240 protein-coding genes, 7 tRNA genes, 2 rRNA genes, 3 pseudogenes, 1 riboswitch and 3 other annotated features (1 of these 256 cut by a window edge) are annotated in these 230,686 nt (G+C 36.1%); of the genes and pseudogenes, 214 read left to right on the forward strand and 38 right to left on the reverse strand.

Annotated elements, in window-relative coordinates; translation table 11 throughout:
• The 4 genes from H3U49_RS00005 to H3U49_RS00020 all read left to right on the forward strand — a co-directional run.
• Window positions 1-1,580, forward strand: a 23S ribosomal RNA gene (locus H3U49_RS00005); the annotation flags it as partial.
• 74 nt (window positions 1,581-1,654) lie between these two features.
• A 5S ribosomal RNA gene (gene rrf, locus H3U49_RS00010) occupies window positions 1,655-1,771 on the forward strand.
• A 10-nt stretch (window positions 1,772-1,781) separates the two neighbouring features.
• Window positions 1,782-1,854: transfer RNA gene (locus H3U49_RS00015), tRNA-Asn, on the forward strand.
• Between the two features lie 8 nt (window positions 1,855-1,862).
• Window positions 1,863-1,952, forward strand: a tRNA-Ser gene (locus tag H3U49_RS00020).
• A 73-nt stretch (window positions 1,953-2,025) separates the two neighbouring features.
• On the opposite strand, the gene H3U49_RS00025 is transcribed toward H3U49_RS00020, so the two are convergent.
• The 3 genes from H3U49_RS00025 to H3U49_RS00035 all read right to left on the reverse strand — a co-directional run bounded on the left by H3U49_RS00025 (window position 2,026) and on the right by H3U49_RS00035 (window position 4,953).
• Complete coding sequence (locus tag H3U49_RS00025) at window positions 2,026-3,138, reverse strand: tyrosine-type recombinase/integrase (RefSeq protein ID WP_034979873.1); 1,113 nt, start codon at window positions 3,136-3,138, stop codon at window positions 2,026-2,028.
• A gap of 132 nt (window positions 3,139-3,270) precedes the next feature.
• A complete protein-coding gene (locus H3U49_RS00030; protein ID WP_198178644.1) occupies window positions 3,271-4,113 on the reverse strand; it encodes a hypothetical protein in 843 nt (280 codons plus the stop codon).
• A 93-nt stretch (window positions 4,114-4,206) separates the two neighbouring features.
• Window positions 4,207-4,953: an XRE family transcriptional regulator gene (locus tag H3U49_RS00035; RefSeq protein WP_198178646.1), complete on the reverse strand. Its 747-nt coding sequence runs from the start codon at window positions 4,951-4,953 to the stop codon at window positions 4,207-4,209.
• A gap of 229 nt (window positions 4,954-5,182) precedes the next feature.
• On the opposite strand from H3U49_RS00035, the gene H3U49_RS00040 reads away from it, so the two are divergent.
• From H3U49_RS00040 to H3U49_RS00145, 22 genes are all read left to right on the forward strand, one after another.
• Window positions 5,183-5,392: a helix-turn-helix transcriptional regulator gene (locus H3U49_RS00040; RefSeq protein ID WP_034979875.1), complete on the forward strand. Its 210-nt coding sequence runs from the start codon at window positions 5,183-5,185 to the stop codon at window positions 5,390-5,392.
• A gap of 21 nt (window positions 5,393-5,413) precedes the next feature.
• Window positions 5,414-5,755: a DUF771 domain-containing protein gene (locus tag H3U49_RS00045; protein ID WP_198178648.1), complete on the forward strand. Its 342-nt coding sequence runs from the start codon at window positions 5,414-5,416 to the stop codon at window positions 5,753-5,755.
• Window positions 5,756-6,160: 405 nt separating this feature from the next.
• Window positions 6,161-6,451, forward strand: coding sequence for a hypothetical protein (locus tag H3U49_RS00050; RefSeq protein ID WP_198178650.1), 291 nt, complete (start codon window positions 6,161-6,163; stop codon window positions 6,449-6,451).
• Window positions 6,438-6,917, forward strand: coding sequence for a siphovirus Gp157 family protein (locus H3U49_RS00055; protein ID WP_198178652.1), 480 nt, complete (start codon window positions 6,438-6,440; stop codon window positions 6,915-6,917). Before H3U49_RS00050 ends, H3U49_RS00055 begins: the two co-directional genes overlap by 14 nt.
• A gap of 11 nt (window positions 6,918-6,928) precedes the next feature.
• A complete protein-coding gene (locus H3U49_RS00060) occupies window positions 6,929-7,648 on the forward strand; it encodes a DUF1071 domain-containing protein (RefSeq protein WP_198178654.1) in 720 nt (239 codons plus the stop codon).
• A gap of 4 nt (window positions 7,649-7,652) precedes the next feature.
• Window positions 7,653-8,462 (forward strand): conserved phage C-terminal domain-containing protein, encoded by an 810-nt coding sequence (locus tag H3U49_RS00065; RefSeq protein WP_198178656.1) that lies wholly within the window; start codon window positions 7,653-7,655, stop codon window positions 8,460-8,462.
• A gap of 123 nt (window positions 8,463-8,585) precedes the next feature.
• Window positions 8,586-9,275: an ATP-binding protein gene (locus H3U49_RS00070; protein ID WP_198178658.1), complete on the forward strand. Its 690-nt coding sequence runs from the start codon at window positions 8,586-8,588 to the stop codon at window positions 9,273-9,275.
• A 12-nt stretch (window positions 9,276-9,287) separates the two neighbouring features.
• Complete coding sequence (locus tag H3U49_RS00075) at window positions 9,288-9,503, forward strand: hypothetical protein (RefSeq protein ID WP_198178660.1); 216 nt, start codon at window positions 9,288-9,290, stop codon at window positions 9,501-9,503.
• 149 nt (window positions 9,504-9,652) lie between these two features.
• A complete protein-coding gene (locus H3U49_RS00080) occupies window positions 9,653-10,426 on the forward strand; it encodes a phage antirepressor (protein ID WP_198179552.1) in 774 nt (257 codons plus the stop codon).
• A gap of 2 nt (window positions 10,427-10,428) precedes the next feature.
• Window positions 10,429-11,103, forward strand: a complete 675-nt coding sequence (locus tag H3U49_RS00085; protein WP_198178662.1) for a helix-turn-helix domain-containing protein — start codon at window positions 10,429-10,431, stop codon at window positions 11,101-11,103.
• Window positions 11,078-11,566, forward strand: a complete 489-nt coding sequence (locus H3U49_RS00090; protein WP_198178664.1) for a hypothetical protein — start codon at window positions 11,078-11,080, stop codon at window positions 11,564-11,566. Before H3U49_RS00085 ends, H3U49_RS00090 begins: the two co-directional genes overlap by 26 nt.
• A 12-nt stretch (window positions 11,567-11,578) precedes the next feature.
• Window positions 11,579-11,764 carry a hypothetical protein gene (locus H3U49_RS00095; RefSeq protein WP_198178666.1) on the forward strand — a complete coding sequence of 62 codons (186 nt, stop codon included), beginning with the start codon at window positions 11,579-11,581 and terminating at the stop codon, window positions 11,762-11,764.
• A 16-nt stretch (window positions 11,765-11,780) separates the two neighbouring features.
• Window positions 11,781-11,999 carry a hypothetical protein gene (locus H3U49_RS00100; protein WP_198178668.1) on the forward strand — a complete coding sequence of 73 codons (219 nt, stop codon included), beginning with the start codon at window positions 11,781-11,783 and terminating at the stop codon, window positions 11,997-11,999.
• Between the two features lie 102 nt (window positions 12,000-12,101).
• Window positions 12,102-12,296 carry a hypothetical protein gene (locus tag H3U49_RS00105; RefSeq protein ID WP_198178670.1) on the forward strand — a complete coding sequence of 65 codons (195 nt, stop codon included), beginning with the start codon at window positions 12,102-12,104 and terminating at the stop codon, window positions 12,294-12,296.
• A 2-nt stretch (window positions 12,297-12,298) separates the two neighbouring features.
• A complete protein-coding gene (locus H3U49_RS00110; protein ID WP_198178672.1) occupies window positions 12,299-12,538 on the forward strand; it encodes a hypothetical protein in 240 nt (79 codons plus the stop codon).
• Window positions 12,535-13,245 carry a hypothetical protein gene (locus H3U49_RS00115; protein ID WP_198178674.1) on the forward strand — a complete coding sequence of 237 codons (711 nt, stop codon included), beginning with the start codon at window positions 12,535-12,537 and terminating at the stop codon, window positions 13,243-13,245. The genes H3U49_RS00110 and H3U49_RS00115 overlap by 4 nt, the downstream gene beginning before the upstream one ends.
• On the forward strand, window positions 13,235-13,705 hold the full coding sequence (gene ssb / locus H3U49_RS00120; protein WP_198178676.1) for a single-stranded DNA-binding protein: 471 nt from the start codon (window positions 13,235-13,237) through the stop codon (window positions 13,703-13,705). The genes H3U49_RS00115 and ssb overlap by 11 nt, the downstream gene beginning before the upstream one ends.
• Before the next feature lie 8 nt (window positions 13,706-13,713).
• Window positions 13,714-14,061: a hypothetical protein gene (locus H3U49_RS00125; RefSeq protein ID WP_198178678.1), complete on the forward strand. Its 348-nt coding sequence runs from the start codon at window positions 13,714-13,716 to the stop codon at window positions 14,059-14,061.
• Between the two features lie 91 nt (window positions 14,062-14,152).
• The gene (locus H3U49_RS00130) at window positions 14,153-14,662 is read left to right on the forward strand and encodes a RusA family crossover junction endodeoxyribonuclease (RefSeq protein WP_198178679.1); all 510 of its coding nucleotides are present in this window, start codon (window positions 14,153-14,155) and stop codon (window positions 14,660-14,662) included.
• Window positions 14,655-15,152, forward strand: coding sequence for a helix-turn-helix domain-containing protein (locus tag H3U49_RS00135; protein WP_198178681.1), 498 nt, complete (start codon window positions 14,655-14,657; stop codon window positions 15,150-15,152). The genes H3U49_RS00130 and H3U49_RS00135 overlap by 8 nt, the downstream gene beginning before the upstream one ends.
• Before the next feature lie 8 nt (window positions 15,153-15,160).
• Complete coding sequence (locus H3U49_RS00140) at window positions 15,161-15,652, forward strand: ArpU family phage packaging/lysis transcriptional regulator (protein ID WP_198178683.1); 492 nt, start codon at window positions 15,161-15,163, stop codon at window positions 15,650-15,652.
• 113 nt (window positions 15,653-15,765) lie between these two features.
• Entirely contained in the window at window positions 15,766-16,062 is a 297-nt protein-coding gene (locus H3U49_RS00145; protein WP_198178685.1) for a hypothetical protein, read from the forward strand.
• Window positions 16,063-16,101: 39 nt separating this feature from the next.
• Here the strand turns inward: H3U49_RS00145 and H3U49_RS00150 are convergent, their stop codons facing one another.
• Window positions 16,102-16,272 carry a hypothetical protein gene (locus H3U49_RS00150; RefSeq protein WP_198178687.1) on the reverse strand — a complete coding sequence of 57 codons (171 nt, stop codon included), beginning with the start codon at window positions 16,270-16,272 and terminating at the stop codon, window positions 16,102-16,104.
• Between the two features lie 274 nt (window positions 16,273-16,546).
• Between H3U49_RS00150 and H3U49_RS00155 the strand changes: the two genes are divergently transcribed.
• From H3U49_RS00155 to H3U49_RS00345, 39 genes are all read left to right on the forward strand, one after another.
• On the forward strand, window positions 16,547-16,705 hold the full coding sequence (locus tag H3U49_RS00155; RefSeq protein ID WP_198178690.1) for a hypothetical protein: 159 nt from the start codon (window positions 16,547-16,549) through the stop codon (window positions 16,703-16,705).
• A 20-nt stretch (window positions 16,706-16,725) separates the two neighbouring features.
• Window positions 16,726-16,866, forward strand: coding sequence for a hypothetical protein (locus H3U49_RS00160; protein WP_198178692.1), 141 nt, complete (start codon window positions 16,726-16,728; stop codon window positions 16,864-16,866).
• 79 nt (window positions 16,867-16,945) lie between these two features.
• Window positions 16,946-17,476, forward strand: a complete 531-nt coding sequence (locus H3U49_RS00165; RefSeq protein ID WP_232347679.1) for a terminase small subunit — start codon at window positions 16,946-16,948, stop codon at window positions 17,474-17,476.
• Window positions 17,457-18,905 carry a phage terminase large subunit gene (gene terL, locus H3U49_RS00170; protein WP_232347678.1) on the forward strand — a complete coding sequence of 483 codons (1,449 nt, stop codon included), beginning with the start codon at window positions 17,457-17,459 and terminating at the stop codon, window positions 18,903-18,905. The genes H3U49_RS00165 and terL overlap by 20 nt, the downstream gene beginning before the upstream one ends.
• 15 nt (window positions 18,906-18,920) lie before the next feature.
• Entirely contained in the window at window positions 18,921-20,333 is a 1,413-nt protein-coding gene (locus H3U49_RS00175) for a DUF1073 domain-containing protein (protein WP_232347677.1), read from the forward strand.
• Entirely contained in the window at window positions 20,317-21,108 is a 792-nt protein-coding gene (locus H3U49_RS00180) for a phage minor head protein (protein WP_198178696.1), read from the forward strand. Before H3U49_RS00175 ends, H3U49_RS00180 begins: the two co-directional genes overlap by 17 nt.
• 46 nt (window positions 21,109-21,154) lie before the next feature.
• Window positions 21,155-21,568, forward strand: a complete 414-nt coding sequence (locus tag H3U49_RS00185; RefSeq protein ID WP_198178698.1) for a LysM domain-containing protein — start codon at window positions 21,155-21,157, stop codon at window positions 21,566-21,568.
• Window positions 21,569-21,570: 2 nt separating this feature from the next.
• On the forward strand, window positions 21,571-22,713 hold the full coding sequence (locus H3U49_RS00190) for a DUF2213 domain-containing protein (RefSeq protein WP_198178700.1): 1,143 nt from the start codon (window positions 21,571-21,573) through the stop codon (window positions 22,711-22,713).
• Window positions 22,714-22,727: 14 nt separating this feature from the next.
• Entirely contained in the window at window positions 22,728-23,216 is a 489-nt protein-coding gene (locus tag H3U49_RS00195; protein ID WP_198178702.1) for a hypothetical protein, read from the forward strand.
• A 10-nt stretch (window positions 23,217-23,226) separates the two neighbouring features.
• Window positions 23,227-24,156 (forward strand): major capsid family protein, encoded by a 930-nt coding sequence (locus H3U49_RS00200; RefSeq protein WP_034979956.1) that lies wholly within the window; start codon window positions 23,227-23,229, stop codon window positions 24,154-24,156.
• Between the two features lie 9 nt (window positions 24,157-24,165).
• Window positions 24,166-24,552 (forward strand): DUF4054 domain-containing protein, encoded by a 387-nt coding sequence (locus H3U49_RS00205; protein ID WP_198178704.1) that lies wholly within the window; start codon window positions 24,166-24,168, stop codon window positions 24,550-24,552.
• Window positions 24,549-25,181 carry a hypothetical protein gene (locus H3U49_RS00210; RefSeq protein WP_198178706.1) on the forward strand — a complete coding sequence of 211 codons (633 nt, stop codon included), beginning with the start codon at window positions 24,549-24,551 and terminating at the stop codon, window positions 25,179-25,181. The genes H3U49_RS00205 and H3U49_RS00210 overlap by 4 nt, the downstream gene beginning before the upstream one ends.
• Window positions 25,174-25,575, forward strand: a complete 402-nt coding sequence (locus tag H3U49_RS00215) for a hypothetical protein (protein WP_198178709.1) — start codon at window positions 25,174-25,176, stop codon at window positions 25,573-25,575. Before H3U49_RS00210 ends, H3U49_RS00215 begins: the two co-directional genes overlap by 8 nt.
• Window positions 25,553-26,101: a hypothetical protein gene (locus H3U49_RS00220; protein ID WP_198178710.1), complete on the forward strand. Its 549-nt coding sequence runs from the start codon at window positions 25,553-25,555 to the stop codon at window positions 26,099-26,101. The genes H3U49_RS00215 and H3U49_RS00220 overlap by 23 nt, the downstream gene beginning before the upstream one ends.
• Before the next feature lie 11 nt (window positions 26,102-26,112).
• The gene (locus H3U49_RS00225) at window positions 26,113-27,267 is read left to right on the forward strand and encodes a DUF3383 family protein (RefSeq protein ID WP_198178712.1); all 1,155 of its coding nucleotides are present in this window, start codon (window positions 26,113-26,115) and stop codon (window positions 27,265-27,267) included.
• 13 nt (window positions 27,268-27,280) lie between these two features.
• Window positions 27,281-27,712, forward strand: coding sequence for a hypothetical protein (locus tag H3U49_RS00230; protein ID WP_034979972.1), 432 nt, complete (start codon window positions 27,281-27,283; stop codon window positions 27,710-27,712).
• Between the two features lie 59 nt (window positions 27,713-27,771).
• Window positions 27,772-28,179: a hypothetical protein gene (locus H3U49_RS00235; RefSeq protein WP_198178714.1), complete on the forward strand. Its 408-nt coding sequence runs from the start codon at window positions 27,772-27,774 to the stop codon at window positions 28,177-28,179.
• Window positions 28,163-28,390, forward strand: coding sequence for a hypothetical protein (locus H3U49_RS00240; RefSeq protein ID WP_052060307.1), 228 nt, complete (start codon window positions 28,163-28,165; stop codon window positions 28,388-28,390). Before H3U49_RS00235 ends, H3U49_RS00240 begins: the two co-directional genes overlap by 17 nt.
• A gap of 77 nt (window positions 28,391-28,467) precedes the next feature.
• Window positions 28,468-33,276 (forward strand): phage tail tape measure protein, encoded by a 4,809-nt coding sequence (locus H3U49_RS00245; RefSeq protein WP_198178716.1) that lies wholly within the window; start codon window positions 28,468-28,470, stop codon window positions 33,274-33,276.
• A gap of 59 nt (window positions 33,277-33,335) precedes the next feature.
• A complete protein-coding gene (locus tag H3U49_RS09985; RefSeq protein WP_198178718.1) occupies window positions 33,336-34,310 on the forward strand; it encodes a LysM domain-containing protein in 975 nt (324 codons plus the stop codon).
• 6 nt (window positions 34,311-34,316) lie between these two features.
• Window positions 34,317-34,727 (forward strand): hypothetical protein, encoded by a 411-nt coding sequence (locus H3U49_RS00255; RefSeq protein ID WP_198178720.1) that lies wholly within the window; start codon window positions 34,317-34,319, stop codon window positions 34,725-34,727.
• A complete protein-coding gene (locus H3U49_RS00260) occupies window positions 34,727-35,716 on the forward strand; it encodes a hypothetical protein (protein ID WP_198178722.1) in 990 nt (329 codons plus the stop codon). Before H3U49_RS00255 ends, H3U49_RS00260 begins: the two co-directional genes overlap by 1 nt.
• Before the next feature lie 11 nt (window positions 35,717-35,727).
• A complete protein-coding gene (locus H3U49_RS00265) occupies window positions 35,728-36,180 on the forward strand; it encodes a hypothetical protein (protein ID WP_198178724.1) in 453 nt (150 codons plus the stop codon).
• The gene (locus tag H3U49_RS00270; RefSeq protein ID WP_198178726.1) at window positions 36,177-36,557 is read left to right on the forward strand and encodes a DUF2634 domain-containing protein; all 381 of its coding nucleotides are present in this window, start codon (window positions 36,177-36,179) and stop codon (window positions 36,555-36,557) included. The genes H3U49_RS00265 and H3U49_RS00270 overlap by 4 nt, the downstream gene beginning before the upstream one ends.
• A complete protein-coding gene (locus H3U49_RS00275) occupies window positions 36,547-37,725 on the forward strand; it encodes a baseplate J/gp47 family protein (RefSeq protein ID WP_198178728.1) in 1,179 nt (392 codons plus the stop codon). Before H3U49_RS00270 ends, H3U49_RS00275 begins: the two co-directional genes overlap by 11 nt.
• Window positions 37,718-38,296 (forward strand): DUF2612 domain-containing protein, encoded by a 579-nt coding sequence (locus H3U49_RS00280; protein ID WP_198178730.1) that lies wholly within the window; start codon window positions 37,718-37,720, stop codon window positions 38,294-38,296. Before H3U49_RS00275 ends, H3U49_RS00280 begins: the two co-directional genes overlap by 8 nt.
• A gap of 13 nt (window positions 38,297-38,309) precedes the next feature.
• Entirely contained in the window at window positions 38,310-39,827 is a 1,518-nt protein-coding gene (locus H3U49_RS00285; protein ID WP_198178732.1) for a hypothetical protein, read from the forward strand.
• A 12-nt stretch (window positions 39,828-39,839) separates the two neighbouring features.
• Entirely contained in the window at window positions 39,840-40,193 is a 354-nt protein-coding gene (locus H3U49_RS00290) for a hypothetical protein (RefSeq protein ID WP_198178734.1), read from the forward strand.
• 12 nt (window positions 40,194-40,205) lie between these two features.
• A complete protein-coding gene (locus H3U49_RS00295; protein ID WP_198178736.1) occupies window positions 40,206-40,694 on the forward strand; it encodes a hypothetical protein in 489 nt (162 codons plus the stop codon).
• A complete protein-coding gene (locus H3U49_RS00300; protein WP_187154318.1) occupies window positions 40,687-40,845 on the forward strand; it encodes an XkdX family protein in 159 nt (52 codons plus the stop codon). The genes H3U49_RS00295 and H3U49_RS00300 overlap by 8 nt, the downstream gene beginning before the upstream one ends.
• Window positions 40,823-41,206 carry a hypothetical protein gene (locus H3U49_RS00305; protein ID WP_198178738.1) on the forward strand — a complete coding sequence of 128 codons (384 nt, stop codon included), beginning with the start codon at window positions 40,823-40,825 and terminating at the stop codon, window positions 41,204-41,206. Before H3U49_RS00300 ends, H3U49_RS00305 begins: the two co-directional genes overlap by 23 nt.
• Before the next feature lie 12 nt (window positions 41,207-41,218).
• Window positions 41,219-41,449 (forward strand): hypothetical protein, encoded by a 231-nt coding sequence (locus H3U49_RS00310; protein ID WP_198178740.1) that lies wholly within the window; start codon window positions 41,219-41,221, stop codon window positions 41,447-41,449.
• A 31-nt stretch (window positions 41,450-41,480) separates the two neighbouring features.
• A complete protein-coding gene (locus H3U49_RS00315; RefSeq protein ID WP_198178742.1) occupies window positions 41,481-41,840 on the forward strand; it encodes a phage holin, LLH family in 360 nt (119 codons plus the stop codon).
• Window positions 41,827-42,624, forward strand: coding sequence for an N-acetylmuramoyl-L-alanine amidase (locus tag H3U49_RS09840; RefSeq protein ID WP_232347675.1), 798 nt, complete (start codon window positions 41,827-41,829; stop codon window positions 42,622-42,624). The genes H3U49_RS00315 and H3U49_RS09840 overlap by 14 nt, the downstream gene beginning before the upstream one ends.
• A 214-nt stretch (window positions 42,625-42,838) precedes the next feature.
• The gene (locus H3U49_RS00330) at window positions 42,839-43,255 is read left to right on the forward strand and encodes a hypothetical protein (protein WP_198178744.1); all 417 of its coding nucleotides are present in this window, start codon (window positions 42,839-42,841) and stop codon (window positions 43,253-43,255) included.
• Between the two features lie 11 nt (window positions 43,256-43,266).
• Window positions 43,267-43,458, forward strand: a complete 192-nt coding sequence (locus tag H3U49_RS00335; RefSeq protein WP_198178746.1) for a hypothetical protein — start codon at window positions 43,267-43,269, stop codon at window positions 43,456-43,458.
• 242 nt (window positions 43,459-43,700) lie between these two features.
• Window positions 43,701-43,826, forward strand: coding sequence for a hypothetical protein (locus H3U49_RS09915; protein ID WP_255528818.1), 126 nt, complete (start codon window positions 43,701-43,703; stop codon window positions 43,824-43,826).
• A 5-nt stretch (window positions 43,827-43,831) separates the two neighbouring features.
• Window positions 43,832-44,119, forward strand: coding sequence for a hypothetical protein (locus tag H3U49_RS00340; protein WP_198178748.1), 288 nt, complete (start codon window positions 43,832-43,834; stop codon window positions 44,117-44,119).
• Window positions 44,120-44,154: 35 nt separating this feature from the next.
• The gene (locus tag H3U49_RS00345; protein ID WP_198178750.1) at window positions 44,155-44,520 is read left to right on the forward strand and encodes a hypothetical protein; all 366 of its coding nucleotides are present in this window, start codon (window positions 44,155-44,157) and stop codon (window positions 44,518-44,520) included.
• A 315-nt stretch (window positions 44,521-44,835) separates the two neighbouring features.
• On the opposite strand, the pseudogene H3U49_RS09970 reads toward H3U49_RS00345, so the two are convergent.
• Both H3U49_RS09970 and H3U49_RS00350 read right to left on the reverse strand, forming a co-directional pair.
• Window positions 44,836-44,967 (reverse strand): annotated as a pseudogene (locus tag H3U49_RS09970) (tyrosine-type recombinase/integrase); the annotation flags it as partial.
• 6 nt (window positions 44,968-44,973) lie between these two features.
• Complete coding sequence (locus H3U49_RS00350; RefSeq protein WP_198178752.1) at window positions 44,974-45,438, reverse strand: helix-turn-helix domain-containing protein; 465 nt, start codon at window positions 45,436-45,438, stop codon at window positions 44,974-44,976.
• A 102-nt stretch (window positions 45,439-45,540) separates the two neighbouring features.
• Between H3U49_RS00350 and H3U49_RS00355 the strand changes: the two genes are divergently transcribed.
• The 9 genes from H3U49_RS00355 to H3U49_RS00395 all read left to right on the forward strand — a co-directional run bounded on the left by H3U49_RS00355 (window position 45,541) and on the right by H3U49_RS00395 (window position 51,782).
• Window positions 45,541-45,804, forward strand: coding sequence for a hypothetical protein (locus H3U49_RS00355; protein WP_232347674.1), 264 nt, complete (start codon window positions 45,541-45,543; stop codon window positions 45,802-45,804).
• A gap of 659 nt (window positions 45,805-46,463) precedes the next feature.
• Window positions 46,464-46,676, forward strand: coding sequence for a hypothetical protein (locus H3U49_RS00360; RefSeq protein WP_198178754.1), 213 nt, complete (start codon window positions 46,464-46,466; stop codon window positions 46,674-46,676).
• Between the two features lie 302 nt (window positions 46,677-46,978).
• Window positions 46,979-47,051 (forward strand) — tRNA-Val (locus tag H3U49_RS00365).
• A 119-nt stretch (window positions 47,052-47,170) separates the two neighbouring features.
• Window positions 47,171-47,242 (forward strand) — tRNA-Glu (locus tag H3U49_RS00370).
• 4 nt (window positions 47,243-47,246) lie between these two features.
• Window positions 47,247-47,319: transfer RNA gene (locus tag H3U49_RS00375), tRNA-Val, on the forward strand.
• Window positions 47,320-47,399: 80 nt separating this feature from the next.
• Window positions 47,400-47,480, forward strand: a riboswitch (SMK box riboswitch).
• The gene (metK, locus tag H3U49_RS00380; RefSeq protein ID WP_198178756.1) at window positions 47,478-48,677 is read left to right on the forward strand and encodes a methionine adenosyltransferase; all 1,200 of its coding nucleotides are present in this window, start codon (window positions 47,478-47,480) and stop codon (window positions 48,675-48,677) included. It overlaps the preceding riboswitch by 3 nt.
• A gap of 29 nt (window positions 48,678-48,706) precedes the next feature.
• Window positions 48,707-50,161 (forward strand): MDR family MFS transporter, encoded by a 1,455-nt coding sequence (locus H3U49_RS00385; RefSeq protein WP_198178758.1) that lies wholly within the window; start codon window positions 48,707-48,709, stop codon window positions 50,159-50,161.
• Window positions 50,162-50,298: 137 nt separating this feature from the next.
• Window positions 50,299-51,045 (forward strand): tyrosine-protein phosphatase, encoded by a 747-nt coding sequence (locus H3U49_RS00390; RefSeq protein ID WP_198178761.1) that lies wholly within the window; start codon window positions 50,299-50,301, stop codon window positions 51,043-51,045.
• Window positions 51,046-51,293: 248 nt separating this feature from the next.
• Entirely contained in the window at window positions 51,294-51,782 is a 489-nt protein-coding gene (locus tag H3U49_RS00395; RefSeq protein WP_198178763.1) for a cupin domain-containing protein, read from the forward strand.
• A gap of 69 nt (window positions 51,783-51,851) precedes the next feature.
• On the opposite strand, the gene H3U49_RS00400 is transcribed toward H3U49_RS00395, so the two are convergent.
• Entirely contained in the window at window positions 51,852-52,544 is a 693-nt protein-coding gene (locus H3U49_RS00400) for a phosphatase PAP2 family protein (RefSeq protein WP_198178765.1), read from the reverse strand.
• Window positions 52,545-52,799: 255 nt separating this feature from the next.
• On the opposite strand from H3U49_RS00400, the gene leuS reads away from it, so the two are divergent.
• Both leuS and H3U49_RS00410 read left to right on the forward strand, forming a co-directional pair.
• Entirely contained in the window at window positions 52,800-55,214 is a 2,415-nt protein-coding gene (leuS, locus tag H3U49_RS00405) for a leucine--tRNA ligase (protein WP_198178767.1), read from the forward strand.
• A gap of 95 nt (window positions 55,215-55,309) precedes the next feature.
• The gene (locus H3U49_RS00410; protein WP_198178769.1) at window positions 55,310-56,953 is read left to right on the forward strand and encodes a polysaccharide biosynthesis protein; all 1,644 of its coding nucleotides are present in this window, start codon (window positions 55,310-55,312) and stop codon (window positions 56,951-56,953) included.
• Between the two features lie 212 nt (window positions 56,954-57,165).
• Here H3U49_RS00410 and H3U49_RS00415 read toward each other — a convergent pair whose 3' ends face one another.
• From H3U49_RS00415 to H3U49_RS00425, 3 genes are all read right to left on the reverse strand, one after another.
• The gene (locus H3U49_RS00415; protein WP_198178772.1) at window positions 57,166-58,269 is read right to left on the reverse strand and encodes a pyridoxal phosphate-dependent aminotransferase; all 1,104 of its coding nucleotides are present in this window, start codon (window positions 58,267-58,269) and stop codon (window positions 57,166-57,168) included.
• Between the two features lie 160 nt (window positions 58,270-58,429).
• Window positions 58,430-58,654 (reverse strand): PspC domain-containing protein, encoded by a 225-nt coding sequence (locus H3U49_RS00420; protein ID WP_198178774.1) that lies wholly within the window; start codon window positions 58,652-58,654, stop codon window positions 58,430-58,432.
• A 394-nt stretch (window positions 58,655-59,048) separates the two neighbouring features.
• Window positions 59,049-59,132: transfer RNA gene (locus tag H3U49_RS00425), tRNA-Leu, on the reverse strand.
• Window positions 59,133-59,233: 101 nt separating this feature from the next.
• On the opposite strand from H3U49_RS00425, the gene H3U49_RS00430 reads away from it, so the two are divergent.
• From H3U49_RS00430 to fba, 5 genes are all read left to right on the forward strand, one after another.
• Window positions 59,234-60,514 (forward strand): serine hydrolase, encoded by a 1,281-nt coding sequence (locus H3U49_RS00430; RefSeq protein ID WP_198178776.1) that lies wholly within the window; start codon window positions 59,234-59,236, stop codon window positions 60,512-60,514.
• A 1-nt stretch (window position 60,515) separates the two neighbouring features.
• Entirely contained in the window at window positions 60,516-61,358 is an 843-nt protein-coding gene (locus H3U49_RS00435) for an NAD(P)H-hydrate dehydratase (protein ID WP_198178778.1), read from the forward strand.
• A gap of 44 nt (window positions 61,359-61,402) precedes the next feature.
• Complete coding sequence (locus H3U49_RS00440; protein ID WP_198178780.1) at window positions 61,403-62,050, forward strand: L,D-transpeptidase; 648 nt, start codon at window positions 61,403-61,405, stop codon at window positions 62,048-62,050.
• Between the two features lie 255 nt (window positions 62,051-62,305).
• Entirely contained in the window at window positions 62,306-63,991 is a 1,686-nt protein-coding gene (gene argS, locus H3U49_RS00445; protein WP_198178781.1) for an arginine--tRNA ligase, read from the forward strand.
• Window positions 63,992-64,088: 97 nt separating this feature from the next.
• Window positions 64,089-65,003: a class II fructose-1,6-bisphosphate aldolase gene (gene fba, locus H3U49_RS00450; RefSeq protein ID WP_198178782.1), complete on the forward strand. Its 915-nt coding sequence runs from the start codon at window positions 64,089-64,091 to the stop codon at window positions 65,001-65,003.
• A 55-nt stretch (window positions 65,004-65,058) separates the two neighbouring features.
• On the opposite strand, the gene H3U49_RS00455 is transcribed toward fba, so the two are convergent.
• Complete coding sequence (locus H3U49_RS00455; protein ID WP_198178783.1) at window positions 65,059-65,628, reverse strand: histidine phosphatase family protein; 570 nt, start codon at window positions 65,626-65,628, stop codon at window positions 65,059-65,061.
• A 129-nt stretch (window positions 65,629-65,757) separates the two neighbouring features.
• On the opposite strand from H3U49_RS00455, the gene H3U49_RS00460 reads away from it, so the two are divergent.
• Both H3U49_RS00460 and H3U49_RS00465 read left to right on the forward strand, forming a co-directional pair.
• Window positions 65,758-66,621 (forward strand): aldo/keto reductase, encoded by an 864-nt coding sequence (locus H3U49_RS00460; protein WP_198178784.1) that lies wholly within the window; start codon window positions 65,758-65,760, stop codon window positions 66,619-66,621.
• A 242-nt stretch (window positions 66,622-66,863) separates the two neighbouring features.
• Window positions 66,864-67,595 (forward strand): S9 family peptidase, encoded by a 732-nt coding sequence (locus H3U49_RS00465; protein WP_198178785.1) that lies wholly within the window; start codon window positions 66,864-66,866, stop codon window positions 67,593-67,595.
• 75 nt (window positions 67,596-67,670) lie between these two features.
• Here H3U49_RS00465 and H3U49_RS00470 read toward each other — a convergent pair whose 3' ends face one another.
• A complete protein-coding gene (locus H3U49_RS00470) occupies window positions 67,671-69,038 on the reverse strand; it encodes a serine hydrolase (RefSeq protein WP_198178787.1) in 1,368 nt (455 codons plus the stop codon).
• A gap of 180 nt (window positions 69,039-69,218) precedes the next feature.
• On the opposite strand from H3U49_RS00470, the gene H3U49_RS00475 reads away from it, so the two are divergent.
• Both H3U49_RS00475 and H3U49_RS00480 read left to right on the forward strand, forming a co-directional pair.
• Complete coding sequence (locus H3U49_RS00475) at window positions 69,219-70,985, forward strand: oligopeptide ABC transporter substrate-binding protein (RefSeq protein ID WP_198178789.1); 1,767 nt, start codon at window positions 69,219-69,221, stop codon at window positions 70,983-70,985.
• A 20-nt stretch (window positions 70,986-71,005) separates the two neighbouring features.
• Window positions 71,006-71,920, forward strand: a complete 915-nt coding sequence (locus H3U49_RS00480) for a proline-specific peptidase family protein (protein WP_198178791.1) — start codon at window positions 71,006-71,008, stop codon at window positions 71,918-71,920.
• A gap of 111 nt (window positions 71,921-72,031) precedes the next feature.
• Here H3U49_RS00480 and H3U49_RS00485 read toward each other — a convergent pair whose 3' ends face one another.
• From H3U49_RS00485 to H3U49_RS00495, 3 genes are read right to left on the reverse strand one after another with little or no spacing between them, the layout of a single operon-like run.
• Window positions 72,032-72,853 (reverse strand): PTS system mannose/fructose/sorbose family transporter subunit IID, encoded by an 822-nt coding sequence (locus H3U49_RS00485; protein WP_198178793.1) that lies wholly within the window; start codon window positions 72,851-72,853, stop codon window positions 72,032-72,034.
• Window positions 72,828-73,622 carry a PTS sugar transporter subunit IIC gene (locus tag H3U49_RS00490; RefSeq protein ID WP_198178795.1) on the reverse strand — a complete coding sequence of 265 codons (795 nt, stop codon included), beginning with the start codon at window positions 73,620-73,622 and terminating at the stop codon, window positions 72,828-72,830. The genes H3U49_RS00485 and H3U49_RS00490 overlap by 26 nt, the downstream gene beginning before the upstream one ends.
• A gap of 1 nt (window position 73,623) precedes the next feature.
• A complete protein-coding gene (locus tag H3U49_RS00495) occupies window positions 73,624-74,535 on the reverse strand; it encodes a PTS mannose/fructose/sorbose transporter subunit IIAB (RefSeq protein ID WP_198178797.1) in 912 nt (303 codons plus the stop codon).
• A 181-nt stretch (window positions 74,536-74,716) separates the two neighbouring features.
• Between H3U49_RS00495 and H3U49_RS00500 the strand changes: the two genes are divergently transcribed.
• Window positions 74,717-75,961 (forward strand): alpha-L-fucosidase, encoded by a 1,245-nt coding sequence (locus H3U49_RS00500; RefSeq protein WP_198178799.1) that lies wholly within the window; start codon window positions 74,717-74,719, stop codon window positions 75,959-75,961.
• A gap of 14 nt (window positions 75,962-75,975) precedes the next feature.
• Window positions 75,976-76,692, forward strand: a complete 717-nt coding sequence (locus H3U49_RS00505; protein ID WP_198178801.1) for a GntR family transcriptional regulator — start codon at window positions 75,976-75,978, stop codon at window positions 76,690-76,692.
• A 31-nt stretch (window positions 76,693-76,723) separates the two neighbouring features.
• On the opposite strand, the gene H3U49_RS00510 is transcribed toward H3U49_RS00505, so the two are convergent.
• Entirely contained in the window at window positions 76,724-77,608 is an 885-nt protein-coding gene (locus tag H3U49_RS00510; RefSeq protein ID WP_198178803.1) for an RluA family pseudouridine synthase, read from the reverse strand.
• Between the two features lie 84 nt (window positions 77,609-77,692).
• Here H3U49_RS00510 and H3U49_RS00515 point away from each other — a divergent pair, with 84 nt between their 5' ends.
• The 5 genes from H3U49_RS00515 to H3U49_RS00535 are packed head-to-tail and all read left to right on the forward strand — an operon-like array spanning window position 77,693 to window position 84,787.
• Window positions 77,693-79,750 carry a PBP1A family penicillin-binding protein gene (locus tag H3U49_RS00515; protein WP_198178805.1) on the forward strand — a complete coding sequence of 686 codons (2,058 nt, stop codon included), beginning with the start codon at window positions 77,693-77,695 and terminating at the stop codon, window positions 79,748-79,750.
• Window positions 79,751-79,764: 14 nt separating this feature from the next.
• Window positions 79,765-80,121 (forward strand): YlbF family regulator, encoded by a 357-nt coding sequence (locus H3U49_RS00520; RefSeq protein WP_198178807.1) that lies wholly within the window; start codon window positions 79,765-79,767, stop codon window positions 80,119-80,121.
• A complete protein-coding gene (locus tag H3U49_RS00525) occupies window positions 80,121-81,332 on the forward strand; it encodes a DNA repair exonuclease (protein ID WP_198178810.1) in 1,212 nt (403 codons plus the stop codon). The genes H3U49_RS00520 and H3U49_RS00525 overlap by 1 nt, the downstream gene beginning before the upstream one ends.
• On the forward strand, window positions 81,319-83,817 hold the full coding sequence (locus tag H3U49_RS00530; protein WP_198178812.1) for an AAA family ATPase: 2,499 nt from the start codon (window positions 81,319-81,321) through the stop codon (window positions 83,815-83,817). Before H3U49_RS00525 ends, H3U49_RS00530 begins: the two co-directional genes overlap by 14 nt.
• Entirely contained in the window at window positions 83,810-84,787 is a 978-nt protein-coding gene (locus tag H3U49_RS00535) for a 3'-5' exoribonuclease YhaM family protein (protein WP_198178813.1), read from the forward strand. The genes H3U49_RS00530 and H3U49_RS00535 overlap by 8 nt, the downstream gene beginning before the upstream one ends.
• 46 nt (window positions 84,788-84,833) lie before the next feature.
• On the opposite strand, the gene H3U49_RS00540 is transcribed toward H3U49_RS00535, so the two are convergent.
• The 3 genes from H3U49_RS00540 to H3U49_RS00550 all read right to left on the reverse strand — a co-directional run bounded on the left by H3U49_RS00540 (window position 84,834) and on the right by H3U49_RS00550 (window position 86,630).
• Window positions 84,834-85,733: a peptidylprolyl isomerase PrsA gene (locus H3U49_RS00540; RefSeq protein ID WP_198178815.1), complete on the reverse strand. Its 900-nt coding sequence runs from the start codon at window positions 85,731-85,733 to the stop codon at window positions 84,834-84,836.
• 114 nt (window positions 85,734-85,847) lie between these two features.
• Window positions 85,848-86,189 (reverse strand): hypothetical protein, encoded by a 342-nt coding sequence (locus H3U49_RS00545; protein WP_198215868.1) that lies wholly within the window; start codon window positions 86,187-86,189, stop codon window positions 85,848-85,850.
• Window positions 86,190-86,198: 9 nt separating this feature from the next.
• Entirely contained in the window at window positions 86,199-86,630 is a 432-nt protein-coding gene (locus tag H3U49_RS00550) for an HIT family protein (RefSeq protein WP_046332337.1), read from the reverse strand.
• A gap of 90 nt (window positions 86,631-86,720) precedes the next feature.
• On the opposite strand from H3U49_RS00550, the gene H3U49_RS00555 reads away from it, so the two are divergent.
• The 32 genes from H3U49_RS00555 to H3U49_RS00710 all read left to right on the forward strand — a co-directional run bounded on the left by H3U49_RS00555 (window position 86,721) and on the right by H3U49_RS00710 (window position 116,426).
• Window positions 86,721-87,461: an ABC transporter ATP-binding protein gene (locus tag H3U49_RS00555; protein WP_198178820.1), complete on the forward strand. Its 741-nt coding sequence runs from the start codon at window positions 86,721-86,723 to the stop codon at window positions 87,459-87,461.
• Window positions 87,454-88,650, forward strand: a complete 1,197-nt coding sequence (locus H3U49_RS00560; RefSeq protein WP_198178822.1) for an ABC transporter permease — start codon at window positions 87,454-87,456, stop codon at window positions 88,648-88,650. The genes H3U49_RS00555 and H3U49_RS00560 overlap by 8 nt, the downstream gene beginning before the upstream one ends.
• Window positions 88,651-88,658: 8 nt before the next feature.
• The gene (gene trmB / locus H3U49_RS00565) at window positions 88,659-89,318 is read left to right on the forward strand and encodes a tRNA (guanosine(46)-N7)-methyltransferase TrmB (RefSeq protein WP_198178823.1); all 660 of its coding nucleotides are present in this window, start codon (window positions 88,659-88,661) and stop codon (window positions 89,316-89,318) included.
• Window positions 89,319-89,334: 16 nt separating this feature from the next.
• Window positions 89,335-89,673, forward strand: coding sequence for a thioredoxin family protein (locus tag H3U49_RS00570; protein WP_327059487.1), 339 nt, complete (start codon window positions 89,335-89,337; stop codon window positions 89,671-89,673).
• A gap of 21 nt (window positions 89,674-89,694) precedes the next feature.
• Complete coding sequence (gene ytpR, locus H3U49_RS00575; RefSeq protein WP_198178828.1) at window positions 89,695-90,342, forward strand: YtpR family tRNA-binding protein; 648 nt, start codon at window positions 89,695-89,697, stop codon at window positions 90,340-90,342.
• A 175-nt stretch (window positions 90,343-90,517) separates the two neighbouring features.
• Window positions 90,518-91,828, forward strand: a complete 1,311-nt coding sequence (murC, locus tag H3U49_RS00580) for a UDP-N-acetylmuramate--L-alanine ligase (RefSeq protein WP_198178830.1) — start codon at window positions 90,518-90,520, stop codon at window positions 91,826-91,828.
• Window positions 91,829-92,002: 174 nt separating this feature from the next.
• On the forward strand, window positions 92,003-92,944 hold the full coding sequence (locus tag H3U49_RS00585; RefSeq protein WP_232347673.1) for a sugar phosphate isomerase/epimerase: 942 nt from the start codon (window positions 92,003-92,005) through the stop codon (window positions 92,942-92,944).
• Between the two features lie 39 nt (window positions 92,945-92,983).
• Window positions 92,984-94,357 (forward strand): PTS transporter subunit EIIC, encoded by a 1,374-nt coding sequence (locus tag H3U49_RS00590; protein ID WP_198178833.1) that lies wholly within the window; start codon window positions 92,984-92,986, stop codon window positions 94,355-94,357.
• Window positions 94,358-94,423: 66 nt separating this feature from the next.
• Window positions 94,424-95,161 (forward strand): DeoR/GlpR family DNA-binding transcription regulator, encoded by a 738-nt coding sequence (locus tag H3U49_RS00595; RefSeq protein ID WP_045928324.1) that lies wholly within the window; start codon window positions 94,424-94,426, stop codon window positions 95,159-95,161.
• A 244-nt stretch (window positions 95,162-95,405) separates the two neighbouring features.
• Entirely contained in the window at window positions 95,406-98,084 is a 2,679-nt protein-coding gene (gene polA / locus H3U49_RS00600) for a DNA polymerase I (protein ID WP_198178835.1), read from the forward strand.
• 12 nt (window positions 98,085-98,096) lie between these two features.
• Complete coding sequence (gene mutM, locus H3U49_RS00605) at window positions 98,097-98,927, forward strand: DNA-formamidopyrimidine glycosylase (RefSeq protein ID WP_198178837.1); 831 nt, start codon at window positions 98,097-98,099, stop codon at window positions 98,925-98,927.
• The gene (gene coaE / locus H3U49_RS00610) at window positions 98,924-99,541 is read left to right on the forward strand and encodes a dephospho-CoA kinase (protein ID WP_198178839.1); all 618 of its coding nucleotides are present in this window, start codon (window positions 98,924-98,926) and stop codon (window positions 99,539-99,541) included. The genes mutM and coaE overlap by 4 nt, the downstream gene beginning before the upstream one ends.
• Window positions 99,528-99,995, forward strand: a complete 468-nt coding sequence (nrdR, locus tag H3U49_RS00615) for a transcriptional regulator NrdR (RefSeq protein ID WP_198178841.1) — start codon at window positions 99,528-99,530, stop codon at window positions 99,993-99,995. Before coaE ends, nrdR begins: the two co-directional genes overlap by 14 nt.
• Before the next feature lie 2 nt (window positions 99,996-99,997).
• Window positions 99,998-101,383: a DnaD domain protein gene (locus H3U49_RS00620; RefSeq protein WP_198178843.1), complete on the forward strand. Its 1,386-nt coding sequence runs from the start codon at window positions 99,998-100,000 to the stop codon at window positions 101,381-101,383.
• Window positions 101,384-101,393: 10 nt separating this feature from the next.
• Entirely contained in the window at window positions 101,394-102,287 is an 894-nt protein-coding gene (gene dnaI, locus H3U49_RS00625) for a primosomal protein DnaI (RefSeq protein ID WP_198178845.1), read from the forward strand.
• Between the two features lie 305 nt (window positions 102,288-102,592).
• Window positions 102,593-104,527: a threonine--tRNA ligase gene (gene thrS / locus H3U49_RS00630; protein ID WP_198178847.1), complete on the forward strand. Its 1,935-nt coding sequence runs from the start codon at window positions 102,593-102,595 to the stop codon at window positions 104,525-104,527.
• Between the two features lie 209 nt (window positions 104,528-104,736).
• The gene (locus tag H3U49_RS00635; RefSeq protein ID WP_305067086.1) at window positions 104,737-105,474 is read left to right on the forward strand and encodes an amino acid ABC transporter ATP-binding protein; all 738 of its coding nucleotides are present in this window, start codon (window positions 104,737-104,739) and stop codon (window positions 105,472-105,474) included.
• Window positions 105,475-105,489: 15 nt separating this feature from the next.
• On the forward strand, window positions 105,490-106,308 hold the full coding sequence (locus tag H3U49_RS00640) for a transporter substrate-binding domain-containing protein (protein WP_198178849.1): 819 nt from the start codon (window positions 105,490-105,492) through the stop codon (window positions 106,306-106,308).
• Entirely contained in the window at window positions 106,305-106,943 is a 639-nt protein-coding gene (locus tag H3U49_RS00645; RefSeq protein WP_198178851.1) for an amino acid ABC transporter permease, read from the forward strand. Before H3U49_RS00640 ends, H3U49_RS00645 begins: the two co-directional genes overlap by 4 nt.
• Window positions 106,944-106,956: 13 nt before the next feature.
• Window positions 106,957-107,610: an amino acid ABC transporter permease gene (locus H3U49_RS00650; RefSeq protein ID WP_198178853.1), complete on the forward strand. Its 654-nt coding sequence runs from the start codon at window positions 106,957-106,959 to the stop codon at window positions 107,608-107,610.
• 64 nt (window positions 107,611-107,674) lie between these two features.
• Window positions 107,675-107,786, forward strand: a sequence feature (ribosomal protein L20 leader region).
• 37 nt (window positions 107,787-107,823) lie between these two features.
• Window positions 107,824-108,336 carry a translation initiation factor IF-3 gene (gene infC, locus H3U49_RS00655; protein ID WP_034980154.1) on the forward strand — a complete coding sequence of 171 codons (513 nt, stop codon included), beginning with the start codon at window positions 107,824-107,826 and terminating at the stop codon, window positions 108,334-108,336.
• 22 nt (window positions 108,337-108,358) lie between these two features.
• Window positions 108,359-108,559, forward strand: a complete 201-nt coding sequence (gene rpmI, locus H3U49_RS00660; RefSeq protein WP_034980158.1) for a 50S ribosomal protein L35 — start codon at window positions 108,359-108,361, stop codon at window positions 108,557-108,559.
• 35 nt (window positions 108,560-108,594) lie between these two features.
• The gene (rplT, locus tag H3U49_RS00665) at window positions 108,595-108,951 is read left to right on the forward strand and encodes a 50S ribosomal protein L20 (protein WP_034980161.1); all 357 of its coding nucleotides are present in this window, start codon (window positions 108,595-108,597) and stop codon (window positions 108,949-108,951) included.
• 106 nt (window positions 108,952-109,057) lie between these two features.
• Window positions 109,058-109,582, forward strand: coding sequence for a YqeG family HAD IIIA-type phosphatase (locus H3U49_RS00670; protein ID WP_198178855.1), 525 nt, complete (start codon window positions 109,058-109,060; stop codon window positions 109,580-109,582).
• Window positions 109,575-110,690, forward strand: a complete 1,116-nt coding sequence (gene yqeH, locus H3U49_RS00675) for a ribosome biogenesis GTPase YqeH (RefSeq protein ID WP_198178857.1) — start codon at window positions 109,575-109,577, stop codon at window positions 110,688-110,690. The genes H3U49_RS00670 and yqeH overlap by 8 nt, the downstream gene beginning before the upstream one ends.
• 8 nt (window positions 110,691-110,698) lie before the next feature.
• Complete coding sequence (locus H3U49_RS00680) at window positions 110,699-111,340, forward strand: nicotinate-nucleotide adenylyltransferase (protein WP_198178860.1); 642 nt, start codon at window positions 110,699-110,701, stop codon at window positions 111,338-111,340.
• Window positions 111,333-111,929 (forward strand): bis(5'-nucleosyl)-tetraphosphatase (symmetrical) YqeK, encoded by a 597-nt coding sequence (gene yqeK, locus H3U49_RS00685; protein WP_198178862.1) that lies wholly within the window; start codon window positions 111,333-111,335, stop codon window positions 111,927-111,929. The genes H3U49_RS00680 and yqeK overlap by 8 nt, the downstream gene beginning before the upstream one ends.
• Before the next feature lie 9 nt (window positions 111,930-111,938).
• Window positions 111,939-112,286 carry a ribosome silencing factor gene (gene rsfS / locus H3U49_RS00690; protein ID WP_045928307.1) on the forward strand — a complete coding sequence of 116 codons (348 nt, stop codon included), beginning with the start codon at window positions 111,939-111,941 and terminating at the stop codon, window positions 112,284-112,286.
• 6 nt (window positions 112,287-112,292) lie between these two features.
• A complete protein-coding gene (locus H3U49_RS00695) occupies window positions 112,293-113,447 on the forward strand; it encodes a nucleotidyltransferase (RefSeq protein WP_198178863.1) in 1,155 nt (384 codons plus the stop codon).
• Window positions 113,448-114,002, forward strand: coding sequence for a DUF177 domain-containing protein (locus H3U49_RS00700; RefSeq protein ID WP_198178864.1), 555 nt, complete (start codon window positions 113,448-113,450; stop codon window positions 114,000-114,002).
• Window positions 114,003-114,154: 152 nt separating this feature from the next.
• Window positions 114,155-114,868, forward strand: coding sequence for a response regulator transcription factor (locus H3U49_RS00705; RefSeq protein WP_198178865.1), 714 nt, complete (start codon window positions 114,155-114,157; stop codon window positions 114,866-114,868).
• Entirely contained in the window at window positions 114,846-116,426 is a 1,581-nt protein-coding gene (locus H3U49_RS00710; protein WP_198178866.1) for a HAMP domain-containing histidine kinase, read from the forward strand. Before H3U49_RS00705 ends, H3U49_RS00710 begins: the two co-directional genes overlap by 23 nt.
• A gap of 93 nt (window positions 116,427-116,519) precedes the next feature.
• On the opposite strand, the gene yidC is transcribed toward H3U49_RS00710, so the two are convergent.
• Together yidC and H3U49_RS00720 are read right to left on the reverse strand one after the other, a co-directional pair.
• Window positions 116,520-117,485, reverse strand: a complete 966-nt coding sequence (gene yidC / locus H3U49_RS00715; RefSeq protein ID WP_198178867.1) for a membrane protein insertase YidC — start codon at window positions 117,483-117,485, stop codon at window positions 116,520-116,522.
• Window positions 117,486-117,518: 33 nt separating this feature from the next.
• A complete protein-coding gene (locus tag H3U49_RS00720) occupies window positions 117,519-117,851 on the reverse strand; it encodes an acylphosphatase (protein ID WP_232347672.1) in 333 nt (110 codons plus the stop codon).
• A gap of 93 nt (window positions 117,852-117,944) precedes the next feature.
• Here H3U49_RS00720 and H3U49_RS00725 point away from each other — a divergent pair, with 93 nt between their 5' ends.
• The 5 genes from H3U49_RS00725 (at window position 117,945) to greA (ending at window position 123,458) form a co-directional block, all read left to right on the forward strand.
• Window positions 117,945-118,715, forward strand: coding sequence for an RNA methyltransferase (locus H3U49_RS00725; RefSeq protein WP_198178868.1), 771 nt, complete (start codon window positions 117,945-117,947; stop codon window positions 118,713-118,715).
• Between the two features lie 80 nt (window positions 118,716-118,795).
• Window positions 118,796-119,146, forward strand: a complete 351-nt coding sequence (locus tag H3U49_RS00730; RefSeq protein ID WP_198178870.1) for a helix-turn-helix domain-containing protein — start codon at window positions 118,796-118,798, stop codon at window positions 119,144-119,146.
• Window positions 119,147-119,194: 48 nt separating this feature from the next.
• Window positions 119,195-119,398: a binding site (T-box leader), on the forward strand.
• A gap of 39 nt (window positions 119,399-119,437) precedes the next feature.
• Complete coding sequence (gene pheS / locus H3U49_RS00735) at window positions 119,438-120,487, forward strand: phenylalanine--tRNA ligase subunit alpha (RefSeq protein WP_198178872.1); 1,050 nt, start codon at window positions 119,438-119,440, stop codon at window positions 120,485-120,487.
• Entirely contained in the window at window positions 120,488-122,905 is a 2,418-nt protein-coding gene (gene pheT / locus H3U49_RS00740; protein WP_198178874.1) for a phenylalanine--tRNA ligase subunit beta, read from the forward strand.
• Window positions 122,906-122,981: 76 nt separating this feature from the next.
• Window positions 122,982-123,458 carry a transcription elongation factor GreA gene (greA, locus tag H3U49_RS00745; RefSeq protein ID WP_034980198.1) on the forward strand — a complete coding sequence of 159 codons (477 nt, stop codon included), beginning with the start codon at window positions 122,982-122,984 and terminating at the stop codon, window positions 123,456-123,458.
• Between the two features lie 109 nt (window positions 123,459-123,567).
• Here greA and H3U49_RS00750 read toward each other — a convergent pair whose 3' ends face one another.
• On the reverse strand, window positions 123,568-124,482 hold the full coding sequence (locus H3U49_RS00750; protein ID WP_198178876.1) for an N-acetylglucosamine kinase: 915 nt from the start codon (window positions 124,480-124,482) through the stop codon (window positions 123,568-123,570).
• 211 nt (window positions 124,483-124,693) lie between these two features.
• On the opposite strand from H3U49_RS00750, the gene H3U49_RS00755 reads away from it, so the two are divergent.
• The 10 genes from H3U49_RS00755 (at window position 124,694) to H3U49_RS00800 (ending at window position 135,339) form a co-directional block, all read left to right on the forward strand.
• Window positions 124,694-126,793 (forward strand): penicillin-binding protein 2, encoded by a 2,100-nt coding sequence (locus tag H3U49_RS00755; protein ID WP_232347671.1) that lies wholly within the window; start codon window positions 124,694-124,696, stop codon window positions 126,791-126,793.
• An 82-nt stretch (window positions 126,794-126,875) separates the two neighbouring features.
• A complete protein-coding gene (rpmG, locus tag H3U49_RS00760) occupies window positions 126,876-127,025 on the forward strand; it encodes a 50S ribosomal protein L33 (protein WP_081945351.1) in 150 nt (49 codons plus the stop codon).
• Between the two features lie 53 nt (window positions 127,026-127,078).
• Window positions 127,079-127,657: a 5-formyltetrahydrofolate cyclo-ligase gene (locus H3U49_RS00765; protein WP_198178878.1), complete on the forward strand. Its 579-nt coding sequence runs from the start codon at window positions 127,079-127,081 to the stop codon at window positions 127,655-127,657.
• 11 nt (window positions 127,658-127,668) lie between these two features.
• On the forward strand, window positions 127,669-128,349 hold the full coding sequence (locus H3U49_RS00770; protein WP_198178880.1) for a rhomboid family intramembrane serine protease: 681 nt from the start codon (window positions 127,669-127,671) through the stop codon (window positions 128,347-128,349).
• A complete protein-coding gene (locus H3U49_RS00775; RefSeq protein ID WP_198178882.1) occupies window positions 128,349-128,567 on the forward strand; it encodes a YqgQ family protein in 219 nt (72 codons plus the stop codon). The genes H3U49_RS00770 and H3U49_RS00775 overlap by 1 nt, the downstream gene beginning before the upstream one ends.
• A 54-nt stretch (window positions 128,568-128,621) precedes the next feature.
• Window positions 128,622-129,026, forward strand: a complete 405-nt coding sequence (locus H3U49_RS00780) for a rhodanese-like domain-containing protein (protein WP_198178884.1) — start codon at window positions 128,622-128,624, stop codon at window positions 129,024-129,026.
• Window positions 129,027-129,093: 67 nt separating this feature from the next.
• Window positions 129,094-130,014: a tRNA (adenosine(37)-N6)-dimethylallyltransferase MiaA gene (gene miaA, locus H3U49_RS00785; protein ID WP_198178886.1), complete on the forward strand. Its 921-nt coding sequence runs from the start codon at window positions 129,094-129,096 to the stop codon at window positions 130,012-130,014.
• Window positions 130,007-131,257, forward strand: a complete 1,251-nt coding sequence (locus tag H3U49_RS00790; RefSeq protein ID WP_198178889.1) for a methionine gamma-lyase family protein — start codon at window positions 130,007-130,009, stop codon at window positions 131,255-131,257. Before miaA ends, H3U49_RS00790 begins: the two co-directional genes overlap by 8 nt.
• A gap of 171 nt (window positions 131,258-131,428) precedes the next feature.
• Window positions 131,429-132,766: a type I glutamate--ammonia ligase gene (gene glnA / locus H3U49_RS00795; protein ID WP_198178891.1), complete on the forward strand. Its 1,338-nt coding sequence runs from the start codon at window positions 131,429-131,431 to the stop codon at window positions 132,764-132,766.
• 1,388 nt (window positions 132,767-134,154) lie between these two features.
• Window positions 134,155-135,339, forward strand: a complete 1,185-nt coding sequence (locus H3U49_RS00800) for an MFS transporter (RefSeq protein ID WP_198178893.1) — start codon at window positions 134,155-134,157, stop codon at window positions 135,337-135,339.
• Between the two features lie 91 nt (window positions 135,340-135,430).
• On the opposite strand, the gene pyrE is transcribed toward H3U49_RS00800, so the two are convergent.
• Window positions 135,431-136,066, reverse strand: a complete 636-nt coding sequence (pyrE, locus tag H3U49_RS00805; protein WP_198178895.1) for an orotate phosphoribosyltransferase — start codon at window positions 136,064-136,066, stop codon at window positions 135,431-135,433.
• A 1-nt stretch (window position 136,067) separates the two neighbouring features.
• Window positions 136,068-136,775 (reverse strand): orotidine-5'-phosphate decarboxylase, encoded by a 708-nt coding sequence (pyrF, locus tag H3U49_RS00810; RefSeq protein WP_198178897.1) that lies wholly within the window; start codon window positions 136,773-136,775, stop codon window positions 136,068-136,070.
• Between the two features lie 243 nt (window positions 136,776-137,018).
• Here pyrF and H3U49_RS00815 point away from each other — a divergent pair, with 243 nt between their 5' ends.
• The 6 genes from H3U49_RS00815 to carB all read left to right on the forward strand — a co-directional run bounded on the left by H3U49_RS00815 (window position 137,019) and on the right by carB (window position 145,316).
• On the forward strand, window positions 137,019-137,942 hold the full coding sequence (locus tag H3U49_RS00815; protein ID WP_198178899.1) for a dihydroorotate dehydrogenase: 924 nt from the start codon (window positions 137,019-137,021) through the stop codon (window positions 137,940-137,942).
• Window positions 137,943-138,137: 195 nt separating this feature from the next.
• Window positions 138,138-138,680 carry a bifunctional pyr operon transcriptional regulator/uracil phosphoribosyltransferase PyrR gene (pyrR, locus tag H3U49_RS00820; RefSeq protein WP_198178901.1) on the forward strand — a complete coding sequence of 181 codons (543 nt, stop codon included), beginning with the start codon at window positions 138,138-138,140 and terminating at the stop codon, window positions 138,678-138,680.
• Window positions 138,681-138,825: 145 nt separating this feature from the next.
• Window positions 138,826-139,782 carry an aspartate carbamoyltransferase catalytic subunit gene (locus tag H3U49_RS00825; RefSeq protein WP_198178903.1) on the forward strand — a complete coding sequence of 319 codons (957 nt, stop codon included), beginning with the start codon at window positions 138,826-138,828 and terminating at the stop codon, window positions 139,780-139,782.
• On the forward strand, window positions 139,782-141,059 hold the full coding sequence (locus H3U49_RS00830; RefSeq protein ID WP_198178906.1) for a dihydroorotase: 1,278 nt from the start codon (window positions 139,782-139,784) through the stop codon (window positions 141,057-141,059). Before H3U49_RS00825 ends, H3U49_RS00830 begins: the two co-directional genes overlap by 1 nt.
• Window positions 141,056-142,141, forward strand: a complete 1,086-nt coding sequence (locus H3U49_RS00835) for a carbamoyl phosphate synthase small subunit (protein WP_198178908.1) — start codon at window positions 141,056-141,058, stop codon at window positions 142,139-142,141. Before H3U49_RS00830 ends, H3U49_RS00835 begins: the two co-directional genes overlap by 4 nt.
• Window positions 142,134-145,316: a carbamoyl-phosphate synthase large subunit gene (gene carB / locus H3U49_RS00840; RefSeq protein WP_198178910.1), complete on the forward strand. Its 3,183-nt coding sequence runs from the start codon at window positions 142,134-142,136 to the stop codon at window positions 145,314-145,316. Before H3U49_RS00835 ends, carB begins: the two co-directional genes overlap by 8 nt.
• An 89-nt stretch (window positions 145,317-145,405) precedes the next feature.
• Here carB and H3U49_RS00845 read toward each other — a convergent pair whose 3' ends face one another.
• From H3U49_RS00845 to H3U49_RS00855, 3 genes are all read right to left on the reverse strand, one after another.
• Window positions 145,406-147,805: a Xaa-Pro dipeptidyl-peptidase gene (locus H3U49_RS00845; protein WP_198178912.1), complete on the reverse strand. Its 2,400-nt coding sequence runs from the start codon at window positions 147,803-147,805 to the stop codon at window positions 145,406-145,408.
• 105 nt (window positions 147,806-147,910) lie between these two features.
• Entirely contained in the window at window positions 147,911-148,288 is a 378-nt protein-coding gene (locus tag H3U49_RS00850) for an arsenate reductase family protein (RefSeq protein ID WP_198178914.1), read from the reverse strand.
• 65 nt (window positions 148,289-148,353) lie between these two features.
• On the reverse strand, window positions 148,354-149,391 hold the full coding sequence (locus tag H3U49_RS00855; RefSeq protein WP_198178916.1) for a PTS transporter subunit IIC: 1,038 nt from the start codon (window positions 149,389-149,391) through the stop codon (window positions 148,354-148,356).
• Window positions 149,392-149,940: 549 nt separating this feature from the next.
• Between H3U49_RS00855 and H3U49_RS00860 the strand changes: the two genes are divergently transcribed.
• The 3 genes from H3U49_RS00860 (at window position 149,941) to H3U49_RS00870 (ending at window position 152,011) form a co-directional block, all read left to right on the forward strand.
• Window positions 149,941-150,372 carry a hypothetical protein gene (locus H3U49_RS00860; protein WP_052060376.1) on the forward strand — a complete coding sequence of 144 codons (432 nt, stop codon included), beginning with the start codon at window positions 149,941-149,943 and terminating at the stop codon, window positions 150,370-150,372.
• 922 nt (window positions 150,373-151,294) lie between these two features.
• On the forward strand, window positions 151,295-151,477 hold the full coding sequence (locus H3U49_RS00865; RefSeq protein ID WP_198178918.1) for a hypothetical protein: 183 nt from the start codon (window positions 151,295-151,297) through the stop codon (window positions 151,475-151,477).
• 342 nt (window positions 151,478-151,819) lie between these two features.
• Window positions 151,820-152,011 (forward strand): hypothetical protein, encoded by a 192-nt coding sequence (locus H3U49_RS00870; RefSeq protein WP_198178920.1) that lies wholly within the window; start codon window positions 151,820-151,822, stop codon window positions 152,009-152,011.
• Between the two features lie 207 nt (window positions 152,012-152,218).
• Here the strand turns inward: H3U49_RS00870 and H3U49_RS00875 are convergent.
• A tRNA-Arg gene (locus H3U49_RS00875) sits at window positions 152,219-152,292 on the reverse strand.
• Between the two features lie 201 nt (window positions 152,293-152,493).
• Between H3U49_RS00875 and H3U49_RS00880 the strand changes: the two genes are divergently transcribed.
• From H3U49_RS00880 to H3U49_RS00955, 16 genes are all read left to right on the forward strand, one after another.
• A complete protein-coding gene (locus H3U49_RS00880; RefSeq protein WP_198178922.1) occupies window positions 152,494-154,257 on the forward strand; it encodes a DUF2207 domain-containing protein in 1,764 nt (587 codons plus the stop codon).
• 82 nt (window positions 154,258-154,339) lie between these two features.
• On the forward strand, window positions 154,340-155,671 hold the full coding sequence (locus H3U49_RS00885; RefSeq protein ID WP_198178924.1) for a DUF2325 domain-containing protein: 1,332 nt from the start codon (window positions 154,340-154,342) through the stop codon (window positions 155,669-155,671).
• Between the two features lie 156 nt (window positions 155,672-155,827).
• Complete coding sequence (locus H3U49_RS00890; protein WP_198178926.1) at window positions 155,828-156,667, forward strand: YitT family protein; 840 nt, start codon at window positions 155,828-155,830, stop codon at window positions 156,665-156,667.
• Window positions 156,668-156,754: 87 nt separating this feature from the next.
• Window positions 156,755-156,829, forward strand: a sequence feature (ribosomal protein L21 leader region).
• A 13-nt stretch (window positions 156,830-156,842) separates the two neighbouring features.
• Entirely contained in the window at window positions 156,843-157,157 is a 315-nt protein-coding gene (gene rplU, locus H3U49_RS00895) for a 50S ribosomal protein L21 (RefSeq protein ID WP_046332289.1), read from the forward strand.
• Window positions 157,158-157,164: 7 nt separating this feature from the next.
• Window positions 157,165-157,464: a 50S ribosomal protein L27 gene (rpmA, locus tag H3U49_RS00900; protein WP_327059488.1), complete on the forward strand. Its 300-nt coding sequence runs from the start codon at window positions 157,165-157,167 to the stop codon at window positions 157,462-157,464.
• Window positions 157,465-157,603: 139 nt separating this feature from the next.
• Window positions 157,604-158,713 (forward strand): Xaa-Pro peptidase family protein, encoded by a 1,110-nt coding sequence (locus tag H3U49_RS00905; protein ID WP_198178928.1) that lies wholly within the window; start codon window positions 157,604-157,606, stop codon window positions 158,711-158,713.
• A gap of 72 nt (window positions 158,714-158,785) precedes the next feature.
• Window positions 158,786-159,355: an elongation factor P gene (gene efp, locus H3U49_RS00910; RefSeq protein ID WP_198178930.1), complete on the forward strand. Its 570-nt coding sequence runs from the start codon at window positions 158,786-158,788 to the stop codon at window positions 159,353-159,355.
• A gap of 17 nt (window positions 159,356-159,372) precedes the next feature.
• Window positions 159,373-159,831, forward strand: a complete 459-nt coding sequence (locus H3U49_RS00915; RefSeq protein ID WP_045928272.1) for an Asp23/Gls24 family envelope stress response protein — start codon at window positions 159,373-159,375, stop codon at window positions 159,829-159,831.
• Entirely contained in the window at window positions 159,809-160,201 is a 393-nt protein-coding gene (nusB, locus tag H3U49_RS00920) for a transcription antitermination factor NusB (protein WP_046332286.1), read from the forward strand. The genes H3U49_RS00915 and nusB overlap by 23 nt, the downstream gene beginning before the upstream one ends.
• Before the next feature lie 54 nt (window positions 160,202-160,255).
• A complete protein-coding gene (locus H3U49_RS00925; protein WP_198178932.1) occupies window positions 160,256-161,107 on the forward strand; it encodes a bifunctional 5,10-methylenetetrahydrofolate dehydrogenase/5,10-methenyltetrahydrofolate cyclohydrolase in 852 nt (283 codons plus the stop codon).
• Window positions 161,094-162,461 (forward strand): exodeoxyribonuclease VII large subunit, encoded by a 1,368-nt coding sequence (gene xseA / locus H3U49_RS00930; RefSeq protein WP_198178934.1) that lies wholly within the window; start codon window positions 161,094-161,096, stop codon window positions 162,459-162,461. The genes H3U49_RS00925 and xseA overlap by 14 nt, the downstream gene beginning before the upstream one ends.
• Window positions 162,442-162,684: an exodeoxyribonuclease VII small subunit gene (locus tag H3U49_RS00935; protein ID WP_198178936.1), complete on the forward strand. Its 243-nt coding sequence runs from the start codon at window positions 162,442-162,444 to the stop codon at window positions 162,682-162,684. The genes xseA and H3U49_RS00935 overlap by 20 nt, the downstream gene beginning before the upstream one ends.
• A gap of 12 nt (window positions 162,685-162,696) precedes the next feature.
• Window positions 162,697-163,563, forward strand: coding sequence for a polyprenyl synthetase family protein (locus H3U49_RS00940; RefSeq protein ID WP_198178938.1), 867 nt, complete (start codon window positions 162,697-162,699; stop codon window positions 163,561-163,563).
• Entirely contained in the window at window positions 163,563-164,375 is an 813-nt protein-coding gene (locus H3U49_RS00945; RefSeq protein ID WP_198178940.1) for a TlyA family RNA methyltransferase, read from the forward strand. The genes H3U49_RS00940 and H3U49_RS00945 overlap by 1 nt, the downstream gene beginning before the upstream one ends.
• A gap of 8 nt (window positions 164,376-164,383) precedes the next feature.
• Window positions 164,384-166,072, forward strand: a complete 1,689-nt coding sequence (gene recN / locus H3U49_RS00950) for a DNA repair protein RecN (protein WP_198178942.1) — start codon at window positions 164,384-164,386, stop codon at window positions 166,070-166,072.
• Window positions 166,069-166,953 carry a GNAT family N-acetyltransferase gene (locus tag H3U49_RS00955; protein ID WP_198178944.1) on the forward strand — a complete coding sequence of 295 codons (885 nt, stop codon included), beginning with the start codon at window positions 166,069-166,071 and terminating at the stop codon, window positions 166,951-166,953. The genes recN and H3U49_RS00955 overlap by 4 nt, the downstream gene beginning before the upstream one ends.
• A gap of 35 nt (window positions 166,954-166,988) precedes the next feature.
• On the opposite strand, the gene H3U49_RS00960 is transcribed toward H3U49_RS00955, so the two are convergent.
• Window positions 166,989-167,264 carry a hypothetical protein gene (locus tag H3U49_RS00960; RefSeq protein WP_198178946.1) on the reverse strand — a complete coding sequence of 92 codons (276 nt, stop codon included), beginning with the start codon at window positions 167,262-167,264 and terminating at the stop codon, window positions 166,989-166,991.
• 188 nt (window positions 167,265-167,452) lie between these two features.
• Between H3U49_RS00960 and gmk the strand changes: the two genes are divergently transcribed.
• The 10 genes from gmk to H3U49_RS01010 all read left to right on the forward strand — a co-directional run bounded on the left by gmk (window position 167,453) and on the right by H3U49_RS01010 (window position 177,986).
• Window positions 167,453-168,067 carry a guanylate kinase gene (gene gmk, locus H3U49_RS00965; protein WP_198178948.1) on the forward strand — a complete coding sequence of 205 codons (615 nt, stop codon included), beginning with the start codon at window positions 167,453-167,455 and terminating at the stop codon, window positions 168,065-168,067.
• A gap of 1 nt (window position 168,068) precedes the next feature.
• Window positions 168,069-168,287: a DNA-directed RNA polymerase subunit omega gene (gene rpoZ, locus H3U49_RS00970; RefSeq protein ID WP_046332276.1), complete on the forward strand. Its 219-nt coding sequence runs from the start codon at window positions 168,069-168,071 to the stop codon at window positions 168,285-168,287.
• A gap of 62 nt (window positions 168,288-168,349) precedes the next feature.
• On the forward strand, window positions 168,350-170,749 hold the full coding sequence (gene priA, locus H3U49_RS00975; RefSeq protein WP_198178950.1) for a primosomal protein N': 2,400 nt from the start codon (window positions 168,350-168,352) through the stop codon (window positions 170,747-170,749).
• 14 nt (window positions 170,750-170,763) lie between these two features.
• Entirely contained in the window at window positions 170,764-171,708 is a 945-nt protein-coding gene (gene fmt / locus H3U49_RS00980) for a methionyl-tRNA formyltransferase (RefSeq protein ID WP_198178952.1), read from the forward strand.
• A complete protein-coding gene (gene rsmB, locus H3U49_RS00985) occupies window positions 171,695-173,020 on the forward strand; it encodes a 16S rRNA (cytosine(967)-C(5))-methyltransferase RsmB (protein WP_198178954.1) in 1,326 nt (441 codons plus the stop codon). The genes fmt and rsmB overlap by 14 nt, the downstream gene beginning before the upstream one ends.
• Window positions 173,021-173,024: 4 nt before the next feature.
• Window positions 173,025-173,774 (forward strand): Stp1/IreP family PP2C-type Ser/Thr phosphatase, encoded by a 750-nt coding sequence (locus H3U49_RS00990; RefSeq protein ID WP_198178956.1) that lies wholly within the window; start codon window positions 173,025-173,027, stop codon window positions 173,772-173,774.
• Window positions 173,771-175,756, forward strand: coding sequence for a Stk1 family PASTA domain-containing Ser/Thr kinase (gene pknB / locus H3U49_RS00995; protein ID WP_198178958.1), 1,986 nt, complete (start codon window positions 173,771-173,773; stop codon window positions 175,754-175,756). The genes H3U49_RS00990 and pknB overlap by 4 nt, the downstream gene beginning before the upstream one ends.
• Window positions 175,752-176,642: a ribosome small subunit-dependent GTPase A gene (gene rsgA, locus H3U49_RS01000; RefSeq protein WP_370466779.1), complete on the forward strand. Its 891-nt coding sequence runs from the start codon at window positions 175,752-175,754 to the stop codon at window positions 176,640-176,642. The genes pknB and rsgA overlap by 5 nt, the downstream gene beginning before the upstream one ends.
• Window positions 176,643-176,652: 10 nt before the next feature.
• A complete protein-coding gene (rpe, locus tag H3U49_RS01005; RefSeq protein ID WP_198178962.1) occupies window positions 176,653-177,300 on the forward strand; it encodes a ribulose-phosphate 3-epimerase in 648 nt (215 codons plus the stop codon).
• Window positions 177,297-177,986 (forward strand): thiamine diphosphokinase, encoded by a 690-nt coding sequence (locus H3U49_RS01010; protein ID WP_198178964.1) that lies wholly within the window; start codon window positions 177,297-177,299, stop codon window positions 177,984-177,986. Before rpe ends, H3U49_RS01010 begins: the two co-directional genes overlap by 4 nt.
• Window positions 177,987-178,214: 228 nt before the next feature.
• On the opposite strand, the gene rpmB is transcribed toward H3U49_RS01010, so the two are convergent.
• The gene (rpmB, locus tag H3U49_RS01015) at window positions 178,215-178,400 is read right to left on the reverse strand and encodes a 50S ribosomal protein L28 (protein WP_038523104.1); all 186 of its coding nucleotides are present in this window, start codon (window positions 178,398-178,400) and stop codon (window positions 178,215-178,217) included.
• 163 nt (window positions 178,401-178,563) lie between these two features.
• On the opposite strand from rpmB, the gene H3U49_RS01020 reads away from it, so the two are divergent.
• From H3U49_RS01020 to H3U49_RS01065, 10 genes are all read left to right on the forward strand, one after another.
• Complete coding sequence (locus H3U49_RS01020) at window positions 178,564-178,926, forward strand: Asp23/Gls24 family envelope stress response protein (RefSeq protein ID WP_034981534.1); 363 nt, start codon at window positions 178,564-178,566, stop codon at window positions 178,924-178,926.
• A gap of 21 nt (window positions 178,927-178,947) precedes the next feature.
• Window positions 178,948-180,606 (forward strand): DAK2 domain-containing protein, encoded by a 1,659-nt coding sequence (locus H3U49_RS01025; protein WP_198178966.1) that lies wholly within the window; start codon window positions 178,948-178,950, stop codon window positions 180,604-180,606.
• Between the two features lie 2 nt (window positions 180,607-180,608).
• Window positions 180,609-182,645 (forward strand): ATP-dependent DNA helicase RecG, encoded by a 2,037-nt coding sequence (gene recG / locus H3U49_RS01030; RefSeq protein ID WP_198178983.1) that lies wholly within the window; start codon window positions 180,609-180,611, stop codon window positions 182,643-182,645.
• A gap of 17 nt (window positions 182,646-182,662) precedes the next feature.
• Window positions 182,663-183,667: a phosphate acyltransferase PlsX gene (gene plsX / locus H3U49_RS01035; protein WP_198178985.1), complete on the forward strand. Its 1,005-nt coding sequence runs from the start codon at window positions 182,663-182,665 to the stop codon at window positions 183,665-183,667.
• 4 nt (window positions 183,668-183,671) lie between these two features.
• Window positions 183,672-183,914, forward strand: coding sequence for an acyl carrier protein (gene acpP / locus H3U49_RS01040; protein ID WP_198178987.1), 243 nt, complete (start codon window positions 183,672-183,674; stop codon window positions 183,912-183,914).
• Window positions 183,915-184,033: 119 nt separating this feature from the next.
• A complete protein-coding gene (locus H3U49_RS01045) occupies window positions 184,034-185,044 on the forward strand; it encodes an ABC transporter ATP-binding protein (RefSeq protein ID WP_198178989.1) in 1,011 nt (336 codons plus the stop codon).
• A 3-nt stretch (window positions 185,045-185,047) separates the two neighbouring features.
• A complete protein-coding gene (locus H3U49_RS01050) occupies window positions 185,048-186,025 on the forward strand; it encodes an ATP-binding cassette domain-containing protein (protein ID WP_198178991.1) in 978 nt (325 codons plus the stop codon).
• 2 nt (window positions 186,026-186,027) lie between these two features.
• Complete coding sequence (opp4B, locus tag H3U49_RS01055) at window positions 186,028-186,987, forward strand: oligopeptide ABC transporter permease (protein ID WP_046332260.1); 960 nt, start codon at window positions 186,028-186,030, stop codon at window positions 186,985-186,987.
• Window positions 186,988-187,001: 14 nt separating this feature from the next.
• Window positions 187,002-187,922 carry an ABC transporter permease gene (locus tag H3U49_RS01060; protein ID WP_046332259.1) on the forward strand — a complete coding sequence of 307 codons (921 nt, stop codon included), beginning with the start codon at window positions 187,002-187,004 and terminating at the stop codon, window positions 187,920-187,922.
• A 190-nt stretch (window positions 187,923-188,112) separates the two neighbouring features.
• On the forward strand, window positions 188,113-189,885 hold the full coding sequence (locus H3U49_RS01065; RefSeq protein ID WP_198178993.1) for an oligopeptide ABC transporter substrate-binding protein: 1,773 nt from the start codon (window positions 188,113-188,115) through the stop codon (window positions 189,883-189,885).
• Between the two features lie 321 nt (window positions 189,886-190,206).
• Here the strand turns inward: H3U49_RS01065 and H3U49_RS09845 are convergent.
• Window positions 190,207-190,490: pseudogene (locus H3U49_RS09845) on the reverse strand (ISL3 family transposase); the annotation flags it as partial.
• Window positions 190,491-190,806: 316 nt separating this feature from the next.
• Here H3U49_RS09845 and H3U49_RS01075 point away from each other — a divergent pair.
• The 6 genes from H3U49_RS01075 to H3U49_RS01100 all read left to right on the forward strand — a co-directional run bounded on the left by H3U49_RS01075 (window position 190,807) and on the right by H3U49_RS01100 (window position 201,534).
• A complete protein-coding gene (locus H3U49_RS01075; RefSeq protein ID WP_198179568.1) occupies window positions 190,807-192,579 on the forward strand; it encodes an oligopeptide ABC transporter substrate-binding protein in 1,773 nt (590 codons plus the stop codon).
• A gap of 169 nt (window positions 192,580-192,748) precedes the next feature.
• The gene (locus tag H3U49_RS01080) at window positions 192,749-194,518 is read left to right on the forward strand and encodes an oligopeptide ABC transporter substrate-binding protein (protein ID WP_198178997.1); all 1,770 of its coding nucleotides are present in this window, start codon (window positions 192,749-192,751) and stop codon (window positions 194,516-194,518) included.
• A gap of 107 nt (window positions 194,519-194,625) precedes the next feature.
• Window positions 194,626-195,312 carry a ribonuclease III gene (gene rnc, locus H3U49_RS01085; protein ID WP_198178999.1) on the forward strand — a complete coding sequence of 229 codons (687 nt, stop codon included), beginning with the start codon at window positions 194,626-194,628 and terminating at the stop codon, window positions 195,310-195,312.
• 12 nt (window positions 195,313-195,324) lie between these two features.
• Complete coding sequence (gene smc / locus H3U49_RS01090) at window positions 195,325-198,888, forward strand: chromosome segregation protein SMC (RefSeq protein ID WP_198179001.1); 3,564 nt, start codon at window positions 195,325-195,327, stop codon at window positions 198,886-198,888.
• A gap of 2 nt (window positions 198,889-198,890) precedes the next feature.
• Complete coding sequence (ftsY, locus tag H3U49_RS01095) at window positions 198,891-200,075, forward strand: signal recognition particle-docking protein FtsY (protein WP_198179003.1); 1,185 nt, start codon at window positions 198,891-198,893, stop codon at window positions 200,073-200,075.
• 34 nt (window positions 200,076-200,109) lie between these two features.
• Window positions 200,110-201,534: a C69 family dipeptidase gene (locus H3U49_RS01100; RefSeq protein WP_198179005.1), complete on the forward strand. Its 1,425-nt coding sequence runs from the start codon at window positions 200,110-200,112 to the stop codon at window positions 201,532-201,534.
• Window positions 201,535-201,597: 63 nt separating this feature from the next.
• Here the strand turns inward: H3U49_RS01100 and H3U49_RS01105 are convergent, their stop codons facing one another.
• Window positions 201,598-203,028, reverse strand: coding sequence for an amino acid permease (locus H3U49_RS01105; RefSeq protein ID WP_198179008.1), 1,431 nt, complete (start codon window positions 203,026-203,028; stop codon window positions 201,598-201,600).
• 400 nt (window positions 203,029-203,428) lie between these two features.
• Here H3U49_RS01105 and ylxM point away from each other — a divergent pair, with 400 nt between their 5' ends.
• From ylxM to H3U49_RS01140, 7 genes are all read left to right on the forward strand, one after another.
• Window positions 203,429-203,770 (forward strand): YlxM family DNA-binding protein, encoded by a 342-nt coding sequence (gene ylxM, locus H3U49_RS01110; RefSeq protein WP_198179010.1) that lies wholly within the window; start codon window positions 203,429-203,431, stop codon window positions 203,768-203,770.
• A gap of 4 nt (window positions 203,771-203,774) precedes the next feature.
• Window positions 203,775-205,202, forward strand: a complete 1,428-nt coding sequence (gene ffh, locus H3U49_RS01115; protein ID WP_198179012.1) for a signal recognition particle protein — start codon at window positions 203,775-203,777, stop codon at window positions 205,200-205,202.
• A gap of 85 nt (window positions 205,203-205,287) precedes the next feature.
• Window positions 205,288-205,560, forward strand: coding sequence for a 30S ribosomal protein S16 (gene rpsP / locus H3U49_RS01120; RefSeq protein ID WP_038523039.1), 273 nt, complete (start codon window positions 205,288-205,290; stop codon window positions 205,558-205,560).
• A 64-nt stretch (window positions 205,561-205,624) separates the two neighbouring features.
• Entirely contained in the window at window positions 205,625-206,140 is a 516-nt protein-coding gene (gene rimM, locus H3U49_RS01125; protein ID WP_198179014.1) for a ribosome maturation factor RimM, read from the forward strand.
• On the forward strand, window positions 206,130-206,849 hold the full coding sequence (trmD, locus tag H3U49_RS01130; protein WP_198179016.1) for a tRNA (guanosine(37)-N1)-methyltransferase TrmD: 720 nt from the start codon (window positions 206,130-206,132) through the stop codon (window positions 206,847-206,849). The genes rimM and trmD overlap by 11 nt, the downstream gene beginning before the upstream one ends.
• Before the next feature lie 123 nt (window positions 206,850-206,972).
• Complete coding sequence (gene rplS / locus H3U49_RS01135; RefSeq protein ID WP_034981588.1) at window positions 206,973-207,320, forward strand: 50S ribosomal protein L19; 348 nt, start codon at window positions 206,973-206,975, stop codon at window positions 207,318-207,320.
• A gap of 100 nt (window positions 207,321-207,420) precedes the next feature.
• Complete coding sequence (locus H3U49_RS01140) at window positions 207,421-208,185, forward strand: nucleoside phosphorylase (RefSeq protein ID WP_198179018.1); 765 nt, start codon at window positions 207,421-207,423, stop codon at window positions 208,183-208,185.
• A 231-nt stretch (window positions 208,186-208,416) separates the two neighbouring features.
• On the opposite strand, the gene H3U49_RS01145 is transcribed toward H3U49_RS01140, so the two are convergent.
• Window positions 208,417-208,710: a hypothetical protein gene (locus H3U49_RS01145; RefSeq protein ID WP_198179020.1), complete on the reverse strand. Its 294-nt coding sequence runs from the start codon at window positions 208,708-208,710 to the stop codon at window positions 208,417-208,419.
• Window positions 208,711-208,770: 60 nt separating this feature from the next.
• Here H3U49_RS01145 and H3U49_RS01150 point away from each other — a divergent pair, with 60 nt between their 5' ends.
• The gene (locus H3U49_RS01150; protein WP_198179022.1) at window positions 208,771-209,145 is read left to right on the forward strand and encodes a MerR family transcriptional regulator; all 375 of its coding nucleotides are present in this window, start codon (window positions 208,771-208,773) and stop codon (window positions 209,143-209,145) included.
• Window positions 209,146-209,182: 37 nt separating this feature from the next.
• On the opposite strand, the gene lexA is transcribed toward H3U49_RS01150, so the two are convergent.
• A complete protein-coding gene (gene lexA, locus H3U49_RS01155) occupies window positions 209,183-209,806 on the reverse strand; it encodes a transcriptional repressor LexA (RefSeq protein WP_198179024.1) in 624 nt (207 codons plus the stop codon).
• A 143-nt stretch (window positions 209,807-209,949) separates the two neighbouring features.
• Here lexA and H3U49_RS01160 point away from each other — a divergent pair, with 143 nt between their 5' ends.
• From H3U49_RS01160 to H3U49_RS01180, 5 genes are all read left to right on the forward strand, one after another.
• Complete coding sequence (locus H3U49_RS01160; protein WP_198179026.1) at window positions 209,950-210,198, forward strand: DUF896 domain-containing protein; 249 nt, start codon at window positions 209,950-209,952, stop codon at window positions 210,196-210,198.
• Between the two features lie 69 nt (window positions 210,199-210,267).
• Window positions 210,268-210,483, forward strand: coding sequence for a YneF family protein (locus tag H3U49_RS01165; protein WP_046332244.1), 216 nt, complete (start codon window positions 210,268-210,270; stop codon window positions 210,481-210,483).
• Between the two features lie 72 nt (window positions 210,484-210,555).
• Window positions 210,556-212,322: an ABC transporter ATP-binding protein gene (locus tag H3U49_RS01170; protein WP_198179027.1), complete on the forward strand. Its 1,767-nt coding sequence runs from the start codon at window positions 210,556-210,558 to the stop codon at window positions 212,320-212,322.
• The gene (locus H3U49_RS01175; RefSeq protein ID WP_198179028.1) at window positions 212,312-214,102 is read left to right on the forward strand and encodes an ABC transporter ATP-binding protein; all 1,791 of its coding nucleotides are present in this window, start codon (window positions 212,312-212,314) and stop codon (window positions 214,100-214,102) included. The genes H3U49_RS01170 and H3U49_RS01175 overlap by 11 nt, the downstream gene beginning before the upstream one ends.
• Window positions 214,103-214,226: 124 nt before the next feature.
• A complete protein-coding gene (locus H3U49_RS01180) occupies window positions 214,227-215,627 on the forward strand; it encodes an FAD-binding oxidoreductase (protein WP_198179029.1) in 1,401 nt (466 codons plus the stop codon).
• A gap of 97 nt (window positions 215,628-215,724) precedes the next feature.
• Here H3U49_RS01180 and H3U49_RS01185 read toward each other — a convergent pair whose 3' ends face one another.
• A complete protein-coding gene (locus H3U49_RS01185; protein ID WP_198179030.1) occupies window positions 215,725-216,900 on the reverse strand; it encodes a cyclopropane-fatty-acyl-phospholipid synthase family protein in 1,176 nt (391 codons plus the stop codon).
• 78 nt (window positions 216,901-216,978) lie between these two features.
• Entirely contained in the window at window positions 216,979-217,593 is a 615-nt protein-coding gene (locus H3U49_RS01190; protein WP_198179031.1) for a 1-acyl-sn-glycerol-3-phosphate acyltransferase, read from the reverse strand.
• Window positions 217,594-217,651: 58 nt separating this feature from the next.
• Between H3U49_RS01190 and H3U49_RS01195 the strand changes: the two genes are divergently transcribed.
• From H3U49_RS01195 to H3U49_RS01210, 4 genes are all read left to right on the forward strand, one after another.
• Window positions 217,652-218,683 carry a GIY-YIG nuclease family protein gene (locus tag H3U49_RS01195; protein WP_198179032.1) on the forward strand — a complete coding sequence of 344 codons (1,032 nt, stop codon included), beginning with the start codon at window positions 217,652-217,654 and terminating at the stop codon, window positions 218,681-218,683.
• 156 nt (window positions 218,684-218,839) lie between these two features.
• Window positions 218,840-219,643, forward strand: a complete 804-nt coding sequence (gene rpsB, locus H3U49_RS01200) for a 30S ribosomal protein S2 (RefSeq protein ID WP_034981617.1) — start codon at window positions 218,840-218,842, stop codon at window positions 219,641-219,643.
• A 39-nt stretch (window positions 219,644-219,682) separates the two neighbouring features.
• Window positions 219,683-220,558, forward strand: coding sequence for a translation elongation factor Ts (tsf, locus tag H3U49_RS01205; RefSeq protein WP_034981620.1), 876 nt, complete (start codon window positions 219,683-219,685; stop codon window positions 220,556-220,558).
• A gap of 222 nt (window positions 220,559-220,780) precedes the next feature.
• Window positions 220,781-220,963: a hypothetical protein gene (locus H3U49_RS01210; protein WP_198179034.1), complete on the forward strand. Its 183-nt coding sequence runs from the start codon at window positions 220,781-220,783 to the stop codon at window positions 220,961-220,963.
• 306 nt (window positions 220,964-221,269) lie between these two features.
• Here H3U49_RS01210 and H3U49_RS01215 read toward each other — a convergent pair whose 3' ends face one another.
• Window positions 221,270-222,166 carry a LysR family transcriptional regulator gene (locus H3U49_RS01215; RefSeq protein WP_198179036.1) on the reverse strand — a complete coding sequence of 299 codons (897 nt, stop codon included), beginning with the start codon at window positions 222,164-222,166 and terminating at the stop codon, window positions 221,270-221,272.
• A 206-nt stretch (window positions 222,167-222,372) separates the two neighbouring features.
• Between H3U49_RS01215 and H3U49_RS01220 the strand changes: the two are divergent.
• The 3 genes and pseudogenes from H3U49_RS01220 to H3U49_RS01230 form a co-directional block, all read left to right on the forward strand.
• A pseudogene (locus tag H3U49_RS01220) lies at window positions 222,373-222,710 on the forward strand (IS30 family transposase); the annotation flags it as partial.
• Between the two features lie 139 nt (window positions 222,711-222,849).
• The gene (locus tag H3U49_RS01225) at window positions 222,850-224,097 is read left to right on the forward strand and encodes an MFS transporter (RefSeq protein ID WP_198179038.1); all 1,248 of its coding nucleotides are present in this window, start codon (window positions 222,850-222,852) and stop codon (window positions 224,095-224,097) included.
• A 2-nt stretch (window positions 224,098-224,099) separates the two neighbouring features.
• Complete coding sequence (locus tag H3U49_RS01230; protein ID WP_198179040.1) at window positions 224,100-225,542, forward strand: FAD-binding protein; 1,443 nt, start codon at window positions 224,100-224,102, stop codon at window positions 225,540-225,542.
• 111 nt (window positions 225,543-225,653) lie between these two features.
• Here the strand turns inward: H3U49_RS01230 and H3U49_RS01235 are convergent, their stop codons facing one another.
• On the reverse strand, window positions 225,654-226,763 hold the full coding sequence (locus H3U49_RS01235; protein WP_198179042.1) for an acyltransferase family protein: 1,110 nt from the start codon (window positions 226,761-226,763) through the stop codon (window positions 225,654-225,656).
• 230 nt (window positions 226,764-226,993) lie between these two features.
• Between H3U49_RS01235 and H3U49_RS01240 the strand changes: the two genes are divergently transcribed.
• The 4 genes from H3U49_RS01240 to frr all read left to right on the forward strand — a co-directional run.
• Window positions 226,994-228,445, forward strand: a complete 1,452-nt coding sequence (locus H3U49_RS01240; RefSeq protein ID WP_198179044.1) for an FAD-binding protein — start codon at window positions 226,994-226,996, stop codon at window positions 228,443-228,445.
• A gap of 413 nt (window positions 228,446-228,858) precedes the next feature.
• Window positions 228,859-229,770 (forward strand): ROK family protein, encoded by a 912-nt coding sequence (locus H3U49_RS01245; RefSeq protein ID WP_198179046.1) that lies wholly within the window; start codon window positions 228,859-228,861, stop codon window positions 229,768-229,770.
• A 125-nt stretch (window positions 229,771-229,895) separates the two neighbouring features.
• Window positions 229,896-230,627, forward strand: a complete 732-nt coding sequence (gene pyrH, locus H3U49_RS01250) for a UMP kinase (RefSeq protein WP_045928215.1) — start codon at window positions 229,896-229,898, stop codon at window positions 230,625-230,627.
• Window positions 230,620-230,686, forward strand: partial view of a ribosome recycling factor gene (frr, locus tag H3U49_RS01255; RefSeq protein WP_045928214.1) — the beginning only. 491 nt of this gene lie beyond the right edge of the window; the window shows 67 of its 558 coding nt (coding positions 1-67); it begins with the start codon at window positions 230,620-230,622; its stop codon lies off the right edge, out of view. Before pyrH ends, frr begins: the two co-directional genes overlap by 8 nt.

The raw sequence follows: 230,686 nt of genomic DNA on the forward strand, positions 1-230,686 counted from the left end.
CGAAAGACTAAGGTTTCCTGGGGCAGGCTCGTCCGCCCAGGGTAAGTCGGGACCTAAGGCAAGGCCGAAAGGCGTAGTCGATGGAGAACAGGTAGAAATTCCTGTACTGCGCAGCTTCGTTAATAGCGAAGGAGGGACGCAGGAGGCAAAGAACGCATGGCACTGGAAGCCATGTTCAAGCGTTAAGTGTGGTAATGAGTCAAATGCTTGTTACTGTTAAGCACAAGGCGTGATGAGGAGCGAAATCAAAGTAGCGAAGGTTCAAGCGTCACACTGCCAAGAAAAGCTTCTAGCGAGAAGCTGCGTACCCGTACCGCAAACCGACACAGGTAGTCGAGTGGAGAACACTCAGGTGAGCGAGAGAACTCTCGTTAAGGAACTCGGCAAAATCGCCCCGTAACTTCGGGAGAAGGGGTGCTGGTGTAAGAGCCAGCCGCAGTGAATAGGCCCAAACAACTGTTTATCAAAAACACAGGTCTCTGCCAAGTCGTAAGACGACGTATAGGGGCTGACACCTGCCCGGTGCTGGAAGGTTAAGGAGAGCTGTTAGCGCAAGCGAAGCAGCGAACTGAAGCCCCAGTAAACGGCGGCCGTAACTATAACGGTCCTAAGGTAGCGAAATTCCTTGTCGGGTAAGTTCCGACCTGCACGAAAGGTGTAATGATTTGGGCACTGTCTCAACGAGAGACTCGGTGAAATTATAATACCCGTGAAGATGCGGGTTACCCGCGACAGGACGGAAAGACCCCATGGAGCTTTACTGCAATTTGATATTGGGCAGCTGTTAAACATGTACAGGATAGGTAGGAGCCAGAGAAGATAGCACGCCAGTGTTATCAGAGGCAATGTTGGGATACTACCCTTGTTTGATGGCTGCTCTAACCAGGGCCTCTAAGCGAGGCATGGGACAGTGTCAGACGGGCAGTTTGACTGGGGCGGTCGCCTCCTAAAGTGTAACGGAGGCGCCCAAAGGTTCCCTCAGAATGGTTGGAAATCATTCACAGAGTGCAAAGGTATAAGGGAGCTTGACTGCGAGAGCGACAACTCGAGCAGGGACGAAAGTCGGGCTTAGTGATCTGGTGGTACCGCATGGAAGGGCCATCACTCAACGGATAAAAGCTACCCTGGGGATAACAGGCTTATCTCCCCCAAGAGTTCACATCGACGGGGAGGTTTGGCACCTCGATGTCGGCTCGTCGCATCCTGGGGCTGAAGTCGGTCCCAAGGGTTGGGCTGTTCGCCCATTAAAGCGGCACGCGAGCTGGGTTCAGAACGTCGTGAGACAGTTCGGTCCCTATCCGTCGTGGGCGTAGGAAATTTGCGAGGAGCTGTCCTTAGTACGAGAGGACCGGGATGGACATACCGCTGGTGTACCAGTTGTCTTGCCAAAGGCATCGCTGGGTAGCTAAGTATGGCCGGGATAAGCGCTGAAAGCATCTAAGTGCGAAGCCCCCCTCAAGATGAGATTTCCCATACGTAAGTAGTAAGACACCTCAAAGACTAAGAGGTAGATAGGCTGGGAGTGGAAGAGCCGCGAGGCTTGGAGCGGACCAGTACTAATCAGTCGAGGACTTGACCGCAGCGCCAAGGCAATCAAGGTTTTTTCAAGCAGAGGATTATATTTAGTTTTGAGTGTAAAAGCTCACAAGGAAAGTACGGTGGCAAGAGCAAGAAGGAAACACCTGTAACCATGCCGAACACAGCAGTTAAGCTTCTTCACGCCGAGAGTAGTTGGTGGGAGACTGCCTGCGAGGGTAGGACGCTGCCGTGCTTTTTAGTATTCCGGCTTAGCTCAGTTGGTAGAGCGCTTGACTGTTAATCAAGATGTCGTCAGTTCGAGTCTGACAGCCGGAGTTTAAACTGGAGTGTTGTCCGAGTGGCTTAAGGAGCATGATTGGAAATCATGTATATGGGTTAATCCTGTATCGAGAGTTCAAATCTCTCACACTCCGTAAATAAAAGCTCATAACAATTGATGTTATGAGCTTTTTACTTATCTATGTTCGCCAAAAGTTCGCCATGCTTCTAAATTTCATCAAGTATCTTTACAATTTGTTGATCAGATTTTTGTTTCAGCTCATCAAGCATGTATGCATAAACACCTGCCGTAATACTCATATTTGCGTGCCCTAAGCGTTTAGAAATAGAATATAGGTCAACTCCCTTAAATAATAATAAAGCCACGTGAGTGTGCCGTAAGCTGTGAAAATGGAAGCCTTTTTTATTTATACCGATTTTTGCTAAATGTTGTCGCAAAGTTTTATTTACGGCATTTGAAGTAGGAATGGTTCCTCTATTGTCGATAAAAATTCTTTCATGATTATTTACTTTTAATTTGCTTAAAATATCGAGTAATTTTTGATCAACTTTAATTATTCTGGTTGAAGAAATATTTTTTGTGCTCTTGTTAATTTCATTTGAGTCATAATTTACAATATTTTTATTATCGTAATCCCATGACTTATTTATTGTTATTGTTTTATTTTTAAAATCAATATCATGCCATGTTAAGACTTTTATTTCACCAGGACGCATTCCAGTATAGATAATGGTTAATAACATGTATCTGCTGGTGTAACGAGTATTTAAACCGTTTAGTAATGACTCTTTTAATTTTTGAACTTGCTTAAAGTTTAGATAGTCTATTTTACGTGTACGTTCAGAATTCCACGTTAGGTTAATTCTATCTGTAAAATTGGCTGATATTAATCCTTCACTGATTGCATCTTTGACACAGCTACGAATTGTACCATTTGTTTTTTGAACAGTTACTTTAGCATGTGTTTTTCCATATGAGTTAAAAAAGTCTTGATAACGTGCCCTGGTCATTTTAGACAGCTTTATATTGCCAAAATTTTCTTTAATAAGATCATAGGCTCTACGATAACGCCTTTTAGTGCTATTAGATTTTCCAGGCGCTTTATAGCGGTTATACCACTCGTCAAAGTAATCAGCAAAAGTTGGATCTTGATCCGATATTAAATTTTTATCTTTGGCTACTTCAAATTCATTAGCCCATTTTTTAGCCTGCATTTTGGTAGCAAAGCCGCTTTTAGTCTTATATTTACGATTATTTTGCTCATCATACCAAGATACCTGAGCTTGCCAAGATTTACCACGCTTTTTTATATAAGCCATTTTAAATTTTATCTCCTATGCTATAATAGGGTATGCAAAAGGGCATAACCCTGTTGTATTTGTGATACTTCTAAGAAATTACTATTCGAACTGAAATTTCTTAGAAGTTTTTTGTTTCCAAATATTTAAATTTTATTTTTTTGTCAAGCCTATTAATTCTAAATTAGATAATATAACTTCTCCAGCAGTTAAATCAGCCGTTACTTTGCTGACTTGGCCGCTTTCAGTGTCTGTGCCTAATATTTCGTTCAAATCATCATCTGATCCATCAGAAATCAAATTACCACTTCCTTTTATGGGCCTTATGACATATCTGCCAGGTTTAATATCACGTCCTACTAGCCATATGCCAGCACTAATTTGTGTTTTATAAGTATATTTATCTGGAGTTGGGGTGAAGCTTGTAGACTCTATCCCGTCTAAATTAATTTTGTCACCCTTTACCAAGTTTGTAGTAAATGAAGTTACCTGGTCGCTATCCACATCGTTGCCCAAAATAACGTTAATTGTAGCATCACTATTAGATAGATTGCCACTTCCTTGAATAGCTTTTATAACGTATCTGCCAGGTTTAATATCTCTACCCACCTTATATTTACCTGCGCTTAAAGTAACTGCTTTAGCTGTGTTTTTTTCAGGTTCGGGTTTGGAAGCCTTTTTGGTATTGGAAACTGAAATCTTTTTCTTCTTTTTTTTAACAGATTTTCTAACATTTTTTGGTTTTTTTGAATGATGAGCGGTAGTATTGTATGCTTCATCATGTTTTTCGGCATCATTTGAAGCTGATACAAAGAAACCGCAAATTAAAACTAGTATTAAACCCCATACCCACCAACGTTTCACTAATAGTTTCTTTGGTGGCTTTTTGCTTTGTCTTAATGCCTCTTTATAATCTTTGCTTTTTTTTAACTTTCTGTCACTAATAATCATGTAAATAATAAATATTATTAGTGCAATTATCCATAATAATTCCATTTGCATTCTCCTATTATACTTTTAACAATACATTTACAATTTACCATTTTTATAAACGACTTAAAAGATTAAAATGGCATATGTTTTTCATTCCTACTTAACATCGTATTCCACATGGACAACTTTACCTAGAATTTTTCCAGGCTTATCTTTATTTAAAACGATCGGATCATAGGCATTATTTTCAGGAATTAATATTACTTCATTACCAGCAAATTTAACTCGTTTAATCGTTGCTTCATCATCTATTAGAACAGCTGCTAAATCACCATTTTCAACAGTAGGTTGTCTTACCAATGTTACTAATGATCCGTCTGGAATTAAAGGCTGCATGGAATTTCCTTGGCAATATAGCATAAATAACTTATTAGAAGGGACATGGTCAAATGTCAGATCACGATAGCCTACAACATTTTGTTCTGCAAAAATTGGCTCACCACAGGCAATATTGCCCAAAATTGGTACTCTAACTTGATAATTATGTGGTTTGGCTTGAGTATGCTTTTTAAATTCCTGATCGTTAGCTGGCTGAAGTGGACTTTCGCCTATTGGATAAGAGTGCAAAATTTTAGATAGAGCATCCTTTGTATTCTCATGAACTGTATATTGCGCTTCGTGAAAATTATTAATAGTTTTATTAACTTTGTCAGTCGGATCATTAATTAGATCATCTACAGAGCAATGTAATACACTTGCTACTTTTTCCAAATTTTCAACACTTGGACGCTGCTTTTTCCATTTATAAATGGCATTTTTCCCTAAATGAGCTTGGTCATTTAATTGCAAAAGGCTTAATCCGTGTTGTTTAGCCAACATTTTAATATTATCTATAAGCGACATGTTTATCTCTCCAAAATCTAGACAATCGTCTTGACATATTTAGACAAATGGCTTATTATTAAATCATCAAGTAATTAAGCAAGAAAAAACAAGCCTATCAATTTATATTTTTGGCCTTTAATTGATAAAGCGAAATTTTTCTTTTATTTGTCATACGTTAATTATAGACAATTGTCTAAATTAATGCAAGAACTTGATGAAGAAATAACAAAAAAAGAAGGTGAAATGGATGTTTGATCAGTCTTTAGAAGAAAACGCTAAAAAGTGTGAAATTAGATTTAAAGTTGCCTTATTAGAGCATCAGATTAATCAACGCGAGATGGCTACTAAGCTAGGCACCGGACCGCAACAGATTAATCGAGCTATTAAGGGCGATACCTCTCCTATGTCTAAAAAGCTTAGAAAAAAGATGCAAAAAATCTTAGGTATCACTGACTAAATGAAAGGAAGTGATTATGTAATGGCAAATGTAATAGATTTACCAATACCAGTTGAAACTTTGGCTGGCGTAGTTGACCAAATAATGGAAAAACGGGGTTACGTTCCCGAAAAATCTCTAGTTGGAAGAACAATAAAAATGAAAGAGTTTTCCGAAAAATACTGCGGTAAAAAAGCTCCAAACTGGATCAGATTATTTATTTTTGACGAGTTTCCAGAAGTTAACGTTAAAAACGGTGGTTGGGTTGTTAATCCAAGAAGAACGGAAGAGGGTAGCAAAACTATTATTTTTGAAAAGCCAGCTGCTGAGTGGATGGAAAAGCATCGAAATGACATTGACTGGAATGCAAAGCTACCACAGTAAGTAGATTAAACAAAAAGAAAAGCCACCCTAAAGGATGACTAGTAGATTGAATTACCATGAGATACAAATCCAGATTGCTTATTAAATATAGTTGAAGAAGATGGTTTAGTTGCAGAAATTAAACGCTTGTAATTTTGTAACGTTGTTGTATGAGGAAAAAAATATGGAAAGGATATTAGAAGTATGGCAGCACATATTATACGCAGGTTTTGGCACGTATCCGAAAAGCAAAGGCTTGTTAATCGCATCATTGCTAGTAGCAATTGCTGGGCTGGTATCAACGATTTACGTCCTAAGTTTACCGCCCTTTCTGCCAGGGACGATTTGAAACACAAAAAAGCCCGACTGCAATCGGACTTTAACCAATGAAAAATTGTAAAGAATACTAAGGAGATTATAACACAAATGGAATGTGTAGGTACAGAGGCAAATGGTGGCTTAGCTACCTATGGCGAACCTGACTGTGATTACGAAACTGCACGTGACTTTGTCGTCGCACAAGCATTTTTAATGAATGACTTAAAAAAATACATGGAACAATTAGACTACTCTCCAGATCGCTGGTCTTTCGAAGACTTAATTAATGATTTTGAAGTTTGGTGGGATGACCCGAATGGTGAAGAATGGTACGACCTAGCTAAGTTTTACTTTGATGGGCACGAATTAAAAGAAGGTAACAAAAATGAAACTATTTGAAATTAACAACGCAATTAAAGAAATAGTAGATAAAGATAACATAGATCCAGAAACTTTAAAAGATACTATGGATGCTTTAACACTTACCAGAGAGGCAAAACTTGATGGATTAGCAGGTCTTATTGAACGCGACAGTGCTGATATAGATTTTTTATCAAACAAAATTAAGCAACTGACAGAACAAAAACGTCATTATGAAAATCAAAAAAATAACCTTCAAAATTATATGACTGAAGTGATTGATGATGCTGGGATTAAAGAGCTGCATACAGAGCACTACATTTTAAAGCCACGTAATTTTATGCAAAAGACCATTATTTCAGATGAACGCAAAATACCTAAGGACTATGTCATTACAAAAGAAGTTTCAAAAATTGATAAAAAGAAGCTGTACAGCGATATGAAAGATGGGAAACAAATACCAGGAGCTTATTTAGAGCCTAATAGGAAAACAACGATTAATTAGGAGATTACTTAATGGTTGAAAATAGCAAAGACAAAAAAAGTGTGTACGAAACTCTTTCAAAAATCAACGTTAAACCGATGCTTGAAAAGAAAGGGAAACTCGACTATCTAAGCTGGGCAATGGCTTGGGGCATGGTTAAGCAGGCATATCCAGATGCTAATTATAAAATTACCGAATTTCCTGAATATGTCCAAACAAAAAATGGCTGGGAGGCGACTGGCAGAGATGTTGATTATCGTCAAACTGCAGCAGGTGTTGAAGTAGAGGCAGTTGTAAATATCAGTGGCGAAAGCTATAGCTCCAAGCTGTTTGTAATGGACTATCGCAATAAGCCAATGCTAAACCCAAACTATTTTGATATTAACAAAACTCAACAGAGAGCGTTGGTAAAAGCCTTAGCAATAGCTGGTCTAGGTTTAAATGTTTACGCAGGTGAAGACCTACCCAGTCCTGATGATGGCAAAGCTAAGCCTAAAGAAAAGGCCACGAGAAAAGCTAAACCACAAGCTATTAAACAATTTACTGACAAGCAATTGCTTGAATATGAGATTACTGATTCAAAGGGTCCAGTAAAGCTAGTACAAGTAGTAGCAGAGGCAACTGCAGGTAACAATGAAAGTGCAGCTACCTTACATAGTCTTAGCGGTGAAAGTAAAGAAGCATATTCTCAAATTTACCATCGAAAATTGTACAAGAACTGGCTTGGCTCGCCTTCTGAAGTAGGGAAGTGATTGCATGAAAGCAACATGGCTATACAGTAAGCATCCAATCATTGTTGACATGAAATTAGCGAGTGCAATTGGTCTGAATGAGTCAATTGTCGCTCAACAATTAAATTATTGGCTGAATACGAAATCGGCAAAAATAATTAATGGCAAAAGGTGGATCTATAACACATACAAAAATTGGAGAAAAGATAGTTTTCCCTTCTGGTCTGAGGTAACAATTCGCAGAACTTTTACTAATTTGGAAGAAATGGGAATAGTCGAAACAGGCAACTTTAATAAAGCAGGATTTGATAAGACCAAATGGTATTCAATTAATTCCGATAAGTTAGATGAATTGATGAACAGACGATGTGATCAAAATGAGCAGACGAACTGCTCAAAAAGATCAGATGGAGCTGATCAAAATGAGCAAACCAATACCAGAGATTACACAGATAATACTACAGATAAAGATATAGATAGTTCAGCTGACGCAGAACCTAGCCCTATTCATAAAGATGTCATTGATTATCTAAACGAAAAGATTGGTGCTAGATACAAGGCCAGCTCTGCTATCAACAAACGACTAATTGATGCACGAGTGAAAGAGGGCTACACATTAGACGATTTCAAACGAGTAATAGACAACAAGGTGGCTTCGTGGGCACAAGACCAGAAGATGAGCAAGTACCTGCGACCACAGACGTTATTCGGCACCAAGTTTGAGAGTTACTTAAACGAGCGAGCGCCCAGTGTGCCACAACATGCTGACTTCGGGGAAGAAGCTTACGCTAACGGCAAAATCGAAGGTGTGAACGAAGATGACCTACCCTTTTAGACAGGAGGAGCTATGAAAATAAATGGCAAAGCAGTAAATATAATTGCGCATCGAACAAAGGTAACTAATCAGATATGTCCTAAACATCATGAACATTTAGTTTACTTAGAAGGTTTTAAAAAAATGAAGCCGTTCTGTGAGTTATGCCAAGCCGAAAAAAAGCAATCGGAAATAAAAAAGATGGCTGAAAACTTGAGGATTAGACAGACTAGAGGCTATCTTAAACGGCAATCGTTGGTCGATCGGGGTGAAGTATTTGATTATACATTTGATAATTTCAAGACTAAAGCTGATTCCGTTGAGCGCCAAGCTAAGCAAGGCGCAAGAATGATTGCTGGCGAATATCTCAAATACCCAGATAAGAAGGGCAACAGCCTGCTGTATGGCAATGCAGGTGCAGGAAAAACGCATCTGGCTATGGCTATCCTTAACGCAGTTAACGACAATGCAGACCCAATGGTGAGATGTCTGTTCATCAGCGTCAACAAGCTAATCCGTGAGATGAAGAACTGGTTCCAGGACAAAACAGGAATATGGTCACCTAAACATGTAACAGATGTTGTCAGCAAGGCTAATCTAGTTGTCCTAGACGACCTGGGAGCAGAGAGTGCCAACAACATGGCTACCAGCTTTGTGCAAGACACAATTTTCGATATATACGAGAGCAATCAGCGAATTATTACAACGACCAATTTAAGTTTGGACGAGTTGTACAGAACTTATCACTCACGGCTAGTAAGCAGAATGCAGGAAAGTGATAGACGGAAGGTTATTGACTTTTCAAAAATACAAGATAAAAGACCGAAAATTTAGGAGAAAAACAAAATGGAAGAAACTACTAATTTAAATTTAAACGCTGATATAACTGGCATGCTTGATATTGTAATTAGCGATTTAAAAGAAATCAAAAGTGATATTGAAAGCGGGAGAGATCAGGATATACCTCGCTTATTAGAAAGGTCAAAAGGAATACTGAATTCCTTAAAACTTGAAGATGATGAATCAGATGAAAAACACAGAAAAAGCTACCGATTGGAATAGCATCTACAACAGGATGTTCCAGGAGCGAGCGCTAGATAGATTTAATTATGACTGTACCCACGGCATAGGTGCTTATGACAGAAAAGAAAAAGAAAAACTAGAGGAATTACATCAATTCTTCGTAAAGATTGAGAAAGACAGTGATAACAATGCAAGACGTTCAGTTATTTACATTTGAAAGTCAAAAAGTCAGAACGCTAACTATTGATGATGAGCCTTACTTCGTGGCCAAAGATGTAGCAACCATTCTTGGCTATAAAAAATCAAGAAATGCTATTGCTAGCCATGTTGACGACTATGACAAAAGGCACGCCCCAATTAAGGGCCCCCTTGGTGGAACTCAAAAAGTAACGATTATTAATGAGTCAGGACTATATAGCCTAATCCTCAGTAGTAAGTTGCCAAACGCTAAGAAATTTAAACGGTGGGTAACTAGCGAAGTGCTACCTGCAATTAGAAGACATGGCGCTTACCTGACAGACCAAAAAGCCATTGACATTACCACGAATAAAGAAGGATTGGCTAGTCTGCTAAAGCAAGCAGCCAATCAGCTTGAGCAAAAGGACATTCAAATCCAAAAAATGCAGCCGAAAGCCTTGTTCGCCGATACAGTGTCAGCAAGTGACGACACAATTCTAATTGGTGAATTGGCAAAGATATTAAGAGGCAAGGGTGTTCAGATCGGACAAAACAGGTTATTCCAATGGCTAAGAGAGAACGGCTACTTAATTACTCGCAGAGGCAGTGACCGTAATATGCCAACTCAACGCTCAATGGAGCTTGGCCTTTTCCAAATTAAGGAAACAGTGATTAACCACTCGGATGGTAATCCTTCAATTAAAAAGACACCTAAAGTTACAGGAATTGGGCAACAATACTTTATTGACAAGTTCATGAATAGTTCAGAACAAGTTGAGGCGTAAAAATGAACAGAATTAAAGAATTGCGACAAAGTAAAGGACTAACTCAAGCTGAACTGGCAACTAAACTTGGTGTGACAAGACAAGCCGTTAGTTTATATGAAAAAGGCCAAATAAAGCCTAAGATTGAAACGTTGAAAAAGCTAGCTGAATACTTCGGTGTATCTGTACCTTATTTGCAGAACTTTAATGTTCCAAAGAAAGATTATGGTAATCAAAAGAATAATAAAATTTGGTTTAAAGATGTATTTGAAAAAGAGCATATTGTCAGCATAGAAGAGATTACTCAAGTTACCGTTGACAAGATTTATCTTGATATGTATGAAATTACACTTTGGAATAAATTTAAGCTGATAGGTAAATATCGAATAACTCCTGTGACTATGGACATTATTAATGAAAAGCTAAATAAGTTTTTTAAAAGAAAGAAAATTATTAAGCCACAAAAATTCGAAAAAACAATGTTGAAATTTTCAGAAATAAATGGTGTTGTTCATGAAAAACCACTGGATGAGCTTAAATGCTTATTTGTTGAAATAGGAGAGTTGGAAACCAAAAAATTTTCAGTTCAATTTAAAAATGGAGCACCTTTTTACATAGATAAACAAACATATAATTTTTTTAAAAATATATTTACTAAGAGGAGGACTAAAAATGAACGGCAAGAAAATAACATTTAGTGGAGATTTAGACAACTTCAAAACTAAGGATAAGGGCGTCACAATTCAGATTAAAACAACGACAGACAACCTATCGTTAGACAAGCTTAACGACATTGCAGACGGCAAGATTACTGTATATCTCGAGTCAAGTCAACTTGAATTAATCGAAGAACTAGACGGAGAGTTTGAAGTTAGCGATATAGCAATGTTAGACAAGCTACACAGGATAGATGCTAATGGTCAACGAGAGACCAAATATACGGCTACAACTAAAGATGGCAGTGTCTATGGCTTGGCTGAGGACTTATACGAAGTCCTTAAACAAAAGATGCCCGAAGAGCCAGAAGAACCAGTTGATATTGATGATGATAATGTTCCAGAAGATAACGATAGTGATGCTAAAGACGATAACGACAACGATGGAATAGATCTTTTTGGAATTAACGCTGAAACCAAAAAAGTAGAGCAAGTCTCAGAATAGGAGGAACCAAAATTGGATTTTCGGTGCGATTATTGCCATAAAAAAATGAAGTTGAGCGATAAGGCAATATACTCTGATCGGTTTGATAGTTACTATTGCAGTCTTAAGTGCCTGTTTGATGAACTAGATTTGAAAGTAGATACAGTTAATGAGTTTATTGCTGATGAAGCAAGGGACTTTTACCAGGGCAGAAATTGAATTAGGGAGTATAGGTATGTGTAAATATTGCGAAGGGGAATATGGCACAGAGCTACTTATCAGAAACGAAAAATCAGTTGGAATTTATGCGGCAGAAAGTCAGCTAGAACTACTTAAAGACGCGGGAGACGGAAGATGGCAAATTGTTATCGACAGTAAAAAGATTAACTATTGCCCAGTGTGTGGCAGAAAGTTGGAGGAGCAAAGTGGCAAGAGCAGTATTTCGGAAAAATAAGGATGGCAAGGTTACCTACTTGGGGCATGTGCCACCTGAGTATCAGCTGAAGGACAATGAGTTCTTTCAAAAATTGCCAAATGAAAATGGAAGGCACAATTGATGAAAGTAATATATTTTTTATTTGAAATATTAGGTCTTATATTCGGTGTTATTGGCTATATACTTTTAAATCTCAAATCTGAAAGTAAATTACTGCTAGTAATTGCAATAGCATTAGTTGCAATTGGTTTAATTCTAATATTTGGAACAATTGTTCTAGAAAAATATATGTGGTGGACAAGTTTAGGGTGGTAAAGTTGAAAACGATTATAAAAATGGATGACGGGCGAACACAGTATGATGTGTCAGGTGACATCGCACTCGATTTAATTAAAAGCAAAGAACCATATGCAAAAGTTGATGAGAGTGAACTAGGTGAGATTTATATAAACAAATATCATATTCTTTCCATTCAGCAAAAAAGAGAATATACGGATGATGGCAGGGTAATGACTATAGATCAGGCACTTGGTGAGCAAAAGGAAAGCAAAAAATGAAAGCAGAAGTAATTAATGCTAAAGCTATCAAGTTTACAGACACTGATAACGAAGAACACACAGTGTTAATAAGCGGTATTGAAGAATTACGAATTGAAAGGTATGGCAAAAGATTAGTCTACTGTATAGGTTTACCAGATTGCCCTTGCTTAATTGAAATTGATAAAGATACCTACAAGGTATTTTTCAAATCAATAGAAAAGTGTCTAGGCAACGCTACCGAAAACATTGAAATGGAGACAGAAAGAGACATTTCTAAGAAAATTAAATTTGATGATCTAGGTGGTTGGCAACAAACAGTTCTACCAGAAAACATTGAGGGATTAAGCGTTGAACAATATGATGGGAAGCTCGAATATTATGTGAACATATCAAATAAAGGCTATTCAACTAAAGTAGATTTTAAAACATTTAACATACTTCTTGTAGCCCTAAAAGCAGTTGCACATGTTAAGGAGCAAGCTAATGAAAAGAATGTAATTGAGTTTGACGATGTAAATGGTGTAGGATGTGCGATTAACCTTGATGATTTTGATTATGCAGAAATTGTTCAAATTAAAACAAGCGATATTTTTACAGTTGATATCTGGGATGCTCAGGACGCATTAATTGGCAATTACATAGTTACAGTTGACGTTGCACAAAAGCTCGGTAAAGCATTTGAAAAAACTAGAAAGGAAAGAGGTGCAACTAAAAATGATAAATAGAGCAGTTTTAACTGGTCGATTAACTAAAGACGCTGAACTAAGAACAACACAGAGTGGCTTGTCAGTTGCTACATTCACGTTGGCTGTTAACAGACATTCAAAAGCCAAAGGGGATGCAGATTTTATTAATTGTGTCATTTGGCGCAAAGCTGCAGAAAACTTCTGTAATTTCACGTCTAAAGGTTCACTTGTTGGTATAGATGGCCGAATTCAAACCAGAAATTACGATGACAAAGATGGCAAAAAAGTATATGTAACAGAGGTAGTTGTTGATAACTTTGCATTGCTTGAGTCAAAAAAAGACCGCCAGAATAACAATACTGGCAGTTATGCAAACAACAGTACCAACGGAAATTACAGTAAAGGCAATAATGGAGCGAACTACGATAACAATAGTCAGGACCCATTTAATTCCACAGGCGACACCATAGACATATCGGATGACGACTTGCCATTTTAGGAGAAAAAATGAAAGCATACAGAGTGATATATCAAGGACAGTTTTTCCCATATGGGGCCAGCGAAGACGTTGTTTTTGCTAATACTAGAAAAAGAGCAAAATCAAAATTTTTAGCAAATAAAAGTGTTTTTGGCGGTGTAGAAGAGTGCGAAGACAATGAGACCATCGAGTTATATAGGCTGAAAGAATTAGATAATTGCGAAAAACTCTCACTAATGAAAATGACTGAGAAATTAATTTATGATGTCTCGGAATCAGACTTGGTTTCTGAAATTGGTGAAAAAGAATTCAATAAAAGCAATTCTGATAAAGCTGAGTTTGAAAGAGCTTGGAGAAATGAATATGGTAAAGAATAATAAGCACCTAATTCAGAAGTTATAGTCATACGTTATACATAATTAATATTACTGGACATTTGACGGCTATGAAGTAAAAGGAGGCTAATTAATGCAGAATGACAAGCAAAAATATCACAGCTTGGTATTTGGCATCCTAGGCGATCCGCAAGGTAAGGCTAGGCCGAGGTTTGCTCGCAGGGGAGAGCTTGTCAGTACATACACTCCACAAGCAACTCAAAAGTATGAAGAACTAATTAGATATTGTGCGCTAAAAGTAAGGCAGAAAAACGGCATTACTAAGCCTATCTCAGCTGACATTAGCTTGGGTATCAGAGCTTATTTCAAGATTCCCAAACACTATTCTAAAAAGCGTAAAAAAAGGTGCCTTAATGGCGAAGAAAGGCCTAGTAAGAAGCCTGACAGCGACAATATCGCTAAGATAGTTCTGGATGGTTTAAACCCCAAAATGAAAGTGGATCATGCACAGCACAAAGCAGTATGTGTTCATGAGGGACTATATCGGGATGACAAGCAGGTGGTGTCACTCAAGGTGGATAAGTATTACTCAGAAAAACCAAGGGTAGAAATTACAGCGATATGGAGTGATGAAAGTGGCTGAGATACCTTATGACATAATTCATAAAATAGAAGCCAAATATGGCACACTGGCAATATCCGATGATAATCCGCTGATGATAAAACTGCACAAAGCAACAGGGGCAGAGCCTCGGCTAAAAATGAAGACAAGTGCCACTGGTAAGCATTTTACGCCACATTATTATGATGATGAAGTTATCAGGCTGACTAAGATGGGCTATTCTGTAGGTGAGATTGCTACAAAATTAGGCCACACTAGATCAACAATAAACAAGATATTGCTTTACTATAAAATTAAGCCTAGGGATATATTTAAGGGCAAATACGATGATGTTTATATCGTTAATTTAAGCAATTTAAAATATTGGGGAATTGTAGCAAAGAATACTGAAGTAGCTAAAAGGAAAACTCACCATGAGTTTATCGTTAAGAAATATCATTGGTGTGATATAAAGCCCGGTGAAAAGTACATGGTAGCTGGCAATGATACTGAAGTTTTTGTAAAAAAGTAAGGTTGTAGATGATGATTGGAGTTGTCGAATTGAGTTTGTTTAAAAAATCAAAAATCAATAAAACAAAAACGATACAGAACGTTAGGGAGTTTTTTGAAGATGACTTCAAGCATTATCTTAACCTTGCTAATAAGCATTTAAGTGATATCTCTAGTCCCACTTTAGATGATAGTGGCATTGCAGTGCATGATGGGCTTAATCATCAAGATGAACGCATAACTATTAACATTGATGCTCAAAATGTTGTGAGGGCTGTAGACCATACTATCAGTAGCTGTAGCTACCCCAGCAATATTATTTTGTATCTCTATTTCATTCAGAAAATTTCAAACGATAATATTGCTAAAAGGCTTGGATATCAGAATACAAGATTTCATGAAATAAAAAATGATGCGCTAGTCGAGTTTGCCGAAAGGTTCGATTTCTGGAGGCAGGAAGATAGTACGGATATAGAAGACTTACGCAGTTTCGAAGATTCTGAAACTGTGACCGATAAATAAAAAAGCGGAGTTTTAGCGGACACTTAGCGGAGTAAAAGCGGACAAAGAGCGGAGGTCAGGCGGAGTGTTTTCGTTATATTATGGTAGTGTCGAAAGATTAGGAGAAATAAGCTATGGAAAATTATAGTGATGAATTAGTTAGAAATTTGACAGATCTAATCAAAGAACATGACAGGAAAGTATTAATTTCAAGTATTGCGGAAAAGCAAAAGAAGGAAAAAGAAAAATCCAACGAAATGATGAATACGGATGAAATTTCTAAAAAAGTTGTTGATTTCTCTGGCATAGCAATGGATTTTTGCAAGAAAACTTTAGAAGCACAAATGGAAAATCCAGAAAGCATTGATCCTTCTAGATTGTCAGCAATAACAAATCTTTATAAAGCTGTTTACAGTGCATGGTTTAATTAATAATCGTCCGGAACGACGTTAAACTATTGTCAACAATTCTTAAGTTTTTTCATTAATAACCTTTTCAAAAAAGTTGCGGTAATGGTTGTAGCCTGGTTCGATTCCAGACATCGCAATATAGGGACGTGGCAGTAAGTAACTGCATGTGGCGATCGTATAAACACAAGAAACACAAGTTTCAGGTGCAACTCCTGACGTTCCTCTAGACACGCCAAGACCTTAATGCATGTTTATTTTTCAGGAATATCCATAATTATGTTTTTAGAGTTTAGTGATTGAATATTAAGTGAGCGTGTCAAATCAAATATGGATTAATTGATATGGTAATCAAATTATTTAATGCAAGGGTTAGACCTATCAGTAATCCATATTTTTTATGTCCTTAATGTAAAAGTAGCATGGCGGTCTCGAAAATCGCAGATGATGGTTCAAGCCCTGCAGGACATTTTTGACTAAATAAAGAGATTGGAAGGAAATATATGCAATGCTTAATAAAAAAAGACTAAAAGCTATAGCAAATAAGCTTGGGATTAAAGTTACTTTTGATTCGGATAATCCCGGCTTTTTCTCGGAAAATGACAAGAAAAATTATAACTTTTCTGATTTAGATAGGGTAATTGATAAAACATTACGATTGTTTTAAATCAAAGGAAGGCAAAGTAAATGAAGATAACAGTAGAAGTGACTCCTAATGAAATTATTGAATTAACAAGGAAAAGAAAGTCACTTGATGGCAAAAAATATGCAGATATTATAACAAATAGCCTAAATAAGGCTTTTCAGGAAGCAATGAAAAATTTGTAGTAATAACCAGTGTAAAAAATTTAGCACCTATAGTTAGGCGCTTTTTTTGTACCTAAAAATAGAAAGAAGGTGATAAGTATTGAAGGATAAGCTTACGGTTAAACAGCGCAAATTTGCAGACGAATATATGATTTCGGGTAACGCGACAGAAGCGGCTATTAAAGCTGGTTATAAGAAAAAATCAGCATATTCAATCGCCGGGCAAAACTTGAAAAAACATGAAGTCATCGCCTACATCCAAAAAAGGCGGAAGTCAATTGATAGTAAGAAAGTTGCAGACCAGAAAGAGATCTTTGAATACTTATCATCAATTATGAGGGGCGAGGAAAAAGAAAAGGTGATGACATCTAAGGGTATAGTTGAAGTTCCGATCCCTGTTAAAACGAGATTGAATGCAGCCAAAGAACTGCTAAAACGCAATCCAGGCGATCCGTTAATCAAAGCACAGACGGAAAAAGCAATTGCTGAAGCTAAACTTGCAACGGCACAGGCAGAGGAAGTAGACAAGATAGTTGATTCATCGGCTAAAAAGTTTGAAAAATTGTCTGTTGATGACCTTAAAAAACTAGCACATATAGGGGATGATATTGATGAAGTACAGCCACAGTGAGATACGTGCAATTGAGCGTGGCGCGCAGGAAGAACTAGCAAGGCGTGAGTATCAATATTTTTTCGAGCTAGCTAACCCTAAATTGAAACTTTATCCTCACATAAAGTATATTTGCCAAAAAATGCAGAAGATCATGAATGGGGAGCAGAAGTTCTATATCGTAGAAATGCCTCCGCAACACGGTAAATCGACAACGATTACCGAAACTTTTGCTAGTTACTTCTTAATGAAGAATCCAGATAAGCATGTCATGATAACCACCTATTCAGAGTATCTATATACTCAGTTTGCCGAAGCCAATAGAAAAATTTTTAGCAAATGGGCACCAAGGCTTTTTGGCTTAAAGATGAGTAAAAACACGTCAAAAACATTCAATATCCTTAATCACGATGGTGGTTTCTATGCAACATCAATGTTAGGTGGTGCTTCTGGTATGTCAGCAGACTTGTTAATTATCGATGATCCAAACAAGAATGCTGAGGAAGCGTCTTCAGCAACAATCAGGAAAAAGATATGGGATGAGTGGACGATGACCTTTTATCCTAGACTCCAAAAAGGTGGCTCCGTTATTGTCATTATGACAAGATGGCACACAGAAGATCTTGCTGGTCAATTGCTTAAGAACAAAGCTTTACCGTGGGAAGAAATAAAGCTTCCAGCAATTGCAGAAAACATCCCTCCTGGTGAGACAGATGCAATAGGCAGACACAATGGGGATGCACTATGTCCTGAATTGCATTCTTTGGAAGAACTGGAAACGCATAAGCTTGACATGGGGAGCCATAAGTTTGAGGCAATGTACCAACAGTCACCAACGATAGAAGGTGGCAACATCTTTAAACGTGAATGGGTTAAATTCTATGTTCCTAATAGACAAAAGATGACAGAGCTAGGACTAACTGAAAGAGATGTGGAGATACCAGAAAGGCACTTCGATGAACAGGTTCAAGCTTGGGATGCAACTTTTAAGAGCAAAGAGAATGATGACTTTGTAGCAGGTCAGACATGGGCTAGACGTGGTGCCAGGTTATATCTATTACCGCACTGGTGTCATAAGCGCTTATCTTTTACACAAACACTAGATGCCATTAGATCAATGACGCAACGTTATCCACATGCCACAGCAAAACTTGTGGAAGACAAGGCTAATGGTCCAGCTATTATCGATACCCTGAAGAAAGAGATACCTGGTATTGTTCCAGTATCACCTGGAGCGGACAGCAAAGAGGCACGTGCTAGTTCTGTCAGTCCAATATGGGAGGCAGGACAGATATACGTACCGCATCCCTTATGGATACCAGAAATCGATGATTGGCTAGAAGAGATATTCGGATTCCCTAATATGCCACACGATGACAATGTGGATTCGATGGTCTATGCAGTGAGACGGTTAAACAAGAAATCAAATGGTCCATTTATCAGATTTTAGAAAGGAGGCAGATCATTGTTTGGAATAGGTAAAAAAGAAAAGAAAGAAAAGAGAAATAAGACTATCCGCTCTGATGGGATAGATATGAATTCACACCTACCGTATGCAATGCTACATTGGCGATATAGTTGGGATGAGCAAGACTATGACAAGCTCAATAACCAATATAAACATGATGCTATTGCACGTAGAGTGGTGGCCAAACCTGCAGAAGATGCTACACGTAATGGCTGGCGGTTGGTTATTGCAGATGATCCAGATAAACAGGAGACTTACCAGGACGCGCTAGACAAGTTAAGACTAAATGACGTGCTAACTCAACAGCTGATATATCAGCGACTGCATGGTGATGGCTATATTAATGTTGGCGTGAAGGAGATCAACAACGGGAGTTCTGATTTAAGCAAGCCTCTAATACCTGAGAATGTTAAAGACGTAGCATTCGTTCATGCTTTCGGGCAGAATCACATTGAACAATATCAATACAATGATGATCCAACAAGCGACAACTACAAGAAAGAGCAGTCTATTACTATAAGACCTACACAAGCAGGATATAAAACAAATGAGCAAGGGATGCAGATTCCTAATCCAGTCAATTCTAAACCGATCGTGCTAGACAAGAGCCGTTATTTTCACATTACGCTTGATAAATTTGAGGATGATGCCACAGGTACGTCAATAATTACCAGATGCTCTGAACAGTTAAAAGCGATGAACATAGCGCTTGAATCAACGGGCAAAATGTTACGTGAATTCACATTCAAAGTTGTCAAAAGTGACGAATTAGCTAATGAAAATGATGAAGATTTCGATCGTGACTTTAGAAGGCTAACACAGGTTATGGATACTGAGGCAACAGCAGTTATCCACCAAGGCGATGAAATAGTAAAGGTAGCAACACCAGTTAATGGATATGACACATTGCTCAACTTTGTTTGGCAAGAACTAAGTGCTGCATGCAACATCCCTAAGTCAGTGCTGACTGGAGAACAAGCAGGATCTCTGGCAGGAGCAAGCCAAGATGTAGTCAACTACTATGACACAGTCAAATCGATGCAAGAGTCACTACTTAAACCTGAAATAGAGTACATTGTCAGGTTGCTGATGTATGCTGACGATATCGGAAACGGTCAAGAAGATCCAGACGAATTGGATTGGCACATTGAGTTTAACCCATTGTGGTCACCTGATGACAAGACGCAGTCTGAGACGTTCAACAACAATGCAAACGCTGCTTCCACCCTGGTTGGCTCTGCTATTTATGATCCTGATGAGGCAAAGCAGATACTGAATGGTATGAGCAATAATGCTATTCAAGGGATGCAGAACGTTACAAAAAATGACAGCTCTGACAAGCTAACACCAGATCAGGTCAAGCAGTATCTCGATGACATGAAGAAGGCAACTCATGGTAAAAAGACGTAATGGCTATCCGCTAAAATTGGAACGCTGGTATGAACGGAAGATGGATCAGCTAATTAGGAAGTGGCAAAAGCAGGCTAATCAGTTCGTTGATTTACATCTAAAGCAATATGTGACTGGTGGAACCAAAGTATTGCATGATGCTGCTAATGATGATCCTAACTGGGCTAATTCTATTCAGCAATCCTTAAAACTGTTTTCTCTAGCAATGGATGACACACAGGAAGAAAGGACTATTGAGTCGCTGGTTACTAGGTGGCTTATATCGATCAATAACTTCAGCTTGCAGAAAGCTAAGAAGTATACGGTCACTGTGGGCAAAGAAGAAGGCACAATAGCTCTTAATCCTTTGATGGGCGAAACTGTATTGAGCAATTACACTAAGGGCAAAATAGCTGAAAATACAGCCTTAATTAAAACAATGAAGCACAGATATATTGATCAACTGAAAACAGACATATATCAAAACATCAATCATGGAGGTGGTGTTACTGATATTTCACATGCAATTAATTATCGAACAGGGATGACATTACGGCATGCAACATTGATAGCTAACGACCAGACAGGCAAGGCATTGTCACAGCTAGACGCTTACCGAAGTCAGAAGGCTGGCTATAGCAAGTACGTTTGGCGGTCGATGGAAGATGGACGAGTAAGACCTAAGCATCAGAACCTAGATGGCAAGACATTTAACTATAACGATCCTAATGGTGGCGATAATGGACTACTGCCAGGAGAGCCAATACGATGTCGTTGCTATGCCGAACCAGTATAGATGACACTCACTCGAGTGTCTTTTTTTATGCCAAAGGAGGGCAAAAATGGCAGATGATAACAAGAAAACTGATAAGAGTAATAACAATAATGGCAGTACAGGTAGCAATACTGTTAAGCCAAGTGGCACGGCAGTAGCAAGCTCAAATAATGGCAGTGCTAGCACAACTCCAACATGGACTAAGCCAGCTACTGCAAGTGCAGATACCAAGCCAGCACCAACAGCAAATAAAGGAGGTGAGAAGATGGCAAAAGACCCAGAAGGGATGTTTGACTACTCAAAATGTCAGACATACACAGTTAAAAAGGGCGATACATTGTTTGATGTAGCTCAGAAGTTCGAAGTAGTATTGCAACAGCTACGCTATTTTAACCATTTAGACAAGGCAACATGGCGTATTAAAGAGGGACAGACATTGTATATTCCTGTTAAGCCCGTCCATGTGCCGACAGGTAAATAGAGATGCTTACGCGGTATGATACTGCACCTATCGATAAAGTTACACAGGACGCTCAGACAGGTTTTGTTCACATCACAGATGTGCCAATAGCTCGTGTGGGTGTTTTTCCATATCTCAAGGCAGATAGTTCTATTGAAATGGAAGCTAAGCTTCCTGATGAACTATTAAGCGATAGCACAGTTTCTAGTGCTGACAGCAAACCAGTAACTAATGATCATCCCACAGAGTTAGTTAATCAGCAAAATGCCTCAAAATATATGAAAGGGTTCACAGCTGATAATGCACATGTGGATAATGACACATTGAAGGTCGACATGACGATTACTGATGCAGACCTTATTTCAGAGATAAATAAGGGCAAGCAGGAGCTGTCTATTGGGTTTGAGACGGAAATTGTGCCCGAAAAAGGTGAATACAAGGGCATTGCTTACGATTCGGTGCAGAGAAATATACAAATAAACCATGTGGCTGTCGTTAAACATGGTCGTGCTGGTCATTCAGTACGATTAATAGGCGATAGTGCAGAAATGGTTCAACAAGATAATGTTGATAAGAAAGGAAAACAGATGGATACAACAAAGGTGCGCTTAGATGGCGCAGATGTAACAGTTGCTACTGGGGATGCTGACAAGGTTATCAAGTTAGATGCTGACAACTCTGAAAAAGCTAAAAAAATAGCTGAACTTGAAAATGAAATCAAAGAAAAGCAAAAAGAGCTTGATGAACTAAAAGGAAAATCGGATGAAGACAAGAAAAATGTTGATAAAGCTCAGGCTAAGGCTGATGCAGCTGAAAAAGAGTTAGCAGACCTCAAGAAAAAGTATTCTGGGGATGCTATGGACAAGGCTGTTACTGCACGTTTGGAATTGATTAACAAAGTTAAACCTTATGTAGGGGATAGCTACGATTTTGCAGGTAAATCAGAAAAAGAGTTAAAGCTTGACGCTATTAAAGCACTAGATGATTCAGTTGATTTAACTGATAAGTCTGATGACTATATCGATGCTTATTTTGACTCTATGTGCAAGACAAACGACTCAGCACATATTAATGGATACAATGGTCCACAGCCCAATATTGGCAAAGATAGTAATGATTTAGATGAATTAAGAAATAAACGGTACAACTTTAGTAATCAATTTTAAGGAGGTAAAAAGTAATGAGTTTTGGAATACCAGACGGTAGACTATATCACGATAATCCGCTAAGTGCAGGATCAGTTGCAGCTCCTTTTGACTCAACAGCAGTTAACACAGAACATGCTGGAGCTGAAATTGCTTTTGGTGACGCAGTTGTGATTCAGGATGGCAAAGTTATACCAGCAACAGCTGGACCAATTTATGGTGTTGCTTTAAAGAGAACTTATGTTGATGGTGACAACTTGTTTGAAGAAACTATTGAAAACGATAAATGGAAAGTAGGAGAAACTTTAGGTGTTATGAGGGATGGAACTATTTGGGTTCCAATCAGTGAAGATGTTGACCGTGGAGAAAATGCTGCAGTTGACTCTACCGGTAAGTTTAAACCAGCGACAGGAAACGATGTAGTAGTGGGTGTGTTTACTTCAGATGGGGAAAAGGACTCAACAGCAAAACTGCAGACTAGAATTCAATTCGCACCTGATAAAACAGAAACTAATAGTAAATAGGAGGAACTAAATGATTAATTCAGGATTAATTAGTAGCCGAGATTTAATTTATCTTGACAAAATCGTATATAACCCGAAGAGCGCGCCACTAATTGCAGACAGCTTGTTTTCATCAATTCAAATACCAGAAATTTTAAAAGAATATCATTTCCTGGTACGTGATGGTAATGCTTCTGCAGCAGAGTTCACTAATCGTATGACAGACATCCCTGAGGTTGATGAAGGCGTAACAGAGTATTCTGTACCAATCACCAAAAATGTACTGGCACTGTCTTATACAGAAGATGAACTTAAAGAGGCTGCCGTGTTAGGTATTGACTTATTGGCAGATAAAGCAAGTCTGGTTAACCGTGGACTTGCTGAACGTAAGGACAAAATCATTTTTAACGGATTAGAATCCAAAGGCATTATCGGTTTAACAAATACTAATACGGATAAAACAGGCTTCCAACAAATTAATGCAGAACAAACATTTGCCGAATTTGGCACAGATACTGAAGATGGGGCTCTCAAGTTACGTAATTTCTTGAAAGATGCAATTAGCAAGATTACGCACTTAGTCGGTTATGCTGATTCAAAACCAACATTGCTACTTCCGCAGGCAGAAATTGATGAGTTGGAACGTCCTTTCAATAAGTACAATCCAGACAAAACAGTTAGATCAATGATTGAGCCATGGTTGTCAAAGATTGTTGCTGTGCCAGAACTTGAAGGCAAGTATTGGCATGCAAAGAACTCACATTTGGCTGATAGAAATAAGGATATGGGTATCTTATGTTTAACAGACCCTGATATTGCTCAAATTCCCGTTGCTTACAAGGTACAACGCCAACCAACAGAATATCATAATATGGTCACTAAAATTCCGTATAAGGAAAAGCATGGTGGTTTGGCAGTCCGTTATCCTTCAGCATTCGTTCAACTACTGAACATCAACTAGAGGTGTTTTATGAATGCCGATGTTAAGCCAGATGATTTAAAAAAGCTGGCACCAAGCTTAGTATCAGATATCCCCGAAGAAAGCATTACTGCGTTAATTAGTAATGCTTATTTAATTGCGCTAGGAGATCACTTCCCAAAAAATTTGACAATCGATGACGAAGTGATGCCTGTGCGGAAGATGGCAACAGAATACATGGCTCTGCACCTGGTGTCGACAGAGGGTAAGTCCGGTCAGGGAATTGTCTCTGAGAAAGTCGGTTCTCTGGAGCGACATTATAGTGCAGCAGTTAACACAGACTGGCTTAATGGCTCTCCTTGGGGGCAGGCTTATCTGCGACTATACAAGCAGTATGGTGGCAGTAGGAAAAGCAGATATGCGGTGATTCAGCATTGACATTAGAAAAAAAGGGAGACTTCGGCTTTGAGAAAATCGAAAAGGAACTGAGCTACCTGAAACAGAACCAAGTAGCTGTTGGCTTTTTTGGCGAAGATGACAGTCTCCTATTAACGGTGGTAAGAGCTAACGAGTATGGAGCGCACATAGTTCCTAAGAACACTAAGTATCTTTGGGTACCTTCAAGTAATGCAATCCATCGCTATGGCAAAACTGTCCGTGCGAGGGATGTTAAAGGGCTGTTTGTGCCTAAGGGCAAGCATGTTGCATGTGTCCTTGAAAACGGCAAGCCAGTAGTTTATTTCTACCTGATGTCAAAATCCGACATACCAGCACGTCCTTTCTTGCGCAAATCGTTAGATGAAAACAAGAAAAAGTACGGTGAAATCATTAAAGCGGGCATCGAAGATATTCTTTACAACAATGGCACAGGCAAAAAACTGTTATCTAAGCTAGGCATTACTGGTGTGGCAGATATTAGGCGGACATTGACCAGGTGGACCAAGCCAGGCAACGCCCCATTGACCATTGCCAATAAAAAGGGGCAGAACGATCCATTGACAGACACTGGTGACTTGCCAAAACGAGTTACCTGGAAGATTATCCCGATAGGAGGCAAGGATGAGTAGTTTTTATTTGTCATTTAAAGACATGCTGAAAGACTTCGGAGTAGACATTAAAGTCTACCCCTATAAAAGCCCAGCAGATAAGCCCCATTACCACTATGTGGGAGGGATAAAAGTTCCTGATTCCGATGGTGAAGAAGTCGAACCTGAACTGCGTCATGAGCCTGTATTGCCTGTCAGCGATATGACAGCTATGATGCCTCAGTTCTTGCCAGGAGGAATAATGCAACAGGGAGACCTGGTGTGGTATTCAACAGGAGTTTATCCAGAAAATACCAGGGTTGAAGTACCCTCACAAGGAGGGATGTTTAGAGTTATGCCTTTCTCGAATTACAAGGATTACTCAGATGTCATTATCTACGAACTAAAAGGGGATGATAAGCATTCAGGAGACTAAACTACCAGAATTAAGGGATCACTATTTAGTCCAATATATTCTGGGCAAGATAGTAAACCATGTGTGCAACTGTGAGCTAGTTGAACAGAACAATATTGACGAGATGGAAGATTATCCTTTTGCTACATTTAATTGGATTACGCTTAATAATCCGACAACAAGCGACTGGCTGAGAGATCATCCCCAGTATGTCTGCACTATGCAGGTTGACATCCATGCTACGACTTCAATTGAAGCATTAGAGTTAGCTGGCAAGCTTTACACTGCACTACATGAAAGCCCTTATGCTAGGGCATTTAAACAGGCACAGATCGTGCCACAGAAAATAACTAATACGAGCAATCGTACCACATTGTCAGGTATCAATTACGACAATGACTATGGCTTTGATTGCTCGTTTTTAGTTAACGGAAATTTCACATTTCAAGAAGAAGACTTGCAGTTTGACTTTGACGAACAAGATATCGAGTCAATTAATGCTGCAGGTAACGCTAAATTGACAGACGGAACTGTCACAAACAAATAAAGGAGGAAAACATGGCAAACACAATAGTAGCCTACGATAGACCGAACGATATTGACGTTGTGATGTCTATTGTGAGACCTAAGCCTACAGTTGGTTTAGGCAATTTGTTAATCATTAATCAATTATCAAGTGCGCCAGCACAAAGTGGCTCTGGCAATACCAGCGCACCAACGGATCAAGCAGAAACACCATCGGACAGTATTTCAGAAGAGGAAAGACTGGATGGTTTGCTATCACGCAAAACTGATACAGCCACTGGTGCTGTGTACCGTGAATATGCGTCATTAGACGCAGTAAAAGTCGATTACTCAGAAAACGAAGATGTTATGGCTAAGGCAGAAGCATATTTTGCACAAGAATACCACTCAGATCGGGTAGCGATTTTGGATATACCTAGTGGAAAAGAGCTGGATGCATTAGGTGCATTCTGGTTCTTCAATTGGACATTTGCAGTAAGAGCTAAAAGCGATGATCAACAATCTGAATTGACTTTGCTTTCTAACATTTTCGAAGCTAACAAAGATCATTTTTTGGTTATCCAAACCAATGATGTATCGGCTTTAGTTGCTTTACAAGGTCAAAACTACACTATTGGCTTAAAACATGACACAGCTGAGGCAATGGATGCAGCTTTTGTTGGCGAAATTGCCACACTGCCAGTTGGCTCAGTTACATGGAAGTTTAAGACTCTTAATGGCATTACGCCTGAAAGCCTAACAGCCACAGAGCTAGTTGGTATCAACAAGGTCAATGCTGTCGCTTATACAACTGTATTTGGCAAAGACCAAACTACCGAAGGCAAGACGCTGTCTGGAGAATACATTGATACAGTGCATGGCATTATCTGGGTTAAGAACAACATGGAATCAGCAATGGAAAAATTGTTGCAGAACAATGGCAAAGTTCCATATAGCCAAGTTGGCATCAATTTGGTGCTGGGTGCAGCAACTCAAGTTTTAAACAAGGCGTATGAGCAAGGCATAATTCAAGCCGATGCTAATGGCAAGGCAGACTTCTCAATTAGTGCAACACCTAGAGAACAACAATCTGCACAAGACCTTTCTAATCGTCATTATGGTGGTTTGAGTTTCACCTACCATGCATCAGGTGCAATTCATACCCTAACAGTTCACGGAACAATTGATTCAGACACTATTTTGCAATAAAGGAGGATAAAACATGTCACAAAATTCAGTATTAACAGGTTTAGCCACTAAAACTTATAATGCGGCTGATACCGTTGTTATGGTAGATGGCCATCAATTGTACGCTTATGGCGAAGACACAATGTATACGGCAGACTATGATAACGACACTATTACCGTTAAACAAGACGCACAGGGCAACGGTTTTGCCTCAAAAAATGCAAAGCATGGCGGAACAATAACGCTTAATATGGTGGAAACATCACCAGCAGCTAAACTCCTGCATGAATTAGCAGAGACCGGAAACTTCCCAGTCGATATTGTAACCTCATCAATTCATATATCTGCAATGCACTGTTGGATTGCCAAAAAGCCAACCTCAACTGGTGGCGCTGAAGCGTCCAATCAAGCTTGGCAGATAAAGGCTCTGTACATGGATGAAACACCACTCGTTGATGAAATGTAAGGATTGTTAGTTAATATAAGCCCTGATGGGATGCACAGTAACAAAGGAGATAAATTTAAATGGCAACTACAAAAAAATCAGAAACCAAAAAGACTAATTCGGAACTAGCACTTGAAGCTCATGCTAAACAGAATTCGGCAAAGAAGAAGGCAGAGTCTTCAACAATTGCAAATATGATGGGAAAGACACAAGATTTTGTTATCTGTGAAGGTACCTCAAAAGAATATACAATTACACTACAGTATCCAGGTGCTGCTAGGGCACTAGAAATCGAGGACATTGCTGGAACAGGAAAATCAGTTGGAGATATTGCTTACAGCACTTTGATGGAGGAGGCTATTAAAGACGTAATCGTTATGCCTAAAGTCCAATCTATTGACAGTTACTGGAATTCCCACGCTGGCTTAGCTGAAGTTGCAATAACGGTATTATCCTTTCTTAACGCAGGGATTGAAGGCAACTTATAGTCAAGCCCAAGTTAAGAGAAAAGCTGATGCACTTGAGCGTCAGCTACGTCTAGTAATGCATGGTGTTCCCCTAGAACTAGTTGATCATGCTACAGGTGATCAATTGTTGGTTATGGAAGAAATAGTTAACAGGGATATCGAAATTCAATATAAAATAAAGGAAGCCGCCACAAGCAATGGTATTGGCATTGCATTTGGCGGAAAAAAATAAACAGAATGAGGGATGAGGCCATTCAATAAATGATGGCTTTTTATTTTGCAAAAATTTAGAAGAAAGGAGGATGGTTAATGGCTAGTAATCACGAAGGATATAGCTTAGATGTTAATGTTGATTTTAGTGAACTTGAAAAAGCTAATAAGGCCACAGGTGCATTATATGAAGCTCTCGGTAAAGTTAATCAAAAGTTCTCTGGGATGCACGTCCCTGACGGTATTCCCAGAGAAATCAATAATATTAACAGTGCCACTGCTTCATATGTCAAAAGACTGGAGTCAGAGGGCAGAATTCATCAAGCTAATACCGAGCGTGTTAAAGCTTATCAAGCAGCTGTTTCTAGCCTCACTTCTAAGCAAAAAAGTTTAGAAATTCAGTTAAGCAAAATTGCTGAAAAATCAGGTGTAGCAAGTAGTGCTTATCAAAAACAGCAAATTAGAATTAATGAGACCGCAACAGCTGTTAATAATCTTAATTCTAAAATTCAAAATCTACGCCCAACAGGATTTAACAGACTAGTCAGTGCTACTAAAAAGGTAGATGATGCTACTGAAAAAATGAAGTCCAAGCTGCATAGTGTATGGGCTGATATCAAAGGTGGTGCAACTGTAGCCGCAGGCGCAATTGGTGCAGTTGGTGCAGCTACTATCTCTGGTGCAAAAAAAGCTGGTGATCTGCAACAGACCTACAAAGAAATAACTAACCTAGCTACTCTAGGCGGTGAAAAAGCTAAAGAGGTTACTAAATCCGTAATGACCATGCAATCACAGGGTCGTGACATGTCTATAAAGTATGGTAAATCTCAGTCAGCTATTGCAGAAGGTTATGAAGATTTAGTAAAACGTGGCTACACCACAAAGCAAGCAATTGGAGCCATGGAAAGTGAGTTACAGGCATCTGTAGCTTCTGGTGACAAGTTTGCGGATGTAACTACGGTTTCTTCACAAGTTATAGATTCATTTGGATTAAGAGCTAAAAATACGACCAAAATGCTTAAAAATACCAAAATGGCAGTTAACGAGCTGGCATATTCAGCTGATGCAACGTCAACCGGGTTTTCAACAATTGGTATTGGTATGTCATATGTTGGTGCCGCAGCTAAAGCTCTTAATGTTTCGTTAGCAGAAACAGCGTCCGCAATGGGCGTTCTTTCTAACAATGGATTAGAAAGCGATAAAGCAGGTACTGGACTTAGATCAGTAATTAATGGTATTGGTAATCAAGTAAACCTAATTGGCAGCAAAAAATCTATTTTTGATCGAATAGGTGTAAAAAGATCAGATATAGTAGATGCTCGTGGAAAAATTAAGCCACTATCTCATGACCTTTCAGTAATTTATAAACAAATAAAAGCTCATAGTAAAGATACTGTTCAATCAAATGGATTTTTTAAATCTATTTTTGGAGCGACAGGACAGCAAGCAGCAATAATTCTTGCGAAAAACACAAAAGAATTAAAAGAGTTAACCAATAGTACGCAAAAAGCAGGTAGTAAAGGTAACTATGTTGCACGTCTTGCAGCTAAGAATGGACAAACTGCAAAAATGCAGGTTGCTAAGGCTAAGCAAGCAATATCCGCCTTCCAAGTTGAAATGGGAGCTAAGTTCTTGCCTGTTATAAACAAAGCGGGAAATAAGCTGGCCAAATTTTTAACGACAAAAGATGGCAAAAAATTTGAGAAAAATGTGGCTGGTGGAATTAGCAAAGTTTCTGACGCTTTGATTAATTTTATGGATTGGTCAACTAAGCACACTGGCACACTTAAAACTATAGGTGGAGCTATATTAGCCGGATATTCGGTAAGCAAAGGCATCAAATTTATCAATTTTTTAGGTGATGCTAAGAAAGCGTTAGAAAAAATCAGTACTGCTAAAGGCCTAGTTGGCAATGGCTCTAACTTTACTCCGCTGAATGGGATGATGAAATCGGCTCATTCAGCTGGAGGGTTTAAAGGTCTTACCACAGCAGGAAAAATTGGAACTGGTTTAGCAGGAGCAGGTGTCGCAATAGATGCAGGCTCTGAATTTGTCAATGCTTTTAACGATCGTCATTCAGCTGACAAGCGTAGCCAAGATATCGGCAAGGGCATTGGCTCTGGCATTGGTGGTGGTATTGGTCTCTGGTTTGGCGGACCCTTAGGCGCAGCCGTTGGCTCCCAAATTGGCAAAGTTGTCGGTGGCTGGGGTGGCCAAGCGGTTAACAAGTTCACCAAAGGCTGGCAGGCTAATAAACCACCTAAAAAGTTTTGGAGCCTAGAAAACTTAGGCTGGTCAACTCATGACATGGTCAAAAAGACTGGCAAGGCAGCAGGTCAAGCTGTTAACAGTCTTAAAAAAGGTTGGCAATCTAAAAAGCCACCTAAGAAGTTCTGGTCTCTAGAAAACCTAGGGTGGACTTCACATAATTTGTGGAACAGGACAGTCTATGGTACAGCAATTAATGCTGGAAAAGCTCTAACCAAGGGATGGCTGGCTAAGAAGCCACCAAAGAAGTTCTGGTCACTTGAAAACCTCGGCTGGTCAACCAAAAACATGTTTAATGGCTTTATGAAAGGAGTAAAAAGTGTCATTGGTTGGTTTAAAGACCAATGGCATGGACTTACTTCTTGGTTCGATGACAAGAAACAAGGCTTTGACAAATGGGCTGGTGGTGTTGGCAAAGCTATTGGGAATTTCACTAAGCCAGCTACTAAGTCAGTTAAAGCACATGCTCGAGGTGGGCAGATTAGGTCTACCCACACTGCCCTTGTTGGAGAAGGTGGAGCAGAGCTGGCATATACCGTTAATGGTGGCCATGCTCGTATTCTAGGCGCTAATGGTCCTGAAATAGCCAAAGTTCATGCTAATGAGCATATCCTTAATGCCAAAGATACCCACAAGGTATTGCATGGTGGCTTAGGTCAAGGATATGTTCTTAAAGGATATGCTAACGGGAATACTAATCTCAATAAAGTAGCTAAAAATACTACTTCCTCATGGGCAAAGATAACAGCAGAAACTGGCAAAGAGACTAAAAAGACACGTGTACGTACAGTTAAGGACTACACCACTATGCGCAAAGGTGTCCACTCTCAGATGGACAACCTGCACGATGGCACCATTAGTTTAGCTAAATCAACATCTAAAGGCTTTGGCAAAGCACTTGACAAGATGAAAGGCTATGCCAAAGATGCCATGCAAGACACGATTGATCAGATTAACCGTGGTATTAGTGGTATTGACAAGGTCCTAAGTCAATTTGGCGGTAACGCCAGCGTCATTAAGCCTGTTAAGTTTGCAGCAGGTTCAAATGGACGCTTAACGCACAACACGCTGGCTATGGTTAACGATGCCCAGTCAGGTCCACGTCAAGAGGCAATTGTCAAAGGTTCTGGCGATATCTGGATTCCTCGTGGCAATAACCGTATTCTTCCACTTGAGAAGAACGATGCTGTCCTAAATGGTACGCAAACACAAAGCCTAGCTAATAGCTGGGGGATGCCACACTTTGCTAAAGGTAGTGGAGTGTCCACCAGCTTTTTGAAAAAGTTAGTTTCAAGAGGCAAAGCAAACCCTGCTAAGAGCTTTGCCAATATGTTCTCAAGCAAGCTTAATCGAGGAAAGATTGACATAACGGCTGGCACAGTTGACCTAGCTAAAAATTCAGGTACAAAATATGGTGTGCCGTGGACTAATGCAATGTGGACTGTTATTGACAATGCTATTGGCGCAGGAAATGGGCATGGCGGTAGTCGTGAAGCATTTCTGAAATACGCAGAAGCAACATTCAGCGGTGTAAGATACGTCATGGGTGCTGCTTCAAAAATGGCAAGCGACTGCTCAGGCATGGTAATGCAGGCATTGCGTCACTTCAACGTCAATATTGGTCGGTCAACGGTCGATATGCAACACTCAGGTGGTACTGAATATTTAGGTAAGTCATTGTCTAAGACAGTACCTGGTGATCTTGTTATCTTTGGTCATGGAACTGGAGCAGCAGGACACGTGGGTATTATTAAGAACCCACAAACTGGCACCATGTTCAACGAGACGCCACCTAGTGCACGTGTATCACGGATATCAGACGATACCTCAATGGGCTATGGTTTCTACCGTGTCAAAGGTCTGCATGATGCTTCTGCCAAGTCTAATAATGCAAAGCCGTCAGGAAGACTGATGAGTTTAGCTAAGAGTCAGCTTGGTGCAGGTGCAATTAAGTGGATCAAGGATAAGCTTGGCGATGAAGGAGCGCTCGGAGCTAACATTGGCGGTGAGGGTGTTCAACGTTGGGCAGGTACAGTTAAACGTATCTTAGGGATGCTTAACTTGTCTACATCAAAAGGCATGGTCGACAAAGTTTTGCGCCAAATTCAGACAGAATCAGGAGGCAATCCTGCAGCCAAACAGCCAGGAGCTGATCCTGACGGTGATGGTTCAGGTCCAGCACTGGGACTGATGCAAACTAAGCGTGCTACGTTTAATGCATACAAGCGCAAAGGTGCAGGCAATATCTTTAACGGTCCCGACAATATCTATGCAGGTTTAAATTATGCAAAACATAAGTATGGCTCTGATCTTTCAGCATTAGGCAATGGCCACGGTTATGCTGAAGGTGGTAATCCTCCTGTTGGACAGAACGTGCTTGTTGGTGAAAAAGGACCAGAAATTGCAAGATTTAAAGAGCCGGTTCACGTCTACTCTAACAAACAATCCAAGAATTTTGGCTTAGACCGAGTTTTGCAAAAAGTTAAAATCAAAAAGCCTAAATCTGTGGGAATGTCACCTAATGTCACTATTAACATTAACGGCAATATTTCATCAGAAAGTGATGCCAGAAAGTATGCTGATATCATTGATAGAAAGATTGCACAGTATTTCGAAAATATCGGTTTAGACTTTGGATAGTTCAAATAGAGGTGGCTTAAGTGCTGCCTCTTTTTGGATGAATGGAAAGGAGTTTGAATGTGTCCTATAAATACAAGCTAGTTACTGTTAAATCTTCAACTTCGACCAAAAAAGCTAAAAAAGCAGAAAGTAAAGCTAAAGCAGCCTTGAAAAAAGCTGAAAAGAAGAAAAGCAAGTCTGACAAGGCAGTCAGAGAGCTAAAAAAAGTTCCGAAAAATGAGTCTGCTGGAGCTAAGGCTACACGCTTGGCAAAGCTAAAAAAAGCTGAGAAGCGTAAAAACGCTGATGACAAGAATTATCAACGCAAGAAAAGTGCGCACACAAAGGCATCTTCTAAGCTTTCAAAGCTGAACAAGAAAAAGAAGCAGAAAAAGTATGATGACAAGATCGCATCTAAGTTGGAAAAGCACGATAGCAAATGGACTAATGAGGGCAAGTGCGCCATTTATCCCACCAATGCAACCAAGCATGGTACTAAGATTATCTATATTTTGCCTTCTGATAATGAGAATGAGAGCAATTCAGTAAACGTTACCTCATGGCCAGTAGACAAAGGCACTCCAAGATCTAGCTATGCGAGGATGTCTGATCGTGGGATAACAGTTGAAGGTATTTTAAAAGGCAAAAATGGTGATAATGCGCACGACAAGTACGTTACTTTAAGAAAATGGGCAGAAGACTGCGTGGAGCTGTCATATCGTGGAGGCATTGTTTATTACACGCATCTTATAATATCGGGATTAAATAAAGATAACCCGGGGTTAAAAGATGACCTGCACGTGTCTATTACTTTTAAATATGTCACTGCAGCCTCCATTTCCACAAAGTCAGGGAAAAGCAAAAAGTCGGCTAAGGCTTCCAAGTCCAAATCGGGCAAGCGTACTAAGAAGTATACTGCGTTGACTATTAAGCCAGGAGATACGTTGTGGGCTTTGTCTAAAAAATATGGCAAGTCAGTCAAATGGCTCGCTAAGGTTAACAAGATCAAGGATCCTAATAAGATCTATGCAGGTAAGAAGATAAGGGTTAGGTAGAAAAATATGAGAGATTACATTGATATAGATGTCGATGATCTGCCTGATATCTTTGACATTAATATAGTTGATGAAGAGTACGTTATGCGTGTCGATTATAATCGCTTTGCTGATTTCTACACCATAACAATCCAGAAGAATGGCGAAACACTGGTTGAGCAGGAGCCGTTAATATTAGGTCAGCTTGTTGGCATCGATATTCCCGATCCACGCTTGCCTCGTGTTGACATTAGAGTAATGGATGAGACAGGACAGGCAGCAGATGCAGGTAGGGGAAGCTTTGGCGAAAACGTCAGGCTCTACTTTGATGTGGTTGATCCTAATGGGTCTGAAACAGTTGATCCTACAATTGAACCCTTAGGTTATGATCCTGATGAAACAGCTGATGATGAGACGGATGAGGAAGTGTCATATTAATGGCTATAGTTACGAAAAACCCTCACATGTGGTTTGTTGTTGAAAACAGTAGTGGTGAAAAACAAACATTGCTCAACGAGCAGAAGTTCGAAAAAAATTATCCGTTTATTTTTACTGCTCCTTTTTCGGATACACCAAGCCCGCAAGACAATACCGTAACTATTTACAATATGAGCAAAGAACACGATGCTTTTTACAAAAAAAAGCAAAAGGCTTTGCTCTATTTTAATTGGGGTACCAGCAAAAAGCTAATTGCCGAAGGTTTTATTTCTAAAGTAGAAAAAGGTCAAAGCGATGGTGTGACAACATCTAAGATTGTTACTTTCACAGAGGGTAAAGATTACAACAATCTACAAGCCCGAAAGTTAAGACTTAAAAAGACGAAAAAAATAAACAAATATAAAACGGTAAAAACCAATGTTCCGGGACATTATAAAACTTATAAGAGCGGTAAGAAAAAATGGATTAAAGCAACTGTTAAGAAAAAGCGTATAAAAACACGTGCGACTAAAACAGTTATGGTTAATAAGACCTATCGTAAGGGTACTAGTTATAAGAAACTGATCCAAGGTGTTGCTGCACAGGCTAACGTAAAGCTTGCCAAGATTGAGCTGGCCAAGAACCCAACTATTAAGAAGTCATACACAGCAAAGGGCAAACCTTTGACACTCTTGAAGCAACTCGTTAAGAAAACTGGTTCAAAAATGACTTATGTCAGAGGCAATCTTGAAATTGTGAATCCTAAAAGCAAAAAACGTTCGTGGATTGTGATTGATGATGATGATCTGATACAGCCACCAACTCTTAGCGAAGATACAGACAAGGATAATGCGTGGGAAATTATTACGCCACTTATTCCAGAAGTAACTACCAATGTGGGTGTCAAGATGAAGAGCAGGTTTCTTAAAGGTTCGTTTTACGTAAAATCAGGGGAGCACTCTTTTGATGGAGACAATCCCCAGACGCAGATGTCAATTATTAAAATATAGGAGGAGCAAGTATGGCTAATGCACACATAGCAGCTAAGGATGCAGTTTACCAAGGGATGCGCAACTTTAAAGAAGCAATTATGTCTGAAATAGAGTGCGCTCAGATTGCCAGGGTAATCAGCTATGATGATAAAAAGCATGTGGCAGACATACAGCCCTTAGCTGTTGGTCTAGACGGTCAACAGTCCGCACAATATCTTGACGTGCCAGTGTCTGCCAATTGCTACTTGATGGACGAGTTTATTGACAGTCTTAAATCAGGAGAAGCTTGGCTTAAGCAGAACGGTATAAGTTTACCTAAGAAAAAGGTGATGAAAAAAGGAGCCATTGTCGTGACAGTAGTGCTAGACAACGATAGCACCAACTGGGATGGCTCGGGCAATGCCTTTGATACAGATACCTCAAGATCACATGATGCCAATGACGCTATTGTCATTGGTGTTTTAGGGGGCGATATTTTTTGAGAGATTTGAAAGTTGACGACCATGGGGATTTGGTCATTGATCCTGTCACTCACGATTTACAAACAGTTGATGGGATAGATGAAGTCTCACAAAGAATAAAGGCTACTCTATCTATTCATCTAGGGGAGATGGTTAATTTAGATCCCGATCAGGGAACTGAATACACTAACTTTTTTGTTAAAAATTTCAAAAAAAATATCGCCCAGACTGATATTGCTGATGCGATTGAGCGGAACGTTCCCGAAGTTAATGAGTTAACAGATGTTACTTTTGAGAAACTACCAGAACGTGGGTTAAAAGTTGAGTTTAAAGCTAATGTAACTTTGGATGATGGTACAAACGAAACAGCAGAAGGGGGTTTAAATATTGGCGATTAAATTTGGAATAACCGATAAGGGCTTCATTTCTCCAACCTATGAAGAGTGGCTAGATTCAATCAAAGACGATTTTAAATCGAGGTTCGGGGATGATATTGCATTGTCTTCAAACTCAAATTTTGGCATAATTGCTGAAATGTTTGCCTGGAGACTAACCGAGATAGCACAACAGCTTGAGCTGGTATATTATTCAGGCTTTTTTTCAACCGCTAGTGATACGGCTTTGGACAGATTAGGAGCAAATATCGGAGTTGCCAGGAAGATTGCAACCAAGTCGCACGTCCAAATAGTTATTCAAACTGATGGCGAATATCTCATACAATCTGGCGAAGAGTTCGAAACAGATGATGGTATCATTTTTGAATTAACCGATGATGTAATTACGGTAAAGGACAAAGATGGCAATTGGACTGGCACAGGAAACCTAGAATCAGAAGAAACAGGCAAGATGAACAACGTACTGGCTAACACAGTTACCATTGTTTCCAATCCAGATGATACTATTCTTGATGTTACTAATCCTGAACCAGCAACAGATGGTGAAGATGATGAAACTGATGAGGACTTCCGTAAACGGTTGATAATGGAGAACGCTGCAAAAGAAGGTCCAACGAGAAATGGTATTAGGTCTGCATTGCTCAATTTGCCAGGTGTTAGGGATGCAGACGCAGTAGATAACGATAAGGATGAAGTTGACGAGTATGGCAACCCACCATACACTGTTCATGTTTATGTACTAGGTGGTAACGACCATGATATAGCTCAGGCTTTAAACGACCATGTTGCAGCTGGTACTACTTTAACTGGGTCAAAAGCCATTAACATTGCGGACGAAAGTGGCGTGGTTAAGACAATTAAATTTGATAGTGCCACTGAAAAGCCAATATTCGTTAGGGTAAATGTTAAAACCAATATATCTTGGAATAGTGACGATAATATTGCTGATATTAAGGCTGATATTGCAGAAAAGATTAATAGCCTAGAAATGGGACAGACAGTCTACTTAACCAAGTTATATTCAAACGTCTATGACAAATCAGGGGTTGAAGAAGCCACTATTCAGATAGGGACATCAAAGGACAGCTTAGGCATTTCAGATATTAACACTAAGCGCTTTGAGGTACCCGTCTGTGACGCTGACCATGTGGAGGTGGTAGTTGATGGTTGATGATACCAATGCAATTTCTCCTACCAGTACTGATGAACTATTAGCAGAAGTATCTCAGTATTGGGCTAACTACAATGGCTCTAACCTGTGGCAGCTAATAGATGTTTTAAATAAGCCAATGACTGACATCAGTGCAACGGCTCAGCAAGTTGAAAATTACCGTGAAATAAATGTTGCCAGTGGTTCAACTTTGGATTTGTTTGGTGAAGACTTTAAAGCTAGCAGGGTAAATCATGATGACGAACTCTACCGCTTTTTAATTTATATCAAATCTTTAGTTGCAAAATCTCAAGGTACTGTACCTAGTATTGTTAACATTTCTGAAACAGCTTTGCAAAAAAAGCAAGGAGTCAAAGTGTTTCAGAATGGAGTACGTCACATAATTATTCAGATACCACTTAGCAAAGTCGATAGTCTAAAAACTGAACGCTTAATATTGGAAAACCTCAAGGAGCTAGTCGCTCTGGGCATCTGGTTAGATAAAATCAGCTTTGATACAAGAACTGACGCATTGCAATACCTGGGGGCAACTACAACAATTACTGAAAAAGTTAATTTAGTAGCAGAATAGAAAGGAGATATAAATGCAAGGATATGGACACACTTTATTTACTGCTGAAGGTAGTAAAATGCTAACAGCAGTGGATGGCGCTAAGGGAAAAATAACCTACACAAAGGCAATCCTTTATGCTCAAGACATAAAAGGGATGTCCGATGATGAACAGCGAGCATTAACATCGATTGATGACGAGCAGATGTCGACTCCAGTAGTAGTTACCGATATCAATGACAACACGGTTACTGTTTCGGCAAGTTTTAATAATGCAAAATTAACTAAAGATATTACATTTAATTCTATTGGTTGGTTTGCTAAAACAAGCGTAGACGACCAGGAGAGACTCTTAGCTGTCACACCAAGCGATGCTGAACAGACTATAGTAGCTGGTTCCAGTGGTGCTTCAACTTCAGCATTGGACATTAACATGGCATTTGCACGTAGTGACAATGCAACAGTCGTTATCAAGCCAACAGAAACAGGTTTAATCAGCCAAACGCAGCTGGATGCAGCAATTAACCAGGTTAAAATCAATCTTGAGGCTGAATTTCCTACTGTGATAAAAGATGCGGTTAGTCAAATTAGCAATGACATTAAAAGCCTTACCGCGCTCAATAGCGATAGTGGCAATAATATTTACAATACGAAAATTAACCTTGATACCTTTTCTACTGTAGGGATAAGCAAGTTTCTTGGGTGCCAATTACAGTCTGATGGCGCAATGGCAGACTTTGACTCAACACAAGGCAATTTATATGGTTGGATATTTGACGTGCCAAAGTGGAATGGTGCTCAAACGTACGAGCAAATTGTCTACATCAGCGACTACGGTCAAGGGAGCCTAACATACGTGCGCACCAAAGCTGATGCGACCAGTAAGGAAGACTTTCTCAAAATTGCATCTGACAAAGATTTAGGCAAAATCCATACCATTTCAAATCCAATTTTAGAAGATAATAAAATTAACCCTGATTCGCTCACTGAACCAGGGATTTATTTTTCAAAAAATGGTTTAAATTTTGATAAATCAAAAATACCAGATGGCTATCGTATTGATGGCAAAACTTATGTAGCTGTCCTTGAGGGTGATAATCCTGACAACTCTATTAACTATTATCAGCAATTCATGTTTCAGGCAACTAAATTTAATTTTGAATGCTGGTACAGAGCTGGTTATCAATATGGCACTAATGCCTATTACACTGTCAGCTTTACCAATCTTAAAAACATCTACAGCCCGTTAAAGCAAATTAGCGTTAATGGCGGTACAGCAGTTGGTCCTGACGATAAGGGCATTGCTAATATTACTGTACCTGATCCTGATTTAAGTGGATATGAAACAAAAGCCGATGCTAAATCAGCACATGATAGCTTGCAGACTACTATTAATAAGCTACCAATATCATCGATGCAGAGTGATATTAGTACAGCTTTAAACAGAATTTCAGCGCTCGAAAATAAAGAAACTTATCATTATTCAAACTCGATAAGCGATGCAAAAACTTATTCAGCAAATAATCCAGATGTTTTAGTTAGCTCGAATTAAGGAAGTGATGAAATGTTAGATGAAATGAATGATGGTAATGGTCACCTAATCAACCATTTATTTTTCAGAGGTCGGCAATTTGACCTTAACCACGATGGGCTAGTTGGCAAAAGTATGGTTATGAACAATGGCAATATTTCTAGTTATTATACCATTACATTAAAAAATGATGATGGTACTGTTTCGCAAGAATATCCATATAGCACACAGAATGATCCTACACAGACAGTCAAAATTATTGCTTTCCGTATAGGAAGTGCTAATGATACTTTTCCAAGCTTATGGTTAAAAGGAAACGTTATAACTCAACATAATGCTACAGGGGCACCATATTGGGTTGAGGCTAAATTGATAACAATTTTATAAAAGGAGAAAATTATGGCAGACGAAACAACTAATACTAATAATAGCGAAAATACAGAGAAAAATTGGCAAGATGTGTCTAATGCTCTAAAACAGCGTATTGACAAGAACAGCCTGTGGGTGCAGGTTGGATATATTTCTAATGACAAAATCGACTGTGAACCGATCTTGCTTTCAGAAAAACATAATGATAATTTCTGGCCAGTAATCGTTGAAGAGCCACCAGTTAATCTAGTACATCCAAAATGGGATTATTCAAACCATAGATGGGTTGAGCTAGAAGCTGAAAGCAATAGCTCACGATTAACTGACGTTGAAAAATCGATTCAAGATTTAAAACAATCAGACAAGCAGGTAACTAAGGATAACACTGATATTAAGGATGCACTTAGCGGTATTGCTAAGGGACAGGCTGAAATGCTGAAACTAATCGGCAGTGCAACGAGCCCTAAGGCTCCAACTACTACCGATAGCAAACAGAATGGAGGCACTACTAATGCTTAATGATATTTATAGAGCGCTAGTCACACAGTTTTATGAGGCTAAAATGTATGGTAAAGCTGATGTGGCTTATTTTGTGCAGTTAGGTTGGTTAACAGATAAAGATTACCAAAAAATAACGGGTGATAACTATGTTGCGCCGACTTTGTCATAATATTGATAATAATTTTGAACAGTTTCTAGGTGCAACAGGTATTATTGCGATTGGAGTTTCTTTATGGGTCGATCGCAATTATTTTTTCTGGCCACCAGAATTAACACAAGCAATGAATGACCAAAGATTAGACCTTATTATCACCATTTTAGGATTTGGACTATTAGTAATGGCCATAACTGGCAATCGAAGTAAGGCTTGGGTACAAATATTTTTAATATTATGTGGATCAGTAATATGCATGTTAGCATTTACGCAAATTTGGCATGCTAATTTAGCTGGTCAGACGCAAATGGCACATACTGTTATTGGCGATGTGTTGATTTTTATCCTCATAATTAGAGCAGCTTGGAAAAGTTAAAGGGGTGGTTTGGTGAACTTTTTTGTCAGCGCAGTGAGTGTAATAACTGCTCTGATTGGAGCTATAACTACATTGCTTGCGTCACTTCATACCACACACCATGAAAACTATGGAGATAAATTTAAAACGCTGCAACAAGAACGGGATAATCTTGCTGAAGATTATGAAAACGAGCGAAAAAGACGCATAGAACTTGAAGAAAAATACGAAAGATTAAAGAAAAAGTTAGAGGACACTAAGTAGTGTTCTTTTTTTATTGAAAGGATTTAAAAAAATGAGTATTAGTGAAGTTTTAAATTTAGGATATTATGGTCTAATTGCCTTAGCTATTGTTGTTTGGATTGGTTTTAAACTTTACAGCCTAAAACACACTATTAAGAATAAGTGGCTGGCACAGATACCTGATTTAGCTGCAGCATTTGTTCATCAAGCCGAAACTACCAATAATAATGGCCCTGCCAAAATGAATATTGTTGTAACTAGTGTAGCAAACGTTTTACGCAAATATGGTATTAATATTACTCCCGAACTTGAAGAAGCAATCAAAGCCTATGCTGAAAAAGAGCTAGCCGAGACGATCAATGCCGACAAAGCTAAAGCTGACAAGGAAGTGATCAATAATGAAGCTAAATAAAAAATACGCATTATCTGCCAATGAGGGTGCATCTGCTCTTGCTAAAAGAGATATTATTGTAGCTCATTCAACTGCAACGCCAAATGGTGAAGCGTGGGCTATTGCCCATAACATGAAGGCTGGCATTAACACTGCACAAACCTACGTGCATTTAGTCGTTGATGACAAAGAATGCTACCTAGTTGGCGGCTTAGGCTATGTAGCCTGGGGCTGTGGCTATTATGGAAATCAAAGATCGCCAATGCAAATAGAGCTGTGCGAGTTCTCTGATAAAGCAAGGGCTAAGAAGGCCTACCGTAACTATATTGGCTTGATTCGTGAATATGCTCAAAAGTATGGCATTCCTTTAACTCTTGATACTTCTGCCAAACGTGGCGTTAAAACGCACAACTGGGTAACGCATAATTTGGGCAATACAGACCACAGCGATCCTTATGGCTATCTATCCAGTATCGGTATCAGCAAGGAACAGTTCGCCCATGATATTGCTAATGGAGTTGGCGGTAAAGTAGTGTTATCAAAGAAACCAGCTAAAAGTTCAGGTAAAAAATCAAGCTGGGTTAAGAAACCAGGAACTTTTATTTTAGGCAAAGCACTTAAGCTGCACACGTCACCACATATAAACGCACCAGCGATTGCTAAATTGCCAAAGGGCAGTGCAATTAAATACGATGCAGTTCTGCAAGGACCAAAACGACTATGGTTAAGACAGCCACGAGCTAAAGCCTACGGCTATATTGTTGGCAAAGACAAGTATGGTAAAGCAATGGGACAATTTAAATAATATTAATTAAGCCATTCAGATTAATTTCTGGGTGGCTTATTTTTTGTGCAAAAAAAAACTCCCAAATGGGAGCTATAAAGTCAAAGAAGTTTGAAAGGAACTTCTGAAATAATAATAACTTTTTTTGAAAAAAATAGCAAAAATTAGTTGACATGTACCCTTTTAGGTGTATAATATAATTATAAAGTTAAGGAAACAAGAAAGGATTTTCAAAATGTCTACTACAAGTTTTAATCAATACAGATTTAAAGGTTTTAAATTTCAAGATCAATCACAGAAATATTGGGATTTCAAGGATCAGGTTAATGATGATGAAAGCAAAGTCTTAATCAGAATTAACCGTGACAATGTTTTCAGCTACGTCAACTATAATAATGGCTGGAGAAACTACGTACTAAAACTAGATCGTAACCACTGCATGTTTCTTAAGAATTGGCAATACTTCGATGGCTACTATGGCACTTATGTTGTTTTAGATAAAAAATACTTCAAAGTTGCAGATGCTAGAGAACCGTTTGACGATATGGCAAGTGATGGTGATATGGAAACTTGGGATGATGCATTAAAAATAGCTAAAGCACAACAAAAAATGATCAGCGAAGATAATTTAGTTTTAGTAGTTAAAAATTAGGAGATGACTTAATGGGCAAATTAAGCGAGGCAAGAATTAAGGCTAATAAGAAATGGGACGCTAATCACCGCGAGAGAGCAGCTTATATTAATAAGAGGTCTGCTGCTAAAAACTTTATTCTTAAATTAGCCACTCAAGAAGATCTGAATAGTATGGGAGAATATATCGAAGAAAGAAAAAAATATCTTCAAAAAAGAGAATAATTTTAGTTGACATGTACCCTTTTAGGTGTATAATATAATTATAAAGTTAAGGAAATAAGAAAGGAAATTTTAAAATGAAAAATTAAGAATTAAGAACAATTAGTAAGAAATACGCAGATGAGATTAATGAATATGTTGCTGACTACGGTTTAAATGATGCCGATCAGAGAGATGTAATAACCATTTTCGATGATGACTCTAAAAACTATCCTTCAGGTCAGCGTGTTGATGTTACCTTCAAGATGAACACTGAAGGCGATGGCTTACCTCAAGAATTTGATATGAGCGAGATTGGGACACGTGACCTGAATTTGAAGAATAATAATTTATCAGCACTAATTGACGAATACACAGATACTATCAGGTAATATCAATGTACTACTCTTTCGACTCCAACAGCTTGATTAACGAAATAGAAAAAGATATTGCTGAATTCGGCAATACTGATGTTTGGGCATATTGGAAGGTAATGGAGAATGGTCAGGAAATATATTTCGACTATTTTCCAGTCAACGAACCTGACGAAATAGGAAATCCTGAGTACATGTCAATTGAAAACTTTGATAAAGAAGTCGCAAAAACTTATCCTAATTTTTTAAGAAAGAAGATTAAGGCAAAAGATCTTCTGGAGATTTTTAAAAAAGAAAACGAAACCATATAAAGCCGTCCTACTTAACCGCTAGGACGGTTATTTATTTGTCTAAAAAATATTTAAAGCCTTTAGAATTGCGCTCTCAGCACTATCATTTTATAATAAAAGCAAACAAATGTTTGGTGGTCAAAATGAAAAATAATTTTAACGATACGGTCAACAATTTTTTTAAGAACTATCAAGACAGAGGTATGAAAAAGTGGCAAGGATTCATGCTTAGTGACCACATAGCTGCTCTTAATCGTGACAAAGAAAACAATGCCAAAGTATATACCGAAAAAGAAACTATGTCTGAGGTAGAGATTAGCCAGGTATTGTTGCAGGCATTTGCAAATAATAAGGTGGTTTCTGTACAGCTCAAGGAAAAACTCTGGACAAGAAGATACAGCCCGACATTGTGGGGTTGGTAAAAAGATACAATGGTGATAAAATAGTTATAGGTGATACAGAAGTTGAGCTAAGTAATATTAACAATATTGAGATAAGGTAACTTGATATTTGGCAATGTTCGCTAAAATGTTCGCCAACTTCATATTTAACAGTTTTTATCATCTTAAAAATTATGGAACATTACTAATAAATAGGGAAATAAATTCTATAATTTCCAACAATTTTAGCTATTTGCGCCCTCACACTCCGCTAATAGTAATAAGAAGCTTGTAATATCAATTGTTACAAGCTTTTATTATGCTTTCGCACGGCATAAAAGTATAAAAAATAAAAAGCTAAATATTTAATTCCCTAATTGAATTAGTGACATCAATTTTATTTTGATCATTTAGATGAGTATAAATGTCTAAAGTCATCTTAATATCTTCATGTCCCATTAGCATTTGAACTGTTTTTGGTTTTATGTCCTAAAACTAAGTCGAACTCCCAGTGGCCGAATTTGCGCCGCTGGCTAAGGCTCGACCTGCACAGGCATCAAGCGAGCAGCCTTGCTTGAAGAAGTGCGTTTCAACGTACTTAATGAAGCGGGTTTTAGCTAGAAAAGCTTGTTTACGGTCGCAGTTTAAGCGCCTTATCTGGTAGCGTCTTTGCGCTGCCTGGGCATCGTAGCGGTACCGTTTGCCGTGATACAAAGAAATTTGGCCGCGTTCAAGCTCGTACTTGACCCTGGTGGGCGAACAGTTGAGGGCACGGGCAATTTGACGCAGGGACTGGCCTTGGCTGCGTAAAACTTGGATAATTACGCGGTCTTGCAAAGCAAGATGTTGGCCCTTTTGGTGACTAGATATGGAAGAATTAAGCGAGTTCATTGGAGACTTCTTTCTAGAATTAGGTTGGTAATTACATTCTATCAGAGAAGTCCAATGGACTTTTTTCATTTTCTAATCAGCGCAAGTGTTCAACTTCATTTTACAATTTACCTTCAAGAAAAATAATAACTATGATTATGCAACACGAAGTAGGAAGGAAGCGGAGTAAAATTGAAGGCTAGTGAGAAAGAAGCAATTAATGTTTTAAAGAGAGCATTTAAATCTAAAGATCTTTATATATATACATTTACCATTCAAGATTATTTTGCAGATGAAACAGATCAACTAGCAATAGATAATCCTAGTATGGAAGACGATTTAAATGACGTAATTCCTGAATTTACAGAAGCATACGATGAGACGAAAAAAGATATCTGGCTCAACGATTTGAAAAAGATTATTAAAAAAGCAGAATTATTGATAAAAAATGAGTAGCAAATTTAATATTGCTATTAAAAGAATACAGATTTCAATTCTTCTGTGAATATTGAGTAAAATTGGTATTTTATTACAAGAAAATAATAGGAATATTTTTTCATTTAAAAACCTGGTAGCAGCTTTTCGATTAGATAAATTAGAGAGCATTGAGATTGCAAAACTTAAAACCAATTTTTTATAAAAAGGCTTGTTGATTTTTATTATTGCTTAATTTCATGTCCTTTAATTCCTACTTTTTCAAAAGGTAAAAAAGTATCACATATTAACAGATTTAGCTTTTGCCTAAACACTATATACTTGTTCCGTCCAAATAAACGGCATACATTTTGTGACATAGGCTGGAAATTTTATTTTATAAAAAGAAAAAAATTTTCTATCTATAAAATAAGCTAACAAGAAAGAATATAGATGCAGATTAAAATATTGTATTTTTTGCATAAACTGTATAAAAAATTCTATCGCAAATTTAACTAAATATTTCATGGAAAGTCTCTTTTGGGAGGAGCTATTTCATATTGAGTCTATTCAGAAATAACGTTATTCTGTGAATTTTTAAAAACGAAAATTGCAATTTTAAGTTGCACTTTCTTGCTTGTTTGACAGATTTCAAAAGAAAATAGAACTAAAATTATATAAAATCAATATGGAGGTTAATCATGGATCCGCACAAAATGACTTTACCAGAAATAATTGCCAATTTTCGTGCAAGAAATGTTACATTTACACTTAAAGATGGGAGTAAGAAAACTATTTTTGTTGAAGAAATCGAGAATGAAGATGATGACCAGCCGGAACTGATCTTTATGGCTGCAGGTGATAATCCTCAAGATATATGGATTTCAGATGTAGTAAGTGCAGAGCCGGAGTAGACTAAACATATAGTAACTGATTTGGATGAAATTAAATAATTTAAGTAAACCGTATTTGGTTTTATAGTGAGCTAAAGGAATTAAATCTTTTTAGGATAAAGTGAAGCCTTGCTTTAATAATAAAAATTAAATTACAGATAGTTGTTATTAAGTTCAAACTAATAAACCATTTTTAAATAACATATTTATAGGTATTAAAATTTTAATTATTGAACTAATCAAGCAAAAATTTCAAAAAAATGTAGACATAAATAGAAACTTATGCTAAATTATTAAGAGTGGTCGAGAGATGACAACAAAATGGAGGATTAGCTCAGCTGGGAGAGCATCTGCCTTACAAGCAGGAGGTCACAGGTTCGAGCCCTGTATCCTCCATAATGATGGTGGTGTGAAGGGAAGTTCGCGCCGCCATTATTTATTGATTTAATAAATTGAATCCTTGCATTTTCTTTCAGAATAGGTATACTATTGAATGTGCTTTGATTCAGAATAATGACCCGTTGGTCAAGTGGTTAAGACATCGCCCTTTCACGGCGGTAACATGGGTTCAAATCCCGTACGGGTCACTTTGGAGGATTAGCTCAGCTGGGAGAGCATCTGCCTTACAAGCAGGAGGTCACAGGTTCGAGCCCTGTATCCTCCATCGTTCTATGGCTACCGAACATGCGGTAGCTTTTTTTATTATCAATGTATATATAAGAACATAGAACGAAAATTTTAAAAAATCGGTTCAAGTCCTGAGAGGATCCTTAAGTGGAGATGCCTTGTAACCGAATAGCTATTGTCTATAGGGGGACTAATATGGAAAAACGTTTGTTTACTTCAGAATCTGTTTCTGAAGGTCATCCAGACAAGATTGCTGATCAGATTTCTGATGCAATTTTGGATGCTATTATTGCCAAAGACCCTCAAGCTCATGTAGCTTGTGAGACCATCGTCAATACTGGTATTGTCTATGTCTTTGGTGAAATATCAACTAGTGCTTATGTTGATATTCAAGGAATTGTTCGCAAGACAGTTTTGAGAATTGGCTATGATAAACCAGAACTTGGCTTTGATGGCAATAATTGCGCTGTCTTAATTGATATTGATGAACAATCACCTGATATTGCTCAAGGCGTTGATCATTCTCTTGAAACGCGTGAAAATCAATCTGACGAAGATCAGCTTGATCAAATCGGGGCGGGAGATCAAGGCTTAATGTTTGGTTTTGCAATCAATGAAACGCCTGAATTAATGCCTCTGCCTATTTCGCTTGCTCATCGCTTGATGAGACAGGTTGCTAAGCTACGCAAAGATGGTACTTTAACTTGGCTTAGACCCGATGCTAAGGCAGAAGTGACTGTTGAATATGATGAAAAACAAAAACCAACACGTGTAGATACCGTTGTTATTTCAACACAGACCGATGATCAGGTTTCAAACGAAGAGATTCGCCAAGCTATGATAGATTTGGCAATTAAAAAGGTAATACCTGCTAAATACCTTGATGAAAAGACCAAGTTTCTGATTAACCCATCAGGTCGCTTTGTTATTGGTGGACCTAAGGGTGATTCAGGACTGACTGGACGTAAAATTATTGTTGATACTTACGGTGGCTATGCTCGCCACGGTGGTGGTGCATTTTCTGGAAAGGATCCGACAAAGGTTGACCGCAGTGCCAGTTATGCTGCCAGATATGTGGCTAAAAATATTGTTGCTGCAGGCTTGGCTGATCGCTGTGAAGTTCAATTAGCTTATGCAATTGGTGTTGCTCATCCAGTTTCAGTTATGGTTGATACTGCCGGAACAGGTAAAGCAAGTGACGAACTCTTAACAAAAGCAGTACGTAAAGTCTTTGACTTGCGCCCCGCGGGAATAATTAAAATGCTTAATTTAAGGCGGCCAATTTATGAGCAAACAGCAGCTTACGGACACTTTGGCAGAACAGATATTGATTTACCATGGGAGAAAACTGATAAAGTTCAAGATCTTTTAAATTTTGTTCATGAAAATAAATAATTTTAGCAGCTAATGAAGGAGTTGTAATTGTGAAGAAGACAAATGTACGAGTAGTGATGATTGCGATTTTTATGACGACATTTATGACTGCCATCGAAGGTACAATCGTTTCTACTGCAATGCCGACAATTGTTTCTGATCTGAACGGATTGGAAATTATGAATTGGGTTGTTTCCATTTTTTTGTTTATGACTGCTGTATCAACTCCTTTATATGGCAAATTAGCTGACAGCTTTGGGCGTAAACCAATTTTTCTATTTGGAATAGCTCTTTTTGTGATTGGATCTGCTCTTTGCGGTCAGGCTCAGAATATGGTTGAATTAATTTTATTCCGTGTTATTCAGGGTCTGGGTTCTGGAGCCGTTCAACCGGTGGCTATGACCATAATTGCAGATTTATACAGTCTGGAAAAAAGAACAAAAATGCTGGGTCTAAATTCTGGTTTTTGGGGCGTAGCTTCAGTCATTGCTCCATTACTCGGTGGCTTTATCGTACAAAATCTTTCTTGGCATTGGGTTTTCTACATTAATGTGCCAATTGGTATCATTGCACTTTTATTAGTTGTCTTTTTCTTAAATGAACCAAAGAATAAGCAAAAGACAAAGCTTGATGTTAAAGGAACATTTTGGTTAGTTGTTTTGCTTTTAACCTTAATGTTTACACTACAAGATTTAGGTACTCTTAATCCTTTTATGCTTATTGCTTTAATTGTACTAATCATAGTCAGCGCAATTATCTTTTATCATGAAGAAAAGCGCGCGGATGATCCGATTATGCCACTGTCAATGCTCAAGGGCAAAGAGTTCTTGGCTGTTAATATGATTACCCTGCTTGTTGCCGGAGTAGTTATTGGCTTTGAATTTTATATTCCAACCTGGATGCAGGGGATTAATGGTACTTCTGCTACTATTGCAGGTTTTGCCGTAACTCCAAGCTCTGTTATGTGGGTTGTGGGTTCATTTTTGATCGGTGGCATGTTGAGTCGCTGGGGTGTAAGAAAAACCTTCTTTGGATTGCTTACAATCCTGCTGATTGCTGACTGCATGTTATTGCTTGTTCCTATTCATACTCCGTTTTGGGTCTTTTGTGTCATAGCAACTCTTAATGGCTTTTCCTTTGGTGGAGTTCTAACCGCTTCGCAAGTCAGGTCACAGGTTTTAGTTTCTAAAGAAAATATTGGTGTTGCCACTTCCTTTAACACTCTAATGAGGTATTTAGGTCAAACTATGATGGTTTCCATTTTTGGTATTACTTTTAATACTGTCGTGGCACATCAACTTGCAAAACATCCGAATTTGACACAAGGCATGATGAACAAAATAGTTTCATCAGCTAAAGCCCAAGAACTATCTGCGAACTTAATTCCACAATTGAGACAAGTACTTTTTAGTGCTTTAAAAGGCGTTTACTTCGTTTCGCTTGTTGCTATAATAATATCTGTTATTTTTAACTGTATTTATAAAAGCAAAGAGAATACTAATTAATATTTAAATTTATAACAGACCTGCCGGTTTATTTGCCAGCAGGTTTTTTATTTTAAAAATTTTTCATTAGTAGAAATATTTTGCCTTAAAAATTATAATAAGCAATATTAAACTTAATAAATAACTGGAGTAGAAAAATGGCAAGGGAAATTACTAATTGGCGTTCCTTAGGTGGTTACACTGGATTTGCAGAAAGAAAAGTAAAAGACGGTTTACTTTTTCGCTGTGGGCAATTGTATAACTTGACTCCTTATCAAAAAGAACAAGTACAAGATAAATATCAAATTAAGAGAGTTTTTGATTTTAGGGGCGAGGAAGAAAGAAAACAATTTCCGGATTATTTATGGTCCGGATTAGATTACGTTGTAATTGATGTTTTAAAAGATGCTCAGGTTAATCAAGCCAGTGTTGATGAAATTGTTTCTGGTAATAATCAGGCTGAAGAAGATATGCTTACCACCTATGAAGAATTAGCATTACAGAAATCTGCTCAAAATGGCTACCATCAATTTTTAATGACTATCGTAGATGATCCGGTTCCGACAGCATTTCATTGTTTTGCAGGCAAAGATCGCACAGGAGTGGCAGCAGCTTTAATTTTGAAAAGCCTGGGAGTAAGTAATGATCAAATCTTAACGGATTATCTAAAAACTATTGAAGCGCGCAAGCAGGAAAATCAGGAAATTTTGGACTACCTAAGAGACCAATTAACAAGTTCACAATTAAAAGATGTTGCTGTAGCTTTAACGGTTCAAAAGTCATATTTAGAACGGTATTTTTCTGCCATTAGGCAAAATTATGGGGATTTTGATAATTACCTGATTAATGGACTGAATTTACAGAGTGATTTTAAGAGCAAAATGAGGCAAATTTATTTAGTCTAAAATTTAAATAAACAAAAAGATGATATGTTCCTTGAATTTTGGCACCATACCACTTTTTAAGTTTTAGACTTCCTTCACTACTAATTTTGAATAATAGTTTCATACCAATATAAAGAATGTACAATATTAGTTTCAATAGAGATTGTTTACGTATAAAAAATTTTAGCTGACAAGCTGACAATAAAGACAAAGTGAGCTAAATTTATAATAAAGGAATTTAATTATTCGACATTTATTAAGGAGAAAAAATGCAAAGAGACGACTATATCAAAAATTTAAATCTTGAACCTCATCAAGAAGGTGGCTGGTTCAGGCAAGTTTATACTAGTGATGAACAGTTTTATGATGAAGACAGCAATGGGAATCGATTTTATTACACTTCAATATACTTTTTGCTTGATGATACGAGTTGTTCTCATTTTCACCGACTGAACCATGATGAAATGTGGTATTACCACGATGGAGAAGCGATTACTATTCATTGTATTTCTCCAGATGGTAAATATTCAGCTGTTAAGTTAGGCAAAAATGTTTCAGCTGGAGAATGTATGCAGTTTAAAGTTCCCAAACACACCATTTTTGCATCTGAAGTTACTAAACCAAACAGTTTTTGTTTAGTAAGTTGTGTTGTTTCACCAGGATTTGATTATCATGACTTTGAGATGCTTAAAAAAGCAGACTTATTAAAACAGTACCCCGGATATCAAGAGGTCATTGATCGCTTAGCAATTGACTGAGCTAAATTCTAAATTGAGGTAGCAAAAAAGAGTTCGAATTATCACTAATTGATAAGAACTCTTTTTTACTTAATAAATAGTACTTTGTGCTCTTTGATTTTCTAAATAATAATGGTAAAGGAAGGAATAGCCAATTAAAAGAAATGCAATTCCTTCTAAAAACCCGCCAACTACGTCAGAGGGGTAGTGAACATGGTTGAAAATCCTTGTATAACCAATTAATATTGGAAAGCAGGCCCAAATGATGCACAATACAGTTTTTATGGCTTTATTTTTAATTAATAAAATTGTTAAAACAATTAAAATTCCAAATAATGTGGCACTGCCAACGGAATGTCCTGATGGAAAACTGTAGCCGTGAGCGGCCACAAGGTGTTGGGTAAGCGGTCTGTGACGAGCTATTGCGTGTTTGATGATCCAGTTGTAACCATTAGCCGCAATCATTGTTCCAGCAGTAAAAAATGCATAAGCAAATTTTTTGCAAAATGCCAAAACAATTACCAAGATGATCGTTTCAATCATAATCACGTTAGTATTACCTAAATTGGTAAATGTAGTTGCAAATTTGATTGCGGCAGGATTGTTGTTGCAAATAATATTTATGACAGTTTGATCAAATTTTTGGATAAACTGATTTTCGGAAGCAACCAAAATTGCCCACGCTGCATAAGTAATCAAGAAGATTGTAGCAGGTACTATGGTGTCTCTTTTTGTTTGAATTGTTTTGTTCAAAAACTTTCTCCCCTTGTTTTTTTTATTCATTGTGGTAAATTATAATCATTATTGGTCAAAAAATAAAGATCAGGAACTAGTAGCAATTTTGTTTTTCTATAGAGAAGAGTCGGAAGGTGCAAGACTTGAAAAATAGATTGTGAACTGAGCCTGGAACAAATCTAACGTTTGCTATCCGCGTTAAGGGGCAAGAGGTGTCGCATCTTTGGTGCGGAACTTAGGTGGTACCGCGATTATTCGTCCTATGAAAAAAATTTCATAGGACTTTTTTTATGAGGTAAAAATATGTACAATCACAAAGTTGTTGAAAAGAAATGGCAGGATTACTGGGAAAAAAATCAAACATTTAAAACCGGTAATGACCCGAAAAAGAAAAATTATTATGTTTTAGATATGTTTCCTTTTCCATCTGGTAAAGGACTGCATGTGGGACACCCAGAAGGATACACAGCAACCGATATTGTTGCACGAATGAAACGTAGTCAAGGCTATAATGTGCTTCATCCAATGGGCTGGGATGCTTTTGGTCTGCCAACCGAGCAATATGCTCTTCAAACTGGACAAGACCCCGCTGTTGTTACTACTGAAAATATTGCTAATTTTAAACGGCAGCTCAATACTTTGGGTTTCTCCTATGATTGGAACAGGGAACTTGCCACTTGTGATCCAAAATATTACAAATGGACGCAATGGACTTTTGAGCAAATGTATAAAAATGGTTTGGCCTATGAGGCGGAAGCACCGGTTAACTGGTCACCTGATTTAGGTACAGTTGTTGCCAATGAAGATATTGTTGACGGTAAGACTGAACGTGGCGGCTACCCAATATATCGCCGTAACATGAAACAATGGATGTTGAGAATTACCAAATATGCTGATCGTCTTCTTGCAGGCTTGGACAATCTTGATTGGCCAGAAAACATTAAGGAAATGCAGCGGAACTGGATTGGTCGTTCAGTAGGTGCACAAATTACTTTTAAGGTTAAGAATTCCAATGAGACTTTTGACGTCTTTAGTACACGGCCAGACACTTTATTTGGTGCTACCTATGCTGTTTTAGCGCCTGAAAATAAATTAGTTCAGAAAATAATGACTGACGGTCATAAAGATGAAGTTAACGCCTATATTAAGCAAATTGAATCTAAGTCCGACCTTGAAAGGACAGATTTAAATAAAACTAAAACTGGAGTCTTTACAGGTGCCTATGCCATTAACCCTGTAAACAACCAAGAAATTCCTATTTGGATTGCCGATTACGTTCTTGGCAGTTATGGTACTGGTGCCGTAATGGCTGTTCCAGCTCATGACACTCGTGATTATGAGTTCGCTCAGAAATTCAATTTACCAATTAAGGCTGTAATAAAGGGTGGAGACATCTCAAAAGAGGCATATACAGGTGATGGTCCACATATTGAATCAGAGTTTTTAAATGGACTCAATATTGCAGATGCTAAAGAGAAAATTGTTGCCTGGCTCACTGAGCATCATGCTGGAGAGAAAAAAGTTAATTACAAGTTACGTGATTGGGAATTTAGTCGGCAGCGCTATTGGGGGGAGCCAATTCCAGTAATTCACTGGGAAGATGGAGAAACTACTTTAGTTCCTGAAGATGAATTGCCACTGGTTTTACCACACGCAACTGATATTAAGCCGTCAGGCACACCTGAAAGTCCTTTAGTAAACTTGAAAGACTGGGTTAATGTAGTTGATAAAAACGGCCGTAAGGGTAAACGTGAAACTAATACTATGCCTAACTGGGCAGGTTCTTCATGGTACTTCCTGCGCTTTGTTGACCCGCACAATGATAATAAATTAGCCGATTATGAAATGCTAAAGAAATGGATGCCAGTTGATCTTTATATTGGTGGCGCAGAACATGCTGTGCGGCATCTGCTTTATGCTAGATTTTGGAATATGGTTCTGTATGACTTAGGCGTTGTTCCAAATGAAGAGCCGTTCCAAAGATTATTCAATCAGGGATTAATCCTGAAAGATCATGATAAAATGTCCAAGTCGAAGGGTAATGTGGTTAACCCAGATGACGTGATCGATGAATATGGTGCAGACAGTCTAAGAATGTACGAAATGTTCATGGGACCTCTTGATGCTTCTATTGACTGGGATGATAATGGCCCTGCTTCAACCAAGAAGTTTTTAGACAGAGTTTGGCGCTTATTTGTTAACGATCTGGATCTCAAAGCTATTCCTCAAGAAAACATCGTAGAGGAGAACGACGGTACTTTAGATAAAATTTATAATGAAACTGTTAAAAAAGTAACTGAAGATTTTGATGATTTACACTTTAATACCGCAATTTCTCAATTAATGGTCTTTGTTAATGCCGCACAAAAAGCTAAAACTATTCCAAGAAAATATGCAGAAGGTTTCATTACCCTCTTGGCTCCAATTGCTCCTCATATGATGGAAGAAATTTGGCAAATATTTGGTCATGATGAATCTGTGACGTTTGCAAAATGGCCAGCCTATGACCCAGCTAAATTAGTTGAGTCGACTGTTGAAATTATGGTACAAGTTAATGGCAAATTGCGTGGGAATTTCACAGCTGCTGTTGATTTGGATAAAGATGAAGTTCAAAAGCAGGCACTGGCTCTGCCACACGTACAGAAGTTTTTGCAAGGCAAAGATGTAAAAAAGGTCATTGTTGTACCGAATAAAATTGTCAATATTGTAGCTAAATAAAGTTAATTTTTCCTAAAGTGCAAAGTATATTTGTTGTTAATTGCCTTTTTTCATTCACAATAATATAGTTAGTAAACTAGATTTAGGGAATATTAATGAGAGAAAATAATTTATCTGAAAAAAATACACAAAATACCTTCATTAAGGGCAGTGCATGGATGACTTTTGGCTCTATTACGTCACGTATTTTAGGAGCACTCTATATTATTCCATGGTTTTATTGGATGTCACCTTACGGCAATATTGCCAATGCATTAACTGCTAGAAGTTATAATATCTATAGTATTTTTATTTTAATATCTACAGCAGGTATTCCTGGTGCCGTTGCGAAACAGGTGGCAAAATATAATGCGCTTAATGAGTATGGTGTAGGACGTAAACTTTTTCATCGTGGTCTGATTTTGATGGTAATTTTGGGCATAATTTCTGCGACAATTATGTACTTTGCTTCGCCTTTTTTGGCTTCTAACGGCTCACAGATTGATCCCAGGCAGGTAAAAGTGATGCGTAGTCTGTCCTATGCTATCTTGATTATTCCTGTGTTAAGCATCATGAGAGGATATTTTCAGGGCTATGAGGATATGATGCCATCGGCCATGTCTCAGTTTGTGGAACAGTTGGCGCGAGTTATCTGGATGTTGTTAACTGCTTATGTAATTATGCAGGTGCAACACGGTAACTTTGTTGATGCTGTTGTGCAGTCAAATTTAGCTGCAGCCATCGGAGCAGTTTTTGGTATAGGTATTCTAGCCTGGTTCTTATTTTCAAGGCGTAACAAGCTTAATGAATTAGTTGAAAATTCTAATAATGAAATACAAGTTTCAACATCTGCACTTTTTGCAGAAATTATTGCTCAAGCAGTTCCGTTTATTATTATTGATGCTGGTATCCAGCTTTTTTATCTGGTGGATCAATATACCTTTCATCCTATGATTGCTAATTTAATTAATGCCTCTAATAATACAATTGAGACTTGGTATGCACTTTTTGCTCTTAATGCTAACAAACTGATTATGATTATTGTTTCTCTTGCCAGCGCGATGGCAGTGACAGCAATTCCTTTATTATCAGCAGCCCACACGAAGCACGACTTTAAAGGTATTTCTGATCAAATAGGCAATACTTTAGATCTATTTCTATTTGTCATGATTCCTGCCTCCTTTGGTATGGCAGCAATTTCTACACCAGTTTATACCATTTTTTATGGTTACGATAAATTAGGTTCAAATGTTTTATACCTTTCATCATTTACAGCAATTAGTTTAGGTTTATTCACTGTATTGATGGCGATTTTACAAGGCCTATCAGAAAATGGTCTTGCAATTAAATATTTAGTATTAGGACTAATTATTAAAATTTTGATGCAATATCCAATGATCTATTTGTTTAAGGTTTTTGGGCCCCTGATTGCTACTAATTTAGGGATGTTCGTTATTATCTTTATGGCCTTAAAACACCTTAAAGTTGGCTATAATTTCAACCAAGATCGAACAAGAAGACGTTTTATCGGAATTACTGCGTTTTCTGTAACCATGTTTTTAATTGTTTTGGCAGTAGAAAAAGGACTTGAATTGTTCTTGAATCCTGCAAGTAGTTTGCAGTCGCTAGTAATCGTTATTGTTGCTGTTGTTATAGGCTGTTTGTTCTACGGTTTTGCAGCAATTAAATCTGACCTGGCACAAAAGATACTGGGCGATAAAATTATTCCTATCTTAGAAAAATTGCATATTCATGCATAAGCAAAAAGCTAATACTAAAACTTGGTACCGTAGTAAAAACGGTATCAAGTTTTTTCTTTGGGCAAAATACATTTAGAACAATTTTATTAATGAACTTAAAAGTTAAATAAAAAACTCTTCGCTAACGGAATTAAAACTCAGTAAGCAAAGAGTTTATTAATTTAAACCTAAATATAATATTTATTTTATTGGCTTGAATTTTAGGCATGCAATTATTTATAATTCAAAGTATAGTCTACACAGTCAATAATCTTCTGCATACCTTCAAATAAAGCATCTTTTTCGGTAGATAGGGAAATTCTAAAGTATCTGTCTGAGTATTCCAAATCACTACCTTTGGCGACAATTACATGAAAGTGGTCTTCTAATAGCTTATAGTATAAATCAACATCTTTGATTTCATCGGGAATTTTAATAAAGATATACAGGCCTCCCAGATACTTAGAGGAAGCAAAATACTTACTTGTAGAAAGCAAATTAGTTAGTTTTTTACCTCTTTTTCCAATCTCTTCAATATGACGGGTATATTGATCTGGTTCTTCTAAAATTATTTCACCAATGAATTGACTAATAGTTGGGGCACTAAAAGTGATTCCCTCATTATAATAACCGTCACGCTCAATAATATCGGCAGGTGCAATCACATAGCCTAGACGTATTCCTGGGATAGCAAAAGTCTTGGAAAAACTGCTGACTAATATTTGATGAGAAATGTCAGTTGAGACTGGTTGATATTTGTAGGTGCTCGGATAGTCGCTATAAACATGATCATCAACTAGAAAAATGTTGTTTTCCTCACATAGTTTATTCAAGAAGTTACGGTCTGATTCTGATAAACTTGCGCCTGTAGGGTTATTAGGATAGTTAATGATAATAGCCTTGGTATTTCGATTTACTGCGTTTTTGATTTGGTCTTTTGGTAATGCAAAATCGGGAGCCTCTGATTTGACTATCACTGGCTTTGCTCCCACTCCTGCAATTAAATTTAAGTAAGAAGGGAAAAAGGGCGCAATAACTATAATTTCATCACTTTGAGATTTGATGATTGACTTTAAGGATAAAAATGCACCATGTAAGCATGACACTGTGATTTGGATGTTATCTACATCAATATCTTTTATGCCATATTTTTCTTTGTAATATGTCACAATTTCTTTTCTGAGTTTTGGCAGACCCATACCCGGAGTGTACCCGTTGCCTTCTTTTGCGACTCTTTTTACCAGCTTGTCAATTATTCTTTTGTTTATTCCAGAACGAAAATCCCCAATAGATAAGTCAATGTAATCTGATGGGAGTATATTAACGTCTAAGCTCATTATATATTAACCTTTCTTTAAGTAAATTATTGTATAAATCATATTATTTAATTCGAAAAAGGTCAAATTGCATAAAAAATTCAAGTTTAATTCAGGCACAAATATGTAACAAATTAAACTTGAATTTTGAACAACGCAAATAAATTTATATTTTTAAAATCTAGTACTTATGAAATTCACCGTCAGGAGTGTCATTACCGTGATCCTTTTCAGGCATAACAATTGCAGCAATAATATATAAAAGTATACCTGTAAAGAATGAAAACAATATTAAGGCTCCGCCGCCAATTCTGGTCCATGCTTTATCCCAGCCAAAATATTCTGCGACTCCGCCAAAGACACCGGAGACAATCTTATCCTCCGATTTTGTTAAACGTTTTTGCATGACAATACCTCCTTTTACTATAATTTTAATACAAAAAAATCATTTAAGTACAACTGAAAACATATTTTTAAAAATAATATGTAGTTAGATCTAAGATTTTTGTAAATCACTTGCATATTATTAAGGCATTTAACAAATTTCTAAAAAATACCATTGATACTATTTTAATATTAATATAAGCTGTTAATTTTTACTAATTCTTAATTAAATTAGCTGTTGCTGCCAAGAAATCACTGCCAGTGTCAATTAGTAAGTTTTGCATAATACACTAGTAATAAGGAAAAATAGAAAACAAAAATCGTAAAATAATTGAACAAGAGGAATTAAATAAATATTTAGGAAAAAGCAAAAGAGCTAGATCCTTAATGGACTAGCTCTTACTATCTTAATATGATGCCCCGAAAAAGATTCGAACTTTCACTTAGTTACCTAAACAGCGACCTGAACGCTGCGCGTCTGCCAATTCCGCCATCGGGGCTTATTATTTTTAGCACAGTAATAATCATACCAAAAATTTGGTAAAATGTAAGCATAAAACGTAAAATAATCCAAAAAATATCAGGGAAGGGAGAATCATACTTGAAAAAGAAAGCAAAAACCATCATTCTATTTTTTATCAGCTTTTTATTACTGGCACTTCCAGTTGATGTGAATGCTGCTTCAAAATTGCCTGATAATTTTGATCAAGATAAAGTAGCTATCGATGCTAAAGCAGCAATAGCAATTGATAGTGAGACTGGCCAATTATTGTATGGCAAAAATATTAATCAGCCATTGCCCATAGCTTCAATGACAAAGCTGGTAACCGCATATTTAACCCTGAAGGCAATTGATCAGGAAAAAATCAATTGGAACACTAAGGTTACGCCTACCCGGCAAATTTTTGCCGTTGCCAGTAACAGAGAGTATTCAAACGTTCCCTTGCGTATGAAGCACACGTATACGATTAGACAATTGTATCAAGCAACTTTAATTGAATCTGCTAACGGAGCCGCAATGATGTTAGCAGAAGCAATTAGTGGTTCTCAGGTTGCGTTCGTTAAGCAAATGAGACAGCAGTTGCAAAAATGGGGCATCAAAGATGCTCGTATTTATACGACTTGTGGTTTGCCTAATAAAAGCGTAGGTAAAGATGCTTATCCTGGGGCAGGTAGAAATGATGAGAACATGTTGTCTGCCAAGGATATGGCTATTGTAGGTCAGAAATTAATACAGGATTATCCTGATGTACTTAAGACGACCAAAATTGCTAAAATGGACTTTATTGATCAAAATATGGCAACACCAATGAGCAATTTTAACTGGATGCTAAAAGGGATGCCGCAATATCATAAAAATCTAAAAATCGATGGTTTGAAAACAGGAACTACTGACGCTGCAGGTGCTTGTTTTATTGCAACAGCTCCTCACCGTGGTGGAAGAATCATCACTGTAATCATGGGAGCAAAACATGTTACTAACACTGATCCTGCCCGTTTTATTCAAACAGCTAAACTGCTCAATTATGTTTATCAAAAATACGAGCCCTTAGTTTTTCAGCGTAATGAAGTAATTATTGGTCACACTAATATGGCAGTTCATAATGGACAAGCAAGGCAGATAAATATTGGCATCAAAAATAAAAGTTTAATTTGGATACCACGAAATAGTTCTAAATTTCAGGTGGGTTTAACAGCTGAAACTGTTGAAGCTCCTGTAGAAAAAGGGCAAAAAATTAACTCTTATTACTTTAAGACTGGTAAAAATAAAATTATTTCATTGCAAAGTCCTAATGGCCTATTGTTGACCGCCCAGGCTTTAGAATCAACTAATAGAGTAAACATTTTTGTAAGGTTTTGGCGCTGGCTATTTGGAGGCTAATATGGCGGTAATTACAGAAGATATTTTGAGAAAAGTAATTAAAAAAAGACCAAGTGACTCCCATAAGGGCAATTACGGCAGGGTCTTATTAATAGGTGGCAGTGAAAACTACGGTGGTGCAATTATCATGGCAGCCGAGGCTGCACTTAATAGTGGTGCTGGACTTATTTCAGTGGCTACCCATGCAGTGAACCTTGATGCACTGCATGCTCGTAATCCTGAGATCATGTTTATTGACTGGCGTGACCGGAATTTGGTAGATTTAATGAAAAAGATGGATGTTATTGTATGTGGACCAGGTTTAGGGACTGGCACTGTTGCTCAGCAATTGTTAGCAACAGTTAGTCAAAATGTTTCTCACAATCAAATCTTAATATTAGATGCAAGTGCTTTGGACATGATGGGTCAAGATAAAAATTTGATTCCCAAACATGCCAGTTTAGTTATTTTAACTCCGCATCAAATGGAGTGGCAGCGTTTGAGTCAGATTAGAATCCCATTTCAGACTGACAGTGCGAATTTAGATGCTTTAAAAAAGATTTTCCCTACACAAAATGCTATTTTGGTTTTAAAATCAAATCACACTCATATTTATACTAGTGCCGATCAGATTTTTGTGAATCCTCTAGGCAATCCTGGCATGGCCACGGGTGGCATGGGAGATACATTAGCAGGTATTATTGGCGGCTTTACAGCTCAATTTGGTGATAATTTAGATTCTGTTCTGGCTGCGGTTTTTATTCATTCTTTGGCAGGTGATAAAATTGCTGAAAATAATTATGTGGTGCGACCGACAAAAATTAGCGCTTTGCTACCACAGCTGATGAAAGAATTTGCCAGTTGATAATTTTTAGTCGAGTTTAAATCTTTTGGGAGAAGAATAATTTTATGAAAAATAGTTTGTTAAAAACCCTTACTGCTTTTTGTGTTTTATTAATTTGTGCAATCAGTTTAGCGCGGGTTTCTATGCCTTCTCAGCAAAAAGAAGTGAATAAAACTAAAGATGCTAGAAAAACAGCTGTTATTAAAACAGCTGCTTCATACCGCCCATATCGAGATCCAAAAGATTTGCGCGCTCCTTTTAATTGGAAAAAGCCAAGTGAGACAATGCCTTATCCTAAAATTAAGCATCTCGAAAATGACTTAACAATTAGAGTCTCCCTCAAGGGTAATAGAGTTTACATCTTGCGGGGTAATAAACGAGTGTACACCATGCTGGCAAGTGCTGGTTTGTTTAAAAAAGGCAAGTCATTGACACCAACAGGAAATTATAAAATTAAAAATGGTCGTGGTGACTCTTTTTATAATCCTGAATTAAATGAAGGTGCTAATAACTGGACTAGCTGGGATCAAGAAAATGTTTATCTTTTCCATTCTGTTCCTACGAAAGGTAATGGCAAATACAATATTAAAGAGGCTGAAAAGCTAGGCGTCAAGCCTGCCTCTCATGGCTGTATCAGATTAAGCGTACCTGATTCACGCTGGTTGGCTGAAAATATTCCAGTAGGTACCAAAGTAATTATCAAAAATAACTAAAAAATTTGGCTCAGCTTTCATTTCCTGTTATAATCATTTGATGAAAGTGGTTAGAAGTAGTAAACATTTTTTCAAAAAAGCGAGCTTGAGTTGGTGTAAGTCAGGCTGAAGAAATGGATGAAAGCGTGTCTAACTAAAAATTTAGCAAATTTAATAAGCGGATACTTTGTATCAAATAGAGTGGTACCGCGGGTTATAACTCGTCTCTTCTTCAAATAATGAGGAAGAGACTTTTTTTGGCATTTAGGAGGAAAAATGGATTTTAAAGATAAGGTAGTTGACTTAATCGCTAGTCAGGTTGACCTTCCCAAAGATCAAATCAATTCATTAATTGAAAGACCAAAAAATGAAAAAATGGGTGACTATGCTTTTCCAGCCTTTGCATTGGCAAAAGTGCTGCATCAAAATCCTGTAGTTATTGCGCAAAATATTGCAGACAAACTAAAAAGCAGCGATTTTGCTTTAATTAAAGCTGTTGGACCCTACGTTAATTTTTCTATTAATCATAGCAAGTTGATTTCACAAACTCTCGCAGAAATCTTGCAACAAAAAGAACATTATGGTGACCAAAAATTGGGAGAGGGGAATGTTCCTATTGATATGTCTAGCCCCAACATTGCAAAACCAATGTCGATGGGGCACTTAAGGTCAACAGTAATTGGCAATTCAATTGCCAAGACCCTGCAAAAAGTTGGTTACACACCAATTAAAATCAACTATTTAGGTGATTACGGCACACAATTTGGTAAATTAATAGCGGCCTACAAGCACTGGGGTGTGGAAGAAGACGTTAAAAAAGACCCGATCATGAATTTATTTAAATATTACGTCAAGTTCCATAAAGAAGCTGAAAAGCACCCTGAGCTTGAAGATGAAGGTCGCGCGTGGTTTAAGAAATTAGAAGAGGGTGATCCAGAAGCAGTTAAATTATGGCAATGGTTCCGGGATGTTTCCTTGGCTGATTTCAACCGTATTTACAAAGAATTGGGTGTCACTTTTGATTCGTATAAAGGTGAGGCTTTCTTTAACGATAAAATGCAACCCGTAATTGATGAGCTGAAAGAAAAAGGACTTTTGCATGAGTCTCGTGGTGCACAAGTGGTTGACATGGGTGAAGATGAAAATCCAGCTTTGATTGTTAAATCAGATGGTACTAGCATCTACTTGACACGTGATCTGGCAGCTGCGATTTATCGTATGAAGACTTATCATTTTGTCAAAATGCTTTACGTAGTTGGTAATGAGCAGGCTCAGCACTTTGTGGAATTAAAAACTGTTTTGAAAAAAATGGGTTATGATTGGGCTGACGAGATTTACCATGTTCCTTTTGGCTTGATTACTCAAAATGGTAAAAAGCTATCTACTAGAAAAGGCAATGTGGTTTTTCTTGATCAAGTTTTACAAGATGCCGTTAAACTAGCACAAAAACAAATTGAAGAGAAGAATCCTGATTTGGCCAATAAAGATCAAGTTGCTCATGACGTTGGTGTTGGTGCAGTTATTTTTCATGATTTAAAGAATGAAAGAACCGAAAACTTTGACTTTGACCTGGATGAAGTTGTCCGTTTTGAAGGTGACACTGGTCCATATGTGCAGTATACAAATGCACGGGCTCAAAGTGTTTTGCGCAAGGCTGCTGCTCAAGGTCACGAACCGCAATTAACAGATATAAATATTGATGATGATTGGTCCTTTGGCGTTGCCAAGTCTTTAGCAGATTTCCCACGGATTATTGCACGCAGTAGTGCTAAATTCGAACCATCTGTTATTGCAAAGTATGCTCTTGATTTAGCAAAGAAGTTTAATAAATATTATGCTAATGTCAAAGTTTTAGTTGAAGATGATCAAATAGGCTCTCGGTTAGCACTAGTCCAAGCAACTTCAATCGTTTTAACCGAGGGTTTGCGACTTTTGGGTGTCAATGCTCCTAAAGAAATGTAAAAATTTTAAATAATAACGTTTACATCAAATAAAAGATTGTTCAATGTTTAATTAATACGATACAATATGACTGTAAGTTTAATAGGAGGTATATTTAATGGCATATTTAGATAATGGTAATCAAATCTTTAGAGATGCTCGTAAAAACCATTATGCAGTAGGTGCTTATAACACTAACAACTTGGAATGGACACGTGCAATTTTGCAAGCAGCTGAGGAAACAAGAACCCCAGTTTTAATTCAGGTGTCAATGGGTGCGGCTAAGTATATGGGTGGCTATAAAGTTGCCAAGGACTTAGTTGAAGACGAAATTGATGCAATGGATATCTCTGTTCCAGTTGTATTGAACTTAGATCATGGTAGCTTTGAAGCTGCTAAAGAATGTATTGCTCTTGGTTATTCATCAGTTATGTTTGATGGACATGCTTTACCAACTGAAGAGAACTTAGCTCAAACTAAGGAAATTGTTAAGTTAGCCCATGAACGCGGTATTTCAGTTGAGGCCGAAATCGGTAAAATTGGTGAAAATCAAGGCGCTGACGGCGGTGAACTTGCATCTGTCGAAGATGCAAAGACTTTCGTAGCCGCAGGTGTTGACAAACTTGCTTGTGGTATTGGTAATATCCATGGTGTTTACCCAGAAGGCTGGAAAGGCTTAAACTTTGATCGTTTGAAGGAAATTGCTGATGCAGTTTCTGTTCCATTGGTATTACACGGTGGTTCAGGTATTCCTGAAGACCAAGTTAAGAAGGCTATTTCTCTTGGAATTTCTAAAGTTAACATTAACACTGAATTCCAATTAGCTTTCCAAGCTGCTACTCGTAAGTACTTTGAAGCCCACAAGGATGAAGACAAGGACAACAAGGGTTACGATCCTCGTAAGCTTCTTCTTCCGGGTACAGAAGCAATTACAGCTTCAATGAAGGAAATGATCACTTGGCTTGGTACCCCATCAATTGATGACAAGATTAAGTCAGCTGGTTTTGACAAGAGTTCATTGAATTTAGAATAAATTGAAAATTATGTAAAAGGGAGATCAACTTTTTAGGCTGATCTCCCTTTTTGTTTTAGCAGCTAGGATTAAATATTGACTGCAAATGAAAAATGCCATCGTCATATTCGTACTTTAAGACTGCACAATTTTTAATGTGATCTTTGCGTTTAAACGTATTATATTTTTCCCATTTCCTATAAAAATTAGCTATAGCACCACCATGGGAAACGATTAAAATTTGTTTATGAGAGGAAGCTTCTGCAATATCTGTAATCGCTTTATTGATTCTTGCGACTACCTGTTTTTGAGATTCGCCACCAAATTGAACAAAAAAGTCGTTATAAGGTAGTGGCGGATTTAAGTGTTCACCTTCTCCTTCGTATGCGCCGAAATTCCACTCACGTAAATCTTTATGCGTTTCAAAAGGTAGATCGGTCACTATTTTTAAAGTATCTATTGCCCTTTCAGAAGTTGAACAATGCGCCTCTTCTAGATTGATTTTCTCATGTTCAAAATATTCTTTTTTCGTTGCTTTTGCTTGTTTAATTCCTAATGAAGTTAAAGGTGAATCACAAAATCCCTGGATCTTATGTTGGACATTAAACAAAGTTTGTCCGTGACGCATTAGATAAATATATTTCATATTTTTACCTTCTTTGATATATGTACATTTAATTGTAAACAAAAAGATCATAAAAATCTAAATGAAATAAATTGACTTAAAGTCCAATTTAAGCGTTATACTCAAGAAAAGAAGTATGGAGGGATAAACATGATTTTTGAAGAAACATTTACACTTAATAATGGGGTAAAAATCCCTAAACTAGCATTAGGAACCTGGAAAATTCCAGATACCGAAGTGGCTTCACCAGTCGCAACCGCCTTAAAGATGGGATATCGGCATCTTGATACTGCTCAAGCCTACCATAACGAAAGAGGAGTGGGTCAGGGCATCAAAGATTCTGGTATTAGCCGTGACCAGATTTTTGTTAACTCAAAAGTAGAGGCCGAAATTAAAGACTATCAAAAAGCTAAAAAATCTATTGATGAAACCCTTGCTCGCATGGATTTGGATTATTTAGACATGATGATTATTCATAATCCTCAACCCTGGAATGAAGTTAACCAGTCAGACGATCGCCATTTTGAAGGCAATCTTGAAACTTGGCGCGCTTTAGAAGATGCTATGAGAGAAGGGAAATTACGCGCAATTGGCGTTTCCAGTTTTCAGCCGGAAGATTTGCAGAATTTAATTGACAATAGTGATGTTAAACCAATGGTAAATCAAATTTTGTGTCATATTGGTGCAACACCAAAAAAGTTGATTGATTTTTGTCAAGAACATGACATTGTAGTGGAGTCATTTTCGCCAGTTGCTCATGGTGAGGCTTTAACGAATACCACTATTAAGAGTATGGCAAAAAAATATCACGTTTCAGTTGCCCAGTTATGTATTCGCTATGATTGGCAGCTTAATACAGTGGTTTTACCAAAGTCAGTCAATCCAAAACACATGAAGCAAAATGCAGAATTGAACTTTGAAATAAGTGATGTTGACATGGCTAATTTGGAAGAAATTAATAGTTTTAATTATGGGTCTTCTAGTCATTTTCCTGTATTTGGTGGAAAAAGATAAAATTATATGAGGGTATAGATCCTTGGCGAGCAGATAAAATCTAGCTAAAAACTAAATTGTTACATAAAAAGTTGTAGACTTTTTATATACAATTCAACACTCAATATATTGTATTGGTGTACAAACGTAAAGTTAACAGTATAATGTATCTTGTAACGGATGAATAATAATATATTTTTGAGGTGATATTAAAATTGCGCGAAGAAATAAAATTTTTAAAATGTGTTGATCATGAGGTGCCAATGCAAATTGATCTTCCAGATGAACGTGGCAAATTTCCGGCCGTTTTAATGATTCATGGCTTCATGTCTTCTAAGAACAATGATAATCATATGTTAGCCAGAATTAGCAAAAAAATTGTAGAAGCCGGAATCGTTACGGCAAGAATTGACTTATGCAGCATGGGTGAAAACCTTTATTCAAGAGAAAATTATGGCATGAAAGTAATGACTGATGAGGTTAAAGCGAGTTTTAAATATTTGCAGTCTTTACCATATGTTGAAGAAAATAATGTTGGACTTTTAGGTCATAGCCTTGGTGGACGTTTAGCGTTTACTTGTTCGACCTTACCTGCAAAGATTATAGTTTCTTTAAATGGCGCTATTAATACATCTGAGCCTCTTGAAATGACCTATGATAAATTTGAAATGGCTAATTTAGGTTACTGCATTGTTCATACTAGTAGCGGCGGTGTTGAACTGGTTTACCGCAGATTCTTTGATGAGTTGCAGACAACTTTGAATGACAACATTAAAAACTTTAAAAATCCGATTTTAGTTGAAGTATGTACCAGCGATCCTACTTTGGATCCAAATATCAGTTTGAATTTTATTAAAAACTGTCACATGGATAACGTAGATTCGTTTACCGTTGAAAATGCGAACCATACTTACAATGTTGAAACTGGTGATTTTACCAAACTTAATGAAGTTATTAGTAAAGTCGTTCCTTGGATTAATTCACACATCAAATAAAAACCAGCTTAATTAAAGCCGGTTTTATAAATATTATTTTGAGCTTAGCTTTAATCATAAAAGCTAAGTTTTTTATTATAACTTTGTAAAGGTAGTTGCTTCTTTAAGTGCACGCTCTGTCCAAAGCAAAACTTGATTTTGATGAATTTCAATTGGTAAAAGCTCATGCTGATATAATCTTTCTTCCACAAACATTTTACCTTGTTCATTAACAATAACTGGGTAATCCCATTTGCCAATTGTAACTGTTAAATTACCATCTTTTTCATTTAGCGTAATCAAGCCGTAACCTGGGTTTTGGTAATCACCCAAAAGGTTATCCTTAGCCGCAACATTTTGGGGTGAATTTCCTTTAAGTTCAGCAATTTTTGCTTCTCGTGTTGCTGCTTTTTGATCAACAATCTGTTTGATTTTACTTGTCCAATCAGTATCTGAAATGCCCATAGCTTCATCAATGGTCTGGTAGGCTAAAGCGAATATTGCATCTGTTGAATCCATGTTTGTGGTTGAAACGAATGCTAAATCAAGATCTGGAACAAAGCCCATGAAAGAGCAGTAGCCAATGTATGAACCACTGTGGTAGAAGTATTTATGTCCGCGGTAGTCTTCCATCATCATGCCTAAACCATAAGCGCCAAAATTAGCGCCACCGTATGCACGACTTGGAGGCATGATAGATTGAGGCAAAAAGTGTTCAGCCATGGCATTGCCTTGGTTTTCTTTTTGCAATTTTAACTGGTATTTGGCCCAAGTGAGCAAATCCGAAATACTTGCGAGCATACTGCTGGCTCCGCCAACTTTACCTGGTGCAATAAAGGGAACTTCTTTAGTGACTTCATTGTCCCTGATATAAGGCTTAACTATTTTCTCTCTTGGTGCTTCATGGTGGTTAATATAAGTGTTTTTTAAGTTAAGTGGTTCTAGTAAGTGTTGGCGTTCATAAGTACCATACTCTGCACCAATTGCTTGTTCAAAAGCATAAGTGGCTAATGCAAAAACTAGGTTACTGTATTGCATTTTATAACGCAGTTCATGGTTGGGTTTTAAATACCCCACGTGCTCTGCTTTTTCTTTTAAAGAAAGGTCATGCTTATTCATATTAGTAAAGCGCATCAGATCGTGAGCTGGTAAGCCACTTTGATGACTAAGAGCATCCCGCCATGTTAAATGGTCTTCGGCATACTTATCTTCAAGTTTAAGTTCAGGCCAGTATTTTTTTAAAGGATCATCCAAATCTATTTTACCTGCATCAGCTAATTGACAAACAGCAGTAGCAAAAAATGTTTTGGAAATTGATGCTAAAGGATAAAGATTATCCTGTTCAGCTTGACCAAAAACGTGGCTGTAGCTTTCTCCTTTACGATAAACACCAATTCCTAAACTGGGTAAATTAAAAGTAGTAATAGCTTTTTGAGCTAAATCGGCAATTTTTTGCTTGTTCATATTCACTTTCTAACTCTTTCTATATTTTTTTCCATAATAAAATTATACAGAAGCACTTGCTATTTTACACTAAATAAAAATCTTTTTAAATGCTCCTTTAAAATATATGATGATACTATTTGACATAAATGGCAAATTTATTAATAATATGAGTAAAACATAATGAAATGAGTGATTTTTATGAAAAAAAGAAGTAAGCTTGCTTCTGCTGGCATTTTGAGTCTAGCCGCTCTAACACTGGCAGCCTGTGGTAAAAGTGCTAACAGCAGTGATGACACTAAGACAGTAAAAAAGTTTCCTGTTGAAACTCCTGAAAAGAATGTGAAAAATGGTGGAACTGTGAAAGTTGCAGTTGTCACTGATACTCCATTTTCAGGTATTTTTTCACAAGAACTTTCATCTGAAGATGTAGACTCTATGGTTGCAGCTCCCGGTCAAGAGACTCTATTTGATAGTGATGATCAGTATGGTGTCACTGATAAAGGGCCAGCCACACGTAAATTAGACCCTAAGAAAAAGACGATCACTATCAATATTAAAAAGGGCGTTAGATGGTCTGACGGTAAACAGGTCGTTGCCAAAGATTTCGAATATGCGTATGAGATTTTAGCTAACAAAGATACAGCTTGTCCGCGGTATAGCAGTCAGTTTGAAGTCATAAAGGGCTTAAAAGAATATCACGAAGGCAAAGCCAAGACTATTTCCGGCATTGAAATGCCTGATGGAGAAAATGGCCGTAAAATTGTTTTACATTGCTCAGCTTTAAATCCAAGTATGTCAAATGCAGGCAGTCGTTCACTTTGGGAAGCAGTTGAACCCTATCATTATTTGAAAGATATTCCTTTTGCAAAGTTAAAATCTTCTGATAGGATCAGGAAAAATCCGTTATTTTTCGGACCGTTTAAGATTGAAAAACTAGTTAGAGGACAATCTGCAACTTGGGTACCGAACAAATATTATTGGCGAGGGAAACCAAATTTAGATAAAGTTGTTATTTCTGTGGTATCTCCTAATTCCGCTTCTCAAGCAATAAAAAGTCATAAATTTGACATTATTCCTGTAATTAATACTCAGTGGCCACAAGTTAAAAATACTAAAAATGTGAACTTTATTGCCCAAATTCCAATCGCATATCATTATTTGGGTTTTAAAGTAGGAAAATGGGATGCTGACAAGAGCAAGAATGTTATGAATCCTAATGCTAAGATGAATAATAAGGCTTTAAGGCAGGCAATAGGTTATGCCATGAATGTTGATGCGGTTAATAAGCGTTATACATATGGTTTAACGTTTAGGGTAAAAACTTTGGTTCCAGAAAAGTTTGGTGACTACTTTGATAAAACTGAAAAAGGATATAATTACAACTTAAAAAAGGCAAATCAGATTCTGGATAAAGCGGGTTACAAGAAGAAAGGAAAGTGGCGCGTTCAGCCAAATGGCAAACCTTTGGTAATTCATTTTGCAGCTATGAGTGGAGATACTACTCAGGAGCCAATTGTGCAAAATTACTTGCAACAATGGCACAAAGTTGGACTTAATGTCCAATTAGCCACGGGGCGTTTAATTGAACACAATTCTTTCTATGATAAATTGCAACATGATAATAAAGGCGTCGACATGTATCTGGCCGGTTGGTCAACACCTACTGAACCTTCGCCACACCCATATTATAGTGAATCAGCGCCGTTTAACATGACCAGATTTGTAACTGCAAAAAACAATCAGCTTTTGGATGAAATAAATTCACAAAAGGCTTTTAATCATGATTATCGGGTAAAAAAATTTCATGAATGGCAAAGATATATGAATGAGGAAGCTTATGTTATCCCAGTTGATAATTCCTATCAGATCTTTGCCGTTAATAACAAGATTTCCGGCTATTCGCTTAAGCCGTCAAAACAAAACAATAATCATCCTTTATGGAATGAAGTAGGTTTTACTAAATAGAAAGAAGCTGTAAATTTTTAATGAGAACTGGAACAAAAATTATAACTTTAGATAATGGCTATCATTTGTGGACAAGTACCCAAGGTGAAGGTGATATTCATTTATTGGCACTTCATGGAGGTCCAGGAGGAAATCACGAATATTGGGAAGACGCTGCCGATCAATTAGCAAAGCAGGGGCTACATGTTCAAGTTACTATGTATGATCAATTAGGCTCTCTTTATTCAGATCAACCGGATTATGATGATCCTGAAATTGCGGCCAAATACTTAACTTATGAATACTTTCTCGACGAAGTTGATGAGGTTCGCGCTAAGCTTGGTGTTGATAATTGCTACTTGATTGGACAAAGTTGGGGTGGCTTGCTTGCACAAGAATATGCGGTGAAATATGGTCAACACTTAAAAGGAACTATTATTTCTTCCATGGTTGATGATACTGATGACTATATTGAGTCAATTAATCGTCGCAGACAAGAAATTTTCCCACAATCAGAAATTGACTTTATGCGTGCATGTGAAGAAAACAATGACTATGACAATAAACGCTACCAAGAGGATATTCAAATATTAAATATTAACTTTCTTGATCGGCGACAGCCATGCAAGCTATATCATATTAAGCGTATCGGTGGTTTGCCTGTTTACCATGCCTTTCAAGGTGATAATGAATTTGTAGTAACAGGCAAATTAAAAGATTGGCACTTTAGAAAGTACTTAAAGCAAATAAAAATGCCGACCCTTTTGACTTTTGGTGAAGAAGATACTATGCCTTTAGAGACTGCAAAGATTATGCAACGTGAAATTCCTAATTCACGCTTAGTTACTACACCGAATGCAGGACATCATCACATGGTTGATAATCCTGATGTTTACTATAAGCATGTAGCTGATTTTATCCGTGAAGTAGAAGCTGGTACTTTCGTGGGTGAATAACTGCTTGTACAAACGATGAAATAAATGTAGTTAAAACAAAAGAAAACGTGAGTCGATTGATTCACGTTTTTAACTTTTTGTTTAACTTCTACCTATTCTTTTGGCTCATTTTTATTTACCAATTATTCCGAGGCCACCTAAAATAATTCCGACTATTAAAACTATAATAATTAGTTTTGTTGAAGTCATTTTCTTCTTGCCGAGAAGCCAATAGCATACCACAACTAATAACACTGGAACAAGGGACGGCATAATTTGGTCTAAAATTGTTTGTGCTTTTAAAATAACCCTTCCTGATTTAAAGACTATTGGTACATTTGCATTAACAACTGTTGGAATCAAGGCTCCCACAACTGTTACTCCAAGCAAAATGGCTGCATCAGTTAGTCTGTTTAATTTATTACCTGCTGCATAAATTAATTTTTCACCTTGCGAATACCCCAAAGGAAGGAATGTAAAACGTAAAAAAAGAACAATAAAGTTTACTATTAGCCAAATGATTGCACCTATTGGGTTTCCTTTTAACCCCATATATGCGCCAATTGAACCGAAAATTGTTGGTAGAATGACGCCGAAAATTGTATCGCCAACGCCAGCAAATGAACCCATTAAACCAGCTTTTAAACCAGCAATTGCTTCTTCGGCTTTTCGGCCTTCTTTTTCTTCAATTGCCATGTCCATACCAATTATAAAGCCACCAACATATGCATTCGTGTTAAAGAACTGGTTATGAAGTTTCATAATTGAAACTCGATCATTTTTTTCAGGATATAATTTTTGGATTGTTGGTAACATTGTGTAAAGATATCCTGTCGACATCATTCGTTCATAGTTCCAACAGATTTGACTACTCCATAACCAACGCCAGTTTGCACGGAATAAATCTTTTTTAGTTAATTTTTGGATGTTAGTCTTCGTATTCACCGAGTTCATTTTCATGTCCTCCTTCAGTTTGAGTAGATGGTGTTTCATTAGTTTCACTTTGTTTGTAATAGATTATTGCCATAGCGACACCGATAATTGCAACACCTAGTATTGGAACTTTGATGTATGCTGCTAAAAAGAAACCAATTAATAGGTAAGCGATAAAACGTTTAGTAGGTAAAAATCTAAGTAAAATTGCAATTCCGACTACTGGTAAAATTCCACCTGCTGCGGATAAACCATTAGTTAGCCATTGAGGCATAGAGTTAACTACAACCTGAATTGTGTTTTTACCAACTAATAACATCAAAAGTACAGGGAGTGCACGTGATAATCCCCAAGGAAACATCCCGTAAATAATGTTATGGGCAACGCCTTTTTCATTATCTTCTTCAATCATCTTATCTACCCGATGTAAAAAGAAGGTATTAGTGAAACGAGCCAGAACATCTAGTTGAACCATTAAAAGACCGACAGGAACTGCTAATCCAATTGCAAAGCTAACCCCTTTGTTACTCATAACTGCATAGGCAGTGCCGACGATAGCCCCAGTCATGAAGTCTGGCATGCTGGCGCCGCCATAAGTACCAACACCTAGTACCATTAATTGAAGCGTTGCACCCACAACTAAACCTGTTTTTATGTCACCCATAATAAGTCCAGCTACAAGACCAATTAAAAGCGGATAATTACACAATATTGCAACTGTCAGTTGGTCAATAATCATCCAAAAAGCAAGTGCTGTTAATAGTAAAATTTGCCACCATGTGATTGCCATTTTAGTTCTCCTTCTTATTTAACATTGAAATAAATGGCTCTTGTTTATCGTTTGGAACCATTTGATGATAAAATTCAATTCCTTTTTCTGCCATCTGATTAAAGGTAGCAGTGTCCTCGTCAGTAACGGCAACACTTTTAGCAACTTGACGTGCCCCCTGAGACATTGACATGTTACCAACATTTACTGCCGGAAGCTTAACACCAGCAGATATTAGCTGTGCCAAGATTTGCGGCTTTTTAACGAGTAAAAGAACTCTTTGACCATTGTATTGTCCACTATTGATTCGTTCTGCAGCTCCCTTAGCTGTAAGAATACTTAAGTGAATTCCAGCTGGAACAGCCGTTTTTAAGGTTGCCTTTTGCACCTTACTGGTAACAATTTGATCGTCAACGACCATGATTCTCGTCGTATTAAGACTTCTAGTCCACATGGTAGCAACTTGACCATGAATTAAGCGCGAATCAATTCTTACGTTGACTAGGGGGTTACCAGTGTTTACAGGAGCAGTTTCTTTATTTGGCGCTGCAGGCTGCTTTTTAGGTTTCTTTTTGATGTTTGACTCCATTAATTCAATTGTTTGACTGATTGCCTCTTCAGCAGGAGTTCCTGTTGCTAGTGATAAGGTCAACATCAGGGAAAGACCGGAATATAGTTTGACGTCAGGATGTTCTGCAATAAAAGTACTTGCTGCGTTTGCTGGTGTACCATTTGGAATATCAGCAATAATTATGACTTCCTCAGCAGAATCTTGCCTGTTCTGATAAATATCTTCATAGCATTTGACGACATCATCAATGCCCATCGGATCTTTAAAAGAAACTGTAACGAAACTAGTTAATTCACCCGTAATCATTTCACAGCTCTTAAGCGTTTGTTTTGCATAGTCACCATGACTTGCTAAGATATACATATAAAAATCACTCTCCTTCAACTTAATGTGTTAACTTGGTTACAAGATAAATATTAATTCTAAATGAAAGCAATTGCAATAGCTTAATAACAATATTTTATTGAATGAAGCTATGGACTTTTATATTTCTTAGTGTTTAACTTAATGTGTTAAATATTGAAATGGAATGGGAGGAATAAATATGGTAGAAGCTTTGACTAGAATCAAACAATATGAAGACTTGGGGTTAGGCTTATTTATTCATTGGGGCTTATATTCGCAATTAGAAGTCGGAGAGTGGACAGAATATATCCATCATCGAGATAAAGAAGAGTATGAACACTTAATTAACAATTTTTCTGCTAAAGATTTTGATGCCGAGCAAATTGTTCTGTCTGCTAAAAAAATGGGTGCTAAGTATATTGTTTTAACAACCAAGCACCACGAAGGCTTTTTCTTGTATGATACCCAAAGACTATCTGAGTTTGATGCAATGCACAGTCCTGCCCATAGAGACTTGATTCGAGAGTTTATTGATGCCTGCCATAAATATAATGTTCAGCCTTTTTTATACATGGCGACATATGATTGGCATAGTGATCTGTACCAAACTGACTTCAATAAGTATTTAGATTATCTATTAAAATCCGTTGAAATTTTGTGCAAGAATTACGGCTCAATTGGAGGATTTTGGTTTGATGGTGATTGGAATAAAAAAGAGGCTGATTGGAAATTAGATCGTTTATATGGAACAATCAGAAAATATCAGCCTAACGCAATAATTGTTAACAATACAGGTTTAAAAAACAGAGGAAAGATAAGTAATCCTGAAATTGATGTTGTGACATATGAGCGAAAAACGCCAGATCAAGTTAATCATGGTTTCCAAGATAAATATGTTGCTGGGGAAGCCTCAGTAACAATGAATAAACATTGGGGCTACGCAAGAGATGACTTAAACTTCAAATCTACAAAAGAGCTAATTGAAAATATTGTTCATGCCCGTGGCATTGGAGCTAACATTTTACTTAACATTGGCTTAACTGGAACTGGACAAATTCCGTTAATGAATCAAGCCGTTATGGAACAAATCGGTAAATGGACAAAGATGGCGGGGCAAAGTATCTATACCTCACGACCTTCTTCTGAAATCAAGGCAAGCGGAAACGATAAAGATATTGCTCTGATAGATAAAAATACTCTATATTTGTTTTTACATGATTTAGAAATTGTTGGCGATGATAATGTGGTTTTAGGCGGAGAAGGTATCAATTTACGTTCATTTAGTGGTATATTCAAACAGATAGAAAAAATAACTTGGCTAGATGATCAAAAAGAACTTCCTTTTATGCAAGATGTTGATAGAGGAACGCTTACGGTGGACATAGGTGGTTACACTTATGGGACAGATTGGTGTGTAAGAATAGCCAAGGTTTCCTTTAAATAAAGCCGGTGAAATTGATGTCAAAATATCAAGATATTGTTTTAAAATTGGTTGAAAAGTTAGATAATGGATGGCTAAATCCTGGTGATCGTTTCTATAGTGAAGCAGAAATCAGTCGAATTTATCATGTTAGCTCTACGACTGCAGTAAAAGTTTTAAATACCTTAGAACAACAAAATAAGGTAACTCGAGTTCAAGGAAGTGGGACTTTTGTTGCAAAAGAAGCACATAAGCAGGTTGCAATGCTCACGGATTTGAACTTGGCTGAGGGACAAACCGAAAGTGTTAAGGTTCTTTTAGCTAAAATCGGTACCGAAAAAGAAGTATTACGTAAACTTCATCTTAAAGCAATTAACAATTATCTTGAAGTAAGGCGTTTGCGGTATATTGGAAAAAAGATAAGTCAATATTCGATTAGCTATCTAAATCCAAATTATTTAAATATTGATCATGTGGATAATTTGTCATCATTTAATTCAATCTACCAAAAAGTTAGAGATGATTCAAAAATTGATCCTTTTGAATTACCATTTAAGCAAAAAAACTGTGCTAAAACTGTTACAAATAAAGAAATTTTGAAGTATTTTACCCAAAAACCAACTCAGCTCTTTATTTATCAGGAACGTGAGACTTATTTACCATTAGTTTCTGGTGAATTACTTGAATATGCAATTAGCTATAAGCTACCTGAATATTGGGGTTATGAGGCAACAGCAACAGCTTATCGTCAGTAAGTTAAATCTAAATCAATTAGAAAGAACTAAATCAAAATGATTTAGTTCTTTCTTTAAGCAAAGGTATTTTTTTGTCTAGTAATTTGACATTTATTTTATTTAATGTGAAAGGCTTTTGTAGCGAAATTTGGTAAGCTGTTAGGTGCAAAAATTGTTCTTTTTCACAGTTAGAGTTATACAATGGATCTCCCACAATCGGACATCCTATCGCAGCGAGATGTACCCGTATTTGGTGTGTCCTACCTGTTTCTAAATTTAATTTAATTAAAGCGGTATTGTTGTCCAAATACCTTAAAATCTGGTAATGTGTGATTGACTGTAGTCCATTGCTTGTTATTTTGCGTTTGCGCTGATCAAGTGGATCTTGACCGATTGGCAATTCGATTGTTCCTCTGTTGGCTATTGGCTTATTAACATTAATCACAGCTAAATATTCGCGGTGAAAAATTTTGGCTGTTAATTCCCGGTTTAAAATAGGCACAACGGCAGGATTTTTGGCTACCAGTAGCAGACCGCTGGTTAGCATATCTAGTCGATGTACAATAAAAGGGGAAAATCCTAAATAGGTAGCACAATCATTCAGAGCTGTATCAGTTTCCATTAAATTCGGGTGCGTTTTTTGCCCTGCAGGTTTATTTATAATTAAAAGACTGTCATCTTCGTAAATAACTTCCGGATTTTTACCACTAGCTGGATAATTATGCTGCTTACTTTCAACGTGATTGAGCCAAAGTTCAACTTTATCATTTGGCTTTACATTTTGATTAAAATGATAATATTTACCGTTAATCTGTACTTTTCGTTCGACACGTAAAAAGTGACGCCATTTTCTCGGAATGAGTAATTGACGTAATAAATCATTTACAGAACACGGATTGAGATTTTGAGGAAAGTTAAAGGTAAAATAATAGCTCATAAATATTTGTTAAATCTTTTTGAAAATAAAGGTAAATTCCTTTAATATGATACAATTTTAGTTGTTTCTAAAGGAGCAGATAAAATGGAAAACAATGAACCAAAGAAAAACGGTAAGGGCGGCTTATGGCACCGTTTTGACAACCGTTTTTTCATCGGTCGCTGGATCATTTTGATTTTGCTTACCGGGATGTTATTGGTTTGTACTTATTATACCGTTAAAGTTAAAACTTCAAATATATCAAATTTAAAGGCATCATTATCAGCTACAACCGGAATTTACGATTATAAGAGTCAAAAGTCTGGCTCATTATATTCGCAAAAAGGTACTTATGTAAGTTATAACAAAATTTCGCCTAATGTGAAAAATGCTGTAATTTCAACAGAAGATCGTACTTTTTGGAAAAATCCGGGTTTTAGCATCAAAGGAATGGGCAGAGCTGCTTTAGGCTTGATTCTTAACCGCGGTCAAATATCTGGTGGTGGTTCGACCATCACGCAACAACTGGCTAAAAATGCTTTGTTGACGCAGAAGCAAACTTTCTCTCGTAAAGTTGAAGAACTTTTCTTTGCTATTGAAATAAACCATGTTTATTCTAAAAAAGACATATTGACTATGTACCTTAATAAAGTTTATTTTGGCAATGGTGTATGGGGAGTTGAAGATGCCAGTCAAAAATATTTTGGTAAAAATGCCAGTCAGTTGACAATCGGAGAAGGAGCAACTTTAGCCGGTATTTTGCGTAATCCAAGTAAATATAACCCAATTGACCATATGTCTTATGCTTTGTCTCGGAGAAACCTGATATTAAATCTAATGGTTGATAATAAAAAATTATCAAATTCCAGGGCGAAAAGTGAGCAAAAAATTGGTTTAACTTTACGTGACACCTACCATAATAAAGATGGGTATCGTTACCCTTATTTCTTCGATGCAGTCGTTGACGAGGCAATTAATCGCTACGGGCTAAAAGAAGAAGATGTAATGAATAAGGGCTTGAAAATATACACAACCCTTAATCAAAATTATCAAAGTCAGCTGCAGCAAAAATTTGACCAAGGTTATCTGTTTCCGCAAAATGCGACTGATGGTACGAAACCTCAAGGCGCAACGGTGGTAATGGATCCTGCAACTGGCGCAGTGCGAGCTGTAGTAGGTGGTCGAGGCAAACATGTTTTTCGTGGTTATAACCGTGCTACTCAAATGAAGAGACAACCAGGCTCTTCAATTAAACCGCTAGTTTCTTATGCTCCAGCGCTTCAACAAGGTTATCACTATGATTCGCAGCTTTCTAACAAGCTGCAGCGTTTTGGTAAAAATGGTTATCAACCGCATAACGTTGACAACGGCTATTCTGATAAAATCCCGATGTATTCCGCCTTGGCCCAGAGTAAAAATGTCCCTGCAGTTTGGTTACTAGATCGCATTGGGGTATCAAAGGGCGTTCAATCAGCTAATAATTTTGGTATCAAGGTGCCAAAAGAAGACCAAAATCTTGCTTTAGCTTTAGGTGGACTATCAACAGGTGTTTCACCTATTCAAATGGCACGAGCATATTCAGCTTTTGCCAATAAAGGGAATTTGCCTAATAATTCTTATTTCATCACTAAAATTACTGATGCTAGTGGGAATGTAATCGCTGAAAATCATGATACTGGTACGCATCGCATTATCTCGGAAAATACGGCTAAAGAAATGACTACCATGTTATTGGGGGTGTTTGCAGGTGGAACTGGAACATCCGCTCAACCAGCTGGTTATCGAGTTGCAGGTAAAACTGGGTCAACTGAAGTACCAAACTCTTATGGCTTTGGTACTAAAGATCAGTGGATCGTCGGTTATACACCAGACGTTGTGGTTGCTACTTGGGTTGGCTTCGACCGCACTAATCAGCAGCACTTCATGCATGGTGTTTCAGAAACTGGTATTACTAGGCTATATAAGGCTGAAATGGAAAGTATTTTGCCATATACAGCTCAAAATCAATTTAAAGAACAGGCCCCAAAGCAAATTATTCAAAATAACGGTGCAGGTTCAGATTGGACAAAGGGCTTTGGAGATAAAATCGAAAAAGGCATAGGTTCAGCAGGAGAAAAAATTAATGAATGGTATAATGACATTAAAGGACTTTTCGGTCATTAATTAGGAGGAAAAAGATGATTAATATTTATGATTCAGCAAATCAAGTAGCAACAGATTTGCAAAAGCTTGATGAATTTAAGGCTTTAAGTGCTGCTATTGCTGCGGTTAAAAACAATGAAGAAAGTACAGCTTTGTTCAAACAGATGGATGAGATGCAGACAAAAATTATTAATTCACAGTCTGAAGGAAGAGATTTTCCAAAGGATTTAGAAGAGGATTATAAAAAATTAAATGAAAAGGTGCAAAAAGATGCCCAAATATTAAAGCTCTTGCAAGCTGAGCAAAATATGTATAAAACTATTGATGATGTTCAAAAAGCAATTGCTAAGCCAATTAATGACCTTTATGACGGTCTTAGGAATAAAAAATAATGAAATTCATCCATTTTGCTGACGCACATTTAGATAGTCCATTTTTGGGGCTATCTTTTTTACCATCTGAGAGTTTTAAGCAGATTCAAAATGCTCCAATGCAATCTTTAACTAAAATTGTAGATTTGGCACTGAAAGAAAAGGTTGATTTAGTATTAATTGCTGGGGATACTTTTGATAGTTTCAAGCCAACTCCCAGTGTACAAATTTTTTTCGCTCATGAAATTGAGCGACTAGTCAATGCGCAGATTCAGGTAATAATGATTTTGGGTAATCATGATCATATGGCAAAAGAAGACTTGCTGGTCGCTGAAAGTCCCTATTTCAAGTTACTGGGTAACGGAGAAAAAGTAGAAACTGTCTCTTATAAAACAAAAAACGGTTTTGAATATGACGTGAGCGGCTTTTCATATTTGGCCAATCATATTAAAGATAATATGGCGGCGCAATTTCCTGCTAAAAGCAATCGTTATACTTTTGGCATCATGCACGCACAGGAAAGAGCAGGTGCCAGTGCACAAAATGTTTATGCGCCTTTTAGTTTGAGTGAGCTGCAAAATCTCAATTACAATTATTTTGCCTTGGGTCATATTCATTTAAGACAAGTCTTGTCCGAAACGCCATTAATCGTCTATCCAGGAAACATCCAGGGTCGTCACATTAATGAAACCGGTCCTAAAGGTTGCTATTTAGGAACTATTGATGAGCAAACAAAACAAACTAAGATCCATTTTATGCGGACCAATTCTATTACTTGGAGTAAAAAAGAGCTTGAATTAACAAAACCAGTGGCAAAAACAGAACTGGAAAATATGATTATTGATTGTCTGTCAGCAATATCAACTACTTATTTTTGTCTGCAAATTAAGGGAGCTGATTTTTTGAATGAAAAAGAAAAAGAATTGGTCCAAGACAGTGATTTTTGGCAAATGATTTCTAAAAGACTGACTCATGACTCACAGTTGGTAGATGTGCGGTTTATTAGTGGGGCCAATTTAGAAATCGCCTTTAATGATCAAAAGTACTTTAAACAGGCTGAAAAAGAAGTTTTTGGTCCTGATCAATTTGCTCAAATCAGTAAAAGCTGGGCTTTAAAAACTGAGTATACTGATAGTTTGGCTCAAGACCCTGAATTCGTTCAGGAAGTAAAACAACTCTCTGAAGTCAAGTTAAATAGTAAATTGAAAGGAGTTAATGATGAAATTAATTAAACTTCAAATAGTTAATTTTGGTCAATTTTCAAACTTTACTTTTGATTTATCAAATTCAAACATTGATGTTTTTTACGGAGCTAATGAAGCAGGAAAGAGTACCATCGTTGCCTTTATTAAACAGATTTTATTTGGCTTTCACCTTGCTAACCATAGTTCGGATTTTTTTGAGGACTACACGCCTTTAGCACAGGTTAGTCCAATGGGCGGGTCTTTATTTTTTGAAAATGAAAATGGTCAGCATTATCAGTTAGAAAGACTTTACGCACATGGTAAAGGGTCAAAAGCTGGTACTCTGACTGTGAAATGTGACAACCAAGTGGTACCAGAAAGTGTTTTTTTTGATCAAATAAAAAATATTGATGGTGAATTTTACACTGACAGTTTTATTTTTAATCAGGATATGCTGGCAAAAGTTGATCAGATCAAGCAGAAAGATTTACTGGAACGTATCTATTATTTGGGTGCAGCTAATAGTGATAGCCTAATAACTTTACGTGATGATTTTGCTAAAAGTGCTGACGGTTTATTTAAAAAGACTGGCAGAAAGCCGCCTATTAATCAGTTGCTGGTAGAAGTTAAAGATGAAGAAAGCAAAGTCAGTAACTCTGAAAATGAATTTTCTGTTTACCAAGAACTTAATGACAGTTTTAAAAAGCAAAAAAGTTTGCAACATCAAGAAGAGAACAAAGAACTTGCATTACAAAAAGAATATGACAAGTTAGAAAAGATGCAAAAACTTGTTCCCAGCTACGAAAAATTGCAAGATTTACAAAATCAAGTTAAAACAGTCAACTTTGATTCAGAGCAGTTTCAATCTGCACAAACCTTAACAATGCAGGTTGATTCTTTGCATAAAAAGCAGCAGAAAATCACAGCAAAGTTAAGTGAATATTCTCATGACCAGGAAGAAAATAAGGCTGCTTCAGTGCTTGTTCAAAAAAAGCCGGAAGTATTACAATGGCAATCTGAGTATCATAACTGCTTACAAAAAGATGAACAAATTAAGGAAGAGCAGAAACAACTTATTGCACTCGATCCAAATCTGAATAAAATTGTGGGAATGGAGCAAAAGGAAATTATTAAACTGCAAGATGACTATCAAAAGCTGCCCCAAAAGGAATTAAAGATTGAGCAGAGTAAGAATGGCAATTCTAAGCAGTATTTTTTGTTTGGTGGCGTTATTTTTCTTGTCGGTTTAATTTTATTGTTTATTGCACGAGCTTTTGGCTTTTTAGCTGTTGGTATTGGGCTGGCTCTAGTGTTATTTGGTTTTTATCAGCAGAAGCAAACACAAAAAGCAGTAGAAACTATAACAGAGCAAAATGAAAAAATAAGGAAGCAAAGACAGTCTTTTGAAAAGCGCTATGCTATTAATCCCATCAATTTAGATATAAATAATTTAATTAATGAATGGAGACAATATCAAGTATTAATTCAAAACTTAAAAAGAAATAATCAGCGAAAAAATGAGTTAATAGGATTAGTCACACCGATAGCAGTCCAATTAGGTGATGAACTGAATCAAACTGTAAGTACTTTTGAAGATGTATTGAATGGACTGGACCAACTGACCAAGAAAATAAATTTAGAAAAATTACGCCGAGAAAAGCAAACTAGCTTAGAAAACAGTTTGGCTGAAAATAAAGATGAACTAACTGAAACTGAAACCAAGCTAAAAATGATTCTGGCAAAGGCGCAAGTTACTAGCTTAGCTGAATATGAGCAAATACAAAAACAAAAGCTAAAACAGGATAAAATACAAAACCAGATTGATGCTCTTGAAACGAATTTGCAAAATGATTTGAGCGAGTTAAAAAGTTATGCCCAAAATAAAACAGAAAATCAAACTGAACTCGCAAATTTAAGGTCAAAAATTTCTTCAGTTCATGAAAATATTAATCACATACAGGGAAAAGCAGCTGAAATAAAAGTCAAAATGGAAAATTTGGCAAATTCAACGGCTGTTTTCGAGGAAAAACAAAAACTGGCTAACTTAAAGGCAAAATTGAAAAATTTGAGCATTGAATATTTAGCTGACCTATTTACTGCAAAATGGATTAGTCGTGCTCTTGATTTAGCTTCGAATGAACGATTTCCCAAAATGCTGGTTACTGCTAAAGAATATTTGCGACTATTAACGGATAACCGTTATAATGATATTGAAATTGGTAAAAAAATAACGGTTACTCGTTTTGATGGTAAAAAAATAGAAGTGCAATATCTTTCTAGAGGAACTTCTGAGCAATTATACTTTGCGTTAAAACTGGCTTTTGTTCAACAAATACGAGATGAAATAAATTTACCCATATTAATAGACGACTCTTTTGTTAATTTTGATGATCACAGAGTTGATGAAATTGAAAAGCTGCTTCAAGCAATTGCTAGAAACAATCAGGTATTAATTTTTACTGCGCAAACAAGTCTTGTTGATAAATTGCGAATACAACCGCTAACTTTTAAGAGAGGAACTAAAAATGTATAAACGTTTGCTGGATTATAATGATGGCGAAGAACTAGAGTTGGTTGTGCTAATTAAGAATTCTCAATTAAGACATACGAAAAAAGGCAAACTTTATCTAGCAATGTCATTTAGTGATTCTTCTGGTGAGATTCGTGGCAACTTTTGGGATGCTAATGATCAAGATGCTGCAACTTTTAATGCAGGAACAATAGTAGAGCTTGATGGCAAGCGCGAAGAATATCAGGGTCAGCCACAAATAAAGATTTATAGCTTACGTGTTGTGGGCCCGGAAGAAGGGTATGATCTTAGGCAATTTATCAAATCAGCTCCAGAGAAAATTGCTGATATGAAAGAAGAAATAAACCAGTATGTTTTTGAAATACTGAATCCTACTTGGAACAGAATTGTACGATTCTTATTAAAAAAATGGGATAAACGATTTTTTGATTTTCCAGCGGGAAAAAGTAATCATCACGCAGTGCGTGGCGGACTGGCCTACCATACTGTATCGATGCTGCGTGATGCAAAAGGTTTGGCGGACAATTATTCACAAATTAACCGTTCTTTGTTATATGCCGGCTGTATCCTCCATGATATGGGCAAAGTACTTGAATTAACAGGTCCGGCAGCGACACAATATACCACTGAAGGTAATTTGATTGGGCATTTGGTTTTGATTGATGAACAAATCATGCTGGCGGCTCAGCAACTTAAAATTGATTTAGAATCCGAAGACTTATTGTTGCTAAGGCATATGGTTTTATCTCATCATGGTAAATTTGAATATGGCTCACCTAAATTACCTGCTCTTCTTGAAGCCGAGTTACTGCACCGCATTGATGATTTGGATGCATCTGTTTACGCTATCACCAATGCTTTACAGCACACTCGTCCTGGCAACTTTACCGATAATATAATGAGTCAAGGCGGCCGAAAATTTTATAGACCTAAAACAGATGAATCATTAGGAAAGGCCCGTAAATTAGAGTAAAAAAAGAGTTCAAGCATGCTTGAACTCTTTTTTTACTCTAATATAATTATTTTTTATCAGTAGATGTAGAAACATAAGAAGCTAAGACATCTTTTAGATCTTTATCTTTTATGTCAACTCCAGCCTTTTTAATAACTTTGGCTAGAACATCATGCATAGTTTGTTGGTCTTGTGACATTGTCTGATAGATTTGGTTATCAATCTCTTTTTTGTGTGAAGCAAATGATCCTTTAGCAGGGTGCTTAATCATTCTGATTACGTGATAACCTGATTGAGATTTAACAGGACTCTTTGTTGTTTCGCCAGTCTTTAATTTAAAAGCAGCTTTCTTAAACGCAGGGTCTAAACTAGAATCAGTAGAATCAAAAGCAGGCAGCTTTCCTTCATTGTTTTTAGTTCCTGGATCTAAAGAATACTTTTTCACCAAACTCTTAAAACTTTTACCATTTTTAAGTTCATTAGTAATTTCTTCTGCTTTAGATTTTTTAGAAACTAAAATATGTTGCACTTTAACTTTTGGTTGATAATCTTTCCAAACTTTGTCTTCTTGACTCTTTGAAATCTTCTTGATGTCCTTTAAAGCAGCTTCAGTAAGCAGGTTTGTTTTCAAGTTTTGTTTGAAGCTTGAAGCAGTCATGCCATTTTGTTGCAAAACGGCATCAAATTGACTACCGTATTGCTTTTTGTAATTATTGTATTGTTTATCAACTTGCTTTTTTGAAACTTTGTTGCCATATTGTTGCTCTAAAACACGATTGATAATCATGTTTGCCAGGGCGGTTTTACCAGACTGAGACTTTTTCATTTCGTCATAGTATTCTTGCTGGGTAATCTTGCCGCCTTTATAAGAAGCAACGGTTTTACCGCCATTGGAACAAGCCGCTGTTGATAATGCCATACTTGCTACGGCAATGACAGCTGCTGCTTTTCTGATATATTTTTTCATAAAATAAATTCTCCACATCCTTAATAAATTAAGTCACCGACAACTAATATAACATAAACTGGCAAATCTAGTTTTTATTTTTAAGTTTTTTGTCAAAAATTGCCAGTTTCTTTACTAATTTTTAGAATTATCAGCTTCATTTTCAATATTATGATTAATCGCTGAAGCTTTGCTTTTTAATTTGGCAATAATCCGATTAATGCCTATTTGATAATATTCCACTTCTTTTTCTAATTCAGAAATTGCTTTTTTAGCTTGTGGCAAAGATTCTTTTAACTCTTGCTTGGCAGTCTTTAACTTTTTGCTAGAGTCGGTAAGATCACTAATGTCTTCTTTCACTGAATTAATTGGCTTTTGCACCGATGGGAATAAACGATTACCGTTTTTATCTTTAAATAGTGAAAGAACAACGCCAAAACCCGCTCCCACTGCTAGACCTAAACTAAAATGTTTCATCATGTCACCTTAGAACTCGGCTCTAATTGCAGCTGCAACTTTTTGGTAATCTTCTTCAGTATATTTTTCAGCGTTATTGCGCGTTGCAATCTTTAAACCGTCTCCCTCAAATCGTGGTATAAAGTGAATATGTGAGTGCATTACTACTTGGCTGGCACTGGCGCCATTATTGCTACTGATGTTCATACCAGTAATTCTAGGGTCAAACTTTTTAATTGCATTGGCAATTGTTGGAATATACTGCAAGTATCTTTGAGCATCTTCAGGCGTATAATCAAAAAAGTTAGTGATGTGCTTTTTAGGTACCATTAAAGTGTGACCTGGGTTGACTTGAGATAAGTCTAAAAAGGCTTTGACGTCGTCATTTTCGAAAACTGTGTAGCTGTTGGCTTCACCCGTGATAATTTTACAAAATAAGCAATCTTTATCTAATTCTTCCATTTTAAAACCTCTTCATTTCAAAATTTAGTTTCTTTTAATATCATGCTATCATATTAAATGAGTAAATTCATTAAAAGAAAGATAGGAATTATGACTTTAAAAATTGAACATTTGACTGGTGGATACATTGGTGTGCCGGTCATTAAAGATATTAACTTAGAAATTATCCCGGGAGAAGTTTTAGGGCTAATTGGACTAAATGGCGCAGGCAAATCGACGACAATTAAACATATCTTGGGGCTATTACGACCACAAAAAGGGAAAATTACTCTCAATGGCGTTGACTTAGCCGCTCAACCTACTAAGTTTAAAAGAGAAGTCGCATATATTCCCGAAACCCCAGTTTTATATTCAGAATTAACTTTGAAAGAACACCTGCAATTAACGATTCTCAGCTATCAGTTAAACGAAAAACAGGCCTGGGCAAAAGCTCATGAGTTGCTGCAGATGTTTAGGTTGGATGACAAGCTCGATTGGCTGCCAATTCACTTTTCTAAAGGTATGAAGCAAAAGGTGATGATTGTTTGTGCCTTTTTGGCAAATACAGAACTACTTGTAATTGACGAACCGTTTACTGGACTAGATCCTTTAGCAGTGGCTAGTTTAGTGCAATTAATCACAGATGCTGCTGGTCAGGGCAAAATGGTATTAATGTCAACACATATTTTAGCTAACAGTGTTCAGGCCGTTTCACGCTATGCGGTCTTAAACAACGGCAAAATTGCTTCTACTGGTACTTTGGCTGAAATTCGAATGCACTACGGCTTAAAGGAAACAGATTCATTTGATCAAATTTACCAGATTTTAAGTCAGGAGCAACAAAATGCATGATTTGGCTAAAAGAAGGTTGCGGGAAAATTTAAGCCAATCTTTAAAATATCTAGTATTGGTTTTTAATGATTTCTTTATCTTAGCTCTGATTTTCCTTTTTGGAGCGCTTATGTTCTGGTACGCACAGGCAATGAAGACTATGCCTGAAAGTCAGTGGTACTACCGTCCACTAGTTGGTATTTTGCTCTGGCTGCCACTTTTAATAGGGAAATTGGTAACTTTGTTAAAACCAGCTGATTTACAATTTTTATTGCCCGAAGACGAAAATTTAGCATCATATTTAAAACCAATGTTAAATTACAGTTTAATTGTACCGACAATTTGCTTGGTTTTAATGGCGGGAATTATATTTCCTTTTGCAACGATTAAGGCGAAGATTGAACCTTTAAATTATGTTTTCGCTGTTTTTGCTGTTTTTTTGGCCAAAATATTGCAACTTAAGGTTATGGAATATAATTTATATTTTAACCGTAAAATTTCCATCATAATTTTAAATATCCTTTTCCTGCTTTTGTTTGGCTTGGGAATGTTTAAACCCCAGATCATGATCATAATCGCAATCTTGCTAGCGGCTGCTGTCTTTATTTTAGTTTTGAAGCCGCAACATGCCCCACTGTTTGACTGGCAATATGCCGTGGAGCAAGAAGAAAAGCGCAAAAATGTTGTTTATAACGCTTTTAGCATGTTCACAGACGTTAAAGAAAGACAGACTAATATTAAAAGACGAAAATATTTGGACTTTTTATTGCCTAAAAATTTATCGTCAGAAAATCCGCATAAATTTTTGTATCGCCGTTCAGTGCTTAGAAACCCAGAAAATATTAATTTAGTTTTCCGAATGACTGCTTTTGCAGTTTTAATTTCCTGGCTGGTACAAAATTGGATTTGGGCATTATGTTTGTCATGCTTAGTAGTCTTTTTGACTATTTACCAATTGATACCAATGGTTGATGAATTCGATACCAATATCATGTATCGTGTTTATCCAATTGAGCGTTCCAATCGTGGCCTTGATTTAGTATCTGCATTAGCGGGAATATTATTAGCTCAAGGGGTTATAATCAGTATTTCTTGGCTGATCACCTTACCAATTAATTTACGCTTGTTTGCGGCAATGGGATGTTTAGTTGTTTTCAGCTGGGGCGTATTAAGGTTATACTTACCTGCAAAAGTAAAGAAAAGGAAGTAGCAGAATAGATGAGATTACGTAACAAGCCGTGGGCTGTAAAGCTTGTACAAGAGCATCCAGAAAGTGTGATTGATCGACCTGATCCAAGTCTGAAAATTGATTGGTCAAAGCGGTTTGCTGATATTTCAAAACCATTAGAGATAGAAGTAGGGCCCGGCAAAGGAAAGTTTATTACTACGATGGCGGAAGAGCATCCGGAAAAGAATTTTGTTGCTTTGGAATTGCAAATAACAGCAGCTGGCATGATTTTACGGACTAAACTAGCAAAAGATTTGTCTAATTTACAAATTTTATGTGCTGATGCTGCTAATATTGATACTTTTTTTGATGCTCACAGAGCAAGTAAAATATATTTGAATTTTAGTGATCCCTGGCCAAAAACTAGGCATGAGAAAAGGCGGTTAACTTATAAGTCTTTTTTACAAAAATATCAGACTGTTTTGCAGGAAAACGGGCAAATAGAATTTAAAACTGACAATGCAGGACTTTTTGCTTATTCTGTGCAAAGTATGAATAATTTTGGGATGCACTTTGATTTTATGTCAGTTGATCTTCATAATGAAAAAGATGAAATAGTCAGTGCCAATATTGAAACAGAATATGAACACAAATTTGCAGCTCAGGGCAATCCAATTTATGCTTTGCACGCAGATTTTGGGGTAAAATAATTAAATAAGAGTAAGGATTGAGAGGTTTTTCAAAATGGAACAAATAAAAGAATTGAATAAAGATAAATTAGACTCGATTACTAAAAATGGACGAGTAGTTTTAGAATTTTCAGCAGGTTGGTGCCCGGATTGTCGTTTTTTAGACCCCTTCATGCCAGAAATAGAAAAAGATTTTGCCGATAGCAAATTTTATCAAATTGATCGTGATGGCTCAATTGACCTGGCTAAGGAAATGAACATCATGGGTATTCCTTCCTTTGTGGTCTACCAAGATGGTCAAGAAATTGGTAGACTAGTTAATAAGGATCGTAAAACTAAAGATGAGGTTGAAAGCTTTTTACGGTCACTTGACTAAGTGAAAGAGGATTATTGATTCATGATTACTAGTATTAATAAAAGAAGTTATCCCAATACCTTGATTGTAATTTTAGGTCAGGATAAGGGCAATAGTAAATACGATGAAAAAGTTGATATCACACGCATTACTGATGAAGAGGGTAATGTTACCGGTTATAACTTTTTTAACGTTGATCAGCTAATTGACTACGATAAATTATCAGATGGACAAGTTAAGCTGTCAAAAGATGATTTGACTGCTTTAAATGAAAAACTGGCAGAAGTTGGTTTTACTGATAAACTTGCTTATGGCAAGCCAACACTTGTTTATGGCTATGTCAAAAGCTGTGACAAGCATCCCGATTCTGATCATTTGCACGTTACACAAGTTGATGTGGGCAATGGTGAAGAACATCAAATTGTCTGTGGTGCGCCTAACATTGCGCAGGGACAAAAAGTGGTTGTTGCTTTACCAGGTACTTTGATGCCTAATGGTCAAGTAATTTGGCCAGGTCAACTGCGTCACGTGGATTCCTATGGCATGATTTGTTCTGCTCGTGAATTGGGACTTGAGCACGCTCCTCAAAAGCGCGGAATTATGGTGGTTCCTAATGAATTTACTGTTGGAGAAGCCTTTGATCCCGAAAAGTGTGACGAACTATTAGCAAACGGGCAGATTACTTTATAGCACTGAGGACTTTATCAAGCTTTGGTAAGGTCTTTTTTGTTACGAAAAGAATGTCAATTGCTTTAGTATTTTTTGCCATACTGCGAAAATTTGATTGCAATTTCTTGATGGTCCTGCTTTTTGGACTCAGTAATGGTAAAATAAAATGCAATGATATAATTTTGGAGTTCAGTAAATGTTAGATAAAAATAAGCAAATTTGGTTTATCGGAATTAAAGGAACTGGCATGGCTTCTTTAGCTTTAGTGCTAAATGATCTAGGCTTTAATGTAGCTGGCAGCGATATTAAAAAGTATACTTTTACCCAAGAGCCGCTAAAAAAAGCTGGTATTGAAGTTAGAGAATTTAGTGCGAATAATATTAAGGATTCGGGACAAGTCATCGTTAAAGGAAACGCGTTTAAAGATGACAACATAGAAGTAAAAACTTGTGAAAATAAGAACATTTCCTGGCAAAGTTATCCTGATACAGTAGAAGAAATTATCAAAATGCATACGAGCATTGGTGTTTCAGGAACTCATGGCAAAACGTCTACTACTGGCCTTTTAGCCCATGTATTAGGTGAAGCTGCACCCACTTCTTATTTAATAGGTGACGGTGAGGGCAAGGGTGTTAAGAATTCTCGCTTCTTCGTCTATGAGGCAGATGAATACCGACGTCATTTCTTAGCCTATCATCCAGACTATCAAATTATGACTAACATTGATTTTGATCATCCGGATTATTTCAAGGATCAGGCTGATTACACTTCGGCTTTTCAAACTGCAGCCAATCAAACTCAAAAAGGACTATTTGTCTGGGGTGGTAATGAAAGACTAAGAAAATTGCATTCTAATATTCCTAAATATACTTATGGTTTTGAAGATAATGATGATTTTCAAGCAGTCAATATTAAAAGAACAACAAAAGGTTCAAGCTTCACGGTCGTAAATCACGGTAAAAATATTGGTGAATTTCAAATACATCTTTTTGGGGACCACAATATTTTAAACACAACAGCTGTGATTGCTGTTGCCTACACTGAAAAAATTCCTATAGTAGATATTAAAAAAGGTCTGCTTACGTATAAGGGAGCAAAACGGCGCTTTTCTGAAAAAGATTTCGGTGATATCAACATTATTGATGATTACGCTCATCATCCAACTGAAATGAAAGCAACAATTCAGGCTGCACGACAAAAGTTTCCACAGAAGAAATTAGTTGTCGTTTTTCAACCACATACTTTTTCCAGAACAAAGAAATATGCTAAAGATTTTGAAAAAATATTGCGCGATGTAGACAAGGCTTATGTTACCCCGATTTATGCTTCTGCCAGGGAGGCAAGTGGAGATATTTCAAGTGATGATTTAGTTGCTAAAATTCCTGGCTCAGAAGTAATTGATCTTGATAACATTGCAGATCTTGCTCAAAACGAGAATAGCGTAATTGTCTTTATGGGAGCTGGCGATATTCAGAAATATGAAGATGCTTTAGAAGAGTTACTGTAATTTAATTTTTTAGCTTTACTAGAATTCTAGTAAGGCTATTTTTGTGCCCAAAATTTGTATTCTTTTTGAAAATATTTGAAATATTATTAAAATTAATGAAAAATAATGGTTGATTAATGAAAAATAATGAAATATAATAAAAATGTAAACGATAACAAATGAAAAGAGGACGAAATGATGAAAGAGATAAAAACAGCAACAAGGTTAAATGCATACCTGCCACATTATGATAATAAGATTGATAAGGTTTTTGGTGAACTGAAAAAAGTTGGAATTAATTATGTAGATATTAATTTTCCCCAACAGACTATTGGAATTCCGGCACGAGACATGAAGAAAATGTTAGACGAAAATGGTTTGCGTCCTAACGGAATGGAAATGAGATTTGAAGGTCATTATCTTAACGGAGATCTCGGAAATTTAAACGATAAAATCTATCAGGATGCAATTGAAATGTGTAAACAAGCAGTAGATTATTGCCGAGAAATTGGTGGATCAATGATTAATATCTGGAGTGCTCATGATGGTTTTGACTACAGCTTTCAAATTGATTATTTAAAAGTTTGGCATAGGATTGTCCAAGCTTGTCAAGAAATTGCTGATTATGCTCCTGATATTAAATTTAGTATTGAATATAAACCCTATGAGCCTCGTGCCTATGCTTTCGTAGACAGTATGGGAACCTTAGGAATGATTTTAAAAGATATCAACCGTAAAAACTTCGGTGTGCTTTTAGATTATTGTCACATGCTAATGAAACATGAAAATCCGGCCATGGGATCTGAAATTTTTGCTAGTCGTGGCGAGTTATTTGGGGTTCATATTAATGACGGCTATGGCGTCCATGATGATGGTTTAATGGTCGGCACTGTCACTCCATTTAAAACCTTAGAATTTCTTTATTATATGAAAAAGTATCACTTTGATGGCATGTATTATTTTGATACAGCACCGGTAATAGAAGATCCTAGTCAAGAAACCCGTAAGAATATCGAGATGTTGAAATACCTTTTAAATCTCCTTGACCGAGTAGGCATGGAGAAAATAGATAAAGTGATTAATGAGAATGATGCAATTAGAGCAAGAGATCTATTGTTAGATTTTATAAAAAAATAACCACTTTAATTTAGAAATTGTTTTTTTGGAGGCAAAAAAATGGATTACAGAGAAACAGCACGAGATATTTTGGATGCCGTTGGCGGACCAAGTAATATATCCAATATGACACATTGTGCAACTAGGTTAAGATTAAATTTAAAAAATGAAAATATTGATGATGCCAAAGTGAAGGCAGTAGATGGCGTAATTAATGTTTCAAAGGGCGGTGGTCAATATCAGGTATTAATTGGACTTGAAGTACCGAAAGTATTTGATGAATTTGAAAAGCTTGTCAATGGTAGTACTGATAATGAAGTTAGTACGCAAATCAAACCTCATGGATTTAAAGGATATGTCAATGCCTTATTTGCGGCAATTGCAGGTATTTTTTCACCACTGCTTCCCGCTCTTGCAGGGTCGGGAATTTTATATGGCTTACTTTTGTTCTGCAGCCAAGTAGGCTGGATAAGTCAGAAAAGCGGTACTTTTGTCATCTTGACTGCAGCCTCAAAAGCCGTATTTTACTTTTTGCCCATTCTGTTAGCTTTTTCGGCTGCACGAAGATTTAAAGTCAGCCCTTACATTGCTGCACTAATCGCTGGCGCACTTTTATATCCAGATTTCATTCAATTAATGGGTACCCATGGAAATGGTGCAATGACTTCATTCTTGGGTATTCCAGTTGTTTTAATGAATTACAATTCAACAGTAGTTCCAATTTTAATTTCTATCTGGGCTTATTCATATTTGTATAAGTGGTTAGATAAACACGTCAGTAAAGATTTGGAGCTTGTGGTTGTGCCACTTGTTTGTCTTTTAGTTATGGTGCCTCTGACCGTAATTGTTATCGGCCCACTCGGTGTATATGGTGGTCAATTTGTTGCAGATGTTGTTAATTGGTTAATTAAAAATGTACCACTGCTTGCTGGAGTAGTCGTTGGTGGTGGATGGAGTTTCCTTGTATCTTTTGGAATTCATTGGGCTGTAAATCCAATAATGATTAATAATATTGCTACACAAGGCTTTGATTTTATTTGTCCATTAACCTTTGCCTGCAATTTTGGTGTTATTGGAGCTGCTATAGGAGTTTGGCTTAAAACACGTAATAAAGAGCTAAAGAGTTTTTCTTTAACTGGAGTAATAACGATTTGCCTTTCTGCAATAATAGAACCAACATTATTTGGTTTACTGGTAAAAAACAGAAAAATATGGGCAGCACAAATGATTGCTGGTGCAGTTGGCGGAGCTTATTTAGGACTAACAAAGGTATTTACAAACGCATTTGTTTTTGGTTCAGTAACAACTTTTCCGGCTTTTGTAGCTAAAAATAGCAATAACTTCTTAAATGCGATGATAGGATTGGGTATTTCTGTAATTGTCGGAATCATTCTTGGCTTTATTGTTACCAAAAAAGATGAGCGTCTTGCTTAAAATAAAGTTAGATGGGTTATAATTAAGGAAGCAAAACACTTATGTATATAAGGAGAAGAGAATAAATTGCTTCCGATCGAAAGACAAAATCAAATCTTAAAAATTTTAGAAAACAAAAATTTGAGCAAACTGGATGAACTTCATAACCAAATACCCAATGTATCTATTTCAACTTTGAGAAGAGATATCAAAACATTAGAAGATGAAGGAAAAATTGAGTATTTATTCGGCGGGGCTGTTAGGCTAAGTGACGGTTCTGGAGAAGTCGAATTCACAAAAAAGGAACATAAATACCAAAAAGAGAAAAAGCAAATTGCTGCTTTAGCTGCCCAAGAGATTCACGATAGCAATGCAATATATGTGGATTCAGGTACAACATGTACTCTGTTGCTTGATAAAATAAAAAATAAACGGATCACAATTTATACTACGAATACACAAGTATGCCATATTGTTGGTAATTTTAAAGCTGAAATAGTTTTAATAGGTGGCAATTATAACGGCGTCACTTCTTCACTTACTGGCGCATTGACTAACGATTTACTATCCAGGCTTCGTTTTGATAAAGCATTTTTTGGAATGAATGGTGTTGACATTAATAATGGATACACAACACCACAATTTGACGAAGCAATAAAAAAACAACTGATTGCAAAAAGAACTTCACAATCTTTTATATTAGCTGATTCTAGCAAATTTGGCGTATCTTCAAATGTTCAGGCTCTAGAATTAAAAGACGCAATCCTAATTTCTAATGATAATGATTCTCAGATTGCTAAAGAAACAAAGATTATTTGTCCGTGACTAAAATATAAAAGTTATTTGATATAAAAACATCAAACTTAACAGGAGTTTGATGTTTTTGTTTAAAGAAAGTTCTAAAAATCCTATACAAAAAGCGTAATAAGCGAAAAGTAAGTTGTTAATTTGAAGTTGATAAACGAAATTTAACCTGTTTGTTATAAAAACAGTATTGTGCAAGATCCGTGCAAAAACTGTTAAAATGGTAGTTGAATAAAGAAAATTGGTTTAATTGTAAGGAGATCTAATGGCTGATAAAAAATTACTTTTAATTGACGGTAATTCAGTTGCCTTCCGTGCCTTTTACGCACTATATCGCCAACTTGAAAATTTCAGAAATCCTGAAGGATTGCATACTAATGCCATTTATACATTTAAAAATATGCTTGATGTCGTCTTAAATGATGTCGAACCAGATCATGTTTTGGTTGCTTTTGATGCAGGTAAAACTACCTTTAGAAATAAGATGTACGCTGACTACAAAGGTGGCAGACAAAAGACTCCCTCAGAATTATCTGAGCAACTGCCATACATTCAGGAGCTTTTGCATGACTTGGGTTTGTCTACATATGAGCTTGATAACTATGAAGCCGATGACATCATAGGAACTTTCGTAACTATTGGTGAAAAAGAAGGCTTTAAAGTTACGGTAGTTACAGGTGATAAGGATTTGACTCAGCTGGCATCGCCGCAAACAACAGTTATGGTCACTAAATCAGGGGTACTAAACTTAGAAGCTTACACACCTGAACACATGAAAAAAGTTAATGGTGTTACACCAACTGAATTTATTGATATGAAGGCATTAATGGGTGACAATTCTGATAATTACCCCGGTGTAACTAAAATTGGACCTAAAAAGGCATCACAGCTTATCCAAGAATATGGTTCAGTAGAAAATTTGTATGATCATATCGATGAAATGAAACCTTCTAAAATGAAGGAAAATTTGATTAATGATAAAGATAAGGCTCTTTTAGGCAAAAAATTAGCTACTATTGATCGTCATGCTCCTTTAACTATTGGGATCGATGATGTTAAAAGGCGTCCTATTGACTATCAGAAATTGCGCAGATTCTATGAAAAGATGAATTTTCGTAAATTCTTGAGTGAATTAAATCCCGACGGAGAAAATCAACCACAAGATCAATCTAAAAAAACAAATGATAAAGTAGTTGATTTTACTGAACTTAAAGAAAATGACATCAATAATTTTGCTGTTACTGATGGACAAACTATTACTTTTTATCTCGGGATGCTTGGTGCTAATTATCATTTAGCTGATTTTGTCGGTTTTGCCATTAAGGTAGATAATCAAATATATATTAGTCGCAATGTTGAACTGCTAAAAGAAGCTAAACTTAAAAATATGCTTGAAGATAAGCAAATTACTAAAAATGTGTTTGATCTAAAGCGAACAACAGTTGGGTTGAATCGTTTGGGTATTCACGCTCGTGGCATTGACTATGACATGCTTCTTGCTTCATATTTGATTAATAATGAAAATAATTCAGACGATATGGGTGAAATATGCCGGATGTACGGCGATAATTCTGTAAAAAGCGATTATGAAGTATACGGTAAAGGTAAAAGCGTTCATATACCAGAAAATGATCAAGTTTTGTTTAACCATCTAGCTGGTAAAATTGAGGCAATAGAAAATCTAAAAGATACATTACTGGCAAAACTAAAAGAACACGAGCAGGATGATCTTTATGCCAACATTGAAATACCAGTTGCAAGAGTTTTATCTGTCATGGAAATAAATGGTATTAAGGTGCAAGCTAAAACCTTAACTGAGCTGCAAGATGAGTTTGCTGTTGACCTTAAGAAAATGGAACAACAAATCTATGACGAAGCTGGTGAAGAATTTAATATTAATTCTCCAAAACAATTAGGCCATATTTTGTTCGAAAAAATGGGCTTAAAACCAATTAAAAAGACTAAGACTGGTTATTCAACATCTGTTGATGTTTTAAATCAGTTAAAAGATGAAAACCCAATTATTGGACAAATACTGACTTACCGGCAAATTGCTAAAATCCAATCTACCTATGTTAATGGTTTATTAGATGTTATCCAAAAAGATGGTCGCGTTCATACCAGGTACTTACAAACGTTAACTGCAACAGGCCGTTTGTCCTCAGTCGACCCTAATTTACAAAATATTCCAACTAGGACAGAAGAGGGCAAGCAAATTAGAAAAGCTTTTGTGCCTAGCGAACCTGACGGCTATATTTTTTCATGTGATTATTCTCAAATTGAATTGCGGGTTCTAGCGCAAGTTTCTGGTGATGAACAGATGCAGGAAGCCTTTAGAACAGGTTATGATATTCATGCTCACACCGCAATGCGTATTTTTCATCTTAAGTCAACCGATGATGTGACTCCGCTAATGCGCCGCAGAGCTAAGGCAGTTAATTTCGGTATAGTTTATGGCATTTCTGATTATGGCTTGTCTAAGAATCTTAATATTAGCAGAAAACAGGCAAAGGAATTTATTGACAATTACTTTGAACAATATCCACAAGTTAAAGAGTATATGAATAAAGCTGTGCAAGTGGCACGTGAAAAAGGCTATGCGGAAACAATTATGCACAGAAGACGTTATTTACCAGATATTCATGCCAAAAATTACAATGTCCGTTCTTTTGCCGAAAGAACAGCTATCAATTCCCCTATTCAAGGTTCAGCTGCAGATATTATTAAAATAGCAATGATTAACATGCAGAAAAAATTGGATGACATGCATCTCAAGACAAAAATGGTAGTCCAGGTTCATGATGAATTGATTTTTGATGTACCAAAAGATGAATTAGAAACAATCAAAAAAATTGTGCCTGAAGTTATGCAATCCGCTGTAAGACTTGATATACCTCTTGTAGCAGATTCTGGATATGGCCACAACTGGTTTGATGCGAAATAAGGAGCAATTTTAATGCCTGAAATGCCGGAAGTTGAAACTGTTAGGCGAACACTTCTTCCTCTTATCAAAGGGAAAACAATAAAAGAAGTAACTGTATGGTACCCAAAAATTATTACCGGAGATGCTAAAGAATTTGCAAGACAATTAACTGGAAAAAAGATAGAAAATATAGATCGTTATGCTAAATATTTGCTTATTCGTCTTAGTAACAATTTAACAATAGTGTCTCATTTACGCATGGAAGGTAAGTATCGTTTAGTCAAAATAAATACTAAAAAGGACAAACACGACCACGTGCAAATTGTTTTTCAAGATAATTCAGCATTGCGCTATAATGATGTGCGTAAGTTTGGCCGAATGCAGCTGATTAAGACGGGGACTGAAAGGGAAAAGACTGGTATTGGCAAATTAGGTGTTGAACCTAATTCAGCAGCTTTTACTGTTTCCTATTTACAAAATGGTTTAGCACGTAAAAAGAAAAATATTAAAAACACACTCCTTGACCAATCTATTGTTGCAGGTTTGGGCAATATCTATGTTGACGAGGTTTTGTGGGAAACAAAAATTCACCCGTTAAGTCAAGCCAATACTATTCCAGCAGAAAAGATATCGCAACTGCACGACAATATTAATTCGTTAATAGAATTGGCAATTGCTGAAAGAGGTACTACAATTCATACCTATCTGGATGCGAACGGGAAGACAGGAGGTTTTCAAAAAATGTTGCAAGTATATGGACATAAAGGCGAGCCTTGTGTGCGTTGTGGCACACCTCTTGAGAAAATTAAGGTAAACGGACGAGGAACTACTTTTTGCCCTAAATGTCAGGTGATTTACAAATGACAAAGATTTTAGGCTTAACCGGTGGGATAGCAAGTGGTAAAAGTACTGCAGATGTTTTTTTTAGAGAAAAACAAATACCGGTTATAGACTGCGATCAAATTGCTCACGATATTTTAAATAGGGACGAAAAGGGCTATGAACTGGTTTTAAAACATTTTGGTACAAGCATTCTTAAGTCAGATCGATCAATCAATCGTTCAGAGCTAGGACAGATTGTTTTTAACGATAAAAAACAACTCGAAGCTTTAAATGCAATTACCCATCCATTGATTTTTCAAGAAATACAAGCTAAAATTGCGCTAAACAACATGAACAAAAATTCTTTGGTTGTTGTAGATGCACCAGTTTTGTTTGAATCAAATGGTCAAAAATATTGCGATTTTACCTTATTAATTGCAATACCGGAATCACTGCAAATGAAAAGGCTAATGTTAAGGGATCAATTGAGTGAGCGTGCTGCCTTGAAGCGTATTCGCAGTCAAATGCCTTTGTCCCAGAAAGAAAAATTGGCTGATTTTGTAATTAATAATACTGGTACAAAACAAGATTTGAAATCAAAATTAGAAAGATTGCTTCTTAACATAAAAGGGGAGGACTTATATGGAATGTCCTAATTGTCATAAAAATGCCTCAAAAGTCATTGATTCACGACCCAGTGATGAAAATCGCGCAATCAGACGCAGGCGTGAATGTGAAAACTGTGGCTATCGTTTTACCACGTTTGAAAGAGTTGAAACTACTCCTTTATTGGTAATTAAAAATGATGGTACTCGCGAACCCTTTAATCGTAAAAAAATTTTACATGGTGTAATGGCAGCAGGTCAAAAGCGACCGATATCAAGTACACAGTTCGAAGAATTAGTCGATCATGTAGAAAACAAAATCAGACAACAAGGGGTTAGCGAGATTTCTTCGAAAAAAATTGGTCAACTAGTAATGGATGAGCTGGCAACAATTGATGATGTTGCTTATATTCGTTTTGCTTCTATTTATCGTGAATTTAAAGATATGTCTAGCTTCATGAAAACAATGGAAGATATGATTGCAAAAAGGGAAAAAGGTAATTAATTATGTTTGAGACAAATGATCCCAAACAGCCTTTTTTCATTACCAACAGGGTGGATATTTTTCCTAAAGATTTGCGCATATTAATTAAACTGTATCAACCTCTTATTGGTTCTCTTCCTTTAGCTCTCTATTTAAGTTTGAATGAAGATTATAATGCACAGGCAATGCTTTCTGATGCTAAGGGAATCTATACTTTGCAAGAACAGACAGATTGTGATATAAAAAAATTATTTGGTGCGTTGCATAAGCTTGAAGCTGTTGGTTTGATTCAAACGAAACTGCTTGACAACCAAATCATGGGTCATGTTTTGTGTTTCGAAATTAAAAATGTTCCAGCAAGCAGTGAATTTTTTTCAACTGCTCTTTTAGCTAGTTTATTAAAAGAAAAAGTTGGTATAACTGCTTTTAATAAATTAAGTCACGAGTTTGCAAGAGAGGCTAAACAAAACCGGAGCGAATTAAGTGGCATCAAGGGAGCACCCAATATTTCTGCTTCCTTTATGGATGTTTTCCATTTATCCGATCAAGAAGCAATAGATCCTTCAATTGAGGTCAAAGAAGCTGCTCGAGAGAATAATTATTCTGCGAGCGATTATGCTACTGTCAATGATCAAGATAATATTGACTGGGATTTTATGAAACAGCAATTTGAAATTTATCAAATTGCTGGCAGCGAAATTGATCAGAATAGAGAAGCTATTCGAGCTGTTATGCGTATATACGGGCTTTCAGAACAGGAATTTGTCGATGAGGCAATACCATGCTTGCATGGTGACTATCATTTAAATATGCGAGAAATAAAGCAAACTATTGCAAACAGCATTCATGGCAGCGATACTCGCAGGCATTTGCAAAGCAGGGCTAAAATACCCGACAAATTTGATGAGAGTAATAGTCAATTAAATCAAGAAGAACAAAAGCTATTGCAGAAAGCACAGGCTGATACTCCAGCACAGTTTTTGTATCATTTAAAAACTGAGAAAAATGATTATGTTGATGCGAGTGAAAATCAAGTGTTAGACAGTCTATATAATGACAAGGGAATATCAGCGGAATTACTTAATATTCTGACATATGCTTGTTTAAAAAGCGGTCCCAACATTTCTTTTCGCTTAGCAAACAAAATTTTGCATGATTGGCTGCAACATGGTGTTAAAACTGGTGCTCAGGCCTTAGATTATATGGCAAAGAGAAAAAAGGCCCAAGAACAAAGGCGAGAGATGAGAAGAAATCAATTTAAGCAACGATCTGGAAACAAAAAAAAGATCGAAAAAAATATTGATTGGGATAGTAGAAAATCAAGAACTATATCGGAAAAATCTAATCTTTCTTCGAGTGAATTGGAAAATTTTTTTAAAAAGTTAGAAGATAAGAATGGCATGAAGTAGGTGTAGTGATATGCAACCCATTAAAAAAATTATTGATAAAACCAAAAATGTGGAAGAAGAAAGTACTGACTCAATTAAAAAGAAGGTATTAGCTGATCCCAAGATAAATCAATTTATTAAACAACATCAAGAACAACTCACTGACAGTATAATTGATAAAAGCCTTCCCAGTCTTTTTGAGTTTTATCTGAGCCAACATAAAAAAGATCCGGTGACCAAAGGATATTATCCGGATTTGATAATGAATAAAAATGCCATTAGTCTTAAATTTGTTCCTGAAGATAGTAAACTGATTCATGACCATGAAATTAATATAAAAAAGCACTTGCGTTTAATTAATTTACCTGAAAAATTGCATGATGTACGATTAAGTCGGATAGATATGACATCCGAAAGAGTTGAAGTAATGACAGCTATTCAGCAGTTTTTATATCAATATTCGCGTGATATTCACCAAAAGGGTTTATATTTAGCTGGGAATTTTGGCGTTGGCAAGACATATATTTTGGCAGGATTGGCGAATCAAGTGGCTGCAATGAATAAGTATGTTGTGTTTCTGCACGTGCCTACATTCATTGCCAGTTTGTCCAGTCATTTTAATGACAACAGTTTGCAAAATGAAGTACAAAAGATTGCTAACGCTGATTTTTTAGTATTAGATGATATTGGTGCTGAAAATTTGAGCCAATGGTCGCGAGACGAGGTTTTAGCAGTAATTTTACAAGCACGAATGGATAATGCTATGCCCACTTTTTTTTCCTCGAACTTTGCTATGAATGACTTAGAAGATCATTTTAAAGAGACTAAAAATGCAATTGAACCTGTAAAGGCTGCTCGTTTGATGGAACGAATTCGAGCTTTAGCTAAAGAGGTAATTATTTCTGGGCCTAATAGACGAACATAAATTTCTACTTTTCAAATTTTATGAAAATATACTTGCATTAAAAAATTATTGGGTTATAATTAACACCAATGAATGAACATGTTGCAATGCAACTCAGAGAGAAAAGCAGTATTCTGGAAGCTTTCATCAGCGTTTGCAATCCAATCATTTATACCTAAATTTTGATAATGGGTTAGATTCCGTTAACAATCTATAACGAGATAGTTCATTTTCTTGAACTAAATTTTGGGTGGAACCACGTTGATTAACGTCCCAGTGCTTAATTGCACTGGGATTTTTTTGTTATAAAAATTTTGGAGGAAATAATGAGTTTTTCGATTACTTTGCCTGACGGCTCAAAAAAAGATTTTACAGATGCTGTTTCAATATCTGATTTAGCACATAGCATTGGTACATCTTTAGGTAAAGCTGCTCTTGGTGCAAAAGTAGATGGTCAAATTGTTGCTTTAGACTTTAAGTTGAACAAAAATGCGGAAGTTGCAATTATAACCGACAGAGATAAAGAGGGTCTAACAATTTTGCGTGATACCGTTGCATTTGTTCTTGAAGCCGTGGCCAAGAAAGCTTATCCTGAAATTCATTTTGGTGAACATGGATCTGACGATGAGGGCTTTTACGTTGACACTGATAAAGAAAATCAAATAAAAATCAATGAATTACCTGACTTGGAAAAAGCAATCAAAAAAGCAATTAAAGCAGGAGAAAAGATTGAATCCAACTTAATGTCTAAAGACGAGCTTTCTGATCTTTTTAAGGATGATCCTTATAAGAGTGAAATGCTTAAAGCTGAAAAAAATGACCAGGTACAAGTTTATAAGTTAGGCAATTTTGTCGATTTTGGTTTTAGCGCATTGTTACCAAACACCGGTAAAATTAAGCAATTTAAATTGTTATCTGTTGCCGGTGCTTACTGGAAAGGGCAATCTTCAAATCCTATGCTTCAAAGAATTTCGGGTACAGCATTTTTCAAAAAGGCAGATTTGGATGCGGACATTAAAAGACGTGAAGAAATTAAAGAACGTGATCATAGAACAATTGGTCGTGATCTTGATTTATTCTTTGTTGATCCAAAAGTTGGTGCTGGTTTACCATACTGGATGCCCAAAGGTGCCACAATTCGCCGGGTAGTAGAACGCTACATTATCGATAAAGAAGTCGCTGACGGCTACCAACACGTTTATACTCCAGTTTTAATGAACGTGGATGCTTATAAGACTTCAGGCCACTGGGCACACTATCGTGATGATATGTTTCCACCAATGGATATGGGTGACGGTGAGATGCTTGAACTGCGACCAATGAATTGTCCTTCCCACATTCAAATTTACAAACATCACATTCGTTCATACCGCGAGCTCCCAATTAGGATTGCAGAACTAGGTATGATGCACAGATATGAAAAATCTGGTGCTCTGTCAGGACTGCAACGTGTACGGGAAATGACTTTAAATGACGGTCATACATTTGTGACTTTAGATCAAGTTCAAAGTGAATTCTCAAAAATCTTGACTCTAATTTTAGATGTTTACAAAGACTTTGACATCACTGATTACTACTTCAGACTTTCCTATCGTGATCCAAACAATACTAAAAAGTATTTTGCTAACGATGAAATGTGGGAAAGAAGTCAGTCAATGCTGAAAAAGGCTATGGACGATATGGGACTTGACTATGTCGAAGCCGAAGGTGAAGCCGCATTCTACGGTCCAAAACTAGATATTCAAACCAAGACTGCTTTAGGTGCAGATGAAACAATGTCCACAATTCAACTAGACTTCATGTTGCCTGAAAGATTTAACTTAACCTATGTTGGTCAAGATGGTGAAGAGCACCGACCAGTTATGATTCATAGAGGAATTGTTGGTACTATGGAGCGTTTCATAGCTTACCTGATTGAGATTTACAAAGGTGCTTTTCCAACTTGGCTGGCTCCAGTTCAAGTAGAAGTGATCCCAGTAAATTTGGATGCCCATTCAGATTACGCCAAAAAAGTTCGCGACGAACTAAATAAACGTGGCTTTAGGGCTGAAGCAGATCTGCGTAATGAAAAATTAGGTTACAAGATTCGTGAGTCACAAACACAAAAAGTACCATATACTCTTGTTTTAGGTGACAAGGAATTAAAGGACAATGGTGTAAATGTTCGTCGCTACGGCACTGAAGAAGAAGTAGCCAAGAGTTTTGACGAATTTATCAGTGAAATTAAGCAGGATGTTAAATCATATTCACGTGAAGAATAATCGAGTAAGAAATAGTAAAGACAAGTTTAATTTAATAGATTGCAGGAATAATTTGATAACTTAGACCTTAAATATAAAAACCGCTAAAATTTGCACGTCGAGTAACAAAATGTAGTGTTGACGGGATGCACTTTTGATTAATTAATCAATTGCTAAAAAAAGCTTGGTTTAAATAGTTGAATTAAGACTGCTAAAAAGGAGCATTAATTATGTCAATGGTAGAATTTCATGACGTGCAGAAATTTTATGGCAAATTTCACGCGTTGCATAGTATTAATTTACAAATCGATAAAGGCGAAACTGTTGTTTTAATCGGACCTTCCGGTTCCGGTAAGAGTACGCTTATTAGAACAATAAACCGCTTAGAGTCAATTCAGGGTGGAAAGCTGATAGTTAATAATCAGGATTTGTCCAATCCCAAGACTGACTCAAATAGGTTGCGCCAAGATGTAGGTATGGTTTTCCAACACTTTAATCTTTATAAAAACAAAAATGTTTTGGAAAATGTGATGCTGGCACCACGAATTGTCAGTCATATGCCTGAAACTGAAAATAAAAAGCAGGCAATGCATTTACTTGATATGGTTGGAGTGGCTGATAAAGCCCAAAATATGCCAGCCCAAATATCTGGTGGTCAAAAGCAGCGTGTGGCGATTGCGCGCTCCTTAGCGATGCATCCCAAGTTACTGCTTTTTGATGAACCAACTTCAGCACTTGATCCAGAGATGATTGATGAAGTTTTACAAGTAATTAAAAAGATTACTTCTTCTAGCGATATGACTTCCTTGATCGTGACCCACGAAATGGGCTTTGCTAAGGAAGTAGCTAACCGTGTCATCTTTATGGATCAGGGTCAAATTGTTGAAGATGATGACAGTTCTTCCTTCTTTAAACAACCGAAAACAGAACGGGCGCAACAATTTTTAAGCAAGATAATAGCGCATTAAGAGGGGGGCAATATCATGAAAAAATTAATTTGCTCAATCTCGCTATTTTTGGGAATGTTCCTTTTATCTGGTTGTGGCAACAGTGTTACTGACCAGTCAGCTTTGAAAAATGTACGCTCGTCTAATACCATTACTTGGGCCGTTGAAGGTGACAAAAAACTTTTTAGTCTAATCGATATTAGAGATGATCAAGAAAAGGGTTTCGATATTGATATGGCCAAAGCTGTTACCAGAGAAATTTTAGGTCCAAAAGGGCAGGCTCGTTTTACTCTTGCCACTTCACAGTCGAGAATACCTTTATTAAAAAATGGCAACGTTGACGCTGTAATCGCTACTTTGACAATTACTCCTGAAAGAGCTCAAGTAATTAGTTTTTCTAAACCATATTTTCAGGCCGGTAAATCCTTTCTTGTCCCTAAAGGGTCAAAGATTAAAAAGCCCAGTGATCTCAATGGCAAAACTGTAATCGGTATTGTTGGCGATAACTCTGTTGAGGCAGTAAAGAAAGTTGCTCCCAGAGCAAAAGTTGTCGCTATGCAAGATTATGGTCAAGCTGTATCAGCTTTGAAATCGCATCAAGGCGATGCTTTGACTAGTGATAATGGTATTTTATATGGTTTAGCGGCACAAAGTCCAGACAGCCTTGAAGTAACTGGAGGAACTTATACTAAAGAACCTTATGGTATTGCGGTCAATAAAAATCAAGAACCTTTTCACAGAGCTATTAATAGGGCGATTGATAAAATTCAAAAAAGTGGAGAATACAATCGCTTAATTAAAAAGTGGTTCGGTCAAGTTCCTGGTTTTAACTATAAGGAGATGTATATAAAATGATTCGTATCTTCAATAATTTTAGTAGTCAACTATTTTCAGGATTCGGCTGGACTATTTTATCAAGCTTGTTAACATTAGTATTTAGCCTAATTTTTGGAGTTTTATTAGCTCTTTTAGAGGTTATTCCTAATAAAGCGGCAAATAAAATCGGTAGAATTTACGTTGAGATTTTTCGTAATATCCCACTATTGATTATAGTAATGTTCTTTTACTTAATAGTTCCGAAATATTTTGTCAAAATAGACGGCTTTACTGCAGGTACAATCGGCTTGTTCTTGTATACTTCAGCATTTATTGCTGAAATAATCCGTTCAGGCATTCAGTCTGTTTCACAAGGTCAGATGGAAGGTGCCAGATCTACGGGGATGACTTATAAGCAAGCTATGCGTTATGTGATTTTACCTCAGGCTTTTAAAATTGTCATTCCACCATTAGGAAATCAATTTGTCAATTTAATAAAAGATTCGTCTATTTTAGCTTTTGTGGCTGGTTTTGATTTAATGTACCAGGCTAATGCAATTGCTTCTGTGACTTTTGATACTTTTAACAGTTATTTTGTAATCGGTGTGCTATATTTAATAATTACTATGCCGTTAAGTTATTATATGCAATATCTAGAAAAGAAAATGGCGTAGGGAGGCGACTAAAATGCAAACATGGATTAATGCCCTATCATGGTTAAACTTTGGTTTTCTATTAAAGGGGTTAGCAGTCACATTATTTATTTCAGTTTTTGCAATCGTGTTAAGTTTCATTTTAGGATCGATTCTGGGAATAATTCGCTATGCAAAAATTAAATTTATTTCGGCAATTGTTGGTTTCATTATTGACATTGTGAGAAACTTACCTTTATTATTGATTATCTTCTTTACCTATTTTGGTTTACCAAATATTGGTTTGAGACCAGGAGCAATTTTGTCGGCGATTATTGCAATGACAATCTTTGAATCCAGTATGATCGCTGAAATTGTGCGCTCAGGTATTCAGTCAGTTGCTGTGGGTCAAATTGAAGGTGCCAGATCCACAGGAATGACATTCGTGCAGGCATTATGGCATGTTGTTTTGCCGCAGGCATATCGTCATATGATTCCTACTATTATTGGACAGTTTGTATCCTTAATTAAGGACACATCTTTAGCTACTATCATTGTTGTACCTGAACTAATGCAACACGCACAGGTTATTTATGGTCAAAATGCCAATTATATCGTCCCAATGTTTGCGGCCTTAACACTTTTGTACTTTATTGTTTGCTTTACTTTATCAGCTATTGGTAATAGGCTTAATAAACATTTAGCATAAATCAAAGTATTAAAAACTCATCTTATTGACACATTTGCAAAAGACGAGTATAATTACGAAAGTTGAGAACAAGAAGAAGCTTCCCGCTTCTCGCCTAAGTTAAGTTAACCTCTAGGCTGATCGATATTTTCTGTTGATTAAGGGCGGGTAAAGTTTACCCGTCTTTTTCTTGTCCTCAGATTAACACGGAGGTGAAGAATTATTCCAAGGAATTTGATATTGAACGATCAAATTCGCGCTCGCGAAGTTCGTTTAATTAATGAAGATGGTGAACAAGTTGGTGTTGTTACTAAAACTGAGGCTTTACGCCAAGCAAGTGTTGCAAATTTAGATTTAGTTCTAATTTCGCCTAATGCCAAGCCACCTGTTGCTCGTATCATGGACTATGGTAAATACCGTTTTCAGCAACAAAAGAAAGTTAAAGAATCTCGGAAAAAGTCTAAGACGGTTAGTGTAAAAGAAATTCGCCTAAGTCCAACGATTGAGGGTAACGATTTTAACACTAAGTTAAAACATGCGCGTAAGTTTATCACCAAGGAAGGTGCTAAGGTCCGCGTTTCGATCAGATTCAGAGGTCGAGCAATCACTCATAAGGAACTAGGTCGTGAAGTGTTGGAAAAAATGGCTGAAGCCACATCAGATATTGCTACTGTAATTAGCAAACCCAAGATGGAAGGCCGTTCAATGTTCTTAATGCTCGCTCCGAAGAGTGACAAAAATAATTAGTTAATTTGGAGGAATTAGAAAAATGCCAAAAATGAAAACCCACCGCGCTTCTGCTAAGCGTTTTAAGAGAACTGCTTCTGGTCAATTAAAGCGTCATCACGCTTTTACCGGCCACCGTTTCCACGGCAAGACTAAGAAACAACGTCGTCATTTGAGAAAGGCTGCAATGGTTTCACGCAGCGACTTGAAGCGCATCAAACAGATGCTCTCTCAAATGCGTTAATCAATACATAAAACGATATTTAGGAGGAATTTTAGATGCCAAGAGTTAAGGGTGGAACAGTTACACGTAAACGTCGTAAAAAGATTATGAAGCTTGCCAAGGGGTACCGTGGCGCAAAGCATATGCAATTTAAGGCTGCAAGTACACAGTTATTTGTATCTTACAGATATGCATTTCGTGACAGAAGAAGACGCAAGAGCGACTTCAGAAAGTTATGGATTGCCAGAATCAATGCTGCAGCAAGACAAAATGATATTTCATATTCTAAGTTAATGCACGGCTTGAAATTAGCTGGTGTTGATATTAACCGTAAGATGTTAGCTGATATTGCTTATAACGATTCAAAGACCTTTGCAAAATTAGCAGAAACTGCTAAAAAGGCTTTAAATTAACCAAAAATGGCGCTTATGGCGCCGTTTTTTTATGTCGAAATTTAGCACTTGCAGTAGATAATTTGGTATATTAAACTAGTGCAATGATAGATAAGAAGGAAATTGAATGTTATTCAGACCACACTATACAATTGACACGATTTATCATTTAGATATTAAAGTGCTAACGCAAATAGGTATCAAAGCTGTATTTTCAGATCTAGACAATACTCTTTTAGCTTGGAATGAATTTGAAACTGCTGCAAAAATGAATAATCTCAATAAAAAACTAGCTCAAGCTAATATTAAATTAGTCGTGATTTCTAATAACAATGCGGAAAGAGTGGGCAAAGTTTTAAATCCTTATCACATTGACTTTGTAGCCAAATCGAAAAAGCCGTTGCCCTTTGCCATAACTAAAAAGAGAAAGAGCATGGGGTTAAAAAAAGACCAGGTTATGATGGTTGGTGATCAGCTAATTACAGATATACAGGCAGGAAATTTGGCTGGTGTAGAATCCGTACTAGTAAAACCGCTTATTCAAACTGATAAGTGGAATACGCGTATTAATCGTTTTTTTGAGAAAATTATTTTTTTCTTTTTAAACCTTTCACACCCGGTTACATTTAAGGAGACATTAAAAAATGGATGACCAAATTATTTGTATTGGTTGCGGGGCAGTTCTTCAAGCTGATAATGCAGAAGAAGCAGGTTATTTGCCTGCCTCTCGTTTAAAACAGGCGCAAGAGAGTGGAGCTGACGGCAACGATATCTATTGTCAACGTTGTTTTCGTTTACGCCATTATAATGAAATCATGCCAGTCAAGGCTGACAATGATGATTTTTTAAAATTATTAAACTCCTTGTCAGAGAAGAAAGCCTTAATTGTAAATGTTGTAGACTTATTTGATTTCACTAACTCCTTGCTTTCTGCAATTAAACGCTTTATTGGAAAGAATGATTTTATTCTTGTTGGCAATAAATTTGATCTTTTCCCGCAAAATTCGCGTCAAAGCAAAATAAAGGATTGGATGCGACAAGAAGCCAATCGTATTGGTTTACATCCTAAAAAAATATTTCTGGTAAGTGCAAAACGCAAGACAAATTTGCCAGAACTGATAGCGTATTTAGATCAAAACTCACATGATCAAGATGTTTATTTTGTAGGAACAACTAATGTAGGTAAATCCACTCTTCTTAATGCAATTATTGACCAGATGGGTGAAATTCAGAACTTGATTACCACTTCCCGTTTTCCGGGAACAACACTTGATAAAATTGAAATACCTCTGGCAAATGGTCATTTCTTAGTTGACACACCAGGTATAATAACGGAAAATCAACTGGCCACGCGTTTGAGTGCTCAGGAATTGAGCCTGATTTCACCACAAAAGCAGCTTAAACCCGTAACTTTTCAGCTTAATCCAGGTAACACATTATTTTTAGCTGGATTAGGCAGAGTAGACTTTTTAAAAGGGGAAAAAGCAAGTTTTACTGTTTATGCAGCACGGGGATTATATATTCACAGGACTAAAACGGAAAATGCTGATAGTTTCTATGCAAAACACCTTGGCGAATTACTTAATCCGCCATCACAAAATGCTGAGTTGCCGCCTTTAAAAGGACAGGAATATCATACTAAAGAAAAAAGTGATTTGCTCTTTGGTGGAATAGGTTTTGTTACCATTCCCGCAAATTGTTTGGTTAGAATATATACACCAGATAAAATTGGTTTAGGTATTAGACGTGCATTAATTTAGAGGATATAATGATTGCTATTGCTAAGAATTATCAAAAGACGCCAACTGTTGAAGTAGCCGAGGAAAAAATAGAGCCTAAAAAAGGCCGTCAAATCGGTATTTTTGGTGGAACATTTAATCCAATTCATTTAGGTCATTTAATAGTAGCGGAACAAGTATTGACTAAACTCCATCTTGATGAAGTTTGGTTTATTCCGACCAATGTTCCTCCTTTAAAGGATCAGCCAGTAGTTTCTGCCCAAGATCGTGCAAATATGCTTGAGTTGGGTACCCAAGATAACCCCCGGTTTCAAGTAAAATTATTTGAATTATATCGTGGAGGAGTTTCATATACAGTTGATACCTTAAGATATTTGCGTGAATCTCAACCCGAAAATCATTATTACTTGATTATGGGCAGCGATCAAGTTAATAATTTAGGTGAATGGAAAGAGCCTACTAAATTGGCTCAACTGGCAACTCTTGTTGGAGTTCAAAGAGCCGGATACCCCCAAAAAGCCAAATTGCCAATGATTTGGGTTGATGTTCCTGCCATTGCAATTAGTTCCAGCCTTGTGAGACAAACTATTGCAATTGGGGGCTCAATCAGATATTTAGTACCTGATACAGTGAGAAATTATATTCAGAAAAAAGGCTTATATCATGAATGATTTATTTTTCAAAAAGACTTATTCAACTTTATCTAGTGCTGAAATTGTGGCTAAGGAAAAAAGTAATATGACTGAAGACCGTTTCAAGCATTGTATTGGGGTTAGCAAAACTGCTCAAAAATTAGCCGAGCTAAACCAATATGATATAGATAAAGCCGCATTAGCCGGATTTATACATGATTATGCAAAACAAGTTTCAGTTGAGGAATATCGTGAAGTTATTAAAACCAAGGGTTTTGATCAAGATCTGTTAAATTGGAATCGCAGCATTTGGCATGGTATTGTGGGTACATATTTTATCCAGAGAGATCTGAAAATTACTGATTCAGAAATTTTAACGGCAGTACGCAGGCATACAACAGCAGACGTTGAAATGACGACTTTAGATAAAATTGTATTCATGGCTGATTACATTGAACCCGGCAGGTCGTTTCCAGGAGTTGAAGAAGCGCGTAAAATAACTTATGCTAATCTTGATGAGGGAGTCGGCTATCAATTAGCACATACTCTTGAATTTTTAATTGAGAAAAGAAATAAAATTTATCCACGTACTTTAGACGCTTATAATGTTTGGGGTATTAAAGAATAAGGAGAAAAATTGACTAGTAAAGAAATTTTGGCTTTTACTCTAAAGGCAATTAGTGATCGTCATGGAGAAGATACTGCAGCTTACGATATGCAAGGTCACAGTATTTTAGCTGATTATTATGTTGTGACCAGTGCTGGTTCAAACAGACAATTACATGCGATAGCTAATGCTATCATTGATGAAGCTCACAAGGTTAATTATTATGATTATCGCGTTGAGGGCACGAGTGAATCAAATTGGCTTTTGCTCGATTTAGGCGATGTTGTTGTAAATGTTTTTACTGAAGATGCACGTGATTTTTACAATGTTGAAAAACTGTGGGTTAACGGTAAAAAATTAGAATTAAAGGAAGATTAGCTAACAATGAGTGTAGTAGGGATCATAGCGGAATACAATCCCTTCCATAGTGGGCATGAATTTTTAATGAATCAGGCTCGATACATTGCTGGCAGTAAAGACCCAATCATCGTTGTCATGTCAGGCAATTATGTTCAACGTGGGGAAATGGCAATTATGGATAAGTGGTCTCGCACGCAAGCAGCGCTTGAAAGTGGAGCTGATTTAGTATTTGAACTGCCATTTTCCACTTCGGTTGAACCAGCTGATTTGTTTGCACTTGGCAGTATAGATCAATTGGTCAAAGTTGGCGTTACTGACTTAATTTTTGGTGTTGAAGATGCTACACAAAATTATGCTTATTTAGGTAGTAAGATTGCTGAAATCCCACAAAGTCATATGGACTTTAATGATTACAGTCAAACTTATTCAACCCAATATAACCAAATGGTAGCAAGAGAAGTTGGTCATGAAGTTAGTGAGCCCAATGCGATTCTTGCTTTGGCTTATGCTGTTGCTAATCATAATCTGGGAACTCCCTTAGTTTTGCATCCAGTTAATCGGATTGGTGCCGGACATGACGATGTTTTGCAGAGCAACAAAGTTGTTCAAAGTGCCAGTGCAATTCGCAATATGATTCTCCATAATGAGACTAATTATACTTTAGAGCAATGGCTGCCTAAAAAAGAGGTACAGCTTTTATTCCAACAGAAAAATTATCCAAATTGGAATCTGCTGTTTCCCTTTTTGAAGTATAGGTTGGAATCTTCTTCAGTTTCAGAATTGAGAAGAATATACCAAATGAGTGAAGGTCTGGAGTATAAAATGAAACATGAAATTCATGCAGCACAAACCTTTACGGAATTTTTGCGAAGAGTTAAGTCAAAGCGTTATACATATTCGCGCTTGCGCCGTCTTAGCCTTTATACCCTTTTAAATGTAACTCAGGAAGACATGATTGATAGCTTTAACTATGAATCGCTTCTACTTCTAGGCTACAGCAAACTCGGGAGAAAATATCTTAAAGAAATCAGGAAAAAAACATCTGCGAATATTATTTCGAAGGTTGATCAAAAAAATACTAAAAATGGTTCAATGAAATTACAATTACGGGTTGATCGCTTTTTTGAGCAACTTATGGCAGTTGATCAAAACTTTGGTCAACGTCCGCTGGAGGTCTAAATGTTAACTTTAAATTTTATTCAAATAAAAAATAGTAATGAACCTCTGACCCATATTGAATGCGAGCTTGAATTAACAGAGGAATTTATCAAGCGAAGTCATGGCTTAGTTTATCGAGTTGATAATGTGACCGTTTCAGGTGATGCATTTTACAATCAACCATATGTTACAGGAGACTTTCAAGTCCAAGCCAATCTGATTGTTCCTTCTAGCCGTAGTTTGAATCCTGTTGAATATACAGAAAATTTTCGCTTTAGTGAGAATTATACGGATGTAGATGTGGCTAAAGAAGAAATTGCTGAAAGTGACATCCCAATCGTAAAAGTAAAAAACGAAGTTATTAACTTGCAAAAAGCAATTGAAGACAATATTTTACTGAATATTCCAACTACAATTTTGACTGCAGAAGAAAGAGAACAAAATATTTATCCTGAAGGGAAAGGTTGGGCTGTGATTTCAGAAGACGAGTTTGATAAGAAAGAAAAGGAGCAAATAAACCCTGCCTTTGCTAAATTAAAAGATTTATTTAAAGAAAATAATGAGAACCACAATTAGTTAAATAAGAATAATTAAATATAATTAGAAATCAGTATTGTTGAAATGCTGGTTTTTAATCTTGTTTTAAAAGCATTTTTAAAGTATGCTTTACTTGTTGACAAGAATTAAATTAAATTAATCAAAATTAAGTTTTAAAAGGATGACGAAAAATGGCAAGAATATTAATTGTTGAAGATGAAAAAAATTTGGCGCGTTTTGTGGAATTGGAATTAAAACATGAAAAATATGATACCGTGGTTGAAAGTAATGGTCGCAAGGCCTTGGATTTGGCTTTAAAAGAAGACTTTGATGCGATTCTGCTAGATCTTATGCTTCCTGATCTTAACGGTTTAGAAATTGCCCGTCGAGTTCGTCAAGTTAAGAGCACACCAATCATTATGATGACTGCACGCGATTCTGTTATTGACCGTGTTTCTGGTCTTGATCATGGTGCCGATGATTATATTGTTAAGCCATTTGCAATTGAAGAACTTTTAGCTCGCTTACGTGCAGTTTTACGTCGTGTCAAGATTGAAAAAGATGCTTCAGACGATTCAGTCGAGAAGAAAGTGGTTAAATTTAAAGACCTTACTATTGAAACTGCTAACAGAATTGTTCGTCGTGGCGATGGTAAAGCCGTTGATTTAACTAAGCGTGAATATAACTTGCTCATGACCTTGATTAAGAATAAGAATAACGTTGTTAGCCGTGATCAGTTGCTCGCAAAAATTTGGGGACCGGGCTCAAATATCGAAACTAACGTTGTCGAAGTTTATGTACGTTATTTACGCAATAAAATTGACATTCCTGGCAAACAATCATATATCAAGACGGTTCGTGGAACTGGATACATGGTAAGAGATGAGGATGATGAAAAGAAGTAAAAATAGATCAAAAGAGACCAAGCATTCATCGCTTGTATTACGGTGGGTTAGTGTCGTTGCCTTGACGATTATGGTCTCTTTTATTGTTTTTTCCGTAATAATATATTCATTTGTTGGTCAGCAATCGATGGTCCAGCAAAAGCAAACATCAAATGAGATGGTAAGCAAACTCAATAGTAGTTTGAACAGAATTCCAAATCAATTAGAAATTGCAAATGTTGTTCCTGCATTAACACCATCGACCAGAGAAGTATTAAAAGGCAATCCACCGATAGGTTCTGACGAACGCAAAAGCAGTGCATTTAATGACGACTTGTTGTCATCACTGACGAACCCTGATTTGAGTGTCGTCGTTTATAACCTTAGACAAGAGGATGTCTTTGATAATGGTGGCAAAATTTTACCTTTTAAAAAAATAAAAAGTGACTATGAGATGACTCGCGTTAATAAGAATCATAAACAAGAATTAATTACTTATCAAAAGGTTAGAGCTGCTCATTCAGGAAAAGTTACAGGATATATTGTTGTTGCCAATAAAATGACCTACTATAACGGGTTAATGAAAGACCTTTTAAAGTGGATGGTGAGAATTTCTTTAATTGCCATCGTATTTTTTACATTAGTAGCTTATATAATTGTTCGCGACATTGTTAAGCCTGTAAAAGAAATGTCCCGGGTTGCTATGGAAGTCAATGATGATCCTAATAGTACAGCCAGAATCAGGGATTTTCACCGTCATGATGAATTGCAAGAATTAGCAGTTTCTTTTAACCAAATGCTAGATCGGATGCAACGCTATATTGATCAGCAAAAAGAATTCGTGGGCGATGTGTCTCATGAGCTACGCACTCCTGTTGCGGTAATTGAAGGTCATTTAAACATGCTCAAACGCTGGGGTAAGGACGATCCGGAGATTTTGGAAGAATCAATAGATGCCTCTTTACAAGAAGCTAAAAGGATGCAACATTTAATTCAAGAAATGTTGGATTTAACACGTGCGGAACAAATTAATGTGCAGTATCCTAATGCAGTCACCAAGGTTTCAGATGTTCTAAAACGGGTTGTTGGTGATATGTCACTTGTTCACAAGGATTTTGCCATCAGGCTGGACATGGATGATTTGCCAATTGCTACGGAAATTCAAATTTATCAAGGGCACCTTGAACAATTACTTGTTATTTTAATTGATAACGGGATTAAATATTCTACAGATCGCAAGGAAATTAACGTATCAGCTGGCTTATCACAAGATGACGTGCATATTATAGTTCAAGATTTTGGTGAAGGTATTTCCGAAAAGGAACAAAGTAAAATTTTCAATAGATTTTACAGAGTTGATAAAGCAAGAACAAGGGAAAAGGGCGGTAACGGTTTAGGTTTATCAATCGCCCAAAAATTAGTTACTAGTTATCATGGAAAAATCAGTGTTGAATCTGTTGAAGGACAGGGTAGTCAGTTTATAATGCAATTTCCGGCACTTTCAAAGTCTCAATCCGAAAAACTGCATAAACGTGAACAAGCTGAAAAAGCAAAGAAAGATCAAAAAGAAACTAATTAAAAAAGACCTTTTTAAGTCTATTGATTATTTGTTCAATGTAATCAAATATAGACTTAAAAGGTCTTTTTGCTTCTGAATTTTATAAACCAACAACTAGTGTCGTTTTTGTTGTTTTCCTTTGTTACGATTACGTAACTTTTCGTGCAATTCTTTCGTTTGCTCAGACTGAACCGGAGAAGCCGTTTTAACATTAAGAAGCTCGTCTACTTTTTCTTTTGTTACTACTTCTTTGATAGGTTCACGTTTTAATTCTTCATCAACCTCTTTTTTAACTTTAGGCATAATAACGAAGGAAACGATCAGTTGCTGAATAACAGAGAAGATGTTACCAGCTGCCCAATATAAAGCAACCGACCCAGAAACCGAAAGGCAGATGAAGAGCGTCATAATAGGATTCATGAGCATCATTGACTGCATTTGCTTTTTTTGCTCCTGCGGTATGCCAACAAGTGAAAGGTAACCTTGTAAGAATGCAAAAATAGTTGCGATAACAGTTACCGATATGGATCTGCTACTTAATGAAATGCCAAAGAATGAAGAACTAGCCAAGCTTTGTGAGTACATCACTGCATCGTAAATTCCAATCATAATTGGAAACTGGATAATTAATGGCAAACACCCCATTCCACCTGTTAACGATAAGTGGTTACTGGAATATAGTTCACGCTGCCAGCCAGCCAATGTCATTTGTTGGTCCTGGTTGAGATCTTTGCGCTTCATAGTATCCTGAATTAGCTTCATCTGCGGTTGCAGGCGTGCCATTTTTTCTTGCTGGGTAGTTGATTTCTTTTGCTGATTAAGCATTAACGGCAAGAGAATCATTCTAACTACAAATGTCATTATGATAATGGCCCAGCCAGCCCCATTAGCTCCACCTATGAGGTTAGAGAAGTAAAGCATGATATTCTGCATCGGCTTACCAATAAACTTATAAATCGACCCGTATATAAAGCCTGTTGGCGGCTTATTAACTCCTCCATTTTGTGCACAAGCAGTCACAAATAACATGACTGCTAAGCAAACAGTAATTAATCCGATATATTTGCGAAATTTTTTCATTCAATTCACCCAATTATTATTTTTTGCCAATAACTAATATAATACATGAAAACCGCTCATTTTGCTTACTTTTGTTAGTTTTTCTTTTTTAATATTTGAAATTCGCGCAAATTGAGAAATATTCTTAGGCAACTCAGAACAAAATTGATTGACTCGGCTTAATTCAGCTTGTAAAGTAATTGTGACAGTTTCATCACTGTTATTGCGAACACTGCCAGTCATCCCCATTTTTTGAGCAAGGTTTAACACGCTCCAGCGAAAACCTACACCTTGAACGATACCTGAAACAGTTAGCTGCCAAGTTTCTTTTGAATCATTGGTCGGATTGCTTTTTCTTTTGTTCATGTGCTTGTTAAAAAATCCCATAATAATCCTTCCTAGTCCTGCTTTCTTGATTTTAACATTTTATCAGCTTGAAATTAAAATAATATATTGATAAAGATGAAAGAAGAGATTTAGATGTCAGAACAATTAAGTTCCGTAAATAATAAGCTAATAAAAAATTTAACTAAATTAAAACAAAAAAAATATCGCCAAGAAAATGGATTATATATGATTGAAGGCTTTCACTTGGTTACAGAGGCCTTCAAAGCAAAAAAAAGCTACGAGTATCTTTTAGGGACTGAGGAAGCTTTAGCTGAGATCAAAGATATTTTTCCCCAATTAGTGACAAGCAAAAAAAACGTCATAATCAATTTTTCCGTTGCTCACCATCTTGCAAGTACCAAAAATTCTCAAAATATTTTTATGGTATTAAAAATTAGTCAACCGCAAAATTACCATTTTAATTTTGGTAAGTGGGTATTGCTAGATCATCTGGCAGATCCTGGAAATGTGGGAACAATCATCAGAACTGCAGATGCAGCGGGATTTAATGGAGTCGTTTTATCCCCTGAAAGTGTTGACATCTATAATCCCAAGACGCAGCGCGCAATGCAGGGCAGTCAATTCCATATCAATGTAATTACTGAAAACTTATCAACGGTTATAAAAGAAATGCAGGATAATACAATACCAATTTATTCAAGTATGTTAGATAAAAATGCTAAGGAATTACCAGAATTTAAAAAAGTACCACAAGTTGGTATTGTTATTGGTAACGAAGCACATGGGGTTACTTCAGAAGTAGCAGAAATCTGTGATCAGAAATTATATATTCCTATCAAAGGTCAAGCCGAATCTTTAAATGCTGCTGTGGCAGCAGGTATCATTATTTACTATTTCTCTTAACTATTAATGCTTGTTTTTAGTAAGTATATTTAATATAATAAAAGGCGAAACAGACACTTTCTTGTGGGAGGGACGGTATCATGCCTCAAGGTATTAAGGACAAAAATTGTGCTAATTGTGGTGCTCCTAATTATGAGTACTGTAAACATTTTATTAACGCATTTAAAATTATTGGTAAAAAGTGGAACGGTTTAATTATTAGTTCACTCTGTGCCGGAGATTATATGCGCTTTAAAGATTTAGCACAATGTGTGCTGCCTTGCTCTGACCGTGTTTTAGTTGAAAGATTAAAGGAATTAGAAAAAGAAGATATTGTTAACCGTTCAGTTGACGGTAAAACAAAAATTATTTCTTACAGTCTGACACAAAAGGGTGAAGAATTAAAGCCCGTTTTTGATCAAATTCATGGTTGGGCCGATAAATGGGTCTAATTTGTCTAATCCTCTTGCATGTTTTTTAAAAAAGATATATTCTAATAACTAATTACGAAGAGTAAGACTAGTAGCAGCAATCATTTAGTCAGAGAGACCTTTTTATTGAGCTGAAAGAAAGGTTTAAACGGAACTGTGAATTTCATCTTACTAGTAGAATCTAATCCATTCCGGTATTCACCGTTAGCGAATTTTGAGTGTGGGCATTTTGGTGCCCAAACTAGGGTGGTACCGCGAAGCTTCGTCCCTTTTGGGATGAAGCTTTTTTATTTGATTTGAAAGGAAAAAGTTATGGACTTGTTTGACAGGTTAAAAGAACTGCGTGAAAAAGGTTTAGCTGAGATCAGTACGGCTAAAAATGAGAAAATGCTAAATGACGTTCGCGTCAAGTTAATGGGGCGCAAAAGCGAGTTAACTGAAATTCTTCATTCGATGAAAGATGTTGCCCCAAGTGATCGTCGTGAAGTAGGACAAAGAGTTAATAAACTGCGTGATCTTTTTAACAGTAGGCTTGATGATGCAAAAACTGAGATAGTAGAGGCCTTAGTTAAAGAACAACTGGAAAAAGAAAAAATAGATGTCACTTTACCTGGACGGGAAATGCACTTAGGTACCAAGCATCCTATCAATATTATTTTGGATGACCTTGAAAAATATTTTATTGGTATGGGTTATGAAGTAGTACAAGGACCAGAAATTGAAACAGACCACTACTGCTTTGAAATGATGAATTTACCAAAAGATCACCCAGCAAGGGATATGCAGGAAACTTTTTATATTGATGCAGAAGATTTATTACGTTCACAGACTTCTGGAGACCAAGCCCGAGTTTTGGAAAAACATGATTTTGCTAAGGGTCCTTTAAAAATGGTTGGACCTGGTAAAGTTTATCGCCGCGATGATGATGATGCTACTCACTCACACCAGTTTATGCAGATGGAAGGTATGGTAGTAGACAAAAACATTACGATGGGTGACTTAAAGGGTACTTTAGAGTTAATGGCCAAGCATATTTTCGGCCAAGATCGGGAAACCCGATTGCGTCCCAGCTACTTTCCTTTTACTGAGCCATCAGTTGAAATGGATGTTTCCTGCTTTAATTGCAATGGCAAGGGTTGCTCTATTTGTAAGTATACTGGTTGGATAGAAGTTTTAGGTGCCGGTATGGTTCACCCTAACGTTTTGCAAAATGCTGGGGTTGATCCTAATGTTTATGGCGGCTTTGCCTTTGGCGTAGGCTTAGATCGTTTTGCTATTCTTAAATATGGCATTGATGACATTCGTGATTTTTACACAAATGATGTCCGTTTCTTAGAACAATTCAGCAGGGAGGAAAGATAAATGCTAGTTTCATACAATTGGTTAAAAGATTTTATTAAGTTAGATCAAGATCCCAAGGATTTAGCTGAAAAGATAACACGTACAGGTGTTGAAATAGCCGAAGTCAAACATCCTGAAGAAGGTATGAAAAAACTGGTTGTTGGCCATATTATTGACTGTAAACCTATTGCTGGCACTCATCTAAATTTAACTCATGTCGATGTTGGTGAAAGCGAGACTCATCAAATTGTTTGCGGTGCACCAAATGTTGCCGCAGGAGAAGATGTTATTGTGGCACTACCTGGAGCCAGAATTGCCAATAATGTAAAAATTAAAAAAAGTAGATTACGTGGAACTGAATCTAATGGAATGATTTGCGGTTTACAGGAAATAGGATTTCCTGATAATGTCGTTCCTGAAAAATACGCCAATGGTATTTATGTTTTTCCGCAAGATGCAGGCTTAAAACCGGGGCAATCAGCCTTTGAGCCTCTGGGTATGGATGACTATATTTTTGACTTTGACATTACACCTAATCGCGCTGATACGTTATCAATGGAAGGATCAGCCTATGAGGTTGGAGCTATCAGCGACAAACCAGTCCAAGTTGAAGATGTAACTCTCAAAGAAGATGGTCCGGACTGGACCCAAGATTTCACAGTAGAAGTGGATTCCAAGCTTGCACCCAAGTTTTATTTGCGCAAAATTACTAATGTGAAAATAGGCGACAGTCCACTTTGGTTGCAAAGACGGCTATGGAACGCCGGTATTAGACCAATTAATAATGTAGTTGACGTAACGAATTATATTATGCTTTTAACAGGCCAGCCAATGCACAGCTATGATGCCCGTGCTTTTGCCTCTAATAAGTTGGTGGTTAGAAAAGCTAATGAAAACGAAAAATTGACGCTTTTAAACAATAAGGAGGTCGACCTTGATCCTGAAGACATTGTTATTACTAATGGCAAAAAAGTTGTGATGATGGCTGGAGTTATGGGTGGCCTAAATTCAGAAATTGAAGCTGATACTACTGATGTTTTGTTAGAATCCGCTATTTTCGATCCTACTTTAATTAGAAAAGCTGCCCTGCGTCATGCTAATAGAACGGAAGCTTCTAGTCGTTATGAAAAAGGCGTCAACTGGGATGCGACGACAAAAGCATTAGATATGGCTGCTTTATTATTACGTAACGACGCTTCAGGAAAGATTGACCAGGGCGTGATTACGGGTAGTGCTGAAAAAAGACAACCAGTACAAATCAAGACAACTATTTCTTACATTAATAAAGTTTTGGGTACTAAAATTACTCCAGCAGAGATAGCTGCTATTTTTAACCGCTTGAATTTCAAGGCTGAAATAAATAGTGATGAGCTAACTGTCGATGTACCTGCGAGGCGCTGGGATATTTCTATTCCGGCTGATTTGGTTGAAGAAGTTGGGCGCCTATATGGCTATGACAATATCAAGTCCACACAACCAGTTTTAGCTGAGACCCATGGTGGCTATTCCAAGACTGAAGAAACAATTAGACACATTAAAGATATTGTTCGTGGTCAAGGGCTAATAGAAGCAATTTCATATTCATTAACGTCCCCTGAAAAAGCAATTGCTTTTACAAAGGAGCCTAAGAAACTTGTTAAAGTGCAAATGCCTTTAAATTCAAGTCGATCAACTCTAAGGCAAAATTTAATGACAGGCCTGGTTGATGCTGCTAGTTACAATATGGCTCGTAAACAAAATCAATTGGCAATTTTTGAGCAAGGACGTGTCTATGATTACGAAAACAATACCTATAATGAACACGAGCATTTGGCTACACTTTATACCGGTAACGCTTTCTTTGAAAATTGGCAACACGATAATGAAAAAATTGATTTCTTCTTTGTTAAAGGTCAACTGACAAATTTATTTTTAGCAATGGGCATTGATTTAAATGATGTTGAATATAAAGCTGAAATAATAATGGCTATGCACCCTACAAGAACAGCTGGCATATACATTAAAGGCAATTATGTGGGTATGATTGGAATGATTGGTCGCCCAGTAACTGAAACCAGCAAAACAATGAAAGGTAGTGAAATCTACGGCTATGAATTGGATCTTGATACCATCGTGCCCCTGATATTGAACCCGCAAACAACTGCACAAACCGCACCAAAATTCCCTGCCGTTGAACGTGATCTTTCAATTTTGGTGGATCAAGATACTACTAATCAAGCCGTTGAAGCTGTCATCAAAGAAAATGGTGGCAAGTATCTCCATGATTTGCGCATTATTGATGTATATCGCGGGTCTCATATTGCTGATGATAAAAAGAGTTTTGCATATCGTCTAACGTTTTTAAATGAAAATGAGACATTAACTGATTCAGTTGTTAACGAGGCAATGAATTCTATTGATTCAAGTCTCACAAAGCTGCTTAAAGCGGAAATACGTTAATGGTTGACATTAAAAGTTTAAGTTAATATTATAGACCAAGCAGAAAGAATTTTAACTTTAAGGAGTAGAAAATTTTATGCCTGAAAAATCATATCCAATGACTGCTGAAGGTAAAGAGAAACTGGAAGCAGAATTAAAAAATTTAAAAGTTGTAAAACGGCCTGAAGTAATTGAAAGAATCAAGGTTGCTCGTTCTTATGGAGATTTATCTGAAAATTCTGAGTATGATGCAGCTAAAGATGAACAAAGTCATTTAGAAGACCGGATTAGTGTTGTTGAAGAAATGCTCAAATATGCTCATGTGGTTGATGCTAACTCTAGCGATCCAGATGAAGTTGCAGTGGGTAAAACCGTTACTTATACTGAAGTTGGTGAAGATGAACCAGAAACTTACACCATCGTTGGCAGCGATGAATCTGATCCAATGAATGGTAAAATCTCTAATGATTCTCCAATTGCCCAAGCGATTTTAGGTAAGAAAAAAGGCGAAACGGTAACTATTTCAACTCCTGGTGGCAAGTTTGACGTGGTAATTAACAAGGTTGAAGAATAGTTAGCAGCCTTTACATGAATGTTTTATTATTTGCAATAAATTAAAAATTAAGACCAGAACATATACGTTTTCGTAAATGAATATGTTCTGGTCTTTTTTTATGATTATTCTAGTGACTGGTAAAGTAGCGGTAATCTTTGCTTTTATCAAAGACCACACCACGAGCATTTTCACCGTTAGAAATTGAGAATTGTGCGTCCGGATATTTTTCCCGAACTTTGTTTTCAAGAAAATCTCGCAGCATATGGTTGTTGGCGAGTACAGAGCCGGTCAATGCAATTTTCATTGGTTTAGGGTCTTCATAACGATCCATGCCAATAATAATGTCACGTGCAAGAAGTTCTGCTTGTTCCTTGATTACTTTTAAAGCAAAAGAATTGCCGTTATCGGCTTGTTGAGCTACATTAACTGCCATTGAAGCAAAGTCAGCATTTGCTGTCTTATAAAATTTAGCAGTAGCGTCGTTGAGGTTGTCAACATTGAACAATTTATTGAACATTGGAATTAGTTCGTTTTTTTCACGTTTGTCCCAACTAAGCAAGGCTGACTTCAAAGCTGATAGTGCAATGGCGTATCCAGAACCTTCATCACCTAGAATAGCGCCATATCCACCAGTGGTGATAATTCTGCCATTTTGTAAACCATTAAAAACAGAACCAGTCCCTGCAATTACTAAACCACCATCTTCACCTTCAAGGCCATTATAAAGGGCTAAAAGGGAATCAGTAATTGCCCTAGTCGGTAAGTTATTAACTTTTGCCGAAATTTCAGCTGCTACTTCAGGTGCATGACCAACTACAGATAAGCCAGCCATTCCACATAAGATACGTTGGCAATCTCCGTCAATTTCATCAATTAACTTGTTTATAGTATTGGTAATATTGGTTATTGCACTTTCATAATTTGTGTTTACCTGACCTGGTCCTGCTTTAGCACGTGCCAGTTCCTGACCTTTTAAGTCATATGCAATTGCCATAGTATGGGTTCCACCAGCGTCAACCCCAATTTGATATTTAAGTGTCATAGTTTGATCTTCTTTCTAAATTTTTTATCCCACCAATATTTTATTACAAATGGAAAATTTACAGAAGATTTTTTCATAAAGTGTTTATAACCAGTTTATTATTTGCCTTTTACACGTTATCTATTAAAGTTTTTTCAAAAAGTTAACATCTCAATAGATTTGTCATCTAGTTTTTGCTAAAATTACACTAGTTTAGTGAGGATGAGTCTAATTGAATTTTTTTAAGAAAAAACTGAAGACTAAAAATGATAATTCCAAAAAACAAGCTTCTACTCCAATTAGAATGAAGATAATTTTGGGAATTATTTTTGTCCTTTTTGCTACATTAATTGGGCAACTGGCTTATTTGCAAATTGGCTATGGTTCACGCTTCAAGGCTGAAGTGCAAAAATCTAATTCTGCTGTTGTTTCCAGTCAGGTTCCTCGCGGAGTTATGTATGACAGTAAAGGACGCGTATTGGTAGGAAATAAAGCTAAAAATGCTATTACTTATACCAAAAGTGTTTCTACTACGAGTGAAGACATTTATACAATTTCAAATTCTCTTAGTCAATATATTTCAATTAAAGACGAAAAACCGACACAGCAGCAAGTAATTGATTATTATTTGGCTAATAAAAAAAATAGTGCTAAAGAAGCTGCTAAAGTTCCTAAATCTGTCAGAGAAACTCAGGATGATAATTTAATTAATAAAAGAATACAAGAGCAAGTTAGTGCTGAACATGTTAAATTAAGTGCACGTGAGAAAACAGCAGCTCTAATTTACAATAAGATTTCTGGTGCTTATACTCTTTCTACTATTTATATTAAAAATAATCATCTGACAGACAAAGAAATTGCAGAAGTAGGTGAGCATCTTTCAGATTTGCCTGGTGTAGGTATTGGTACTGACTGGCAAAGATCATATCCCAACGGTTCTTCTATTCGCAGTATTATTGGCTCTGTATCAACGGAGAAGGCTGGTTTACCTAGTGATAATTTACAATATTATCTAACCAATGGCTATTCTAGAAATGACAGAGTAGGTACGTCATATTTGGAAGAAAAATATGAACCACTGCTAAAGGGAACGAAAGCTACGAGTAAAGTTTGGACTAAAAATTCAGGCGATATTGAACAATCGAAATCGGTATATTCTGGTCAAGCCGGTGCAAGTTTGGTTTTGACTCTTGATGCTAAATATCAAAAAGAAGTCCAAAGTTCATTGGAAAAAATTTATGCTGGAGCTGTTGGTTCCGGTGCTGCTCACTATTCAAATGGAGCCTATGCTGTTGCCATGAATCCTAAAACTGGCGCTATTTTAGCTATGGCAGGTATCAATCGTGACCCTAAAAAGAATAAAACTACTAATAATGCCTTAGGCGTAATTAATCAGTCTTTTGTAATGGGCTCAGCTGTTAAAGGTGCAATGGTCGGTGGTGGATTAATTAACAAAATAATTACTCCAACAAATAATGTAATGCCCGATACACCAATTTATTTGCCAAGTACCCCTGTTAAAAAATCAGTTTATCCAATAGGTACATTTGGTGCACTTGATGCAGAAACTGCACTCGAAGTTTCCAGTAATATCTACATGATGCATTTAGCAATGAAATGGATTAAAGCTGATTATGTTCCCAAGAGTTTTATCCATATGCCCCAAACAGCGTTCGAACCTTTACGGCATAATTTTAATATGTTTGGATTGGGACAAAAGACTGGTATTGATTTGCCGGGCGAAATTTCAGGAATTCAAGGTAAATCATTTAATGATCAAGGATTAGTTCTTTCGGGGTCCGTGTTAGACTTGTCTTACGGCAACTATGATGCTTATACCCTGATTCAAATGGCGCAGTATGTTTCTACTATTGCTAACGGCGGCTATAGAATGCAGCCATACGTTGTGCAATCAATTGGTCGAACTTCAAATAATGGCAAAAAAATTTATGTGGATTACAATAAAAAGCCAGAAGTTCAGTTACGGATACCCTGGACTTCAGATGAACTGAATATTGTCAGACAAGGCTTTTGGCGCGTTGTTCATGGCACAAATTCATGGGGTACCGCACATAAATTAAAAAACGTGAAACCTTCTATTTCCGGTAAATCAGGAACAGCACAGACATTTTATTACGATCCAGATAATCCTAACCAAAAAAATCCGCCTGAGCTGGTTAATGCAACTTTTGTCGGCTATGCGCCATCAAATAATCCCGAAATAGCAACAGCGGTAATATTTCCGGGACTTGATCCCGAACTGGAAGGTTCCTACACACTACAAATGACGAAAGCAATGGTACAAGACTACTTTAAATTACATAAAAAGTAGAATTTTGTGAATATTACTGGTAATAATAAAGGAAAAATGCTAAGATAATACAGTCAGAATAAAAGCGTAGGTGGTGAAAGAAATGGCAGATAACATCATTTTGGAATGCACCGAATGTGGCGATAGAAGTTACTTATCTAAGAAAAACAAGCGTAAGCATCCGGAACGTTTAAGTTTGAAGAAGTATTGCCCAGTTGAAAGACATACTACTCTTCATCGTGAAACTAAGTAATTAACCAATATGGCAGGAGCCTATGCTCCTGCTATTTTTTATATGGAAGAATCATGACAAAATTAAAAAAAGAAATTAGACAACAACAAGTTGAAAAATTAAGCAGCTTTGCGGAAACCGCTGAAAAGAATGCTGAAGATCAGGTTCTACTAAAGAATATTATGAATTCTGAACTCCTTGACAAATGCCAAAGCATTGGGATAACTTCTTCTCTTACTTATGAGGTAGATACCTCAGGTCTAATTGCTCAGCTTTGGGATCAAGGAAAAGATGTTTATTTAGCACGGGCTAATGATAACAGTGAACGTTCACAAGATTTTATTTATTATAGTTATATGACTAAGTTAACTAAGTCCAAATTTGGTGTTGCTGAAGTAAGTGAACCGGACGCTCAGATTAATAATGATCTTGACTTAATTATTGTGCCTGGATTAGCTTTTGCTTTGGATTCGCATCAACGTTTAGGCTTTGGTGGGGGCTATTATGATCGCTTTTTGGCAAAACATCCTAGTTCAAAGACAGTAGCTTTGGTCAATTCGAAGATGATTTTTGAAACTGCAGCTTGGAAAATAGAAGCAACTGATGTTCCAATTCAAACAATTATCACTCCTGAAGCAATTTTATCGAAATAACTGAGGCTATTATGAACCAGCGACAAAACCTGAAAAATTGTTATATAACTGTCAGTATATTGGTTATTCTTTTTTTGGTCTTTTTAATTGAAACTGCAATAGGTGGCTCCGAAAATATTTATGTTTTAATGAAAATGGGGGCTATGAAAAATGATGCTATCATTATAGGTAATCAGTGGTGGCGCCTGTTTACTGCACAATTTTTGCATATTGGAATTATGCATTTAATATCAAATGCAGTGATGATTTATTACCTAGGTGTTTATATGGAAACCATAATAGGTCATTGGCGTTTTTTAGCCATCTATTTACTTTCAGGTATTGGTGGAAATCTTTTAAGCCTGGCTTGGGGAAATGATAACGCAATTAGTGCTGGAGCTTCAACGGCTTTATTCGGCCTTTTTGGAGCAATGACTGCTATTGCATTGCAAAATCGTACGAATCCAATTCTTGTTTATCTCGGCAGACAGTCATTCTGGCTGGCATTGATTAATATAGGCCTTGATCTTTTTGCTCCTAATATCGATATCCCGGGACATATTGGCGGTTTTATAGCCGGATTTTTAATTGCTGTTATTTTGGGTGAAAAAAATTTAAGAAATTATTCAATAAAAATGCGCGTTGTTGCAGTTTGTGCTTTGATAATTTATTGTGTGGCAGCTGTCAGAATGGGTATGGTAATCAACTTATAATGAAAACTCTGTATGATGTACAACAGCTTTTGGAAAAATACGGCATTTTTGTCCATGTAGGAAAGAGAATTTGGGATATTGAACTGATGGCTCTTGAACTAGATAACATCAATCGTTCGCATTTAATCGATAAGCATGATTATTTAGTTGCAAAAATAATACTGCGACGAGAATACGAATATGAAGAACGCAGAAAAGGCAATAAGCCTGACTCTTAAGCTTGATTAAGGGTATATTGTTTTTAGAAACTTTTAGTAGGAGAAATACAATTTATGTCAACATTTTTATTTATTCTAGATGCAGTTTTAATTATTGTAATTTTAGCCTTCATTGCAGTTTGGTTATGGAATAAAATACAGACTAAGCGCCTGGGCGGTGGAGACTTGTCTAATGATGAATTTAATAAGGGAATGCGTAAAGCTCAGGTAGTGGATTTACGTGAAAAAGAGCCTTTCAAGAGAAAACACATTGATGGTGCCAGAAATTTGCCATACACGATGCTTAAGTATCAATATACTGAATTAAGGTCGGACCTTCCGGTTTATTTATATTCCGATTCTTTATCAGTTACTTTACGTGCTGCCAGATTTCTACAGAAAAAGAACTTTTCGTCTATTAAATGGTTAAAAAATGGTTTTGATGAATGGGACGGTCGTACAAAAAAATCCAAATATTGATTAGAAAACATGTTTGTTGATTTTTCAAACGTGTTTTTTCTATATTATTAATTAAATGAGGAAAAAGATGCAAAAAGTTTTGGCAATCGTTGGGCCAACCGCAATTGGAAAGACCTCTTTGGCAATTCAGCTTGCTCAAAAAATAAATGCTGAAATAATTTCGGGTGATTCAATGCAGGTTTATAAAGAGGTGGCTATTGGAACAGCTAAAGCAACTCCAACAGAACAAAAGACGATTCGACATTATCTTGTTGATACTCGATCAGTTTTTGAGCCGTATTCTGTGGTAGATTTCATTGAGCAGGCGGAAAAGGCTGTTGAGCAAATCAGTGCCCAAAATAAGCTACCACTTTTAGTAGGTGGTACCGGTTTTTATGTCAATGCACTTTTAAACAAAATGCAATTAGGAGAACCATCTCACCAAGAAGCAGTGATTACAGATAAATGGGAAAAATTTTTGCAGGAACAGGGAAAAAATGAATTGTGGGCGGAATTAGATAAGCGAGATCCAGATGCCGCTCAAAAAATTCCTTTAAATAATACCCGACGCGTTTTACGGGCACTAACAGTAATAGAGCGTACAGGGAAAAAATTTTCTCAGCAGCAAAAAAACATAGAACCAAGATATGATTACCTTATCATTGGTCTCAATTCTAACCGCACTGTAATTTACCGTAGGATCAATGAGCGTGTTGATCAAATGATGAAACAAGGCTTGCTTGAAGAAGCAAATTTTATTTATCAAAATAGGGCTTATGAATATACGATCCTGCAGGCTATCGGTTATAAAGAATTTTTTCCTTATTTTAAAAAACAAGATAGCCTTGAAAATTGCGTTTCAAATTTAAAAACAGCTTCAAGAAGATATGCTAAGAGGCAGCTGACGTATTTTCGTCATCAATTACCTGTCACTTGGTTTGATCCACTTAAAGATCCGAATTGTTTAAATGAAATTAAACAGAAAGTTGAGGAATGGTTAAATGAATAACTGGCCAGAAAAATTAAATAAAATAGTAGCTGAGACGGACAAGCAGATAGCACCCCAATTAGCAAAAATTGATCAAAATATCTTATTTAATCAAAATAAAGTTTTAGAAGCTTTTAAAGATAAGGCTGTTGCTGAATCTGATTTAATTGGCAGCACTGGTTATGGGTCTGATGACAGCGGTCGAGATAAGCTAGATCGTATTTACGCACAAATTTTTAACACTGAAGATGCTTTAGTCCGTTCGCAATTTGTTTCTGGTACCCATACTTTAGCCACTGCAATGGCAGGCAATCTGCTCCCAGGTGATGAATTAACCTATTTAACTGGGATGCCTTATGATACATTGCAACAAGTTATTGGAATTGCCGGCAACGGTCGTGGCAGTTTGAAGCAATATGGCGTTAAGTTCTCTCATGTTGATTTATTACCTGACGGCAGTGTTGATTTTGCTTCTGCACGAAATTTGTTGACAAAACACCAACCTAAAATGGTTGTTATTCAGCGTTCACGAGGCTATAATACCAGACCGAGTTTTACAGTGGGAAAAATCAAGCCAATGATTAAAATGATCAGGGAAGTTTCACCTAAGAGCATCATTTTTGTAGATAATTGTTATGGAGAATTCTCTGAACAACATGAACCTACTGAATATGGTGCCGATTTAATGGCTGGTTCTTTAATTAAAAATGCTGGCGGCGGATTGGCCAAAATAGGTGGCTATGTTGTTGGTAAGCATGAACTAATTGAGAATACTGCGGTAAGGCTCACAGCAGGTGGGATTGGTCGCGAAGAAGGAGCCAGTTTAAACAATAATCTTGATTATTTTGAGGGCCTTTTTGTATCACCAAGTGTGACTGGTAATGCAATTAAAGGTGCAATTTATGCGTCAGCTTTATTAGAAAAGATGGGCTTAGAAGTTTCTCCTAAGTGGAATGAAAACAGAACTGACTTAATTCAAACAGTAATTTTTCATGACAAGGACAAAATGATCAGATTTGCCAAAACTTTACAGAAAAACTCGCCAATTAATTCATTCGTTGATCCTATTCCAAGTAATGATACTGGATATGAAGATCAAGTAATTATGGCTGATGGTTCATTTATTGAAGGTGCAAGTATTGAATTTTCTGGGGATGGTCCAATTAGACCACCTTATGCCTTATATATGCAGGGCGGATTAACTTATGCTCATGTAAAAATTGCGATTACCAATGCAGTTAATGAATTATTTTTCGAGAATTAATCAAAGATATTTATAAATGTAAAGTAAAAGTTTGGTAAAGTTTTGCTATTTTTTGTTAGACCACTTTACAAGGTTTTAATCATTTGCTAATCTTAAGTCTAGTTTTAAACAAGAATAAAATTTCTAGTTTAGACTGTACCAATTATTGTGTGATTTTTTAGGTGGAGAAACATGACAAAGAAAATTTCAGCAGATGACATAAGGAAAAGTGTCAAAGAAGATGATGTCAGATTTATTAGACTGGCTTTCACAGATATTAATGGAACATTAAAAGCAGTTGAAGTTCCAAATAGTCAGTTAGACAAGGTTTTAGAAAATGACGTGCGCTTTGATGGTTCTTCAATTGACGGATTTGTTCGTTTGGAAGAAAGTGATATGATATTATATCCAGATTTTTCCACCTGGTCCGTTTTGCCTTGGGGTGACAGTACAGGTGGTAAAATTGGTTGCTTAACTTGTTCTGTTCATACTACTGATGGTGAACCTTTTGCAGGTGATCCACGAAATAATCTTAAAAGAGTTATTGGTCAAATGAAAGAATTGGGCTTTACTGCTTTTGATATTGGTTTTGAAGCCGAATTTCATTTACTTAAACTTGATGAAAATGGTAATTGGACTACTCAGGTTCCAGACCATGCCTCGTATTTTGATTTAACCTCAAACGATGAAAGTGCAAGTTGTCGCCGAGATATTGTTGAAACTTTGGAAAGTATCGGTTTTGAAGTGGAAGCTGCACACCACGAAGTAGGGGATGGTCAGCAGGAAATTGATTTCAGATTTGATGATGCGTTGACAACTGCTGATCGTGTGCAAACTTTTAAAATGATTGTGCGTGAAATAGCTAAGAAACATCGGCTGTTTGCCACATTTATGGCTAAGCCCTTGCAAGGTCAAGCTGGTAACGGGATGCATACCAACATGTCTTTATTCAAAGGCAATAAAAATGCGTTTTATGATAAAAATAATAAATATCATTTATCCAAGACTGCTTTATACTTTTTAAATGGTATTTTGGAGCATGCACGCGCCATTACAGCAGTTGGCAACCCGACTGTTAACTCATACAAGCGTTTAATTCCGGGTTTTGAGGCTCCAGTATATATTTCTTGGGCTTCAAAGAATCGTTCTCCTATGGTTAGAGTACCTTCTGCAGGGGAATTAAATACTCGTCTTGAAATGCGCTCTGCTGATCCTACAGCTAACCCATATTTGCTTTTAGCCGCATGTTTAAGTGCAGGAATGGCCGGAATTAAGGAAGAAAAGATGCCTATGGATCCTGTTACGTGCAACTTATTTGATTTAAGTGAGGAACAACTTAATGAGATGGGAATAAAGCCACTTCCTTCAACATTGCACAATGCCTTAAAAGCCTTTAAAAAGGATAAATTAATTCAAGCAGCTCTGGGTGAACATTTGACTCAAAGTTTCATTGATTCTAAAGAATTAGAATGGTCCCAATACACTCAAACTGTTTCTGACTGGGAAAGAAATCGTTATATGGGCTACTAAAAAATTTTGTTTTAGTTTTATAATAAGAGCGAAATTTAAAAACTGGAAATTTATTAATTAGGGAAATAATGTAAAGTCTGATAAAGAACGGGCTAATTATTTTTCTTGCATGTGCCCAATATTATAATGTCAAGCTACAATTTAGCTTGACGTTTTTTATTTTAGAAAAGTTTTTTAACTAGACCAATTAGCCATTAAGTAATTTTTCAACTAGTTGAAAATAATTAGAATAACTAATATTCTCTTTAGCCGCATATAAATGGTATTTCTCTTCACTTTTTTAGCGGGAAGTTATTAAATTTAAAAAGTAACCGATATGTAATTGCTCAAGTATTGCGATAAATTTAGAAATCGTTCAAAAATACTTAAAATTATAGATGCAAGCATTAATTTTATTTAATAACAAATTATAAATATTAATTAACTGCTATTATGTAATTATTTTTTTATTTTATTATTAGAAATAATAGTAATAAAATAAGGATTAATTAGACATACAACTTTTTGTGTGCGTTTTCAAAATAATAATAAATATTTAACTTATTTTTATTACATATAATATTATTAGCGTTATTTATAATAAAAATATATGCAATTAAACTCTATAAAATACTTATTATATTTTATATTTATTTGAAAAATATAATATTTTTTGTTATTTAAATTTTATGTAAATTTATTTATAATATTTTGTAATGAAAACATATTTTTAAAATTTAATAATTTATTGACATTTAAGACTTCATTTATTAGGATTATATTATCTAATTAATTTAACATATATTAGACATAATATTAGAGAGGTAGTGTTATTTTAAATAATTTAGGATAGATATTTGAATTTAAAATTTTAATTAATAGTTTAAGAAAGGATATGTTATGTAGTAAAAAAAGCAACCTCAATGGAGTAATCAATTGAAGTTGCTTTCCGAAATACAATGTTAGGAATAAATTTATAAAGTGTTTAATCATGCTAAAGATTATATTTATCCTTAACGCAGAAATTAGTAGCGAGAGAAGTCAAATAAGGTAAATTCAACTCACTACTATAATTACTAATATTAAAGAAAGAAGTTTAAATTTGTAAAATTTTTGCCTTAATTAAGTAAAAATATTACACACATGTAGATTTAATTATAAAATTCTTCTATGAATAAACATCTTAAAATCACATATACACTAGTTTAAAGGTTGTATTGAACTCTCATACAACCTTTTTTGGCCAAATCATATGACTTTAAAAAGGATGTCAAATATTAAGCAAAATAACTCCTGGTCACATGTAATTGCATGTTTTAACTTAAGATCGTCTTTTTAGTTCATTTTGTTATATGCCAACCTTTAAGTGATAGAATAGATAAGTCAAGTTTAAAGTAAGTGAGGTAAAAATGACAAAAGGAAAAACGGTTTATACTAAAGATGTATTATTAGTTATGGCAGCTTCATTCTTTTTTATGTTTAGTACCATGTTTGTGAACCCTCTGATTAACGGCTATGCTAAAAGTTTGGGAGCTAGTAGTGGCTTTGCAGGCTTAATTGTGGGAATTATGAGTATAGCTGCAATGTTTTTACGACCGATTGCTGGCAATTTGACAGATAAATTTTCAAAATACCGTTTATCTTTTATCGGCGGAATTCTCATAGTGGTCGGTGTAACCGGCTACGTAATAGCACCGGCAAGCAATTGGTTGCTCCTTTTTCGGTTAATTAACGGTTCAGGCTATGTTCTTTGCACCGTTTGCATGACGACTTGGCTTGCCTTTTTGGTACCACGTGCTCACGTTGGTCAGGCAATGGGATTTTATGGTCTGATGAATGCACTTGCGATGGCTGTTGCTCCGGCACTGGCTATTAGTACTTATCAAAAAACAGGATACAGAACTGCTATTATTGCTTCTGCAGTTTCGGCCCTTTTAATGGTCATTATAATTCAATTTGTTGGCAATAAGGCAAAACCTAAAAAAGTTAAACAATCAGAACAGAAAAAATCATTTTTGCATCTTAAAATTATTCAAAAAAACGTATTGCCTATAGCAATGCTCACTACTTTGTTTGCCTTCCCTTATTTTGCCACACAAGCTGATCTGGTTACTTACGTTGAAGAGCGTCATTTGAGTGTAAATGTAGGCTCCTATTTTTTAATTTATGCTGTTGTACTATTGCTTATTCGAATAGTTTTAAAAAATCTCTTTGATACTGTTAAATTTGGCACTTGGTTTTGGTTTAGTGTTGCTGCCACCCTTATTTACCTGATTTTGCTGGCAACAATGAAAAATAACTGGATAATGGCTCTCGCAGCTGCTTTTATGGCTATTGGTTATGGTCTAATGTATTCAGTTTTACAGTCAACTGCAATGCTCTTAGCGCCAATTAGTGAGCAGGGCTTAGCAAGTAGCACATTTTACTTAGGTCTTGACTTTGGCATGGCTTTCGGTCCTATAATCATGGGATTTATAAATGACTTATTACCAGTTAAATACTTTTATTTAGTACAGTTAATTTTAATACCGTTTATGATATTGGTTTATTTCCATTACCGCGTTCGTTTGAACGGTGCAATAAGGCACCATTAAACCTTTTTAAATAAAAGAAAAACTGACTAATCTTGTCTTAGTAAAAGATTGGTCAGTTTTTAATATCTCATAATATAATTGGCTTTGCTTTTTATTGGAACTTTTTACCCCATTCCCAAGGATCTTCGTGCCATGTCTTTAAAGCTTCATATTCTGTTGAAGTTATGTATTTCATCTCTTTTTCTTTTTGCAATAGTTCAGGATATGTTAACAAAGGACTATAGTCAACGTTAGCTTGAGCAAAGTTAGCTTTAGTATCTTTTAAATAATAGGTAAATATTGAGCTTACGCCGATTACATTGCCGCCTTCTTTTTCAGTTGCTTTTACTGCATTAATAACTGAGCCACCAGTTGTAATTAAATCGTCGATTAGTACAATTTGATCGTTGCTATTAAAGCGACCTTCAATTTGTTTACCTTTACCATGATCTTTTGGCTTTGGGCGTACATAAATCATTGGCAAGTGCAATTTAGTGGCTACCCAGGCTGCATGGGGAATTCCGGCAGTAGCAACGCCACCGATTATACTTACATCTGGATATTTTTCTTTAATAAGAGCTGCTAAATCTGAAGCAATCCAGTTACGCAAGTCTGGATAGGAAACAGTTAATCTTAAATCAGTATAAATGGGAGATAACATACCACTTGCATAAGTGTAGGGTTTGTCAGGTGATATCGTAATAATTTTTTCTTCAACTAACTTATTAATAATTTGATCTTGATGCATTTTACTCAAACTCCTTTTTAATTTCTCGATAAACTAAAGCGGGATCTTCAGCCTGCGTAATTGGTCGACCCACTACAAGAGCACTTGAACCAAATTCTTTTGCTTTTTGTGGTGTGGCTATACGCTTTTGATCATCAGTGGTACTATTTGACAATCTGATTCCTGGTGTGACGTATAAAAAATCAGAACCAACCTGATTTTTAAGATTTTTCACTTCAAGTGGCGAACATATCACACCATCTGCACCTGCTTTTTTTGCAGTTTGTGCCAGACTAACTACTTGCTCTGCCATTGATAATGAACAGTTTTGTTCATTTGCCAAAATTTTTTCTGAAATTGAGGTCAATTCTGTAACTGCTAGTAATTTGGGAGTTTCATTTCCAGTTGGTGTTCCATCTATCAAGCCCTTTTTTGCGGCTAAAATCATTTCACTTCCGCCCAAAGCATGTACTGTTGTGCATAAAATACCTAATTGAGCAATCTGTCTTGCAGCTTGATAAACTGTATTAGGAATATCATGTAATTTAAGATCTAAAAAAATCTGATATCCTTGTTTTACTAAACTCTTTACAAATTCTGATCCATAATGATAATAAAGTTCCATACCAATCTTTAAGTATGTTTCTTGGGGATGACCTAGCTTTGTTAGCAATTCAAGAACATCATTTTGGTTGTCAAAGTCCAAAGCTACAAATACTGCTTTTTCCATTAAAACCTCCACAAAAAAAGCCTATTTTGGTACGAGAGTGCATCAAAATAGACCTTTTATTTAATTTAAGTCTTGTTTTTAACTTGCGGTCTCTCTGTACCGTTTAAAGTTTATCATTAATGAGATTACCATTTTTGTTTATAAAATACAATAAAAATTTTGTTTTTAAAAAGTAAAGAAATTGTGTAAAATATATCCAAAAATAATTGTATTGACAGTGAGCTTACATTTTTGGAGGGTAAAATGACAAACATCAGTGTAAAATTGCCTGGACTTAATTTGAAAAACCCAGTGATGCCTGCTAGTGGTACTTTCGGTTTCGCAGATGTGCCAGCGGCAAAAAAATTTGATTTGAACGAACTGGGAGCGCTAATTATTAAAACTGCTACTCCGAATCCGCGTTTAGGAAATCCTCAACCACAAATTGCAGTTTTAGATAACGGTGTATTAAATTCAGTTGGTTTGACCAATCCCGGGATTGATAAAGTTATCAGCGAAAAGTTATCTAATTTAAAAAAGCAATATCCAGCACTACCGATTATTGCCAGTGTAGGCGGTGAAAGTGAAGAAGGCTATATTGAAGTTGCTCAAAAGCTGTCAGATTCCAAACTGGTTAATGCTCTGGAAATTAATGTTTCTTGCCCCAATGTTGCTCAAGGTGGAATGGCATTTGGTGTTCATCCAAGAGTGGTGGAGAAACTGACTGCTGCAATAAAAAATACAGTTGATTTGCCCGTTTTTGTAAAGTTGACGCCTAATGTAACTGATATAGTTGCATTAGCGCAGGCTGCTGAAACAGGTGGTGCTGATGGCTTATCTTTAATAAATACTGTAACTGGTATGAGGATTAACATAAAGACTCGCAAACCTCTTCTTGGAAATAATTTTGGTGGTTACTCTGGTCCTGCAGTGAAGCCCATTGCCTTATATCAGATTAATCAGGTAAGACGGGTTACAAATTTGCCAATTATCGGTATGGGGGGAATTGCATCGGCTGAAGATGTGGTTGAATTTATGCTTGCTGGTGCTAACGCTGTTGCAGTAGGTAGTGCCCATTTTAAGGATCCCTTAGCTTGTCCGCATATTGTCCATGACTTACCGCAGGTTTTGAATAATTTAGGAGTCAATGATATTAAAGATTTAGTTGGTCAAGTTGAATATAACTAAAAAGCTAACATTAGCAATATCCAACTTTACTATTGACAATTTGAATTCGAAACAGTATATTTAAACAGATGTCCTTTAAAATTAGTCCCGTGAGGCTAGCAAGGAAAGCTCAATTAAGTATTGACTTTTACAAAGCATTTAGTCTCAAATAGATTAAGTGCTTTTTTCATGGGCAATGTACTACAGGAGAAAAAAATGACAAAAGAAATTTGGGATGCCTCAGCAATGAAAAGAGCGTTGACAAGAATTACTTATGAAATCATTGAACGAAATAAAGGCACGGAGAATTTGGTTCTGGTAGGAATAAAAACTCGTGGTGTATATTTAGCTCAACGCATTCATGATCGGATTCAGAAGCTTGAAGGTGTTGATGTTCCACTTGGTCAGCTTGATATTACTTTATATCGTGATGATCGTCACGATGCATCATTAAAACTAGATCCCGTTGTTAATTCGAGTGAACTCGGTGTTGAAATTAACAATAAACACGTGATTTTAGTTGATGATGTTATTTTTACCGGTCGGACAATTAGAGCAGCAATGGATGCTTTAATGGATAAAGGCAGACCTAGTTCAATTGCCGTTGCTGCTTTGGTTGACCGTGGTCATCGCGAACTTCCAATTCGAGCAGATTTTGTTGGTAAAAACATTCCAACTTCATCACATGAAGAGATAGCTGTTCATGTAGAAGAAATTGATAATAAAGACAATGTGGAATTAAAACCATTGCCACAATAAAAAATTAATTCAACCGTTTAATTGGCTCCAGAGAGGGTCAGAAGGGTTTGAGTTCATTTTATTGAGTCTCTGACTATACTAAAAACCCTTTTGCTAAACCTGGAGCTGAAAAGCTTTAGGTTTATTTTTTTGGAAGAGAGTAAAAATGAAAAATATTAATCTTGTTACCCTAAAATCATTTGTAAGTGTCGAAAACTTAACAGTTGAAGAAGTAATGGCACTTATTGAAAGAGCTGAGTTCTTTAAAAAAGGTGGTGCTCGTCCACACCTAACACAACCAGTTTTTGTCACAAACATGTTTTTTGAAAATTCTAGCAGAACTCACACGAGTTTTGAAATGGCAGAAAGAAAATTAGGATTAAGCGTAATACCATTTGACCCTGCTCACAGTTCAACCAAAAAAGGTGAAACGCTTTACGATACTTCACTTATCATGGCAGCTCTCGGGATTGATCTTGAAGTTATCAGGCATACTGAAAATGAATACTATAACCAACTGATACACCCCAAGCAAAACCAACACCTTGATATAGGCGTGATAAATGCCGGAGATGGAAGCGGTCAGCACCCATCACAATGTATGCTTGACATGATGACAATTCATGAGCATTTTGGCCATTTTAAGGGCCTTAAAGTAGCTATCGTAGGAGATATTACTAATTCTCGAGTTGCTAAAAGTAATATGGAACTTTTGACCAGGCTTGGAGCCAAAGTTTATTTCTCTGGTCCTGATTATTGGTATGACACACAATACGATAAGTATGGTGAATATAAACCAATTGATGACTTGATTAATAAAATGGATGTAATGATGCTGTTAAGAGTTCAGCACGAACGACACGCTGGTGATCCTAACGAAGCAAAATTTGATGCTCAAGAGTATCAAGCAAAATATGGAATTAACCAAAAGCGATATGAGCAAATGAAAGATGATGCCATTATTATGCACCCGGGTCCGATTAACCATGATGTTGAACTTAGCGGTGACTTAGTTGAAGCTCCAAAGTGTCGGTTTGTAAGGCAAATGGAAAATGGCGTTTTTATGAGAATGGCAATGATTGAAGCAGTTATGCGTGGACGCAAATTAGGGGGATTGTCTTGATGACAACTGTGATTAAAAATGGCTATATTTATACTGATGGAGAAATAGTACATGGTGACCTTTTAATTAAAAATGGTGTAATTTCTGCAATTGGTATTGGTTTAAAAGCAGAAAATATAATTGATGCCAAAAATCAATTAGTAAGCCCAGGACTTGTTGATGTACATGTTCATTACAGAGATCCTGGACAAACTGATAAAGAAAATGTCAGAACCGGTTCGCTGGCAGCAGCACATGGTGGTTTCACTACTGTTTGTGCAATGCCGAATGTAGTACCGGTACCCAATACATCAGAACTTATGAGTAAAATGGTACAAAACAATTGTGAAAATGGTGTAGTCCATATTTTGCAATATGCACCTATTACAGTTAATGAAGATACTAATGAAATTCCTGATTATGCAGCTCTAAAAAAAGCTGGCTGTATTGCACTGAGCAATGATGGCAAAGGTGTTCAGAATGCTGGCACGATGTATTTGGCAATGCAAAGGGCGCAGGCTAATAATTTAATTATTGCCGAACATGCTCAAGATGATTCGTTGTTCAAACATGGCGTTATAAATGAAGGTCAAAAGGCTAGTGAATTTAATTTAGCTCCAATTACTGAATTAGCTGAAACAACTCAAATTGCCAGAGATTTATTATTGGCGCAAAAGACTGGCGTTCATTACCATGTTTGCCATGTTTCTACTAAGAAAGGCGTTGAATTGATCAGAATTGCTAAAAGTAAAGGTATTAATGTTACCTGCGAAGTTGCTCCTCATCATCTTCTATTAGGAGAAGAAGATATTATCAGTGATAATGCTAATTTTAAAATGAATCCGCCTTTGAGAACCAAAGGAGATCAAAAAGCACTTTTAGCTGGATTACTTGATGGCACAATTGACATGATAGCTACTGATCATGCTCCTCATACTGCAAGTGATAAGCAAAATGGTTTTGCCACGGCTGCATTTGGTATTGTTGGCAGCGAAACGGCTTTTAGTGAGCTCTACACTAAATTTGTTAAAACTGGTATTTTTACTCTTGAGCAGTTATTAAATTGGCTCACTTTGGCTCCCGCTAAAACTTTTGGTTTGGAAAAAGCTGGAAAAATAGCTTTAGGTCAACCGGCAGATATTGCAATTTTCGATCTTCACAAAAAAGAAGCTATTAATGCAGCTAATTTTAAGTCTAAGGGAAGGAATACTCCTTTTAATAGTGATGCAGTTTATGGCCAAACTGTTTTAACAATGGTCGACGGCCAGATTGTTTTTCAAAGTGAGGAAAGTAAATGAGATATTTAATTTTAGAAGATGGCAGTATATTTGCAGGCAAAGGCTTTGGTGGAAGTCAAGCGACTAAAGGTGAAGTCGTGTTTACAACCGGAATGACAGGTTATCAAGAGGCAATTACCGATCAATCGTATGCTGATCAAATTTTAGTTTTTACTAATCCGTTAATTGGCAATTATGGGATCACGCTGGCAGATTATGAATCACTTGAGCCGGGCATAAAAGGAGTGATTTGCCATGAAGTGGCACGACACCCTGATAATTGGCGCATGCAAACTACTTTACCAGATTTTTTAAAGAGTCTAGATGTACCTGGTATTCAAGGAATAGATACCAGAAAACTGGTTAAAAAATTACGTGCCTACGGTACAATGAAGGGTCAAATTTGTGATTCTAAGGAGAATGCTGCTGCGATTGCAGAGCAATTAAAAGCAAGTCAACTTTCAAAGGACGTAGTTAAAAGAGTTGCGACTACAAAATCTTATCCTGTGCCGGGCTCAAAGCGCAATATTGTTGTAGTAGATTTTGGATTAAAAAATAGTATTTTGCGTGAATTAAGCAAACGAGATTGCAACTGTATAGTTTTGCCTTATACTACTTCAGCTGAAAAAATATTATCTCTTCATCCGGATGGCGTTTTGCTGTCTAATGGACCTGGAGATCCTTTAGAAATGCAGGGTGCAGTCAAAATGGTCCGAGAAGTAGAAAAGCATGTTCCTTTAATGGGAATTTGCATGGGTCATCAAGTATTTGCTCTGGCTAATGGAGCGAATACTTATAAAATGAAATTTGGTCATCGGGGATTTAATCATCCTGTACGTGAAATAGCCACAGGAAATATTGGCTTTACCTCACAGAATCATGGCTATGCTGTTAGCCGAGATTCAATTGATCCTGATATTTTAATGGTTACTCATGTTGAAGTTAATGACGGTACTATCGAAGGTTTGCGGCACAAGAAATATCCTGCTTTTTCCGTCCAATTTCACCCTGATAGTACGCCTGGCCCTCACGATGAAGAAGGCATCTTTGATTACTTTATGCAAATGATTGACCAAAGAAAGGATGTTGAAAATCATGCCTAAAAGAACTGATATTGAAAAAATAATGGTAATTGGTTCAGGACCAATTATTATTGGTCAAGCTGCAGAATTTGATTATTCCGGTACACAAGCATGCCTTGCTTTGCGTGAAGAAGGTTATGAAGTGGTTCTGGTTAATTCTAATCCTGCCACAATTATGACTGATACCACAATAGCCGATAAAGTTTATATTGAACCATTAACTGTAGAATCAGTATCACGTATTATCCGTAAAGAATTTCCTGATGCTATTTTACCGACTTTAGGTGGTCAAGTTGGTTTAAATATGGCTTTATCATTAGCTAAAAGTGGTATTTTAGATGAACTAAACATTGAATTATTGGGAACAAAGCTCAATTCAATTGAACAAGCCGAAGACAGAGAAAAATTTAAAGAATTGTGCCAAAAATTAGGAGAGCCAGTGCCACCTTCAACTAGTGTAAAGACAGTGCAAGAGGCATTAGATTTTGGAGACAAAATTGGTTATCCCATCATTGTTCGCCCGGCATTCACTATGGGTGGAACTGGTGGCGGCATTTGCAATGACAGGGATGAACTCGCTAAAATCGCCAAAAATGGCTTGGAATTATCTCCTGTTACTGAATGTTTAATTGAACGGTCAATAGCAGGGTACAAGGAAGTTGAATTTGAAGTCATGAGAGATCATGACGATAATGCCATGATTGTTTGCTGTATGGAAAACTTTGATCCTGTCGGTATCCATACGGGAGATTCAATTGTTTTTTCACCGTCTCAGACATTATCTGATAAAGAATATCAGATGTTGCGTGACTGTTCTTTAAAACTTATTCGGGCGTTAAAAATTGAAGGTGGCTGCAACGTTCAGTTAGCCCTTGATCCAAATAGTTTTAATTATGATGTCATTGAGGTTAATCCGCGTGTTTCCCGTTCTTCTGCCTTGGCTTCAAAGGCCACGGGTTATCCCATTGCTAAGATGGCTGCTAAAATCGCGGTGGGTCTTACTTTAGATGAAATAAAGAATCCAGTAACGGGCACTACTTTTGCAGAATTTGAACCAGCCCTGGATTATGTTGTTTGCAAAATACCGCGCTGGCCCTTTGATAAATTTGCCAAAGCAAATCGTGAACTTGGCACACAAATGAAAGCGACTGGAGAAGTCATGGCTATAGGCAGAACAGCTGAAGAAGCCTTTCAAAAAGCTGTTCGCTCTTTGGAAATTGACCAAAAAGACTTTTATTCAGCTGAAGCACACGATGCAAGTGATGAAGAACTGGAAAATAAACTGGTTAAAGCTCAGGATGACCGTCTCTTTTATTTAGCGGAGGCTTTTCGCAGAGACTATGCAATGTCAGACTTACATGAATTAACCAAAATTAATTTCTATTTTCTAGATATTGTCAAGCATATTGTTGATCTAGAAAAGACTATTGAGGCTAATCCAGATGATCTGGCTGTGCTCAAAAATGCTAAGAAATACGGCTTTAGTGACCATACTATCGCAAATTTGTGGCATGAGGATGAAGACCAAGTGCGAGATTTGCGCAAGCAGAACCATTTAGTGCCAGTTTATAAAATGGTAGATACTTGTGCTGGAGAATTTATCTCACAAACTCCTTATTTCTATTCTACTTACGATACCGAAAATGAGAGTCGGAAGAATAGTAAAAAATCAGTTTTAGTTGTTGGTTCAGGTCCAATTCGTATTGGTCAGGGTGTGGAATTTGACTACGCCACTGTTCATTGTGTCAAAGCATTACAAAAAATGGGTTATGAAGCTATTGTAATTAATTCAAATCCAGAAACCGTTTCAACCGACTTTTCTGTTTCTGATAAATTATATTTTGAGCCACTTACTTTAGAAGATGTCTTAAATGTCTGTGATCTTGAGCAACCTGAAGGTGTAATTATCCAGTTTGGTGGTCAAACTTCAATTAATTTGGCAGCTGGGCTAGAAAAGCATGGTGTTAAAATCTTGGGTACCAGTGTGGAAGACCTGAACAGAGCTGAAGATCGCGAATTGTTTGATCAAGTAGTAAAAGAATTGGGCTTGAAGCAACCGCAAGGAATTACGACTACCACACATGATGGTGTTATCAAAGCAGCAGACAAGTTGGGGTATCCGGTTTTAGTCAGACCAAGTTATGTTTTGGGTGGAAAAGCAATGGAAATTGTTTATAATCAGCCAGAACTTGAAGACTATTTGCAAAATCATGTGGATATTGCAAGCAGTCATCCAATCTTAGTTGATGATTATCTTGATGGGCGCGAGTGTGATGTCGATGCGATTTGCGATGGCGAAAGGGTACTTATTCCCGGAATAATGGAACATATTGAACATGCTGGAGTTCACTCCGGAGATTCCATGGCTGTTTATCCTGCTCAAACATTTTCTCCCACAATTAAACAAAAAATAGCCGACATTACTAAGAAGTTAGCGTTAAAGCTTAATTGTCGCGGAATAATGAATTTGCAGTTAATTGAGCGCGATGGTGAAATTTATATTATTGAGGTCAATCCTCGTGCTAGTCGTACTGTACCTTTTTTAAGCAAGATTACTTCTATTGAAATGGCGCAGGTGGCAACCAGAGTAATTATGGGTGAAAGTTTACAGGAACAGGGTTATGATGATGGCCTGGCACCAGAAACTAAAATGATTAGTGTTAAAGCCCCAGTGTTCTCATTTAGCAAACTTTCTGATGTTGACAGTTATTTAGGACCAGAAATGAAGTCAACTGGTGAGGTCATGGGTAGTGATTTTAGTTTTCCTAAGGCACTTTACAAAGCTTTCTCAGGTGCAAACATGCAGATCCCTGACAGCGGCAATATTTTATTAACAATCGAAGACCGTGATAAACAAGAAATTTTGCCTATTGCCAAAAGATTTGCCCAAATCGGTTACCGTATTTTTGCTACCAGTGGCACAGCAACATTTTTAAAACAAAATCATTTACATGTTGCTTTGGTAGATAAAATTCATGAAGACACTGACACAAATATCTTAAATGAATTGAAAACTGGCAAAATCGATTTGGTAATTAATACTATGGGACATGATCTGGCTAAAACATCTGATGGCTTTGTTATTCGTCAGACTGCTATTCAGCAAAATATTCCGCTAATTACCAGTCTAGATACTGCACGTGCATTATTGACTGCACTAGAAAACAGGTCGTTTGCTACAATAAACATCAAATAAAATTTGGTAATTTAAAAAGCAACTGTGTTTTTAACACGGCTGCTTTTTATGTTTAACTTTTAAAAGTTCTGGCATAAATAAAATTAGATTTATTTAGTACTAAATTTAATGGCAGTTTCAGACAGATCAATTGTGTAATCTGTATTTTCAAGAGGTCTTTTGGTCATTCCTTGATCAGTAGAATAAATAATTAAACAAAGTTTGCTGCCAGCAGGCATTGTGTAATAAGTTGGCTGTAATTTAAACTGCAAGTCATAAAACTCACCGGCTTTAATACTACGTGGCTTTTTCATATCTGCGTAATTCTGCAGATTCATGTGGGCTTTAGTAATTAATTTAGCATGAGTTAATTTGTCAGGCATAAATTCTTGCAAAGAGTCAAGTTGAAAATGAAAACCCAGTTCTTGTCCGCCAGACATTAAAATTTTGGGAGTAGGAGTTAAGCGCTTGCGATCAGCAATTTCTACCAGGGCGACGGAAATCTGTCCTTTGTTAAGACTTGATGAAACACGCAGACGTATTTCTGGTCGACCAACGATTGTTACTGGATGAATAAATTCATCCGTAGTAAAACGCAAACTAGCTTTTGACCATTTTTCTTCACCACAAATAAATTGGTATTGCCAGTCATTTTCAGAAATTTTTGCCTTTTTAAATTCAGTTCCACCAACATCGGTAAAGGAAAGTTTTTGTTTGCTGCTAGCATCTTTGGTTAACTCATTATCGTAATTAGGGAAATAAACAGTTTCGCTGCCAATGTCATTACACCAATCCTTTTCTTTGTGCCACTTATCTGCTTTTAGGTTATCCTGAATAAGCACAGTTGGCCACTGCTTGTATGCGTTATTTTCAATGCCCAGGAGTTCATGAACCAGCCATAAGTTCATTAGATCAGTAAAATCAATTGAAACCAAATTATTCATATTATAATGAGGTCCCTGATGCAAGAAAAGGTGATGTGCAACAGGAAGGTTTTTGACCTTTTGCCAAATTTTATAGACGTTCTTAGGCTTGACGTTCCAGTCATTTAGACCATGAACGCTAATCCAGGAGCACTTAATATTATCAGTATGATGGCGGTAGTTGCGTTTTTCCCAGAAATCTGAATACTGACCAGTTTTGCGATCAGCCTTTTTTAGTAAAATTTTCTGCATTTCGTCAAACTTAGGCTTAATTTTTAAATAATCTCCAGCATCCCACAAATTAGACTGACAAGTTTCTGCAAGCATATCCAAATCTTCACCTTGGCAATCTTCTGGTGCAATCACCAAGCCATGCTCGCGGTAATAATCATACCAGGAAGAAATGGCAGCTTCAGAAATGACTGTTTTTAAGCCAGCTACACCTGTAGTAGCAATGGCTATTTGCAGAGTCCCTAAATAGGAACGACCAGTCATCCCAATTTTTTTGTTACACCAAGTTGCTTTAGTTTCGTGTTGACGTGTTCTATCAGTGTAAGCAATGCGGTCTCCGTGCAACCATTCAATTATTTCCTTGGCACTTTCGGTTTCTTCCGGAGCACCAGTAATTCTGAGACCGTCGCTGCCCCGTGTTCCGATAGCGCCAGCAAATACGCTGGCAAATCCACGAGCCAACATATATTCATTCAGACCGTAAGAAGATTTGCCGACGGCTTGTTCTACCGGCCTAGATGAGCTTTCACTATCCAGCGGCTTTTTTGCTTTAACAATTGCAGAGGCCCGATATTGTGGATTAGTCCACTCAGTGGCATCAGTCAAATTTTCATCTACGTTGTGGTTGCGCTTTTCGTTATCAATGATACCGCCAAAATAGGGACTAGCAGTGTAAAGAGCAGGAACCGGTAAAGTTTCACTTTCAATTGGACGAAAAATTGTTGTTTGTAAAAGATCACTCTTCCCATCACCGTCTGTATCCAAATCACTTTCAACATAAACGACTTCTCGGATCACCTTGCTGGTATCAAAAACAGGCATACTTTTACCATTAAAAAAGAGAAACTCATTAGGTGCAAATTCCGTTTTTCTATTGTAAAAATAGCCTTGACCCGCCATGACATCTATTAGCAGTTGTCCATTTTTGGCACGAGTATTAAGCAAACGATAAAAAGCTTGAATAAGAGATTTCTTGTCGTTAATTTTCTCAATGTAAGGTAATGCCTGCTTTCCCATAAAAGCCAAAGGGTCATTTAGTTGATAATCATAGCCAACATGGTAGCCAAGAAGTTGCAATGCAACATTATAAAATTGGCTAGAAGTGATTTCCTCGGGATTGGTATCTAAAAAAGCATTAAGAGTCTGGACATCAGAAACTGCAAACTCAGCTAATTTTGCTTTACGGGCACTTTCGTCTCGTGGGTCAATCACTGCCACTGCATTTGCAGTAAGTTCACCTAAAAGATTTGAAAAAGAGCGTTTTTCATAATTCATTGGTAAAAATTTAATTTGCAGTAATTCTTTAACTTGTGTTTTGTAATCAGTTTTCACATAAGCATATTGATTATATTTCATAAAATTCTCCTTTTTGTATTATTTTACCTGTTATGCCAAATATTAGAAAGTCAGTGGTGAGAATAAAAAAAGAGGGTTACTAAATAATTAGAACCTTCTTCTTTCTTAGTTATCATTTTTCTCGGATTTAAGCCACACCTCTTGGTAATTTTTTTCATTAAAACCACAAGTGAGCTGATCATTTTCAACCACTAATGGACGTTTAATTAACTTACCATTTTTGGACATCATGTCAGCGGCATCTTCAATAGACATATCTGCTATCTGATCTTTGAGATGTAATTGACGATAATCTTGCCCGTGAGTATTAAAAAAGTACTTTAACCCACGGTCCTGATGTTGACTCATCCATTTTACTAGATCTTCTTTTTTTGGTGGCTTTTCAACCAAATCTTGAAATTCAAATTTAACATTGTGATCGGTCAGCCATTTTTGAGCAGCTCTTGAAGTTGAGCAGCGTTTATAACCATAGAATTTGATCATTTTCATACCCTCCCTATTTAATTATAGCAACAAGTTATTAAAACAAGAAGGATAGAGATTTTAAACTAACTGAAATCTAGTTCAAAGTCTTTGCTGGTAAAAAGATGAACTTTGTTATTAAAGAGGTAATTCATTGCGATACCTAATGCAATAGGTAACACAAAGAAAAGAACAGCAATCAGTAAAATATTAACCAAATTCGCTGGGCGATTTGCCATGGCGGCAATAGGGCCAATTAATCCCGAAAAGCCAAATCCCGCACTCATCGGTGTACCTTGAATTTGAAATACTGCACCTAGAGCACCCATTATACCGGCATTAATTAAAAGCGGGATAAGTAATTTGGGATTAGTCATTAAATTAGCCATTTGCATTTTAGGAGAACCCAAGAAGTGGGCTATTGAGGTACCAAAACTATTTGCTTTCCAACCGAAAACAGCTAAAGAAAAAGCAACAGCTGTAATACCTAAATTGGCAGAACCGGAAGCTATACCAGAAATGCTTATCGCGGTGGCGATACCGACTGAAGAAATGGGGGAAACTATAAGCAACCCAAATACTATTCCCATCAACATTCCCATAATAATTGGTTGCAATGCCGTCAATTTTTCAACACCGACTCCAATCAAACTGGTTAATTGACCAACAGGGATGCGCGTAAGACAGCCAATTCCTCCGGCAATTAGCAGAACAAGCAGTGGAACTAATAGAATTGTGTATGCTTTTAATTTCTTACCAAAAAACAAAACTAGGCCGTAAGCTATCATAATAGTGATGGCCGTGTTAATAACGTCACCACTGCCCATTACTGCAACTTTACCTTTGTTCATCACAAAGTTACCAGCTCCAGCTGTTGCCGCTAAAGCAATAGATGAGGTTTGGATTGGTGTTAATTTACCAGTCATACCGACACAGACAGCACTGATTGCTGGCAACAATGCCGAAGCAAAGGTGGTCAAAGCTAAAATAAAGCTTAATTGAGGCATGCTTGGCAGCAATGCTTTTACCAATTGATTAATTAGGGCTCCAGGAATTAAAGCAACAACTATACCCGTTGATAAGCCATTTAGTGTATCTAACGTAATTTTTTTCAAAGTATTCATTTTACTCTCCCAATAAAAAACTCACACAGATGACGACAACTGTGTGAGTTTTTAGAGAAGAAAGTACTTAAGTCTTTAAAACACACAATTGTCATGAAGATTGAACTGTGTGTCTAAGACAATGACAAACTAGGCACTCAGATCAAATAGCTGAAGTACCAGAAATAATATTTTACTTGCGGTTGATTAATTTTTTGAATTGCCGTCATAATCTTTACCTCTCATAAATATTTAAGAAATATCATAACTTAACAACATAAAAAAAGCAAGACTATTTTTAAAGAAAATTTTTCATTGGTATATCAAGCTTTAAACACTTAGTAATTATCTCGTTTAAAGAAATAAGGTTAGTTAATTATTAAAAAATTGGATATTCCTTTTGTTAAAACAGCTAGCGCAAAGTTGATAATATTTTTGAATAACTTTTTAATAACTACTAGAATAATGTCGAGTAAAATATTGAATAGGTTTTACAACAAATGATTATAGAAAGAAGTGTTTATTATCTCACTGTTTATTAATTGCATCAGTTTTTTAGGAGATTGGTTGTTGTTTGCCTTTCCTCTTTATCAGGGATTAATGGAACTTTATGATTATGAATGGTTTTTGAAAGAATTTAACCAATCGAGTAAAGCACAACCAAAAATTTCTCCTTTGTACTGGATTATACCTATCGTCAAAATTTATCTTGAAAAACGGCGTGCAGTCAAAATTCTAGGTAGTATTATCAAAAATGAATCTGATTTGCGTACAGCTATGAGTTTTATTGATAAAGCTACAGCTTGGTATTTTGTTTCTCTTGGTGGTTGGTTGAAGATGGTATCTTCTCTATATGAATTTATCGGAGAACTTCATGAAGACAGCATTTTATTGCTGGTTATCGGAACAGTTGTTTTAACTTTTTTGGGAATTTTCTCAGGTTATTACCGGTTAAATCCTAAACGGCAAAGGGTGCTGATATCAAAAATCAAGAAAAATTAGTGGCAAGCTGGTTAAATAGTAGAAAAGATTCTGTTTTTGATTAAAATGACTTATTATTTAAAAGAGTCTGGGAAAAAACTAGTTCTCAGACCACGAAAAAAGAACGATGATTTCATCGTTCTTTTTTATACTTTTAGCTTCTGCCTTGATATTATTAAATCGCCACAAAATAAAAACAAAAAGAAGATGTAAAAACGCACAACTGGGTAACACATAATTTGGGGAATACAGACTACAGCGATCCTTACGACTATTTGTCAAGTTTTGCTAGCTACGGCAGCTTGGACAGCTGTCTCCTCATAGGTCTCTACAATAAAAATATCTAACAGTTTGAATGGTATTTTTTGCTTCTTTTGAAACTTATTACCACATTTGCAACTCTATATTTTCCAATAGTTGACATGTATCAATATGTTATTGATAAAATAAAAAAAGAGCAAAAAATTGAAAAAGAAAAAATGAAATTTGATCATTATAATTATTTTTAATTTTTTAAATAAAAAAACTCCCAAATGGGAGCTATAAAGTAAAAGAAGTTTGAAAGTAACTTCTAAATTAATATTAACTTTTTTTAGAAAAAATTGCAAAACATTATTTGCGATGTACTCTAAAGAATGTATTACATAATATGTAAGGAGGTGAGAGACATGAAGAAAAAAAGAAAACAAAAAAAGTTCTAAAGCTTCAACTTTAGAACTTATAGGAACAGGTGCTTCAATCATATCAGCAATAATAGCACTGCTCGAGTACTTACATTTAAACCCTAGTAGCAAGGGGAAGCCAGACACTCCCTTATTGCTATAATATAAAACACTATAGAGGAAATAGCAATGAGTAAACGTACCTCGTGGACAATAATTTTAGTATGTGCAATTATTATAATTGTTTTAAGAGTATTAATGATGTTGAGAGGATAAAATTTATGGCAACTGATGCTAGAAAACGGGCTAACAATAAGTGGGATAAAAATAATAAAGAGCGTTTGTTGTACTTAAATAAGAGGTCGACTGCTAAAAATTTTATTTTAAAATTAGCCACTGAAGAAGACCTAAATAGTAATGAAAAATATGTGATTGAACGTAAAAAATTATTAAAAAGTTGTTGACAATATACATCCATAGGTATATTTATAAGGAGGTAAGGAGATGAAGAAAAAAAGAGAAAATAAAAAGCTACTATCGAGCTCCACTTCAAAATAAATCTCAGAATAATAGCTTTTAAAATCATCTATAAAAGATGAAAAACAGGGAAAAGGTTTCTCTTCTTTGCTTTTTATAAAAACATTATATTATAGAAAAGTATCTGTTACAATGAATAAAATTTATAACTTTGAAACTAAAAAAGGAAATTTGACAATTAAAACAAAGATTGACTTAAGACGCAAAACATTCTGTAAAACAATATTAGTTACAGTTATGGTAATTGTTTTAATTTTAGGAGTGATCAAATGGCTAAACTAACTGAGGCTCAAAAGCGAGCAAATAAAAAGTGGAATGATGCGCATAAAAAAAGAATGAATTATATTAGGAGAAGGTCAGATTCTAAAAATTTCATTCTTAAATATGCAGATGAAGAAGATTTAGACAAAACATTAGAATACATCAAGATAAGAAGAGAAGAGCTAAAACAGGATAATTGATCACTTTTTTAACATTTGGAGATCTTAAAAATCCCATAATGTATATTTATAAAGGAAATAGAAAAATAGCTCTAGCTTAAATGCTAGGGCTATTTCTATGTTAGCCAAAATGTTAGCCAACTTTAAATTTAATAATAATCAATAAAAACAAAATTATTGATATAACGGGATTTATAATTAGTAAAAACCAATAAAAACTATTTAGAATGATCCGGGTGAGATTCGAACCCACGACCCACGGTTTAGAAGACCGTTGCTCTATCCAGCTGAGCTACCAGACCGACAGTTTTGCGTATTCTCGCGCAAGAACATTAACTATTATAGAGAAAAGTTTTTGTAATTGCAACCGAAAATTTCTTTTTTGTCCAACTTATTTTTAAAGCAAAATAGGTGGCAAAGTTAAGGGAGTGAAAATTGATTTGTTAATTGTATTTCATAATCTGTATAATAAAGAAAAGTGAAGAACGAAAGATAGGAAAAATATGAAACATAAAATTCTAAAACTTGTATCTCTTTTGGGAATTCTATTATTTTGTTTTGTTTCTGGACAAGAAGTAAAAGCCGATGTTGATTATGATATTGCTAAAAACATTACTACAGCTAAAGTTAATTCAGACGGCTCGTTGACGATGAAAAGGGCAATTACGTATAAATTCAACAGTTCTGCACATGGAGTTTTTTATCGCCAAAATCTGCAATCGAATCAGAAAATCGCTGATGCGTCAGTAAAAGTGGCAGATGGCAACGACAAGGGCCGCAAAACTGATGATTATGATCTTAAAAGAAATAAAAAGGGCTACCGTTTTAAAGTATTTCACAATATAAAGAGTAATAGTCGCTTTACTGTTACTTATTTTTACCGTATCACTAATGCCATTACCAATTACCGTGATGTAGCCGAACTTAATTTTAAAATTATTGGCGACGGTTGGGACACCGACTTAGACTATGTTAAAGCAAGCGTGATTTTTCCAGGACCGGTGAAAGGTTTAAAAGCATGGGCCCACGGACCACTTGATGGTCATCTGCAAGTTAATCCTCAAAAAGGAAAAATTGTCATGACAGCTGAAAATCTTGCTGGTGATACCGGGATTGAAGTGCATACTATTTTTCCTCCTAAAATCACTGCCAATAATCAAAACGTCAAAAATAAGAATCACCGCCAAGCAGTGATAAAACAAGAGAAAAAATTAGCACAGTATACTTTATTAAATCAACAAAAAAGGGCAAAAAGGAGTCTTTTGCTAATTGCTTTGAGCTTAATTGCAGGACTTTTAGGCATCATTAAGGGTTTTAGAGCCAAAAAAATTGGTTTTATGCCCCGCAAGAGTCATGAATTAGCTCATAACTATGAAATACCTGACGTGGACCCAATATTAGCTCAAATTTTGGATACTGCAAAGCAACCGGATAATCGCGCGTTTACTGCCTATTTGATGGAACTGGCAGCACGGAAAAAAATTGAGATTGAAGATTATAAAACCCATCTTAAAACTTATTATCGGATAACTGCGATAGACGAAAGCATAGTTGACGAGAGCCGTTTAATGAAAACTCTTTTTAACAAAATTGGGGACGGAACTAGTTTTACCACCCAGGCCCTAAAAAAATATCATGGTAAAAAACTAGGAAGCGACTTTGATTTTTGGGCAGGAGATTATTTTGACAGCAAGGAAAAGCAAGTATATTTGCCCGATTCGTTAATAAACCGTAAAAATAGAAATTCTGCCATTATAATTTTAATGATGGTCATCAGTTTTGCTGCTTCTGTAATAGCTCTAATGAGCTCACTTAAGTTTATTTTAGTGATAGTTTTTGGCGAAGCTTTTATCCTAATTTTGAATTTACTGGCGCTGATTTTTAATGTCAAACGTACCGGTATTTATTCTGAAAAAGGAAAGATTGAAACCGAAAAGATACGTGGTTTCAAGAAAATGCTAAAAGATATCGGTAAGTTTAAGATGAAGGATGTTGGCGACCTCATTTTGTGGGAAGATATCATGCCTTATGCCGTAGCTTTTGGTTTAGCCAATAAAGTAATGAAAGAACTGAAAATAGAATTCAGTCAAGAAGAACTGGCTCGTAGTGATTACTTTTACTATGGTTTTGTTTCTAATACCGGCAAAGATAGCTTTTCTGCTAACTTTGATTCTTGTTTTAACGACAGTATATCTACCGGCTCAAGCAGCTTTTCCAGCGGCTCATCCGGTGGCTTCGGTGGGGGTTCCGGTGGTGGAGCTTTCTAATTTCTGACTTCAAGCCTGGCATTGAGCTAGGCTTTTTTGCATTTGCTATACTTAAGTAAATAACAAAAAGACAGGTAAAAATATGTTCGATTATCGCAATAATTTAAAAAGGATTCTTAATCAGACTGGTGGAGATGAGAAGAGCCTCAAGAATGGTTTGGCCGCAATAAAACTAATCCTGGGCATGACTGATAATGCAGATCAAAAAAATTCAACTGGCAAAGTTAAAAATACCATTGAAGTTGATTTACAGCAGCTTAATTTATTACTAACAAGTCTAACGCAGCTAATTACTAATCCCGCAAACATTTCAGCTAAAAATACAGCACTTTCGGCTGTACAAAAATTAACGCTTGCCCAAGGTATCAATAAAGAATACCGTCAAAATTTAGTTGCTTTAAAAGAAGCAATTAAGTCAATTGAGGTTTCTAAAGATTTAATCAATAAAAAAGTATTTGAGCAAGCTGTCGCCACACCTAAAAGACCTACTAGAGATTACCGCAAAGGAAAGCGATATACAGTGGTTCGCTTATTGTCAGGCTGTGATTTGATTAATGATAGTAATAGGACCGTTTATACGTTAAAAGAATCGCAGATCCATTCCTTGAATTTGAAAAGTGGAGATATTGTTGAAGCTGTGCCAGAAGGAAAAAATTCTCACTATGAAGCGACCATTTTAAGGATTGTTGGCTTTCGTGAACTTCCTAGTATGGAAGTTGATTCCATTTCAACATTCAAATATGCGGTAGTTCAAGGACGACCTGGACACTTGGCCATTTCACATAATGCTCAGGGCAAGAAATTGCGAGTTCATGGTAAAGCAGTTCTTTTATCAGTAGATTCAAGTAAATACTGGGATGAAAATATTAAGCTAGTTGATGGTTCAATTGTAGATTTAGCTTGGTACGATGGGGATGTGCGCTTGAGAAAGAACCCCGCTGAAGCTATTCAAATTCGCTGGGTTTATCAACTTAACCAGCCCCAGCAAACTATTGGCACCAAAAAGAAAAAAAGTACTGCTGAATCAAAGAAAGATGATTTACCTAAACTTGCGATGGACCTACATTATCAAAGAGTCGGAATTGCGATTGGTAATAACCAAAATGAGGCCATGCTAGAAGGAATAGTTAACAGGTATAATGGAATTCCAATTCCTGTTGATGCTTTTCAGGGCAGAAAAAAAGTTATTGAAAACCAAATTAAAGATTTAGACATCGTGATCTTGGTTACGGCTTTTGCAGCTCATGACAGTACCTGGAATATCAGTGAGTTTGCCAGCAAATACCACATCAAATTTGCTGTTAGTTCTAGTAAAGGCTATCAAGCGTTTGAGCGGGCATTATACCGCGCTGAAAAAGGTTTACCAGCATATGAAGGCAATCAGACGATTAGATACCAACTTGCTGATCAATAAAATTTATAATTTCTTAATAATTTAAGATAATATCCTTTTATTTTCTTATCCGTGCTCTTTTGGAAATAATTAAGCTTAACAAACCCCGTATTTCTTGCATAATCTAGCTATTTTCCTGTAAAATATAAAATAACAATTTTATGGAAGGAAGATGAGATGGACACACAAAAGCAAACTCACACGTGGCAATACTGGCTCTTTTTCTTAGCTGGTTTGGAAATAATTACAATTTCTGTTAACTTTTTTTATGCTCCGATAAATGTTGCTGCTGGTGGCTCCACAGGGATCTCAATATTGATTGAAGCCGTTTGGGGAATTAACCGATCAGTTTCGGTATTTGTAGTAAACGGCTTAATGTTAATTTTAGCTGCCATATTTTTAGGCAGGCAAACTTTGAAAAAAGTTGCTCTGGGCAGCCTTTTAGTACCTGTTTTAATGGCAATAACCCCCAGCTTTAAATTAACCTCAAATAACATGCTGGCGGTAATTTATGGCGGGGTTTTAATGGGTATTGGTGTTACAATGCTCTACCGAATTAACGCTTCATCTGGAGGAACTACAATTCCCCCACTAATTATAAAAAAATATTTTTATGTTGATCCTGCTATATCGCTAATGGTCATTGATATGTCGGTCATTGTGCTAAATATTTTTGTTGATGGCACTGAAGCTTTTTTACTGGCAGCTTTTTCTCAGGTCATTACTACAATTACTATGCGTTATACTGAGACTGGTTTTGACAAAAAATACCAAGTCCGCATAATGAGTAACGATAAATTAGATAAAATTAGGCAGATGCTTCAGCAGGATTACGATGGCTTGACTGTTTATAACGTTGTAGGTGGATACAGTGACCAGGACAAGCAACAGTTAGTAATAATTGTTGATACTAATGAATATGGTCAATTAGTTGCCAAAGCCCGCGAAATTGACAGTGAAGCATTTATTGTTACAGAAAATATTGCTAAAGTACACGGTGGCAAGTGGCAAATTTAATACTAAACGGTCTAGTAAAAAGGGCATTTTTTATTGCCAACTAGACTTAAGAGTAGTATTATGTAGTAGTTGTATTTGTGGATTCCTCCACATCTGCAACCGCACATTTCGGGGTAATAAGTCTTTTACGGAGCACCTCGATTGGCGAGTCTAAGTAAATTTTGGAGGGTAGTAAATGTACGCAATTATTAAAACCGGTGGCAAGCAATATAAAGTTGCTGAAGGCGATAGTGTTTTTGTTGAAAAGCTTGATGCTGCAGAAGGAAAAGAAGTTACTTTTGATGAAGTAGTTCTGACTTCGGATGGCAAAGATGTTAAAGTTGGTACACCGTTAGTTAAAGGTGCTAAAGTTGTTGCTAAAGTTGAAAAGCAAGGTAAGGAAAAGAAAGTAGTTACTTTCAAGTACAAACCTAAGAAGCACTCACATTCAAAATATGGTCACCGTCAACCTTATACTAAGGTTACAGTTGAAAAAATTGAATTAAACTAGAGGTGAAATAATGATGAATATTTTAAATCTTAAATTATTAGCCCACCACAAGGGTGGAGGTTCTACTGCTAACGGCCGTAATTCAGCTGGTCGTCGTTTAGGCGCTAAAGCTGCAGATGGTCAAACCATTCATGCTGGTTCAATTATTTATCGTCAACGTGGTACAAAGATTCACCCTGGTAAAAACGTAGGTCAAGGTGGAGACGATACTTTATTTGCCTTAGTAAATGGAGTAGTTAAGTTTGAGCGGAAAGATAAATACAGAAAGCAAGTTTCTGTTATTCCGGTTGAAGAAGAAGCTAAGTAATTTAGTTCTTAAACAAGAAGACGAAAAGCATATGCTTCTCGTCTTTTTTCTGTTTTAATTTGATAAAGAATAAGTTAGTAATATCTCTCTTTTTAGGGTTAAAATTAAGGTAAAGATTGATATACAGGAGATTATGGGTATGACTGAAAAGGATGAACTATTAACGCTGCTTAACCGGCGAATAAATAAGGTTACTGAACTAATTAAAGAGCGCAATGCCGATGGACTGTTAATTTTTAATCAAGCTAATTATCGTTACCTGACCAATTTTACTGGTGAAGAAGCTCAATTGATTTTAACTTCAAAAGGAGATCGAATTTTACTTTCCGACTCACGTTTTGATGACCAGATCAAAGCAGAGGCTCCGGGGGAAATTAAAGTGGTCATGAAAAAAGAGGGTCAAGACCTTGAAATTACTAAACAATTACAACAGGCAAATTTAAAAAAAGTTTTAGTCGAAGGCGAATTTGTTTCTGCAGTTGAGTTTGCAAACTTGCAAAGATTAAATTCCGGCATCGATTTCGAAATATGCGAAGAATTTGTTGAACAAGTTCGTAATGTCAAAGACGCACTTGAATTAGAAACTTTGCGTACGGCAATTAACATCTCAATGGATAGCTTTAATGAAATATTGCCTCTGATAAAGCCAGGTGCTGTTGAACGAAAAATCGGAGCAAAATTAGATTACTATTTTAAAATTAATGGCGGCGATGGCCCTAGCTTTGATACCATTATTGCCTCTGGGATGCGTTCTGCATGGGCTCACGGTGTTGCCAGCGACAAAATGATTGAAGATGGTGATATGGTTGTGATTGATTTTGGCGCGTTTTACCATGGTTATGCTGCTGATATTACCAGAACTGTTGCTGTCGGCAAAGTTGACCAGGAAATGCACAAAATTTATGAAATTGTTCATGAAGCACAGAGACGCGGTATTGCAGCAGCAGTTGCAGGTAATCATGGTAGCGATGTTGATCGGGCAGCCAGAAGTTACATTACAGAGCAAGGGTACGGAGAGTATTTTGGTCATGGTATTGGTCATGGCATCGGCTTAGAAATTCATGAATTATGTCAACCTGCTTTGCCTTTCGGCAAACAAGAACTAGTAAATGACATGGTTCATACAGTTGAACCCGGAATTTATTTACCGAATAAAGGCGGTGTCAGAATTGAAGATGACATTTTAATTCATAATCAAACCCCTGAGACACTATCTACTTTACCTAAAGACAACTTAATTTCTTTATAAAAGATAAATAATAATTATAGTAAAATCGCTTACTAATTGGTAAGATAATATTATGGAGATGAGGTACTCAATATGACAATGATTTCAGTTAATGAATTTAAAAATGGCTTAACTATCAAGTATAATAATGACTTATGGCGTATAGTTGAATTTCAACATGTTAAGCCTGGCAAGGGTAGTGCATTTGTTCGATCAAAGTTAAAAAGTTTAAATACCGGAGCAGTTCAAGAATATACTTTCCGTTCTACTGCCAAGGTAGAAACTGCCGAAATTGAAACCAAAGCTATGCAATACTTATATAATGATGGTTCCAGCTACGTTTTCATGGATACAACAACCTATGATCAATTGGCAATTCCTAATGAACAAGTAAAAGATGAAGCCAAGTTCTTGAAGGAAAATATGAACGTAAGTGTCATTATGCATGATGGTAAAACATTGGGAATTCAATTACCGAATACTGTTGAATTGACGGTTGCCAAAACGGAGCCTAATATTAAGGGTGATACTTCATCAGGTGGTGGAAAGCCTGCAACTATGGAAACAGGCCTGGTAGTAAACGTACCTTTCTTTATTAATGAGGGAGACGTTTTAGTAATTAATACGGTCGATGGTACATACGTATCTCGCGCAAATAAATAATTTTTCGAGGTAAAAAAATGGCAGATAGTTCAAAAATTGTCTTAGATGATCAAAATAACGGCGAAGAAATTGAAATCGATCCTAGTGTTCTTGAAGTTATTATGGGCATTGCTGCCGAAAAAGTAGATGGAGTTGCCGAAATGCACGGTGACGTCAAGTCCGGAATTAACCGCGTTTTAGGAAGAGAAGATCGTGGCAGAGGTGTGTCTGTTAATATTGATGATGAGCATAACTTGATTGCTGATGTTTATGTCAGTATTGAAGCCGGAAAAAATGTGCCTGAAATAGCAATGGATTTGCAAAAGACTTTAAAGCAACAGGTTTTGCAGATGACCGATTTAACTCTTAGTGAAATTAACGTGCATGTTACTGGGCTTGAATTTCCAGATGATGATAATGAAGATGGCAGCGGAACCTCTCAGCTATTTTCCGACATAGATGAAAAGGGTAAAAATGAATCAACACGAGAGTCGTAGAGTCGCAATGCAAGCTGTTTATCTGTCTAATCAGGACTTAAAATATACAGCTAATGAAGTTGAAGCTAAAACTGTCGCAATGCTTGATTTAAAGGTACTTTCCGCCTATTCAAAAGAATTAATTGAAGGTGTAATTGAAAAACGGGATGAATTAAAGGGTGAACTCGCCAGCTATTTGAAAAAGAACTGGCGTATTAACCGTATTAATCAAATTTCGTTGGCCATTTTGGAAGTTGCTTTGTATGAAATTAAATATAGTAAGGAAATTGAGCCAAAAGCTGCGGTAAATGAAGCTTTGAACTTATGTGATGAGTTTGCTGATCCTAAAGATAAGCCATTTATTAATGGCATGTTAGCAAACTTTATCTAAAATATCTTATAGTCGGCTTTAGGCCGACTATTTTTTTAGAAGAGGAAAAAGAAAATGGGTCAACTTTTAGATGGCAAAAAGTTAGCTAATATTCGTGCAGACATTCTTCAAAAACAAGTATTAAATTTGAAAAAGTCGAAAATACAACCACTATTTTGCGTAATTAATATTGGTCAAGACCCTAGTAGCAAAATCTACTTAAAAACCAAAAAAAGAAGAGCAGATCAAATTGGTATTAAGCAAAAATTATTTCAATTACCGTCTACTGTTTCACAGAAAGAATTATTAGAACTTATTGACAAACTTAATCATGACAAAAATGTTAACGGCATTATGATTCAACTACCGGTGCCGAAACAAATTATTTTAAATGAAGCCTTGGCAGCTATTGACCCTGAAAAAGATGTTGATTGTCTGACGCCAACTAATATAGGACGCTTGTGGCAAGGAGATCATTTTGTAGAACCAGCGACAGCACATGGTATTTTAGCTTTACTAGATCACTATCATATTAGTTTAAAGGGTAAGAATGCTGTAATTATAGGTAGAAGCAGCATTGTGGGCAAACCGTTAGCTGCATTGATGCTTGAAAGAGATGCAACTGTTTCTATTCTACATTTGAAGACTAAAAATTTGGCTGAATATACTAAGAGAGCTGATATATTAGTTTCGGCAACAGGCCACCCTAAATTAATAAAGGCGAATATGATTAAAAAAAATGCAGTCATTGTTGATGTAGGAATATGTCGAGTTAATGGCAACATAGTCGGCGATGTGGATTTTGCTAAAGTTGTAGCGATTGCCAGTTTCATTACACCTGTTCCAGGTGGAGTTGGTCCCCTTACAGTTGAATCCCTGATGGAACAAGTTGTTCAGTTAACAAGGAGAAATAATGGAAAACAGTAAGTACCTTACAGTTTCTGATTTAAATTATTATATAACTCAAAAATTTAAAAACGATCCTTATTTACATAAAGTTTTTCTTCAAGGTGAATTGTCTAATTTTCGTTATCGGCGCAATTCTCACCAATATTTTTCACTAAAAGATGAAAAATCAAAAATAAATGTGGTCATGTTTCGATCGTATTTTGATAAAGTGAAATTTAAGCCTGAAGAAGGCATGAAAGTATATGTAACTGGCTATGTGAGTGTTTATGGCCCACAGGGCTCCTACCAGTTTTATGCGGAATCGATGGAGCCTGCTGGATTAGGAGCATTATATGAACAATTAAAACAGCTGCAAAAAAAGTTGGCTGGTGAGGGACTTTTTGATCAAAGATATAAAAAGTCGCTTCCTCATTATCCAGATTATATTGCTGTTGTGACAAGTGCTTCAGGTGCAGTAATTCATGACATCTTAGTAACCGTGAACAGGAGATTTCCTCATGCTGAAGTTGATTTATTTCCAGCTCAGGTTCAGGGAGATTCTGCAGCTGATTCATTAATAGCATCAATGAGGCAAATAGCTCAATTTAAAGATAAGTATGATGTTATGATCATCGGTCGAGGTGGGGGCTCGCTTGAAGATTTATGGCCTTTTAATGAGGAAAGCGTAGTACGACAGGTTTTTGATATGAAAATGCCGGTCATTTCTTCGGTGGGTCACGAAACTGATACTACACTATGTGATTTAGTTGCTGATGTGAGAGCAGCGACTCCAACTGCAGCAGCTGAATATGCTACTCCGAATTTACCAGATGAATTGGTAAATATTCGCCAAATACAAAACAGTCTGGTTTCCAGCATGCAAAATATTATTAGAGCCCGCCGTGATGTTTTAAACCGTATCGATAATTCAGTTATCATGAGAGAGCCAGCAAGACTTTATGATGAGCAAGCACAAACTTTAGACCTTTTGCGAGACAGACTTCATAATGATATGGTGCGGCAGCTGGAACGCAAAAGGCAAAATTACCAGTTGGCTAAACAAAGTCTTGTTACAGTCAGCCCTAATAAAAAAATCAAGTATTTTTTGCAACAAACAGATTTTTATGATCAAAGATTAGTTGCTAATACAGAACATTTTTTACAGGCAAAACGTAACGCTTTAGGTCAAGCGGAACAACAACTTAACGATTATGATCCCGACAGAATTTTACGTAGAGGATATGCATATGTTAAAGACCAGAAGAATAAAACGGTCAATTCTGTAAGTCAAATTGCGGTTAAAGATGAAATCAGTATCAAATTTAAAGATGGTATAGCAACAGCAGTTATCAGTTCAATAAGGAGAGAAAAAAATGGCGATAAAGAAAAATAATTTTGAAGAGGAATTGACTGAATTACAAACAATTGTTAATAACTTGGAAAAAGGCGATATTCCTTTAGAGGATGCACTTGAGCAGTTTAAAACTGGAAAAAAATTAAGTAACGATTTAAATAAAAAATTAACTGAAGCAGAAGAAACAGTTGCTAAATTGATTGATAGTGATGGAACTGAACATACACTTGATCCTAATGACGCTGCAGCACCTGAAAAATAGAGAAGATTTGAAATGACTTTTAAAGAATTCAAAGAAAAATGGACTCCGATAGTAGATAACTATTTGAAAGAGCATTTAAAAAGTGAAGTTTCTGACAGTAAAATTAGTCAGATTATGTCTTATTCAGTAATGGCTGGAGGTAAAAGGTTGCGTCCCCTGCTTTTTCTAGCAACGCTTGATGCACTTGAAGTTAAGATAAATGACGAAGAAATCAGGATTGCAAGTGGAATTGAGCTGATTCACACTTATTCATTAATTCACGATGACTTGCCGGCTATGGATAATGATAATTATCGGAGAGGAAAATTAACGAGTCACAAAAAATGGGGTGAGGCTGAAGCTATCCTTGCTGGAGATGCTTTGTTACCAATGGGCATTGAATGGATTTCTGAGGGTAGTAATTCAGCTAAATTAGTTAAAATAATTACTCGAGCTGTTGGTCCTAACGGCATGGTTGGTGGACAATATTTAGACATTGATTCTACCAATAATGATAGCGTCGCAAACGATTCTGCATTTATTAATAAAATGGAATGGTTAAAAACAGGTTGTTTAATCAAAGCCTGTGTTGAAATGGCAATTGAATATGCTAACGCTGATTCTTCTCAAAAAAAGATGCTAATTCAGTTTGCTGAAGATTTTGGACGTTCATATCAAATTTATGATGATTTAGTAGATGTGGTCGAAACTTCTGCAGAAGCTGGTAAAAAAACGCATAAGGATTTAGAGAGCGGCAAGAATAATACTTTGACTTTGCTCGGTGTTTCAAGAAGTCGTAAAGAGCTGACTGACTTAATGAATGATGCTCAAAATTGCTTAAAATCTATTGATGCAACTGTTTTGGCTGGATTTCTTGATTTATATAAAAAGGTATTATAATGGTCAAAGAAAGAGCAGATGTATTATTAGTCAAACAAGGAATGTTTAATTCCCGGACCCAAGCTCAACGGGCAATAATGGCAGGTCTGGTTTCGGATCATAACCATCAGAGAATCGATAAAAGTGGCACTAATTTACCGGTTGATGAAAAGTTTTTTGTAAAAAAATCGGATAAAAAGTATGTATCACGGGGTGGCTTTAAACTGGCTAAGGCCTTAAAATCTTTTCAAATTGACTTGACCAATAAAATTTGTCTGGACATCGGTGCCTCTACTGGAGGTTTTACTGATGTCGCTTTACAAAGTAAGGCTAAGATGGTGTATGCCCTCGATGTGGGCTACAATCAGCTTGCATGGCAACTGCGTGATGATCCTCGCGTTGTAGTAATGGAAAAACAGAATTTTCGTTACAGCAAACCTGAAGATTTTACTCATGGTCTACCTGATTTTGCAATGACTGACGTTTCTTTTATTTCCTTAGATTTGATTTTGCCACCAATGTTTCAGATTTTAAAAGATAAATGTGAGGCTGTTTGTCTGATAAAGCCTCAATTTGAAGCTGGTCCGGAACATGTTGGTAAACATGGGATAGTACATGATCATGAAGTCCACTGTGCCGTTATTAGGCATACCATTGATCAGGCAAAAGCTGTTGGCTTCAACGTTCTCGGCCTTGATTATTCACCAATAAAAGGTGGTAAAGGCAATATTGAGTTTTTGATACATTTAAAAAAAGATGAAAAAGCTGGTGGTAAAGTAATGTGGTCTGGGAATCCAGAAGAATTAGTTGCCCAAGCTGTTGCCAATCTTTAGGAGAAAAAATGTTAGTTGAACTGGATATTAAAAATTTTGCAATTATTAAAGCATTGAAGGTTCGCTTTCAAGAAAATATGACTGTACTAATAGGTGAAACTGGTGCGGGTAAATCAATTATTATTGATGCAGTTTCATTATTAATGGGTGGTCGCAGTCAAAAAGAAATGATCCGCAGTGGTGAAAAAAAAGCTGTTATTACCGGCTTGTTTGATATTGACCACGAATCTAAAAAAATTGCTGCAATCTGTGATAAGTACGGTATACCTGATGCAGATAAGCAGTTAATCATTAGCCGTGAATTAGCTGCTAAGGGAAGAAATATTGTTCGCATAAATGGGCAATTGACCACCATCAATGTATTAAGGGAACTAGGTAATTTTCTAGTTGATATTCATGGTCAAAATGATCAGCAAATATTGATGGATCAAGATCGACAAATTGATCTGGTTGATAATTATGCGCCAGACGATTTTAAAGATGAACTTAATCTTTACCAGGAAAATTTTCAAAAATGGCAAAAATTAACTTCTCAAATTAATCATTTGCATAAAGATGCCCAGGAACTGGCTCAAAAACAAGATATATTATCTTTTCAGAATGATGAATTGTCCAAAGCTGATCTGCAAGATCCTCATGAAGACGATCAGCTAGAAGAAGAATATAACGAACTAAATAATTATCAAAAAATTGTCGATACAGCTAACTATTTAATGCAATTATATGACGATGAAGACCATGGCATTGAAACTTTATTGGGTAATGCCCAAAGTGCAGCAACTGAGTTAACAGAATATGGTGCTAAATTTAAAGATATTGCTAAAACTATAGATGATGGAGTTTTTGCATTAAGTGACGCCCGCAGCGAATTATCAAATGTACTTGATGAAATGGACTTTGATGAGGAAAGATTTCAGTACGTTTCAAACAGGTTAGATTTGCTTAATTCATTGAAGAAAAAATATGGTCCTTCTTTAGAAGATGTCTTCACATTTTATGCCAAAATTCAAAAAGAACTGAGTCAGTATGAGACAGGTGGACTCGATGAAGAGAAGTTGCAAAAGCAGCTTAAAGCTCTGGAAGAAAAGCTCCAGACTGAAGCAAAACACCTCCATGAGATGAGAAAAAAAGTAGCCGCAACACTTGAAAACAGAATCAAGCAGGAATTAGCAGATTTATATATGGCTAAAGCTCGTTTTAGTATTGATTTTTCGACAACAAAAACTTTCACTAACAAAGGTACAGATGATATTGTCTTCTTAATAGCACCAAATCCGGGTGAAGAATTAATGCCATTAGTCAAAATTGTATCAGGTGGTGAACAGTCACGGCTGATACTGGCATTAAAAGCAATCTTTAGCAAAGTTGAGCCTGTGGGTACAATGATTTTTGATGAAATTGATACTGGTGTTTCCGGTCGCGTTTCTGCAGCAATAGGTCAAAAATTACATTCAATCGGAGAGAATAAGCAAGTAATCGCCATAACACACTCACCACAGGTTGCTGCAGCCAGTGATCAAAAATATTTAGTAGCCAAAAAAGTTGAAGATGGTGCTACATACACCCAAATAGGCCCATTAACTCAAGAAGAAACTGTTACTGCAATTGCCGAAATGATGGCAGGTAGTGATGTAACACAAGCAGCTAAACAAAATGCCAAGGACCTAATGAAAAGTTTTAAAAGGAAGAAGAAATGATAATCGTTGAAAAAGTAAACTTAAATGAAAGAGAACAAAGGCAGGCGAATGAATTAACAGAAAGAGTCCAAAAAGCTGATAAAACATATTCAGATTTTTATTTGAGCAATCAATTTAATTATTTTCAAGATATGCCAACTTTTATTTTGGCTTATGATGGAAATAAGTTAGTTGGATTAACTATGCTATATGCAGATGAGGGACCTGAAGAAGAGGTGGAAGTCAACTTAGAAGTTGATCCTGAATTTCGCAAACAAGGAATTGCTACAAGAATGTTTGAGCATGCGAAAAAAATCATGGTGCAGTATGGTTATTACAAATGGGAGTTTGTGTCAGAAAAAGTTTTTTTAGAAAAAAATCCAGGCTTTTTGAAAAAAGTGGGTTTAAAGATTGTTCCAGAAGATTCTGATTATTACATGCGAACTGCAGAACCAGCACTAATTGAAAAGACTGACAAATTAAACCAAGTTTTAGTGGTTAAGCCTTTAACAATGAACTATGTTGATCAAGTTGCTGCAGCACACAGTAATGCTTTTGGAGATGCCATTGCCACATCTACTAAATACATTAAAAATTCCCTGTTGGATAAAAATACAGAAAGCTTTATTTTATTAAAAGGGATTGAAGTTGCCGGTTATTGTGCTGTTGATCAGGATGAAAATGAGGACTATTTCTTCGGATTGTTTATTGATAAGCCATTTCGTGGAAAAGGCTTTGGTACTTTTTTCATCAAAAAGATGATGATAATTTTGCAAAAAGAAGGTAGCAAAGTTTTTGCTTTAAATGTTGAAGTTAGTAATAAAGCAGCTATTCATGTTTATGAAAGAGCTGGCTTCAAAATATTAAGTGAAACACTGTATTTAAAAAGCCAGGAATCATGAAGATTCCCGGCAATGCTTTTTTATAATGCAATTGATTATGCAAAATCAATCCTAAATATAGTATCAATATCAACTATCTTAATTAGTTTTTTATTTGCTAAACGTAAGATAAAACGACCTGTAGAAATACGTTTTATGACTTGTCCGATTTCACTCGTTCCATCTTGATAACTTACCAATACATAGGAGCGATGAAGCAGGGCGCTATTAAGATCAGCTAATATTTCATAGTAGTATTGACTGTAAATACTTAATTTATCTTCATCATAATCGAAAAAATAGTGATAAATTTTTTTAAGTGAGTTTTTCATCAAGCCACCCCTTAGAGTTAACCGAACATTTGTTTGACAAGTTATATTATAAGAACATTTGTTCCAAAAAACAAGTATTTAAGCAAAATTTTTAAAGAGAATTTTGCTTTATTAAAAATGTCATAACTTGAAAATATTTTCATTTTAGTGCAAACTAGATACAATAGCTTTTTTTAAGGGAGTATGGCATGGCAGAAAAAGGTTTGTTACTTGTTCTTTCTGGCCCTTCAGGAGTTGGTAAGGGTACTGTTAAAAGCGCAATTGTGAAAAATAAAGTTTTTCCGTTTGAATATTCAGTATCAATGACCACTAGAAAACCCAGGCCTGGAGAAATAAACGGCAAGGACTATTATTTTGTTACTCAAGAGCGGTTTAAGCAGGCTATCAGCCAAGATGAACTTTTGGAGTATAATCAATATGTAAATAATTTTTATGGCACTCCTAAGGCACCAGTGGAAAAAATGCTGGATGAAGGTAAGGACGTGCTTTTAGAAATTGATGTCAATGGTGCCAAGAAGGTTAGAAAACAGATGCCTGATGGCGTCTTCATCTTTTTAACACCGCCTGATTTACATACTTTACATACTAGGTTAGAAAACCGGGGTACTGAATCCGAGGATGTAATTATGGGTCGAATAAAACAGGCTCGTCAAGAAATTCTGGTGATGCAGGATTATGATTATGCGGTAGTTAATGATACAGTAGCCAATGCAGTCGATCATATAAAAGCGATTGTTGAAGCTGAGCATGTGAGTGTTAAACGTGTCATTGATACATATCGGAAAATGGTTAAGGAGGATTAAATTGAGAGTTACATATCCATCTATAGATAAATTGCTGGCCCAGGTTGATTCGAGATATTCTTTATCGGTTCTTGCTGCGAAAAGAGCACACGAACTTGAAGACGGTGAACCTGAAGCCTTGAAAAATTACAAATCACAAAAGCCAGTTGGCAAAGCTTTAGAAGAAATTGAAGCTGGTAAAGTTACCGTTGATCCCAAGCATCGTGAGGTTAATCAGTAATTAATAAAGTTTTATGACCTCCATCCTAAGAAAGATGGAGGTCATTTTTTAAGGGTGATTAAATGATTGCACAGGTTATTGTTGATGTTGCAGCTAAGCAAACGGATCGCATTTTTGAATATCATATTCCTGATGAGTTAGGTGAAGTAGAAATTGGTTCCAGGGTTTTTGTGCCTTTTGGTCCGCGCAAATTACAAGGTTTCGTTGTTGGCTTGAGTAACAAAAGTCAATATCAGGGTAAATTAAAAGACTTGCTTTTGGTGGTAGATGAAATGCCACCTCTAACCTCCGAATTAATTAAATTATCAAAAGATTTAGCTGATCATGTCTATTCTTATCGAATTACTATTCTTAAAACAATGCTTCCTAGAGTAATGCGTGCTAATTATCGTAAAATTTTAGTACCAAAATCTTCTGAAGCAAAAAAAATGTCTATTTTTCAAGGAGAGCCGTTAGATTTAAATAAGATTAATGATAATAAACAAATAGCTGAAATTCGCACGTTGTTAAGGACAAATGCGGCCAAAATTGAATATGTTGTTGAAAACCGGGCTCAGGTCAAAACTGAAAATGAATATTCACTAACAAATGACAAAAACGAATATAAAAATATATATGAATCTTTGAGAAAAAATGCTGTTAAACAAAAGCAGCTCATAATGTATATAATTGAAAATTACGATAAATTTCCCCAAATGCAGAGAGAAATCGAAAATAATGCAAGTCTCAACACTGTTTCATTAACGAATGCTGTCAAAAGGGGCTGGCTCAGAAAAAAACCGTCTGAAATTTATCGTGATCCACTAACAATATATGATAAAGAGAAAAAAGCAGATAAAAAAATTAAACTTAACCCTGAACAAAGGAATGCATTAGCTAAAATAGAACCAGCAATCATCAAAAAAAAATCACGTACTTTTTTATTAGAAGGTGTTACTGGCAGTGGTAAGACAGAAGTATACTTAAATGCTATAAGTACTACTTTAGAGGCTGGAAAAAATGCATTAATGATGGTTCCTGAAATATCCTTAACTCCGCAAATGGTAAGCCAAGTGAAAAATCGCTTTGGTCAGCAAGTAGCAGTTCTACACAGTGGATTATCAGAAGGAGAAATGTATGATGAATGGCGTCGCATACGCCGAGGCGAAGCACGCGTTGTTGTTGGTGCAAGAAGCGCAGTCTTCGCACCTTTAAAAAATATTGGTTTAATAGTAATCGATGAAGAGCATGAATCTTCTTATAAACAAGAAGATAATCCACGTTATCATGCCAGAGATGTCGCAATTTGGCGCAGCAACTATAATTCATGTCCCCTTGTGTTAGGCAGCGCAACACCATCACTAGGGAGCAGAGCTCGAGCACAAAAAGGTGTATACCAGTTGTTACAACTGCCACATCGTGCTAACCAGCAAAGTTTGCCAGATGTTAAGTTAATTGATTTGAAAAAAGCACATTTTAGTGGTGGACAATTTGACCTTTCTATTCAACTTGTTGAGGCAATAAAGAAAAGGATTGCCAAAAAAGAACAAGTCATTTTAATGTTAAATAGAAGAGGCTTTGCCAACTTTATGTTATGTCGTGAATGTGGCTATGTTATGAAATGTCCAAATTGTGATCTATCTTTAACAATGCATAAAGATACAAACAAAATGCAGTGTCACTATTGTGGCTTTTCTACTGCGATTCCTGAAAAATGTCCAAATTGTCAAAGTAAAAAAATCCGCTTTTTGGGTACCGGCACCCAAAAAGTTATGACAGAGCTTGAAAAAATAATACCAGGCTGCCGTATTCTGCGAATGGATGTTGATACTACACGAAGAAAAGGATCATTTAAAAGGATTTTAGATGCCTTTGGCAATCGTGAAGCAGATATTTTGTTAGGTACGCAAATGATTGCAAAAGGGCTGGATTTTCCCAATGTAACCTTAGTAGGCGTTGTTAATGCTGACACGGGGTTATGGTTACCAGATTACAACGCCTCTGAAAGGACGTTTGAGTTGTTAACACAAGTAGCAGGACGGGCTGGTCGAGCTAAAAAGAAAGGTGAGGTAATTATTCAAACTTTTAATCCTGATCATTATGCTATTAAACTAGCTGAAACTCAGGACTATGAGCAATTTTATCAGTATGAAATGCGTGTTCGTCATGCTGGCAATTATCCGCCTTATTTTTACACTGTGCTAGTTTCTGTTGCGGCCAGAAATGAGCAAAATGCTGCTAGAGAAGCTTTTAGAATTAAAAAATGGTTACAACCAAAACTACACCAGTCAACAATAGTTTTAGGTCCAACCCCTAGTGCAATTTCTCGCTTAAAAAATCAATATTATTATCAAATACTGGTAAAATATAAAAAAGAAGATAATTTAAACAAGTTATTACACCAAATTCAAGACTCAGCGCAAAAGGTTAAAAAATATGGTTTATCTGTTTATATTGATAATGAACCAGAGCGCATAATGTAAAGGGGAAATGTTTAATGACATCAATTATTTTTTTAGGAACGCCTAAATTTGCTGTACCAATTTTAAAGGCTCTTTCAGAGAATGATTATGAAATAAAAGCTGTGGTTACTCAACCTGATAAAAAAGTTGGTCGAAAACAAAAAGTTACTGAAACTCCGGTCAAGCTTTTAGCTAAGAAACTGAATTTACCAGTTTTTCAGCCTGAGCACTTGGGAAAGTCTGCTGATTTGGCTACTTTGATAAAAATGCACGCCGATTTAATCATCACTGCCGCTTATGGTCAGTTTTTGCCTAGTAAATTTCTGCAATCGGCAAGAATTGCTGCTGTTAACGTTCATGGCTCTTTATTACCAAAATATCGTGGTGGTGCGCCAATTCAATATGCTCTTATTAATGGTGATAAACAAACCGGAGTTACCATTATGGAAATGGTTAAGCAAATGGATGCAGGTGACATATATTCCCAGCAAGCAATAGATATTCAAAAAGAAGATAATGCAGGAACTTTATTTGAGAAATTATCTCTTTTAGGACGTGACTTGTTACTCCAAACTTTACCGCAAATTATTGCTGATCCGCAGAAAAAGACAGCGCAAGATCAAAATAAAGTGGTTTTTTCACCAAATATCAGCAAAGGACAGGAACAAATAAAATTAAATATGACTGCAACCGAAGCCAATAATTTAATTCGCGGTCTTAATCCTGATCCAGGAGCTTATTTGCTCATTGATGGTAAAAGATTTAAAATATGGCAAGCTGAAGTTGCTGCCGACACGACTACATTTCCTGCTGGAGTTGTCGTTGATAATAAAAAACGATTTGCAATTAGTTTTGCCAATCATACCGTTTTGAATTTACTTGAAGTTCAGCCTTCTGGAAAGAAGAAAATGCCAGTTAAGAGTTTTTTGAACGGTCAGGGTAAAAACTTCAGTAAAGGTGATAAGATTGTCAGTTCATAAAAGTGCGCGTTCGGTAGCACTTGCAACCTTGATTCGAGTATTTCGTGATGGCTCTTATTCAAATATTAGTTTTAGCAATAGTTTGCAGAAAACGAAGCTGTCTCAGGCTGACCAAAATTTGGCAACAAGAATCGTGTATGGCACTATTCAGGAAAAGATATATTTGGAGTATCAGTTTCACGATTTATTAAAGACTGAACTTAAAGAAGATTACCTGTTGCCATTGTTGTTGATGTCTGCCTATCAGATATTGTTTATGAACAGCATACCAGATCGAGCCGTCCTAAATGAAGCTAATATTTTGGCTAAGGAATTTGGTAGAAAGCATTCTGCTGGATTTAAGATTGTTAATGGTATTTTGCGGTCTTTCTTGAGAAGAGGCAAGATTTTGCCCGATGCTAAAGACAAGGTATATTTTTTAAGTGTTAAAGAAAGTACACCCCAGTGGCTTGTTCAGTATCTTATTAATAGTTGGGGTGAAAATAGAACGGCCTCAATTTTGTCCAGCATTAATAAACCGGCTAAAAATACTGTTAGAATTTCCGGCCTGGCTGATTCCAATTTGGTTATTGAGGAATTAACTAAATTAGGATTTTCTCCTGTCAAATCTCAAATTGCTGAAGATGAATTGGTTTTAACACATGGTGGAGTTTTTAAAACTTCTTTATTTAAAGAAGGGAAATTGACAATTCAGGACGAAGCTGCTAGTTTGGCAGTAAGTGCTTTCACTTTCTCTGGCAATGAAGAAGTTCTTGATGCCTGTAGTGCACCAGGTGGAAAAACTATTCAAATTGCTGAAAAGCTAAAACAAGGTCATGTGACTGCTCTAGATATTCACAAAAACAAATTGCGTTTGGTTATGCAAAATGGTAAAAGAATGAATGTGGAGTCAAGAATAAACGTTAAAACGATGGATGCCAGAAAAGCTGATCAAACATTTAAAAAAGAGCAGTTTGACAAAATCTTGGTGGATGCTCCATGTTCTGGTTTAGGTCTTATTAGGAGAAAGCCAGAAATTCGTTATACTAAAACATTAGTCGATCTAACCAAATTACAAAAAGTACAATTGGATATTTTAGATCATGTGAGTACATTGTTAAATCGGGATGGCGAATTTGTTTATTCTACTTGTACTATTACTCAAGAAGAAGATGAAGACGTTGTTAAGGCTTTTTTAAAAAGTCATACTCAGTTTGAATTACAACCTTTCACTGCGGGTAAGCTTAAAGCAACAAAAGGGATGCTGAAAATTTTACCTGATAGTTATGGCAGTGACGGTTTTTTTATTGCTAAGTTTAAAATGCGAGGTTAAAGTTTTGATTAGAACAGCATTTGCATCTAGTATTGGACGAATACGCAAAAGCAATCAGGATTCTGTCCAGGTTTTCAAAAATAAAAAGAACGCTTTGTTGGCCATTGTTTGCGATGGTATGGGTGGACACCAAGGTGGCGATGTAGCGTCAACTATGGCTGTGAGTCATTTAGGTCATAATTTTGGCAGTACGGATTTTTATGATTCTGACAGTGCACGCCAGTGGTTAAACGTCCAGCTCAGTAATGAAAATGAAACTATACTCAGAACCGCAGATCGTTTTCCTGACCTAAATGGTATGGGAACAACTATTGTTTTAGCTGCCATTTTTAACAACGAAGCTTTAATTGCCCATCTGGGGGATTCAAGGGCGTATGGTTATTCTGAAGGAAAATTTATTCAGTTAGTTGAAGATCATTCTCTTGTTAATGAATTAGTAAAACTAGGACAAATTACGAAGCAACAGGCCAGAAATCATCCTCAAAAAAATATTATTACGCAGTCACTTGGAGTTTCCAGTACAATTGATCCAGAGTTTAAGCAGGTCACTTTAAATGATAACGATATTATTTTGCTTTGTACCGATGGATTAACAAATTCATTAAGTGACCCACAGATTCAGCAAATTCTTGCCACGAAAGATTTATCTTTGAAAAGTCGCTGTCAAAAGTTAATTGATGAAGCTAATCGCTTAGGTGGTGAGGATAATATTACCGCTTGCCTAATTCTAAACGAAGGCGGTGACAATAAATGATAAATAAGGGCTATTTGCTAGGTGATCGTTACCGCATAATCGACACATTGGGTGAAGGCGGCATGGCCAATGTTTATCTCGCTGAAGATATAATTCTCCAGCGAAAAGTTGCGGTTAAAATTTTACGCCTTGATTTGCAAAAAGAACCGCAAACTTTAGCTCGTTTTCAAAGAGAAGCACTAGCAACAAGCGAATTGAGTCACCCTAATATAGTAATGGTTTTAGATGTTGGCACTGATCATGGCTTACCATACATGGTTATGGAATATGTCGATGGGCCGGATTTAAAAGACTATATTAGAGCAAATTCTCCATTGCACTTAGGAGATATTATCCGCATTATGGACCAAATACTGAGTGCAATGTCTTTGGCTCATAAACATAACGTTATTCACAGAGATCTAAAGCCGCAAAATATTTTAATGGATAAACATGGAAATATAAAAATTGCCGACTTCGGTATTGCTGTGGCTTTAAATCAAAATTCAATTACCCAAACGAATTCAGCGATTGGTTCCGTTCACTATATGTCCCCAGAACAAACGAGGGGTGGACTCGTTACCAAACAGTCTGATATTTATTCTTTAGGGATAATTCTGTATGAATTGATTACTGGTCATGTGCCATTTAATGGAGACTCAGCTGTTTCAATTGCTTTAAAGCATGCACAAGAGCCTATACCTTCAATCAGAAAACAAGATCCCAATATTCCACAAGCACTTGAAAATGTTGTTTTAAGAGCAACTGCTAAAGATCCACGAGATCGGTATGATTCAGCTAAAGAAATGAAGGATGATCTTGATAGCAGTTTAGAGCCAGGTAGAGCAAATGAACCGGTTTTTAAGCCCACACACGGGAATAATGATGATGAAACAATTATTTTACCTAGTTTCAAGTCTAGCCCAAATAGCAGTAAGGTAACTGAAGAAGGCAAAACTCAAAGTAACGGACCGCTGAATGAATCTAAAGCAAATCGTTCTAGTTTTGCACAGGCTTTGCGTAAACATAAATGGTGGTGGCTTTTTGTAGGAATTGCTGCGGTTTTAATTGTTGGTTTAATGTTTTTTGTTCTTAACAGTAATAATCATAAAGATGTTCGTATTCCAGATGTTACCAATATGAGTGAAAAAAAAGCAAGAAACAAACTGGAAAACGTAGGATTGAAAGTAGGTAAAATAAGACACAGAAGTTCTGACAGTATAGATCGTGGTAAAGTAATTGAAACCTCGCCCACTGCAGGAGCAGAAATAAAACGAGGCAGATTTATTGATCTTTATATTTCGGATGGAGCTGGCATGGTAAGAGTTCCTGATGTAACTGGTGATGAATATGACATTGCAGTACAAAAACTCGAAAAACTAGGCTTTGAAATAATTCGTGAAAATCAGTTTTCTTCTAGCGTTCCACCAAATCATGTGATTTCTCAAAGCGTTGCAGCTGATGTTGAAGTAAAGCCGGAGCAAACAACAATTACTTTAACCGTATCTAAAGGAAAAAGTCATCGTGCAAAAGCTCATATGATTAAATTACCGGATTTATCTGATTATTCTTTAAAAGCAGCGCAAGAATTTGCGCATAAACATGGATTGACTTTACAAGTCAGTTCCGCATACTCAAATAAAGTTAAAAAGGGTAAAATTATTTCCATGAGTCCGGCAGCAGGTACAGAAGTACCGAATGGAAGCACTATATCAGTTAATGTTTCTGAGGGTCCCAAAAAACAACGTAATCTGACGGCAATCAAAAACTTCACAGTTAGTTACGAAGATACTGATGACGATGATTCCGATGATAAACGGGGCAATCATGTTCAAATTTATATTTCAGACGATAATCATTCAATTGACAATATTTATCGGGATTTATATATTAAAAAGGATATGAATTTTTCAATTCCATTTGAACTTAAAGACGGTCCAGGTCAACTAAAAGTAGTGCGCGACGGGCAGACTATTTTGAACGAGAAGGTCAAAAATGATTAAAGAAGATCAAGGAATTGTCATTGGTCTGATTGCGGGCTTTTATGATGTTCAGACAAGCACTGATATTGTAAGAACACGTGCTAGAGGAGTTTTCCGTAAGAATAATTTAAAGCCTGTTGTTGGTGATCACGTTAAAATACAAATTGATGATCAGGGCACAAGTTACTTGGTTGCAGTTTTGCCTCGTAAAAACCTGATTGGTCGTCCTGCCCTAGCTAATGTTACTCAGATTTTACTCGTAATGTCTGCTGTCCAACCGGACTTTTCGCTACAATTATTAGATCGCTTTTTGACTTTCTTTTCTTGGAAAAACGTTCCTGTAAGTATTTTTTTATCAAAAAGAGATTTAACAAACAGACTGGAATTAGCTAAAATTGAAGCAAATTTGAAGTATTATCAGGAAATTGGCTATAAGGTCTATTATAGTCAAAAAGAAGTTGCCAGTAATTTACCTAATGATATTGGTTCCGAACAAATATGGACATTAGCCGGTCAATCTGGGGCAGGCAAATCAACGTTAATTAATTCACTTAAAAAAGGCTTGAATCAAGAAACTGGAGTTATCTCAAATTCTTTAAATCGGGGCAAGCACACCACTAGAACTGTGAACCTTTTTCATTTAGGTAAAGGTTATCTTGCGGATACGCCTGGGTTTTCTGCAATTGATTTAACTCCAATAAAAATCAATGAATTACGTAATTATTTCATTGAATTTAAAAAAGCAAGTAAATATTGCAAGTTCCGCGGTTGTCAACATCTTAATGAGCCTAAATGTGAGGTAAAAGCACTAATTAAAAAAGGTAAAATAACAAAAAGCCGCTATGATAATTATTTATTATTGCGTAAAGAAATAGAAAATGGCAAATTACCAGAATATTTAAAGTGAGGAGATAACATTGATAGCACCATCAATATTAAATATTAATAATTTAAATTTAGAAAAAGATATTCAGACAGCTGTGAATGCAGGCATAAAAAGGTTCCACATTGATATCATGGATGGGCATTTTGTAGCTAATTTATCTTTTGGTCCACAACTTGTTTCAGATTTCAAAAAAACTTTTCCTGCTAGTGAGGCTGAGATTCATTTGATGAGCAATAATCCTGATGATTTGGTACCAGCTTTCACTAAAGCGGGGGCTCAAATTATCTTGCTTCATTATGAGGCAATGACTGAAGAAAAACTAAACTACTGGTTGGAGTATTTAAGAGAAAATCAGGTTAAAGCCGGGGTGGTTCTTAATCCTGATACTCCCATTTCTGTACTTTCCAAATTTATATCTAAAATAGATCAAATTTTGCTGATGACTGTTTTTCCCGGTTTTGGTGGACAAAAATTTATTCCAGAATCTCTTTCTAGAATCAAGGAAGCTTCAAGATTAGTTAAAGGTAAAGTTCCAATTGAAGTTGATGGAGGGATCAATGATCAAACTGCTAAAAAAGCTAAGGATGCAGGAGCAGAAATTTTTGTTGCTGGATCATATCTCTTTTGTCAAAATAGTGTTGAACAACAGATTGCTGAACTAAAAGGAATATTACAATGAAGGCCTGGGCGTTGTTAGGTGCTCCTAAACAATTATGGCCGAAGGATCTTAACCAGCAACTTTTAACAGCTAAAAAAAACGGTGATTTAATAATCGGCGTTGATCGTGGAGCTTTACTTTTAAAAGAAATGGGCATGAAAATTGATGTCGCTGAAGGAGATTTTGATTCATTACAAAAAAATGAATTAAGATTAATTGAACAAAATGTCAGAGATATCAGGTATTCGCTTCCAGAAAAAGATTTGACGGATACCGAAATGGCTGTTATATGTGCGCTTATAGATTATCATGTTTCTTATTTAACCCTTTTCGGAGCAACTGGAGGACGCTTAGATCACTTTTTATCTAATTTATTTATGGTTCTCAAACCTGAATTTAACCGGTTTGCTGAAAAAATTGAACTTATAGACCAACAAAATTCAATTAGATTTTACAACTGCGGACACCATGTGATTAAAAAATTATCGACTTATAAATATTTTGGAGTAATACCGTTAACAGCAGTTAAAAATTTAAAAATAGCTGGAGCTAGATATAATTTAAATGAATTTAACGGAATCAATCCTATTTCATTTAGTTCGAATGAATTTTTACTTAATGAAAATCAGTTTAGTTTATCTTTTGAAAAAGGTGTAGTAGCCGTTATTCAATCTAGGGATATTAATCGTTTTCAAAATATAAGATAATAAAAAACAGCAGAAATCTAATAAGAGCTCTAAAATTAGGACACTATTAAGCGAGGACTAACTGCCGATATTCTCTCGGACTTGGTCCTTTTTGTTTGATTTTGGCTATTTTCTGATTGTAGTAATGAAGTTTAGTTTCTAATTAAATATAAGGTCCAAAAATTAACAGATTTTGGGAAATAAAAAAACAGAAGAAAACTTCTGTTTTTTAAAACTTTATTATTTACGTTAGGCACGGGTAACTTTACCAGATTTTAATGTCTTAGTTGAAACCCATACACGCTTTGGCTTGCCATCAACAAGAATACGAACTTTTTGAAGGTTTGGCTTCCACGCACGACGTGATGAATTCAGTGAGTGTGAACGTGTGTTACCAAAAGTGGTCTTTTTGCCTGTGATATAATCTTTTGCCATTTGCTAAACCTCCTTTATTGTGTTTTCATACTAAGTTAAGATAGCATAAGTTTAAGATCATTGCAACTGCAAAAGTATTTTTTAAAAAGGGATTTTTGTATTTAAACTTGATTACTATGATAAAATAGATTCATAATATGAGAACAATGATACGGAGGTAAACATGGCTGTAAAAATCAAAACAAAAAACGGTTTGATTGATATTTCAAATGGAGTGATTGCAACTGTTGTTGGTAGCGCAGCTACATCTAATTATGGTGTTGTCGGCATGGCTTCAAAAAATGCTATCCGTGATGGTTTCGATGGAATATTAAATCGAGCAAATTATAAACGCGGTGTTGTTGTCAAGTCTGAGGATAATAAAATTACGGTTGATGTTTATATAATAGTCGGCTATGGTTTAAAAATATCTGAAGTAAGTCGCAACGTACAAGATAGTGTTAAATTCAATTTGAAAAATCAACTTGGAATTGAAACTAAAGCTGTTAATGTCATCGTTCAAAGTGTTAAAGTGCTTGATGAATAACTCAAGCGGAGGTTAGAAATATTGGTTTTAAAGGAAATAGACAGTAAAAAATTTAGAGATATGGTTCGCGTTGCTACACATAGACTTGGTCGCAATGCAGAGTTTATCAACTCTTTGAACGTTTTCCCAGTTCCTGATGGAGACACTGGAACAAATATGAATTTAACTATTGAAAGTGGTGCTAAAGCTGTTGCCCAAAATACTAGCAATAGTGTCGGTGATTTAACAGAAAGCCTTGCTAAAGGGATGTTAATGGGTGCTCGCGGTAATAGTGGGGTAATTTCTTCTCAGCTCTTTAGAGGAGTTTATAAGGCCACTCAAGGCATGAAAACTCTTAATGCACAAGAATTGGCAAATGCTTTTTCTAATGGAGTTGCAACAGCTTACAAAGCCGTAATGAAGCCAGTTGAAGGAACTATTTTGACTGTTGCTCGGATTGGCGCGCAAGAAGGTGCCAATAAGGCCAATGAAACCGATGATGTTGAAGAAGTTATGAAAGCCATTGTTGAAGGTGCAAAAAAGGCGCTGAAGACTACACCAGACTTACTGCCTGTTTTAAAACAAGTAGGTGTAGTTGATTCAGGTGGACAAGGATTACTCTTTATATATGAGGGCTTTTTAGAAGGACTTTTAGGTGAAGAGTTTGCCGATCGCTATCAGCCTGATGAAGGTGAAATGGATGAAATGATAAATGCAATGCACCACCAGTCAGTACAATCACAACTTTCAACACAGGATATTGCTAATGGCTACTGTACTGAAATTATGGTTGACTTAACTGCTGATGTTCCTAATAAGAAAACTTTCAATTTAGATGAATTTAGAGAACATTTGTCTCAATTGGGTGACTCACTTTTAGCTGTTTCAGATGAAGAAGTGGCCAAAGTTCATATTCATACTGAACATCCAGGAGCGATTTTTGCATATGGCAGTCAATTTGGTCAATTAGGAAAAATTAAAATTGACAATATGCGGATTCAACATGAAACAATAGTAAATAATAGTGAGGAAAACCAAGAAAACGTTGATTTTGCTGTTATTGCTGTCGCTTCAGGTAACGGTATTCGTAAATTATTTGAAAGTGAGGGTGTTAACCGCATTATTTCTGGCGGTCAAACAATGAACCCTTCTACACAAGATATTATTGACTCAATCAAAAAATCAGGTGCTAAAAAAGCAATTGTGATGCCGAATAATGGCAACATTATTATGGCAGCAAAACAAGCAGCTGAAGTAAGTGATATTCCAGTTGGCATTGTTCCTACTAAAACAATTTCGCAAGGTTTAACAGCCATGCTTTCATTTGATGCCGATGATTCTCTAGAAGACAATGTTGCCAACATGACTGACGCTCTTGATACTGTTGTTTCTGGGGAAGTTACTAAAGCTAACCGTGATACAACAATTAATGAAGTTGAAATTCATCAGGATGATTATTTGGGAATAATTGATGGTGATATTAAAGTGGCTGAAACTGATATCATTACTGCGGCTTCATCAATGGTTGAAAAAATGCTGGATGAAGATTCCGAAATCGTTACTGTGATGTATGGACGAGATTCTAATAAGAAAGAAGCTCAAGAACTGGTTGAAGCTGTTAAAGAAAAGCATGATGACCTTGAATTTGAGATTCATGACGGTGGCCAACCCGTATACAATTTCTTGATTTCTGTTGAGTAGTTATGATTGCCAAAAAACTATTTGCTCCTGTTAGTGACTTAAAAGGGGTTGGAGTTAAAACAGCTGCTGCACTGGGCAGCCTGGGAATTTATAGCATTTATGATTTGTTATATTATTTTCCGTTTCGTTATGATGAGCTGCAAACGATTCCTCTTGACCAGATCATGGATGGTCAAAAGGTAATGTTAAAAGGAATTGTAGCGACTCCTGCTTTTGTAACCAGGTTCGGCTATAAAAAAAGCAGACTTAGTTTCAAAATAAGAATTGACCATGATGTAGTCATGGTCAATTTTTTTAATCAGCCGTGGCTGAAAGAAAAAATTGAGGTTGGCAAAGAAGTTGCGATTTACGGCAAATATAATATTTCTAGGCAAAGTTTAGCTGCTTTTAAGTTCATTGCTGCTAAAGAAAATGATAGTGGTATGGCTCCCATTTATTCTGTGAACCGTCACTTAAAGCAGAAAAAACTGGTTGATTTAATTAAATTGGCTTTAGCTGATTACTTAACTGGTGTTGATGATGTTGTTCCAGTTTCAATTAGGAAAAAATATCATTTGCTTAATGAATCTGATGTTATCCAAAAAATGCATCATCCCCAAAATGCTACTGAATCACAAGTTGCCAAAAGAAGTGCTATCTTTAGGGAATTTTTTATTTTTCAAGCTGAGCTTGCCCAACTAACCGAAGTTAATCCTCGAAATAAGGGCTTTGCTAAAAAGTATGATTTAAGTGCAGTAGCTAAATTAACCAAGTCTTTGCCTTTTGACTTATCAACCGACCAAAAAAATGTTATTAATGAAATTTTTGCTGATATGTTTTCTCCAATCCAAATGCACCGTTTATTACAGGGTGATGTTGGTTCTGGAAAAACGATTGTAGCTGTCTATGCACTTTTTGCAGCAGTAACTGCTGGTTTCCAAGCTGCTCTCATGGTTCCTACTGAAATATTGGCTAGTCAACATTTTAAAAAGATTGATGAATTACTCAGGCCTCTGGGCGTTCGTTGTGCCCTATTGACTGGTTCGACTAAAAGCATGGAGCGCAGAGAAATTAACATGGAGCTTGCTGATGGCACTATTAATGTCGTGATTGGTACACATGCTCTGATCCAAAATACTGTTATTTTTAAAAACTTGGGATTGGTGATTATCGATGAACAACACAGATTTGGTGTCAATCAGCGGCAATCTTTGATCAATAAGGGAAATTTGCCCGATATTTTAGCTATGACCGCAACGCCTATTCCCCGAACTTTGGCTTTGACAGTTTATGGCAATATGGCCATTTCTGAGATACGACATCTTCCAGCTGGAAGGAAAAAGGTAGTTTCTTCCTGGAAAACTAGTACGCAAATGGAGCAAGTCTACCAATTGATGCGAGAGCAGCTTGCGCAAGGATATCAAATTTACGCTGTTACTCCTTTAATTACGGAGTCAGAAGCATTAGATTTAAAAAATGCAGAACAGCTTTATGCAAAATTAAGTCAAGATTTTCCTGAAGAAAAAGTGGTATTACTTCACGGTCAAATGCCTGGTAATAAAAAAGATAAGATAATGGCTGAATTTGCTGCTGGAAACATCAATATCTTGGTAACGACTAGCGTTATTGAGGTTGGAGTTGACGTGGCAAACGCTAATATGATGGTGATTTATAATGCTGATCGTTTTGGAATTAGTCAGCTTCATCAGTTAAGAGGGCGAATAGGCAGAGGAAAAACTCAGAGTTATTGCATATTTTTGGCTGATCCTAACACACAGGCAGGTAAAGCCCGTATGAAAATCGTGGCATCAACAACAGACGGTTTTAAATTGGCTGAAGAAGACCTAAAGATGAGGGGAGAAGGAGATCTTTTTGGTAAGGCACAATCTGGTTTACCCGAATTTCAGGTTGGTGACGTAGTTAACAACTACGATACTATGGTAGTAGCACAAAAAGAGGCCAGAAAATTAATCAAAAATGATCCATTCTTGCAAAATTCAGAAAATAAAACTTTAAAAGAAGTGTTAGAATATAAACAATTACAGCAAAAGAGAACATAGTAAAGGTTGAGGATACAATGAGAACTATTGCTATTGATGCTATGGGTGGAGAAAATGCGCCTGAGGCAATTATTCAAGCAGTCTTAAGGGCCAAAAAAGAGTTACCGGAAACAAAATTCGTACTTTTTGGTGACCAAAAAAGAATAAAAAAATTATTGGGTAGTGATAGCAGTCATATAGAAGTAGTTAATACTTCTGAAATTATTTTGGATGAAGATGAGCCAGTCAAGGCCATTAGATCTAAAAAAGATTCGTCACTTGTCGTGGCCGCACAATATGTGAAGCAGGGCAAGGCAGATGCACTTTTTTCATTAGGTAACACAGGCGCCATCTTAGCTTGTGGTATATTTATTATAGGACGCATTAAAGGAGTAGCCCGCCCTGGGTTCATGCCAACTCTCCCAGTAAAAAATTCAGATGATGGATTTAATATGATTGATGTTGGTGCTAATGCCAAAAGTAAACCGGAATATCTGCTTGCTTGGGCTAAAATGGCTTCGTATTATGCAGAAAAAGTGCGGGGAATTAAAAATCCGCGAGTTGGTCTTCTTAATAATGGGTCCGAAAGCGATAAAGGTGATGATGTTCATCAAAAAGCCTACCAGCTGTTATTAGAAAGCAAAGTTAATTTTATAGGTAATATTGAAGGAAATGAATTATTAGATGGTAAAGCTGATGTGATTGCAACAGATGGTTTTACTGGTAATGCAGTTTTAAAAAACATTGAAGGAACCTCAGGTGTTTTGATTCATCTATTGAAGGAAAACTTGCTTAATAACGGCCTTTTTGTTAAATTAGGCGCATTAATGATCAAAAAAGCTTTAAAAGGTTTAGTTTCAAAATTTGATGTTGATAAATATGGTGGTGCAGTTTTACTCGGAGTCAATGCTCCCGTAGTCAAAACACATGGTCGCTCAGGTCAACGTGCTGTTTATTTTACGATTAAACAAATTGATAAAATTTTACAGGAAAAAATAATTGATAATTTTAAGGTAGAGTTTGCTGTTGAAAATAAGAGGTAAAACTATGAGTAAAGAAGAAATTTTTACTAAAATTCGAGATATACTAGCAGATAATTTTGAAGTTGAAAAAGAAAAGATAACCGATGAAACTAATTTCAAAAGTGATTTGGACGCTGATTCCATTGACTTAGTGGAATTCATTTTACAACTAGAAGATGAATTCGGCGCCGAGATTTCTGATGAAGATGCGGAAAAAATTAAGACAGTTGGTGATGCAGTTATTTATGTAGCGGATCACCAAAAATAACTAAAAAATATTCATTATTAATTTGCATACAAAATGTTTCACGGTTATAATTAGAAATTAAATAAATTTATTAAATATCTTTAATAAATTCATTGAAGATTTGAGAGGGGAAATGACCTTTGGAAAAACAAAGTGATCTCTTGCTAGATATCCAGCATTTGCATACTGCATATCGTTTACATGGAAAGTTTTATGATGCTGCAGATGATATTAATTTAACGTTGAAGCGAAATGAAATTTTATCCATCGTAGGTGAATCTGGTTGTGGTAAGAGTACAATTGCATCGAGTATTATCGGCTTGTACGACCATAAAAATACAAAAGTAACTGGTGATATTCTATATAATGAGTTAAATTTAGTCGGATTGAATGAAAACTTGTTTAACAAAATACGTGGAAATAAAATTGGTATGATCTTTCAGGATCCTTTAGCCAGCTTAAACCCGCTGATGCGTGTTGGCGATCAGGTAGCTGAAACGCTTTATTATCATACGGATATGAATGAAAAAGAGCGTCATAATCGTGTGATTGAATTATTCAATCAAGTAGGAATGCCAAAGCCAGAAGAAACTTTTGAAATGTATCCTTTTGAATTGTCAGGAGGATTAAGGCAGAGGGTCGTAATTGCTATGGCAATTGCATGTAAACCCGAAATTATCATTGCAGATGAGCCAACTACTGCTTTGGACGTTACTATTCAAGCTCAAATTTTGGACTTGCTTGAAGATATTCAAAGACAATCACAATCTGGTATTATTTTAATTACCCACGATTTAGGTGTAGTTGCTGAAACTGCTGATCAAGTTGCAGTTATGTATGGTGGACAAATAGTAGAAAAAGCCGATGTAAAAACTATTTTTGAGCATCCACTGCATCCATACACTCGCTCCTTGTTAAATTCAATGCCTCAATCAGAAGACGAAGAAGAAGATTTACATGTTATTCAAGGAACAGTCCCTTCATTGCAAAATATGCCTAGAAAAGGCGACAGATTTGCTGCTAGAATTCCATGGATTCCTGCTAGTGCGCACGAAGAGGATCCGGTAATGCATGAAGTTGAGCCTGGTCACTGGGTAAGATGTACTTGCTGGAAGACGTTCCACTTTCAAGACGAAGTAGGTGGGGAGTAGTTTATGGCTAAAGAAATTATCCAAGTAAAAAACTTAAAAGTTCATTATCCCATTAGATCAGGTTTCTGGAACAGGATTACTGATTATGTAAGAGCGGTTGATGACATTAGTATTACCATTAATGAAGGTGAAACCTATGGTCTGATTGGTGAATCCGGTTCAGGCAAGTCAACTACTGGTAAAGCCATTGTGGGTGTTGAGCCTGTGACTAGTGGTAGTATCCTTTACAAGGGTGTTGATATTACCAAATCTAGAAATCGACGCAAACTAAACTACAATAAAGATGTCCAAATGATTTTTCAAGATTCAATGTCGAGTTTAAACCCGAGAAAACGAATCGAAGACATTATTGCTGAACCTATTCGAAATTTCGAAAATTTAACCACAGACCAAGAACGTGATCGTGTTCAAGAATTACTGGATATCGTAGGTATGCCTAGTGATTCAATTTACAAATACCCTCATGAATTTTCTGGGGGACAGAGACAAAGAATTGGCGTAGCTCGTGCGGTTGCAACTAATCCTCGTTTAATTGTTGCTGATGAACCTACTAGTGCTTTGGATTTGTCTGTGCAAGCTCAGGTTTTAAACTTTATGAAGCATATACAACAGAAATATAATATTGCTTATTTGTTTATTTCTCATGACTTAGGTGTAGTAAAGCATATGTCTGAAAACTTAGCTATTATGCACCGAGGACGTTTAGTCGAAATAGGCTCAAGAGAAGATATTTATGAGCATCCAATACATATTTATACTAAGAGATTGCTCTCTGCTATACCGCAAGTTGATGTTGAACATCGTGATGAGCATAAAAAACACCGACAAGAAGTTGAGAAAGAATTTCAAAATGATCAAAGCAAATGGTATGACAAGGATGGTCGTGTATTTCCTTTGCAACAAGTTTCTGGCAAACATTTAGTAGCTTTACCGAAAAAAGAATTGAACGAAGAGAAGATAAATGAAAAGGAGGGGGCATAATCATGTGGAAAACAGTTCTCAGACGAATTTTAATTATGATCCCGCAAATTATTATCTTGAGTATTTTGGTATTTTTCTTGGCTAAGATGATGCCAGGTGATCCTTTCACTGGACAAATTAATCCAAATACTGATCCTAAGCAACTTGAAGCTTTAAAAAGAGCGGCTGGTTTATATGATCCTGCACCAGTTCAATATGCACGCTGGGTAGGAAACCTGTTTAAAGGAGACCTGGGTACAAGTTATATCCAGCATGTGCCTGTTACTTCTTTAATTGCCGATCGTGCTGTTAATACTTTCTGGTTATCATTATTATCTACGGCTATCTGCTATGCTATTTCTATTCCTATGGGAGTAACAGCAGGTCGTCACCAAGATGAATGGCAAGATCAAGCAGTTCAGATTTTTAATTATGTTACTTTCGCTATTCCGCCATTTGTATTTTATATACTAGGAATCTGGTTATTTGGCTTTACTTTGGGCTGGTTCCCTATTTCTGGCTCTGTTTCACCAGGTGCCTCTGGTTTTTGGGGAACTTTAGGAAGCCAACTTTATCACATTATTCTACCTGCTATCCTAGTGGGATTAATTACCACTACATCAATTGTGCAATATTTAAGAACGGGAATAGTTGATAATAAGGTTGAGGATTATGTTCGTACAGCACATAGTAAGGGTGTGCCGGAAAAAGTTGTATTCAATAAACACATTTTACGTAATTCCCTTTTACCAATTGCCTCTTCTTTCGGTACAGTCATTACTGGACTTTTAAGTGGCTCGATGATTGTTGAATCAGTTTTTAGTTATCCTGGAATGGGTAAGTTATTTTTAGATTCTATTGGTCAGCGTGATTACACAACTTTGACTGCCTTAATATTAATTTTTGGTATTTTAACACTATTAGGTAATCTACTTTCTGATATTATCATGAGTATAATTGATCCAAGGATCAGAATTAAATAAAGGGAGGAGAAAATATGTCCGACAAGAAAGAAATTAAGACTAATTTGAAAGATAAAAAGAAAAATGTTTCTTCTCCTGAATCAAGTTTTAAAGTAATTATTAGAGAAATTGTAAAAGATAAGGTGGCATTAACTGCTTTTGTTGTAATAGTTCTAATATTGCTGTTTACCATGGTAGGCTCCTTATTTTTAAATTCTGCTCAGGTAACTGAAACAAATATAGTAGAAGCCTACAATCCATGGGGAACTGCTGGCCATATCTTAGGAACTGACGATGGTGGACGTGATATCGTCAAGTTACTAATAATGGGTGGACGAAATTCCATTTTGATTGGTTTAGGGGTAACCGTAGTTTGTGAAACTGTTGGTTTACTTGTGGGTCTAGTATCTGGATATTACGGTGGTAACATTGACGCCATAATAATGAGAATAGTAGATTTTGTTCAGGTATTGCCAACTTTCCCAATTGAAATTGTTTTAGTTTCTGTTATTCCGAACTACAATCCTATTAGTTTAATTTGGATTATTTCACTATTTGGGTGGCCCAAAACTGCAAGGTACTTTAGGGCCTTCATACTATCTCAAAGAGAAAGAGATTATGTTTTGGCTTCCAAAACTTCAGGTTCTTCAGACCTGAAAATTATGTTTCGTGAAGTTTTACCAAATATTACCTCAATGATTATTATTGATGTTGTATTAACTATTGCTGGTAATATTGGTATTGAAACTACGTTATCTTACATTGGCTATGGTTTACCAGCAACAGTTCCATCATTAGGTACTTTAATTGGTTTTGCCAATGATCCTGTAAACGTAGTAAGTCGTCCCTGGCTATGGCTTCCGGCTACAATTTTACTGTTAGCAATTTCGCTAAGTATAAATTACGTTGGTCGTGCCCTACAGCGTGCTGGTGATGCCAGACAACGTGAGAATTAATTCAATATTAGAATACAAAGAGCTTTGTCTAAAGAGACAAAGCTCTTTTAAATTAAAAATTATTATTATAAGCTTATTAAACTATTATGATATTTTTTGATAACATTTTTTTCTATGCTAGAATATGTTTGTTAGCTTATTCCAAGAATTTAGAGTTTATTCAATAAAAGATTGGAGTATGAATTAAAACATGAATAAAACAAAATTTTTATATTCTGCCAGTATCGTCTCAACTGTTGCACTAACTTTAGCAGCATGTGGCAAAGGTAATAACACTGGTAAGAATGAAAATGCTAAAACTGCAAGTAAATTTCCTCAATCTGTTCCAGTAAAAAATACCAAAAAGGGCGGGACTTTAAAGTATGCAATTATGACAGATACACCTTTTACTGGAATTTTTTCTGACGAATTATCAACTACAGCTATTGATAGTTCGGTTGCTGAACCGGGAGAGGAAGAATTATTTGATACTGATGATAACTATAAAATCACTAATAAGGGTCCAGCTACAATGAAACTCAATCGAAATGCTAAAACAATTACGATTAAAATAAAAAAGGGTGTGAAGTGGTCTGATGGAAAGCAAGTCAATGCTAAGGATATAGAATATCCTTATGAAATTTTGGCTAATAAGGAAAGCAAAGCACAACGATACAGTAATCAATTTGAAGAAATTGTCGGAATGAAAGAATATCATAATGGCAAGTCAAAAACAATTTCGGGAATAGAAATGCCAGAAGGTCCAAATGGACTGACTGTCATTCTGCATTTTAAAGAGATGAAGCCGGGCATGGTATATAGTGGTAATGGTTATTATTGGGAATACGCAGCGCCATATCATTATTTAAAAGATATTCCATTTGCAAAATTGCAATCTTCAGATCAAATTAGAAAAAAGCCATTGTATTTCGGCCCATACAAAGTTCAGAAAATAGTTCGTGGTCAGTCGGTAACTTGGATTCCAAATAAATATTATTGGCGTGGCCAACCTAAGTTGGATAAAGTGGTTTCACAAGTAATCTCACAGAATTCAATTTCACAAGCAATTAAAAGTCATAAATTTGATATAGCTCAGGTAGTTAATTCTCAATGGAACGAAGTTAAGGATACTAAAGGTGTTAATTTTGTTGCCCAAATTCCTCTAGGTTATCACTATATTGGCTTTAGAGTTGGAAAATGGGATGCCAAGGCCGGCAAAAATGTGATGAATTCTGAAGCAAAAATGAATAATCAAGCACTTCGTCAAGCAATGTCTTATGCCATAAATATTGATGAGGTTGATCAGCACTATACTGCAGGTTTGAGTTTTAGGGCTCCAACTTTAATTCCAGCACAATTTGGAGACTATTTCGATAAAAAAGCAAAAGGTTACACTTATAATTTGAAAAAAGCCAATCAAATTTTAGATAAAGCTGGTTACAAAAAGCAAGGTCAATGGCGTGTACAACCTAATGGTAAGCCGCTAACTATCAAATTTTTAGCAATGACAGGGAGTTCAATTCAATCACCGACTGTGCAGAACTATATTCAGCAGTGGAAAAAGATTGGCCTAAAAGTGAAATTAGTTGGAGGAAGATTAACAGAATTTAATTCTTTTTATGACAAGTTACAGCACGATGATCCTCAAGTAGATATGTTTATGGCAGCTTGGTCTTTGGCCAGCGAACCATCACCTGCGTCACTTTATGGTGAGACTTCACAGATGAATTATAGCCGATTTGCGACTCCAGAAAATAATAAGCTTTTGCAAGAAATAGATTCGCAAAAGTCATTTGATCACACATATAGAGTTAACAAATTCCATGAATGGCAGGAATACATGAATAAGCAGGCATATGTTGTTCCTGTGGATAATTCGTATAAAGTTATTGCAGTAAATAATAAGGTTACAGGTTATTCAACTAAACCTTCAGATAATTCTAATGGGCATCAATTGTGGTACAAGATTGGATTTGTAAAATAGTAAAATAAATTTTTAATTAATTGTTATATAAAAACAAAAATGGCTCTTTATCAAACATACTAAAGTAGGAAGCAGATAGAAGCATGATGATACTGAAGTGACACCCAAGTTTGTTCTAAGTTTAGCGGTCACTTCATACTTTTATAGCTATTTGTCAAATCCTATTGATAGAGATTAAATGAGTAGAATCAAGCAGCTAATAAACTGCTTGGTTTTTTTCTTTCACCTTGTTTTCTGCCAACCTAATCCTGGTTAGCAGATTGTAGATATTAGTGAGCTTTCACACTGAAGAAGTATGCCTTCGTCTACCAGGTGTAATTAAGCCATTGAGCGCTTATTGCAGGTGCGACACCAGACTCGCTGCTTAAAAAGCCTAATAATGAATGGCTGACTGGCATTGGCAGCAGGATAGCGGATTTCGGTTTTCAAGCGGCCATTGTGTCCGCAACCTGCGAGCCACAGAAAGGACAGCTGGGCTGCAATAAGACAGCTTGGTAAACTTTTTGCTTATGGCCGTTAACCAGGCGCAAGAAATAATCTTCAAAAACAATGTTTTGATCTTTAATATCAAGCGCAAATTTAATATAATTATCGAGAGAGGACATAATTCAAACCTTCTATAAAAAAATATTGGGTGAAGTTAATATTTTATTACACGAAGCAAGATGAAAATGTTCTCCTTTTTTTATGCAATAAAAAACCCATTAACAGCTTACCACATAGATAAGTCATCAACAGGATAAATTATAGAGGCCATCAATTTTCTTAAACATGTTTTTTGTATTTTTGCTAATAAAATAATATGATTTTGTAGAAAACTTTAATTAAGAATTAATAAAACTATTGTTTTTCTAATCTTTTTTGTTATTATTTGATTTAAGTTTTAAATCGTGTTTGTACTTTTGTAAGGAGAGAAGAATGATGAAAGAAAAAAATTTTTTATGCTCCATCGGTATTATAGCTACATGTGCCATGGCTCTGGTTGGTTGTAATAAAGGAAATAAAAGTAATAATGAGGACAGTTCGAAGGAAGCAAGTAGATTTCCCAATGCTTTGCCAAAAAAGCAAACAAAGCAAGGAGGAACTGTTAGAGTTGCCGTTGAAACAGATACGCCTTTTACAGGAATATTTACTGATGAATTAAGCGTAACTGCGACTGATGCAGATGTTGCATCGCCAGGTGAAGAATCTTTGTTTTATACGGATGATAACTACAAAATAAATGATAAGGGCCCAGCAACAATGAGGCTGGATCAAAAAAACAAAACTATAACTATTACAATCAAAAAGGGTGTTAAGTGGTCAGACGGCAAGCAAGTAGTTGCTAAAGATATGGCATATCCTTATGAAATATTGGCTAATAAAAATACTAAAGCTCAAAGATATTCTACTAAAATGGAAGTTTTAAAAGGAATGAAGGAATATCATGAGGGTAAAGCCAAAAAAATCTCAGGAATTGAATTGCCGGATGGTGATAATGGTCGCAAAATGATCTTGCATTTTTCCTATATGACACCAGGAATGGCCTTTAGTGGTAATGACTATTATTGGGAATCAGCTTCACCCTATCACTATTTAAAGGATGTACCTTTTAGTAAACTCGAATCCTCAGATAAAGTTAGAAAAAGACCAATGTATTTTGGTCCTTATAAGTTAGATAAACTAGTTCGTGGACAGTCAGCTACATGGGTACCAAACAAATACTATTGGCAAGGCAAACCAAAACTGGATAAAATTATTTACCAAGTTGTTTCTCCCAATTCAACTTCTCAGGCAATCAAATCACATAAGTTTGATATTGCCCAAGTTATTAATGCTCAGTGGAAACAAGTAAAAGATACTAAAGATGTGAGGTTTATTGCTGAAATTCCTTTATATTACTCATACCTAGGGTTTAAAGTCGGCAAGTTTGATGCTAAAAAAGGTAAAAATGTTATGAATCCTCATAGTAAAATGAATAATAAAGCCTTAAGGCAAGCTATTGGGTATGCCATGAATGTAGAGGATGTCAATAAACGCTACAATAATAATTTAAGTTTCCGGATTCCAACATTAATTCCAAAGCAATATGGTGATGTATATAATAAAAATGTTAAAGGATTTTCATATAACTTAAAAAAGGCTAATGAACTTTTAGATAAGGCTGGCTATAAGAAAAAAGGCAAATGGCGCGTTCAACCCAATGGTAAGCCTTTAAAAATCAACTTTTTAGCTATGTCGGGTGATGCTACACAAGGACCCATTATCCAAAATTACTTGCAGCAGTGGCATAAAATTGGGCTAAATGTAGGTCTTCTAAATGGCCGGTTGACAGAACGTAACTCATTTTATGATAAAGTTCAAAACGATAATCCTCAAGTAGATATGTTTCTAGGTGCTTGGGGTCTTTCTACGGAACCATCACCCAATGGATTATATAGTGAAGGTGGACCGGCGAACTATACCAGATTTGTTACTCCTGAAAATAACAAATTGATTAAAGAGATTGATTCTGCTAAAGCATTCAACCATAAATATCGTGTTGAAAAATTTCATGAATGGCAACAGTATATGTTTGATCAGGCTTATGTTATACCTGTTTTTAATGCATATAAAATTAAAGCGGTTAATAATAAGTTAACTGGTTTATCACTAAAACCTTCTGAAACAAATAACGGTCACCCAATATGGTACAAAGTCGGTTATATTAAATAAAATTCAGATTATTATTATTTATGGCCTTGTACACATCTCTTGATTTTAATAAAGCAAAATTAACATTTTATTAGTAAAACTATTGCATTTTTAATTTTAAGTGTTAACATTTAGTTATTAACTTGCTTCCAAAATTATAAATGATGTTGGAGAAGGAGAATATTGTGTTATGAAAAAAGGTAAACTAATAGGTTCGGTAGGAGTTTTAACTGCTGCAACCTTGACTTTAGTAGCTTGTGGTAAGAGTAACACCAAGAGTAATGAAGGTGCAAAAACAGCAAGTAAATTCCCAATTCAGACTCCCGTAAAAACCGCTAAACAAGGTGGTACGCTAAAGGTGGCAGAAGTTACTAATACGCCATTTACTGGTGTCTTTAATGAAGAGCTGCAAATGGATCAACCAAGTGCTGATGTTACCAGTCCAGGACAAGAATCATTATTTGATACTGACGATCACTATAAGATCAATGATAAAGGTCCGGCTACTTTAAAATTGGATCGTAAAGCTAAAACAGCAACTATTACTATTAAAAAGGGCGTAAAATGGTCCGATGGCAAACAAGTTACTGCCAAAGACGTTGAATTTGCGTATGAAATTATTGCTAACAAGGCAACTAAATCACAAAGATACGCGACTCAATTTAATATTATTAACGGAATGGCTGATTACCATGAAGGTAAGTCCAAGACTATTTCTGGGATTGAAATGCCAGATGGTCCTAATGGACGTGTTGCGGTGTTGCATTGCAAAGAATTAAAACCAGGTATGTACTATAGTGGTAACGGCTATATTTGGGAAATGGCAGCTCCATACCACTATTTGAAGAATATTCCTTTTGCTAAGCTGGAGTCTTCTGATGAGATTAGAAAGAAGCCACTGTTCTTTGGCCCATACCAAGTTAAAAATGTGGTCCGTGGTCAGTCTGTAACTTGGGTTCCAAACAAATATTACTGGCGTGGTAAACCAAAATTAGATAAGATTGTCTACCAAGTAGTATCTCCAAACTCTGCTTCACAAGCGATTAAGAGCCATAAGTTTGATATTACCCGCGTTACTAATAGTCAATGGAAACAAGTGAAGGATACTAAGAAAGTTAATTTTATTGCCCAGATTCCTTTAGCATATAGTTACCTGGCCTTCAAGGTAGGTAAATGGGATACTAAGAAGTCAAAGAATGTGATGAATCCTCATGCTAAAATGGGTAATAAGTCGTTACGTCAAGCAATGGCTTACGCTATGAATACTGATGCTGTATATAAGCATTATACAGACGGCTTAAGTTTCCAAATTCCTACATTGATTCCGGCACCATTTGGTGATTATTTCGATAAAAGCGCCAAAGGTTACACTTATAACATTAAGAAGGCCAATCAAATTTTAGACAAGGCTGGCTATAAAAAGAAAGGTAAATGGCGTACTAATCCAAACGGTAAGCCTTTAACAATAAATCTTTTGGCTATGTCAGGTAACGCCATTCAACAACCAATTATCCAAAACTATATTCAACAATGGAACAAGATTGGCTTGAATGTTAAACTTGTTGGTGGACGCTTGACTGAATTCAACTCATTCTATGATAAAGTTCAAAATGACGATCCAAAAGTTGATCTGTTTTTGGCAGGTTGGAATTTGTCCACCGAGCCTTCTCAGGAACAAATGTATAGTGAAGGAACAATGTCTAACTATTCACGTTTTGTAACTCCTGAAAATACTAAACTTATTCAAGAGATGGATTCACAAAAAGCCTTTGATCATAAGTACCGCGTTCAAAAATTCCATGAATGGCAGAAATATATGATTGATCAAGCATATGTAGTACCTACTACTAATGCATACAGAATTGATGCGGTTAATAATCAAATTACCGGGTACTCACTGAAGCCATCACAGACAAACAACGGACACCAATTATGGTACAAAGTTGCTTACGCTAAATAAAAGTTATTTAATTAAGTAGATTAGAAAACTATTGTCATTTGAGGACAATAGTTTTCTTTTTTAATGGTAAAAACTGGTATAATTTAGATTGTTAAGGAGTTGAAGAAATGGTTAGTACCAAATTCATTAAACGATTAGATACAAAATACAAAATTAAATTTAATAATCCCAAATTATTAGAAGAAGCTTTTACTCATTCTTCTTATGCCAATGAACATCCTGAAGATGGTGTTCGGGATTACGAAAAGCTGGAGTTTTTAGGGGATGCAGTTTTGGAATTAGCAATTTCTGATTACCTCTACCGTAATTTTAGAAATCTTAATGAAGGTGAATTAACTAGAATGCGGTCAAATATCGTTGATACTGAAGGATTTGCAGAATTTGCTCAAAAATTTGGTTTTCCGGCTGAGATTAATCTAGGTCATGGTGAGGAAAAAGCAGGTGCACGTTCTCGTAAGACTCTTTTAGAAGACGTTTTTGAGGCATTCAACGGTGCGCTTTTTCTTGATCAAGGCATGGAAGCAGTCGAGCATTTTTTAAGTTTAACAGTATACCCGTTAATTGATGCTGGCAAATTCGATGCGTCAAGGGATTACAAAACAGACTTACAAGAATTATTGCAAAAAGATGGGCCGGTTAAGATCGAATATGAAGTTTTAAAAGAAGAACAACTGCCTTCTAGTTTTATTGTACAGCTGGTTGTTAATGGAAAAGTATTGTCTAAGGGACAGGGTCATAATAAAAAAGCCGCTGAACAAGAAGCTGCAAAAACAGCTCTAAGTAAGCTCAATTAGGGAGATGAGTATGTGCCACTAACAGAACTGATAATTGACGGCTTTAAATCCTTTGCCGAAAAAACTACAATTAAATTTGACACTGGTATTACTGGCATAGTTGGTCCCAATGGTAGTGGTAAGAGTAATATTACTGAAGCAATCAGATGGGTCATGGGCGAATCCAGTGCTAAATCTTTACGTGGTTCAAACATGAAAGATGTTATTTTTGCTGGGAGTGAATTCCGCAAACCGGCAAATCATGCAGAAGTTTCTCTCATTTTTAACAATGAAAAGCATGAACTCAACTTTAAGGAAGACCAGGTAATTGTTACTAGGCGGATTTTAAGGTCGGGAGATAATGAGTATTTAATTAACAAAAAGAGTGTCAGACAACGTGATGTGCGTGCTCTATTTTTGGATTCTGGAATTTCACAGGACAGTTTAGCAATTATTTCCCAAGGCCGGGTGGATCAGATATTAAATTCTCATCCGGAAGAACGGCGTTCACTATTTGAAGAAGCAGCAGGTGTACTTCATTTTAAGAGACAAAAAGAAGAAGCAAAGGTTCAGTTGGAACAGACAACTGATAATTTAGTGCGCATCAACGATCTTGTCAAAGAGCTAGAGCAGAGGATTGAACCTCTTCATGAACAAAGTTCTTTAGCTAAAGAATATCAATTTCAGAAAAAAGGCTTGGATCGAGAACTAAAAACGTTATTGGCATTTGAAATTCAGGATCTAGATAATCAAAAAGAAAAAGAACAGGAAAAGGCCGATGAAAATCAAGGCCTTTTATCTAAGCTGGATCGAGAAGTAAAAGATTCTCAAGCAGCTGTGGCGAACAAAAGAAAAGAATATCAAACTTTAAATAGTCAAAGAGATAAGGTACAAAATGATTTACTTTCTTTGACTAAAAAGCTTTCTGAAATTAATACCAATTTGCAGGTTGCGGAACAATCTAAACAATATAGCGCAGCCACAAAAAAAGAATATGAAACTGAATTGAGTGACTTAAAAAAGCAATTATCGGCAATTGAAAGTGATAGGATTGATCTGCTTGAAAAAGAAAAGAATTTAAAGGGTGAGCAAGAGAAGTTAAATGATAAAAGAACTAAACTCTGCGCTCAGCTAAAAGAAAATCCTGAACAGCTAAACCGAAAATTAGAACAGCTCCGTTCAGCTTATATTCAGTTGTTGCAAGATCAAACTTCTAATAATAATGAAATAGTTTATTTGAATTCTGAACTGAAAAAACTTTCTGATAATAGCCAGTTTCAAACAGAAAATGTTGTTGAAGAACTAAGAAATGAAACTACTGAGCTTAAACGACTTAAATCTGAAGGTAGGTCACTTAAAGAAAACTGTCAGGTTGAAAAGCAGAAGATTGCAGATCTCATTAGGGAGCAAAAATTAAGTCAAAAAAATTTGTCATCTCTTCAAGAATCATTGGCGACCAAAAAACAACGTTTTAGTCAATTAAATGCGCGTTATGATGCTCTGGAGAATATACGCAAACGTCATGAAGGTTATTTTTACGGAGTCAAAAATGTTTTAAATAATATTTCCGCTTATCCTGGAGTAGTTGGAGCAGTGGGAGAATTAGTTACCTTTCCTGCCAAATATGAAGCTGCAATGGCTACAGCATTAGGGAATGGGGTTCAGGATTTAGTCACTAAATCAAAATTGGATGCTCGGGATGCTATTAATAAATTAAAAGAAAACCATGCGGGCCGTGCTACTTTTCTTCCTCTTGACGGTTTAAGAGAATATACAATACCAACTTCAACTATCAATACAATTTCTTCTTTTTCCGGATTTCAAGGTATTGCAAGCGAAATAGTTAAAAGTTTACCTAATCAAGATATTGCGCCTGCAATTAATTATCTCCTTGGAAATACTATAATAGTTGACACAATAAGCAATGCTATGAAGATAAGACAGAGAATTTCTCGCTATCGTATTGTAACTCTTGACGGAGATGTTATTTCACCTGGTGGTTCAATGACAGGAGGAGTGCGTAATCAAAAAAGCAATTCTCCACTTCAAACAACTGCTGAACTGAGGCAATTAAGACAAAATATTAATGATTTAAAAGCAAAAATTAAGAATGAACAATCTCAGTTAGCTGATGCTGTAAGCAAGAATGAAGTTTCAACTCAGCAGTTGAATGATGTGAGATCGAAATTTCAAAATCTTAAACAAGAATTAGGTGAAGCGGTTCTTTCGTATCAAAACCAAGAAAAAGAAGTGAACAGGTTAAAGGCTGCGAATAGTTTGTTTGAACAACAAAAGCAAGAACGCAACCAGGAAATTGCTGAAACTAAGAACAAGATTAAGTCTGCCGCAAAAAAGAAGGAAGAACTGCAGGAGAAAATACTTCAGCAAAAACAGGATATTAGTGAATTGCAATTACGTATTAAGAACTTTTCAGAGTTGAATCAAGAGGTTCAGGAAAAGTTAAGCGAACTTGATCCGCAAATAGCAGTTTATGCTAATAAGTTGGAGAACGTTTCAAAGCAAAAATCCGATAAAAAGAATGAATCAAAGCAGCATCAAAATCAGATTAGTACTTTGTCCCAAAAGTTGAAGGAACTTGATGAAAAAGATGTGCTCGGTGACGAAAAGAAGATGAATTTTGAACACGAAAATAAAGAGGGCATTGCAAAAAAGAAAAATTTGCAGGAACAGCTTAATACTTTAAGTTCTAAATTAGGGCATTACGATGCTAAAATTAACCAACTTGATCAGGTAGCGAGTCGTAATTATGAACTTCGTAAAGATGCTGCTGCTGAACAAAAAGATTTTTCTGTGAAAATAGCACAGTTGAATAGCCAAATAGATCAACGTTTAGATACTTTGAATACGGAATATTCGCTAACATATGAGGCCGCATTGAATCAAGCGGAAACAGAAAATAATGAGGCCAATAGGACACAACTTCAGAAGAATGTGAAACTGCATCGCATGTCTATTGCGGACATTGGTCCAGTTAATCTGAAGTCAATTGAAGAATATGAAAATGTTAAAAAACGTTACGACTTCCTTAATGCACAACAAAACGATTTGTTAAAGGGTCGAGACAATTTAGAAAAATCGATGTCGGAACTTGATCAAGAAGTATGTAGTCGCTTTAGTAAAACTTTTACTGAGATAGCCCATAGTTTTACTGAATTGTTTCCGGTGGTTTTCGGAGGTGGCAGTGCCAAATTAGTTTTGACTAATCCTGAAGATTTATTGAACACAGGAGTTGAAATTATTGCTCAACCACCGGGTAAAAAGTTGCAAAAACTAAGTTTGTTATCAGGTGGAGAAAGGGCACTGACAGCAATTACATTGCTTTTTGCTATGCTCAAAGTCAAACCGGTACCATTTTGTGTACTGGATGAAGTGGAGGCAGCGCTTGATGATGCAAACGTCACGCGCTTTGCACATTTCTTAGAAGAATATGATATGCATACACAATTTATTGTAATAACGCATAGAAGAGGAACAATGGAAAAAGCAGACCAACTTTATGGTGTTGTTATGCAAGAATCAGGCGTATCGCAAGTATTGTCAGTGTCATTAAAAGAATTAAAAAATGAGGTGAAATAACAGTGGGTTTATTTGATAAGATAAAAAAATCTTTATTTGGTGAAGAAAATAGTAAAGCTACTGATGATTCACAGAATCAATCAGAAAAAGAGCAACAAGAATCTTCTGAGGAGCTAAAAAACAAGGAAGAGATAACCTCTGAGGAAAAACAAACTTCAGAAAAGAATGAATCAGAAAACGATAATTCGACAGCTTTTCAGGAAGAAGAATCTTTAGAGCAAGAAACTGAGGATGAGCCTGATAACGAAAAGCAAAATGAAACTGAATTATATGAAAAAGGTTTAGAGAAAACTAATCAGGGCTTTGGGGCTCGATTAAATCGCTTTTTTGCCCAGTTCAGGACTGTTGACGAAGATTTCTTTGATGACTTGGAAGAGCTGCTAATTGAATCAGATGTCGGTTACGAGACTGCCGAAGAATTGACTGACGAACTGCGAGATGAAGCAAAATTGCAGAAAGCCAAGTCGCGAGATGATTTGAAAAAAGTTATTGTTGAAAAATTAGTTAATCTTTATGACCAAAGTGGTAATTCCGAAAATGAAAAATTAAAGTCTCATAACGATGGCAAGCCGAATATTTATCTTTTTGTAGGTGTAAATGGCGCGGGCAAAACCACAACAATCGGAAAATTGGCTAAAAGATTTAAAGATGAAGGAAAGTCAGTTCTTTTAGCAGCAGCAGATACTTTCAGAGCTGGTGCAGTTGAACAATTATCAGAATGGGGCGAAAGAGTCGGTGTTCCAGTAGTAACTGGAAAAGAACAAGCTGACCCTGCTTCAGTGGTTTATGATGCGACTGATAAGGCCCTTAAAGAAAATTATGATTATTTATTAGTGGATACTGCTGGTCGTTTACAAAATAAAAAGAATTTAATGAATGAGCTGGAAAAAATTGAACGGACAATTAAAAAGCAAGCACCAGAAGAGCCAACAGAAACTCTATTAGTTTTAGACGGCTCAACTGGTCAAAATGCACTCCTTCAAGCTAAGGATTTTGATAAGACTACCAAATTAACTGGATTGGTATTGACTAAATTGGATGGCTCATCAAAGGGCGGAGTCGTTTTAGCAATTAGAAATGAGATGAAATTGCCGGTAAAATTAGTTGGTTTGGGTGAAAAAGCTAGCGATTTGGCTGATTTTGATGCCGCAAACTATGCTGTCGGACTATTTCATGATTTAATTTAAGAATAGATTTTTTAAAGGGAGATATTGAGATTTAATGAAAGAATATAGTGCATGTACAACAATTTTAGTAGGTAAAAAGGCTTCAGTTGACGGTTCGACCATGATTGCTCGTAATGATGACACTTTTCGTCCCATTACACCGCAAAAATTTATTATCAGACCCGCTGCAAAAGATGAATCAGGTCGTAAAATTAAGTCTTGGTTGAATAAGTTTGAATTAGACTTACCTGAAAATGCTCAGGCCGTTCCAGCTGTACCAAATGTTGATTACAAAAACCGTGGTTATTACGATGAGAGTGGTATTAATCAAGAAAATGTGGCAATGTCTTGTACTGAATCAACTTATGGTAATGAGAGAGCACTCGCATATGATCCACTGGTAAAAGATGGGCTTGATGAAGATTGTATGCAGTCAGTTGTTTTGCCTTATATTCATTCTGCTAGAAATGGAGTTGAATATTTAGGCAAACTGATCGCTAAATATGGTTCACCTGCAGGTAACTCAGTTCTTTTTGGCGACAAAGATGAGATCTGGTATATGGAAATTGTCACAGGTCATCACTGGGTAGCGCAACGTATTCCAGATGATGCTTATGCAATTGCTGCAAATCGGGTTTCCATTGAACAAGTAGATTTTTCTGATTCAGACAACTTTATGTGGAGCGAAGGCATTCAGGAATTTGTTGCCGATCACAACTTAAATGTTGATCATCAGGGATGGAATTTCCGTCATATTTTTGGTACTTATAGTGAACAAGATAGGTTTTATAATACTAATCGTGTTTGGTACGGGCAAAAATATTTTAATCCCGAAATTGAACAAGATCCTACCGATGGTGATTTACCTTTCATTCGGCGAGCTGCTAAGAAAATAACTAGAGAAGACATTGAATTTGTGCTTGGTAGTCATTACCAAAACACTCCCTATGATCCTTTTGGTAAAGGCACGGAAGAAGAGAAACATCGTTTCCGTCCAATAGGTTTAAATAGAACGCAAAATTCACACATTTTACAGATTAGAAATGATGTTGACCCTGATAAAGCAGCAATAATGTGGCTTTGTATTGGTGGACCAACCTTCACGCCTTTTGTACCATTCTTTGCTAATATGAACGATACAGATCCGTCTTACAATAACACATCAATGGAGTATAATCTTAGCGATGCTTGGTGGTACTACAAATCTCTTGCGGCACTTGTAGAAACGCATTACCCACAATTTGTGCAATTAGATACTGACTATTTAAATGAGCTTAACCAATACTATTGCAGACGTGTAGAAGATGTCATTGCTCAAGCTCAAGGCAAAACAGGTGCAGAATTGACTTCATATTTGACCAAGGCCAATCAAGAAACAGTTGCTTATACTAGAAAACGGTCAGAAAAATTATGGGCACAGATGATGATTGATTCAATCAATATGTCAAAATTAACTTTTAATATGGATGAAAATCTGTAAATTTAATTGTATTAAAAAAGTCTGGAAAATTTCCAGACTTTTTTGTTACGTGGTTAATGTCAGTTACTTAATTTTTTTATTCATGGCTGAATGACGAATACCATAAAGCAAGTAAATTATAATGCCGATTAGAGACCAAATTAGCATGTATTTCTTAGCTTGCATATCTAATCCCCAAAATACAGCAAGGGACCCCAAGAATGCCAATAAGGGCAAGACAGGATACCATGGCATTTTAAATGCCGGATCAGCAATGTCTTTGCCCTCACGTGGACGCAGGCGATAAATTCCTAGCGAAACAAACATGAAAGCAATTAGAGTTCCTGCTGAAACTAGCTGTGTTAAAAATGAAAAAGGAATAAACGCTGATATGATAATTGCAATTACCGCGACAGTCCACAGAGAATTTGCAGGACGATGATCTTTATTCAATTTACCTAGTCCTTTAGGAATCATGCCATCGCGGCCAAATGAATATACCAAACGAGAGCTTGCCATACAGAGACCAATCAAAGCAGTAAACATTCCTAAAATAGCAACAGATTGAACTATAGTGGCAATATGGCCAAAGCCCGTTTTCCTTAAAGCATATCCTACAGGTTCAGCGGAATTTAAATATTGTTGGTATGGCACCATTCCCACGAGCACCAAGCTAACAGCAACAAATAGCACTACTGCAATTAATAAAGAACCAATAATTCCTCGAGGCATGGTCTTTTGCGGATTAATAGCTTCTGCTGAGTTTGAAGCAATGGTATCAAAGCCTAAAAATGAAATATAAATCATTGATACACCAGCATAAATTCCTTGCCAACCACCAAAAGGTCCATGAGCTGTTGGGCGATAGTGAGGTATAAAAGGAATAAAATTAGTTTTTTTCACTACAGTCAGACCAACAAACACAAAAAGCAAAATTGCCAGCACTTTGACCACCACCAGCACATTCTCAACTCGGGAAGCTTTAGATACTCCAAAACTGACTAAAAAAGCTGCTAGTAAAATTGCTAAAAGGGCAACTAAGTCAAACATTCCCCCATTTACACCTAAAGGATTAGCTAAAGCCGCAGGTAATTTCCAACCTAAAGGAGCTATTAATGCCCGTAGGTTTGCTGACAGACCGGAACTTATAAAAGCCATGCCAATTAAGTATTCGGCTAAAAGAGCCCAGCCAGAGAACCAGCCCCAAAACTCGCCAAAAATAACGTTGATCCAAGAATAAACAGAACCAGCAAAAGGCATTGCAGCTGCCATCTCTGCATAGGCAAAGGCCACCATACCAGCTACTATTGAAGCGACTACACAGGATATTGCGACTGCTGGTCCTGTGTGTAATGCCGCTACTTCACCAGGCAAGGTGAAGATTGAAGTTGAAACAATGGTACCAACACCTAGTGCCAAAAAATCACGAACCCTAAGAGTTCTAACTAAATGACCGTCTTTTTCCTGATATATTCCAGGATCTTCTTTCCGGTTCATCAATTTCCATAAATTCACTCTGAATTGCTCCTTAAGAATAAATTTTTTAGTCATTTTAAAAGTACTTTTTACATTTAAAAAGTTCACACGAATATCGACTAAAGTGCGAACTTGTTTAATGATTAATTGGCTTAAACAACCAGTGTCATTTAACGGTTTAAAATACTTTTGAAAAAATGGCTGTTATTAAAATAAAAGACGGTACAAAATTACAAATATTCGTGTACCGCCTAGATTTATAATTTCAAAGAATTGTTGGTCTCCATGAGAGATAATAAAATTCCTAAAAATTAATTAAATTAATGATACAGATTTTGGCTTCAAAAAGCAAGAAATTGCGGCAGACCTTAAGTAAAATTTTGGTTTTCAAGATCGTCATTTTTCGACATTTTTGCTATACTTGTTCAAGGTGAGGGTAATGGATGATCTCGAAAAAAATGAAATATTGGGTGATTTATACGCCTATTATGGTGGTCTTTTAACTAAGAGTCAGAAGAGTTATTTTGAAGATTATTATTATAATGACCTGTCCTTAGGAGAAATAGCTAGCAATCATCATGTTTCACGTCAGGCAGTTTACGACAATTTACGTCGCTGTCGCAAATTGTTAAAAAATTACGAAGACAATTTACATATGCAAAGAGACTACAATATGATAGAAGATAAATTAACTGAAGTTGTAGTTGCACTGAAAAAAAGCAAATCAAGCCAAGCTTTACAAATAACTACTGATTTAATAAATCAACTGAGGGGAGAGTAATTCCATGGCATTTGAAAATTTAAGCGAAAGAATTCAAAAGGCCTTAAAGAATTTAACAGGAAAAGGGAAAATATCAGAAGATGACATCAATAGTGCTAGTCGGGAAATTAGACTGGCATTACTAGAAGCTGATGTTAACTTTAAAGTTGTTAAAGATTTTATCAAAAAAATAAAGCAAGAAGCTCTCGGAAAAGAAGTTCAGGAAAGTCTTAATCCGGGCCAGCAAGTCATCAAGATCGTTAATGATGAATTAACCAAGATGATGGGTGAAAGTGCGGTTTCTCTAAATAAATCTAAGCATATTCCTACCATTATTATGATGGTCGGTTTACAAGGTACAGGTAAAACTACCACAGTCGGTAAATTAGCCAACAGGTTAATACAAAAAGAAAAAGCTAGACCGCTGTTAATTGCTGGCGATATTTATCGTCCAGCTGCTGTTGACCAGTTGCAACAAATTGGTGATCAGCTAAAAGTTCCTGTTTATAGTGAAAAAGATCAAAAAGATGTAGCGCAAATAGTAAAAGACGGTTTGAGTCAAGCCGATAAAAATAAAAATGATTATGTCATTATTGATACCGCTGGACGTTTGGAAATTGATGAACCATTAATGGAAGAACTTGAGCGCGTTAAAGAAGTCGCCCAACCAGACAATATTTTGCTGGTAGTAGATGCCATGACCGGTCAAGCTGCAACTGATGTGGCTAAGGGCTTTGACAGCCGCTTGGATATTACGGGCGTAATTTTAACCAAACTTGACGGTGATACCCGTGGTGGTGCTGCACTGTCAATCAGAGCAGTAACCGGCAAGCCAATTATTTATACCGGTCAAGGTGAAAAATTAACCGACCTGGAACAATTCTATCCTGATCGGATGGCCTCTAGAATTCTGGGCATGGGTGACATGCTGACTTTGATTGAAAAAGCCCAACAGGATTATGATGCTAAAAAGGCTGAAGAAGTTGCTGAAAAAATGAAAGAAAATACTTTTGATTTCAACGACTTTGTTGATCAGATTGAGCAAGTTGAAAAAATGGGCCCACTTGACCAGCTGATCAAGATGATTCCGGGAATGGCAAACAATCCCCAGCTTAAGAATGTCAACTTTGATAAAAAACAAATTGTTTATGTGAAAGCAATTATTTCATCAATGACAGAAGAAGAACGAGAAAATCCAGAATTGCTTAATCCAAGCCGCAGAAGAAGAATTGCAGCAGGTTCTGGTCGACCTGTAGTTGAAGTCAACAGAATGATTAAGCAATTTAAACAGGCCCGCGATATGATGAGCAAAATTACCAAGGGTAATTTTAAGGGAATGGATAATTTGCCAGGAATGAATTCTCCAATGGGCCGGATGGCTATGCGTCACATGGGTAAGAAATTCAAGAAAAACAAGAAAAAGCGCATGAAGGTCAAGAGATACCATTCATAAAAATCACCTGTTAAGTAAAAACACTTTACACCTTAAAAAATAAGTGCTATATTATTTAACGTAACTTTTAGGAGGAAATAAATTTATGTCAGTAAAAATTCGTATGCGCCGTATGGGTGCCAAAAGAAAACCTTTTTATAGAATAGTTGTCGCTGATTCCAGAATGCCACGTGATGGTCGTTTTATTGAAGAAGTTGGGTATTATAATCCAGTTTCTGTTCCTAAGGAATTGAAATTAGACGAAGACAAGATTTTTGAATGGTTGAAGAAAGGTGCACAACCTTCAGATACTGTACGTTCACTTCTTTCAGGTGCAGGTTTAATGAAGAAACTGCATGATTCAAAATTCAATAAATAGTGAATCGTTTGTTAAAAGTTTGAAGTTGACTGCTTCAAACTTTTTTCTTTGACTAGGAGAAACTATGCAATTTTATGATGTTGCGCGTATTTTATCTACACATGGTCTTAAGGGAGAAGTAAAGGTTGCTTTGATTACAGATTTTCCGGAGGAACGATTTGCTGCAAAAAAAGAATTAGCTTTAAAAGATAATCAACAAAAAAAGTTGACGGTTAAAAGCAGCAGGCCTTTTAAACAATTTTGGCTAGTTCAATTTAATGAGATCTCTGATATTGATAGTGCTAAGAAATTGGTCGGCGAAACTTTAGTTGTTAGTGAGCAAAATCAACATGAACTTCCAGATGGTGCATATTATTATCGGGATATTTTAGGCTGTGAAGTGATAGATAATCATTCTGGGGTTAAGCTGGGTCAAATAACTGGTATTGAGACTCCCGGTGCAAACGACGTTTGGGAAGTTACCGAACAAAATGGTAATGAATATTTAATTCCCTATATTGACAAAGTAGTTAAGAAAATAGATGTTGCACATAAAAAGATTTATGTAGAACTTTTGGAAGGGTTACGTAATGAAGATTAACGTATTAACGCTTTTTCCTGATATGTTTACACCATTGACGACCTCAATGCTTGGAAGAGGTCTTGAAGATGATAAATGGCAACTCAATCTAGTAAATTTTCGCGATTTTACCACTGATGTTCATCATCACGTTGATGATAGTCCATATGGTGGCGGCGCTGGCATGGTTTTGCAAGTCATGCCGATTAAAAAAGCCCTTGATTCACTTAAAAATAAGGGCAAAGTAATCATTACTGCACCACAGGGTAAAACTTTTAATCAAAAAATGGCACAAGACTGGTCTCAAGAAGAAAACTTGACATTTATTTGCGGTCATTATGAGGGCTTTGATCAACGCGTTTATAATTTGGCTGATGAAATTGTTTCAATAGGTGATTATGTCTTAACGGGTGGTGAACTGCCAACTATGAGTATGATAGACGCTACAGTCAGGTTAATACCAGGAATTTTGGGCAATGATGCTTCACCAGTAGAAGAAAGCTTTGCTCACGGCTTGCTGGAATATCCCCAATATACCAGGCCGGAAAATTTTCAAGGAAAAAAAGTACCGGAAGTATTAACATCTGGTAATCACCAAAAAATTGCGCAGTGGCGTCACAAGGAAGCTTTGCGTGCAACTTATTTACACAGACCTGATTTGCTTAAAAATTATACTTTAAGTGAAGAAGAAGAAAAAATGATGGCGGAAATAAAACGAGAAGAAGATTAAACTTGATTTTACCTGTTATTTTTGCTAGTATGATTGAGGTGTAAATTTATATTACACTAATAGTTAGGGGTATTCCGCTTACGTAGAGAACGCTAATGAATGCCGCAGAAGGAGAAAATAAAAATGGATCCATTAATTCAAGAATTAACTAAAGAACAATTACGTGACGATATTCCTGACTTTCGTGCAGGAGACACAGTTCGTGTTCATGTTCGTGTTGTTGAAGGCTCACATGAACGTATTCAGATGTTTGAAGGCGTTGTTATTAAGCGTAAGGGCACTGGAATTGGTGCCAGCTACACCGTACGTAAAATGGCATCTGGTGTTGGTGTTGAGCGTACTTTTCCAGTAAACGATCCACGTGTTGCCAAGGTTGAAGTATTGCGTCACGGTCGTGTACGTCGTGCTAAACTTTACTACTTACGTGATCGTCACGGTAAATCTGCTAGAATTGCAGAAAAGCGTCGTTAATTCACGCTTAAGTAAAAGAGAATCATTCCGTAAAGGGATGATTCTCTTTTTTGTTTATGTTAAAATCTTCAGCAATATATTTTTATTGAGGAGAAAAATTATGAATGAACCGTTTTTGTTAAATTTTGATTCTGAATCGAGGGCTGTTTTAGAACCGGATCACGAACAAGAAATTAATAACTTTCATTTTCAGCCCAAGCTGCTGTTTGCATTTTTAACTCCCGACGTGATCAGTAGTTTCTTGGCCCGTTATCCTCATAAAAAGCTCGGGTTCTTTGACTGTTTTGAAGGTGAAACCCCAATTTATCAGGTTGACTTAGACGGACAAAAAATTACTTTTTGTCAGGCAAAGATAGGTGCTGCAGCTGCTGTAGAGCTATTAGATTGGTTAATAAGTTACGGTGTTAAACAGATTTTAGCAATAGGATCAGCCGGCTGCTTAGTTGATTTACCAGAAAACTATTTTCTAGTGCCTACAAGAGCTATTAGAGATGAGGGTACATCCTTTCATTATATGAAACCAGGAACATACATTGACTTGAAGTCCGAGTTTCTAACGAAGACAAAAAAGTTACTGAGTCAAGAGGGCTTTAAGGTTGAAGAAGTAACTACCTGGACAACTGATGGTTTCTTTAGGGAAACTGTCAAGAAAGTAAAGCAAGCTAAAGAATTGGGGGCTTCTAGTGTAGAGATGGAATGTGCAGCAATGGCTGCGTGTGCACAATTCAGAGAGGCAGATTTTGCACAAATATTATTTACAGCCGATTCACTTAAAGATATAGAAAATCATGATGACAGAGGCTGGGGTAGGGATGCCCATGAAGCAGCAATTAATTTAGCTGCCAATATCATTAGTAAAATTTAACCAAGTTTGTGAAAAATTACTGTTGTGAAACCAAAGTGAAACAGCGTTATTATTCACAAGTAAATAACATAAAAGCTTTAGTAACAGCATTTTTAAGCATAATTTCAATATAAAGATTGTGAATTGATTTAAAGCATTAGTTGTGGAAAGTCAATTTCTTGCCATTATGACAGTATTTTGAGACGTTACGCTTGACTGCTAACAGGAATTTTGCCAGATGAATATCTAAAATTACTTAAAGCTCAGGCAAATCAAAATAATAGTCAAAATTAGTCTGATAAACCAGTGAGACCAAGTGATTTGTCCGTAAAGAAAAATACCATTTGCTAGAGCGGAAAGTAAAACTGCTACTAGAAATATAGTAGTTAAAAGTGGTTTTTTTAGAAAACTTCCGGCAATAATGCCTAATGCGGACAAGACGTTGATCATGATTAGCCAAATTGGCAAACTAGTAAAAGATGAAAAGCTGGCGCTAATCATGAGAACACCATATATAATAGTTAAAAAGATTGTTAGATATGACATTTTAATACCTCCTGCTAAAATTTAATCATCTGGGGTCGACCCTACGTCAAGGAGATAATTATGTATTTGAAAGAATTTATGCAAAAGGAAAATACTACACGTGATACAGTTAGACATTATATCTACTTAAACTTAATAACTCCTGCTCGTAAGGGAAGAAACTATTGGTTTACTGAAAACGAATGTGATATTTTTGAAGCAGTTAAAGAGTTTCAAGACTTGGGTTTTTCGCTGCAAGAAATAAAAGACATAAAAAAACTACACGATGAGTCGTGTAGTACTGAAAAGCAACGTAAACAAAACTTAAAGTTAATTAAGGATAAAATCGCCGTTATATCTGCAAAAATAAACAAATTAAAAATGCAGAAAAAAGTATTGGCAGAAGTAAAAAAAACTCTGCAGAAAAAAAGCATTATTGAAACTCGCAAAAAATAATTTTTATTTATCCCAATAATGCTATAAAGCTCTTTTGTTAAATAATAGTGTTACGGTATAGTCCAACTACTTTACCTAAAATGTGGACGCTTGACAATATAATCGGTGCCATCGTATCATTTTCAGGCTGCAAACGATAGTGACCTTTTTCCTTGTAAAATCGTTTTACAGTTGCTTCATTTTCATCTGTCATTGCTACTACAATTTCACCGTTAATTGCTGAAGATTGTTTGCGGACGATTACGTTATCTCCGTTGAGGATACCGGCGTTAATCATACTTTCACCATGAACTCTTAGCATAAAGAGGTCTCCGGCATCATTTGCTAAATCAGGAGGTAAGGGAAAGTAATCTTCGATGTCTTCAACAGCCAGAATTGGTTGGCCGGCTGTGACATCGCCGACTACAGGAATTTTTTTCGGCTGAACGCCTATCGCTTTTTTTCCTTCATCGGTTATTTCCAATGCTCTTGGTTTTGTAGCATCCTTTATTAATAATCCCTTATTTTCAAGCCTTGACAAATGGCCATGTACAGTAGAAGTGGAAGATAAATCTACAGCATGGCAAATTTCACGAACAGTGGGAGGAAAACCTCTGTCTTCAACCGTTTCATATATATAGCGTAAAATTTGTAATTGCTTAGTGTTTTGTTTTGTAGTCATAGTTATCTCCAGTATTTTAAACGTTTTCTTATATATTTAATTTTAGCAAAATAAATCGTATACTACAAACAAACGTTCTGAAAATTTAAAACTTTTTTTCCTGCTGATAATAATGTAGACTTTTTTAATGAGAGGTGCTTAAAATGAATGAAGATCTTGAGAAAAAAATGATAAATCGAATAAATGAACTTTATCATAAAAAGGAATCTGTTGGACTAACAGAAGCCGAGGAAAAGGAACGAAAAAAGTTACATCGGGAATTTATTAAAAACTTTAGAGCAGGCTTTAAACAAGACGTTGAAAATTTGGTCATAATTGATAAAAATGGCAATGAAATTACATCTGAGAAAGCCAAGAAAGCTCAAAGAGAAAAAGGTTTAAGAAAAGATTAACTTTGATCTTTAATTTTATTGAATTTTTAGGTAAGATATACCTATTGGACAAATTGAGGTGATTATTTTATGAACTTAGGATTAGCGATTTTTCTAATAGTTATAGCACTGTTGTTAGGCCTAGTGGGTGGTTTTTACGGTGCCAGAGCATATATGAAAAAATATTTTAAGGATAATCCGCCAATCAGTGAAGATATGATTGTTGCCATGATGTCTCAAATGGGCCAAAAACCTTCAGCCAAGAAGGTAAACCAAGTGATGAACATGATGAAGCACCAAAAGTAAAAACTTACTAGATTGAAATAGTGTGGCGGAGAACGATATCTCCGCTTTTTTACTGAATTTTTTAGGTGAATAATGGGTATATTTTTTAAATTAGGCTGGTTTTTTAAAAAAGAGAAAAAGCGTTACCTCATAGGTATTACATTTTTAGCATTAACTTCAGTTGTGAACTTGGTGCCACCAAGGATTTTAGGCCTAATGGCTGATCAATTAGATAAAGGACATATTAGTTGGCAGGAATACGGTCTACTGATTTTGGCTATCATTTTAGCGGCCTTATTACTCTATGGCTTTCGCTATTTTTGGCGTAGTCAGATTTGGGGTGGAGCAGCTGAACTGGAACTGCAATTAAGATCAAAATTATTTCGTCATTTCATGGCTATGGATCGCACTTTTTATCAACGTCACAGAACTGGTGATTTGATGGCTCACGCCACAAATGATGTTTCGGCGGTTCAGGAAGTTGCGGGTGAAGGTGTCTTAACATTAGTAGATTCACTCATAATGAGCGTATCCACTATGGTGGCCATGATTGCTTTTGTTGATTGGCGTTTAACACTTGTAGCTCTTCTGCCTTTGCCATTTTTGGCTTGGGGAGCATGGAAATTAGGAGACAGGCTACATGATGCTTTTGATAAATCTCAAGCAGCTTTTTCCAAATTAAACAATAAAACTCAAGAATCTGTTTCAGGTATCAAAGTTTTAAAAACTTTTGGACAAGGTAAAGAAGATACAGCCGCTTTCAACCAAATGATAGACAATACTATAAAAATCAATAAAAAAGTTTTTAAATGGGATTCTATGTTTGATCCATTAGGTACATTTCTTATTGGTTTGACATATACCATAACTATCATTTATGGCGGAATGTTAGTTTTTAACAAGGCTCTCACTATTGGCCAGTTAGTTTCATTTATAGCATATATCGGCAATATGGTCTGGCCGATGTTTGCGATTGGGTATCTTTTTAATATACTAGAGCGAGGAAGTGCTAGTTACGACCGTATTGAAAAGCTGCTGGAAGAAAAATCTGAAATCACCGACAAAAATGCTGATCAAAAATTATCTGCCAAAGATATTGCTGGGGATCTTATTTATCATGTTAAATATTTTGCATACCCAGATGAACCTAAAGTTCAAGTATTAAATAATATCGACTTTACGTTAAAGACAGGGCAAACTCTGGGTCTTGTTGGTAAAGTAGGGGCTGGAAAAACTACCATCATACAGCTTTTACTAAGGGAATTTGACAAATATGATGGTCATATTACCTTAAATGGACATGATATCAGGGAGATCCCGCTTAATGTTTTATTGCGCCAAATATCATATGTGCCCCAAGATAATTACTTATTTTCAACCAGTATTCAAAAAAATATTGCTTTTTCAAAAGCAGACAGTAATGAAAGTGCTATTGTTGCTGCAGCAAAGAAAAGTGATCTGCACAATGATATATTACAAATGCCTGGTGGCTACAATACTTTGGTTGGTGAAAACGGTGTTTCACTTTCCGGAGGACAAAAACAACGTATGTCCATTGCCCGCGCCTTGCTGAAGCAAAGTCAAATTTTAGTTTTAGATGATGCACTGTCAGCTGTTGATGCCAGAACTGAAATGGCTATTTTACATTCTTTGAAAAAAGAACGAAAAGGCAAGACAACTTTAATTGCTACGCATAGACTTACATCAGTAATGAATGCTGATTTGATTTTAGTACTAAAAAATGGTCGGATTGTTGAACGAGGAACTCATGACCAGTTGCTAAAATTAAATGGTTGGTATGCAGATATGTGGCAAAGACAAGAGTTAGAAGATAAGGTAGGTAACTCCAATGGACGATGAAAACTCATTTCAATCAGTCTGGTCGCAAGAGATTCCAGTAAAAGAACAGCTTAGCATTTTTAAACGTTTATTGCGGTTTGTAATGCATTTTAAAAATGAAATGATTATTGCTGGTATAGGTGCCTTTTTAGTAAGTGTAATCAACGTTTTACTGCCATATGGTTTACAGTATTTTTTGGATAACTTTTTGAGTAAAACTGATGTTACAACACAAATAATTTTATTTGCGGGTTTTCTTTACGCATTTGGTTCTGTTGTCAAAGGAATTTTACAATTTACCTATGAGTACTTTTTTGCTTTAGGATCAGAAAAATCGCTAGAAGGCTTGCGGTTAGAACTTTATAAAAAGTTGCATACATTAGGGATGCGCTACTTTGACCAAACTCCAGCCGGTTCAATAGTCTCAAGAGTAACAAACGATACTATGACCTTGAGTAATTTTCTAACTGTATTATCAAGTGTGGTAATTTCATTTTTCTCAATCATTTCAGCAATGGTAGCAATGTTTTCTACAAATGTAATGGCTGGACTGATAGTACTTGCTTTTTTGCCCGTACTTTTAGTGATCATATGGCAATATTCTAAAAGGAGTTCTAAACTTTATCGTAGTTATCGTGAGCGATTGAGTCGCATCAATACTAACTTAAATGAATCAATTGAAGGTGTTTCTTTAATTCAACAATTTAAGCAAGAAGAGCGCATGACTAATCATTTTGAAAATGAAAATAATGCTTTAATGAAAACAAGATTTGATATGATTAATCTTAATTCATTTTTGCTGTCACCTTTAACTAGTCTATTATATTCACTTGCATTAGCTTTAACTTTAATGTATTTTGGTTTTCCGTTAAGGAAAACATTCGTGCCAGCGGGTGTAGTTTACGCATTTTCACAATATATTTCCCAGTTTTTTAATCCAATTGCCAATATGATGGATCAGATGACTTTCTTCCAAGACGGTATTGTAGCAGGTAAAAGAATTTTTCGGATATTAGATAATACTGATTACGAGCCACAACAAAAAGCTGAGGCTGGTTTAACAATTAATCAAGGAAAGATTGAGTTTAAGCACGTAAGTTTTTCATATGATGGTAAAAACGAAATTTTACATGATATATCTTTCACAGTTAATCCCGGAGAAACTTTAGGCATAGTTGGCCATACAGGTTCTGGTAAAAGTTCAATTATTAACGTAATGATGCGTTTTTATGAATTTTATAAAGGTGAAGTACTAATTGATGGTGTTGACATTAAAAAGTATCCAAAAGCAGAATTACGCAAAAAACTGGGATTGGTATTGCAAGAACCCTTCATGTTCTATGGAGATATTAATTCCAATATTCGACTTTATAACAAAAACATCACTGACGAGCAAATTAAAAAAGCTGCAGAAACCGTTCAGGCAGATAGCTTTATTGAGAATCTCCCTGGAAAGTACCATGCTAAAGTAGGTGAAGGCGGCAGCGAGTTTAGTCAAGGCCAAAGGCAATTGATTTCATTTGCAAGGACTTTAGTAACAGATCCAAAGATATTGGTTTTGGATGAAGCAACTGCAAATGTTGATACTGAAACTGAAACGCTCATTCAGCAGGGACTAAAGAGATTGCGCAAAGGCCGCACAACTTTGGCTATAGCGCACAGACTTTCAACTATTGTTGATGCAGATCAAATTATTGTTTTAAATGATGGCAAAATAGTAGAAAGAGGCAATCATGAAAAACTTCTTTCACAAAAAGGTTATTATTATAATTTATATACCTTACAGAATAGCCAAAAGTGAAAAAAAGCACAAAGCTAAAAACTTTGTGCTTTTTTATATTTGGTATTGACAGCGTTTACATTAAAGAGTAAATTTATCATGTTAGCAGTAGCTAAATTATGATTTTAGTAAGAAGGGAATTATAATGGAATATCATAAAATTAATCAAACTGATCTGGATAATTTAAGTAAGTTCATTTCAGATCCAGAAAGGTTTATTACTAAACCTACTAAACACTGGGATCATGACCAATTTGGCACAGTCAAAGCTATGCCTGATTTGGTAATTCAACCAACAAGCAATGAAGAGGTAATGAATGTTGTTAAATATGCAAGTGATCATTCAATACCTTTGGTTCCAAGAGGAAATTCAACTGGTTTAATGGGAGCTAACCTTGCTGTTGATGGCGGAATTTCACTGGACATGATCAAAATGAACAAGGTTTTGGAATATGATCCAGAAAGTTTGACCATGACTGTTCAAGCTGGATTGAGATTGAAAGACTTGGACGAATATCTGGCTGATAAGCCTTTCATGTATATGCCTGCTCCAGCCATGCACTGGGCAACTATCGGTGGTAATGTTTCCACCAATGCGGGTGGACTTAAAGCTATTAAATATGGCGTTACCAGAGAGCACATTCGTGAGATCAAAGTTGTATTAACTAATGGTAAATTATATAAATTTGGTTCAAAGGCAGTTAAATCATCTTCAGGCTATTCATTAAAGGATTTGATCATTGGTTCAGAAGGAACACTGGGTGTTGTAACAGAAGTTACAATTCGTTTATACCCAAGACCTCACAAATCTATCAATGCCATTATTCCATTTCCAACTTTGAATGACGCCATTAGATCAGTACCAGCTATTCTGAAATCTGGAGTTGTACCAACTACTGTTGAGTTTATGGGACGTAAGGTTGTTAAACTCTGGGAAACTTATGCTAAAGATGAATTTCCGATTAAGCATGGTGACGGCTTTATTATCATTGGAATTGATGCCTTTACAGAAGATGAGTGGAAAGCAGAGCTTAATGAAACTTTAGAAGTTGTTAAACCTTTTAAAGCTGAAAAAGCTATCGTTTTGAGTGCTGATTCTGATGAAGCCAAGAAGATCTGGAAATGTCGTGAAGAGTTATTGCTGGCCATTCAAAACTCTACTCCAAAGATGGATGAAATTGATGTTTGTGTTCCAATCAACCACATTCCTGTTGTTTTAGACCGGATTGAGGAATTAGAAAAAGAATTAAACATTAGGATTCCAAACTTTGGTCATGCTGGAGACGGCAACTTGCATATTTATCTTTGCTCTGACAATATGTCTGATGAAGAGTATGCTAAAACCAGTGATAAAGTTATTTCTGAATTGTATAAAACCGCTAAATCTCTTGATGGTAATATGTCCGGTGAACACGGAATTGGTTATGCAAGAGCAAATTACTATGAAGACTTTTACGGTAAAGATTATACCGACTTACTACGTAAGGTTAAAAAGTTATTTGATCCTAATTATATTGTTAATCCAGGGAAGATTTTTAAACCTTAACCCGAATTCTAAATCATAGTGTGGATGTAAATTTAAATTACTAAAAAAGCTGACAAAGTCAATTTGTCAGCTTTTTGTATGGATGAAAATATTAATACTACTTATCTAACATATACTTTCTTGTCATTGGTAAGTTCTTGCCAGATGGGCCTTTAGTAATTAGATATTGCACGACATCAATGTTGCCAGATTCAAAAGAAGCAGCGCAAGCCTGCAAGTATAAATCCCACATACGGGTAAAACGTTCACCCATATTCTTTTGGATTTGATCTCTTTTAGCATTAAAATTTTTATCCCAAATTTCAAGCGTTCTTTGATAATGCCTTCTAAGCATTTCCAAGTCTGTCAATTGCATGTTGTTTTCGACAATATGACCAATGTTTTCAGTTAAACCTGGTACATAACCACCTGGGAAAATGTACTTGTTAATCCAAGCATTCTTGGCACCGCCTTGTTGACGAGTTATGCCATGAATAAGGGCTACGCCATCTTTCTTTAAATATTTGGCTACATCAGCAAAGTATTGGCCTAAATTTTCTTTGCCAACATGTTCAAACATGCCTACAGAGGTAATATAATCCCATTGTTCATTTCCCAACTCACGGTAGTCTTCTAACTTAACTTCCGCAATATCTTGCAAGTTCTGGTCGTATATTTTCTTTTGCACAAGTTTATACTGCTCTTCACTCAGAGTTACACCAGTTACTTTTAAGCCGTATTCTTTGGCAGCAACCAGCATAAGAGTGCCCCAGCCACATCCAATATCAAGTAATGTCTTTCCTTTTTCAGGATGTAATTTATTTAAAATATGATGGATTTTATTCAATTGTGCTGTTTCAAGGTTGTCATTTTCATTTTCAAAATAGGCACACGAATATGTTAAAGTAGGGTCAAGCCATAATTTATAAAAGTCGTTACCGATATCATAGTGACTTTGAACATCTTTTTCACTTTGTTCTTCAGTGTGTTTTTCTTTGGGTAAAAATTTTCTAAATTTACTGGATCTCATGAAACTTCCGGCGCTTTCATAAGCCCCGCAAATTAGTTTTTGCAAACTGCCTTTAATCTCAATCCTTTTATCCATATATGCTTCGCCAAGAGCCAGTGAAGCATTTCTAGAAATAGCACTTGTCGGAATCTTTTCGTTAAAAATTATCTCTATATTTGGAGTACCGTTTCCATATACCTCGCTTTTGCCATCCCAATATGTTACTTTGACCGGGAATGGAAAAGATTTGCTCAACATAGCTCTATAAAAACTTTTTTCTAACAATTTTAAAATCCTCCATCTAACTTTTTACAGTATTATTTTAACACTTGTTTATAAAGCTTATGTTTAAAGAATGATTTTTTATTTAGGTTGATAATGAAAATCCGGATTTTGTTCGTAATCAATTTTATCCCAGGCTTTTTTCAATTTATTATCTAGCATTGCTTCATTTTCGTGTGTGAGTCTAATTTTACGGTCAACCATAAACGGTTCTCCAAAGCATACCTCCAAAGGTTGGCGTTTTAACAAACCTGTGAAAGTTAGAGGGCCTTGGTAAACTACAGGCACTATAGGCGTATTTGACAGCTTGGCAATAGCAATAGTACCGCTTTTCATTTCAGTTGAATGCCTGGTACCTGAAGGAAAAATAATTAAGGAATAATTTCCCTTTCTTAATCCATTAATGGGGGTTTTTAAAGCTGAAGGTCCCGGATGTTTACGGTCAACTGGAAATGCATGAGCGTGTTTTAAAATGAATCGTAATATTGGATTTTTAAACAATTCTATTTTAGCCATAAACATGAATTCCTTAGGACTGGCAGCTAATGCAAACAAAATTGGTTCCCACCAGGTTCTATGTGGTGCTGCCAAGATATAATTGCCTGCGGGAATTCTTTCTTTATGATTAACGTGTAAATGTCCGTTTAATAACCAGACAATAAAGCGGGCTACCGGACGAATGAAATGATAAAACATAATTTCCTCCAATTGATGTAAAATATTATAACAGAGCTGCGAGAGAGGACAAATTTTTATGGAAAAATTATTGAAAAATGAACGTATTGATTATATGTACAGTGATGATTTAAAAATAATTCAAAATAAATCATCTTTCAGCTTTTCATTAGATACTCTGCTTTTAGCGGCAACTGCAAAGGACGCAATTAAAGATAATTCCAAGGTAGCGGATTTATGTGCGGGTAATTGTGCAGCAACAATGTATATGGCTTATTTTAATCGTGCTAAATATGATGCGGTTGAAATACAAGAAGAAGTAGCTTCACAAGCTGAACGTTCTATTGCGCTAAATAATATGGAAAATCGTATCCAGGTTTTTCAAAAAAACGTTAAAGATGCTCCTGCATTTTTACGAAAAGATTCATATGATGTAATTGTCGTGAATCCACCTTACTTTAAAGTTGCACAAAATCATAAAGTAAATCCTGATCCAGCAAAGGCTATTGCCAGGCATGAAATCTTAATTAATTTAGAAGAAATAATTTCTGTAGCCAGTGCCTTACTTAAAATGAAAGGCAAATTATTTATGGTCCATCGACCAGAGCGCTTAAACGAAATTGCCTATTTTTGTCTTAAGCATGATTTGAGTATTAAGCTTGTACAGCCATATGTTTCTCATCGAGGAGAGGACTGCAATTTAATAATTATTGAGGCAGTTAAACATACTGGTAGCGACGGTCTAGTATTAAGGGATGCCATTGAGGTACATGATAAAAACGGTAATTATCTTCCTGCGATCCAACGTATAATCAGAGAAACAGAATCGGATAAAGAAAAAAGGCAAAAGAGTAGGAGATATTATTTTTATGTACTCTTATGTAAGGATAATAGCTTCTATGGTGGTTTTACTGATGATTTACATAAACGACTGAAAGCACATAACAGCGGCAAGGGTGCCAAATACACGAAATCTCGCAGACCGGTTAAATTACTTTATCATGAAGAGTTTAAAGATAAAAAGCTGGCGCTTAAAAGAGAATACTGGTTTAAGCACCATAACAGGACATGGAAAGAAAAATTTCTAAGGGAGCATAAAGTTGATTTTTAACCTTGCATCTTAAGCAATAATCTAGTATTATTTTAACGTATGCCTTTAGGCATATTGTGTAATAAACATCAAGAGCGATCAGTATTTTGGTGCCACACAATGGTGAAATACTGAAATGACCGCTTGAGAGGATTAAAACCGTAGGAGGAAGTTAATATGTCAGTAGTTTCAATGAAACAATTGCTTGAAGCTGGTGTCCATTTTGGTCACCAAACTAGAAGATGGGATCCAAAAATGGCTCCTTATATCTTTACACAAAGAAATGGTATTTACATCATTGATTTGCAAAAAACTATCAAGATGTTGGATGATGCTTATTCATTTGTTAGAGCCGTTGCTCAAAATGGTGGCGTTATCCTATTTGTTGGTACTAAGAAACAAGCTCAAGATTCAATTGCTGAAGAAGCTACTCGTGCTGGTCAATACTACGTTAACCAACGTTGGTTAGGTGGTACATTGACTAACTGGAAGACTATCCAGAGCCGAGTACAAAGATTAAAAGATTTAAAGAAAATGTCAGAAGATGGCACATTTGATGTGTTGCCAAAGAAGGAAGCTTCTCTTTTGACTAAAGAAAAGGATAAATTGGAAAGATTCTTAGGTGGTATCGAAGATATGCCTAGAATTCCAGATGTTTTATTCGTAGTCGATCCTAAAAAGGAAAAGATTGCTGTTCATGAAGCTAATATTTTAGGAATTCCTGTAGTAGCTATGGTCGACACTAACACTGATCCAGACCCAGTTGACGTAGTTATTCCTGCAAACGACGATGCTATTCGTGCTATTCGTTTGATTTCAGGCGCTATGGCTGATGCTGTTATTGAGGGTAAGCAAGGTCAAGATGATGACAATGCTGAAGCAGAGATGGCTAAGGGTGCAGAAGAAAAACAAGCAGATACTGAAGCTGATGCAGAAAAAACAGTTGAAGCTGAAGAAACTTCTGACTCAGATGAAGACTAGTTTTAATTATTAATAAGTTTTTATTTGGAAGGAAAAATAATGGCAAACATTACTGCTAAACAAGTAAAAGAATTACGTGACCGTACCGGTGCCGGCATGATGGATTCCAAGAAGGCTTTGGTTAAAGCTGATGGTGATATTGAAAAGGCAATTGACATTTTAAGAGAAAATGGTGTTGCTAAAGCTGCTAAGAAGAGTGGCCGCATTGCTGCTGAAGGTTTGGCCGAATATGCTTTTGAAGGAAATAACGCTGTTGTAGTAGAGATTAACTCTGAAACAGACTTTGTTTCATCTAATGATAAATTTATCAAATTAGTTGATGATGTGACCAAGGCAATTTTAGCGGCTAAACCTGCTAACGTTGAAGAAGCATTAAAATCACCAATGGGTGATTCCACGATCGGCGAGGAAATTACCAATCTTACTGCTGTCATTGGTGAAAAAATCACTTTAAGAAGATTTGATCTAATTACTAAGAATGATGATGAAGTCTTTGGTGCGTACAAGCATAATGGTGGTGCAATTGTTGCAGTTGTTACTTTAAAAGGTAACAGTGAAGAAGCTGCTAAGAACATTGCTATGCACGTTGCTGCAATTAATCCAGAATACTTGAACAAAGATTCAGTACCAAAGGCTGATTTTGATCGCCAAAAAGAAGTTTTCACTAAGGAAACTGAAAATGAAGGTAAGCCTGCTAAAATCATTCCTAAGATTGTTGAAGGCAGAGTAAACAAGTACCTTAGCGAAATATGTTTAGTTGATCAACCATACGTTAAAGATGGCGATATGACTGTAGCTGAATACGCTAAGTCAGAAGGTTGCGAAGTTGTTGGTTACAAGCGTTATGAAGTTGGCGAAGGTATCGAAAAGAAGCAAGAAGACTTTGCTGCTGAAGTAAAAGAACAAATGAAATAGATATACATATTTTTATTGATTCAATTAAAAGCTCTTATCTGTACAGATAGGAGCTTTTTGTTTTATTTAAAAAAGTAAATTGTATATTGACAAAATTAAACAAAAAATTAGTTAAATTTTCCTTTATCTTTAGTTTTCTAACTCAATTAATTACTAATTTTGATTTATATTTGTAATTAATATAAATAAAGAAATGCAAGAATTTGTTAATTGGAAGTATCTATGGGTTTCTGGATTATGATTTTGGCTTTGGTATCTGGAACAGTACTAATCTTTCTTAGTTTTGCTAGTCAGTTTTCAAAACTAACCAAGAGAATTTCCTTTGTGGCAGGATGCATTTTGATAGCGAGTGCTATTTTCTTGGCTACACCAAGTGGGGCAGCCTTTGTCATGGATATTACATAGTTTCTTTATATAAAAATAGACCATTTTTATACTAAAACTGCACTGTTAAAATACAGCGCAGTTTTTTAATGTCAAAAATAATAATCGAATGTACTGAATAAAATTTGCAGGGAAAAAAGTTATGTTAAAAGATTTTTCTTCTTATGAGAGCTTGCCGATCCTGATAAATTTACTACAGAAACCTATTTGGACTAATATAAAAAAACAATATTATTTTCAAAAAAATCGGAATGAATATATAGCTATTAGACTAAAAAACGTAATTATAGCAAAATTTACTAATAATTATTATTAATAAAAACAAGTTTAACAATATTCTTTTCTATAACTGTAATATGTATTCTTAATTAGATCAAATAATGTTTCCATATTAATATCATATTGTATAGTATCTAAATAGCCGAATCCGAAAATAGTAGAAATGTCAGTAGCTAAAGGCAAATATAATAATGATTTATCCGTTTTGTCTACTCCATACTCAGGCAAAATACCTAAAATATTCTCAGATTTTACTAAAAGAGCCATTATCATCATATCGTCAGCATACTCTATATATTTTCCACCAATTTGATCAATGATTTTGTCATGAAGGCTTTGTTCAGTTGGTAAATATTGTCTAATGTTGCCTAATACTAATTTTTTGCTTTTTAAATCCGAAATCCTAACAATTTTTTTATTCTTAAATTCAGATTGTGGGGAAGTAATAACAACATATCTACTTTTAAACAGTGGTAAAAACTCAATATGACAATCATTTTTAAAACAGTCTTTCTCCCCAAAAACTATCATTGAATTGCCATGAATTAACCCATTAATAGTATCATCTAAAAAAACTTCATTAACATTTATATTCCAATTAGGGTATTTTTTTAAAATATTTTTAAGCAGCAATGGCATGAATATCTTGTCGGCATATGTATTTAAATATCCAATTGTAAAGGTTTTTGTCTGCTTTTTTAAATTAAGTATAGCCGAATCAATTGAATTAACCACATTTTTTGCAATCCCGTAAAAATATTGTCCTTCAGGGGTTAATCGAACACTCCGTGTTGTTCTCTGAAAAAGCCTACATCCTAGAAAGAGTTCAAGCTCTTTAATATTTTTAGATACACTTGATTGTGACATATTAAGTTTATTTGCTGTAATTGTAAAGCTGCTATTATTAGCAACTGCTAAAAAAACTTTGAATTGTTCTATATTCATTATTTATTCCTTTGGTAAATTGTAAAATGAAGTTGAATACTTGCGCTGATTAGAAAATGAAAAAAGTCCATTGGACTTCTTTGATAGAATGTAATTACCAACCTAATTCTAGAAAGAAGTTACCAATGAACTCCCTTAATTCTACCATATCTAGTCACCAAAAAGGCCAACATCTTGCTTTGCAAGACCGAGTGACGCTCCAGATTTTAAGCAGCCAATACCAGGAACACTGGAACGAAGTCTTTAAGACCATTACCACGGATAATGGTTCTGAGTTTGCGGATTTAGCCCAGTTAGAAGAAGCTGCGCAGACGCTGGTCTACTACGCGCACCCTTATACTTCTTATGAGAAGGACGGGGTTGAGCGGCACAACCGGCTAATTCGGCGCTTTATTCCCAAAGGCAAGTACATCAAGGATTATGACTTAATGCAAATCTACGGCATTGAGGAATGTGCAATAACCTGCCCCGCAAGATCTTAGCCTACGACACACCCGATGAATTATATGAAATAAGATTAGATTGCATCTATCAGATCAAGTAGGGTGTTCAACTTAAAATTGCAATTTTCATTATTTATTCCTTTTTCAAATAATTTATTCGAATTAAGATAAAGAAAGCTCTAAAAACTATGATAACTTATTCACTGGTAAATATCTAATTTGATTTAGGAGGATATGAAAATGAATAAGAAGCAAAGATTTTATCCTTGGTTGGTGACTATTGCAATGGGTTTGATAATGTCGGCTATCGTCGATACATACTCTGGTGTGATAGGAGTGTTTTTGACCCCAATTGCTAATGGAATGAAAGTAAAACTTTCAGATGTCTCTTTTTTTTACACAGTTTTAGGATTAGTGATGGCTGTCACAATACCCTTTGTAGAAAAAATTATAAAAAAATTTAATCTTAGTATTGAATTGCTAGGAGTAGTTATAATTACTGCCTTTAGTGCATTTATTATATCAAATGCTAAAAATTTGGTAATCTTCTATATAATGGCTGGCATTCTAGGCATTTGTATGGCTTTCGGTGGCTTGGTTGTTCAAGGAATTGTAATTAACAATTGGTTTGAAAAAAGCAGAAATTTAGCTTTTAGTATTAGTTCAGTAATCGAATCAATTTTTCTAGTTATAGTAACGCCAATTACGTCTTTGTTAATACAAAAATTTAACTGGAAAGTGGCCTTTTTTGTCTTGGCGATAATGACACTAGTTTTAGGAATACCATCAGCTTTAATTGTCAAACTCAAACCTGAAAACTTAGGCATGTTGCCTTATGGAGCATCTGAAGAAAAAGTGGCTTCAATTAACGATAGCGAAAAACATACTGTTAAAAAAAGTATTTCAACTAAAGCATTAATTTTTTCTGGAGCTTTTGTTATTTCTGTGTTATTTACCATACTAGTTCAGTTTCCAGGGAACATTATTCAATTGTTTCCAACATATGGTGTCAGTACTGGTATTGGTGCAACTGCTGGAGCTTTGATGGTATCTGTAGTTTCTTTTGCTGGAATAATCATTGTTCCAATAATTGGTTGGTCATGTGACAAATTCGGACCGCAAAAAGCTTTGACTTTTTGGTTGGCCACTGGAATAGTTGCTTTTTTAGTTCTTTGTTGGGCAACAAAAGCCAAATCAAAGGACATATCACTATTTGGTTCCTTATTAATATGCGCTGCATATAACTTATTTGGTTCAGGACAAGAGATATTTGCTAGATATATGTTTGAAGATGAATTTGATCAAGGGTTTTCTTTAGTTACTTCTGTCTCGTATTTTGTCGGCTCTTTTATTATGCCAATTTTAACTGGAATATTAGAAATGACAAATTCTTTTGTAGCAGTTTATTTATTTTGTGGCTTAACGACAATAATAATGATTTTCTTAGTAATTATTGGAAAAAAATATAGGATCAATGCAAAAGGATAAAAATGAAGAATAAATATGATGTAGTAATTCTAGGAGCTGGATTATCTGGCTTTTGCGCGGCAGTTGAGGGAATAGATTCAGGTTTATCTGTTTTACTTATAGAAAAGGGTAAGTCTACAGGAGGATCAGGAAATTATGTTGAAGGAGTATTTGCTGTAGATTCTGAATTACAAAGAAAACAAAATATTAAGATTAATAAAAACGACGTTTTAAAAGAAGAAATGAATTATTCCCATTATCAAGCTAATCATGATATGTGGAAAAAATATATTGACAATTCTAGTGAAAACATTACCTGGCTTCAAAATCACGGAGTTGAATTTGACCAAGTTGCTAGTCTGGGAACTGGTATTAACACGTGGCATTTGTTTAAAAACCTTGGCTATAATGCGATACATTCTGGTCTTGAACAATATGCAAAATCAAGAGGAGTAGTTATCAAAACTTTAACAAAAGCTATAGATGTACATCAGAAAAATAACCATGAATATGTAATAACTTATAGAAATCTCGATAACAATGTGGAAGAAAAAGTAATAACCAGTAACTTAGTTTTTGCTACAGGTGGCTATATTAATAACGATGAGCTGATAAAAGAAACTCTTTTTAAAACAAAAACTAATATCGTACCGATGAATTCTGGTAAGAGTACCGGTGATGGCCTGAAAATGGCTTGGTCATTAGGGGCTCAAAAATATTTTACGGGAATGAAAATGAAGTTTGGCGCTCAACTTGTAGATCCCAAAATTCCACCATATAAACTATGGGAGTCAAATCTTGGAGGGTTGGTTATAAGTGCTCAACCTTGTCTCTGGGTTAATGAAAATGGGGACAGATTTATAGATGAAAATCATGGTGTTGATGATTGGGCCAGCCAAGGAAATGCAATTAGCAGACAAGAAAAAGCTTTTGTCATTTTAGATCAAAAAATAATCGATTACTTAACAGATGTTTCAATAATTAAGGATATGCATCCTTTTTATACTAAGCCAACTATACCAAACCTAAGAGCTGAAATTGATGGGTATGTAAAAACTAAAGCTCAATTTATGAATGTTGCAAATTCAATTTATGATCTTCAAGAAAAAATTGAAGCCAATAATCTGGTAAAAACTATTAACAGATATAATGAATTGGCTACTAAGAAAAAGGATTTAGATTTTGGTAAGCCAGCAAAATATTTATTTTCGTTAGAAAGAAAGCCTTTTTATGCTGTAGAAGTAGCTTGTGGAGCTTATACAACGGGTGATGGCTTAAAAGTCAATCTTGAAAACCAAGTTTTAGATGAAAATGGAAAGGTAATTGAAGGAGTTTATGCAATTGGAAGTGACGGATCAGGCATTATGTATGGTGATACTTATGGAGTTGAAGTTCCTGGTAGCCATGCTGGATATTGTGTTTTTTCTGGTCGAAATGCAATAAAATCATTACTTTTGAATAAATAATGAACTTTTAGAACAAGAACCCAAGCTGCTTCAGCCTGATAGTCTAGCTTATAAATTAAGCACGTTGAAATGCAAAATCAATGTGCTTTTTGTGTAAATAAATATTTGTTGTTATTTACTTAAAATCTCTTTTGCCTTTGTCCACCATATATGTAGAAAATATGCTGAAGTAAAAGATAGTATCCATGTCAGGATCCATGTGCCAAAAAAAGTAAGGAATGGATGATATATAGCATGGTAGCTCATGTTTAATCCGCGCCAAATTAGTTGATTCCAAAATACATTTGACAAGTATGCGCGATAGGCATAAGTTGCTAAAAAGTGAAAGACTTTTAAATAAGTTTTCAATTTATGTTTAACATTAGCTAAATACAAAGTTGCTACTAATGCAATCACAGCCAAACAGTAAAACATCATTGACGGCTTATAATACGGAGCGTTAGCTAAGAGAACTGGATGACCAAATCCGTGTAATTCAAAATTAGTCCAGAAAAAACAAACGATAAGTGCAATTAGAATTAGCCACCAAAACTGGTATAGAAATGAATTAACATAATCTCTAAGTTGCCAAGCTAATACACCATAAATGCCATAAATAAAAAAAGAAATAAATATTCGATCTAACAAATACCAATTCTTTTCATGGGGGCCATGAAAAACATAAATATCATAAAATTGCAGCCATGCAAAATAGATAACAATTGTAATAAGAGCAACCATAACACCTTGTTTGACATTTGTGCCAACAAAACGGCTAATTTTCCAAAATATTGGAATTAAGATAATAAACTGCAACATCATGGTGTTGTACCAAAGATGGGGTGCAGCGTTACCGTTAACAAATTGCCAGCAAAAGGAACTAAAATTATTAAACCTATTTATCTGTTGTAGCCAGGGCATTCCCAACAAGTAAATAAGTGTCCACCAAAATGTAGGTACAAACAAATTTGACCAGCTTGATCGCATATGTTGCTTGTAAGAAAAAGTGCCAGCTAAATCATTTGTTCGAATTGTTGAGTATAAAATACCAAAAATAAAAGCAGGAGCTGTGTATTTGACTAAATTGTACATAATACCAAAAATATCTTGCGTACGAAAAGGTTGGCCCACTTGCATAATTAAAGCCATAATTGGTTGTGCCATTACAGCAGTGCAGGCGAATACTTTCAAATAGTCTCCGATATCAGCAATATTGGCTAATTCGTATGAATACTTTTTCATTTTTAGTTTAAAAATTCACTTTCTTTTTGATAATATTTATAAAATTTTCAATTTGGTGTAATGACAGTTTTTATTATAAAACTCAAAAAGATGATATCAATCAGACGATGAAGTTTTTACAATAAGAACTAAAATAAATTTTTGAATCTATTATGTTAGTTATATTATATATGAAGAGAGTTCTCATACTTACGTATAGTATTTATTTTTACTTAAATTAAGGAGACATAATGTTATCAAAAAGAATTGACTATGATTTAGTAGTAATTGGTGCAGGATTATCTGGTCAAGCAGCTGCAGCTGCCTCTGTTGAAAAAGGTTTAACCACATTAGTAGTTGAGAAAGGTCGAACAACTGGTGGATCTGGCAATTACGTGGAAGGAATATTTGCTGTAAATAGTAAAATGCAACAAGAGCAGGGAATCAATCTCTCTGAAAAAGAAATTTTGCATGACGAACAACAATTTTCCCACTTTGAGGCAGATACAATGATATGGAAAGACTATATTGCGCAGTCAGCTAAAAATGTTGAATGGTTAAACGATATTGGAGTTAAATTCGATGGAGTTGCCACACTTGGTGCAGGACTTAACACTTGGCATATGTTTAAGGGATTGGGTAATCATGCAATTCACGATGCAATGCAGCCTTATTCTGAAAAAAACGGTGTGGAATTTATCACTTCAGCTTCTGTAGTTAAACTCATTCAAAATAGCACTGGAAAAATTACTGGTGTAGTTATAGAAGATTTTGAAACCAAAAAACAAAAAGAAATAAAGACTAAAGCGGTAATATTGGCGACCGGCGGTTACTTAAATAATAGAAAAATGCTTTTAAAGTATTTTAATTCTAATGCAAACCGCATTGTTCCTATGAATTCTGGAAAAAGTGATGGCTCAGGTCTTCAATTAGCATGGAATGTTGGGGCCAAAAAATTTGGAATGGGAATGGCAATGATGTTTGGAGGACAAATAAAGGAAGATAGTGTGCCCTCATATCAATTTTGGAAAACAGATATTGGTATTGCGAGTTGTGAAATGGCTCCTCTTTGGGTTAATGAAGTTGGGCAGAGATTCGTTGACGAAAGTGTTTTTAGAATATGGGCGCACGCTGGAAATGCTATTATCAGGCAAGAAAAGGTATACGCAATATTTGATCAAAGTATCTTAGATGAGTTTGCTGATAAAAAATTACCTAGGAGCTTAAAGCCGCTTTCAGATCGTACTAGACTAGATAAGTTGAAAAGCATGATTTCTGAGGCTGAGAAAAAGAACATGTTGTTTTTGACTAAAGCTGACTCAATTGCCGACCTTGCTGAAAAACTAAATATGTCAAGTTTAACCAAAACAGTTAAACGATATAATCAGTTGGCAAACATTAAAAAAGATGAAGATTTTGAAAAACCCGCAAACTATCTTAAGGCTATCCAAAAAGGTCCTTTTTATGCTTTTGAATTGGGTGTAGGGGCTTATTGTACAATGGGTGGCTTGAGAGTAAACCGCAAAAATGAAGTTTTAGATGAGAATGGTAGGCAAATATCCGGCTTGTATGCAGTTGGATCTGATGCCTCAGCAGTTCTTGTAGGTGACACCTATGGTGTAAATGTTCCTGGTTCTGAGGCAGGTTATTGCATTTATTCTGGCAGAACAGCTGTCGATAATATTGCAACGTTAACTAATTAGAAAATCAAATTTAAAAAGACTAATGAAGTGCTCTATAATAGTTAGCTTTATGTCTAACTTTATAGTCGCACTTCACTAATAGTGAGAATTAATATCTATTTAATGTTGATCTTTTAGATATTTATTTAGCTTTTCCAAAAAATAGTTCTAATGTTCCTATTATTTGAACTTTTTCACTATTGCATACGTTAGCTGGATAATAATAAAATACATATGTTAAAAGCGTGGAAAATGATTTTCAGTGGCAAAATATTTTCCACGTTTTTGTTTTATTTGAATGCACCATAGATCTAACAATAAAACAAATAACTGATTTTTTAATTTGAATGTCAAATAGTTGTTTAAGGTTAATATTTGAGATAATGTAATATGGTTGTTTGCAAAAGTTAGAATGAATTATGTGAAAGAGTGTAATGAAAAATTATTTAAGTATTGATATTGGCGGAACTGAAATTAAATTTGCAAAATTAGATTATGCTGGAAATATAATCGAAAAAAACAAAATTGCTACTGTTAAAAATAAAACCGAGTTTTTGGAAAAAATAGATCAAATTGTAAAATATTATATTGCAGATATTAAAGGTTTAGCATTTTGTTCTCCTGGAAAAATTGAAAACACTAAAATTAGATTTGGCGGTTCATTACCTTTTTTAGACGGAATTGACTTTGCTGAAATTTATGGTAAAAGCTACAGAATTCCGGTGGCGGTAATAAATGATGGCAAGGCTAGCGTTTTAGCAGAAAATTGGCTAGGAAGTTTAAAGGGTGAGTCGAATTGTGCTGCAATTACGCTTGGAACAGGTATTGGTGGCGGCATCATAATTAACGGTCATCTATTGCGAGGCTCACACTATCAAGCTGGTGAATTAAGTTTTATGATTAATAATTTATCCTGCCCTAAAAATATGGAAGGCGCCGTTGGAAACAATGGTTCAGGTGTGAATTTTGTTAAAGCAATTAATCGTAAACTTGATCATAACAATGAAGATGACGGATTATATGCTTTTGATGCCATTAAGTCTGGTAAAGTAGAAGCCATTAGAATTTTTAATGACTATTGTTTAAAAGTGGCAACTTTAATTCTTAATATTCAGACAGTAGTAGATTTAGATAAAATAGCTGTCGGTGGCGGAATAAGTGCTCAACCAATTTTAATCAGTGGTATCAATAAAGCTTATGACAAGTTGGTTAATGACTATAATCCGATTATTGGTGATACCTTAACAAAACCGGCAATCGTTTCAGCTCATTTTAGAAACGATTCAAATCTATACGGATCGCTTTATAATTTATTACTTCAAATTAATAAAGAAAATAAATACTAATTTCATCAAAATCTCGAAGCTCATCCACTTCGAGGTTTTTTTAAGAAATTTCTCTCTTTTATTTCTAGGTCCACATTTGCCCTTTTTATATGGTAGAATAACTAAAGTTAATAGAGGAGGTTGTCATGACTAAAGTTAAGTATAAGCGAATAGTTTTGAAAATTTCTGGTGAGGCTCTGGCCGGTGATGAAGGAACGGGTATAAATCCTACAGTCATCAGTCATTTAGCAAAGGAGATTAAATCTGTTCACGATTTGGGAGTTGACATTGGTATCGTCTGTGGTGGCGGTAATATGTGGCGCGGGGAAACTGGCGCAAAACTAGGGATGGAACGTTCACAGGCTGATTATATGGGGATGCTTGCTACCATAATGAATGGATTAGCTCTTCAAGATGGATTGGAACATGTAGGTGTACCAACTAGACTGCAAACTTCAATTGAAATGAGGCAAATAGCTGAACCATATATTAGGAGAAAAGCTATTCACCACATGGAAAAAGGACGCGTAGTTATTATGGGTGGCGGCACTGGTAATCCATATTTTTCTACCGATACAACTGCTGCTTTAAGAGCTGCGGAAATAGGTGCTGATGTGATCCTAATGGCTAAAAATGGAGTTGACGGAGTTTACTCCGCTGATCCGAAGGTTGATCCTCATGCTAAAAAATACAGTGAACTTTCTCAACTAGATATTATTTCTAAAAACTTAAAAGTCATGGACAGAACTGCAAGCTCACTTTCAATGGACACCAACATTCCTCTAATCGTATTTAATGTTAATACTGAAGGTAACATTAAAAAAGTGGTATTAGGTGAGAATATTGGAACAGTAATCGGAGGAAAGAATAATGAATAATGACGCAATTAAAAAAGCTCAAGATAATATGAAGAAGTCAATTACTGTTTTTCAAAAAA

This window comes from Lactobacillus sp. W8174, from assembly GCF_016100975.1.
GTDB classification, from domain to species: domain Bacteria; phylum Bacillota; class Bacilli; order Lactobacillales; family Lactobacillaceae; genus Lactobacillus; species Lactobacillus juensis.

What these genes read in the sequence shown, in the direction of transcription:
- H3U49_RS00025 (WP_034979873.1), bottom strand. Translation starts at nt 3,138, where the DNA reads ATGGCTTATATAAAAAAGCGTGGTAAATCTTGGCAAGCTCAGGTATCT.
- H3U49_RS00030 (WP_198178644.1), bottom strand. Translation starts at nt 4,113, where the DNA reads ATGGAATTATTATGGATAATTGCACTAATAATATTTATTATTTACATG.
- H3U49_RS00035 (WP_198178646.1), bottom strand. Translation starts at nt 4,953, where the DNA reads ATGTCGCTTATAGATAATATTAAAATGTTGGCTAAACAACACGGATTA.
- H3U49_RS00040 (WP_034979875.1), top strand. Translation starts at nt 5,183, where the DNA reads ATGTTTGATCAGTCTTTAGAAGAAAACGCTAAAAAGTGTGAAATTAGA.
- H3U49_RS00045 (WP_198178648.1), top strand. Translation starts at nt 5,414, where the DNA reads ATGGCAAATGTAATAGATTTACCAATACCAGTTGAAACTTTGGCTGGC.
- H3U49_RS00050 (WP_198178650.1), top strand. Translation starts at nt 6,161, where the DNA reads ATGGAATGTGTAGGTACAGAGGCAAATGGTGGCTTAGCTACCTATGGC.
- H3U49_RS00055 (WP_198178652.1), top strand. Translation starts at nt 6,438, where the DNA reads ATGAAACTATTTGAAATTAACAACGCAATTAAAGAAATAGTAGATAAA.
- H3U49_RS00060 (WP_198178654.1), top strand. Translation starts at nt 6,929, where the DNA reads ATGGTTGAAAATAGCAAAGACAAAAAAAGTGTGTACGAAACTCTTTCA.
- H3U49_RS00065 (WP_198178656.1), top strand. Translation starts at nt 7,653, where the DNA reads ATGAAAGCAACATGGCTATACAGTAAGCATCCAATCATTGTTGACATG.
- H3U49_RS00070 (WP_198178658.1), top strand. Translation starts at nt 8,586, where the DNA reads ATGAAGCCGTTCTGTGAGTTATGCCAAGCCGAAAAAAAGCAATCGGAA.
- H3U49_RS00075 (WP_198178660.1), top strand. Translation starts at nt 9,288, where the DNA reads ATGGAAGAAACTACTAATTTAAATTTAAACGCTGATATAACTGGCATG.
- H3U49_RS00080 (WP_198179552.1), top strand. Translation starts at nt 9,653, where the DNA reads ATGCAAGACGTTCAGTTATTTACATTTGAAAGTCAAAAAGTCAGAACG.
- H3U49_RS00085 (WP_198178662.1), top strand. Translation starts at nt 10,429, where the DNA reads ATGAACAGAATTAAAGAATTGCGACAAAGTAAAGGACTAACTCAAGCT.
- H3U49_RS00090 (WP_198178664.1), top strand. Translation starts at nt 11,078, where the DNA reads ATGAACGGCAAGAAAATAACATTTAGTGGAGATTTAGACAACTTCAAA.
- H3U49_RS00100 (WP_198178668.1), top strand. Translation starts at nt 11,781, where the DNA reads ATGTGTAAATATTGCGAAGGGGAATATGGCACAGAGCTACTTATCAGA.
- H3U49_RS00105 (WP_198178670.1), top strand. Translation starts at nt 12,102, where the DNA reads ATGAAAGTAATATATTTTTTATTTGAAATATTAGGTCTTATATTCGGT.
- H3U49_RS00115 (WP_198178674.1), top strand. Translation starts at nt 12,535, where the DNA reads ATGAAAGCAGAAGTAATTAATGCTAAAGCTATCAAGTTTACAGACACT.
- ssb (WP_198178676.1), top strand. Translation starts at nt 13,235, where the DNA reads ATGATAAATAGAGCAGTTTTAACTGGTCGATTAACTAAAGACGCTGAA.
- H3U49_RS00125 (WP_198178678.1), top strand. Translation starts at nt 13,714, where the DNA reads ATGAAAGCATACAGAGTGATATATCAAGGACAGTTTTTCCCATATGGG.
- H3U49_RS00130 (WP_198178679.1), top strand. Translation starts at nt 14,153, where the DNA reads ATGCAGAATGACAAGCAAAAATATCACAGCTTGGTATTTGGCATCCTA.
- H3U49_RS00140 (WP_198178683.1), top strand. Translation starts at nt 15,161, where the DNA reads ATGATGATTGGAGTTGTCGAATTGAGTTTGTTTAAAAAATCAAAAATC.
- H3U49_RS00145 (WP_198178685.1), top strand. Translation starts at nt 15,766, where the DNA reads ATGGAAAATTATAGTGATGAATTAGTTAGAAATTTGACAGATCTAATC.
- H3U49_RS00155 (WP_198178690.1), top strand. Translation starts at nt 16,547, where the DNA reads ATGCTTAATAAAAAAAGACTAAAAGCTATAGCAAATAAGCTTGGGATT.
- H3U49_RS00160 (WP_198178692.1), top strand. Translation starts at nt 16,726, where the DNA reads ATGAAGATAACAGTAGAAGTGACTCCTAATGAAATTATTGAATTAACA.
- terL (WP_232347678.1), top strand. Translation starts at nt 17,457, where the DNA reads ATGAAGTACAGCCACAGTGAGATACGTGCAATTGAGCGTGGCGCGCAG.
- H3U49_RS00180 (WP_198178696.1), top strand. Translation starts at nt 20,317, where the DNA reads ATGGTAAAAAGACGTAATGGCTATCCGCTAAAATTGGAACGCTGGTAT.
- H3U49_RS00185 (WP_198178698.1), top strand. Translation starts at nt 21,155, where the DNA reads ATGGCAGATGATAACAAGAAAACTGATAAGAGTAATAACAATAATGGC.
- H3U49_RS00190 (WP_198178700.1), top strand. Translation starts at nt 21,571, where the DNA reads ATGCTTACGCGGTATGATACTGCACCTATCGATAAAGTTACACAGGAC.
- H3U49_RS00195 (WP_198178702.1), top strand. Translation starts at nt 22,728, where the DNA reads ATGAGTTTTGGAATACCAGACGGTAGACTATATCACGATAATCCGCTA.
- H3U49_RS00200 (WP_034979956.1), top strand. Translation starts at nt 23,227, where the DNA reads ATGATTAATTCAGGATTAATTAGTAGCCGAGATTTAATTTATCTTGAC.
- H3U49_RS00205 (WP_198178704.1), top strand. Translation starts at nt 24,166, where the DNA reads ATGAATGCCGATGTTAAGCCAGATGATTTAAAAAAGCTGGCACCAAGC.
- H3U49_RS00215 (WP_198178709.1), top strand. Translation starts at nt 25,174, where the DNA reads ATGAGTAGTTTTTATTTGTCATTTAAAGACATGCTGAAAGACTTCGGA.
- H3U49_RS00220 (WP_198178710.1), top strand. Translation starts at nt 25,553, where the DNA reads ATGATAAGCATTCAGGAGACTAAACTACCAGAATTAAGGGATCACTAT.
- H3U49_RS00225 (WP_198178712.1), top strand. Translation starts at nt 26,113, where the DNA reads ATGGCAAACACAATAGTAGCCTACGATAGACCGAACGATATTGACGTT.
- H3U49_RS00230 (WP_034979972.1), top strand. Translation starts at nt 27,281, where the DNA reads ATGTCACAAAATTCAGTATTAACAGGTTTAGCCACTAAAACTTATAAT.
- H3U49_RS00235 (WP_198178714.1), top strand. Translation starts at nt 27,772, where the DNA reads ATGGCAACTACAAAAAAATCAGAAACCAAAAAGACTAATTCGGAACTA.
- H3U49_RS00245 (WP_198178716.1), top strand. Translation starts at nt 28,468, where the DNA reads ATGGCTAGTAATCACGAAGGATATAGCTTAGATGTTAATGTTGATTTT.
- H3U49_RS00255 (WP_198178720.1), top strand. Translation starts at nt 34,317, where the DNA reads ATGAGAGATTACATTGATATAGATGTCGATGATCTGCCTGATATCTTT.
- H3U49_RS00260 (WP_198178722.1), top strand. Translation starts at nt 34,727, where the DNA reads ATGGCTATAGTTACGAAAAACCCTCACATGTGGTTTGTTGTTGAAAAC.
- H3U49_RS00265 (WP_198178724.1), top strand. Translation starts at nt 35,728, where the DNA reads ATGGCTAATGCACACATAGCAGCTAAGGATGCAGTTTACCAAGGGATG.
- H3U49_RS00280 (WP_198178730.1), top strand. Translation starts at nt 37,718, where the DNA reads ATGGTTGATGATACCAATGCAATTTCTCCTACCAGTACTGATGAACTA.
- H3U49_RS00285 (WP_198178732.1), top strand. Translation starts at nt 38,310, where the DNA reads ATGCAAGGATATGGACACACTTTATTTACTGCTGAAGGTAGTAAAATG.
- H3U49_RS00290 (WP_198178734.1), top strand. Translation starts at nt 39,840, where the DNA reads ATGTTAGATGAAATGAATGATGGTAATGGTCACCTAATCAACCATTTA.
- H3U49_RS00295 (WP_198178736.1), top strand. Translation starts at nt 40,206, where the DNA reads ATGGCAGACGAAACAACTAATACTAATAATAGCGAAAATACAGAGAAA.
- H3U49_RS00300 (WP_187154318.1), top strand. Translation starts at nt 40,687, where the DNA reads ATGCTTAATGATATTTATAGAGCGCTAGTCACACAGTTTTATGAGGCT.
- H3U49_RS00305 (WP_198178738.1), top strand. Translation starts at nt 40,823, where the DNA reads ATGTTGCGCCGACTTTGTCATAATATTGATAATAATTTTGAACAGTTT.
- H3U49_RS00315 (WP_198178742.1), top strand. Translation starts at nt 41,481, where the DNA reads ATGAGTATTAGTGAAGTTTTAAATTTAGGATATTATGGTCTAATTGCC.
- H3U49_RS09840 (WP_232347675.1), top strand. Translation starts at nt 41,827, where the DNA reads ATGAAGCTAAATAAAAAATACGCATTATCTGCCAATGAGGGTGCATCT.
- H3U49_RS00330 (WP_198178744.1), top strand. Translation starts at nt 42,839, where the DNA reads ATGTCTACTACAAGTTTTAATCAATACAGATTTAAAGGTTTTAAATTT.
- H3U49_RS00335 (WP_198178746.1), top strand. Translation starts at nt 43,267, where the DNA reads ATGGGCAAATTAAGCGAGGCAAGAATTAAGGCTAATAAGAAATGGGAC.
- H3U49_RS09915 (WP_255528818.1), top strand. Translation starts at nt 43,701, where the DNA reads ATGAACACTGAAGGCGATGGCTTACCTCAAGAATTTGATATGAGCGAG.
- H3U49_RS00340 (WP_198178748.1), top strand. Translation starts at nt 43,832, where the DNA reads ATGTACTACTCTTTCGACTCCAACAGCTTGATTAACGAAATAGAAAAA.
- H3U49_RS00350 (WP_198178752.1), bottom strand. Translation starts at nt 45,438, where the DNA reads ATGAAAAAAGTCCATTGGACTTCTCTGATAGAATGTAATTACCAACCT.
- H3U49_RS00360 (WP_198178754.1), top strand. Translation starts at nt 46,464, where the DNA reads ATGGATCCGCACAAAATGACTTTACCAGAAATAATTGCCAATTTTCGT.
- metK (WP_198178756.1), top strand. Translation starts at nt 47,478, where the DNA reads ATGGAAAAACGTTTGTTTACTTCAGAATCTGTTTCTGAAGGTCATCCA.
- H3U49_RS00390 (WP_198178761.1), top strand. Translation starts at nt 50,299, where the DNA reads ATGGCAAGGGAAATTACTAATTGGCGTTCCTTAGGTGGTTACACTGGA.
- H3U49_RS00395 (WP_198178763.1), top strand. Translation starts at nt 51,294, where the DNA reads ATGCAAAGAGACGACTATATCAAAAATTTAAATCTTGAACCTCATCAA.
- H3U49_RS00400 (WP_198178765.1), bottom strand. Translation starts at nt 52,544, where the DNA reads ATGAATAAAAAAAACAAGGGGAGAAAGTTTTTGAACAAAACAATTCAA.
- leuS (WP_198178767.1), top strand. Translation starts at nt 52,800, where the DNA reads ATGTACAATCACAAAGTTGTTGAAAAGAAATGGCAGGATTACTGGGAA.
- H3U49_RS00410 (WP_198178769.1), top strand. Translation starts at nt 55,310, where the DNA reads ATGAGAGAAAATAATTTATCTGAAAAAAATACACAAAATACCTTCATT.
- H3U49_RS00415 (WP_198178772.1), bottom strand. Translation starts at nt 58,269, where the DNA reads ATGAGCTTAGACGTTAATATACTCCCATCAGATTACATTGACTTATCT.
- H3U49_RS00420 (WP_198178774.1), bottom strand. Translation starts at nt 58,654, where the DNA reads ATGCAAAAACGTTTAACAAAATCGGAGGATAAGATTGTCTCCGGTGTC.
- H3U49_RS00435 (WP_198178778.1), top strand. Translation starts at nt 60,516, where the DNA reads ATGGCGGTAATTACAGAAGATATTTTGAGAAAAGTAATTAAAAAAAGA.
- H3U49_RS00440 (WP_198178780.1), top strand. Translation starts at nt 61,403, where the DNA reads ATGAAAAATAGTTTGTTAAAAACCCTTACTGCTTTTTGTGTTTTATTA.
- argS (WP_198178781.1), top strand. Translation starts at nt 62,306, where the DNA reads ATGGATTTTAAAGATAAGGTAGTTGACTTAATCGCTAGTCAGGTTGAC.
- fba (WP_198178782.1), top strand. Translation starts at nt 64,089, where the DNA reads ATGGCATATTTAGATAATGGTAATCAAATCTTTAGAGATGCTCGTAAA.
- H3U49_RS00455 (WP_198178783.1), bottom strand. Translation starts at nt 65,628, where the DNA reads ATGAAATATATTTATCTAATGCGTCACGGACAAACTTTGTTTAATGTC.
- H3U49_RS00460 (WP_198178784.1), top strand. Translation starts at nt 65,758, where the DNA reads ATGATTTTTGAAGAAACATTTACACTTAATAATGGGGTAAAAATCCCT.
- H3U49_RS00465 (WP_198178785.1), top strand. Translation starts at nt 66,864, where the DNA reads ATGCAAATTGATCTTCCAGATGAACGTGGCAAATTTCCGGCCGTTTTA.
- H3U49_RS00470 (WP_198178787.1), bottom strand. Translation starts at nt 69,038, where the DNA reads ATGAACAAGCAAAAAATTGCCGATTTAGCTCAAAAAGCTATTACTACT.
- H3U49_RS00475 (WP_198178789.1), top strand. Translation starts at nt 69,219, where the DNA reads ATGAAAAAAAGAAGTAAGCTTGCTTCTGCTGGCATTTTGAGTCTAGCC.
- H3U49_RS00480 (WP_198178791.1), top strand. Translation starts at nt 71,006, where the DNA reads ATGAGAACTGGAACAAAAATTATAACTTTAGATAATGGCTATCATTTG.
- H3U49_RS00485 (WP_198178793.1), bottom strand. Translation starts at nt 72,853, where the DNA reads ATGAACTCGGTGAATACGAAGACTAACATCCAAAAATTAACTAAAAAA.
- H3U49_RS00490 (WP_198178795.1), bottom strand. Translation starts at nt 73,622, where the DNA reads ATGGCAATCACATGGTGGCAAATTTTACTATTAACAGCACTTGCTTTT.
- H3U49_RS00495 (WP_198178797.1), bottom strand. Translation starts at nt 74,535, where the DNA reads ATGTATATCTTAGCAAGTCATGGTGACTATGCAAAACAAACGCTTAAG.
- H3U49_RS00500 (WP_198178799.1), top strand. Translation starts at nt 74,717, where the DNA reads ATGGTAGAAGCTTTGACTAGAATCAAACAATATGAAGACTTGGGGTTA.
- H3U49_RS00505 (WP_198178801.1), top strand. Translation starts at nt 75,976, where the DNA reads ATGTCAAAATATCAAGATATTGTTTTAAAATTGGTTGAAAAGTTAGAT.
- H3U49_RS00510 (WP_198178803.1), bottom strand. Translation starts at nt 77,608, where the DNA reads ATGAGCTATTATTTTACCTTTAACTTTCCTCAAAATCTCAATCCGTGT.
- H3U49_RS00515 (WP_198178805.1), top strand. Translation starts at nt 77,693, where the DNA reads ATGGAAAACAATGAACCAAAGAAAAACGGTAAGGGCGGCTTATGGCAC.
- H3U49_RS00520 (WP_198178807.1), top strand. Translation starts at nt 79,765, where the DNA reads ATGATTAATATTTATGATTCAGCAAATCAAGTAGCAACAGATTTGCAA.
- H3U49_RS00525 (WP_198178810.1), top strand. Translation starts at nt 80,121, where the DNA reads ATGAAATTCATCCATTTTGCTGACGCACATTTAGATAGTCCATTTTTG.
- H3U49_RS00530 (WP_198178812.1), top strand. Translation starts at nt 81,319, where the DNA reads ATGAAATTAATTAAACTTCAAATAGTTAATTTTGGTCAATTTTCAAAC.
- H3U49_RS00535 (WP_198178813.1), top strand. Translation starts at nt 83,810, where the DNA reads ATGTATAAACGTTTGCTGGATTATAATGATGGCGAAGAACTAGAGTTG.
- H3U49_RS00540 (WP_198178815.1), bottom strand. Translation starts at nt 85,733, where the DNA reads ATGAAAAAATATATCAGAAAAGCAGCAGCTGTCATTGCCGTAGCAAGT.
- H3U49_RS00545 (WP_198215868.1), bottom strand. Translation starts at nt 86,189, where the DNA reads ATGAAACATTTTAGTTTAGGTCTAGCAGTGGGAGCGGGTTTTGGCGTT.
- H3U49_RS00550 (WP_046332337.1), bottom strand. Translation starts at nt 86,630, where the DNA reads ATGGAAGAATTAGATAAAGATTGCTTATTTTGTAAAATTATCACGGGT.
- H3U49_RS00555 (WP_198178820.1), top strand. Translation starts at nt 86,721, where the DNA reads ATGACTTTAAAAATTGAACATTTGACTGGTGGATACATTGGTGTGCCG.
- H3U49_RS00560 (WP_198178822.1), top strand. Translation starts at nt 87,454, where the DNA reads ATGCATGATTTGGCTAAAAGAAGGTTGCGGGAAAATTTAAGCCAATCT.
- trmB (WP_198178823.1), top strand. Translation starts at nt 88,659, where the DNA reads ATGAGATTACGTAACAAGCCGTGGGCTGTAAAGCTTGTACAAGAGCAT.
- ytpR (WP_198178828.1), top strand. Translation starts at nt 89,695, where the DNA reads ATGATTACTAGTATTAATAAAAGAAGTTATCCCAATACCTTGATTGTA.
- murC (WP_198178830.1), top strand. Translation starts at nt 90,518, where the DNA reads ATGTTAGATAAAAATAAGCAAATTTGGTTTATCGGAATTAAAGGAACT.
- H3U49_RS00585 (WP_232347673.1), top strand. Translation starts at nt 92,003, where the DNA reads ATGATGAAAGAGATAAAAACAGCAACAAGGTTAAATGCATACCTGCCA.
- H3U49_RS00590 (WP_198178833.1), top strand. Translation starts at nt 92,984, where the DNA reads ATGGATTACAGAGAAACAGCACGAGATATTTTGGATGCCGTTGGCGGA.
- polA (WP_198178835.1), top strand. Translation starts at nt 95,406, where the DNA reads ATGGCTGATAAAAAATTACTTTTAATTGACGGTAATTCAGTTGCCTTC.
- mutM (WP_198178837.1), top strand. Translation starts at nt 98,097, where the DNA reads ATGCCTGAAATGCCGGAAGTTGAAACTGTTAGGCGAACACTTCTTCCT.
- coaE (WP_198178839.1), top strand. Translation starts at nt 98,924, where the DNA reads ATGACAAAGATTTTAGGCTTAACCGGTGGGATAGCAAGTGGTAAAAGT.
- nrdR (WP_198178841.1), top strand. Translation starts at nt 99,528, where the DNA reads ATGGAATGTCCTAATTGTCATAAAAATGCCTCAAAAGTCATTGATTCA.
- H3U49_RS00620 (WP_198178843.1), top strand. Translation starts at nt 99,998, where the DNA reads ATGTTTGAGACAAATGATCCCAAACAGCCTTTTTTCATTACCAACAGG.
- dnaI (WP_198178845.1), top strand. Translation starts at nt 101,394, where the DNA reads ATGCAACCCATTAAAAAAATTATTGATAAAACCAAAAATGTGGAAGAA.
- thrS (WP_198178847.1), top strand. Translation starts at nt 102,593, where the DNA reads ATGAGTTTTTCGATTACTTTGCCTGACGGCTCAAAAAAAGATTTTACA.
- H3U49_RS00635 (WP_305067086.1), top strand. Translation starts at nt 104,737, where the DNA reads ATGTCAATGGTAGAATTTCATGACGTGCAGAAATTTTATGGCAAATTT.
- H3U49_RS00640 (WP_198178849.1), top strand. Translation starts at nt 105,490, where the DNA reads ATGAAAAAATTAATTTGCTCAATCTCGCTATTTTTGGGAATGTTCCTT.
- H3U49_RS00645 (WP_198178851.1), top strand. Translation starts at nt 106,305, where the DNA reads ATGATTCGTATCTTCAATAATTTTAGTAGTCAACTATTTTCAGGATTC.
- H3U49_RS00650 (WP_198178853.1), top strand. Translation starts at nt 106,957, where the DNA reads ATGCAAACATGGATTAATGCCCTATCATGGTTAAACTTTGGTTTTCTA.
- rpmI (WP_034980158.1), top strand. Translation starts at nt 108,359, where the DNA reads ATGCCAAAAATGAAAACCCACCGCGCTTCTGCTAAGCGTTTTAAGAGA.
- rplT (WP_034980161.1), top strand. Translation starts at nt 108,595, where the DNA reads ATGCCAAGAGTTAAGGGTGGAACAGTTACACGTAAACGTCGTAAAAAG.
- H3U49_RS00670 (WP_198178855.1), top strand. Translation starts at nt 109,058, where the DNA reads ATGTTATTCAGACCACACTATACAATTGACACGATTTATCATTTAGAT.
- yqeH (WP_198178857.1), top strand. Translation starts at nt 109,575, where the DNA reads ATGGATGACCAAATTATTTGTATTGGTTGCGGGGCAGTTCTTCAAGCT.
- H3U49_RS00680 (WP_198178860.1), top strand. Translation starts at nt 110,699, where the DNA reads ATGATTGCTATTGCTAAGAATTATCAAAAGACGCCAACTGTTGAAGTA.
- yqeK (WP_198178862.1), top strand. Translation starts at nt 111,333, where the DNA reads ATGAATGATTTATTTTTCAAAAAGACTTATTCAACTTTATCTAGTGCT.
- H3U49_RS00695 (WP_198178863.1), top strand. Translation starts at nt 112,293, where the DNA reads ATGAGTGTAGTAGGGATCATAGCGGAATACAATCCCTTCCATAGTGGG.
- H3U49_RS00700 (WP_198178864.1), top strand. Translation starts at nt 113,448, where the DNA reads ATGTTAACTTTAAATTTTATTCAAATAAAAAATAGTAATGAACCTCTG.
- H3U49_RS00705 (WP_198178865.1), top strand. Translation starts at nt 114,155, where the DNA reads ATGGCAAGAATATTAATTGTTGAAGATGAAAAAAATTTGGCGCGTTTT.
- H3U49_RS00710 (WP_198178866.1), top strand. Translation starts at nt 114,846, where the DNA reads ATGAGGATGATGAAAAGAAGTAAAAATAGATCAAAAGAGACCAAGCAT.
- yidC (WP_198178867.1), bottom strand. Translation starts at nt 117,485, where the DNA reads ATGAAAAAATTTCGCAAATATATCGGATTAATTACTGTTTGCTTAGCA.
- H3U49_RS00720 (WP_232347672.1), bottom strand. Translation starts at nt 117,851, where the DNA reads ATGGGATTTTTTAACAAGCACATGAACAAAAGAAAAAGCAATCCGACC.
- H3U49_RS00725 (WP_198178868.1), top strand. Translation starts at nt 117,945, where the DNA reads ATGTCAGAACAATTAAGTTCCGTAAATAATAAGCTAATAAAAAATTTA.
- H3U49_RS00730 (WP_198178870.1), top strand. Translation starts at nt 118,796, where the DNA reads ATGCCTCAAGGTATTAAGGACAAAAATTGTGCTAATTGTGGTGCTCCT.
- pheS (WP_198178872.1), top strand. Translation starts at nt 119,438, where the DNA reads ATGGACTTGTTTGACAGGTTAAAAGAACTGCGTGAAAAAGGTTTAGCT.
- pheT (WP_198178874.1), top strand. Translation starts at nt 120,488, where the DNA reads ATGCTAGTTTCATACAATTGGTTAAAAGATTTTATTAAGTTAGATCAA.
- greA (WP_034980198.1), top strand. Translation starts at nt 122,982, where the DNA reads ATGCCTGAAAAATCATATCCAATGACTGCTGAAGGTAAAGAGAAACTG.
- H3U49_RS00750 (WP_198178876.1), bottom strand. Translation starts at nt 124,482, where the DNA reads ATGACACTTAAATATCAAATTGGGGTTGACGCTGGTGGAACCCATACT.
- rpmG (WP_081945351.1), top strand. Translation starts at nt 126,876, where the DNA reads ATGGCAGATAACATCATTTTGGAATGCACCGAATGTGGCGATAGAAGT.
- H3U49_RS00765 (WP_198178878.1), top strand. Translation starts at nt 127,079, where the DNA reads ATGACAAAATTAAAAAAAGAAATTAGACAACAACAAGTTGAAAAATTA.
- H3U49_RS00770 (WP_198178880.1), top strand. Translation starts at nt 127,669, where the DNA reads ATGAACCAGCGACAAAACCTGAAAAATTGTTATATAACTGTCAGTATA.
- H3U49_RS00775 (WP_198178882.1), top strand. Translation starts at nt 128,349, where the DNA reads ATGAAAACTCTGTATGATGTACAACAGCTTTTGGAAAAATACGGCATT.
- H3U49_RS00780 (WP_198178884.1), top strand. Translation starts at nt 128,622, where the DNA reads ATGTCAACATTTTTATTTATTCTAGATGCAGTTTTAATTATTGTAATT.
- miaA (WP_198178886.1), top strand. Translation starts at nt 129,094, where the DNA reads ATGCAAAAAGTTTTGGCAATCGTTGGGCCAACCGCAATTGGAAAGACC.
- H3U49_RS00790 (WP_198178889.1), top strand. Translation starts at nt 130,007, where the DNA reads ATGAATAACTGGCCAGAAAAATTAAATAAAATAGTAGCTGAGACGGAC.
- glnA (WP_198178891.1), top strand. Translation starts at nt 131,429, where the DNA reads ATGACAAAGAAAATTTCAGCAGATGACATAAGGAAAAGTGTCAAAGAA.
- H3U49_RS00800 (WP_198178893.1), top strand. Translation starts at nt 134,155, where the DNA reads ATGACAAAAGGAAAAACGGTTTATACTAAAGATGTATTATTAGTTATG.
- pyrE (WP_198178895.1), bottom strand. Translation starts at nt 136,066, where the DNA reads ATGCATCAAGATCAAATTATTAATAAGTTAGTTGAAGAAAAAATTATT.
- pyrF (WP_198178897.1), bottom strand. Translation starts at nt 136,775, where the DNA reads ATGGAAAAAGCAGTATTTGTAGCTTTGGACTTTGACAACCAAAATGAT.
- H3U49_RS00815 (WP_198178899.1), top strand. Translation starts at nt 137,019, where the DNA reads ATGACAAACATCAGTGTAAAATTGCCTGGACTTAATTTGAAAAACCCA.
- pyrR (WP_198178901.1), top strand. Translation starts at nt 138,138, where the DNA reads ATGACAAAAGAAATTTGGGATGCCTCAGCAATGAAAAGAGCGTTGACA.
- H3U49_RS00825 (WP_198178903.1), top strand. Translation starts at nt 138,826, where the DNA reads ATGAAAAATATTAATCTTGTTACCCTAAAATCATTTGTAAGTGTCGAA.
- H3U49_RS00830 (WP_198178906.1), top strand. Translation starts at nt 139,782, where the DNA reads ATGACAACTGTGATTAAAAATGGCTATATTTATACTGATGGAGAAATA.
- H3U49_RS00835 (WP_198178908.1), top strand. Translation starts at nt 141,056, where the DNA reads ATGAGATATTTAATTTTAGAAGATGGCAGTATATTTGCAGGCAAAGGC.
- carB (WP_198178910.1), top strand. Translation starts at nt 142,134, where the DNA reads ATGCCTAAAAGAACTGATATTGAAAAAATAATGGTAATTGGTTCAGGA.
- H3U49_RS00845 (WP_198178912.1), bottom strand. Translation starts at nt 147,805, where the DNA reads ATGAAATATAATCAATATGCTTATGTGAAAACTGATTACAAAACACAA.
- H3U49_RS00850 (WP_198178914.1), bottom strand. Translation starts at nt 148,288, where the DNA reads ATGATCAAATTCTATGGTTATAAACGCTGCTCAACTTCAAGAGCTGCT.
- H3U49_RS00855 (WP_198178916.1), bottom strand. Translation starts at nt 149,391, where the DNA reads ATGAATACTTTGAAAAAAATTACGTTAGATACACTAAATGGCTTATCA.
- H3U49_RS00865 (WP_198178918.1), top strand. Translation starts at nt 151,295, where the DNA reads ATGGCAACTGATGCTAGAAAACGGGCTAACAATAAGTGGGATAAAAAT.
- H3U49_RS00870 (WP_198178920.1), top strand. Translation starts at nt 151,820, where the DNA reads ATGGCTAAACTAACTGAGGCTCAAAAGCGAGCAAATAAAAAGTGGAAT.
- H3U49_RS00880 (WP_198178922.1), top strand. Translation starts at nt 152,494, where the DNA reads ATGAAACATAAAATTCTAAAACTTGTATCTCTTTTGGGAATTCTATTA.
- H3U49_RS00885 (WP_198178924.1), top strand. Translation starts at nt 154,340, where the DNA reads ATGTTCGATTATCGCAATAATTTAAAAAGGATTCTTAATCAGACTGGT.
- H3U49_RS00890 (WP_198178926.1), top strand. Translation starts at nt 155,828, where the DNA reads ATGGACACACAAAAGCAAACTCACACGTGGCAATACTGGCTCTTTTTC.
- rplU (WP_046332289.1), top strand. Translation starts at nt 156,843, where the DNA reads ATGTACGCAATTATTAAAACCGGTGGCAAGCAATATAAAGTTGCTGAA.
- H3U49_RS00905 (WP_198178928.1), top strand. Translation starts at nt 157,604, where the DNA reads ATGACTGAAAAGGATGAACTATTAACGCTGCTTAACCGGCGAATAAAT.
- efp (WP_198178930.1), top strand. Translation starts at nt 158,786, where the DNA reads ATGACAATGATTTCAGTTAATGAATTTAAAAATGGCTTAACTATCAAG.
- H3U49_RS00915 (WP_045928272.1), top strand. Translation starts at nt 159,373, where the DNA reads ATGGCAGATAGTTCAAAAATTGTCTTAGATGATCAAAATAACGGCGAA.
- nusB (WP_046332286.1), top strand. Translation starts at nt 159,809, where the DNA reads ATGAATCAACACGAGAGTCGTAGAGTCGCAATGCAAGCTGTTTATCTG.
- H3U49_RS00925 (WP_198178932.1), top strand. Translation starts at nt 160,256, where the DNA reads ATGGGTCAACTTTTAGATGGCAAAAAGTTAGCTAATATTCGTGCAGAC.
- xseA (WP_198178934.1), top strand. Translation starts at nt 161,094, where the DNA reads ATGGAAAACAGTAAGTACCTTACAGTTTCTGATTTAAATTATTATATA.
- H3U49_RS00935 (WP_198178936.1), top strand. Translation starts at nt 162,442, where the DNA reads ATGGCGATAAAGAAAAATAATTTTGAAGAGGAATTGACTGAATTACAA.
- H3U49_RS00940 (WP_198178938.1), top strand. Translation starts at nt 162,697, where the DNA reads ATGACTTTTAAAGAATTCAAAGAAAAATGGACTCCGATAGTAGATAAC.
- H3U49_RS00945 (WP_198178940.1), top strand. Translation starts at nt 163,563, where the DNA reads ATGGTCAAAGAAAGAGCAGATGTATTATTAGTCAAACAAGGAATGTTT.
- recN (WP_198178942.1), top strand. Translation starts at nt 164,384, where the DNA reads ATGTTAGTTGAACTGGATATTAAAAATTTTGCAATTATTAAAGCATTG.
- H3U49_RS00955 (WP_198178944.1), top strand. Translation starts at nt 166,069, where the DNA reads ATGATAATCGTTGAAAAAGTAAACTTAAATGAAAGAGAACAAAGGCAG.
- H3U49_RS00960 (WP_198178946.1), bottom strand. Translation starts at nt 167,264, where the DNA reads ATGAAAAACTCACTTAAAAAAATTTATCACTATTTTTTCGATTATGAT.
- gmk (WP_198178948.1), top strand. Translation starts at nt 167,453, where the DNA reads ATGGCAGAAAAAGGTTTGTTACTTGTTCTTTCTGGCCCTTCAGGAGTT.
- priA (WP_198178950.1), top strand. Translation starts at nt 168,350, where the DNA reads ATGATTGCACAGGTTATTGTTGATGTTGCAGCTAAGCAAACGGATCGC.
- fmt (WP_198178952.1), top strand. Translation starts at nt 170,764, where the DNA reads ATGACATCAATTATTTTTTTAGGAACGCCTAAATTTGCTGTACCAATT.
- pknB (WP_198178958.1), top strand. Translation starts at nt 173,771, where the DNA reads ATGATAAATAAGGGCTATTTGCTAGGTGATCGTTACCGCATAATCGAC.
- H3U49_RS01010 (WP_198178964.1), top strand. Translation starts at nt 177,297, where the DNA reads ATGAAGGCCTGGGCGTTGTTAGGTGCTCCTAAACAATTATGGCCGAAG.
- rpmB (WP_038523104.1), bottom strand. Translation starts at nt 178,400, where the DNA reads ATGGCAAAAGATTATATCACAGGCAAAAAGACCACTTTTGGTAACACA.
- H3U49_RS01020 (WP_034981534.1), top strand. Translation starts at nt 178,564, where the DNA reads ATGGCTGTAAAAATCAAAACAAAAAACGGTTTGATTGATATTTCAAAT.
- recG (WP_198178983.1), top strand. Translation starts at nt 180,609, where the DNA reads ATGATTGCCAAAAAACTATTTGCTCCTGTTAGTGACTTAAAAGGGGTT.
- plsX (WP_198178985.1), top strand. Translation starts at nt 182,663, where the DNA reads ATGAGAACTATTGCTATTGATGCTATGGGTGGAGAAAATGCGCCTGAG.
- acpP (WP_198178987.1), top strand. Translation starts at nt 183,672, where the DNA reads ATGAGTAAAGAAGAAATTTTTACTAAAATTCGAGATATACTAGCAGAT.
- H3U49_RS01050 (WP_198178991.1), top strand. Translation starts at nt 185,048, where the DNA reads ATGGCTAAAGAAATTATCCAAGTAAAAAACTTAAAAGTTCATTATCCC.
- opp4B (WP_046332260.1), top strand. Translation starts at nt 186,028, where the DNA reads ATGTGGAAAACAGTTCTCAGACGAATTTTAATTATGATCCCGCAAATT.
- H3U49_RS01060 (WP_046332259.1), top strand. Translation starts at nt 187,002, where the DNA reads ATGTCCGACAAGAAAGAAATTAAGACTAATTTGAAAGATAAAAAGAAA.
- H3U49_RS01065 (WP_198178993.1), top strand. Translation starts at nt 188,113, where the DNA reads ATGAATAAAACAAAATTTTTATATTCTGCCAGTATCGTCTCAACTGTT.
- H3U49_RS01075 (WP_198179568.1), top strand. Translation starts at nt 190,807, where the DNA reads ATGAAAGAAAAAAATTTTTTATGCTCCATCGGTATTATAGCTACATGT.
- H3U49_RS01080 (WP_198178997.1), top strand. Translation starts at nt 192,749, where the DNA reads ATGAAAAAAGGTAAACTAATAGGTTCGGTAGGAGTTTTAACTGCTGCA.
- rnc (WP_198178999.1), top strand. Translation starts at nt 194,626, where the DNA reads ATGGTTAGTACCAAATTCATTAAACGATTAGATACAAAATACAAAATT.
- H3U49_RS01100 (WP_198179005.1), top strand. Translation starts at nt 200,110, where the DNA reads ATGAAAGAATATAGTGCATGTACAACAATTTTAGTAGGTAAAAAGGCT.
- ylxM (WP_198179010.1), top strand. Translation starts at nt 203,429, where the DNA reads ATGGATGATCTCGAAAAAAATGAAATATTGGGTGATTTATACGCCTAT.
- ffh (WP_198179012.1), top strand. Translation starts at nt 203,775, where the DNA reads ATGGCATTTGAAAATTTAAGCGAAAGAATTCAAAAGGCCTTAAAGAAT.
- rpsP (WP_038523039.1), top strand. Translation starts at nt 205,288, where the DNA reads ATGTCAGTAAAAATTCGTATGCGCCGTATGGGTGCCAAAAGAAAACCT.
- rimM (WP_198179014.1), top strand. Translation starts at nt 205,625, where the DNA reads ATGCAATTTTATGATGTTGCGCGTATTTTATCTACACATGGTCTTAAG.
- trmD (WP_198179016.1), top strand. Translation starts at nt 206,130, where the DNA reads ATGAAGATTAACGTATTAACGCTTTTTCCTGATATGTTTACACCATTG.
- rplS (WP_034981588.1), top strand. Translation starts at nt 206,973, where the DNA reads ATGGATCCATTAATTCAAGAATTAACTAAAGAACAATTACGTGACGAT.
- H3U49_RS01140 (WP_198179018.1), top strand. Translation starts at nt 207,421, where the DNA reads ATGAATGAACCGTTTTTGTTAAATTTTGATTCTGAATCGAGGGCTGTT.
- H3U49_RS01145 (WP_198179020.1), bottom strand. Translation starts at nt 208,710, where the DNA reads ATGTCATATCTAACAATCTTTTTAACTATTATATATGGTGTTCTCATG.
- H3U49_RS01150 (WP_198179022.1), top strand. Translation starts at nt 208,771, where the DNA reads ATGTATTTGAAAGAATTTATGCAAAAGGAAAATACTACACGTGATACA.
- lexA (WP_198179024.1), bottom strand. Translation starts at nt 209,806, where the DNA reads ATGACTACAAAACAAAACACTAAGCAATTACAAATTTTACGCTATATA.
- H3U49_RS01160 (WP_198179026.1), top strand. Translation starts at nt 209,950, where the DNA reads ATGAATGAAGATCTTGAGAAAAAAATGATAAATCGAATAAATGAACTT.
- H3U49_RS01165 (WP_046332244.1), top strand. Translation starts at nt 210,268, where the DNA reads ATGAACTTAGGATTAGCGATTTTTCTAATAGTTATAGCACTGTTGTTA.
- H3U49_RS01170 (WP_198179027.1), top strand. Translation starts at nt 210,556, where the DNA reads ATGGGTATATTTTTTAAATTAGGCTGGTTTTTTAAAAAAGAGAAAAAG.
- H3U49_RS01175 (WP_198179028.1), top strand. Translation starts at nt 212,312, where the DNA reads ATGGACGATGAAAACTCATTTCAATCAGTCTGGTCGCAAGAGATTCCA.
- H3U49_RS01180 (WP_198179029.1), top strand. Translation starts at nt 214,227, where the DNA reads ATGGAATATCATAAAATTAATCAAACTGATCTGGATAATTTAAGTAAG.
- H3U49_RS01190 (WP_198179031.1), bottom strand. Translation starts at nt 217,593, where the DNA reads ATGTTTTATCATTTCATTCGTCCGGTAGCCCGCTTTATTGTCTGGTTA.
- H3U49_RS01195 (WP_198179032.1), top strand. Translation starts at nt 217,652, where the DNA reads ATGGAAAAATTATTGAAAAATGAACGTATTGATTATATGTACAGTGAT.
- rpsB (WP_034981617.1), top strand. Translation starts at nt 218,840, where the DNA reads ATGTCAGTAGTTTCAATGAAACAATTGCTTGAAGCTGGTGTCCATTTT.
- tsf (WP_034981620.1), top strand. Translation starts at nt 219,683, where the DNA reads ATGGCAAACATTACTGCTAAACAAGTAAAAGAATTACGTGACCGTACC.
- H3U49_RS01210 (WP_198179034.1), top strand. Translation starts at nt 220,781, where the DNA reads ATGGGTTTCTGGATTATGATTTTGGCTTTGGTATCTGGAACAGTACTA.
- H3U49_RS01215 (WP_198179036.1), bottom strand. Translation starts at nt 222,166, where the DNA reads ATGAATATAGAACAATTCAAAGTTTTTTTAGCAGTTGCTAATAATAGC.
- H3U49_RS01225 (WP_198179038.1), top strand. Translation starts at nt 222,850, where the DNA reads ATGAATAAGAAGCAAAGATTTTATCCTTGGTTGGTGACTATTGCAATG.
- H3U49_RS01230 (WP_198179040.1), top strand. Translation starts at nt 224,100, where the DNA reads ATGAAGAATAAATATGATGTAGTAATTCTAGGAGCTGGATTATCTGGC.
- H3U49_RS01235 (WP_198179042.1), bottom strand. Translation starts at nt 226,763, where the DNA reads ATGAAAAAGTATTCATACGAATTAGCCAATATTGCTGATATCGGAGAC.
- H3U49_RS01240 (WP_198179044.1), top strand. Translation starts at nt 226,994, where the DNA reads ATGTTATCAAAAAGAATTGACTATGATTTAGTAGTAATTGGTGCAGGA.
- H3U49_RS01245 (WP_198179046.1), top strand. Translation starts at nt 228,859, where the DNA reads ATGAAAAATTATTTAAGTATTGATATTGGCGGAACTGAAATTAAATTT.
- pyrH (WP_045928215.1), top strand. Translation starts at nt 229,896, where the DNA reads ATGACTAAAGTTAAGTATAAGCGAATAGTTTTGAAAATTTCTGGTGAG.